We start from the raw sequence: 209,232 nt of genomic DNA, 5'->3' as shown, positions 1-209,232 counted from the left end.
GTCGTCCGAAGCGTCCCAGTGAATGAACACGCCGACCGCAATGAAGATGTCGTCGGCCTCATCCATCGGGATCACGCCCTCGGCGACCGAATCCGCGACCGCCTTGGCGACGCCATGCTGCGCCGGGCCGAACATCTGCACCGCCTGCTTGGCGCCCTTGATCGTCACCTTGTTGAAGAGGATCGTGTTGGGCTTGCACAGCAGGTTCGGCGCGACGACGGCGAGCAGCGTCGTGAAGCCGTCCTTGTTGTTGACGAGCGCGTTGGCGAAGGCGAGCTCGGCCGCCGAGCCGCGCGGACCCATGATCAGATCGATATGCGCAACTTCATTGCCGTCGCCGACCAGCGACTCGCCGACCAGCATCTTGTTGATTAAAGCCATGTTTTTCTCCCAGAATTCTGGCGCCGGATTCACGAGCGCCCTATGCGAGCCGCACGCGGGGGCGCGGCGATGAGAGCCCACGCACGCGGCGCGGACTCAACCATTTTTGCGCGGCCTTGCCAAGGCGCGGGGCCTGGCAAGCGCGCGAGACGTCACACGAGTTCGCGGGCCAACGCGAAAGCGTGACGGAAGTCGAGGCAGAGCGGCTCGTCGGACGTCGCCATCTTCTTGAAGAGACCAGACTCCGTGCCGTATTTGACGTTGCCGATCGCCAGCGCGCCGATACCCAGCGCGCCGTGAGGCGAGACCACGACGCCATTGTCATGCAGGCCGCACCCTTCGACGCCGAGAGGCGGCACGGCGTTGACGTCGGCGGCGATCAAGAGATCCTTGGCGGCGGCGAGATCGTCCTTCGATAGCACCTGGACGCCGGCGCGCGCCGCGCACAGCGCGATTTCATGCTGGCGCAGCAAGTCCCGCACTTGTTCTGGAGTGGAGCCGTCGGCAGGCGCAACCTTGATGTTAAAGCGCTTGCACATTTCGTCGGCGAGCTTGGCGACACGCTCGAGGCCGCTATAGCCGACGACGGTGACCTCTGCGCCTTCAAGCGCCGAGATGACGGCGGCGGAATAGCCGACAACGCCCGTCGCCCCGTAGATGACGACTTTCGAGCCCTTGAGCTCGCGCTGTTTCTTCTCCCGCAGAATCTTTTCGACGCAGGCGACCATGGCGCCGGCGGTGGTGAAGGAGCCGTAAGGATCGGCGAAGAGCGACACTTCGAAGGGCTTGAGCAGCGCTTTCTTTGCCGTGTCCATCATGTCGAGCGCGAGCACGGCGTCGCGGCCGGCAAAGAAGATGCCGGTGCGCAGCGCCGCCGAAGGCGCGCGCGAAAACATCGCGTCCTGCACGAGCGCGGTGACTTCGTCGAGCGTGACATTGGTGTAGGGAATCGCCGCGTCATAGCCGGCGTCGAGGGCCATGTTCACGTCGAAGGGGCTCATATGCTTCAACGTGCTGAGCATGTGCAGAATCGCTTTGGCCATTGAATCTCCCCAACCTTTCCCTCGATTTTCGCGTCTTACGCGGCCAATAGGCGACGCGCGGCGGGAGACAGTCTCCAGCCCCTCGATCTCTCAAAGATACCCGGCAAAAGGAACGGCGCGCGGGCGCGCGCCTCGGCCTCGCCCGAGCGATGGGAGGCTTAGAACCCAGAACGAAGCCGATGTCTAGAGGCGTGTGCGCCGCAGCGAGCGGCCGCATGGCGGCGACGGTTGGTTGACGCCGGCCGCGCTTTGCCTCTATAAGCCCCGCAATCGAGGCTCGGCGCAATCGGCGTCGCGCCTCGCTGTGTTTTTCACCCTCTGCTGGCGATCGCGGGCGACTGACGCCGCGGTCGACGCATGGAAGAATAGAGCGAAAGGAACCATTATGTCCCGCCGTTGCGAGCTGACCGGAAAGGGCGTGCAGTCCGGCAATCTCGTCAGCCATTCCAATCGGAAGACGAAGACCCGCTTTCTGCCCAATCTCGTCAATGTGACGCTCGCCTCAGAGGCGCTGGCGCGTTCGGTGCGACTGCGCATCTCCGCGGCGGCGCTGCGGTCGGTCGAGCATCGCGGCGGGCTTGACGCCTTCCTTGTGAAGGCGAAGAGCGAAGAGCTCTCGCAGAACGCCCGAACGCTCAAGCGCGAAATCGAGAAGAAGCAGGCGGCCGCGAGCGCTTAAAGCTTCGCCTTCTGTTTTGACATTTGGCCCCGTCGCTTGCGGCGGGGCTTTTGTTTTGCGGCGCCCCGAGTTCGTCGCTGAAAAAGGCGGGCATCCCTTCTCCCATGGGGAGAGGGATTGCGCGCCCGGCGTCACGCCTTCTGGCGAAACTACCCTCGCAGATCCGGCGGCGTCGCTTCCTCCGCCAGCCGCTTCAACGCCTCCTCGAGCGAAAGCTGCGTCTGCGCCTGCGATCCCAGCCGGCGCATGGAGATCGTCCGCTCGGCCGCCTCTTTCTTGCCGGCGACGAGCAGCACGGGAACTTTCGCCAGCGAATGTTCGCGCACCTTGTAGGTGATCTTCTCGTTGCGCGCGTCGACCTCGACGACAAGCCCGAGCTTTCGCGCCGCGGCGGCGACCTCATAGGCGTAATCGTCGGCGTCCTGCGTGATCGTGCAGACGACGATCTGCAGCGGCGACAGCCACAGCGGCAGATGTCCGGCGAAATGCTCGATCAGAATGCCGGTGAAGCGTTCGAGCGAGCCGAAGATCGCGCGATGGATCATCACCGGCGTCCTCTTCTCGCTGTCCGGCCCGATGTAATAGGCGCCAAAACGCGACGGCAGGTTGAAGTCGACCTGCGTCGTGCCGCATTGCCACTCGCGGCCGATCGCGTCGCGCAGCGTATATTCGAACTTGGGGCCGTAGAAAGCGCCCTCGCCCGGATTGATGCCCGTCTTGATGCGTCCGCCCGAGCCCGCTTCGATGTCGCTCAAGACCCGCGTCATGATCGCCTCGGCCTCGTCCCAGGCCTCGTCGGAGCCGACGCGCTTTTCGGGCCGCGTCGAGAGCTTCACGACGACTTCCTCGAAGCCGAAATCGGCGTAGGTCGACAGAATGAGATCGTTGATCTTGAGGCATTCTTCCGCCATCTGCGCTTCGGTGCAGAAGACATGCGCGTCATCCTGCGTGAAGGCGCGCACGCGCAGCAAGCCATGCAGCGCGCCGGAGGGCTCATAGCGATGCACGACGCCGAACTCGGCCATGCGCAGCGGCAGATCGCGGTAGGACTTCAGGCCGTGTTTGAAGATCTGGATATGTCCTGGACAATTCATCGGCTTGATGGCGTATAGCCGATCTTCGTCCGTCTGTTCGCGCGCCGGCTGCGAGACGAACATATTCTCACGAAACCATTCCCAATGGCCCGACGTCTCCCAGAGCGTCTTGTCGAGAAGCAGCGGCGCGTTGACTTCGCTATAGTCGGCCTTGAGGCGCCGCCGCATGTAGGAGATGACGTTCTGGAACAGCGCCCAGCCCTTCGGGTGCCAGAAGATTGCGCCGGGGCCTTCCTCCTGAAAATGGAACAGGTCCATCTCGCGCCCCAGGCGGCGGTGATCGCGCCGTTCGGCTTCCTCCAGCCGGTGCAGATAAGCGTCGAGCTCCTCCTGCGTCGTCCAGGCCGTGCCGTAGATGCGAGACAGCATCGGCTTCGTCGAATCGCCGCGCCAATAAGCGCCTGCGACCTTCATCAGCTTGAAGGCCGTGCCGACCTTGCCGACGGAAGGCAGGTGCGGACCGCGGCAGAGATCGAGCCACTGGCCCTGCCGATAGACGCTCAAGGGCTCATCGGACTTGATCGCGTCGATGAGTTCGCCCTTGAAAATCTCGCCCTTGGTCAGAAACCATTGCTTGGCGTCGTCGCGGCTCCAGACTTCGCGCGTGATCTTGGCGTCGCGCGCGACAATCTCGCGCATCTTCTTTTCGATGACGGGCAAGTCTTCGAGCGTAAACGGCTCGGAACGGAAGAAGTCGTAATAGAAGCCGTTCTCGATGACCGGTCCGATCGTCACCTGCACGCCGGGATAGAGCTCCTGCACCGCTTCGGCCAGCACATGCGCGGCGTCATGGCGAATAAGCTCAAGCGCGCGCGGATCGTCGCGGGTGACGAATTCGATTCTAGCGTCGCGCGCGATCGGGCTTGCGAGGTCCACGAGCGCGCCGTCGAGCGTCATGGCGACGCTGCGCTTGGCGAGAGAAGGCGAGATGCTCTTGGCGATGTCGACGCCCGAAACGCCGGGCTCGAACTGACGGGACGCCCCGTCGGGGAATGTAACCGCTACCATAGTACGCTCCTGTCGCGCTCAGTCGCCGATACGAGTCGACGTAAGTCGCTTTGGATGGACGGCGCTTTCATAACGCCGCCCGCGCGCAGGCGCAATCGGCGCGAAGCAATATTGGCTAACGAAAAAGACGTGACGCGCCCACAATGACGGAGTGCCCACGAACCACCAAAGCATCTGCGAATCTGCGACCCGAGCAGCAAGAGCTGTTTCGTCTTCTGAGACTTATAGAAGAATCCAAGCCAAGGCTTCGCGAAATGTGTTCAAGACCAAGTCGACTCCCATGAGGAGACGGTGACCTCGCTAGCGGATAGACGCGATCCGTCGAAGCACGTGGGCCCCGAACTAGCCGAAGATGGCCGCGGGTCGCACCACATCGAAAGCCGCTGATGTTGCTGTCGCGCTCGAACTGGCGCTTCGGGCCTCCGGGTGCGATGGACTTCGAACTCTTTCGAATCCATCTTCCAGTCCATTTGGCAACTCATTTGCCTATTGAGTAATAAACGAAGAAAGCCCCTTTCCTATGATTGTCGTGCCGCCAATTGTAAAAGTCGGCGCTGACTATCTTTGTCGAGTTTTGAATACGCGTTCGGTAGTTCGACACTCTTGACCAGCCTATGGGGCATTCGCCCCGACCCACTGGGCAGCGCTTAAGATTGGACGAACCCAAATCAGATCGGCAGCGTTGGCCACCCGGAGCCCAAGAAGAATTCCCCATGCACGCAACCACGGACACCACGCGTGCCTGCCTTGGCAAGCCTACCGACAATGTCGAGTGATTCCGCTCATTGCGAGAACATGGGATCAATAGGTTCCGGACTCCGCGACAGAGAAGGCCGGGACGATTTTGGCACCTACAAGCGGATTGGTCGGCCGCAATCGCGGGAAGCCTCGCGAAGATCGCAAACGCCATCGCAACAAATAGCACGTTTAACGCGAACGTTCGTTTCATTGACGAGAGATCCTACTAGATTTGGACAAACCACATCGAGGCGAGGCGGCATCCATGATCGGTTCGGCTTCGGCAGCTGTGCAAATTAACGACATACGTTTTTTACGCATCTATCCCGCGATTGGTAACAAATCCTCATGCAGGGTGAATTGGACATTTGCGATTTCCCGCTGTCAAACCCACCTTGGATTCGGCATCCCACTGCACATTGTTCAAAATGAATGTTACAACTTGCTACGTTACAAGTTACGGCGGCCATTACCCGGAAGTCACTCTCATTGCCGAGAGCATTGTGACTGGAAACAGCTAGAAGCCCCGCGCAAACTGCAACAGCAATTGTTTGTCTCATAGTTCCCTCTCCTCTAACTCGATCGGGAATTTCCATGCGGCCTGTCGATTTCGAGGGCCGACCACAGAATCTCGCACTTACGGTCGGCAGAGTTCACGAGAGAACCCTAATTATGGCAACGGCTCAGGTGAAAACAGCAAGATACGCTACGCAGCGACATCGCTCCCCAAGCGCCGATAAATCCTGACTCCGAACCCGGAGAGATTGTGCGCTTGTAGTCAGACCCCCGCGCAATGTCCCACTTCGCAACTATATCCCAGTCACAATTATTTACTACGTTTGCGTCTCCACTGCGACGCTGGACGTATACACAGCTTGGGAAGCTGCTTCTCTGTCCTTTACTGCAGCCATCTCCTGCCATTACCGACACAACACCGATGTCTCCAAAGATTACAGCTGCTGCCAAGCAGGTAAAAAAATATTTCATTCTACTTACCTTTGCTTCTATGTCTAAGTGGTATACGGCATAGAAATGAAAGCCATTTGATGTTTGAGCTGTTTCGAGCGCTTCTGATCTGGCGCTAAGCTTTTAAAGACTCATATTCCTTGGGCAGATTCCACTGCTCCACCTTCGTCGCGCCAATAAGCCTGATCCCTTTATGACCCATCGTTCCTTCTAGCGCGCGGACTAATGGAAACCGCTTAGGCGGAACAAAATCCCCGAGGCAACCAGTTACCTCGATGTCCCAATAATCGGGTTTTTGGATGTATACATATGGGTTTAGGCGCGGATCGATTCGGGGATTGTCTTTACCCCAGACAATCAAGACGTAAGCGCCCGCAACTCCTCGAATGACCTCAAAACTTGTGAAGTCTATGAGCCCACAGGTCTTTAGTGAATTAGTTGTCTTCTCGAACGGCCAAATATCGTCTTCGCCAGCCATCTGCGTATCCCTTCAAGGTTCAAGTTGATTTGCTTCATGATTGCTTCGTTTCGCGAATATCGATCTTAATGGCGTCCACCGATTGCAGCTACCCCCATTTGGGGTATAATCGAATATATCAATTTATCGCTCAAGTTGTAGTTTGGATGATGCGAGTAAATCCGAACAACCCTTTGCTGATCGACCTCATCTACGCAGCGGCGCTCGGAGAACGCCCATGGCAAGATTTTGTCGATAACCTTTGCCCGCTCCTTCCGAACGGCAAAGCGTTCCTGTTCTTCCATGACGCAGCCGCGCGAGCAGGCGGGTTCGCGCTGAGCGCTGGCCTCGAACCAAATGCTGCGCGCGCCTATGGCGACTATTATTGCCGTTTGAATCCGTGGATGCAGGGAGCTTCCACGCGCCCGTTGGGTCGAGCCGTGCGGGCGGACTCGATGCTCCCGCGTCAGGAGCTGATGAAAACTGAGTTCTACAGCGATTTCCTCCGGCCGCTGGATGTTGTCTCCGGCGTCGGCGTCACGATTTCACGCGACCTGCGTCGCAATCTCATGCTGAGCATCCTTTCGGCAGACGCTGACGAAGATGTTTTCGAAGAAGCGACGAGGTGCGTGCAGGCGCTCGTCCCTCACCTCAATCGGGTATTGGAATGGTACCGCGGCGATCAGATGGGTGCTGCGGCCCTGCTCAACGGCAAAGGCCTATGTGAGCATTTGCGGGCCGGTATGATTGGGATCGGCGCCCATCGCAAAATTCAGGGGGTCAATGACATTGCAACAGAAATTCTGAAAAGGACGCCCGAGCTGTCCATCGATTGCACGGGACGGCTTCACTGCGTCTTACCCGCGGTGATCGACTGCATCGACGTCATGCTGTCGAGTTGGACCAGAGAATTGCCGGCCTTATCGCCGACAAGCTTCCTGCTGCCTCGTGAAAAGCACACTTTACCGTTACGGGTGACCGTTCTCTCGCCGCCGAGCGATCGTGAAACAGCTTTCTTCCGCGGTCCGGAATGCGTCCTCGTTTTGGAAGAGGCTATTGCCGATATGTCAGCGGCGATTCAGGAATTCAGCGCGCTTCACCAGCTCACAGAAGCCGAGGCGCACAATGTCGCGGGTTTGGCCGAGGGTCAGTCGTTGAACGACATCGCGGACCTCTCGGGGAAGTCGGTCGAAACGGTTCGTAAGCAGATAAAGCATGTGTTTGCCAAGACAGGGATGAGCCGTCAGGTCGACCTTGTTCGCAATATATGCTTTCTCGCCGGAACTGTGCTCAGGCGATAGTTTTGATGCAGGATCGCCGTCGACACTCGACCGCGCCAATCTATAAACTCAGCCTTTCGGATAGCCGGTAATTATCCCAGTCGGCGCAGCTTTCGACGATTGGCCCGCCCCGCTGAATCGATGCCAGGTTGATTGAGGCTGGAACCAGCCATTTTTGACATCTGTTGAGGAGAGATGAGGGTGGCTCGGAAGCGGCGTGCGTGCGAACACATCATTGGGCATTTTCGTAAAGCGGAAGTTCGTCTTAGCCAGAGCTATCAGGTGGGAAAACGGCGAGATATTGGCATTCCCAGTTTTGTTCTGAAATGGCGCGCCCGAAAGGATTCGAACCTCTGACCCCCAGATTCGTAGTCTGGTGCTCTATCCAGCTGAGCTACGGGCGCCTGCTTCGCCATAGTCCCCGTGCGTTAAACGGGCTATGGCGACGTGTCGGCTCGTTTACCGGCAAGCGACGCGAATGGCAATAGCGCATTTACTTTCGCCGCACGCAGCCTTGCGTCGACGGCGTGAGCATTTAGATAAAAGGCTCTAAGTGGGATTTCTAATGGAAACGTTCCTGTCGGACGGCGTCGAGATAGCCTATGTGGATTTCGAGCCTTTAACGGAAGATCGCGGCGAACCGATCGTCCTCGTGCATGGCTTCGCCTCGACCCATGCCGTGAACTGGCTGTTCACGCAATGGGTCAAGACGCTGACCGAGGACGGGCGCCGCGTCATTGTCTTCGATAACCGCGGCCATGGGCGCTCCGCCAAGCTGTACGATCCGGCGCAATATAGTCTCGACCTGATGGCCGCCGACATCGTGCATCTGCTCGACCATCTGTCGATCCCGCGCGCCGACGTCATGGGCTATTCGCTCGGCGGACGCATCGGCACGGTGCTGGCGCTGACCGCGCCCGAGCGCGTGCGCTCCTTGATCCTCGGCGGCATCGGCGAAAATCTCATCGAGAACTCCGGCCTGCCGCGCGGCCTCGCCGAAGCCATGGAGATTGAGCGCATCGAGGACATTGACGATTCGACGCTCAAAATCTTTCGCGGCTTCGCCGAAGCCACCCGCAGCGACCTCGCCGCCCTCGCCGCTTGCGTGCGCGGCGCCCGCAAGTCCGTCGAGCCCGAGTTGCTCGCGCGGATTACCGCGCCGGTGCTGATCTGCGTCGGCACGCGCGATGACGTCGCCGGCGACCCGCTCCCGCTGGCCGAGTTCTTCCCCAACGCCCGCGTGGTCGATATTCCCGGCCGCGACCACAACCGGGCCGTCGGCGACAGGATTTACAAGCAGGCGGTGCTGGAGTTCCTGGATATGCGGCCTTAGCGGTCGCGCGGGCGCCCGTGCTATTGTCCAAGCGTTCCGCTATGTAATGCCTGACCAAGGAGGGGCGGATGGGCGCCGAAACGCGCGAATATGGCGCGAAAATCATCGACTTCGCCCAGAATGATCCGTTGTTCGCGCGCCTGCGCGCGGAGGCGGAGGACGTGCTGCGCCGCGAGCCCGAGCTCGGCGGCTTCCTGCATCCGGCGATCCTGTCGCAGAGCGGCGTCTTGGGCGTCGTCGCGCATCGCGTGGCGCAGCGCCTCGACCGGCCGGAGGCCCCCTATATCGCAATCCGCCAGGCGTTCGAAGAATGCGCCGCGCGCGAGCCTGGACTGGTCGAGGCGTTCCGCGCCGACCTGCTCGCCGTGCTCGAGCGCGATCCCGCCTGCACAAGGCTGATCGAACCGGCGCTGTATTTCAAAGGCTTCCATGCGCTGCAGACCTATCGTCTGGCGCATTGGCTTTGGAAGAACGGCCGCAGCGACTTCGCGCTGATCCTGCAGAGCCTGTCGTCGCAGACCTTCCAGGTCGACATCCATCCCGCCGCCGTCATTGGCAAGAGCGTCTTCATCGATCACGCCACCGGCGTCGTCATCGGCGCGACCAGCGTCGTCGAAGACGAAGTGTCGATGCTGCACGGCGTGACGTTAGGGGGCACCGGCAAGGCGCGCGGCGACCGGCACCCGAAGGTCAGGCGCGGCGTGCTGATCGGCGCCGGCGCGAAGGTCCTCGGCAATATTGAGATCGGCCGCTGCGCCATGATCGCCGCGGGCTCCGTCGTGCTCGATCCGGTGCCCGCCAACAAGACCGTCGCCGGGGTGCCGGCCCGAATCGTCGGCGACGCGCGCTGCGCCGAGCCGGCGCTTGCCATGGATCAGATGCTGGCCTATCTCGACGCCGGCATGTGAGTGGCGGGGTTGACCTTGAGCAGAATTCTACTGGGCTTTGCGCTCGTTTTTGTCGCGGCGTCGCTGCTGTCTCCGCGCGCCGCGTTGGGCGCCGGCTGGCATTATTACGACCCGGAATGTCCGATCGATCTTGGCGGCAAATCGATGAAATTTGTCGCCATGCAGCCCAAGAAGAACGTCGACCGGGAATGCATCGCGCTGCCCGACGTCGGCCCGAGCGTCATCGTGCTCGACGCCGCCGACGCTGAATTGCGCGACATGAACTGGGATATCCGCATCCTGCGCGGCAATGGGCCGAACGGCGACGCCGACCCCGAAGCCGACATCGTCGGCCGCCTGCCTGTACAGAAATTCCGCAATGGCATGGTGAATTTCGACCAGAATTTTAGGGAGCCCGGCGAATACGTGCTGTATGCGCGGCTGACGAGCGACGACGGCGCGAAAAGTTTTGAGGGCCGGCACCCGTTCTCGGTCGGCCTCGTCACCGACGAGGAAATTTATCTCTACATCGCCTTCGGCGTTTTCGTCGTCGTCGCCGGCGGCGTCGCCTTCACGCTGTGGCGCCAGGGCAAGCTCGGATTCAAAATCCCGGATTTTTCGAAGACGGATTGAGCTTTGCAGGAGAAGCCCCCTCCCCAACCCTCCCCCGCGCTTCGCGCAGGAGAGGGAGCAGGTTGCGCGCGTCATGAAGATTCATGAATCTTCGACGAAAGCCGCGACGGCGCCGTTCTCCCTTCTCCCGTGAAACGGGGGAAGGTGGCGCGTAGCGCGGGATGGGGGCACACGCGCCGCGCGCACAAGCGTCGGACAATCAAGTAGACAAAAATGCATCCTAAGAAGGTCTTGCTTGTTAAGAAGGTCTTGCTTGCCGCCATCGCGCTTAGCGCGACGCTGCAAGGCGCCGCAGCTTTCGCCCGCGACATTAAGAGCTGCAAGGAGCCAGCGGCGGGCTCGAACGAGGCGCCCTTGATTTCTCCGCCGCGCGGAAATGTCGTGATCGGGACAGGACGGCTGCAATTCTACTCGGCGCCCGGCGTCCACTGCGCGATGAAGGGAGTTTTTGTCGTGCCGGGCGACAATTTGATCTCCTATGCCCAAACGGACGACGGCTGGGTCTCTGTGATGTATGTGAGCCCGAAAAGCGCAGACAGCGTCACAGGCTGGGTGCGCTCCAATCGCCTGCGCAACACGGGCACTATCGGGCCGACGCAGTAAGACGTCGAGACGGTCCCCAACGCCGACTGATTTTACCCAAACCTGTTGTTCCTCGGAAATCCTCTCGGCGGCAATCTTCCCGCTTCGGCGCGATGGCCGATCCAGTCCTTCAGTTCCGCCTTGTCGATTGTGAAGACTCGGCCGGAAGCGTCCGTCCATGTCAGTCCGTCCTTCAGCGCAAAAACCTTCGCATCCGCGACGCCGCCGTCCTTGTAGCGCTGCATGCGCACGCCCTTGCCGCGCGCCATGCGCGGCGCTTCGCTTAAGGGAAACACCAGCAGCTTCCGGTTCTCGCCGATGATGGCGACATGATCGCCCTCCGCCCGCGTTACGATCTTCAAGATAGAGGGCGGCTCGACGTTGAGCGCCGCGCGTCCCTTGCGCGTCGACGATAAGAGATCATCTTCGCTCACGACGAAGCCGCGCCCGTCATTCGTCACCAGCAGCAGCGCGGCGCCCGCGACATGCGGCAGCACGGCGACGACGTCGGCGCCTTCCTCGATCTCGGCGAAGAGCCGAATCGGCTCGCCATGTCCGCGCCCGCCGGGAAGTTTCGAGGCCTCTAACGTATAGGCCTTGCCGTTCGCTGCGAGCGCCAGGATTTTCGACGTGGTCTGCGCGAAGAAGGATGCGCCGAGTTCGTCGTCGCCCTTGAACTGCAGGCTCGAGAGATCCTGCACATGACCCTTGAGCGCGCGAATCCAGCCCTTCTTCGAAACGACGATGGTCACGGGCTCGCGTTCGATCATCGCCTCGGCGAGGTCGAGATCGATCGCCTCGGGCGCGTCCTCGAAACTCGTGCGCCGCTTGCCCTTGGGCGTCTGCGGACCATAGGTTTTTTTGAGTTCGCGCACCTGCCAGGCGATGGTCTTCCACTGCTTGTCGTCATCGGCGAGCAGCGCCTCGATCTCCTTGCGCTCGGCCGAGAGCTCGCCCAGCTCCTTCTTCAGCTCCATTTCTTCGAGCCGGCGCAGAGCGCGCAGCCGCGTGTCGAGGATATATTCGACCTGCAAGTCGGTCAGCTTGAACGTTTTTTTCAATTCCCCCTTGGCGTCATCCTCTTCGCGGATGATGCGAATCACCTCATCGAGATTGAGGAAGACGATGACCATGCCTTCCAACTGCTCGATGCGCCGAACGATCGCGGCGAGGCGATGGCGCGAGCGGCGCTGCAGCACGGTCCGGCGATGGTCGAGCCATTGCCTTAAGGCCTCGTCGAGCGAAACGACGCGCGGCGTCACGCCGTCGACGAGCACATTCATGTTCATCGGAAAACGCGTTTCGAGCTCGGAGAGCTTGAATAAGGTCTCCATCATCAGCGCCGGATCGACGGTGCGCGCGCGCGGCTCGAAAACGATGCGCACGTCTTCCGCCGATTCGTCGCGCACGTCGGCGACGAGCGGCAGTTTGCGCTCGGAGATGAGTTCGGCGAGCCGTTCGATGAGGCGCGACTTCTGCACGCCGTAGGGGATTTCCGTAACGACGGCGACCCATCCGCCGCGCGGCAGCTCCTCTTTCATCCAGCGCGCGCGCACACGAAACGAGCCGCGCCCGGTGCGATATGTCTCGATGATCTCGTCGCGCTTGTCGACGACGATACCGCCCGTCGGAAAATCCGGCCCCTGCACAAAGGTCAAAAGCTGTTCGGCGGTCGCCTTGCGGTGAGAGATGAGATAGAGCGCCGCATCGCACAGCTCGGCGAGATTATGCGGCGGGATCGACGTCGCCATGCCGACGGCGATCCCCTGCGCGCCATTGGCGAGCAGATTGGGCAGCGCCGACGGCAGCACCACCGGCTCCTTCTCCTCGCCGGAATAATTGGGGATGAAGTCGATCGCGTCTTCGTCGATGCCTTCCAGAAGAGAGCGCGCGACCGCCGTCATGCGCGCCTCGGTGTAGCGATAGGCGGCCGCCGAATCGCCGTCCACATTGCCGAAATTGCCCTGCCCGTCGACGAGCGGATAGCGCGAGGAGAAATCCTGGGCGAGGCGCACCAGCGCGTCATAGATCGCCTGATCGCCATGCGGGTGGAACGAGCCCATCACGTCGCCGACGATTTTTGCGCATTTCTTGAACGGCGCGCCCGGGTCGAGGCGAAGAATATGCATGCCGTAAAGTATGCGGCGGTGCACGGGTTTAAGCCCGTCGCGGGCGTCGGGCAGCGCGCGGCCAGTGATGGTCGACAGCGCGTAACGCAGATAGCGCTCCTCAAGCGCCTCGCGCAGATCGACGGGCGCAATCACGCTAACATCGCTTGCGCCCTTGCCTTTTCCGCTTCCCGCGCCGCCTTTTTGCGCCATTTCAAAAACCCGATTCTGCCTTTGTGATCGGTACTATGGCCGCGGGAGCGTCGGCGCAAGCGAAGGATTTCGAGCGCGGCTCTTTAACTCTAAAAGGGCGTCGTCGACGCATCGACTGCGTTTTGTGCGGCATCGTAGCAAATAAGGCCTTGCAGACGCCGCGTTTCGTCCTTTAGAAGGCTTGCGAAGCGATGGCGCGGATCGGCGCGGTCGAATTTTCGCCGGTTTTCCGCGGCTTTCAAAACATGGCGTCCATGAAGAAACTGCTTTCGTCGCTCATCGCCGCGCTGCTCGTAACATCCGCCTCGTTCGCCTTGGATAGATCGCAAAAGACGGTCGCCGGCTCGACGGTCGCCGCGCGGGACCGCGCGCCTCTGGCGCGCGACGCTGACGAAGACATGCAGGCGCTCTGCCGCGAGGTGCTCGTCGACATCGATCAGGGCTACGGCGTCAGCAGCCATGAATCGCGTTATATTTGCGGCGACAAGCGCCGCTAGAGACCAGGTTCCGAAAAAAGTTGACAGACTTTTCGATGAGAACCTGCTCCAACATTTTGATTTTGAGCGATTCCTAATCGGTCACATGAGTCCATGTGAGCGATAAGCGCTCTGAGCGATTCGCCGACGCGTCCCTTCTTTTCCTCACGCCACGCGTAAAAGAGCGCCGACGTAAAGTTCGCGCGCCGCCGGCAGCGCGACGCCGCGCGGCTTGAGCACGTCGCGCGTCAGGAAATATCCGGTCAACCGGAACGCGGCGATGAGATCGGCCTGCTCCGCCACAATGCTCTCATGCTGAAGAAAGTCGGGATAGGGCAGGAGTTTGTCGCGCCACGGCGCGCCGGCGGCGCGACTCACCGCGCGGCCCGATTTCGGCGACACATATGCGAGATCGTCCCTCGCGCCGGTCAGCGCGCAGGCGTTGAGATCGAGCCCGAAGCCGAGCGCGCCGAGCAGCGCAAGTTCGAATCGCGCCAACATCGTCGCGGCGCCTTCGGCGGCGTGAATGTCGCCGAACAGCGCCGCAATGGCGTCGGCCATTTCAAACAATTCCTCATGGGGGTCGCGCTCCGGCAACAGGCGCAGCAACGCGCAGAGCGAGACCACGCCATGGAGCGCCGCGGCGCGGTCGAGGAAATAGGCGGCGCGGGCGGCGAGCGGCTCGACCGTCAAAGCGCCGAGATGATCCTCAAGACGCGCCCGCCACTGCGCCGCGACGAGATTGCCGGGCTGCAGAATCGGACGGAGCCGTCGCGAGCGACCGCCGCGCACGAGACCAAGATGGCGGCCGTGTCCGCGCGTCATCACCTCGAGGATGACGGAACTTTCGCCATGCCGACGCGCGCCGAGGATGAGAGCGTCGTCGCGCCATTCCATATCAGGCTCACACTTCGGAAAGCTTCATATCCGGCCTGTAATCTAAGCCTTCGACATCCTTGATCAAAGCCTGGCCGCAAATCACCCGGTTTTGCGTCGGGTCGAAGGTGAGCGAGGGCGATCCGTGCAGCCGCCAGCCGAGGCTCAACGCTTCCGTGACGCGATGGCAAAACGCCGCGTCGTCCGGCCCGGTGAGAAATCGATAGGCGGTCATCGCCTTGCGTTCGTCAGACATCCGATTCTCCCGCGCCCGCGCGAATCACCCGATCTTGGCCGATATTATTCGCCCTTGGGGAAATCCAGGCGCATCTCCCGATAGCGCTCTGGGTCGTCGGCCCAATTTTCCCGGACCTTCACGAACAGGAAGAGATGCACCGGCTGTTCGGCGGCCTCGGCGATTTCGCGGCGCGCCGCCTGACCGATGGCCTTGATGGTGCGGCCGCCTTCGCCGATGACGATCTTCTTCTGGCTGTCGCGCGCGACAAAGATCGTCTGCTCGATGCGCGCCGAGCCGTCCTTCTGATTGGTCCAGGAATCCGTCTCGACCGTCGATTGATAGGGCAATTCGTCGTGCAGCCGCTCGTAGATCTGCTCGCGGGTGATTTCCGAGGCGAGCAGCCGCAGCGGCGCGTCCGAGAGCTGATCCTCGGGATAGAGCCAGGGCGAGGGTCCCATGCGTTGTGCGAGCGCTTTGCGCAGATCGCCGACGCCGTCGCCTTTTAGCGCCGAGATCATGAAAGTTTCGTCGAATTTCTGTCGTTCGTTCAGCGTTTGCGCCAGCGCCAGCAGCCTTTCGCGGGGGATGAGATCGATCTTGTTCAGGACGAGGAGCTTGGGCGCCTTGGCGTGCTGAAGCTGCGTCAGTATCGCGTCCACTTCTTCGTCGATCCCCTTGCGGGAGTCGATGAGCAGCGCGATCACGTCGGCGTCGGCGGCGCCCGAGAGCGCACTCGCGACCATGGCGCGATCGAGCCGCCGCTTGGGCTTGAAGATGCCCGGCGTGTCGACGAGGATGATCTGCGCCGCGCCCTCGATGGCGATGCCGCGAACCAGCGCCCGCGTCGTCTGCGCCTTACGGGACACGATCGAGACCTTGGCGCCGACAAGTTGATTAAGCAGCGTCGATTTGCCGGCGTTGGGCGCGCCGACCAGCGCCGCGAAGCCGCAGCGCGTGTCTTCCCGCGCCAATTCGTCGTCGCCGCTCATGTATCTCCCTTTCCTGTGGCCGCGTCCTCGAGAGCTAGAAACGCCGCCGCAGCGGCCTGTTCTGCGACCCGTTTCGAGGCGCCCGATCCGGGCGCCGCCGCAAATCCCTGCACCTCCACGACGACCTCGAAGAAGGGCGCGTGGTCCGGTCCGCTGCGGGCGACGAGCCGGTAGCGCGGCGTGGCGAGGCCGCGCGCCTGAGCCCATTCCTGCAAGGCGGTCTTCGCGTCGCGCAAATCCTGGCCGCTCGCCGCCATGCGGTCGCTGAAGGCCTTGCGAACGATATGTTCGGCCGCAGCGGCGCCCCCGTCGAGAAAGGCTGCGCCGATGATCGCTTCGCAAATGTCGCCGAGCAAGGCGCGTTTGCCGCGTCCGCCGGTCTGGGCCTCGCCCTCGCCGAGCCGCATCGCCGCGCCAACGCCCCAGACTTCGGCTACCTCGGCGCAGGTCTCCTTGCGCACCAGCGCCGCGAGGCGGCGCGACAGCTCGCCTTCGCTCTCGTTCGGAAAGGCGTCATAGAGCATGTGCGCCACGGCGAGGCCCAGCACGCGGTCGCCCAAAAACTCCAGCCGCTCGTATGAATCGCGCCGGGCTGGCGAGGCGCTGACATGCGTCAGCGCTCGGCCGAGCAGCGCCGGATCGGCGAAGTCATGTCCGATACGCGCCTCGAGATCAGCGAGCCCCTTCTCGCGGCTGCGCGTCATGTCACGCCTGTGCGTCCGATCAATGAACGGGCCGGAACAGCCGGTCCCAACGCACGGACCATGGCCAGCGCCAGAAAGCGAGCGCCGATTCGTCTTTCCTGACCGAGAAGAAGATGATCTCGGCGCGGCCCACGAGATTGACGAAGGGCACGAAGCCGACGCCGCCAAGCTCTGGCGCGATGCGCGAATCGGTGGAGTTGTCGCGATTATCACCCATCATGAAATAGTGATCGGGCGGCACCACGAACAGCTCGGTGTTGTCGTTGATGCCGTGATCGCCCTCGATTTCGATGATCGTATGTTCAACCGCCGGATGATCGCCGTTGCCGGGGAGCGTTTCCTCATAGGTCGTCACGGGGACCTCGCGGCCTTCGCGGTTCTCCGTCACTTCCTTTTCGAGCGGGGTGCGGGGCACGATGACGCCGTTGATATAAAGCCGGCCGTCGATGACCTGGATGCGGTCGCCGGGAAGGCCAATGACGCGCTTGATATAGTCGGTATCATTGTCCCGCGGCAGCTTGAAGACGATGACGTCGCCGCGGTTGGGAGGCGAAGCCAGAATGCGGCCGGAGAAAATGTCGGGGCCGAACGGCATCGAGTAATTCGAATAGCCGTAGGCGTATTTCGACACGAAAACATAATCGCCGATCAGCAGCGTCGGGATCATCGAGCCCGACGGAATATTGAACGGCTGAAAGAGCAGCGTGCGGATGACAAGCGCGATCGCCAGCGCCTGAAGGATGACCTTGATGGTTTCGAGAACCCCGCCCTCTTCGCGCTTTTTTTCAGCCACCGGAACGTTCCTGCTCAAGCCGACTCACTCCTCATGCATTTGGGCGGCGTCGGCCCGCCCGGCCGCCCGGCTTAACACGCTACAGCTTCCATGAGAACCTTCGCCCGAGCCAAAGAATAGTCCCGGGCCGGCGTCAAATGGATGACCGCCCGCCACCTTAGCGCGCTCAGCCGGCGCGTCTCCGCCCGATCGGGATTAACGCTAACGCCGCGCCTGCGCTTGCGATCGGCCGCGCCGCGCCCTGGCCCTAGAAGGCTAGCGCCCGGCCCTGCTCCATCGCCTCACGCATCCGCTGGATCGCCTCAGCGAGCCCGACGAATATCGCCTCGCCGATGAGAAAATGGCCGATGTTGAGTTCGACGATCTGCGGCAAGGCGCTGACGCGGCGCGCCGTCGCATAATCGAGGCCGTGCCCGGCGTGAATTTCAAGGCCGAGGGCGGCGCCATAGGCGGCGGCTTCGGCGACCCGCGCGAATTCCGCCTCGGCCCGGCCGATATCACCAACCTCGACGGCGTGGCACCAGGCGCCCGTATGGAGCTCCACAACCGGCGCCTTGATGGAGACGGCCGCGTCAATCGCCTCCGCCGACGGCTCGATGAACAGCGAGACGCGCACGCCCTCTCGGGTCAGCTGATCGACGTAAGGCAGGAGGTAATCGTGCTGGCCGACGACGTCGAGACCGCCTTCCGTCGTGCGCTCGGTGCGCTTTTCCGGCACGAGACAGACGGCGTGCGGCGCGGTCGCGACGGCGATGTCGAGCATCTGCTCGGTCGCCGCCATTTCGAAATTGAGCGGCTTCGAAATCGCCGCCTTCAGCCGCGCCATATCCGCGTCGTTGATGTGACGGCGGTCTTCGCGCAGATGCGCGGTGACGCCGTCGGCGCCGGCGTCGATGGCGAGCAGCGCGGCGCGAACGGGGTCGGGCCGCGGCCCGCCGCGCGCGTTGCGGACGGTGGCGACATGATCGACGTTGACGCCGAGGCGAAGGGGCGGCGAGGTCATTGCGCTCTATAGCGCGCGGGGCGACGGTTTGTCATTGGGCGCGCGGCCGGCTTGGCGGCGCAAAGAGCAATTTCAGTCAGGAAGCCGGCCGTTGCGCTTGCTACGATGCAAACATGGAGACCAAGACAAGACGAAAGGAACCTGACTATGCGCGACGCATCAATCGCGTGCTGGATTACATCGACAAGCATCTCGACGAAGAACTGACCATCGACGCGCTGAGCGAAGTCGCGAACTTTTCAAAATTCCACTTCCATCGGCAATTTTCCCAGAACTGCGGGATTAGCCTCTCACGCTACATCCAATTCATGAGGCTTAAGCGCGCCGCCTATCGACTGGCGTTCAATCCGACCGCGCCGATCATCGACGTCGCTTTGGATTCGGGGTTCGAAAATCCTGAATCCTTTTCCCGCGCCTTCAAAGCCGCGTTCGGCCAGACGCCCAGCGCGTTCCGCAAGACGCCGGACTGGGCGTCATGGAGCGCGCGATTTCGAATAAGCCTCCCACCCAGTGAAAGGACGAAAGACATGGACGTAAAGATCATCGACGTCGAACCCGTGTTGGTCGCGGCGCTCGAACATCGCGGCGCGCCGGCGCTGCTCAACGAGTCAGTGCAGCGCTTCATCGCCTGGCGGAAGTCGTCCGGGCTTTCGCCGGTCAGCCAATGCGAGACCTATGGCGTGCCCTATAACGACCCCAATACGACGCCGCCGGAGGAGTTTCGCTTCGACATTTGCGGCTCGGCGCCGGCGCCGGTTCCCGCCAATGAGCAGGGCGTCGTCACCAAGACGATCCCCGGCGGCCGCTGCGCCATGACGATCCATGCCGGTTCGCGCGACCGGATCGACGAGACCGTCTATGCGCTTTATCGCGACTGGCTGCCGGATTCAGGGGAAGAGCTGCGGGATTTCCCGGTCTATTTCCACTATCTGAACCTCGATCACGATACGCCCGAACACCGCCATCTGACCGAAATCTATCTGCCGCTGAAATAGCGGCCGGCGGCGGGCGGCGCGCTCGCCGTTTGACGCGCGCGCCATACGGATGTGTTGCAGTTGTCAACACACATTGATATGATACCGAAATGAACGCTCGCCCCCGCCCATCCGCCGAAGTCAATATTCACCTGCGCGCCCGCGCGCGGGACAAGAAGCTGATCGACCAGGCTGCGGAACTTGTGGGGTCGAACCGTTCGCAATTCATGATGGCCTCGGCGCTCAAAGAGGCCAAAAACATTCTGCTCGACCAATCGACCATCTACGCCGACGCGAAAGCTTTCAAAAAAATCATGGACTGGATGGATGCCGAAGCGACGCAAGACGAGGCGGCGGGCATGAAGCGCATCCTTCAAGCCAAAGCCCCGTGGCAGAGTGACTGACGCAGCGCCTTTATTCAGCGCGCCCGTTTTATTGACGCAAGCGCATGATGCGGCGTCTTTCGACTGCGGCGAACCCGTGCTCGATGACTGGCTCCGCAAGCGCGCATGGGACAATATGCAAGTCGCGGCCAGCCGCACCTATGTGATTTGCCCCGCCGGGTCGGGCCGGATTGTCGGCTATTTCGCGCTGAGCATGGGGCAAATCCTCGCGCAGGACGTCAAAGGCTCCATGCGCCGGAACATGCCGAGACAGATTCCGGCGGTGACGCTCGGGCGTCTGGCGATCAATCGCGCGTGGCAGGGGAAGGGATCGGGGCGCGCGCTGCTAGCCGATGTGGTGCGGCGGTCGCTGCGGGCGGGGGCGGAGGTCTCGGCGCGGCTCATTATCGTCCACGCGATCTCGCCCGCCGCCGAAGCCTTTTACCTGCATCATGGATTCACCCGCCTGCCGGGAGAGGCCCCAACGCTCGCTCTCGATTTGATTAAGCTGCAAAAGCTGTCGAAGATGTCCAAAATATAAAGAAGCGCTATCGGAGTTGAAGGGGTCAAGACGCGTCGGGAATAATGCGCAACCGGCTCAAATGGAAATCGCATTATTTGGAAATTTTCTCATGAAATACGACCTTATCGAGGTACAAGGCCCGGATGACTGGAAGGATTATCATTTCCTTCGCCGAACGGTTTTGTGGGAAGCGAAAGGAAGACACAACTATAGCGAGAATCATGCGGACGAACGCGTCAAAGCCAACCACCCATTATTGTTGAAGCTGCACGACCGTCCGATTGGCGCGGTTCGCCTTGACGAGGCTGGTCCCTGCTCGGGAGTTGTGAGGCTGGTGTCTATTGCGCCAGACGTTCAACAGTCGGGACACGGAAGGGTGAGATGCGCCGCCCTTCTCACAAAATTTTCGATTTAGTTGCGTTCCGGAGTCGTTAGCATGTCGAGCACGGGACATGAGGGGGCGGCGTCGCCCGAGCATTGGGCGATGGTCGTCGCGAGAATGCCCTCCAGCCTAAGGAGATCAGCGACCTTCGCCCGCACCTCATTAAGGTGCGTTCTCGCGATCTCATTCACCTGCGCGCAAGAGGCTTGAGACGGCTCTGCAAGGGCCAAGAGCGCGCGGACTTGCTCGATGCTGAATCCAAGCTCGCGGCCGCGACGGATGAACGTCAGCAGTCGAACATGGCAATCTTCATAGACGCGATGTCCGCTCGCTGTCCGTGCGGGCGGCGGCATGAGCTTGATTCGCTCGTAATAGCGCACAGTCTCGAGATTGACGCCCGCCGCCTCCGCCAGCCTCCCTATCGTCAGGGATCGCATGGATTTTTCTCTTGAACCTGTAGTTGCTACGGGCGCCAAGCTAGTCCGCACATTGAGAAAGGACAAGCCATGACCGTCCATGACGCCGCAAATGAGACATCGTCAGCCGCTTCCGCTCCGCCCGCCGCTCCCGCCGCCTCGAAGTGGCTCGCCTCTTTAGGTCTCGCCGCAGGGCTCGGCGCGGTTGTCGCGTCTTCATGCTGTGTCGTTCCCCTCGGGCTCGCGGCGCTTGGCGTGGGCGCGGGCGTCTTTAGCGGTCTTGAGCTGGTCGCCGCGTGGCGTTTCCCGCTGCTCGCCGTCGCCGCCCTAGCTGTCGTCGGCGGGTGGGGCGTGTGGTGGATGAAACGCCCCGTCGCCTGCGCCTCGGACTCTGGCTGCGCACGGCCCGAACGCGCGCGCTCGACGCTAGCCCTGCTGCTCTGCGCATCGGCGATCATTCTGGCGGCCGCGAGCTGGAGCCAAATCGACCCTATGTTGCTCAAACTTTTTCAGGGGCGTTGAATGAAACTGGATTCTACGATTACTTGCCCGTTGTGCGGTCGTCGATCGGCGGAGACGATGCCGACCGACGCCTGCCAGTATTTTTACGAGTGCAAAGGCTGCGGCGCGCTCTTGAAGCCGAAGGCCGGGGATTGCTGTGTCTTCTGTTCCTACGGCGATGCGCCATGCCCGCCGATACAGGCGGCGAAAGAGAGCGGCGGCCCTGCCGCATGTTGCTCCAAGTTATAGGGCGGCACATTCGCGTAACGCTCGCGATGGAGCCTGATAGGCGGCAGCGCGAATTACCCAATCATCCGCTCGACCTTGCTCACCAAAGCGCTCGCGCGCAGCCGTGTGACGACGCCGTTCAAATGTTTCAGATCGGCGACTTCGAGATCGAAGGTCATCTCGCGGAAATCCGGCGAATGCGCCTTGAAGCTGATGTTGTCGATATTGGCGCCCGTTTCGCCGATCAGCGTCGCCAGCGCGCCGAGCGTGCCCGGCTCGTTGATCGCCGTCACGACGATGCGAACGGGAAACAGCGCCGAAGAGCCGGCTTCGATATCCCAGCGCACGTCGAGCCAGCGTTCGGGCTGGTCGTCGAAGGCGGTGAGCGACGGCGACTGGATCGGATAGATGGTGATGCCTTCGCCCGGCGTGAAAATGCCGACGATGCGGTCGCCCGGCACGGCGCCGCCGTCGGGCGCGAAGCGCACCGGCGCGTCGCCGCGCAGCCCACGAATCGGAATCGCGCCGCTGCCCTCTTTCGCGCCGGGCGCTTTGAAGACCACATTGGCGTTCGCCTTGACGCCGAACCAGCCCGGCTCCCCAGGACCGATGGCGGTGGGCGCGGCTTTGCGCTCTTCGCTGAAATCCGGATAGACCGCTTTGACGACGTCGCCCGAATAGATTTCGCCGCGGCCCACGGCGGCGAGCGCGTCCTCGACCGATGGCCGCGCGAGCCTGGTCAGCGCCGCCTTCAGTTTCTCTTCGCTCCAGACGCGGCCGGCGCGCTCAAAGGCGCGTTCGACGATCTGGCGGCCGAGCCCGGCATATTGCTGGCGCACCGCGTCGCGCGTCGCGCGTCGGATCGCGGCGCGCGCCTTGCCGGTCGCGACCGCGCCCTCCCAGGCTGCCGGGGGCACATGCCCTTCGGCGCGGATGATCTCGACCTCGTCGCCGTTTTTCAGCTGCGACAACACCGGGCCGACGCGCCCGTTGATCTTCGCGCCAACGGCTGAATCGCCGAGCTTCGTGTGCACGGCGTAGGCGAAATCGATCGGCGTCGCGCCGCGCGGCAGCGCGATCAATCCGCCCTTCGGCGTGAAGCAGAACACCTGATCTTGAAAGAGCTCAAGGCGCGTATGCTCGAGAAATTCCTCGGGATTGTCGCCATGCGCGAGGAGATCGAGCGTTTCCTGCAGCCAGCGGAAGGCGCGGCTTTCCTTGGCGAGCTGCTCACGGCCATGCGCGCCGACCGCATCCTTGTAGAGCGCGTGCGCGGCGATGCCGAAGCGCGCGATCTCATGCATTTCGGCGGTGCGAATCTGAAGTTCGACGCGCTGGTGGCCGGGACCGATCACGGTCGTATGGATCGAGCGATAGTCGTTCTGTTTCGGCGTCGAGATGTAATCCTTGAAGCGGCCGGGGACGTTGGGCCACTTCGTATGCACGACGCCGAGCGCGCGGTAGCAATCCTCCACCGCCCCGACGATGATCCGAAAGCCGAAGATGTCGGACAATTGCTCGAAGGAGATCGACTTGCGCTCCATCTTGCGCCACACCGAAAAAGGCGACTTCTGGCGTCCGGTGACCGCCGCGGTGATGCCCCGCGCCGCAAACTCCTTGGTGAGCTCGTCCTCAATGCGCCTGATGATGCGTCCGTTCTTCGCGCGCAGATCGTGCAGCCGCTGTTCGATGGTCTGATGCGCTTCGGGCATCAAATGCCGAAAGGCGAGGGCCTCCAATTCCTCGCGCAGGCGCTGCATGCCCATGCGGCCGGCGAGCGGCGCATAGATGTCGAGCGTCTCCTGTGCGATGCGCGCGCGCTTTTCCTGCGGGACGAAATGCAGCGTGCGCATATTGTGCAGGCGGTCGGCGAGCTTGACGAGCAGCACCCGCACGTCTTCGGCGACAGCGAGCAGCAATTTGCGGAAGTTCTCGCCCTGCCGCGCCTGTTTGGTGACCAGATCGAGCTTCTCGATCTTGGTCAGGCCCTCGACGAGTTTGCCGATCTGTTCGCCGAACAGCCGGTCAATCTCTTCCCGCGTGGCGTCGGTGTCTTCGAGCGTATCGTGCAGAACGGCCGCGACGATGGTCGCGTCGTCGAGCTTCAGATCGGTGAGGATCGCCGCGACTTCGAGCGGGTGGGAAAAATAAGGGTCGCCGGAGGCGCGGGTTTGCGCCCCATGCGCCTTCATCGCGTAGACATAGGCCCGGTTTAGCAAATCCTCGTCGACGCGCGGGTTATATTTCCGCACGCGTTCGACAAGCTCGTACTGACGCATCATGCGCGTGGCGCCAAAGACCGGTTATGCGCCGACCCGGCCGCCGCCCATGCGTAAGTCCACGCAACAGGCAAGCGAGCGGCGCCGGAGCGGCGAGTGTGTCGAGCGAGAATAGCGCAGGCCGGCCGCCATGACCAACGGCGGCGATGGCCAACGGCGACGATGCGAAGGCGCGGCTCTGGCGGAGGAGGCGTCGCGGCGGAGAGGTATCGCGAACGCCCCGCCAGCGCGGGGATCGGGCCGAACCTACTCCGCTTCGTCCTCGACCTCGGCGGGCGGAACCAGCCCTTCGAGACCGCGCAGCAGGTCTTCTTCCGTCATCCGGTCGAATTGGCCTTCGACTTCGAGTTCGCCGGCGACCGCAGGGGTCAAGGCCGGCGCCGCTTCGGCCTCCGGCTCGTCGACCTCGACGTGATGCTGCAGCGAGTGGATGAAATCCTCGGAAAGGTCTTCCGGCGCGAGCGCCGATTCAGCGATTTCGCGCAGGGCGACGACAGGATTTTTGTCGCGGTCGCGATCGACAAGGATCGGCTGGCCAGACGAAATGTTCCGCGCCCGATGCGCCGCGAGAAGGACGAGGTCGAAGCGATTTTCGATCTTGTCGACGCAATCTTCGACAGTAACGCGCGCCATCTGCTGTCAAGCTCCATTCGGTTCGGGAGTAGCGCTGATACGCCAATTAGAAAAATTAGGCAATAATCTCTTGGCTCTAGACGCGCGGGCGATTTTTTTTGACGCTGCCTTGGGGATTTTTTCTAGAAAATGCCCAATCATCGTCCCGTAAAAAAACGCAGTTCCTCTTGACGCTGTGACATGGAGAGGCGATGTATTTGCCTGAGATGTGTGCGGCGCTTTTCAGAGATGGCGTGAATAGCCGGCGAATGCAGCGAGAACGGCGCAATCGCTTTTGTTAATTGGGGCGCCGGACATTAGACGATTGAGCGAAACGCCGAACTGCGGGTTGACGGCGTTAGCCGGCGACGCCCGCGTTTTACACCTTAACCCGACCGCGAGACGAAGATGGCAGATATCGAACGAACTGCGTTGTTTATTGACGGCGCGAACTTGTACGCGACCGCGAAATCGCTTGGATTCGATATTGATTATAAGCGCTTGCTCCGCGAATTTCAGGGCAAGGGCCGTCTGATCCGCGCGTTCTACTACACTGCGTTGATCGAGGATCAAGAGTATTCGTCAATCCGTCCTCTGATCGACTGGCTGGACTACAACGGCTATGCGGTCGTGACCAAGCCGACGAAGGAGTTCGTCGATTCGCTCGGCCGTCGCAAAGTTAAAGGCAATATGGACATCGAGCTGGCGGTCGACGCCATGGAAATGGCCGGGCATATCGACCACATGGTCCTGTTCTCGGGCGACGGCGACTTCCGGTCGCTGGTCGAGTCCGTGCAGCGGCGCGGCGTTCGGGTTTCGGTCATTTCGACGATCACCACCCAGCCGCCGATGATCGCTGACGAATTGCGTCGCCAGGCCGACGAATTCATCGACCTTATTCATCTTGTGGGTAAGATCGGCCGCGATCCGGGCGAACGCGCCGAGCGCATGCAGCGGTATCAGGAGCGTCCTCGTCCCACGCCGCAAGCGGCTCACGCCGAAGAAGAAGACGGCGAGTGACGGCGCGGACCTGACGGAAAACCAGATGGTCGGCGTCTCGACTTCAGGGCGCCGGACCCCAGGAGGTCGGGGTCAGCCGCGCGCGCGCAACAGCCGGCCTTTTTCGCGGCTCCAGTCGCGTTTCTTTTCGACTTCACGTTTGTCGTGCAGCTTCTTGCCCTTTCCTAGGGCGATTTGCAGCTTGGCCCTGCCCTTGGCGTTGAAATAGAGCTTCAGCGGCACGATCGTCATGCCCTCGCGCTCGATAGCCTGCGACAGCTTGGCGATCTCCCGCGACTTGAGCAGCAGTTTGCGCGGCCGCTTCGGCGGATGGTTGAAGCGGTTGCCGGCGAGATATTCGGGAATGTTGGCGTTGACGAGCCATGCCTCGCCTTGCCGATCGACATGGGCGTAGCTTTCGGCGATCGTCGCCTTGCCCGTGCGCAGCGACTTCACCTCAGTGCCGGTCAGCGCCAGCCCCGCTTCGAAAATTTCGCCGATTTCGTAATTGTAGCGCGCCTTGCGATTATCGGCGACAACCTTGAAATTCGGATCCGGCTTTGCGGCCACTGATTTTCCTCAAAGCGTCTCGACAAAGGTGAGACGCGAATCTGGCGCCTTAGGCGGGGAGCACGCCGGCGTGGATCATCGCCGCGCGTATGCGATCCTTAGTCGGTTGCGTGCACGGCACCAGAGGAAGACGCACCTCTTCTTCAGCCTTGCCGAGAAGCGACAACCCGTATTTCGCGCCCGTGACGCCGGCCTCAAGAAAGGTCGCGACATGCAGCGGCGTCAGCCTATCCTGGATCTCCAGCGCTTTGGCGTAGTCGCCGGCGAGACAGGCGTTCTGCAAATCGGCGCAAAGCCGCGGCGCGATGTTGGCGACGACCGAGATACAGCCATGCGCGCCCGCCGCCATGCAGGCGAGCGCCGTGAGATCGTCGCCCGAAAGCTGGATGAACTCCGGCCCCATCGCCTCACGTTGGAGCGAAATGCGGCCGATGTTGCCGGTCGCGTCTTTCACGCCGACGACATTCTTCAACTCGGCGCAGCGCTTCATGGTCTCGACGCTCATGTCGATGACCGAGCGCGGCGGGATATTGTAGATGATGATGGGAATAGAGACGGCGTCGTTGATCGCCTTGAAGTGCAGATAAAGCCCTTCCTGGTTAGGCTTATTATAGTAGGGCGTGACGATGAGGAGCCCGTCGGCGCCGGCGCGTTCCGCATGGCCGGCGATGGCGATCGCCTCGCGGGTATTGTTCGAGCCCGCGCCGGCGACGACCGGCGCCCGCCCGCGCGCGGCGCGGATCGTCTCGGTGATGACCCGCCCATGCTCCTCGTGGCTCAGCGTCGGGCTCTCGCCCGTCGTGCCGACGGGAACGAGGCCGTGCGTTCCATTTTCAATCTGCCAATCGATCAGCGCGCGCAGTGCGTCATAATCGACCTCTCCATGGGAAAACGGCGTGACCAGGGCCGTCATCGACCCATGAAAAATCGGCTTTACGCTCATAGAATCAAAGCTTTCCCTACGCCTCAGAGCCGCCGTAATCGCGTCGCTAAGATTGATCGCCCTTCATAGCCGTTGGGCTGCGTCGAGGAAAGCCCCACGCTGTGCTATAAAGCCCAACGCTATAATGGGAGACGCCAGAGCTCGAAGACAGCCGGCGCGCGAAGTTGACCCTTCGTAAACCAAATGAGCGCAGCTTTCTTACACCGGTAGGGAAACGCGATGATGATGTTGCCTCGACGCGTCGCGACACGGTTCAAACTTACGGTCGGCATCGCCGCCCTCGTGATCGCCGCGCCAGCTTTCACCGGCCTTGACCGTCTTGGCGACGGAGAGGCGAAGCGCAAGTCCTCCTGGCGCTGGACGCCATCGATTCCTTTCAGTCTCGGCGCTTGGCGCTCGCGGGTCGGCACGTTGCAGGAGGCTGTGCACGAGTTCGTCGACCGCAAACACGCTGACGACGAGGCGGCGCATCCTCTCGAAAACTCGCTCTTTGCCGCCGATGAAGGCGCACTCTCGCCGATCGTCGCCTATGCCCCTGCGCAGGACTGGCTCAACGGCGAGGTGGCCGCTGATCCCGCCGCCGCCCTGCTAGGAGACGACGCGGAGGTTTTCACTCAGGCGATCGCTGCATACAGGTCCGGAGATTTCGCTCAAGGCGACGACGCCGCGTCGCGGCTCCGTACGCCGCTTGCCGACGCCGCGCGATGGACTGGCCTTCGGCTGCATCCCCGCGAAGCCGGGTTCAGGCGCATCGCCGACTTCCTTGCGGCTCACCCGGACTGGCCCGCCGGCGACTGGTTGCGCCGTCGCGCCGAGCAGGCGCTCGTCGCCGAGCGCCACGCCGACAAGAGCGTGCTGGCCTGGTTCGCGGACAACAAGCCGCTCACCGGCTTTGGCAAATATGCCCTGGCGCGGGCGATCGCACGCGAAGGCGATTTCGAATCGGCGGCGGCGCTGGCGCGCGACGCTTGGCGCAACGACGATATCGGACAGGGGTTCGACACGGTCTTCAATAAGGAGCTCGGCGAGTTTCTGACGCCGGCCGATCACAAGTTCCGCGCCGATCGTCTGCTCTATGCCGGAAAGAATACGCTGGCTTTGCGCAGCGCCGAGCTCGCCGGCAAGGACGTCACGCTGCTCGCTCGCGCGCGCATTTCCGGCGTCGATAAGCTGGCGGCCGCTTTGCCGGCGTCTGTGCAGAGCGATCCCGGATTGCTTTACGGACGCGTGCACAAACTGCGCAAGGACAAGAAATTCGTTGAAGCGGGCGCGCTGCTGCGCAATGCGCCGCGCGACATCGAGCAGGTCGTCGACGGCGACGCCTGGTGGGAGGAGCGGCGCATCGTCGCCCGCAAGCTTCTCGACCAGGGAGATCCGCAGACCGCATACAAGCTTTGCGCGGATCATGCCGCCGCCAAGACCAGCAACAAGGTCGACGCCGAATTCAACGCCGGCTGGATTGCTCTGCGGTTCTTGAACGACCCGATCAAGGCCGAGCGCCATTTCACGCGGCTCGCACAGGTCGCCGAGACTCCGCTGCAAAAGTCTCGCGCGTATTATTGGCTGGGACGCGCTGCGGAAACCGCGCACGCCGAGGATGACTCCAAAGCGCGCAATTTCTATCTCCAGGCGGCCACGCATTCGACGACGTTCTACGGGCAGCTCGCCAATTCCCGCCTCGGCGCCGACGAGCGCCCGCTTCGCCGGCCACCGACAGCCGCCTCCGACGACAGCCGAGCCGAAGCGGTTCGCGTTGCGGAGCTGCTGTTCGCCGTGGGCGAGAAGCAGGTCGCGGCGCCGCTTGCGCTCGACAGCGCAAAATACTTGCAGGACGAGTCGCAGGTTGCGGCGCTCGGAGAAGTCATTGCGCGCCAGGGCGACGCGAAACTCTCGCTGATTTACGGCAAGGCCGCCTCCTATAGAGGAATCGCGCTCGACGACGTCGCCTTTCCCGCCTATGGCGTTCCGGACTTCAACGCGCTTCCAGGCTCCGCGTCCCGTTCGATGGTCTTCGCCGTCGCACGCCAGGAAAGCGCCTTCGATCCCAAGGCTGTCTCCTCCGCCGGCGCCATGGGCCTGATGCAGATGATCGCCTCGACGGCGCGGCACACCGCCTATATGCGCGGCGTCAGCTTCGACATGTCGCGGATGCTGAGCGACCCGCCCTTCAACGCCCAGCTCGGCGCGGCGCACCTCGGCATTCTGCTCGGCGAATATCGGGGGGCCTATCTCCTCACCTTCGCCGCCTACAACGCTGGCGGCGGTCGGGTGAAGCAATGGATCGACGCCTATGGCGATCCACGCAAGCCCAATGTCGATCCGATCGACTGGGTCGAGCTGATTCCGATCACCGAAACGCGCAATTACGTGCAGCGGGTGATGGAGAATTTCGTCGTCTATCGGGCGAAGTTCGAGGATACGGGAACGCGGTCGCCACAAGTCGAACTGGCCCGCGCCGGCGAGAGCCTGTGATCTAGCAGGGAAAGCGGTTATGATAGCCGAGCAGGTCGCCAAGCGGCCAGCTGTGGCGCAACTCCGCTAACGGCGAGGCGAAATATTGGCTGCTGCCCGAATAGGGATAGCCGAAATCGCAGCCGGACGTCTCGGTGACCCTAGACGACATGAACACAAGCTCTAGGGTCGCGACGAAAAAACGCCTCTTGTCGATGGCGATGCGCGTCCAGCTTGGATCGTCGCGCAAGATTTTGATCTCCGTCCCCGCCGGCGCGGTCGTGATCGCCGCGTAATTCTCCTCTGGACCGGCGCGCAGCACCGCCGGGTAGGCGAGCGTCAGCTTTATCGCCGCCGCCTGCTGACCGCAGGAGAGCGCGCCGAAAAGCACAAAGGCAAATAGCGACCGACGCATGCCGACTTCCCTGGTTTTGATGTGCGCTCGCGCAAACCCCAGACGCAGAACCTAGCCTAAAAGATATTCGCGCCGGCTCCAAATGGCGTCGGCCAAACAAGAGCGTGGGACAGCGGCATGGACGAATCGTCGGCGCAACGAGAGGCGCGTGGCTCTCGACTCAGGCGCGGCGCGCGGCCTATGCTCGACTCCAGCGGCGGCGCGGCCTTTCTGGCAAGTCCGCCGCTGGCTTACGGTGCGCTCATGCGGCGGATCGCGTTTTCTCTTGTCGCCGCCTTTGCGGCGTATTTTGCGCAGCCGTTGTGGCGCGCCACGCAGAACGCAATCGCCGAGACAAGAGCCAAGCCAAGCTCGATTAGCATTACGCCAGGCGAGTTGGCGGCGGATCGCGACGGCGCGAGCCTCATCGCCGCGCCGGCGCCAGGCCGCTATTCGATTCGTGCAAAAAGTCCCTCCGGCGCGCGCATCGAACTCGTCGACATGATCGCCGGCCCGCTCGACTCAAGCGGCGCGCCCGGCTTGCGCGACGGACGCATCGACGCGTTGCTCGATAAGGGCGTCTACAAGCTCCGGGTTTTCGGCGTGAAAGGCGCGAGCGGCAAGGCCGCGCTCTCCGCGCGGCCGTTCGTCGAATCCAGCCCGTCGAAGCCGACGCTCGCGCCAGGGCGCGTCCAAAGCGGTGAACTCGGCGACCTGCAGCAACGCTCCTATTCCTTCGACGTCGGCGCCGAGGGTCGCGTGCGCCTTGAAGCGATCGGCCGGGCGCTCAGCGACCTGCGCGTCTGGCGTAGCGACGGCGAACTCGTCGATCTCGCCTTCGAGCAGGAGACGGTCGAAACAAAGCCGGGCCGCGCGATGAATCGGCTGCGTGTTGAGGGCGCGCTGGAGCCGGGCCGCTATGTCGTCACCGCCTATGGCGGCGAGAAGCTGGTCTGGGCGCAAGGCGATGCGGCGCAGCCCTTCTTGCTGCGGCTCGAAGAGCCGGCGCTGCTCGCGGCGGGCGTCGCCGAGGGCGTGATCGGTCCCTTCGGCGCCGAGCGTTTCGACGCGCCGGCAAGCTATGACGCTTTCCGTCTCGACCTCGCGCAAACGACGCCGGCGCGGCTTGAAGCGCGGCGCAATGAATCGAAAGAGATTGCGACGATCTCGAAGAACAGCCGTACGCCCTCGGCAAACGTAAGGCTCGCGTCCGACGGCAAGACAAACGCGCGTCTTGAAGTCTCCGGCTACGAGGGTCAGGCGTTCACGCTGCGTGGGCTGCGCCAATCGGATCGCGAAACATTCGAAGCGTCTGGACCGCATCTTGTCGGCGTCGATCTGGCTGGCGACGGCGGCGACGAAGCCCCTGCCACGGCGCTTCTCGCGCGCATAGAGAAAGACGGCAAGACGCGGGTGATCGCCTCGGACGCGCCGCGCATCGGCGCCGGAAAAGCGTGGCGCGGAAAATTCAACCTGTTCGGGCCGACGTCGATTCTCTTCGAGGCGACGCGCGATGGGCTCGTCGCGATTGATGCGAAAGGCGTCAAGGTCGACGCTTCGATTGAACCGGCGCTTGGCGCGCTGGCGCCGCGCGCAGACGGAAAGAACCCGGCGCGCTACGATCTCCAGGCGGGCTATTATTTTCTCAAGCTCGAGCCGAAGGGCGACTCAGCCGGCGTTATCGACGTGACGCTCGGCCCGCCCGGGCTCTCTGTATCAGCGCCTGCGGCGGCGCCTTCGCGCCCAACAATTTCCTTCGGGACGCAGACTCTCGAAAGGGACGGCTCCTATCTCATCCTGATGAATGTCGCGCCGCAACTCCTAACCGGGCCGCGCGTCGTCGCGCTTCCCGTTGAACTCGACAAGGCGCCATTGGCGCTCTGGCAGGATGCAGGCAAGGACGTCGCGCTGCCGGTGCGGCTTCCCAAAACCGGCAAGGCGATTGCGCGCGATTGGCATGGCGCCGATGTCGCGCTGACGTTCGGCGATCCAACGGAAGAGAACGCGCAGCGTCTGGCGACATTAAAGATCGCGGCCGCGGAAAAACCGCGCGCGCTGGGCCTCATCTTCGTTCCCGAATCGACGCCGGCCAAGTCCGAGGAGCCCGGCAAGCCCGCGCCAACCGCGCTTTCCGCCGCCGTCGCGCGCCCGGCCTTCTTCGATCTTGCGCGCGACGAAACGAGGCGTCTGCGCTTCGACGTCGCGCAAGGCGGGCTTTACCGGGTCGAAACGCTGGGGCGCATGAAGACCGCGCTGCGGGTCGGCGCGAATGTTTCGCCGCGGCTTGGCGAAGGCGACGCGAATGGACCCGGCGACAATGCGCTGGTGACGGCCTTTCTGCGCGCCGGCGCCTATCGCGCGGCTGTCACCGCGAAGGACTCCGCCGGCCATCTCGGCCTTGCCGTATCTCCTGCAACTCTCGCGCCGACGGCGAAGCTTGTCGATGCAGGAATCGCGCGCGCGACGCTCGATTCCGGCAAGGGCGCCATCGTGCCGATCGAGATCACGCGCGAGGGCGAATATCGCATCGAGCTTCTCGGCCTGAAGCAGAAATGGCGCGCGAGATTGGAGGACGCCGACGGCTGGCCGCTCGCGGCGCCAGGCGAAATGCAGCGCTTGACGCGGCGGTTCGAGAAAGGCGCCTATCGGCTGGTCGTCATGCCGAGGGACGTCGAAGCGCGCATGGTGGCGCGACTCACTCCCGTCGTCGCCGCAAAGACGCTCGAAGGCCATGGTCCGCATGCCTTGCCCTTCGGCAAAGCGCAGAAACTGCAATGGCGCGAGCCGCAGGCGCGCGACGCGCCGCGCACGCCCGATGTCTGGCGCTTCGCGCTCTATGGCGATGCAAAGATCGATCTGTCGATCGGCGAAGGCATGGTCGGCGAGATTTTTAGGAGCGAGAAGGAAGGCATCGGCAAAGTCGTCGCAGGGAGGCCATTCAAGTCGAAACTATCGGCAGGAGATTATCGGATCGAGGCGCGAAGCCTCGCGCATGACGACCGTCTCGACTACGAGATTTCGCTCGACTCGAAAGAATTGCAGCCCGATGCGCGGCGCGCGGTTCAGCCACCGACGCACGTTGATTTCGCGCTGGCGAAGGACAGCGTCGTCGATCTTTCGAGCTTCGGGGATATCGAAACGATCGGCGTGCTGAAAGACGATAGGGGCGACGTGATCGAGCGCCTGCAGCCGCGCGCCGATGATTGGAACGTCGCGTTGTCGCGGCGACTGCCCGCCGGCGACTACCGGCTCGCACTCGAACCACTTGGCGCTGAGCCGCGCGCCCCTGCGGAAGCTCAGCAAGAGCCGAGCGAAGAAACCGAAGAATCCTCGAATGAAGAACAGGTCGCGGAAAATGAAGAAGCGCCGATCAGCGGCGTCGAGCTTCGCTTGTCGCTTCTTGAGGAGATGAATGACGGCGCCTTGACGCTCTCGGGCGAGAAGACGCTGAATGGCGCCGGCGCGCATATCCTTTCTCTGCCGCCTGCTCCCTCGGCGAGTCTCGCGCTCATTGCGGCGCGCTCCGAAGCCGATGTCGCCATCTCAATCGAACGGCGCGACGCTGGCGGCCAATGGCGCGCGATCGGCGTCGAGCGCGGGCGCGCGCCCGTGGCGGCCTGGCCCGCGGCCGGCGACGGCGAAATGCGCGCGGTCGTCTGGGCGATCGGCGGCGGTGACGCGCCGATTACGCTCGCCGCGCGCGCTGTCGAACGGCGTTCGCGACGACTGGGCGAAATCGCGCTTGATCCGGTCGACGGCGTCGCCGGAGTCTGCGTCGCCAAGGTTGCAACGCCCGACGCGGCCCTCGTGACGCTGGCGACGCAGGAGAATATCGCCGCCGGCTCGACTGCGGGGACATTATTGCGCGCGGCGCGCTCCGGACCGCTCGCGCCGCAAGCGCAAGAACTGTGGCTGATGGGGCGTGGTGACTGCGCCTCCCGGGTCGGCGTCGCCGCTTTCGACTGGAAGGGCGCCGAGATTTCGCTCGACATCGGCGAAGGGGAACGCGCTCATCTCGTTCCGCTCGCGCCAGCCGCCGGCAAGTTGCGGCTGTGGCTCGCGCGGTCCGCCTTCGCGCAGCCGGCGCTCGACGGCGGCCGCGGCGTCGGCGTGGCGAAGGGCGCGGCGCTCACGCTCGCTGGCGACGCTCCGCTCGAAATTTGGAATGCTGAAGGAGTCGCGCCGATGCGCGTCGCGCTGAGCGCGATCGATGTCGAGACGCGGCCGGCGATGAAGGGCGGCGCGCTGTTTTCGGGGATCATCGCGCCGATGAGCGCGCAGCCTGTCGACATGGATGACGCCGCCGGGCCGCTCGCGCTCGACCTCGCCGGCGGGCTTGCCGCCGTTGCGCAGCCGCGCGTCGTCTTTAACGACGGCGCCGCCACGTCGCGGATTCTGCACGGCGTCAAATCGCGCGTGCTTCTCGTCAACATGACGCAAACGCCGCTGCCGGCGCGCATCGCGCGCGAGCCGGGCGAGAACAGACGACTCGACGCAGCGCGCGCATTCACGCGCTTCTTCCCTTCGGCCGGCCAGATGTCGCTGCCGATCGACGCTGAGAAGAATGACAGGCTGATCGTCAGCGGCGCGCAGGCGACGGTCATTGCGAACAGCGGCCGGATCACGCGCGACGACAATATCGCGCTCGACGGCGCGGGCGAAGCGATCATTGACCATGGACCCGGACTCGTCGCCTTTTGGATCGAGCGCGCCGGCGCCTCGCCCTGGCCCGCAGCCTCGGCGCGCGCGCTCAATCCGCCGCAGCGCGTAACGTTAGAGGGCGCGGCGATGCGCTTCGCGATCAAGAGCGATAAGCCCGCGCTGTTGAGAGCGACGGGCGGCGCGCCGGCGATCGTCGGTTTCACGCAGAATGGCAGGCGGGAGACGCTCGCTTTCGCGAATGGCGTCGATCTCCATCGCTACATGACGCCGGGAGACGCGACGCTCGATGTTTACGCGCCCTATGAAGGCGCGCTGTCCGGCGCGCTCGATATTTCAACGCAGCCCGTCGTCGAGGCGCATGAAGGCGTCAACGACGCGGTGGCGGTTTCGCCCGGCGCAAGCGCGCTCTTCAGCTTCGAGGCGAAGGAAGCGCGCAACATCGGACTCGGCGTGCGCGCGGAGCCCGACCGAGTCAGCGCACGGCTCATGGATGCGCAAGGCAAGACGCTCGGCGAAGGCGTCGCGCAAACGATGACGCTTTCGCCCGGCCGATATTTTATCGAGGCGCGCACGCCCGCCGACGCGCCGGCGACGACGGTCCGCGTCGCGATCGTCGGGCTGTCCCCGCCCGTGAACGCGCCGCCGGCGGAGATCGTCGCGGAGCTGCTCGACAAGGCCGGCATGAGGAAAAGCAAGGCGCAATGACTTCGAAAGGCGCGGCGATGAAAAAACTTCTGCTTCTCTCTCTTTGCGCATTTCTTGGCGCGTTTCTTGGCGCCGCAGCGCCGCTGCGCGCCGAAACCCCGCCTATCTTCGACCGCGCGCAACGCGCTGACGGCGCGCGCGTCGCGCCGGATCGGTTTTTGCGCGCTTATGATCCGGTGACGGTCTTTTTTCCGAGCGACACGGGACCCAAGGCCGGCAGAGCGGAAGACACGCCGCAAAAATATGTGACGATGACCCCGCAGCCTGCCGGCGAATGGCGCTGGCTCGGTCCGCGCGCGCTGCAGTTTCGTCCCGCCGACGCCTGGAAGCCGCTGTCGCGCGTCGACGTGAAACTCGGCGCTGTGGAGTCCAGACTCGTCGCGCTGCTGCCGACGCCGCGTTCCACCAATCCCGCCGAGGGCGCCGATCCGCAGCTCGAACTCACGCAGATCGCGCTCACCTTCGCCGAGCCGGTCGACGTCGCTGCGCTGACGCGCCTGCTGACCATCGAAATTCGTCCCTCGCCTGGCGTCTCGCCGCAGGGCGGACAAATGCTCAGCGCTTCGGCCTATGAGATCCGAGCCCTGGAGCGGGGCGAGCGCGCCGAGGAGCAGACCTACGTCATCCGTTTCCGTGAACGGATATCCGACGGCCGCGTCGCCATCCTGCGGCTGCGGCTTTCCGACGAAGCCGGACTCGACGACCAGACCTATGAATTGCGGCTGCGCACCGCGCCGCCCTTCGCGGCGACGGAGGCGAGCTGCGGCCGCGGCTGGAGCGACGACCGCGCCGAAAACGTGTTGCGTTGCGCATCCTATCTCATGTCGCCAGAGAGCGGCGACGAGGAAGGCGACGCCGCCGCCATCCCCTATGCGCCGGCGAGCAAGCGGCAGCTCACGCTCTCTTTCAATGCGACGCCGCAGACGTTCGACATTCTGCGCGCGCGCGAGGCGCTGCGCATCACGCCGCCGGTCGACGATCTTGCCGTCGAAACCGACGGCAGGCGACTGCGCATGGTCGCGAAATTCCTGTCGGACCAGATTTACGAACTCTCGATCGCCGAAGGTACGCTGAAAGACTCGCAAGGACGCGCGCTGAAGAGCGCGTTCTCGCAGCGCTTCGCCTTCACCCGCGACGCGCCGGCGCTGCAATGGGACGCGGGCTATGGCGTCGCCGAGCGTTTTGGCCCGCAGCTTCTGCCGCTGCGGGGACGCGGCTATGACCGCGCCGACGTCCGCATCCACGCCATCGATCCGCTGTCACGCGACTTCTTTCCCTTCCCGGCGCATGGCGTCGAGACGAGCGATTCCGACGCGCCGCCCCTGCCCGGCAACGAGCCGAAGTTGTGGAGCGAGACCGCAAACATCGAGGCTGAGGCGATCAAGCAGCGCATCAAATCGCTTGGATCTCCCGCGGTGTCGCGACTCGTGGATCTGCCGATCCGCCGCAATGGCCCCGACGCGAAATTCGGCGTCGACCTTAAGGAGGATTTCACCAAAGTCAGCGGCCGCGATCAACCGGGAACCTATCTCGTCGGCCTGCGCGCGGTCGATGACGACAAGCGCCGCTGGCTGCGCGTGCAGATCACCGATCTCTCGCTCTCGGCCATCGAAGAGCCGACGCGGGTGCGCTTCGCCGTCACTTCGCTGTCGACGACGCAGCCCGTGAGCGGCGCGCAAATCCGCGTCGAAGGGATCAAGGACGAAAAATTCGTCACGCTCGCGAGCGGAACCACCGACGCTTCGGGCTTCTTTTCCTGGACGCCCGACAAGCGCGGCGGCGGCGAAGCGCGCCGCATCGTCGCGAACAAGGGGCTCGACACGCTGGTCATCGATCCCAACAGCGCGCCATCGGAATATTCGCGGGAAATCTGGTCAAAGCCGGAATCGGAATGGCTCGCCTGGACGAGCGAGGCCGACCAGCCGCGCGCCGAAAAGCCGCGAACGCTCTGCCATCTCTTCTCGGAGCGGCCGATTTATCGGCCGGAAGAATTCGCGCACATCAAGGGTTTCGTGCGCAGCTATCGCGGCGGCGCGCTGAGCCTGACGAAGACCGGCGGAACGCTTGTCGTGACAGGACCGGCCAATCAGGAATGGCGCGTTCCGGTGAAGCTCGACGCAGCCGGCGGCTTCTATCACAAGTTCGACGCGCAAACTCAGGCGACCGGCGACTATTCGGCGCGGTTCGAGCCGGATGCGCCGAAAAAGTCGAAGAAGGCCGAAGCGCAGAAGACCGAAGCGGAGGAAGCCGCCGAGGGAGAGAGCGAAGCGGCCGAGCCCGCTCAGGACGTTTCCTGCGGCCAGTTCACGTTCAAGAAAGAAGCCTATCGACTGCCGACGTTTGAGGTCGTGCTCAATGCGCCGCAGACCGTTGCGCTCGACGGGACCTTCGACGTCGACCTCCTTGCCCGTTATTTCGCTGGCGGACTTGCGGCGGAGCGCCCCATAAAATGGCGGGCCGCGCAATTTCCGCATGTCTTCACGCCGCCAGGCCGCGAAGGCTTTCTCTTTTCGACCGACGCGCGCTTCTCCGGCGACGGCAAGTTCAAATCGACCGCCGTGCTCGAGCGCGATCAACGCACCGACGCCGGCGGCGCCGCCCGCATGACCTTCGACACCGCGATCGAGCCGACGGCGCAGCCGCGCCGCTACTCCATCGAAGCGACGGTGACGGGCGACGACGGCATCGAAGTGCGCAATGTGCAGAACGTCGTCGCGCTGCCGCCCTTCGTGCTCGGCGTGAAGACGCCCCGCTATGTGGAGCGTCCCGGCGCCGTGACGCCGGAGCTCATCGCCATTGATGGCAAGGGCGACGCGGTCGTCGGTCTCGAGATGACGTTGCGGCTCATCAAACGCAACTGGATTTCGACGCTGCAGGCGTCCGACTTCGCCCAGGGCGCGGCGAAATATGTCACGCAGACGCAGGACGACGTTCTCATCGAACGCAAGGTGACGAGCGCCAAGGAGGCGCAGAAAGTCGAATTGGCGACGCGCGACGCCGGCGTCTATGTCGTGCAGCTCGAGGCCTATGACAGGCTCAAGCGCCGGCAGCAGGTGAGCGTCGACTTCTTCGTCGGCGGCGAAACGCCTGTCACCTTCGCGCGGCCGCCCGCCGAATCCGCGACGATCACGACCGACAAGGACAAATATGCGCCGGGCGAGGTCGCGACGCTGATCATCCAGTCGCCATTCCAGAATGCGCGCGCGCTCGCCATCGTCGAACAGCCGAGCGGCGTCTACGACTATGAATTCGTCGACATCGCCAATGGCTTCGGCCGCTACGCGCTGCCCGTCAAAAAGGAGCAGACGCCAAAGCTCGCCGCGCATTTTCTGATCATGCGCGGGCGGCTGAAGGATGCGCCGCCGCAGCCGACGGCGAGTTTCGACCAAGGCAAGCCTGTCACCATCGCAGCGACGAAATGGATCGAGGTGACGCCGGTCAAGAACATCGTCAATGTGAAGATCGAACATCCGGCCAAGGCGCGGCCGGGCGATGCGATCGAGGTCGCGCTGCGGCTTTCCGACGACGCCGGCAAGCCGCTCTCAGGCGAAGCGACTTTCTGGATGGTCGATCAGGCGGTGCTATCGCTCGCCAAGGAGCGCTCGCTCGATCCGCTGCCCGATTTCATCGTTGAGCGCGAAACCAAGATGGCGGCGCGCGATACGCGTAACATGGCGTTCGGCGTCATTCCGCTCGAAGAGATCGCCGGCGGCGACGGCGACGAACTGCAGGAATGGGGCGCTGAGAACAATATTTCCGTGCGCAAGAATTTCACGCCCGTGCCGATCTATCTGCCGAGCGTGAAGATCGGCCCCGATGGCGTCGCCAAAATCAAGGTGCAGCTTCCCGATACGCTGACCGTGTTCAAGCTGCGCGCCAAGGCGGTGAGCGGGCCGGATCGTTTCGGCGCCGCGGGCGGCGAAATTTTGATCCGTCAGGCGCTCGTCGCGCAGCCGGCGCTGCCGCGCTTCATTCGGCCGGGCGATTCCTTCGATATCGGCCTTGTCGCGCGGATCGTCGAAGGACCCAGCGGCGCCGGCAAGGCCTCGATCGCGGCGCCGGCGCTGACGCTCTCGGGCGAGACAAGCCGCAAAATCGAATGGGCGCAGAATAGACCAGTGCGCATCGATCTGCGCGCCGCGGCTCCGGCGCAACTCGCCGGCGACGCGACGCTCGGCTTCCGCATCGAGCGCGACGCCGACCGCGCGAAAGACGCGGTCGAAATCGCTCTGCCGGTGAAAGAGGATCGCGACGCGACGCGCCGCTTCGAATTGATCGAGATTGCGCCCGGCGAAACGAAGACGCTTGCTCCCAGTGGCGAGCAGGCGCGACCGGGAAGTTTCTCGCGCGAAGCGATCGTCGCCGCCGACCCCTCGCTCGTAAGGCTCGTCGCCGGATTGAATGCGCTCGTCGAATATCCCTATGGCTGCACCGAGCAACGGCTGTCCCTCGCGCGCGGCGGGCTGGCGCTGAAGAGCTTCGGGCCAATTCTCGCGGCGGCGGGGCTCGAAGATCGCGTCTCCGCCAATGTGAAATCGACGGCGCAGATCATCGACCAGTCGATCGACGCCGACGGGCTCGTCGCCTTCTGGCCGCGGGCGCGCGGCAATGTCTCACTGACCGCCTGGTCTTATGATTTCCTTGCGCGGGCTGAACGCGCCGGAGAGCCGATCGACAAGACGCTTCTGGATCGTCTCGCCAATATCCTGAAATTGTCGCTGCGCTCGGACTATCCGCGACTGCTTTCGGGCGACGAATTGCGCGAGCGCGTCGAAGCGCTCGCGGCGCTCGCCGAAGGCGGCAAGCTTGACGACTCCTATGTCGCGGAATTTTCGCGGCGCGCCGACTTCCTGCCCAATCTCAGCGTCGCGCAGATGGCGTCCGCCGCCGCGCTTCTCCCCAATGTCGATCAGCGCGCGCTCGCGGCGCTGATCGATACGATGTGGAGCCGCGTGAAATTCGCCAGCCGCAATGGCGTGCAGGTCTATGCGGGACAGGCGGCGGAGAGCGCCTCGCCGATCATTCTGCCATCCGAAACACGCAGTCTCGCCGAAATGGTGCGCGCCGCGGCGCTCACCGCCTCGGGTGATCCGCGCGCCAATGCGCTGCGCGACGCGCTGCTGCGGCTTGGCGAAGGCGACGGCTGGGGCACGACCAACGCCGACGCCGCCGCGATCGAAGCGCTGGCCGAGGGGTGGCGGCGGCCGACCGCGCCAATCGGCGTGACCTTCAATGATGGCGGACAGGATCGCGCGCTGACGCTCGACGCCAATACGCCGATCGTGCGCCATGTCTCCAGCAGCGACGCGCCGCTGAAGATCGCCAACGGCTCCAACGCGCCGCTCGTCGCGATGATCGAGACAAGCTATATGCCGGCGGAGCCGGGCGCAAAGGCGCAGGCGACGAGCGACGGCTTTACGATCACGCGGCAGGGCTGGCGCATCGAAAGCGGCAAGCCCCCTGAAAAGATCGAAGTTCGCGATGGCGTCCTGCAGGTGAAGCAGGGCGACCTTATCGAAGAGACCGCGGAAGTGGTCAATCCCGAGGATCGCACGCATATCGCGATTTCGATCCCGCTCGCGGCGGGCTTCGAGCCGCTCAATCCCAATCTCGCCACGGCGCCCGCCGAGGCGCAGCCCTCAATTGCGCCGACGCTGCAACCGACATGGGTCTCCTTCGGAGACGACCGCGTGTTCTACGCTTACGATTCGCTGCCGAAGGGAACCTATCGCTTCGCCTTTCGCCTGCGCGCGCAGACGGCGGGCGCCTATACGCAGCCGCCGGCGCATGTCGCAGCGATGTATAAGAAGGGCCTTCGCGCGACGAGCGCCGGCGCGCGGGTGGAGATTGGGAAATAGGCGCGCGTAACGCTCTTTGATTGTGGGAGTTACGCACGCAACCGTCTCCTGTTTGAGAAGCGCGCGCGTAACCCTCTCCCCTGGGGAGAGGGTGGCCCCGCGAAGCGGGGTCGGGTGAGGGGAAACAATCTGCGCAGGTTCGACGCAACCGTATGACAGCAAATATCGTAACCCCTCACCCGGCTGCTCCGCAGCCACCCTCTCCCAGAGGGAGAGGGTTCGCGCGCCTTGCAATAGCTCTGCCTGTGATGTCATTAATTTTATGCGCCGCCTGGCTCTCGCATGAGGCGCTGTCGCGCGCCGAGCTTATTTCTCCGCGCGCCAGCGCCATCGTCTACGATCGCAACGGAGCCTTTCTCACGCAGATCGGCGACAAGACGCGCGATCCTACGACCAAAACCCCGCGCGTCGATTACGGCTATTGGCCCCTCGCCTCAATTCCGCAGCGCATGGCGCGCGCGACGCTCGCTCTCGAAGACGGCCGCTTTTACGATCATCCCGGCGTTGACATGCGCGCGCTGCTGCGCGCCGCGTGGCGCAATCTGACGACGCGCGGCAGACGCGAAGGCGCCTCGACGATCGCCATGCAGGTCGCGCGCATGCAAGGCGAGAGGCCGCGCTCATTCGCCGAAAAGCTGATGCAGGCGGCGACGGCGATCGCCATCGTCGCGCGCAACGGACATGAGGCGACGCTGGCGCATTATCTGCGCCTCGCGCCTTACGGATTGAACGGCCATGGCGTCGCCCATGCCGCGCGCTTTTATTTCGACAAGCCGGTCGAGGATCTTTCCTGGGCGCAGGCGGCGCTGCTCGCCGCCATTCCACAGTCGCCGGGCCGGATGAACATCTCCCGCGAGAGCGGTCTGGCACTGGCGACGGCGCGCGCGCGTCACGCTGTCGCGCGGCTCGAAGAAGAAGGCGCCATCGGCGCCGCGCAGGCGGCGCTGGCGCGGGCGGAACTCGATCATATGCGTCCGCTCGACGCCAAGCGTCGTCCCGAAACTCTGCATCTCGCATTGCGTTACGAAGCGCTCGCGCGCGAGGGCCTGGCGCGCACCGTCGCGGACAATGACCGACGCATCAATGCGACGATCGATTTGGCGGTCGAACGAGACGTTCTGCATCTTGCGCGCCGCTATCTTTCGAATTTCCGCCGCCGCGGCGCCCGGCAGGTCGCGGTGATGGTCGTTGAGCGCGCATCCAACGCCGTCATCGCTGATGTCGGCTCTTCCGACTATAATGATCCGCAGGCGGGGGCCTTCGACTTTACCCGCGTGCGGCGTTCTCCCGGCTCGACATTGAAGCCCTTCATCTATGCGCTGGCGTTCGAGCGCGGCGTGCTCAAAACGACGGATCTTTTGAACGATATTCCCGAAGGCGCGTCGGGCGTATCGAACGCCGACGGACTCTATCTTGGACCGCTGACGCCGCGTCAGGCGCTGGCCAATTCCCGCAATGTGCCGGCGACGAATCTGCTGCGGCGCGTCGGGCTTGAGGCGAATTTCAATTTCCTGCGCGACCTCGGCCTGCACGATTTCGAAACGCCGGCGGAGAGTTTCGGGATTTCCATGGCGATCGGCGCGCTTCCGGCGCGGCTCGAGGATGTGATGCGCGCCTATGCCGCGCTCGCCGACGACGGGATCATGCGCGAACTTGCGTTCACCCGCGACGACGCACGACGTCCGGCGCGGCGCGTATTGTCGGTCGACAGCGCGCGGCTGATCGCCTCGATGCTCTCCGACCCGCAGGCGCGCCTTCCCTCTTTTCCACGCTACGGGCCGCTCGAATATCCGTTCGCGGTCGCCGTGAAGACCGGCACGTCGCAAGCCTATCGCGACGCCTGGACGATCGCCTTTTCGCATAGATTTATCGTCGGCGTGTGGCTCGGGCGCGGCGATGCTGGCCCAATGCGCTCGATGACGGGCGTTTCATCGGCGGCGCGGCTCGCCCACGCCGTGCTCGCAAAGCTGCATGACGCCAAGCCCGGAGACATCGCGCCGGAAACATTCGCGCCGCCGCCGGGACGCATCGCCATCGATCTCTGTCGCGCCGACGGCGGCGCCGACTGCGCGCAGACGCTGCGTGAATGGGTGAAGCCAGCGGAGACGCGAGAGGCTGCGACCTACGATGGGAGTCCTGCACAGGGCCGGAGCATGGCGACCGCGCCGGACTCTCAGGCGACAGGCGCCGCGCCGCTCGTCATCGCGACGCCGGAGCACAACACGCATATCTGGCGAAACCCGGAGCAGCCCGAGCGCTTCAACCGACTCGCATTGAAGCTCGCGCCAACAGGCGCAGATGCGCAGATCGTCTGGACGATCGACGGCGAACCTTTCGCCACGGCGCAGGCGAACGAGACCGTGTTCTGGCCGATGACGCCCGGCAGACATCGCATTCAGGCGCGGCTGGCGCTCGCCCCGGTCGCGTCGCGCACGGTGAAGGTTGTGATCGAGTGAAGGGACATATCAGGAAACCGTCGTTTCAAACCGTGTAGGCGCAAAATCGCCCCTCACCCCGCCACGGTGATGCGCTCGATTTCCGCGCCGCAGCCGCGCAGCTTCTTCTCCAGGCGCTCGAACCCGCGATCGAGATGATAGACTCGGTTGATCGTCGTCTCGCCGCGCGCGGCGAGCGCCGCAATGACGAGCGAGACGGAGGCGCGCAGATCTGTCGCCATCACCGGCGCGCCATCGAGGTGATCGGCGCCCGTGACGATCGCGGTGTCGCCTTCGAGCTTGATGCGGGCGCCGAGCCGCGCAAGCTCCTGCACATGCATGAAGCGGTTCTCGAAGATCGTCTCGGTGATGCGCGAAACGCCCTTGGCGCGCGTCATCAACGCCATGAACTGCGCCTGCAGATCGGTCGGAAAGGCCGGGAACGGCGCCGTCGTGACATCGACCGGCGAAATGCCGGAGCCGTTACGCGTCACCCGCAGGCCTTCATTCGTCTCGGTGATGCTGGCGCCTGCCTGCACGAGGGCGTCGAGCCCCGCCTGCAGAAGATCGGCGCGCGCGCCGGCGAGTAGAACGTCGCCCCCGGTCATCGCCACCGCCATGGCGTAGGTGCCGGCCTCAATGCGATCGGGCATCACGGCGTGTCTTGCCCCGAAAAGCGAACCCACGCCCTCGATCTCGATCGTCGACTGGCCGGCGCCCTTGATGCGCGCGCCCATTTTTATGAGGCAGTCGGCAAGATCGACGACTTCGGGTTCGCGCGCGGCGTTGCGCAGCACGGTGGTCCCGCGCGCGAGCGAGGCCGCCATCAGCGCCGTATGCGTGCCGCCGACAGTGACTTTGGGAAAGTCGATCTCGGCGCCGACCAGACCGTTCTTCGCCGAGGCGACGACGTAACCATTTTCGATGTCGAGTTTGGCGCCGAGCTTTTCCAGCGCCATGAGCAGCAGATCGACGGGGCGGGTGCCGATGGCGCAGCCGCCCGGCAGCGACACGCGCGCCTCGCCGCATCGCGCGACGAGCGGCGCGAGCACCCAGAAGCTGGCGCGCATGCGCGAGACGAGATCATAGGGCGCGGTGGTGTCGACGATTTCGCGCGCGGTGAGATGAACGGTGCGGCCGGCGTCGACGGACTCGCCGGTGCGCTTGCCGGCAATAGCGTAATCCACGCCATGATTGCCGAGGATGCGCTCGAGCAGCATCACATCCGCGAGGAGCGGCATGTTGGCGAGCGTCACGGTTTCGCGCGTCAGGAGCGATGCGATCATCAGCGGCAAGGCGGCGTTCTTCGCGCCGGAAATCGGGATCACGCCATTCAGCCTGGTCCCGCCGACGATCTTGATCTTATCCATCACCCCTCGCTGTCGGTTTTCGAGTCCCCGCCGTGTTTCGCTGGCGCCTGGTCCCGTAACGCGCGCTCCCGCGCCTTGCGACGGGCAAGATTGGCGCGCAAGGCGGCGGCAAGCGCCGCCTTCTTCTTCGGCTCGCTGTTAGACTTCGGGCTAAAATCCGCCCCTTTTGGGGCGCCCCTCCTGCCCTCCTCGTCGTTCTCAGTCATCACGGTCGACTGCCCTTCTTGCAAAACTAACGCGATTCTAGGGCCCTACCCGATCAAGTCATCGCCCGCACGGCGAGCGTCGCGTTGATTCCGCCAAAGGCGAAAGAATTTGAGAGCGCGACGCGAATCGGCATTTCGCGCGCGACATTGGGGATGGCGTCGACCTCGCATTTGGGGTCAGGCTCAAGAAAATTGATCGTCGGCGGCGCGATTTGATCGCGCAGCGCGGAAATCGTCACGACGAGCTCCAGCCCGCCGCTTGCGCCGAGCGCATGGCCATGCACGGGTTTCGTTGACGAAACCGGCGGCGGCGCATCGCCGAAGACGGCGCGCATCGCCTGCGACTCGGTGATGTCATTGGCGTAGGTCGCCGTGCCGTGGGCGTTGAGATAGTCGACGTCGCCGGGCTCCAATCCGGCGCTTTCGAGCGCAAGCCGCATGCAGCGCGACGGGCCTTCGACATCGGCGCGCAGCGGATCGAAAGCGTCGCTCGTCGTGCCATAGCCGGCGAGTTCGCAGAGCGGCGTCGCGCCGCGCGCCAGCGCGCCTTCCAGCGTTTCAAGGATGAAAACGGCGGCGCCTTCGCCAAGCGTCATGCCGTTGCGCTTTAGCGAAAACGGTCGACAGAGATCCGGCGTGAGAACGCGCAGCGACTCCCAGGAGCGAATCGAACCATTGATCACGCAGGCTTCCGCCCCGCCGGCAATGGCCCGATCGGCGCGGCCGGCGCGCAGCATTTCAAAAGCTTCGCCAATGGCCTGCGCCGCCGAGGAACAGGCGGAGGCGAGCGCGAAGGTCGGTCCCTTGGCGCCGTAGCGCATGCCGAGAGTCGTCGGCGCGGCGCTCGGTATCAGGCGCGGCACGGTCAACGTATCCGGACGGCCGTCGAGCTTATATTCGAGATAGGCGTTGTTATCGATGGTCGTGGCGCCGCCGATGCCGGTGCCAATGATGACCGCCGTGCGCGGCCCGCCGACTTGCTTGCGCTCGAACCCGGCCTGCGCCAGCGCCTCGTCGGCGGCGACGATGGAAAACTGGGTGAAGGGATCGCAGTAGGGGAGCAGTTCGGCTTCGATATGCGCCGCCGGATTGAAATCCGGGACCTGCGCGGCGATCTTGATTCGCCCCACATAGGGACGCTCCGATCTCAGCGGGCGCACGCAAGACACGCCGTCGCGCGCCGCGCGCCACAGCGGCGTCGCGCCAACGCCGGCGGCCGACACCGCGCCCATTCCGGTAATGACGATTCTGCGCGCGGCGCCTTGTTGCGGCATCAGTGTTTAATCCTTTGCTTGATTTCAACCACGCGCGGCGACGCGCCGATCTTAAGAATCGTTTGAAGGTTTAATGAGGCGCGCGCCGGCGTCAAACGCGGGACCGCGCCGCAGACAAGAGCCGCCGTTCGCCCAAGACGCGCTTAAGCCACTGTCTTTTTTGGATATGCACTCTATTCGAGCATCTTCTTCAGCTCGGCGCGCAGGCCCTCCGCGACGTCCGGCCGCGCCAGGCCGAAGGCGACATTGGCGACAAGGAAGCCTAGCTTCGAGCCCGTGTCATAGGTCCGCCCGTCGAAGCGTACGGCGTGGAAGGGCCGCGTCTTGGCAAGATGGATCATGGCGTCGGTGAGCTGAATTTCGCCGCCAGCGCCTTTTTCATGCTTTTCGAGCAGCCCAAAAATTTCCGGCTCCAGAATATAGCGACCGGAAATGATGAAATTGCTGGGTGCCGTCCCCTGCCGCGGCTTTTCGACCATCCCTGTGATTTCGAACGTCGCCCCGTAGTCCTTGCCGCGCGCGACGATGCCGTATTGATGCGTCTCGTCCGGCTTCACTTCCTCGACCGCGATGATATTGCCGCCATGTTTTTCGTAAGCCGCGACCGCCTCGGCGAGACAGCGCGCGTTTTGGCCCGGCGCCGGAAGCGTGATCATGTCGGGCAGCAGCACCGCGAAGGGCTCGTCGCCGATAATGTCGCGCGCGCACCATACGGCGTGGCCGAGGCCAAGCGGCGCCTGCTGGCGGGTGAAGCTCGTCGCCCCCGCGGCTGGCAGGTCCGACATCAGCGCTTCATATTCCTTGGTCTTGTTGCGGCGGCGCAGCGTGTCCTCAAGCTCATAGGCCATGTCGAAGTGATCTTCGATGGCCCCCTTGCCGCGCCCGGTGACGAAAATGAAATGCTCTATTCCGGCTTCTCGCGCTTCGTCCACGACATGCTGCACGACCGGGCGGTCGACGACGGTCAGCATCTCCTTCGGCACGGCCTTGGTGGCCGGCAGGAAGCGCGTGCCGAGCCCGGCGACGGGGAAAACAGCCTTGCGAATGCGTTTGCTCATGGAGGGGCCCATTGAGAGGTGAGACGGCGAAGGGGGTGATAGCGGCGAATCGCTCCAGAAGCGACTCGCCGCGGGATCGAGGGAAGGCGTCTTGAAACCGGGCCGTTTAGCACGATTTTGCTGGATCGTAGAGTTCGCGACGCGAACGGCGCAAAAGACATGAGGCGTCAGGACTGCGGCGTTAACATCAGTCGAAGATGCGAGAGGAAGGTTGTGGCATGACGGTTCTGGTTACGGGCGGCGCCGGCTATATCGGCAGTCATACGGTTCTCGAACTGCTCGACGCCGGTGAACCTCCGCCCGTCGTGCTCGACGATCTCTCGACCGGCTTCCGCTGGTCAGTTCCGGAGGGGACGCCGCTCGTGGTCGGCGATTTTGGCGACGCGGATCTCGTCGCCGATTTGATCGAGCGCCACGGCGTCGACGAGATCATCCATTTCGCCGCAAAGATCGTCGTTCCCGATTCCGTCGCCGATCCTCTCGGCTATTATCTCAACAATACGGCGAAAGCGCGCGCGCTGCTCGCGACGTCGGTGGCGCGTCGCGTGAAACGCTTCATCTTTTCTTCGACCGCCGCCGTCTACGGCGATCCTCTGCATAATCCGGTGACCGAGGACGAGCCGCTAAAGCCGGTTTCGCCCTATGGGCGATCGAAGCTCATGGTCGAGTGGATGCTGGAGGATACGGCGCGCGCGCACGGCCTTGCCTATGTCGCCTTGCGCTATTTCAACGTCGCCGGCGCGGATCCGAAGGGCCGTTCGGGGCAATCGACGCCGAACGCTACGCATCTCATCAAGGTCGCCGTGCAGGCGGCGCTCGGCTTGCGCCCGAAACTGCAGGTCTTCGGCGACGATTATCCGACGCCGGACGGCACATGCGTGCGGGATTATATCCAGGTCACCGATCTCTCGCGCGCCCATCTCGACGCCTTGCGCTATCTGCGCGACGGGGGCGCGAACCTGACGGCCAATTGCGGCTATGAACGCGGCTTTTCCGTGCTCGAGGTGATCGAATCGGTGAAGCGGGTTTCGGGCGTCGATTTCGACGTCGAAATCGCCCCGCGCCGGCCAGGCGACCCTGCCGCGATCGTCGCGGCGAACGAAAGAATCCGCCGGACGCTCGGGTGGACGCCGCAGCATGATAATCTCGACGAGATCGTTCGCCAGGCGCTGGAGTGGGAGAAGCGCCTCATGGCGCGCGGCGACTGATACAGCGCAGGAATGCGTCCGTCCAACACTTAAGCAGTTTGTGAAGTTTATGTTGCCACTGACGCCGCGCAATGATACTTAAGCACATGCCTAAGCGTTCTGAGAGCCTAGATCGCATGTTCTCGGCGCTCGCCGATCCGACGCGACGCGCCATGGTCGAGCGCCTTGCGCACGGGCCGGCGAATGTCAGCGACTTGGCCGGGCCGCTCAACATGTCGCTGCCGGCGGTCATGCAACATCTGCAGACTCTGGAGCGGAGCGGGCTTGTGACGAGCCGAAAGGTCGGGCGCGTGCGCACTTGCCGCATCCAGCCAAAAAAATTCGACGCCGCGCAGGCGTGGCTCGCGCGGCAACGCGCGCATTGGGAGGCGCGCTTCGATCGTTTGGACGCGTTCCTGGAGAAAAGCGAGGATTAAGGATGGGCGATCAAAAACTGGATCTTGAAATTTCCCGCTTCGTGGCCGCCCCTCGCGCGCGCGTCTGGAAGGCTTGGACCGACCCTGAGATCCTTAAGCAATGGTGGTGCCCGCGGCCCTGGAAAACCGAGGTTCGCGCCTTCGACTTTCGTCCCGGCGGCGCCTTCCACACGTTCATGAGCGGGCCGGATGGCGGAGAAAGCGACAATCCCGGCTGCTTTCTCGACGTCACGCCACAAGAGCGCATCGTCTTCACCTCGATGCTGGTCGGCGGCTGGCGTCCCGCCTCGCCCTGGCTCGCGTTCACCGCGATCGTGAGCATGGCCGACGAAGGCTCCGGGACGCGCTACGTCGCGCGCGTCATGCACAAGGACGACGCCGAACGCCGACGCCATGAAGAGCTGGGATTCTACGACGGCTGGGGCGCATGCATTACGCAGCTCGAGGAAGTGGCGCGGAATATTTCCTGAGTCCGTGGCCGACGATCGTTTCCTCGATCGGTTCTTGATCTTCGTAACGCCTTGACCTCCGCCCGCGCCTTAAAGGACGCTACGCACCGCCGGGTCAAGAACGCCTCATGTCTCAATCCGTTATTTATGTGTCACCTCCAACGAGATGCGGCGGTTTTTCGCGCGCCCTTCTTCAGTGTCGTTGCTTGCGACCGGCCGGTCTTCGCCATAGCCCTTTGCTTCAAGCCGGGAAGAGTCGACGCCCATTTGCCTCAGTTCGCGCACGATGAACATGGCGCGCGCATGTGATAGTCTCCTATTCCTGTCCGCGCTGCCGAGATCATCGGTGTGACCGCCGATGATCGCTGTCACCTTCGGATAAGCGACGAGTATTTTGGCGATGCTGCGCAACTGCTCCTTCGACGTGGGCAATGCTTCGCTCTTGCCCTTCTCGAAGGTCAGGCGATCGAGGTCGAACGAGGCGGTCTTTGCGGGCCCTGCTTCATTCTCGATGAATGTGAGCAATTGCGCTTCGACGTCGGACCTCGCAATCCTCACTTTCAGGCCATTCGGCAGACTCTTCACGCCATCGTCGTCAACAGCCGCCGTCGGCTCCATCTTTGCCTGACGCTCTGGACTCGTTTCTTTCGAAGCCGCCGGAACGACAGACGGCGCTAGCGCGGCCGGGCATTCGAAATAGCCTCGATAGCCGACGTTCAGTCTTGTATCGATCTCGAATACCAAATTCATTTCCCGTCGTTTGCTGATCCGCCCATCGAGCTCGTTCGCGGCGAGCGGCGTGAGAACGGCGCGAACCGGCCCCGCGGCCATCACAAAGGCCTCCCCCGATCCGTCTGCTCCGCCACGTTCCAGCTGCAGCCGTAGCAAACTGCCGTTCACCTTCACGACGCCGGTCGCCTGACTGGCCGCGGCAGAGTTCGTCAGAGCCAACACAGGCTTTCCCGAACTCGTGTAGCGGAACACACAGTGCGACGAAGGTCCAAGGACCTTCCTAATTTCCGCATCGTTCATCGTTGCCGGATCAAGCGTTGGAATATTCGCTCCAACGAGCGCGTCCTTCGCCGGAAGTATCCGAGAGATCTCAGGCGATCGGGCTGGATTCGATTCATCGTCAGGGGCGTCGCTTTCGGCGCAACTCGCCAGAAAAAGCGCCGTCATGATAAGCGCCGCCAGCCGACAGGGAGTGGAACGACTACACCTCATCAGTGACGCGCTTTGAGGTCTTGGATCAGGTATTTCATCTCGGCGATTTCCCGCTGCTGGGCCTCGATGATCTCGTCGGCGAGCTTGCGCACCCGCGGGTCAGAAATTTGCGACCGCTTGCTCGTCATGATTGCGATCGAGTGGTGCGGGATCATGGCTTTCATATAATCGACGTCGTCCACGGTCGCTTGGCTGCGCACCAGCCAGAGCGCGCCGGCGAAAACCGCTGCAGAGCCGCCAATTATGGCAAGATTGACGAATTTCTGTTTGTACATGCTCAGCATGAAACCAAGCATGATGGCGGCCATTGTCGCTCCCATCACGAAGGCCATCCAGACTCGCGTCTGGCTCCAGAAGACGTGCTCAAGCGCGTAGGTGTTCAAATACATGAGGCCGTACATCACGACCGTTGACGTCGCGATCATTGCGGCAAATCGCCAATACGACATCAGCGCTTCGTCCTTCCATTTTGAGTGGCTGGCGTGGAATGGCCGCTTTGGCTGCTCGCGTCGCCCAATGCCGCGTAGGTTTCGGGAGTCATGGCGGGCAGTTCTTTGACGAAGGCGACGATGCTCCAAAGCGCTTGGTTATCGTGGGTTGGACCGAAAGCCGGCATGCCGGTCATTCTCGCGCCGTGCTTCACCAGCCAGTATATTTCCTGCGCTTTCCACCCTGCCGCAGCATCCTTCAGGTGGGGCGGCTTCGGTCGCATGCCGCTCGCCCATTCGGCTCGCTTCACGCCGGGCCCCGCGTGGCAATGTTCACACATCTGCTTGTAGCTATTGGCGCCCGCCGCAATCATTTCGGGGGAAACGGTTCTAGGAGGCTGAATGTCGGCAGCCCGACTCTTGATAGAATTGCGAAAGGTCGTGTCCAAGGCCCAGCGCACCAAGGATGTGTGTTCCTCCGTAGCAGCGATGTTGTAGGCTCCAGTGTAGACGGTCGCTAAACCGACCAGAGCCAGGACGACAAGAAGCAAGACCGCGCCGCCGCCGACGGCGATTGCTAAGCCTTTCTTACGGTCGTCCATCATGATCTCTTTTGGGCGCGCCGATCGAGAGTTAACCCGCCCGCGTCGCGATCGTTCCTCCTCAGGGCTTCGTCCAAGGCGTTCGGGCGCGCCATTGCATCGTTCAGCCCCAGACGATTGCGAATGGACAGACAAGCCGGGCGGTTCCAAAAAAAGTAGCTCGCGCCGCCGCGAGCCGGCGGGGTCCATAACGCAATTTTTCTAAAACGCGCTCTATGCTAGACAGGGGGGCGACGCGGTCCCGTAGCTCAGCAGGATAGAGCAGCGGTTTCCTAAACCGAAGGTCAGGGGTTCGAATCCCTTCGGGACCGCCAACACGTCGAGGCGTATGGACCTCCGACGCATTCGGCGGAGCGTCGACGCCGCCGGATCAGATCACCCGCGCCGCGAATGGCGCGCGCCAGCAGGCCGCCCTGTCCTTCTCTGCGACCTTGCATTTGGCTTCCAAGGCCAGCCCCATCTGCATCATCCGGTCGACATGAAAATCATCGAAGACATTGGGCGGAACCGCAAAACGCCGTTGCAGGTCGGCGTGTTCGCGGGCGACATAAAAGCGGTTGAGTCCATCGAAATAGGCGAACGCATAATCGGAACGCAAGATATGCGGCTCCCAGGAACTATGTGCCTCTGTCCTGGCGGCGCCCGGCGCCACGGATTCAACCAGTATGTCCACGACCGAAACCGGCGAAGGTCAAACTCTACGATGACGTCTCGCTCAGATCCTTCGCAGTCGATCTTCGCTTTGTGCGCGCGAAGGTGAGCGGCGCCGGCGCAATTGTCAATTGGCGAAACCGCGTTTAATCTCACGGCTGTTGCGGTTGGAGTCTTTTGCACGAGCGATTGAACAATTGAAAGGGCTTTTCATGAAGGGAAAAGGCGAAACAACAAATGGTCCGGCCAAAACGCCCCGCCGCAGCGTTCGGATCGCCGCAAACTTCATTGTGATCGTCCTGTGTTTGCTTGCTGTTGAAGCCGGCTTCACTTTTTATTATTTTTTGAGCGAAGGAAAACTCGTCAGCCCACAAACGCGCGAAGAGGCCCGTACGAATACGTTCGTGGTGCACATGACGTCGAAGAGAAACGTCAAGTGCCGCTACATGGACACTGTTTACCCTCACCCTTATTTGACTAACGTTCATGCGGATAATCCGCCCTGCGACAATTCAGAGTTCGAGATAAACAATGTCGGCTTGTTCGGACGCGACTTTCCCTACAAAAAGGAGACCGATAATTTTCGTATCATGTTGAGCGGCGGATCGGTGGCCTCCATGTTTGGCCAAACGCAAAAAGATAAACCCAGATTTCTCGAAGAGCAGCTGAATAAATGCTATGTTCCGCCGGAGGGGCGGAGGACATTCGAAGTTTATAACGGCGCCGATGGCGGCTGGAAACAGCCGCAACAGGCCATCATGACCCTTCTCTTTGGTGAAGTTTTCGATGGCATCGTTACGTTGGAAGGCTTTAATGAGAAGGATATGCTTCTCGACAAATGGACGTCTTGGTCAAAACGCTTCGAATGGCCTTCGAACAACTTTATCTTAGTGAACCCATCCGCATCGGGCAGCTATCTGCCAGTACTCGGCGGCGCCGCGCTGAACTCATTCTATTCATTTTACTTTAATATGCCAATTTTGAGGTCATCAAACGCGGTATTCTTTTTGGTCGACGTGGCCCGCACCAAGCTCAACGGTTCCCTTTTAAAAAACATGGCGTCGCTTCATAAGTCGCATTTGACGAATTTTTCCGTGCCCAACGAATGGAGCCGCGACGAAGTATATGAGTACAACCTTGAGCAGTATAAAAAGTATTTTAGAACGACCGCTGCGCTCGCTCAGACGCAGGGCGCCAAAATAGCGTTCTTCATTCAGCCCTCGCCGGTTTACGGCAAGACCCTAACCGAAGAGGAAAAAGGCGTGGTTGGCGATTTGAGCTACAAGGATCTGTATCTCAAAATGACCGATACGCTGCTCAAGTTGAAGCAGGAGGGAATCGCCGTTCATAGCCTGCTCGACGTTTTCTCCGCGAGTCCAGACACGATTTACGCAGATCATATTCACTTTCTCGCCGACCCGGCGACCGGCGAAAGCGTCGGCAACCGTATCGTCGCCAAGGCGATCGCCGCTCGGCTGGCTGACGAATGGCGGTTTGAAAAAAAGTGCAGCGATTGATGAGCGGTCTCAGCGCGCCTCCGGGAAGGCCGCCAGCACCGCTTCGAGCGGCGCTGAATCGACCGTCATGCCGCCGTTAAATGGATTGTCCATCGCGGCGATCAGAAAGATCACCGAGCCGAGAAACAGCGCCATCGCGCCGCTCAGGATCAGATGGACATGGAGCTCCATGTCGAAGATGCATATCAGGCCAAGCAACAAGAAACCGCCGAGATAGACCACCAGCCACAGCGCCTCTGGAATGCCGTTCGCGCCGGCGGCGATGAGATAGCGGCGATGCTCGACAAGCGCGTTCAGGCGACTGAACGTCTCTGTCTGAACGATTTCCTCGCTTTTCAGCTTGGCTTGAAAACTCATCACCTGCGCGAAGAGCGCCGTCAGTCCAGGCGAACGTGAATGGGGGTCCTGAGGAACATTGGGCGGCGGATGGACAGCGTCGATCGCCTCGCGCGCATAGTTGCGCAGATTGTCCTGAAGCTCGCCCCGCGTCGGCTGCGGAAAGCCGTCGAAATCTCGATGAAGGGTGGCGATCGTCAACGCCTCCTTAGAGATGATGTCCTGAACGGAAGAAAAATCCTGATAGGCCTCGACCGCGAGCAATCCCAGCAAAATTCCGTAAAGCGCCGAAAAGGCGGCCAACGTCAACCCGATCATTTCATTGGCGTTGCGACGCCCATGCATCCACCCATGCGCGAGCCGATTGAAAAGAAAAACGCCGAGCCAAGTCACGGCGACCGAGCCGACGCAGAAGAGAGCGGCCATTTGCGAGACGGACAAACTTGTAAACGACTGCGGCACCGGCGCCTCCTTCTTCGGCGGCATTAGCGGACGCCTGCGTCGAATTGTCAAAAGGCTCATCGATTGAACAGCCACAAGAGCAGACTGATGACGACGCTCAAAATGAGCGACGTGGCGAGCGGAAAGTAGAATTTAAAATTGCCACGCTCGACGACGATATCGCCTGGCAGGCGCCCGAGGCCAAATCTCTCGCCGACCATCCACAGAAGGCCGAGGCCGACCATGACGAGCCCCGCAATGATGAGAAACTTGGCCACAGGGTCAGCCTTTCATCGCGTTCCTGATCGATGATGTTCCTTTTGCTATTTCGCGCATTTCGACGAAATCGCCAGCGGGGCCGCCGTGTTGTTCACCATTGCGTTTTCAGGTGACACATTGTCGCAAAGCTAGGAATCTCAGCGCGCTTCGCTTGACCAGCCCGTCGTCAAAGTTTAGGTGCCGACGAAGGGTTCGACGCCATTACATTCGCCTGCGGCGAACCGACGCAATCGAACCGACGGCGCATGGCGCGGCTCTTGCGGGAGCCTGTTCGAGACGCGGGCCGCGCGACGCTTCGCTAAGCAACTGTCTCACTGAATGGATCGCTCCTGATGCGATCGCCGGCGCGCAAGGTTTGCGTGCGATTATGAGGGTTCTCATGAGGCCTGATCACATTTATCTCGCCATGACCATGGTCAAGCACAGCACGCTGGCCGCCGCTTGCATCTACGCGTTCAAGATCGTCTCGTTTTTCGTTAAGACATTATAGTTTCGCGCGCCGTTGCGCCGGCGCCGCCCTTCGCGCATAAACCTCGCCACGCATCGATGCGACGAAGGGGCGCAGGTTCATGGCGGCGATTGATGGTCCGAGAGTGCAGGCGCGTTCCGGCAAGCCAAAGCAGCTCGTCGTTTTTCTTCACGGCTACGGCGCCGACGGCGCCGATCTCATCGAGATCGGCCGCCAATGGCGCGCCTTCCTTCCCGACGCTGATTTCGTCGCGCCGCATGCGCCCGACCGATGCGCCGCATCGCCGACCGGACGACAATGGTTTCCGCTCACCATGCGCGATCCCGAAGAGCGCTGGCGCGGCTGCGTCGCGGCGCGTCCGACGCTCGACGCTTTTCTGGACGCCGAGCTCGACCGGCGCGGGTTCGACGATCGCGCGCTGGCGCTGGTCGGATTCAGCCAGGGCACGATGATGGCGCTGCATACGGGACTGCGCCGCAAGCGCGCGCCGCGCGCGATTCTCGGCTATTCGGGAGTCTATGTGCTCGGGCCCGCGCAGGCGGACGAAGCGCCGCCGGCCTATGAGAAACCGCCGGCCGTCCTCTTGGCTCACGGCGAAGAAGACGAAATGATCCCGGTCGAGGCGCTGCTCATGTCCGCCAATGCGCTTGCCGACTCCGGCGTGCCGACCCAATGGCACCTCTCGGCGCGGCTTGGCCATGGAATCGACGAAACCGGATTGATCCACGGCGCCCTGTTCCTGGCTCAGTCGTTCGGCGTCGCCGTCGAACTTCGCCGACGGTGACGCGCGAAGTTATCGGGCGGGCGCCATCGGCGCGTGAAGACGATTTTGCCGCCGAACGCAATTGTCGCCCCATCGCATAGTCGCGCGCGATGGCTCGGCGTTTTGGCGCAAAGCTCTAACTTATTCCTTCCAGCCCCGCCTCGGCGCCGGCGGGCTCCATCGCCGCTTCGATTTCGATCGGGACGCGGCGCACGGCTCGGCGCATGACCGGGCGATAGAGCTGCTTCGTCGCTTCCACGATATGCACGCCGCCGCCGGGCAGCGAGAAGCGGCCGGCGATTCGCTCAAAGGCCGGCGCCGAGCGCAGCAGCGAAGCGCGCTGGAACGGCGGCACATAAAGCGCCTCGTCCCAATAGAGCGGCAGAAACTGCGCCGCCTGCAACAATTGCTGCAGCTGGCCGCGCGAATAGGGGTGGCCCTGTCCAAAGGGCGTCGTGTCGACGCGCGCCCAAAGCCCCGTGCGGCTCGGCGCGACGATCAGCACCCGGCCGCCCGGCGCAAGAATGCGCCAGATCTCCTCGAGCAGATCATGCGGGTGTTCGTCGGTTTCGAGCGCATGCACGATCAGGATGCGATCCATGCTGGCGTCGGGCAGCGGCGTCATCGACGGCTCCACCAGAGCGGAGGCGGAGCGCCCGTCGAGCGGCCAATGGACGACGCCCTGGGTGGCCGGCATAAAGGCAAGAACCCGCTGCGCTTTCTCGCGAAAGCCGTCGAGATAGGGGGTCGCGTAGCCAAGGCCGAGCACGCGCAGGCCGGCGTGGTCCTGCCAGCGCGCGCACACCAACCGCGACACAAGGCGGCGGGCGACCCCGCCCAGCGCCGTATCGTAAAACGCGCGCAATTCGACAACGTCGAGCATGACGCGGATCATCGGCGCAATCGGGCAATGGCGCAAGACGCTGGAATCGTTCGCACGCCGCAGTCGCGTTTTTTGATGAAGCGCGTTTATGATAGGGACCGCCCGAGGAGACAAGCCAGATGGCGTTGGAAGTCGCTCAGTTCATTTGCCTCAACGATAATTTCGGCTTGCTCGCTCATGAGCCGGAGCTCGGCGCGACCGCGAGCGTCGATGCGCCCGACGGCGAAGCGATCGCCAATGAGGCCGAACGACGCGGCTGGCCGCTGACGCATTTGCTTCTGACCCATCACCACGCAGATCACGTTCAGGGAACGCAGACGCTCAAGGCGCGCTTTCCGCACATGAAGGTGATCGGCGCCGCCAAGGACGCGCATCGGCTGCCGCCGCTCGATCGCGCGGTTTCGGAAGGCGATATCGTGGAAGTCGGCGAGGCGCGCGCGCGCGTCATCGAAACGCCCGGCCATACGCTTGGACACATCGCCTATTATTTCGGCGACGATGAAATTTTGTTTGTTGGCGACACGCTGTTCTCGCTCGGCTGCGGCCGCGTTTTCGAGGGCACCATGGACATGATGCATCTCACGCTCGAAGCGCTCGCCAATCTGCCCGGCGAAACACAGGTGTATTGCGGACACGAATATACGCAGGCCAACGCCAAATTCGCGCTCACTGTCGATCCCGACAATCCTGTGCTGCGCGAACGGGCGCAAACCGTCGCCGAGCTGCGCAAGGACAAAAAATTCACGCTGCCGACGACGATCGCGCTCGAGAACGCCACCAACCCGTTTCTGCGCGTCGAGGACCCGAGCGTGAAGGCCGCGATGGGCATGAAGGGCGCCGATCCTTTCGCCGTCTTCGCCGCGATGCGCGAGCGCAAGAACAGCTTCGCCGCATGACCAACGGGCTTTCGACGCAGGAGGTCGTGCGGCTCCTCGATCTCTCGCCCCATCCGGAAGGCGGCTTCTATCGCGAGAATTTTCGCGATCCCCAGTCGGTCGGCCCCCGCGCCGCCTCGACGGCGATCTACTATCTGCTTCCTGGCGGCGGGATATCCCACTGGCATCGGGTCGACGCCGCCGAAGTCTGGCACTTTTACGCCGGCGCGCCGCTGGAGCTTAAGATCGCGGCGCAGGGCGCCCCGACCGAAGTCTTGCGCCTGGGCGCCGGGCTCACGGCGGGCGAGCGGCCGCAAGCCGTGGTCCCCGCAGGCGTTTGGCAGTCGGCGAGAAGCCTCGGCCAGGGAGCGAGCGAATGGACCCTCGTCGGCTGCACGGTCGCGCCGGGCTTCGAATTCGCCGGCTTCGAGCTGGCGCCGGCGGACTTCTCGCCCGACTCTTTGCCTTGAACGCAAGGGCTTTCAGCCGATCGGGGGCTTTGACCGACCCGGCGGATAGTGTATCGGGTCGCAGACAATAAAAGAGGAAATGCCGAATGTGTTGGAGTGGAGAGGCGTCAACGGTGTTGGCGGCGGCGGGGATCGCCGGCGCGGCCTATTCGGCGCTCAAGAAAGACCCCGAACCGGTTGCTCTCTGGGTCTGCCTTCTCTATTTCGCCAGCATGGAGTCGCTTCAGGCGGTCGCCTATTCGGTTCTCAACCAATGCGACTCGCCGCTCAATCAATTGATGACCATGTTTGGTTATCTCCACATCACATTCCAGCCCTTCTTCATTAACGCCGTCGCGCTCTATTTCATGCCCAAGGACAGCACCCGCATCATTGCGCCCTGGGCCTATTTCGGCTGCTTCGTCGCGGCCATCGCCATGCTGCTCCAGCTCTATCCCTTCGACTGGGCTGGCCACTGCGCCGCTGGACGCCCGCTGTGCGGCGACATGCTCTGCACGGTCCGCGGCGAATGGCACATCGCCTGGCTGCTGCCGACGAATGGCATTGGCAATTCCATGGTCAACAATCCCTATCTCGGACGCGGCTACATCGAATATCCGCTGATGGCCTTCTACATCCCATCGCTTTACGGCAGCTGGCGCTTCATCCTGTTCTCCTGGCTTGCCGGACCGTTTCTCGCCGGCCTGACGACCAGCAACATCAATGAATGGCCGGCGGTCTGGTGCCTGTTTTCGATCGGGCTCGTGCTCGCCATCATCAAGACGCCGCTGCGCTATCACCTGCATGTCGGCGACCCGTGGTGGATGATGCTGATCAAATGGTGGAAGCGGCGCAAAGCGGCGGCAAAGGCGGCCCTCGCCGCGACGGCGCCGCAGCCGGCCGAGCCCGTCGCTCTCCTCACCGAGGTCAAAGAGCCGGCGGAATAATCAGTCTCGCGCGTTGACGACGCCGCCGACGAGATTTTCCGCCAGCAGCGACTCGGTGGTCAATTCGGCGCCTAGAGGCTCGCGCGTCGCGCCGGCCTCGATGGCCGCAAAATAGGCGCGGCGGACGGCGACCGCCTCGTCCCAGTCCACGGCGCGGAAGGACAGGTCTTCGCCGGGACGCAATTGCGCCAGCCGGCCGAGATCCGCCCCGATCACCGTCGCGATTTTCGGATAGCCGCCGGTCGGCTGTCGGTCCGCCATCAGCGCGAGCGGCGCGCCGTCGCCTGGAATCTGGATTGCGCCCATGGCGACGCCGTCGGAGACGATGTCATGTCCGCGCCGATGCCGGATCGCCGGCCCCTCGAGCCGATAGGCCATACGATCGCTGCGGGCGCCGATGCGCCAGCGTGCGTTCAGAAAGGCCTCGATCTCCTCCGGCGCGAAATAATCCGCCTGAGGCCCGAGAAGAACGCGGATCGGCGCGCCGCTTGCGGCGAGCCAAGGCGCCGCCAAGGCCAGCGGCTCCAGCGGCGGCGGCGCCGCCTCGGCAAACGTTAAGGCGTCGCCGGCGGCGAGCGGCGTTGGCCCGAGGCCGGACCGGGCGTGCGTCGCGCGCGAACCCAGCGTGGGCGCGAGATCGAGCCTTCCGCCGACGGCGACATAGCACCACGCCCCTGACCCGCCCGCGCGCAGCACGAGCCGTGCGCCGACAGCAAGCGGCAGCAGGCACGCCGGCGGCATTGGCCGCCCGTCGAGCCGGATGTCGAAATCGCCTCCCGCCACAGCGACGCAAAGCGTCGCGCCTTCCGCCCGAAGCGTCATGCCCCCGAGCGAAACTTCGATTGCGCTGTCGGCGCTGGCGGCGCGCGTCGCGGCAAGATAAGCGCCAAGATCCATCGGCCCCGCCGGCGTGACGCCGTAGCGCGAATGCCCGAAGCGGCCCTCGTCCTGGATGGTGACGCCGGGCCCGACGGCCTCGATAAGCAGCCGCGCGCTCAACGCAGCTTCTCCTGCCGCGCCACCGTCTCGCCGGCGCAGGCGCGCGCATCGAGCGCCAGGAATGTCTTTGCGTCGATCGGCTCAAAGCGCACGGCGTCGCCTGGCGCGACAAGAAAAGGCGGGTTGCGGTTCAGCGCGAACATGCGCTCAGGCGTGCGTCCGACGACATACCAGCCGGTCGGCATGGGACGAGCGGCGATCAAAGAGAGCGCGCCGCCGATCAGCGCCGCGCCCGGCGGCGTCGGACCGCGCGGGCTGACGCGCCGCGGGATCGCGAGCGCCCGAGGCAGTCCGCCGAGATAACACCACCCCGGCGCGAAACCATACATGTAGGCGCGATAGTCGGCGCCGGCGTGCAGCTGCACGATGGATTGCGCCGTTTGCCCGAGCCGCGCGGCGGCTTCGCCAATATCCTCCGCGAACTCGGGATCATAGCAGCAGGGAATGGTCCAGCGCGCAGCTGGCTGCGACGCCTCAACGCCGGCAGGCCCGATCACAGCGTCGATCGCCGCAATGAGCGCGGCGCGCGAAATTTCAAGCGGCTCGTAGCGCAGGAACAGCGCGCGGTAGGTGGGCGTCGTTTCGCGCAGGCCGGCCGGCGGCGCGGCGCGAAGACGTTCGTCAAGGGCCAGCACGCGCGCATTGACCGCCGGATCGACGCTGTCGCCGAATTCCACTGAAAGCGCCGCCTCGCCGCAGTCGAGAAAGCGCGGCGTCTCATAGTCCATCGCGATCACGCTCCTGCGAAGGCGCGCAGCTTCCAGCCGTCGCCTTCGAGCGCCGCGCGCAGGCTCCGGGCCATTTCAACCGCAAGCGGCGAATCGCCGTGGACGCAGACCGAGTCGATCCGCGTCGGCAAGAGTCCGCCGCTAATCGTTCTCAGACCGCCGCTGGCGAGCATGTCGCGCACGCGGGCGCAGGCTATCTCGATATCCTCGATCACCGCGCCTTCTTGTGATCTCGGCTGCAGCCGTCCGTCGTCCATATAGGTGCGGTCGGCGAAAATTTCATTCACGACGCGCAGCCCCGCGCGCGCGCCGGCGAGCGTTTGCTCGGAGAGCGCAATCGCGAGCAGCGCGAGCGACGCATCGACGCCGCGGACCGCGCGGGCGATGGCGTCCGCGACATCAGCGTCGCGCTCGGCGATATTGGCGAGCGCGCCATGCGCCTTCACATGCGTGATTCGATGTCCGCTCAAAGCCGCGAGCGCCTGCGCCGCGCCGAGCTGATAGGCGACCGCGCGCTCGATCTCCCGCGCGCTCATCGGCAAACTGCGCCGCCCGAAGCCTGCGAGATCCGGAAACGCGACATGGGCGCCGACCGCCACTCCCTTTTCTTTGGCGCGCGAGAATGTCGTCGCCATGATGTCGGGGTCCCCGGCGTGGAAGCCGCAAGCGATATTGGCGCTCGTCACGATGTCGAGCATGGCGTCGTCGTCGCCCATGCGCCAATGGCCGAAGCCTTCCCCAAGGTCGGCGTTAAGGTCGATGGTGCGAGCGGCGGAAGTCATGAGGAATGCGAGTCGCCTTCAAAAGAGGGCAGCGAGATTGGCGCAACCGCGCCGCGCGGGCAATCCGAACCATGCTCACGCTGCGCCCGCCCTCGACGCGCCCGCTGGCTTCAGCGCCGCGGTTGCAGGCCTCTGAAAGGGCGATCCGCCGCGGCGAAGATCGGCCCAACCCGCACGAATAGGGCAAGGCGGCGCTTGACAAAGACTGTGCCCTTTGGTGAAGCTGTATCGCGGCGAAGCCGGAAAAAATAGCCACTGGCTGGCGCAACGTGGGAGGAAATAAAAATGCAGTATCTTATCCCGGGACTTATGCTTGCTATCGTTGTCGGCGGCGCTCTCGTCGCGATGCGGATCGGCAAGTAAGCTCAAGAAATCAGGGCGTTTTACGTCCTATACGGTCCGTTGGCGGGCAGCGGCCTGGCGTAAGCGCCGACGTTATTGCGCCAACGGACTGAGCTGCTCCGGTTCAGCTCGTTTCCTCCGACCCCTCTTCCATCGACTTTCGGACTACTCCGCCGCGAGCGCTTGCGGTGACGGAAACGCGATTTCGATCAGCGTGCCCTCATTGTGACGGCTCTTAATGCTGAATGACGCGTGATTCGCCTCGATCAAGGCCTTTGTCAGCGGCAGTCCAAGCCCCGTTCCGCTCGCCTTGCGCGAAGCGCCAACCTGTCGGAACGGCTCCAAGGCGGTTGCGACATCCTCCTCCGACATGCCGACCCCAGTGTCTTTGACGCGGATGACGACAGAGCCGGCGTCGTTCAGCGCGCTTGACACGATGACCTGACCGCCAGGCTCGTTGAACTTCACCGCATTCGACAAAAGGTTGAGAAGAATCTGCTTGAGCGAGCGCGCATCGGCGCGCAGCGGCGGCAGTCCCGCCGCAAGCGCGAGACGCATGACGACGCGACCCTGATTGGCCTGGGCCTGCATGATCGACGCGCATTCGGCGATGGCTGCATTGGCGTCAACGCGCGAGAAGGAAAGCTCCATCTTGCCAGCTTCGATCTTCGAGAGATCCAAAAGATCGTTGACGAGGGATAAGACATGCGCGCCGGAAGCGCGGATGTCTTTCAAATATTCCTTGTAGCGGGGAGAGCCGATCGGCCCGAGACGCTCCTCCATCATCACTTCCGCAAAGCCCATGATGGCGTTCAGCGGAGTGCGAATCTCATGCGATACGCGGGTCAGGAAATCGGACTTCGCCGCATTGGCGCTTTCGGCGGCAAGACGCGCCGCTTCAAGCGCGCGGTCATCCGCGGATACGGCCTCCCGAGGCTCGGCGGAAACCAACATCACCGGCTTTCCATCGACGAACACCCGGCGCAGGATGAGATCGACGGGGAAGCCGCCGCGCAGCGGCGCCGTGGTCGGCGATACTCGCGCGTGGGCGTGCGGCTGGGCGTCAGTAAAACGCTGACTGAGGATTTGCGCGTCGGATGGGCTGAGCAAAGACGTCAAGTTGCGGCTCTCAACCGCAGCCGCCTCCATCCCGAAGCAAGCCGCGAATTGCGCGTTGGCTCTCACGACCATCCCGTCGGCCGCCACAATCGCAATCGGCGCGCGCGAGAGGTCGAAAGCCGCGCCAAGCAGCGCGCTCTCGGACTTCGCCCGCGCAAGCTTTTCTTCGAGCGCGCGCGCGAGCGCCAGGGCGCTTTGCTCCGGGCCCGGCGCGATGAACTCGAGATTGCGGCGCGTCGGCGCCGCTTGCTCGTCAGGCTCGGGCTCCGACGGCGCGGCGGCCTCCGCTGCGGCGATGACGAGGTCGCCTTCCGTGAGCGCCCGCGCGATTTCGTCAAACGCCAGGCGTTCGCTCGAACTGAGCGCCTCTCCCACATCGACGCGCGCCGCAGCCGGCGCGCGCAGCATCACGACATTGTCGCGCGACGCCTCGAAGGATTTCTCTTCAGAACTCGAACCGGAAGCGATCGCCGCAGCGGGTTCGGCGACTCGCCCGCGATCAATGTGCAACACGCCATAGCCCTGATAGCCGAGAAACCGCCCCGCGGAATCCGTCATCTGCAGAGCGCCGAGCGTCGTCGGCACACATCCGGCGTCGCCTTCCAAGGGCCACTCGACCTCGACGCCGCTCCACGCGCGGCGCGAGGCGACGGCGCGGGCAAATGCGGCGTCGAGCGTAAGGGACTGCGTCGCATCCTGCACTGAGCGGCCGAGGATGTCGGAGGATTTTTCGCCCACCACGTCGGCGAGCGTGTGGGTCACGTCGGTGAACCGTCCTGTCGCGTCGGTCTTCCATAAAAAGCGCGGCGAACGCGCGCCGTGTCGCGCCGCAAGGCTGCGGCGGAGGGCCGCCGTCGCGTCGCTGACCCGCGCTTCAGCCGAAGCGTCGGCCGCGCGCCGGTCCTGAGCTGGCGAATCCGCGCGCACGCCAAGCGCCGCGACAACGAAACAGTCGCCGCCTTCCGCGGTGAGGCTGCGGCAGAGAAAGGTGACCGTTTGCGCCTGCCCAGAAACATGAAAGCGTAGCCGCTCGAGACGAAGACCTGGGCGGCGGCGCAGTTCGCCGACAAGCTCGGCCAGACGTCGTGGCCCCGGATCGTCGCCGCGAAATAGCCGCTCAGCGAGCCCGCCGGCGTCTTCGCCAAAGACGGCGCGGGCGGGATCGTTCAGAAACGCAACGCGCAGGGGATCGCCGCTCGCCGCGATAATCGGCGCGCCGGAGGCGTCGAGCGCGGAAAAAACAGGATCCGCCGCCACGCAAGCGGCTGCTCGCGCGTCTTCATCGAGGTCCTGCTGCGAACCGCCCATTGCCTACCGCCTCAACCGACGGTCTCGCTCGCCGCGCGCTTCCCAGGCGTCTCGTCGGCTCGACGCTAACGGATGAAAGCAAATTAGTCGCCGCCGCGCGCAAGGTCTATGATTGTTGCGCGTTTTTCATAGTATTTCTACGCTTCCAGCACTTCCGTCCCCGATCAGCGCTTCCGCCCTCGATCTGCTGCGTCGCACAAATTTGTTGCATTGCAACATCAAATCGGGCAGTATGACTGAGCGCCGGATCGTCGTTGGGGCCGGGCGCGGCGCGGGTTACATTTGGTTTGCCGCGGGGCTTGCTTAATTTTCACCGCACGGAGGTGCGCCATGGTCGAAGCTGTCTATCAAATTCCCACTGAAGTCCGCGATTTTGCGGAGAAGAGCGTCGAACAGGCGCGCAAGGCCTTTGAAGGTTTCGCCGGAGCCGCGCAGAAGGCGCTGGACACTTCGGCGGACCTGCCGTTCGGACTGCCGAGCGCCAAGGACGTTAGCGCCAAGGCCCTGTCTTTTGCGGAGGCCAATGTCAACGCGGCCTTCGATCTGGCCCAGAAGCTCGTCCACGCCAAGGACCCGCAGGAAGTTTTCAAGCTTCAGTCGGAGTTCGTGCAGGCGCAGCTGCGCGCGATTCAGGAGCAGACCACGGAGCTTGGCGCGAGCCTTCAGCGCACGACGACGAAATCCTAACGGGGAGAAGCTCAATGGCCAATCCGCAGAACGTTTCCCCCAAGCCAAAGGCCCCCGAAACGAAACGTCCGGCCCCCAGCCTTCCGGAGACCGAGACGGCTCCGACGGTGAGCGAAGCTGTCAGCGCAGAGCCGGCGCCCGCCCCTGTTGAAACGCAGACGCCGGGGGTGGTGGCGGCTCCGTCTACAGCCCTCGCCATCTCCGAACCGCCAAAGCCCGCCGAAAGCGAGGCCGAAGGATTCGACCCTGCCCTCTGGCAGCAGAAGTCCATCGATCTCTGGGCGGAAAACGCCACAGCGTTCCTCGACTTCGCCGAGCGGCTCGCCAACGCCAAGACGATCGACGAGGTGACGGCTCTTCAGTCGCGTTTCGTGAGCGAACGGATTGACGCGCTGCTGCGGCAGTCGACCGAATTGATGACGCTCGCGCAACGTCTGCTGAACTTCTCCATCGCGCCGATCTACGGCGCGCGCGCGGCGTAACGCGAAAATTGAGTTGATGTAAGAAGAGCGCCGCGGGCGATGTCGCGGCGCTCTTTCATTATAGCGTTGCGACGATCTTTTACAGCGTTGCGACGATCTTGGCGCGCAGCGCCGGCGTCACGTCCGGCATCACGCCGGTCCAGTCGCGAAACGCCGGGCGCGCCTGATGCAGCAGCATGCCGAGCCCGTCGACGGGCGTCGCGCCATGTTTGCGGGCGGCGGCCAGCAACGGCGTCTCCAGCGGCGCATAAACAATGTCGGCGACGAGCGCCGATTTTGGCAATGCCGCGAGCGACAGATCCAGCGGCGGTTGGCCGACCATCCCCTGGCTCGTCGCGTTGACGAGAAGCCCCGCTCCGGCGAGCCCTGCCTCGCGTTCTTCCCAGCGCAGGGCCGACACGCGCGGGCCAAAGTCGGCCGCGAGAATTTCCGCGCGCGCCAGTGTGCGGTTGAACAGACGAATCTCGCGCGCGCCCGCTTCGAGCAAGCCGTGGACGATCGCGCGCGCCCCGCCGCCGGCGCCGATGATGACGCAGGGCGCGCGCTCGGCGCGCCAAAGGGGCGCCGCCTCATAAAGCGACGCGATGAACCCGTAACCGTCGTAATTGCGGCCGGTCAAAGCGCCGTTCTTTTCGACGACGACACAGTTGACCGCCCCGATTCGCGCCGCCGAGTCATCGACATGATCGAGAAACTGCAGCGCCGTCTCCTTATGCGGAATCGTGAGATTGCAGCCGGCGAAGCCGAGCGCCGGCATGGCGCGCAGCGCCGCCTCCAGCCGGCCGGGCTCGACCGGCAGCGGCGCGTAGCAGCCCTCGATTCCATATTGCGCGAACCAGTGATTATGGATTTTCGGCGAGCGCGAATGCGCGATCGGCCAGCCCATGACTCCAGCGAGAACAAAGCGATGGCCGTTCGTCATCTTCTCGTCTCCAGCTCACGCGTCAGGCGCGACGGAAAATCCCGCGCCGCAAAATGCGACGAGCGCGGCTTCATCCGCCGGCTCCTCGCGCAGCGCGTCGACTCGCGCGAGCCGTGGGCCCCGCCGCGCCGCAGCGATCAGCGCGTCGAGCGCCGGGCGCGGCCCTAAGACGACGGACTCGACCGCGCCGTCGCGCCTGTTGCGCGCCCAGCCGGTGAGATCGAGCGCGAGCGCCTCACGCACGAGAAAGGCGCGATAGCCGACGCCCTGCACGCGGCCTTCGATGAAAAGGCGAATGATCTCCCGATCGCTCATGATTGAACCGCGATATTGTCGATGAGCCGCGTCGCGCCGAGCTTCGCCGCGGCGAGCAGACGAATGGGACCATCCGCGAGAGAGGAGACTGGGGCGAGCGACTCGGCATGCCGCGCTTCGAGATAGTCGACCTCGAATCCGGCGGCGGTCAGCGCGTCCCGCGCCGCGCCCGTCGCCGCGCCGATGTTCTCGCCCTTCAGGATGCGCAGCGCCGCTTCGCTCAGTTCGCCGTGCAACTCTTTTGCGCGCGCGCGGTCCTCGCGGGAAAGATAGACGTTGCGCGACGACATGGCGAGGCCATCGGCCTCGCGCAGAGTCGGCGCGCCGAGAATTTCGGTCGCGATGTCGAGATCGCGCGCGAGACGCTTGATCACCAGGAGCTGCTGGTAATCCTTCTCGCCGAAGACCGCGACGTCGGTCTGCGCCTGATTGAGCAGCTTCGTCACCACCGTCGCCACGCCGGAAAAATGCGTCGGCCGAAATCGGTCTTCGAGGTCGGCGGTCGCCGGCCCCTCCAGCACGACTTTCGTCGAAAAGCCTGGGGGATAGATCTCGTCGACCGACGGCGCGAAGACGAGATCCGCGGCGACGCTACAAAGCTTCTCGACATCCGCCGCAAGCGTGCGCGGATAGCGGGCGAAATCTTCATTCGGGCCGAACTGCGCCGGATTGACAAAAATCGTGACGATGACGCGGTCCGCCGCCTGACGCGCCGCGTCGACGAGCGACAGATGGCCGGCGTGCAGCGCGCCCATGGTCGGCACAAGACCGATGCGCTCGCCGGCGGCGCGGCGCGCGCGCACATAGCGGCGCAGTTCGTCGACGCCGCCGACGATCGGCGTTTTTGCATTCATGATCGTCGCCCCGACTGCTGAGCGGAAAGCAAGCTCGATAAATAGTCGACATACTGGCCGGGCAGCGCTTGCGCCCGCGCCGCGGCGATGACCCCCTCGAAATAGCCGCGGGGCGCCGCGCCAAGATCTGGCCGCGCGCCGACATAGGTCAGCGCGCGGACCGAGCCGACCGGTTCGCGCAGAATCGGCAAATTGTTCTTGGCGTAAAGACCATGGGCGACGTCTTCGTAGCGATCGAGCGCGGCGACGTCGCCGACCGCGACGTCCCACAGCACGCCGTGAACGCTCATGCGGCGGTCCGGCGCGACGCTGACAAAGCCTGAAGGCATGAGAATTGTCCTGAAGCCGGCAAGCCGTCCCCGCCCGAGCAGCCGGGACCGCGGACAGCGACCCGCCATGGCGGCGGCGTCCATGTTGGAGCCATAGGCGAAGTAGAGCGGCACGCGCAAATCCCGGTCGCGAAAAAGACGACGCGTGCTATATCACGACCGGCGCGGAAGGGTGGCCGAGTGGTTTAAGGCACCGGTCTTGAAAACCGGCGTGGGGGCGACTCCACCGTGGGTTCAAATCCCACCCCTTCCGCCAGCCTCTCCACTAATTACATGAAACTTAAAAGCTATTCGACTTTGGCTACCGCTGAAAATGAGTTTCAATACGCGTTCGCTTGGAAGCAGGACAACAACGGGACGACCTTTTGTAGCATCGCCATGTGCACAGCCTTGGCTGGCCATATTTTATGAGACTTAGCTGATTCAGCCCAGTCCCGCAGGTCGATCGCCACTTTGCAGCTCGAGCTACTTCCGCTTCAAACACCATCCTTGCTGCTTCTTATTCCTACGCGCACAATGAGGGTCAACCAAAAGAGCGCGCGATCGAGATACGGCGCGAGGAAGCAGCGTGAGCCGAGAAAACCCCATCTTTACGAAGTCCGAATATCTCTTAGCAAGCGAGCGATTCATAAAGAGGCGCGCCGCTCGTCAGGCGGCCGAGGAAAATCATCGCCCGCATCGTGACTGGCGCGCCGCGTGCGACCTTTGGCGACTTCACGATATCGTTCGACGACATTGAGAGGCGGCAATGGGGGATGACTTCGCAATCTCGCCCGGCTTCTGGCGCGGGACGCGAAAGGAATTTCGGATAGATCAGCGCCAACTCGCCGCCATGGCCAGCGTCGCGCAGTCTGGCATCGCCGGGCTTGAGGCGGACGGGATTGGCAGCCTCGAACTAAAGCTCAAAGTGCTCGAAGCGTTCCTTTGTCTCTGCGCGGGCGAAGACGAGGATGCAGAAATAGGCGCGATTGCTTTCGTAAGTTGAAAGAGCCTTTGCGGCCTCCCTCGCGTGCCGGCGCTCATCTAATAGCTGGAGGCCTCTATCGAACGCAGGCCAGAGGAGAAAGCAAAAATGCGTAGAGTCATCTTCGCCATGTTGGGCCTGCTGGCCGGGTATGCTGCTGGAGCTGCCCTCGGAGCAGCCCTCGTCTCGCTTTTCTCTGGCAACATGCACGATAAGGATCTTGAGATCGCGATGACATCTGCCTTCGTCACGGGGCCAACTGGAGCCTTGATCGGGCTGTTGGCCGGGTTGTTCATGCCACTCGGCGTCAAAAGGAGATAAGCGAAAAAAGAAAGGCGAGCCCCGATAGAAGTAATGCGATGACGCCCAACGAGCGCACGAAACTCCCGATCTTGTAAAAGCGTTCGCTGCGCATGGAGTGACCGAGGAAATAAAGGCAGATGGAGGCGATCAGGAGCTTGAACCAGATCGGGGTATCGCCAAAGGGAAAGATCGGCACGACCATCTCGCTTACCTTTCAAAAACGCTTGCCAGCATGAGCGAGAACGCGTCAAACTCGCTCGAACACAACGCGCCGAGCGTGTGTCGATCGCGTCGGGAATCCGGCTGAAGAGCTTCGGCAGGAATGGTGCGACGATCAGGCCGGGCATGTGTCTTTACACTTCCACACGGATCGTTCTCCAGCAGAACGTCCTCACGCCTCAATATCGCTCTGGCGTTCGAAATGGCTCTCGCGGATAGACCCGTCACAGCGCCACAGCGTAGGCATAGCGCTCATCTTCGTCGGGCGCGGCCCGCCACTTTCATTGCGTAAATAATTGCATTTAAATTTGGTGACGTCTTCCTCTGTGCGTCGGCTTCTTAGGATGCATCCTGCTACCGGTCACTGTTCTCGGTAGAGCAGCAGCAAGAAGCCCGATAGCATGAATGCGACGGGCCAGACATAACCACCTATTCGACCCGCGAAGCTGTCCGACAAACGTATTTCCAGCCAGCGCGCGCTTGCGGAGACAACCCCGAGCAATGCGATCGGCGTATGACTGATTGCGATCAGAACCTCGTCCGCGCCTTCCGTGTGTCCATAGTGCGTCAACAAAAACGCCGCCGCCGCGCCGGTTGTTATCGGGAAGACGTAGGCTGGCCAGTCGGACTTGAAGCGGCCTCGTCGAACCTGCCATTCGAATATCGCAAAGGTCGCAATGAGGAGCGTAATGACTTTGTGTTGGACGATCTGAGGGTCGCGAAGACTTTCAAAGAACCCGATGGGTCCGAGGGGCCATGCGGTTTCATCCGCGCGAATCACCAGAATGCCGCCAAGCAACAAAAACAGCAGAGGCCAATGACGCACCACCGGCGCAGTTCGCCGATGGCGCTCAAGCAAGGCGAAAACGCCCATGAGGATAACAAAAACTCCCGCCAAATGATGATTCATCTCCGCCCACGCAATGTCCGCCGGGCTGAGTGGGCTGGACGTTCCTGGTTCGGCTCCGCTGGAGACGGATTGCGCAGCAGACAACTCGGCATACGCTGGACTATGGAAACTCGGCCAACGCGGCGCGAAACGAGCCGTGATCTCAGTCAAACTCGTGCGCTCCGGGCCGCCTTCGATTGGGAGCGACGCCGACGCAAGAGCGGCGGCGCAAAACAGCGTAACGAGGCCCAGTCCCACCTCCACCTCGGCGAAACGCAATAATCTTCTGATCGGAGCGGAAGAAGCGCGCCAAAGTTTGCGCGTTGTCGAAAGATTTGCGGCGGCAAAGCAAAGCAAGCCAAACAGCAGCACGATTTTGGTGGTGAGCAGCATTCCGTAATTCGTTTCATACAACGCGCTGAGATCGGGAGTGTGGCGCGTCATCATCAAAAGCCCGCCAGCAATCAATGCTCCCACGGCCCACATAGCGTTCCGCGAGAATTTGGAGGCGATCAATCGCCGCGCCTCGCCGCTCTTCGTCATCCCGAGCGCGACCAAAAAGAACGGAATGCCGCCGATCCAGATCGCCGCCGCAAGCACATGCACGATCTCGGTCGTCACCAGCAACGCAGAGGCGACGGGGCGGCTCGCCGCATGCGTCACGCCCACATGCGCACAAACCAGCAGCAACGCTAAAGCAACGGCGCCCCCCCTCCACATGAAAAAGCTGCGGGCGTCGAGGCGGGCGTAAAGCGCCAGCGCGCCCGACAGGATCATGGCGATGACGTGACTGACGACGGCGTCGGCGCTGGCTGCGACCGCAAAATCCACCTGTAACGTTCCAACGAGCATCGCCGTCAGCACGCCCACGGCGACGATCTCGCCGAAGACCGAAGCACAGCAGCTCCAAAAAAGAATGCGAAGGCAACGTCGTGCAATTGGCGCCGCCTCGGCGTTTAGCTTCCCGTCAAGAGGGGACAGAACAAGCGTCAGAAACGCTACGCCGCCCACGACGATCGATTGCGTCGCGAGGAGATATGCGCGCAGCACGAGATCCAGGAAACCGTACAACGCGATGAAGGATTGCATCATCAGCGTTCCACGCGAAAATTCAGCCTGCCTTGTGTCAGGTGGCCGTCAAGGCTCAGGATTTGCCACTCGAGCGTATACGCGCCCGACCGCAAATCCGGCGCTCTCGCCTTTAGGCCCTCCGATACAGGGCTCGTTTCGAGAGGCTGAACGACGCTTTGATCTGCGGCCTTGAGAAGCGTGAGACGCGAAAGCTTCGAGTCGATGCGGCTATTGAACCGAAGCTGAATGACGACTTCTCCGCTTGGAACCGTTGCGCCATCCTGAGGCGAAGCCGAGATCAGAGCCGCATGAGCGAGGCAGGGAGCGCGCACAAGCGCGAACGCTAGGATAAGCGACAGAAGAAAAGGCAATTTTTTCCGTAGGATCATCGTAAGCCCCAGTTGAAAACCAGCGCCTTCGGCCGTCAACGTCATTGCATCTAAGTCGCGCGCGTATACCGACAAGCGGGGCATCGCCGATGTTTGTTGCGCTGTCTCTTCGAGCATTTGCCGCCGAAAGCGCGCGCCCCCCTGCAGGTCGTTCGCCCACTCGCTCTCGTTGTTGATGCGTTGATGCGGACCTTTGTCGTCGCCTTAGAGCAGAACGAAAGGAAAAGTGCGCGCGCCTATTGTCGATGTCGATGGGGGAACCAGTTCAGAAACAGGTTGTATGTATCCCCTAAAAGGAGAGCGTTATGGATCATACTTCCAGCGGCCGTCCGCTTGCGGTCGTCACCGGCGCTTCGGTCGGCATCGGCTTCGAACTGGCGAACGTTTGCGTCGTCAATAACTTTGATGTCGCAATCGCATCCAACAAGGCGCGCATATATGACGCCGCCGCAAGTCTCCAAGAGCGAGGCGCCAGCGTTGTCGCGATTGAAGCTGATCTTTCGACGATCGAAGGCGTCGATCGGCTTTATGACGCAGCTCAGCAATTCGGCCGGCCCGTTGACGTCCTCATCGCCAACGCGGGCATTGGACTGGGCAACGCCTTCCTCGATCAGGACTTTCAAAAGGTTCGTGATGTCATCGACACCAACATCACCGGAACAGTCTATGCGATCCAGAAATTTGGCCGCGACATGCGAAACCGAAACTCTGGACGCATTCTCATCGTTGGCTCGATCGCCGGCATGGTGCCGGGAACCTTCCAGGCCGTTTACAATGGCAGCAAAGCGTTTCTCGAGAATTTCGCTTTCGCGCTGCGGAACGAACTGAAGGACACCACCGTTACGGTTTCCCTGCTTATGCCGGGCATGACCGACACGGACTTTTTCCGCCGCGCCGACATGCTGGATACGCGCCTCGGGCAGGCCAGAAAGGCGAATGCGGCTGACGTCGCGCGCGACGGCTTCGACGCGATGATGCAGGGCCAGGCGCACGTCGTAAGCGGATGGAGGAACAAGATTTCCGCGACCTTCATACACGCTATGCCCGCGACCTTCCTCGCCAAACAGCATCGCAGGATGGCCAAGCCGGATTCTGCGCGGCGCTAGTGGCCTGCATCATCGATTTTGATGGCAAGTTCGGCGTATCGGCCCGGCGCAATCTTGAGAGACGAACCTGGACCAGGCCGAAATCTATGGCGGCGCACACCCCTTCCGCCACGCGCGTCGCGCCGACGCTACTTCAACACGGCGCAGGCGACGCGCGCGCCGGCGCCGCCAATCGGCTGCGACATGTGGTCGTCGGGGCTCGCATGCACCACGATCGCCGATCCATCCGCGTCAAGGAGATTGATCTTACCGCCGCTCAGGGACACGCCGTCGATGAACATTTCCGCCTGCGCGGAGCCATCGGAATACGCATAGACATTCGGCAGATCCGCCGGGTGCGGCCCCTTGGGATTGAGGAACCCATGTTCGGCATTTGACGGATTTATATGACCCTTCGAGTGCATGAATTTTTCGATGTCGGAGCAGTCGCCAACTTCGTGCAGATGGACGCCGTGCCAGCCCGGCGCGAGCGCGCCCGGCCGCAGCATGACGCGAAGAACGACTCCATGCGGCCCCTGCTTGACCTCGATGGAGCCTATTCCCTTCCCTTTGTTGTCGATGACGTCGGCGGTTCGCTCCTCCGCGCTTGCGAAGCCGGTCATCAGAGCGATTGAAACCAAGGCGAGGACAAGCTTGTCGAACATGTTTCCCTCTCACGTCTTCGCGAACCGGCGATGCTACGGTCTGTTGGGGTCGGACGGCTCATTGCAAGTCAGCGACGCAGCGCAGCGGTCGTCGCCGCGTCGCATGATATCTGGCGCGCCAGCACAGTTCCAGGCTCTCCGACCACTGAGGAGGGCGACTGGAATGAATTCGGTCAGAGCGAATATAGATCCAGCGCCCCGGACAAGCGCGTGCGATATTGTTCAAGCCGAGCTTTGTCCTTTTCCGCAACGGCCCGCTCCACATAGGGCGCGTAATTGATGAGGTTGATCGCCTTTATAATCGGCGCCATTTCGCGGATCTTCTCCTCCGTCAGGCCATAGCCCATGAGAAATTCCTGCTTGGCGTCGACCGAGAGATCATGAAGCGCCATCGAAAGATCCCAGTAGGGCGCAACATTGGAGGCGCAGCGCTCCCAGTCGATCACGGCGGTGATCGCCCCGGAGGCGTCGGCGACCACGTTCTTTAGTCGCATGTCGCCGTGGTTGAGAACGGGCGACGGGTCCCAGCGCTCCATGTCGCGAACGATCGATCTCAGACGTTTAAGCTGGCCGGCGTCCAGCATATCCTGCGCATCGAGCAGGTCGACGCGCGCTCCAATTTTCAATTCCCCGTGCAGATACTCCTTCCAGGTCTCTTTGCGCGAAAGCTGATTGCCCGACCAATCGAAGGTTTGGCCAAAGCCAGACGTCTTCACCGAGTGGATCAGAGCGGTCAGACGTCCCATCTCCCGCAGAATCGCGAGGCGTTCGGGATGATGCGTCGCCTCCTGCCCCTCGACCTTCGGAAGCACCATATAAGGCATGCCGATGATGTCGGCGCCGACCTCCAGAATTTTCGCGGTCGGCACGCCAGCCTCGCTGGCCTTGGCGATCGCCCATTGCTCCTTGAGATAATCCTTTAGCTTGTCCGGGGCCGTGTTCATGCGGACGATGAAATCGCCTTCAGCGTGGCGGACCTCGAACACGAAATTGGTGATGCCGCCGCCGCGCGCCACGATGCGCCTTGGTTTTGACCCGAGGTGATGCTCGATAATTTTGCCCGCATTGGATCGAGCCTTGCGTGGATTGATTGGCGCTTCTTTCGCAGCGGTCATTGCAGCGCCTCGCTCTGCAGGCCGCCAAGGCGAAACAGCAGTTCGCCAAGCTCCTGGGAGCTTTCAATCTTCACCGTCCGCAGCAGACCCTTATATTCCAGATCGCGCGACCCGACATGGACGGCAAGGCCGACGCCGGAAAGAAATGAATCCATCGGCGTGTCGCCGCAGCCGACAGAGGCCTGTAGGTCGACGCCGAGCCGCTCCGCGATGGCGCGCACGCCGAACAATTTGTCGACGCCCTTGCGCGTCGCGAAATTCGAGCGCTTGACGTGCTGATAGGCCATCAGACGATCCTGCGGAGCTTCGACGAGCAGAAACATCATGCAGATGTCCTGGGCCATCAAAGTATCACGAAGATCATCCAGCGAGAGGCAGACGATCGACGACGCGCTCGTGTATTTTGCGCGAAGATGGGGGATCTTTTCCCGAACAGGCGTCCAGATCGTTTCGCCAAGCGTCCAGTCGCGCGTGTAGTAGAAGACAAGAAGGTCATCGACGCCGTTCGCAAGCAGCCCGCGCACGCCCGTCAGCACCTCGTCAATTTCCGCCGGCTCAAGCGGAAAGGCGTCGAGCTCCTCGAAGACGATGTCTCCAGCCGCATCTTCTCTGAGATAGCCGACGACGCCGCCGTTGAGCGAGACGAGCGGCAAGGGCGCATTGGTGATCGCATACCATTCGCGCCCGAAGGAGCGGATGACGTTCAGCGGAAACCGCAGCGTGTTCAGCACAATGGGACGGCCAAGATCATTGAGGCGCTTCAAGCCGCAAGCGACCGGATCCGGGATGACGATGCGCCCTTCAAACTCGTGCACCGCGGTTCCGTCAAGGTCGGTTATGAGCGCGCCCGCTCCGGTGAAATTGGTCTCCGCCAAAAACGCCCTGAGCTCCTCGTCGATCTGCTCCCTAAGCGCCATTCCCGGTTCTCCATCCTCCGTCGCGGCTTGTCGTCCTTACACAGGCAGCGCGCTATCGCGTTAAGACCGGAGACATGATGATCGCGCCTGCTGTAACCAGACGAGAGCCGACAGGTCGGCGTGCGCTTGACGGCGGACACTCCGTCCTATGTGGCGCCGATGCGCTTAAGCGACAGCCCTTATTGCTAAAATCCTTCTCGCGCGATCACGCGCGAAGATTACGCTCGGCGCGGTCCAACGAGCGGGCGGACCCTTCCCCCGTATCAAACGTCTTCGACGCTCTTCGCTTCTGATGCTTTGCGCTTCTCTTGGCTCCGAGAGAATTTTCCTGCCCGGGGAACAAGTCAGATCGCCCGAGGTTTCGCTCCCGTGCGCTCGCGTCTCATCGCCGCTTCCTCGGAGTTTTTCCTATGGGGTCAAAACGCAAACCGTCGTCCTCGAGCGAATCCGCCATGGCTAACGCTGTAAAGAGCCAAGCCGAGCAGCCCGATCTTGTCGCGGCCGAGACTGAGACGTCTTACGCGCAGCCGCAAGGCGACGGCGGTGAAACGCACCAGACCGCCAACGACGCGGTTGAGACGCTCACGACGCAGCAGGGCATCCCGGTTTCCGATGACCAAAACACGTTACGCATCGGCGCGCGCGGTCCGAGCCTCATCGAAGACTTCCATTTCCGCGAGAAAATCTTCCACTTCGACCACGAGCGCATCCCGGAACGCGTCGTTCACGCAAGGGGATTCGGCGTGCATGGCTATTTCGAACTCACGAAATCTCTCGCGGACGTCACACACGCGGATCTTTTCCAGCGGATTGGCGAGCAGACGCCGGTGTTCGTGCGATTCTCGACCGTAGCCGGCAACAAGGGGTCCTTCGACCTTGCCCGCGACGTGCGAGGCTTCGCGGTGAAGTTCTATACCAAGGAAGGCAATTGGGATCTCGTCGGCAATAACATCCCGGTGTTCTTCATTCAGGATGCGATCAAGTTTCCGGATCTGATCCATGCCGCGAAGGCTGAGCCCGATCGCGGCTTCCCACAGGCGCAAACGGCGCACGACAATTTTTGGGATTTCGCTTCACTGTCGCCGGAAAGCTTTCACATGATCATGTGGATCATGTCGGATCGCGCCATTCCGCGCTCCTTCCGCTTCATGGAAGGCTTTGGGGTTCACTCTTTCCGTTTCGTCAACGCAGAAGGCAAGTCGACGTTCGTCAAGTTTCACTGGAAGCCGAAACTCGGTCTGCAGTCGGTGCTTTGGAATGAAGCCGTCAAGATCAATGGCGCCGATCCCGATTTCCATCGGCGGGATCTGTGGGACGCCATCAAGGGCGGACATTTCCCGGAATGGGAGCTCGGCCTTCAGCTCTTTGACGACGCGTTCGCTGACACATTCGAATTCGACATTCTCGACTCGACCAAGATTATTCCCGAAGAGCAGATCCCCGTACAGGTCGTCGGGCGGCTCGTGCTCGACCGCACCGTCGATAATTTCTTCGCGGAAACCGAACAGGTCGCCTTCTGCACGCAGAACATCGTTCCTGGCATCGATTTCAGCGACGATCCGCTGCTCCAAGGGCGCAACTTCTCCTACCTCGATACACAGTTGAAGCGGCTCGGCAGCCCGAACTTCACCCATCTCCCGGTCAATGCGCCGCGATGCCCGATGGCGCATTTCCAACAGGACGGGCATATGGCGATGAAGAATCCCAAGAGCCGCGCCAATTACGAGCCCAACAGCTGGGGCGCGCTCGGCGGACCGCGCGAGAATCCCGAGCGCGGCTTCACGTCCTTCCCGGAAGAAGTCGCCGGGCCGAAGACGAGAATTCGCGCCGAAAGCTTCGCCGATCACTACAGTCAGGCGCGGCAATTCTTCATCAGTCAGACGCCGACCGAGCGCAAACATATCGGCGATGCGCTGACTTTTGAATTGAGCAAATGCGAGCGCCCGGACATTCGCTCGCGCGTCGTGTCGCATCTCTTAAACATTGACGTTGCGCTCGCGACGCGCGTCGCTGACGGCTTGCGGCTTGAAATGCCCGATCCGGCGAAGGCCGCGCGCCCGACTCGGCAAGAGCTCCCCCCGTCCACGCCGTTGAGCATCTTGGCGCGTCCAAAATCCTTCACAGGGCGCAAGCTCGGGATTCTCGCGACGGACGGCGCTGACGCGAAGCTGTTGAAGGCGCTGATCGAGGCCGTCGAAAAGATCGGAGCGGTTTACGAGATTGTCGCGCCCCATATCGGCGGCGTGGTGCTTGACGACGGCGCTATGCAGCCGGCGGCGCAAAAGATCGACGGAGGACCGTCGGTGCTCTATGACGCCGTCGCCATTGTCGCGTCCGACACCGGCGCCGCCGATCTCATCTCCGACGCCGCGGCGCGCGATTTTGCAAGCGACGCCTTTGCGCATTGCAAGTTCATCGGCTTCACCAAGAGCGCGTTGCCGCTGCTGGAGAAAGCCGGCGTCGCCGACGCCCTGGATGAAGCGTGCATTCAGCTTGCGACCGTCAAGGACGCGGCCGCGTTCATCGCGGCCTGCGCCGAACTTCGTTACTGGCCCCGAGAACTGACGGTGGATCTCGACGCATGACGCGTCACGCATAACAGAACAGTCAAGTTAACAACCGCGCAACAGGAGAACCAAAATGCCAACGGCGAGCACGGGCGGCAGCACGAAAAGGTCGAAGTCCCAAACGGGCGCGAAGACGTCGGCCAGCGCCTCCAAAACGGCGGACGCCATCAAGCTCCTGAGGGAGGATCACCGAGAGGTGAAAACTTGGTTCAAACAGTACGAAAAGCTCGATAGGGAAACCGAGAAGGAAGAACTCGCCCGAAAAATTTGCGCCGCGCTGACGGTTCACGCCAAGATCGAAGAGGAAATCTTCTATCCGGCGCTGCGCAAGAGCATCGACGACGACGAGCTTCTCGACGAAGCCGAAGTTGAGCACGCAAGCGCCAAACAGCTGATCGCCGAGATCCGATCGATGTCACCGAAGGATCATCTGTTCGACGCAAAGGTCAAGGTGCTTGGCGAATATGTCATGCACCATGTCCAGGAAGAAGAGCAGGAAATGTTTCCCGAGGCGCGCAAGAGCGAGGTCGACCTCGACGCCTTGGGCATCAAGCTATCGAAGCGCAAAGCCGAACTGATGAAAAAAGCGGCCTGATCGCGGCCGCTTCAACGTCATTCACGCCGCTGCAGCTGGCACGTCATGCGCATGCACGTCGCGGCCCGAATGTTTGGCGATAATGCGCTTGGCGGTTTCCTCAAGCGCGTCGTTTCGCGTTCGCACCCAGAGCAACAAACCGCCATGGTCAAGTTGCTCCTGGAGATATTTCGCGTGACGCTCCTCCATGAATTCGCCAAGCACGACGCCGATGAGGCCGCCAAATTCCGCGCCGATCAGGCTGCTCACGAGAAGTATCGCGAGGGTTCCGCCTGACGCGAGCGCCGCGCCGGCCGCCACAGTGGCGCCGACATAGACAAGACCGCCAATAATCGCGCCCTCTTTCTTGCTTAAAGACTCCCTTGGCGCATAGGCCACGCGCGGCGCGGCGCCGTCGTCTTCGGCGGCCTCCACCTTTTCATATTTATGGCCGAGCTTGCTGACGATCGCCTTTTCGCCCGCAAGCAGGCTGATGTCGCCGAGATCGAACCCCGAATTCAACAATTCCTCGACAGCGCTCTCAAGCACATAGCCGTCCGAGAAAACGCCGACCACTTCTCGCGCCCGCCGCTCCGCACTGGACATGCCGCCCTCCCCTAGCCTTGCACGCCTCGATCCGCTTCGAAGCGGCCCGCCGCATTGCGGCTGTTCAGGGCAGAGTGCTGCCGAAGGCCAGCCCTTGGCAAGAGACGCGTTGACGCTGGCCAGGGAGCTAAGGAGTTCGCGCGGCGGACCGGGACGAACCGGCCGACGCCGCCAGCAGGCAGAGGTATTCCCAGGCCATCGTCGCGCCGGCGAGCGCGGTGATTTCGGAAGCGTCATAGGCCGGCGCCACCTCGACGAGGTCCATCCCGACAAAGTTCAGACCGACGAGTTTGCGGATGATCGACTGCGCCTGCCAAGTGGCCAGACCGCCAATTTCCGGCGTGCCGGTCCCAGGGGCAAAGGCCGGATCAAGCGCGTCGACATCGAACGTCAAATAGACGGAGGCGTCGCCGACGACTTCGACGATCCGCGAGGCGATCGCCGCTGGCCCAATTTCATGCGCCTCCTGCGCGGCGACGATCGTGACGCCTTGTCCAAGCGTCCAGTCGTAGACTTCGCGTTGCACCGGCGAGCGAATGCCGATCTGAATCATGTGGCGCGCATCGACGACGCCTTCGTTGATCGCATGATAGAACATCGAGCCATGCGCATAGGGCTGGCCGAAATTATCGGGCCATGTATCGACGTGGGCGTCGAAATGAATCAACGCCAGCGGGCCGCGTCTTCTCGCGCAGGCGCGCAAGAGAGGCAACGTGATTCCATGATCGCCGCCAAGCGTCACGAGATGCGCATAGGCTGAGGCCTGCTCCTCGATGAGCTTGAGACTTGCGGCGATGTCGCCCAGCGCGATGGCGAAATCCCCCACGTCGGCGAGCGGCAGATCGACGGGGGACGTCCAGTGCGCGGGGTGCTCGCCGTCGATCAACATACGACTCGCGTGACGAATCGCCGACGGCCCGAAGCGTGCGCCGCTGCGGTTGGTCGTGCCGATGTCGAAAGGGACGCCGGCGACGACAACCGCCGCGTCAGCACGCGGGGCGACGCCGAGGAAGGTCGGCGGAGCGGCGAATGTCGGCGTCCCGCTCATGGCGAACCGTCGAGTTTGACGAAGCGGAACACCGCAGCGGCGACCGCGCAGGTCCAATCGCCGTTCGGAGCGCCTTCGGCCGCGGCGGTCAAAGACAGGCTCTCGACGATCAGTTCGCTTGTTTCATAGACCTTCTTGCGCTCGTTCCAGGCGGCGTCAGGATCGAATTCGATCCCGAGCGTCGAAGCGAGCATCGTCGCCGCGAGATCTTCCGCATAATCGCCGCTCTCGCGCTCCGTCATGCCATAGCCGTGATGTTCCGAAATATAGCCGTAGAGCGTCGGCTGCTTTGGCCGCGCGAGGCCGATGCTTGCAGTGATGCGCCGTCCAGGCTCGTCGGTCTCGGCGCGCGCAAGCACCGTGAAAGTGATTTCACCAGGCTGAAGCGTCGCGACGCCCCGCTCCACCGGAACGACTTCGCATCCCGCCGGCACAATGGACGACACCGCCACGAGATTCTGCTGTTCGATGTCGGCGTCGCGCAGCGCATATTCGAACGCCGTCAGACGATGGCGGTGAACGCCGACGCCGCGCGTGAGAAAGACGCATTGCGGAATGGGAAACATCGAACGCCCTCCCTCGCGCAAAGACCACCGCCTCAATTAGGACAAGCGGGCTAGACCGCCACGCCGATTGGCGGCGTTCCTCAAAACCAACAGCAGACCACGCTATTTTTTGCAGGCCGGCGTCGGCTGCAAGACGAGATCCGTCATGTCGCCGCGCAAGACGAAGTCGCCATAGTCGAGCTTCAGCGCGCGCGAGACGCCGTTTTCATAAAGGTCGAAGGACAGCACATAAATCGGCTGGCCGTCCTTCTTGCCGAGCTCGAAATAGGAAATCGCAACCGGCCAGCGACGGATATTGTTGAGCGCATTCACGCGCGCGACCTTTTCCTGGGGCGGCTCGGTCGTCGGCTTGCCAATGACCGTTAAGGTATCGAACGCCTTTTCGCCGTCGCCCGTGCCGTCGAAGACCCGCGCTTCGAGCAGCTGTTCGCCGGCCGCGGCCGTTTCCACGATCTTGCGCAAATGTTCCGTCGGAAAGAGCATCGGACCGGCCAGCTCCAGTCGCGTGCGCTTTGGCTTTGCAAGATCGATGGCAAGCCGGGCGTCGGCGGATTTTTTGGCCTTTCCGTCGACTTCATCGGTCCGCGAATTGTCGACTTTGGTCTCCACCTTGAAGCGAAAGTCCGCGCCGTCGCCGCCCTCGAATGTCGCCGAGCGCATGTCGGAGAGCTTGGCCGCCCCTTCCGAGGGCTGCAATTCGGTAATCTGGCGAAAGTTCTGCACATAGCCCTCGCAGGCCGACCCGGAAAAGTCGAAGGCGATCCGGCCGCGCGCCTGCGCCGGCGCCTTCGCGCCGCTCGATTTCAACAGGCTCAGATCATAAACAGCGCGATGATTGGCGAGCGGCAATGCGCGCTCGGCGAACGCCTGGCCAACCGGCGTCGCCGCGCAGATCGCAGCGGCCAGCACGCGTAACGAAATCATTGGACCTCTTTCTGTGTGGCGGCGCCTGGACGCCATTGCGTCGCGTGGAGTAGGAAACTAGGGTCGCGCGTCATTGGGAGCAACGACTTTCTCTTTGAAGAGGCGCCATGACCGCATCGTCCGACACCCCGCTCGCGCGGCTGAAAGAGTTGGGACTGACGCTGCCCGCCGCGGCCGCGCCGGTCGCCAACTATGTTCCTTTTGTGCGCACGGGCGCTTTACTGTTCATATCGGGACAGCTGCCGATCAGCTCCAATGGCGTCGACCCGGCGCATCAAGGCAAGCTGGGCGCCGGCGTTTCGCTTGAGGCGGGGCAATCCGCCGCGCGTCAGGCGGCGCTCAACGTCCTCGCCCAAGCCAACGCCGCCGTCGGCGATCTTGCGAAACTGCGCGCCGTGCGGCTCGGCGGCTATGTGAACAGCGCGCCCGACTTCGCTTCGCTGCCGCAAGTCGTCAACGGCGCCTCCGATCTCGTCGCCGCCGTGCTGGGCGAGAATGGCAAACATGCGCGCTTCGCCGTTGGCGTCGCGCAATTGCCGCTCGACGCCGCGGTCGAAGTGGAAGGAATCTTCGAGATTCTTCCGTGAACTCCCGTGATTTTTCATGGCTGACGGCGCGGCCGATCGCCCACCGCGGACTGCACGACGCCCGCAAGGGCGTGATCGAAAATTCGATTTCGGCCGCCCGCGCGGCGATCGCCGCGGGCTTTGGCGTCGAATGCGACGTTCAACTCACAGCCGACGGCGAACTCGTCGTATTTCACGACGAGACGCTGGAGCGCCTGACCGAAGGCGCCGGGGCTGTCGCGAAGCACAGCGCGGATGAACTCAGCCGTCTGCGGCTGCGCGGCGCCAGTGACGCCATTCCGAGATTTTCCGAGTTTCTCGCCGCGATCGGCGGGCGAACGCCGATCATTGTGGAGATCAAGAGCGCCTTCGATGGCGACACGACCGTTGCGCAGCGCACGGCGCAGGCGTTGGCGCGTTACGAGGGGCCAGTCGCCGTCGAAAGTTTCGATCCCGATCAGATCGCCTTTCTTCGCGCACGCGCCGCGGCGCTTGGGATCGCGCATCGGCCGCTCGGCATCGTCGGCGAGGCGCATTACGACGCGGATGATTGGCCGCAGCTGTCCACCGCGCAGCGCGCGGAGCTCACGCACTTTCTGCACTACCAGCGCACGCTGCCGGATTTCCTGTCTTGGCGCGTGCGCGATCTTCCGCACGCGATTCCGCTGCTGCTGCGCGACGCGCTGAAACTTCCGGTAACGACCTGGACCGTGCGTTCGCCGGAGATGGCGGCGCGGGCGCGAGAATGGACCGATCAGATCGTCTTCGAGGGCTTCTCGCCATAAAACGTCAGCCGAGCGCAGGTCATCTGGCCTTCGCCGCCGCCGAGCGCTGACATCAATGTGATTCGCCGCGGCGCTATTCGGCGGGGACCAATCCGTTGACCGGCTCCAGGCCCCGCATTTCCTTGAGTTCAATGCGGATATTGTAATCGCTCGCAGCTTTTATGAAATCCTGAATCGTCTCCATGATGTCCTGATCGATAAAGCCGGCGCGCGTGCCATCGATCACGAGATAACTGTCCCCCTCGACATTCTCGAGGAAGTTGCGCAGCTGCGCCTTATTGAGGAAGGACACATCCTTTTGCAGGCGCAGCAGGTAGTTCCGGCCGTCGCGCGTGAGCGTGAACGCAGAGTGGTAATTCGCGCGCAACACGAAGAAGAGGCCCACGGCCATGCCGATCGCCATTCCTTTGAGAAGATCCGTCAAAAGAATGGCGCCGACCGTCACGGCGAAGGGCGCGAACTGATTGAAGCCCTTCTCATATTGCTGGACGAAGAGCTTTGGCTTCGCGAGCTTGTAGCCTGTCAGGAGCAGAATCGCGGCAAGACAGGCGAGCGGAATCATGTTGAGCAGGCTCGCCAGGAACATCACGCTGAGCAACAGCAGCACGCCGTGGACAAAGGACGCCACCTTTGTGTGCGCGCCGGCGTCGATGCTAGCGGAGCTGCGCACGATCACCGCAGTGATCGGCAACCCGCCCAACATGCCGCTCAAAAAATTGCCGACGCCCTGGGCCTTGAGCTCCTGATTGGTCGGCGCGATGCGCTTGAGCGGGTCGAGCTTATCGACCGCTTCGAGACTCAGCAGAGTTTCGAGGCTGCCGACCAGCGCCAAAGTGGCGGCCGTCACATAGATCTGGACGTCGATCAGCCGCGTAAGATCCGGAAAGCTGAACTCCCGCGCGAAATCTATCGGTCCAAAGATGGCCGGAAGATTGACGAGATGCTGCGGCGCGATCGCCAAAGAGGGAAACAGCGTCTGAGCCACGAAGTTATAGGCGACGCCAAACAGCACCCCGACCAGCGCGCCTGGCGCGAGCGAAAGGTAGCGATGCTTCTTGATGTAGGACGTATCCCAAAGGAGCATGATCGCGAGGGAGACGACGCTGACGATCACCGCTCCCGTCGAAAAGGAGCGAAGGGCGTCAAAGAGAAAGGAGAGATGCGTGTGGCTATCGTCCTCGAGGAACGACAAGTCAGCTTCCGCGTCGGCGTCGTAGCCAACCGCGTGCGGCAACTGTTTCATGATCAGGATCAACCCGATCGCCGCGAGCATGCCCTTGATGACGGCCGACGGAAAAAACGCGCCGATGACGCCCGCCCGCAGAAAGCCCATCCCCAATTGCAGGAGGCCCGACAGCGCCACCGCAAGCAGCATGGCGTCGAAGCCGAGTTTTTCGACCGCCGTCGCGACAATGACGGTCAGGCCTGCGGCAGGACCCGAAACGCTCAACTGCGAACCGCTAATCAAGGAAACGACGAGCCCGCCGATGATCCCGGAGATAACTCCCGAAAAGGGCGGGGCGCCGGAAGCCACCGCGATGCCGAGGCACAGCGGCACAGCGACGAGAAACACCACGACGCCCGCCGGAATGTCGTGATCGAGGTAGCGGAAATAGTAGTCGAGATGCCGCCTAAACACGCCTGAATTCTCCTTATTGGCGGCATTACGCCGCGCGGCCGGTTAGAAATCCTCGCCGCCGTGTTGCTGATAGATGACGTCGACGTCGCTGCCCGGCGGCAATGTAATGAGCTGATGCAGTATTCCGTCATCGAGCCCGAACACCCAGCCGTGCAGCATCGGCCGCTGGTCCTCTTTCCAGGCGGTCTGCACAATCGAAAATTGCGACAGGCGCATAACCTGCTCGATCACATTGAGTTCGACAAGTCGGTTGGCGCGTTCTGTCTGAGAGTTGAGCGCGTCGATCTCATCTCTATGCATCCGATAGGTGTCTTTAATGTGCATCAGCCATTTATTGAGCAGCTCCAGATCGGGGCGCTGTCGGTCAAGGGCGGCGCGAACGCCGCCGCAATTGTAGTGACCGCAGACGATGATGTGCGGAACTTTGAGCACCTGCACAGCGTATTGGATGACGCTGAGACAGTTGAAGTCCGTGCAGATCACCTGATTGGCGATGTTGCGGTGCGCGAAAACCGCGCCCGGCAGCGCGTTGACGATGATGTCGGCCGGCACGCGGCTGTCGGAGCAGCCAATCCACAAGAATTCGGGCTTCTGATCGGCCGCTAGACGCTCGAAATAGCCGGGATCGCGCTCACGGACTTCCTCGGCCCAGGCTTTGTTCTCAAGCAACAGTTTTTCGAAGGATTTCATCACGCTCGTTTTCTTTCAGCCGTCGCCTCAAAAGCGGTCTGGCTGCGACAGCCATGTGACAGCGACGGAAGCCGCTCGGAACCGGAGCGCGAATCAAGGCAACCATCGTCGGCGTCGAGCGCCCTCGCTCAAGCAGGACGAGTCTACGAAGGTCTTGAGGTCGCCACAAGTGTCCGCGGGCTTATCTCCGCATGGGGCCACGCTCGTAAAACGGCCAAGGAAGCCGCTCGCTTCGGCTGCCTATTTTTGTTGGACCGCGCAGAGCTCCCGCCACACCTGCGGCAAGGCGGCGATGATGTCGTCGGCGATCAGCCCCGGACCAAAAATCTCGGCGGCGCGCGCATGCATCCAGGCGGCGCAGGACGCCGCGAGGAAGCCGTCCATGCGCTGCGCCAGCAAGCCGGCGATGACGCCGGTCAAGACGTCGCCTGAGCCCGCAGTGGCGAGCCAGGGCGTGGCATAAGGAAGAATCGAGGCGCGTCCATCGGGCGCGGCGACGACCGTGTCCGCTCCCTTGAAGAGCACAACCGCGCCGCTGGCGCGCGCCGCCTCGCGTGCCTTGTCGAGTTTCGAGCGGCAGCCGCAATCGCTCTCGCAAACGGCGAAGAGCCGTGCGAATTCGCCGGCGTGCGGCGTCATCACCACCGGACCAGGCGCAGCGCGCGTTGCCCGCCACAGCCGCTCTGGATTGGCGGCGAAGCTCGAGAGCGCGTCCGCGTCGAGGACCGCGGCGCGGCGATAGGCCTGCGGCGCAAGCGCCGTTTCGACCTGTGCGCAGCTTTCCTCGCTGACGCCTAGCCCCGGACCGATGGCGATGGCATTTTTGCGCTCGTCGGAGAGAACCCTGGCGAGGCCCTTCGCGCCGTCGGCCGGCCGAACCATGACGGACGTGAGCGCGCTGGCGTTGACCGCAAGCGCTTCAGTTGGGCTGGCGAGCGTCACGAGACCCGCGCCGGCGCGCAAGGCCGCCGCCGCCGAAAGCCGCGCGGCGCCTGTAAAGGAGGCGCCGCCCGAAACGACCAGCGCATGGCCGCGCGAATATTTGTGGCCATCGACTCGCGGCAGGGGCAGCGCGGCGCGCCAGAGCTGCGGCATGTTGACGAAAGTCTCAACGGCGAGCGAATCGAGCGCGGAGGGTCGAATGCCGATATGCGTGCAGGTGAGCGCGCCGCAATGCAGACGGCCGGGCAACAGCAGATGGCCGGTCTTCACGCGAAAGAAGGTGACGGTTGCGTCGGCCTCCACCGCCGCGCCGCGCACCGCGCCGGTCGTGCCGTCGACGCCGCTGGGAATATCGACGGCGACGACGTTCTGGCCGCTTTCGCGCCGCCAGCGGTTCAAGCGGCGGACGAGCGCGCTGGCGTTCGAATCGAGATCGCGCGCGAGGCCCGTTCCGAACAGAGCGTCGATAACGAGATCAATGCCGTCGAAGCTGCAGTCGAGCGCTGAGGTGACTGGGCAGGGCCAGGCGGCCGCTGCTCGCGCCGCGTCGCCGCGCAATTGGTCGAGCGGGGTGAGGGAGGCGACGCGCACTTTATAGCGCTGCGCACGCAGCAGCCGCGCCGCGACAAAGCCGTCGCCGCCATTGTTGCCCGGACCGCAGAGCACCAAGACCCGCCGCCCGCTGGTGCGTTGAAGAATTTGGCTGGTCGCACGCGCGATCGCCACGGCGGCGCTCTCCATCAGCGACATCGCCGGCATGCCGCTCTCGATCGTCAGGCGATCGGCGCGAGCCATTTGATCCGTCGTGAGGATTTCGAGCGGGAGAGCGGAGGGCATGCCGCGATGGTGACCGAAGGCCGCCGCCCGCGCAATGGGCGCCGCTTACAAGATGGACGCCACGCCCGTTAATGCGGCGCCGCATTCCGCCGCGCCTCGGATTCCGGTATGTGAGCGACATGCTGACCGTCGCGCTGATCGCCTTCGACTCTCCCGGCGCGCCGTTGCGCCCGGCGGCCGTGGCGCGCAGCCTCGGTTCGCTCGTCGAGTCGTGCGTCCATGGACTGATCGCCGACGCTCTGATCCTCGCCGCGCCAGGACGAGGCCTGGACGAGATCGCCGACGAAGCCGGCTGCGCGCTGATCGAGACGCCGCACGCCGCCGACGGCTTGGCGCAGGCGCTGAAAGCGGCGCGGCGCGACCATCTTCTCCTTCTGCTGGCTGGGTTCGCCGTGGAGCGCGGCTTCGCCGAGGAAGCACAGGATTTTTTCGCCCATGGCGACGCCAGCCGCGCCCGAACGCTTCGGCTGGCTCCCGATTCGTTGATCACCCGCGTTGCGCCGGGTCTGGCCCGTCCGGTCGGGCTCATTGCGCCAAAGAGCGCGCTCGCGGCGGCGAACGAAGGCGCGGATCTGGCGCGACTTGTGCGAAAGATGCGGGGCGCCGATCTGACGACCCGCGCCCGCCGCGTCCTGTAGCCGCGGGGTCCGGCCGATTAGCGCGCGAATGTGTTGCAGGCGTCAATGCTGCCCGTGCGCAAGCCTTTCAGCAGCCATTGCGTGCGCTGCGCCGCCGAGCCGTGGGTGAAGCTGTCCGGCACCACGTAGCCGCGCGTAGCTTTTTGCTGCCGGTCGTCGCCGATCGCCTGCGCCGAAGCGACGGCCTGCTCAATGTCGCCTTCCTCGAGAATGGGCTTTTGCTTGTTGGCGTTGTTGGCCCAGACGCCGGCGAGGCAATCCGCCATCAGCTCCGCGCGCACCGAAAGCGCGTTGGCTTCCGAACGGCTGCTCGCCAATTGCTGCGCCCGCTGAATTTTCGGCAGAATGCCCAGCAGATTCTGGATGTGATGGCCCATCTCATGCGAGATCACATAGGCATAGGCGAAATCGCCGCCGCCGCCGAAGCGCCGCTGCATGTCGCGAAAGAAGGACGTGTCGAGATAGATGCGCTGGTCGAGCGGACAATAGAACGGCCCCATCGCCGACTGCGCCGCGCCGCAGCGCGACTGGGTGTAGCCGTTGAAGAGAACGAGCCGCGGCGGCTGGAAGCGCACGCCCTTTTGTTCGGGAAGCACTTGCGACCAGACCTGCTCGTTGGAGCCCACCACCTTTGCGACGAAGCGCCCCATTTGATCCGTCGGCGCGCTTTGCCGCGGCGCCTCCTGGCGGGGCAAAGCCGCCTCGCGCTCCTGGCGCATATTGTTGATCATCTGCGCGCCGCCGATGAGAATCGCAGGATTGACGCCGAGCGCCCAGCCGATCAGTCCGAGGATCACCATCGTGCCAAGGCCGATGCCGCCTGCGCCCATGCGGGGCCCGCCCCCCGTCATCGGTCCGGAGCCGCGACGATCCTCGATATTGTCAGACGACTGGAGATCTTCCCATTTCATATTCGCGCGCTCCGGGGCCCGCGCCCCGGGGGCGCTGCTCGATGAGCTATTTAATTGAGCTTACTGCCTCTGGGTAGAGCGGCCCTCGCGGACGGCGGCTCATGACGCGTCCCATTGCTTGGGCCACTCTTCCCGCAGCCGGCCGCCGAGCCGCACCGGCGAGATCATGGTCGCCAGCCCGTCGGCGCCGATTTCGGCCGCCACGCCGCAGAAGGTCGCCTCGCCATTCGCGGGCTCATAGCGCGCGCCGGGCGTCTTGCGCAGGAACCGGCGAAGCGGCTCCTCCTTGTCCATGCCGACGACGGAGTCGTAATCGCCCGTCATGCCCGCGTCGGTCTGATAGCCGGTGCCTCCCGGCAGAATTTGCGCGTCAGCGGTCGGCGTATGCGTATGCGAGCCGACCACCACGGACGCGCGGCCGTCGACGAAATGCGCCATCGCCATTTTCTCGCTCGACGCCTCGGCGTGCATGTCGATAAAGATGGCGTCGCATCCGACGCCAAGCGGACAGGCGCCCAGCTCGCGCTCAATGGCGGCAAAAGGATCATCGAGCGCGTCCATGAAGACCCGGCCGATCGGATTGACGACGAGCACCTGCTGCCCGCGCGCCGCCGTATAAAGGCCGGCGCCGCGTCCCGGCGTTCCCGGCGGATAATTAACCGGGCGCAGCAGCCGCGGCTGGCGCTCGATGAAAACCAGCGCCTCGCGCTGATCGAAGGCGTGATTGCCGAGCGTGACGCAATCGACGCCAAGGCCGAGCATTTCCTCACAAATGGCTTCGGTGATGCCAAAGCCTCCGGCGGCGTTCTCGCCATTGGCGACGACGAAGTCGAGCGCCCATTTTTCGCGCAGCCGGGGGACAAAGCGCGACAAAGCCGCGCGGCCCGAACGGCCCAGAACGTCGCCGATGAAGAGAAAGCGGAGCGGCGAGGATGTCGACATAGGGCCTCATAGCCCGCGCACGCCGCGAGAGCAAAGCGGATCGGAGGTTGCGCGACGACGCGGCGTTTCATAACTGGAGCCGGCTGATGTAACATCACATTCCATTGCGAGCCCCGCCAAAAATGCAAGACGCCGCCGAACGCCCCGCCGTCCTGACGCAAAAAGACGCGCCGGCGCGGCCTTACGTCGTTTTCGAAGACGGCCGCAGCGACGGACAGGCGCTGCTGTTCGAGGAGCCGGAGGAGATCATCGTCGCGCGCGCGGCGAAAGACGTGGCGGCGGCGTTCGAACGCATGGAGGCGGCGACAAGGCGCGGCCTCTATCTCGCCGGCTACGCAGGCTACGAGCTCGGCTATGCGCTGGAGCCCAAATTCGCCGCTCAAGCGACGCCCGACGCGCAGACGCCGCTGCTCCTCTTCGGCGCGTTTCGGGCGCCCCGGCCCTGGTCGCTGCCGCCGGCCGAGAGCGCGGCGCCAAACATTCCGCTTTCCCCTGCCTGGACTCAGGAGGAGTACACGCAGCGATTCAACACGTGCCGAGACTATATTTTCGCCGGCGACGTTTATCAGATCAATCTCACCTTCCCGCTGTACGGACGCTATGACGGCGATACGCTTGCGCTTTATCGCGGTCTGCGCAAGCGCCAGCCGGTCGCTTATGGCGGCGTCGTCGCGCTGGAAGCCGAAACCGTCGTGTCGCTCTCGCCGGAAGTCTTCTTCGAGGCGCAGGACCGCAACATTCGCGCCCGCCCGATGAAAGGCACCGCGCAGCGCGGCGTGATGCCGACCGAAGACATGGCGCGCGCGCAATATCTCGTCGAAGACGAAAAGTCGCGCGCCGAAAATCTGATGATCGTCGATCTGCTTCGAAACGATCTGTCGCGCCTCGCCGTCGTCGGCACGGTGAAAGTGACGGATCTTTTCACCATCCAGACCTATCCGACGCTGCATCAGATGACGTCGGGCATCGAGGCGCGGCTGCGCGACGACGTGACGCTGAAGGATCTGTTCACCGGGCTTTTCCCTTGCGGCTCGGTGACCGGCGCGCCCAAGATCCGCGCGATGGAGATCATCCGCGATCTCGAATGCGCCGCGCGCGGCGTCTATTGCGGGGCGCTCGGCGTCATCGCGCCAGATGGCGACATTCGTTTCAACGTCGCGATCCGCACGCTGACCATTTTCCCGGAAGGCGACCTCGTCTGCAATGTCGGCTCCGCCGTCGTCGCCGATTCCCGCGCGCGCGAAGAGTATGAGGAATGTCTGATCAAGGCGCGCTTTCTCACCGGCGCGAGAACGACTTCGGCCTGATCGAAACGCTGCTGTGGACGCGCGACGAGGGCTTTCGCCTCTTGACTGAACATCTCGCGCGGCTTGCGGCTTCGAGCGCCGCGCTCGGCTTCGCCCATGATGACGCGCGCATCCGCGACGCGCTAAACGCCGCTGTTGCGGGCGCGTCGAGCGGGCGCCTTCGCGTGCGGTTGGTGCTTGCGCGCGAGGGAACGATCGAAACCAGCGTCACGCCGATTGAGCCGATTCCGCCCGATACAATCTGGCGCGTCGCCGTCGCGAAACGGCGCTTTTCCTCCGCCGATCCGCTGTTGCGGCACAAGACGACGCGGCGCGCGCTCTATGAAGACGCGCTCACTGATGCGGCGCAGCGCTTTGGAGCCGATGAAGTTCTCTTTCAAAATGAGCGCGACGAGCTGTGCGAAGCGGCGCGCTGCAATTTGTTCGCGCCTGAAGGCGAAACTTTGCTGACCCCGCCGCTGTCCTGCGGCCTGCTGCCGGGAACGCTGCGCGCCGCGCTCACCGCGCAAGGTCGCGCCCGCGAATCGATTTTGCGCCTCGAAGATATTTCCGGGTGCGAGTTTTTTCTCGGCAACTCGGTGCGCGGCCTCGTTCGCGCGCGGCTCGTCGATTAAGGTTCCGACGCTGACCGGTTGTCATTGCGAGGAGCGCAGCGACGAAGCAATCCACCGTCGGGGCGCGTCCGGGATTGCTTCGCCTCTGGCTCGCAATGACGACTCACTACGTCGTCTAAGTCTGTCCCGGTTTCAGCCGGTAGAAAATATGCCTGCCGATGACGTCCATTTTTCGGAGCGCGCGCGCCCAGCGCGGATGCACATAGTTGGCGTGATAATGCGTCGAACGGCCGACGTCGGAGATGTAGGTTCGACCGACCATAACCTCCTTGGCGACGCGCACCGCCTGTTCCCAGGCGTCGCCTTCGGTGATGCGGAGCGAGCGGCCCTCGCAGGCGAAGGAGAACTGGCAAGCACGATAGTGGCGCCGGTTCTGATAGACGACGCCGCAAACGCTCGACGGATAGAGGCCGCTCTGGACGCGGTTGAGCACGACCTGCGCGACGGCGGCCTGCCCTGCCTCTGGCTCGCTGCGGGCCTCGAAATAGACCGCTTCCGCCAGGCAGCGGGCCTCGCGGCCAAGCTTTTCCGGATCGATCGAAGCGGCATAATCCGGACGTGACGCGCTCAATTCCTTGCCTGGCGTCGACAGCGCCAGCGTCGCGCCGGGGAAGGACGACACTTCGATGGGCACGGCGTCCGGCTGCGCCGGCGTCGACGACCCCAGCGCGACGGCGCGCGGCGTCTGCGGGGATGCGCCATGAAGGGCGCGCTCGGTCTGCGCCTCCCGCGCGACGTCGCGGGGCGCGTCGGCGCCGGTCGGCGTCGAGATCGACGAACTCTGCGCCGGCGAGGCGGCCGCCATCGACTTTTGCGTCGTCGCCGGCTCCGGCGCGGAGCCCGCGTCCGCCTCTTCGAGCGCTTCGTCGCCCGGGGTTTTGCCGCGCGGCGCAAGCGGCGTCGCGGTCGGCCGCGTCGACTTGCCCTCAAGGCCGAAGGAAAGCGGCGGCGACTCGCTCAGCCCCAGATTCGCCGGCTGCGGCCGGCGCGTCTCGAAACCGGGCCGCATGGCGACCACCGGATCGCCCTTATGCCGCCGATCGACCTGGGGAAAATGCTTCACATCCGGCTTGAGATCGACATGCGGCTCGCGCTCGTCGCGAACTGCGCCATCCTCCTCCGGGCCGCCGACGATAAGGCGCGCCTGCTGAATTTGGGCGCGGGTTTGGCCATAGAACCCGTAATCGCCGCTTGCCGCCTCGCTGAAGCCGAGCGTCAGCGCCCCTGGCGCGCGCGCCGCGAGCGGAGAAACGCGCCAGTCGGCGACGGGGTCCTGCCCGGCGACCGCGGTGAAGGAGACCAGCATGCCGACGCCGAGCGCCCAGGGCGCCGTGACGCTGAAAACCCAGGGCGCAACCCCTCTGCGCACGAAACGCGTTCTCGACTGACGACGCATAGACTGATCCATGTGCGACGGCGCGTCTGGCAAGGCGCCGCGATTTGCGTCGCTGCGCCCCGGATGCGATCCTTCGTAAAATCTTATCGTTCATTAGCCTTGCGGAACCGTTGCCAGCGCGCCGCCGCCATCGTGCCAGAATGACGCAACGGCGCGATCATTCGCCGATCAGATGCAGCGCGACCTCGCGCCGGCGCCCCCGCCGGCGGTGCTCGAAAAGAAAGACGCCCTGCCAAGTTCCCAGCGCCAGCGCGCCGCCAATGAGGGGGATCGAGAGCTGCGTCTGGGTGAGCGCGGCGCGGATATGCGCCGGCATGTCGTCGGCGCCTTCCGTATCATGGGCGTAATCCGCGCCTTCGGGCGCGAGCCTTGCGAAGATGGCTTCGAGATCGCGCAGCACGGTGGGATCGGCGTTTTCCTGAATGAGCAGCGACGCGGAGGTGTGGCGACAGAACGCCGTCGCCAGCCCCTGCGTCATCCGCGCGCCGCGCGCAAAGTCGCGGACAGCCTCGGTGAATTCGTAAAATCCGCGGCCGGATGTGTCGATCCGCAGGATTCGGCTCGTTTGTCGCATGGAGCGAATGTGCGAAAGCGCATGGGAAAGTCCAGTCCCGCAGGCTTTTTGAACGCTTGTCTTGGTTACGCGCAAAGGTTAAGCGCGGCGTAAGGATGGAAGCTGCAATGTCGGAACTGATCGATACGCTAATGAGCTGGGCAGCGTCGGATACGGGAAAGACGGTCGGCGGGGCGGCGCTGACGGCGCTCGCCTGGGCGGAAGCGTCGACGGTCGTCGGCGCCGCTTACATGAAGCGGATGATCCCGCTGCGCATCACCGCGATGCTTGGCAATGTGCTCGGCGTGACCTTGGGGCTCATCATCGCCAGCCCGCCGACGATCGCCAAACATGCGATCAACCTGCCGCTCAACTTCACCCGCATGCGCGAAATGCGCAAGCTCATCTCCAGCGTGCGCGAAGCCAACGGCAGCGACCTGAACATCGAATGGCTGAAGCCCTTCATGCATCCGCGCACGCTGCGACGCGGCGAAGCGGTCTTCATGAAGGGCGACGAAGCCGACGAGGCTTTCGTCGTCGTCGAAGGACGCGTCGAAATCGTCGAACGCGGCGCGATGCTCTCGCCCGGCGCCATTTTCGGCGAGATGGCGCTATTTACGACAAACGGCAAACGCACCGCGACGGCGCGCTGCATCGACGACGTCAGTCTGCTCGTCATCACCTATGAGCAGTTCGAACAGCTGTATTTTCAAAACCCCGAGTTCGGCCTGTATCTCGTGCGGCTGATCGTGCGCCGCTTCGAGATGAACCACCGCGAGGAAGAGCTGGAGAGCGCGTGAGGGAACGGCGCAGCGCGCGACGCCTCTCCAGCGTGGATGGCCGGGACAAGCCCGGCCATGACGAGCCGAAGAGACTTTCTTAGCGCTGCACTTCGAGCAGGATCACGCCGTGCTCGACGCCTTTTCGCCCAGCGCCGCCTGGGCGGCGGCGAGCCGCGCGATCGGCACGCGGAACGGCGAACAGGACACATAATCGAAGCCGATCTTGTCGAAGAAGGCGACCGAAACCGGATCGCCGCCATGTTCGCCGCAGACGCCGAGCGTGATCGTCGGGTTCGCGGCGCGGGCGCGCTGGCAGCCGAGTTCGACCAGCTCGCCGACGCCTTCCTGATCGATGGTGACGAACGGGTCGGCCGGCAGCAGCCCCTTTTCGACATAGGCGTTGAGGAAGGAGCCCGAATCGTCGCGCGAAATGCCGAGCGTCGTTTGCGTCAGGTCGTTGGTGCCGAAGGAGAAGAAATCCGCCGACGGCGCAATGTCGCCGGCGCGCAGCGCCGCGCGCGGCAGTTCGATCATGGTGCCGACGTGATAATTCGGCCTGATCCCCGTCTCGTCCTCGACGAGCTTCGCCATTTCGGCGACGCGCGCCTTGACGAGATCGAGCTCGGCGCGGGCGAAGACGAGCGGCGCCATGATCTCGATGTCGACCGGTTCGCCCGTCGAAAGACTGGCTTCGATCGCCGCCTCGAAGATCGCGCGCGCCTGCATGTCGACGATCTCGGGGAAGATGACGGCGAGCCGCACGCCGCGAAAGCCGAGCATCGGATTGAATTCGGAAAGCTGCGCGGCGCGGCGGCGCAGCTTCACCGGATCGGCGCCCATCGCCTTCGCCACGGCGGCGATCTCGGCGTCCGAATGCGGCAGGAATTCGTGCAGCGGCGGATCGAGCAGACGGATCGTGACCGGCAGGCCAGACATGATCTCGAACAGCTGTTTGAAGTCCTCGCGTTGCATCGGCAGCAGCTTCGCCAGCGCGAGGCGGCGGCCCTCAGTGTCGTCGGCAAGAATCATCTCGCGCACCGCGACAATGCGCTCGCCTTCGAAAAACATATGTTCGGTGCGCGCGAGGCCGATGCCTTCGGCGCCGAAACGACGGGCGGCGCGCGCGTCCGACGGCGTTTCGGCGTTGGCGCGAATCTTCAGCCGTCGCTTCTGGTCCGCCCAGGACATCAGCACCGCGAATTCGCCGGTGAGCTCCGGCCGCTGCATCTTCACTTCGCCGGCGATCACCTGGCCGGCCGAGCCGTCGATGGTGATGCGGTCGCCCTTGCCAAAGCGTTTACCCGCGACGGTAAAGCTCTGGTCCTCGTAGTCGATGCGCAGCGCGCCGGCGCCGGTGACGCAGGGCTTGCCCATGCCGCGCGCCACGACGGCGGCGTGCGAGGTCATGCCGCCGCGCGCGGTGAGAATGCCTTCCGCCCCATGCATGCCGCCGATGTCTTCGGGACTCGTCTCGATGCGCACGAGGATGATCTTGCGGCCGTTCGAGGCGAGCTTCGCGGCTTCTTCCGGGTCGAAGACGATTTCGCCGACAGCGGCGCCGGGCGAGGCGGGGAGACCCGTCGCGAGAATATTGCGCTTCGCCGCGGGATCGATCGTGGGATGCAGCAATTGTTCGAGCGACTGCGGCTCGACGCGCGTAATCGCCTCATCCTTGCCGATGAGCCCTTCGCGGGCCATGTCGACGGCGAGCTTGAGCGCCGCGCGGGCGGTGCGTTTGCCGGCGCGCGTCTGCAGCATCCATAATTTCCCGCGCTCGACCGTGAACTCCATGTCCTGCATGTCGCGGAAATGGCGTTCGAGCTTGTCGGCGTATCCCTTGAATTCGGCGAAGATCGCCGGCATCGCCGCTTCGAGCGAAATCTTTTCGAAGCCGGAGGCGTGGCTTGCGGACTGGGCGATCGGCTGCGGCGTGCGAATGCCGGCGACGACGTCTTCGCCCTGCGCGTTGATGAGATATTCGCCATAGAGCTCGCGCACGCCGGTCGAAGGGTTGCGCGTGAAGGCGACGCCGGTCGCCGATTGCGCGCCCATATTGCCGAACACCATCGCCTGAATACTGACCGCGGTGCCCCAGCTTTCGGGAATGTTGTGCAGGCCGCGATAGACGATGGCGCGATTATTCATCCAGGATGAAAACACCGCCTTGATCGCGCCCCACAATTGCTCGCGCGGATCCTGCGGGAAGCTCTTGCCGGCGGCCTGTTCGACGATCGCCTTATATTGCGCGGCGACCTTGCGCCAATCCTCGGCCGTCAGCTGCGTATCGAGCGCGAAGCCCTTGCCCTCCTTGATTCTCTCCAGCGCTTCCTCGAACTCGTGATGTTCGACGCCGAGCACGACGCTAGAATACATTTCGATGAAGCGTCGGTAGCAGTCCCAGGCGAAGCGTTCGTCGCCGGAGTTGCGCGCGATCGCTTCCACGGTCTCGTCGTTGAGACCGAGATTGAGCACCGTGTCCATCATCCCGGGCATTGAGGCGCGGGCGCCCGAACGCACCGAGACGAGCAGCGGCTGCTGCGGATCTTCGAAGGCGCGCCCGGCGACGCTGCCGATATCGGCAAGCGCTGCGTCGACCTGCCCGGCGAGATCGGCGGGAAAGGTCTTGCCGTTGGCGTAAAAATAGGCGCAGACCTCGGTGGTGATGGTGAAGCCGGGCGGCACTGGCAGTCCGAGGGCCGCCATTTCAGCCAGATTGGCCCCTTTGCCGCCCAAAAGCTCTTTCATCGACGCCGATCCTTCGGACCGACCGGCGCAGAAACTATACACCCACTTGGTCATACCTATTTCGTCCGGCGAGAGAGGCGGGCGCGGGACGCGCCGCGCCCTGGCGGTCTTGGGCGCTTCCGGCCGCGCCTCGGCGGCCGACGACGCCCCGCCTGCGCGGATCATCAAGCGCGCCGGAAGTTACGCTCAAATGACGCGCGTCCACAAGTTGGCGCATGACTCCTCAGGCGCTATTTTGGCCAGTGATCGAAGAAATCCAGCCGAGGTCGCGCGATGATGAAAAGCGAACAGGATGACGCGCCGCGTCCCGCGGCTTTCGAGATCGGCCAGCCGCTTGATCTTCTGTCCGTCGCCGAACTCGATGAACGCATCGAGCGACTGCGGCTAGAGATCGCCCGGCTCGAAGCCGCCCGCGCGGCGAAGCAGGCGGCGAACGCGGCGGCGGAAGCGTTCTTTAAGAAATAGCTCTCCCGCCCGACGGGGCTCGGCTTGACAGCCGACGATGGCCCATGCCCTTTCTGCGCGCGAAAACGCCCGATCGTTCCGGGATCCCGTCCTTTTACACCTCCACCCCATGAGCCGGCCCTTGCATCGCTACCGTTCGCATAATTGTGGCGCGCCCAATGAGGCGCTCGTCGGCCAGAAAATCCGGCTCTCCGGCTGGTGCCATCGCATCCGCGATCACGGCGGCGTGCTGTTCATCGATCTGCGCGATCACTACGGGCTGACGCAATGCGTCGTCGACCCCGATTCGCCCGCCTTCGCGCAGGCGGAGAAATTGCGCTCCGAATGGGTGGTGCGGCTCGACGGCGAGGTGCGGAAGCGCCCCGCCGGCACCGAAAATCCCGACATGGCGACAGGACAGGTCGAGATTTACGTCACCGAAATCGAGGTGTTGGGCGCCGCCGCCGAATTGCCGCTGCCGGTCTTCGGCGACCAGCCATATCCCGAGGACACGCGGCTCAAATATCGCTTCATCGACCTGCGTCGCGAGAAGCTGCACCAGAACATCATGCTGCGCGGCCGTATCGTCGATTCGATCCGCATGCGCATGAAGCAGGCGGGCTTCTTCGAGTTCCAGACGCCGATCCTGACCGCCTCCTCGCCCGAGGGCGCGCGCGACTTTCTCGTGCCCTCGCGCCTGCATCCGGGGAAATTCTACGCGCTGCCGCAGGCGCCCCAGCAGTTCAAACAGCTCATCATGGTCGCCGGCTTCGATCGCTATTTCCAGATCGCGCCCTGCTTTCGCGACGAGGACGCGCGCGCCGACCGCTCGCCGGGAGAGTTCTACCAGCTCGACGTCGAGATGAGCTTCGTCACGCAGGAAGACGTGTTCGGTGCGATCGAGCCGGTGCTGCGCGGCTTGTTCGAGGAGTTCGCCAACGGCAAGGCGGTCACGCAGAAATTTCCGCGCATTTCCTTCCGCGAGTCGATGCTGAAATATGGCACCGACAAGCCGGATCTGCGCAACCCGCTGCTCATCGCCGACGTGTCGGAGGAATTCGCCCACGAGGACGTGAGCTTCAAGGCGTTCAAAGGCAAGACCGTGCGCGCCATCCCCGCGCCGGGCGCCGCCGCGCAGCCGCGCAGCTTCTTCGACAAATTGAACGACTGGGCGCGCAGCGAAGGCGCGCCGGGCCTCGGTTATGTGATCTTTGAGGAAGAAGGCGGCGCGCTCGCCGGCAAGGGCCCGATCGCGAAATTCATTCCCGCGGAGGCGCAGGCCGCGATCGCCGCCAAGGCGGGCGTCAAGGCGGGCGACGCGGTGTTCTTCTCCGCCGGAGAAGAGACCGCCGCCGCAAGGCTCGCTGGCATGGCGCGGCTGCGCATTGGCGACGAACTCGGTCTATCGAAGAAAGACGTCTTCGAATTCTGCTGGATCGTCGACTTCCCGATGTACGAGTGGAACGAGGACGAGAAGAAGGTCGACTTCTCGCACAATCCCTTCTCCATGCCGCAAGGGGGCATGGAGGCGCTGGAAAGTCAGGACCCGCTCACCATCCTCGCCTACCAATATGATATCGTCTGCAACGGCGTGGAATTATCGTCCGGCGCGATCCGGAACCATCGTCCCGACGTCATGAAGAAAGCGTTCGAGATCGCCGGCTATGGCGAAGATGTGCTGATCGAGAAATTCGGCGGCATGTATCGCGCCTTCCAGTATGGCGCGCCGCCGCATGGCGGCATCGCGCCGGGGGTCGACCGCATCGTCATGCTGCTCGCGGAAGAGGAAAACCTGCGCGAAGTGACGCTGTTCCCGATGAATCAGCGCGCCGAGGATTTGCTGATGGGCGCGCCGTCGGAAGCGACGATGAAGCATCTGCGCGAACTGCACATCCGGCTGAACCTGCCCGAGACGAAGCCGTAGGCGCGCGCACCATTCTTATTGCAGGGCTGGCGCCGCTTGCCAAAGTCGGCAAGCGGCGGCCATCCGCGCGGCGGTCCCGACCTCAGTAGCGATCCACGCCGCGCCTGTTGTCGCGCCACGTGTCGCGCCTGTCGTAGCGGCCACTGCCATAATAGCCGTTGCGGCCTGCCCTGCCTTCGAATTCCTTGTTGGTCAGCTTGAAGTTCTGATCGAACGTCAGGTCGTAACGTTTGCCCCGACACTTAGCGTCGTCGACCTCGAACTTCCCGTTATCGACTTCCATCTTGCCCCCCGAACAGCCCATGTCCTTCATCGCCGATCGGATGCTTGATTTCTCCTGACGGGTGAGCCGACGGTCGGCCTGGGCCGGCGTCGCCGCCATGCCGACGAGCCCGAGAAGCGCGATGCACGTCACCAGAATACGCATGTTGAACCCTTTCTCTTGCAGCCGGAACGAAGCCGCGGCTGCGCCATGCCGCCCAAAAGGCCGGCGATCTGCGGCCATATGAGGCGCCAGCCGCTATCGGAAAGGGGGTCGATTGAATGTTTCGGCCCTCCGCCTTGCCTCCCGTGGCGCGGTCCCCTATAAGCGCCGCGGCGCCTGCGTTTCCGACACCCCTGGAGGCGAAGCAGCGCCTTTTCTTTTGATTTAAAGGACACCGACATGGCCGAGACCAAGAAGCTCGCGGCCACGGTGCGCAGCGGGACAGGCAAGGGGGCCGCCCGCAGCGTTCGCCGTGAGGGCCGTATACCAGCAGTGCTCTATGGCGGCGGCGAAGCGCCGCAGCCGCTCTCGCTCGAGAAGAAGAGCCTCTCTCAACTGATCTTCGCCGGGCACTTCCTCACGACGATCTTCGAGCTCGACATCGACGGCAAGAAGGAGCGCGCCATCCCGCGCGACTATCAGCTTGACGTCATCAAAGACACGCCGATGCACGTGGATTTCCTGCGCCTGAAGCCGGGTTCGCGGCTGCGCGTGCAAGTGCCGGTGCATTTCACCAACCAGGAGGCGGCGCCTGGCATCAAGCGCGGCGGCGCGCTCAACATCGTCTATCACACGGTGGAGATGTGGGTGCCGGCCGACAATATTCCGGAGGCCATCACCGCCGACCTGACGGGCATGGACTTCAACGATTCGCTGCATATTTCGGCGATTCCGCTGCCGGAGGGCTGCAAGCCCACGAATCCCGACAAGAATTTCACCGTCGCGAGCCTGACGCCGCCGGCGGGCGGCGGCGCCGAGGAAGCTCCGAGCGCGGCGGCCGCGCCTGCGGCCGCTCCCGCCAAGGAAGAAAAGAAGAAGTAGCCCCCTCCCTGTCCCTCCCCCGCCGCGCTTCGCTTGCGGGAGAGGGAACGCTAACGATTGGCATTCTCACGAAGCTGGCGAAGCGCCGGTTCTGCTCCCTCTCCCGCGAAGCGGGGGAGGGTTGGGGTGGGGGTATTCCATGCTGCTCCTTGTCGGACTGGGCAATCCCGGACGCGCCTACGCCAAGAACCGGCACAATATCGGCTTTATGGCGCTCGAAGCGATCGCCAAGCGACACGGCTTTCCACAAGCGCGGGCGCGCTTCCAAGGCCTCGTCAGCGAAGGGGCGATCGGCGGCGAAAAGGTCATGCTGCTGCAGCCGCAGACCTATATGAACGAGAGCGGCCGTTCGGTCGGCGAAGCCGCGCGTTTTCACAAGATCGGCGTCGATGAGGTCGTCGTCCTTCACGACGAACTCGATCTCGCCCCGGCCAAGTGCCGGATCAAGACAGGCGGCGGCGTCGCGGGCCACAATGGGCTGCGCTCGATCACCGCGCATATCGGCAACGACTATAAGCGGCTGCGGCTCGGCATCGGCCACCCCGGCGATAAGGCGCTGGTCCATGCTTACGTGCTCAGCGATTTCGCCAAAAGCGAGGAGCCCTGGGTGGCTGCGCTCTGTGAGGCGATCGCCGAAAACGCCGGACTGCTCGTCAAAGGCGACGACGCCGGGCTGCAGAACCGGCTGCACCTTGCCCTCGACGCGAAGGGCTTTGGCGCGGTGAAGCGCGTCGGCGCGCAATAGGCCAGGCTCATTCGCGCCACACGCCCCCTTCGACAAAAGCGCTGAAGACGCACACGGTGGGGACTTTCACAAAATCCCGCAAGCGCCTATATTCAGTCTGCCGTCGCTTGCGTCGGCTATGGCGATAAACGAACACCGTAATAAACCATTCGGACCCGGGGGCGGTACCCGGCGCCTCCACCAAAGCCCGTCCGCGCGGCGGGTTTTGGCGGGGGCGAAATAGGATTGACGAGGGTGTAAAGGGTGATTTTTTGCTCGGCATGATACCGCCGTTATCGGGTCAAACTTATAGTTGCCAACGACAACTATGCTCCGGTGGCCGTCGCCGCGTAATGCGGCGCCCAAACTGGGAATTAAGCCCTAGGGGTTAGCACTTCTAGGCGGGGTCAGGAGGCGCCTGGCAACAGAAGCCTCCACTTCAATTTTCTCGCGCCGCGCCGCCATGATGCAAGCGCGGCAGGCATGGCGGTCGGAAGCGGTAGCCGGTCGACCATACGGATGGCAGTCTGGCGCGACGCAATGGCTAAAGACATTATTCGCTACGATCTTCTCGTTCAGGACGCCATGCGCGGCGTCATGCGCAAAGTACTGGGCGACGTCGCCGAGAGCGGCTATCTGCCCGGCGATCATCACTTCACCATCAGCTTCCGCACCGATGCGCCGGGCGTCACGATCTCGCGCCGCCTCGCCGAACAATGGCCGAGCGAGCTGACCATCATCCTGCAGCATCAATGGTCGGATCTGGAAGTCGACGAAGAAGGTTTCGGCGTCACCCTGTCGTTCCGCTCGGTCGCCGAGCATCTCTACGTGCCCTTCTCGGCGGTCACCGGCTTTTTCGATCCCGCCGTCGAATTCGGCCTGCGCTTTGAGAGCGCCGAAGACGCGCTTGAGGAAGGCGAAGAGGAGGACGCGCCTTCGGACGGACCAAGCCTTGTCGTGAAAACGCCGGAGCCGGTAAGGGAATTCAAGCCGGCCAAGGTCGAGCCCGCCAAAGCAGAGCCGAACAAGACGCCGAGCGCCGACAGGCAAAAAAAACTTAAGCCGGTCGAAGCGAAGGAAGACGGCGACGACAAGATCGTCTCGATCGACGCCTTCCGCAAAAAGCCCTGATGGGCGAAATCGTCAATCTGCGGCGCGCGCGCAAACAACGCGACCGCCGCGCCAAGGACGACGCCGCGCAAGCGAAGCGCGCGGCTTTCGGGCGTTCCAAATCCGAGCGTGAATTGACCGCCGCGCAGGCGCAGCTGGAAAGCGCCAGGCTCGAGGCGCATCGGCGCGAGCGGGAAGCGGACGATCCGGCGTGAGCGAGGCGCAGGCTACTCAGGACGCCAGTTCGCGCCGAGTCGTCAAGCATTCCGTCGTCATCGCCGGCCACCGCACCAGCGTCTCTCTTGAGGACGCCTTCTGGCGCGCGCTGAAAGATATCGCCGCGCAGGAGGGCGTGTCGCTCGCGGCGCTCATCGCGCGGGTGGACGCGGGGCGCGGCGAGGCGAATCTCTCCTCGGCGCTGCGGGTGTTCGTGCTGGAGCGGGCGTTGGAAGTACACCCTCCCCTCGAGGGGGAGGGTCGGCCTGCAAAGCAGGCCGGGGTGGGGTGAACTGCCGCCACACATATGTTTCTCACCCCCTCCCGCTCGCCTGCGGCGAGCGACCTCCCCCCTCAAGGGGGAGGTGAAAGCGCCGCAAGCGTGATTCGCCTTCCGTTCTCCTATATGATCGCAGAATCATGAAGAGCCCTCCGCCCGAGATCGACGATTACGCGCCGCAGACGGGCGGGCTTGCCGCGCGCGTGGCGGCGAGCGCGGGACGGCCGCGCTATCTCGACGCGCTCAACCCCGAGCAGCGCGCCGCCGTCGAGACGCTCGACGGACCAGTGCTCGTGCTCGCCGGCGCCGGCACCGGCAAGACGCGGGCGCTGACGACGCGCATCGGCCACATCCTCGCGCTGGGCAAGGCGCGCGCCTATGAAATCCTCGCCGTCACCTTCACCAACAAGGCGGCGCGCGAGATGCGCCAGCGCGTGGAAGCGCTGGTCGGCGAAGGCGCGCAGGCCATGCAATGGCTCGGCACCTTTCACGCGATCAGCGCCAAGATCCTGCGCCGACACGCCGAACTCGTCGGGCTGAAGCCCAACTTCACCATTCTCGATGTCGACGATCAGATCCGCCTCTTGAAGCAGGTGCTGCGCGCGGAGAATATCGATGACAAGCGCTGGCCGGCGCGCGCGCTCGCCATGCGCATCGACGGCTGGAAGAATCGCGGTCTGACGCCGGCGCAGGTTCCCGCCGGCGACGCCGAGAGCTTCGCCAACGGCAAAGGCGCGGCGCTTTACGCGCTCTATCAGGAGCGGCTCAAAGTCTTGAACGCCGTCGACTTCGGCGATCTCCTGATGGAGAGTCTGCGGCTCTTTCGCGACAATCCTGATGTGCTCGCCGACTATCAGCGCCGCTTCAAATATATTCTTGTCGACGAATATCAGGACACCAATATCGCGCAATATTTGTGGCTGCGGCTGATCTCGCAGCGGGCGCCGGGGAAACAAAATCTCTGCTGCGTCGGCGACGACGATCAGAGCGTCTATGGCTGGCGCGGCGCCGAGGTCGAGAACATCCTGCGTTTCGAACAGGATTTTCCCGGCGCCAAGGTCATCCGTCTGGAGCGCAACTACCGCTCGACGGGGCACATTCTCGCGGCCGCCTCGCATCTCATTTCGCATAATGAAGGCCGGCTCGGCAAAACGCTGTTCACCGACGGCGGCGAGGGCGAAAAGCCGACGCTCACCGGCGTCTGGGACAGCCAGGAAGAAGCGCGCAGCATCGGCGAGGACATCGAGCAGCTGAGCCGCAAGAACCATTCGCTCGAAGAGATCGCCATTCTCGTGCGCGCGTCGTTTCAGATGCGCGAATTCGAAGAGCGCTTCGTCGAGATCGGCCTGCCCTATCGCGTCATCGGCGGCCCGCGCTTTTACGAGCGGCTCGAAATTCGCGACGCGCTCGCCTATCTGCGCTGCGTCGCGCAGCCGGCCGACGATCTCGCCTTCGAGCGCATCGTCAATACGCCCAAACGCGGCCTCGGCGACGCCACGCTGCAGATGCTGCATGAATATGCGCGGCGCGAAGCCATTCCGCTGATGCAGGCGGCGCGCGTTCTTGTCGAAAGCGAGGAGCTGAAGCCCAAGCCCCGCGGCGCGCTGCGCGGCCTCATCGGCGATTTCGACCGCTGGCGCACGCTCATCGATTCAAAGCCGCAGCACGAGCTTGCCGAGCAGGTGCTCGATGAATCCGGCTACACCGAGATGTGGCGTTCGGACAAGACGCCCGAGGCCGCCGGGCGGCTCGACAATTTGAAAGAGCTTGTCCGGGCGATGGAGGCCTTTCCCGACCTCGAGTCCTTCCTCGAACATGTGTCGCTTGTCATGGAGGCCGACAGCGCCGTCGATCAGGAGCGCGTGTCGATCATGACGCTGCACGGCGCCAAGGGCCTTGAGTTCGAGACCGTCTATCTTCCCGGCTGGGAGGAAGGGCTGTTTCCGAGCCAGCGCACGCTCGACGAACAGGGACGCGCCGGCCTCGAGGAAGAGCGCCGTCTCGCCTATGTCGGGCTGACGCGCGCCAAGCGCCGCGCCAAGATCTATTTCGCCAGCAACCGGCGCATCCATGGCCTGTGGCAGGCGACTGTGCCGTCGCGCTTCATCGACAATCTGCCGACGGGCAATGTCGAGGTGGTCGAGGCGCCGAGCGGCTCGCAATATGGCTCCTATGGCGTCTCGCGTTTCGCCAATCTCGACGTCTACGGCTCCGACTATTCGACGCCGGGATGGAAGCGGGCCAAGGCGGGCGCCGAGTCGGCGCGCAGCGATTCCGCGCGTGGGGGCGCGACGCGCGATACGCGCGGCGCACGCGGCAAGCAGCCCGTGACGATCGAGGGCGAAGTGATCGCGCGCTCAACCGGCGGTTCGCGCTTTGTAGTGGGCGCGCGGGTGTTTCACTTGAAGTTCGGGCCCGGCTCCGTGGCGGCGGTCGATGGCGCCAAGCTCACCGTCGATTTCGACAAGGCCGGCAGGAAGATGGTGCTGGAGAGTTTTGTAGAGGCGGGGTGAGCTTACTACGCTACAGTTGTGACGAACACTGAAGGCGGACACGCCCATGACGTCGAAATCGTCGACTATCACTGAACCACGCGGCGCCGTGCGCGCCGTCCATCCCGGCCGAATCCTTAAGCGTGAACTCGCGGCGCGCGACATGTCGGCGAACCGTCTCGCGCTCGCCTTACGCCTTAACTCCGGGCGGATCATCGAAATATTAAACAGCAAGCGCGGCGTCTCGCCCGAGACGGCCTTGCGACTGGGCCGCTATTTTGGCAATGGTCCACGCTTTTGGCTTAATCTCCAGACGGCATATGGGCTTGCGGTCGCGGAAGCGGAAATCGGCGCGCGCGTCATTGCGGAAGTCCAACCCTGTCGCTTGATGGAATTGTGGCGCTGTGAACGAATAACGCGAATTATAATCGCCGCCAGGCAATTTCCAAAGACCGCTCGGAGGAAAAGGGCGCTAACAAGCCCGATTGTTGTCAAGCGTCGAGCGGTCGAGCACATAGCGATTATACAATACCTTTTGCTTACCTCAGCAATGCGCCGTGTGGATAATATCGCGCTATCGCATCGATTTTTGGGAGCGTCTCGACGGGTCTTTCTCGTGCCCTACTTAAACAGCCAAGCTTGCTGTCAATGACCTGGCCGAGGGCTATTTTGAAACTAGGCAAAATCACAAGGATCGAATGGATCGCGCTGCCGATCCTGCTGATCTTTTCTGTGCCCGTGATTGCTGCTCAGTTCACGGTAGCCGAGGATACGGGCGAGCACCTTGGTTATATAAACCTCGTTGGAAAAATAGAACGCAACGATGGTTTGGAGTTTAGGAAGGTCGCTCAGTCGCTGATCGCTAGAGGTAACACGATCCATCAGGTAATTCTTTGTACATCTGGCGGAGATGTTGAGGCGGCAATGGATATTGGAAACCAGATAAAAGTCCTTCAAGCCAGTACAGTCGGACCAAATCAATTTGCAAATGCACCACAAGGAGAAATTCAGTGTTGGCCAAAGACGCAATATGGTTCTCCTGTAATATTGAAATATAACGCACTTTCACAACAAGGGGATCAAAATGCAAACTGTGCGAGCGCGTGCTTTCTAATATGGTCCAGCGGGGTAACACGCGACGGCAATTATATAGGAGTTCATCGGTTTTATTTCAATGCATCAATATATAGGAATCTTTCACCTCTTGATGCTAAAAAACTGTACGAATCGGCAATGGATCGGTATCGTCAGTTCTTAGTAGAACGTAATGTCCCTACCTCGATTATAGAAAAGACCTTTGTTACCGAGTCGATATCTATGTACTATCTCAATACAGATGAATTGAAACTCATGCAGAGTGTGCCATATTTGGAAGAGTTTTACCGCGCGCGGTGTGGAGAACTGCGAGACATAAAGGAGTTTGATGCGTACGGAAATTGGAGATCAACCACATACGATAATAATTGGAGAGCGTGCGCTCGCAGAATTTTGAAAGAAATGGAGATATCGGGTGTCAAAGCCTATAGTGGAGATGACGTTCCTTCAGTTAGATCGGATGGGCCGCAAATTAATCCTCCGATCACGCCTGTTACTCCTCCCAACACAATCTCACGTTCATCCGGAAGTCCAGCTGAACTGAAGATGAGCAGATGGACTTTTAACGGCTCAGGAATGTATATGACTGCCAACGGCAAACGACGGCGCGTCTTTTACGAAACACCCAGAGAATCTCTTGATTCCCTGGGCATTTCAAGTGGGAGCCTGATTTTTGATGGCGATTTGAATGGCGCACGTTTTACAGGAAGCGTAATGGCATATGCTCCTGGATGTGCGGTGCTTAAATATCCCGTCAGCGGGATATTAAATCCTGATGGACTCAGCTTTAATTTGGTAGGCAGGCGTCCTGCTCGCGATGACTGGTGTAACGTCGTTGGATCGACGGACGTTACCTTGATATTTGAGTATGTGCGATAAGCGTCCGAGGAAACCCAGCGGTCCTCGCAGCTCCGTTTAGCGGGAAACAGAAGTGCAATATTGCATTGTCAACTGTGATTGTTTTACTCAAGACCAAAAGCGCGCTTGATAAATCAGAAACATAATTATATTTGGCCTCCTTGCTGAGTTCTCCAAGTTCTGGAAAAACCGGCCGCTCAATTGACGCGCAAAAGGCGGCAGTAAAATCCTCGCATCTTGAAGAGACGAGGAAACGCCAATGCTCACCAACAGCCGCGACATAAAACGCCGCCTTGAAAGGGACGGCTGGGTGCTTGAGCGCGCAACCGGATCGCACCATGTCTTTCGCAATCCCAAGACAGGCGCCATAATCCCCTTGCCCCATCCGAAAAAAGACCTTGGCCCTGGCTTGGTCTGGAAAATCTGCAAGGCTGCGGGGTGGCCGAAGGACTGACGCGAATGACGCATTACGTCGCCATTGTCGAAGAGGAAGAAGGGAAGGCGGTCGGCGTCTGGTTTCCGGACTTGCCCGGCTGCATCTCCGCCGGCGACTCATTGGATGAGGCGATGACCAACGCCGCCGAGGCGCTCGCGCTGTGGATCGATGTCGCGAAAGAACACGGCGACGAGGTTCCGTCGCCACGGGCGTTGACCGAGTTGAAGCGCGATCCGGACATCGCGGAAGACATTGCGCGCTACATGGTCGCGCTCATTGAACATCATCCCTTGCGTCAGGCCGCTTGATCGGTCGACGGGACGGCGGATCAATCGCGACGATAAAAGCTGCGTCCGCGGCCCGCTATTCACTCGCCATGTGGCGTCGCCGCCACAGTCCGGCTTTTTCGGGGGCTGAGCGGGGCGCGTCGCCTCGCGCCGATTCCCAAGCCTGACGCCGCGCGTTACTGTTCCGGCGAAGCAAGGGAGGATTGCCGCGCGGCGGCGCTCCGCCCATATCTCGACTGGAAAGGCGCCGCAGATCTCGCCGCGACGGGGTTTTGCGCGAGGGATAAGCTATGACCGCTGGCGAAAAGGCCGAGCGACTTCTCCGCGCCGCGCTTGCGGCTGCGGCCGTGTCGGCGTTCGCTGCTCCTGCGGTCGCGGCGCAGTATCCGCCGCGCCGCGCTGAACTTTTCAACCCGCCGCCGCTCGTCGCGCTCTTTGACGTGGAGCGCATTCCGACTCGGGAGCCGTTGGGCAATCCGGACTTCGCCGTCGCGGACGCCGCGCCCGCCGCGGTTTTGCTCGACGTCGAGCTGCGCGCCGAGCCTGCCAAGCCGGACCCGCTCGACCTCGCCTGGAGCCTTCAGCCCGAGGAGAAGCGCGATCTCGCCTTGGCGCTCGACGCCTGGGCGACGTCCGGCGACGCGGCTCTCGGGCCGGAGCGACGTCGGCTGCGCGCGGCGCTGGCCGCTGCTTACGCCGCCCGAGATCTCACGCCTTTCTGGATCGAGAATGGAGAATGGCGCGCCTCGGCTCGGGCCGCGCTCGCGCGCCTCGCGCTCGCCGCCGACGACGGGCTGGATCTTCGCGCCTATGCCGCGCCGGACGCTGAAAAGGCGGCGCCCTCGGCGGCGGACGAACTCGCCCTGTCGGAGGCAATCGCCGCCTATGCGCTGCAGGCGCGCGGCGCCCGGATCGACCCTGAACGCATCTCGCGACTCGTCGGGGCGAAAACGACCCTCCCCGATCCGGCACTGGTCGTGGCCGAAGTCGCCGGCGCGGGCGCAATCGCCGGCGACGCGCTGCAGGCCTATAATCCCACGCATTATGGCTATCAGCAGCTGCGCGAAAAACTCACCGAGCTGAGAACGCAGCGCGCCAGCGCGCCGGCCTCTGACGGACTTTACGCCGCAGCCACGGGGACCGTCACCCAGAGCGATGTTTTGCCGCCCGCAAGCAAGTCCAAGCGGCGCCGCGCCGCCGGGCTCGCCAAAGCTTCGACCTCGCGAGTCGAAGCCGAAATCATCGCCAATATGGAGCGGTGGCGCTGGTTGCCGCGCGACCTTGGCGAAGAGCGGGTCGAGGTGAATATTCCCGACTTTGAACTCGCCGTCGTGCGCAACGGCGAGGTGACGCATCGCACGCGAATCATCGTCGGCAAAGAGGCGACTCCGACGCCGATCTTCTCCAACGCGCTGCAGTACATCATCGTCAATCCGTATTGGAACGTGCCGCCGTCGATCCTGAACAAGGAGATGCTGCCGAAGGCGAACGGCGACGTCGCCGCCATCGCGGCGAGCGGCTTCAACGTGTCCTATCGCGGCGGCAAGCTCGTGGTGCGCCAGCCGCCTGGCGAGCGCAACGCGCTTGGTCGCATCAAATTCATGTTCCCGAACGATTTCTCGGTCTATTTGCACGATACGCCGTCGCGCAACCTGTTCGCCGCGTCGCATCGCGCCTTCAGCCATGGCTGCATGCGCGTCGACGCGCCTTTCGCGTTCGCCCAAGCCGTGCTCGGCCCCGGCAGCGGCTGGTCGGAGAGCCGCGTACGCCGGCTGATCGGCGGCTCGGAGCGCTACATCAATCTCGCCAAGCCGCTGCCGATCCACATCGAATATTTCACCGCCTATGTCGACGAAGGCGGGCGAATCGTGCTGCGCCCCGATCTCTATGGCTATTCGGCGCGGGTGCGGAAAGCTTTGGGGCTAGGCGCCTGAACCTTTCACCGTCGCCGAAAACAGCGCGGCGCAGCCGACCGTTTCAACGCTGACGGCGTCAAAGCGCTTTTCGATTTCGCGCGTCAGCGTCTCCAAATCGTCCTGCGTATTCGAGAATATGCCCTTGGAATTGTAGAACGCCATCAGCCTCTGCGCGGCGAAGCTGCGCGCCACGCCGCCCTGCAGCAGCGTCGAGCCAAAGACGACGGCGCCTGGAGACATCAAAGGCGACAGGAAATCGAACGCGCGCGCCTTTGTCGCCATGTCGCCCGGCAGACAATGCAGGAGATAATTGACGCCGAGCGAGTCGAATTTGGCGCCGTCAAAGTCGATCGTCTCCAGCACATTGCGCACATAGGTCTCCGGCTCGTAGCGGGCGATGCGCCGCGCCGAGAATTGCAGCGCGCCGCGGTTTAAATCCATCAGCGCGACGCGCGGCGTCGGAGTTGGAAAACGGCAGCGATCGAGAAAATAGCCGGTGCCGACGCCGACATCGAGATGATTGCCGCTGACGTGTTGATCGTAATGGGCGAGCAGCCGGGGAGTCGGACATTTCCAGATCCAGCGATTTGACAGGCCGAGCACCAGCACATCGTAGATCGCGAGCATGTTCGGCGTGTAGATCGCCTGTCCCGCATGAATTTGCTCGGTGGTCGTCGGCGGCATCGCTCTCGCTCCAGGACTATCGACGGCTTCGGGGGTGACAACCGACCCGGCTGCGTGGAAGAAGCTTATCTCATGTTCATAAGACGCTGCTAAGCTTCCAATGGCTCCCCCGCCCCTCCTCGCCCTCCAGGGCGTCATGCTCACGCTCGGCGGGAAACCGCTGCTGGAAGGCGCCGATTTCGCCGTCGCGACAGGCGCCCGGCTGTGCGTCGTCGGCCGCAACGGCTCGGGCAAATCGACGCTGCTCAAGATAGCGGCCGGCGAAATCGAGCCGGACGGCGGCGTGCGCTTCCTACAACCCGGCGCGTCGCTGCGCTATCTGCCGCAGGAGCCGGATTTTTCCGGCTTCGCCACGGCTCTCGCTTATGTCGAAGCTGGCCTCGGGCCGCTCGACGATCCTCACGTCGCCAGGACGTTGCTCAACGATCTGGGGCTCGAGGGGGACGAAAACCCCGCGCGCCTCTCGGGCGGCGAAGCGCGGCGGGCGGCGCTCGCCCGCGTTCTCGCGCCTGAGCCCGACATTTTGCTGCTCGACGAGCCGACGAACCACCTCGATCTGCCGACGATCCTGTGGCTCGAAGAAAGGCTCGCGGCGTTGCGCTCGGCGCTCGTGCTCATCAGCCATGATCGCCGCTTTCTTCAGGATCTGACCGGGGAAACGCTTTGGATTGATCGCGGCCGCACGCGCCACCTGGCGCGCGGCTTCAAGGAGTTCGAGGCTTGGCGCGACCGCGAATTGGAGGAAGAGGAAAAGCAGCAGCACAAGTTGGAGCGCAAGATCGTCGCCGAAGAACACTGGCTGCGCCACGGCGTATCGGGGCGGCGCAAGCGCAATATGAAACGACTCGGGGGGCTGCATCATCTGCGCGCGGAGCGCCGCGATCGCGTCATGCCGACCGGCGACGTGAAACTTGAAGCCAGCGAAGCGCAGCTATCCGGCAAGCTGGTCATCGAGGCGATCAAGATCGGCAAGTCCTACGGCGAACGCGTCATCGTCGAGAATTTCACGACGCGCATTCTGCGGGGCGATCGCATCGGAATCATCGGCGCGAACGGCGCCGGCAAGACGACGCTCGTCAATTTGCTGACCGGCGCGCTCGCGCCCGACAGCGGCAAGGTGCGGTTAGGCGCCAATCTCGAAATGGCGACTCTCGAGCAAAGCCGCGCGAGTCTCGATCCGGGAACCACCTTGCAGGACGCGCTGACCGGCGGCGGCTCCGACACGATCGAGATCAATGGCGAGCGGCGTCACGTCATCGGCTACATGAAGGATTTCCTGTTCAAGCCGGAACAGGCGCGCACGCCCATCGGCAGGCTTTCGGGCGGCGAGCGCGGACGCTTAATGCTTGCGCGGGCGCTGGCGAAGCCGTCGAATCTCCTCGCGCTCGACGAACCAACCAATGACCTCGATCTCGAAACGCTCGATCTCTTAGAGGAAATGCTCGCGGATTATCCCGGCACGCTCATCGTCGTCAGCCATGATCGCGATTTTCTCGATCGCGTCGCGACCAGCGTTTTGATGAGCGACGCCGACGGCCGCTGGATTGAATATGCCGGCGGCTATAGCGACATGGTCGCCCAACGCGGCAAGGGCGTGGAGACGCGGGGCGCGATCGCCTCAGCGCGGGAGACGAAAGAAAAGCCAGCGCCGCGCGAGAGGGCGGCGATACGGCAGAAGCTCTCCTTCAAGGAGCAGCATGCGCTCGCGACCCTGCCCGGCAAGATCGACGGATTGCGGGAAAAATGCGCGAAATTGCAGCGATTGCTCGACGACCCAGAGCTCTATGCGCGCGATCCGGCCAAATTCGCAAAGGCGAGCGAAGCGTTCGCCGCGCTTCAAGCTGACATCGCTGAGGCCGAAGATGAGTGGCTTGCGCTCGAAATCAAGCGCGAGGAAGAACGGTCAAACTAGAAGACTTCCACTCTACAGCAGTCGGCACAATGGAAGTCTTCCACGCGAAGTTTTGCCGCTCGTTATTGATGATCGAAATTAGCATAGCTAGATGTCTGGCTCTCTTCCAAGAGAAGCGCCGCTGCAGGGAAACTTGCATTGGCGCGTCAACTAATAATAGTTCCAGGGAGAAAGCTTCGTGACACGCGCATATCTCACTCTTGGCCGCCCTTTCGGCGCGACCGCTTTGGCTCTTGCGATCCTCATCGGATGGTCACGCCCTTCAATGGCGGGCGAAACCGTCGAGATCAAAATGCTCAACAAGGGCGCGGACCGTTATATGGTGTTCGAGCCGGAGGTCGTGCGGATCAAACCGGGCGACACAATTAAATTCGTCGCGGCCGATAAGGGGCATAACGCCGTCACGATAAAGGAGTTGCTCCCTTCGGGCGCCGAGCCATTCCGCGGCAAGATCAATGAGGAATTGACGATCACGCTGTCGACGCCTGGCGTCTATGGCTTCCGTTGCGATCCGCATTACACGCTGGGAATGGTCGGCGTCGTCATCGTCGGAGAGCCGACCAATCTCGACGCCGCCAAGCAGGCGAAGCTGCCCGGCAAGGCGGGCGAGGTCATGACGAAGCTTCTGGGGAGCCTCTGAGGCTTCGCGCCTTAATGCCGCTTTGGCAAACGCCCAATCAGCCGCAATGAGAGAGGCTTTCGCAGCGGCGAAAGCCTCTCGGAGCCGAGAAATGGCCGGAACTCTTGATCAAGCGCGAAGAAATCGAAGGCTGACCCTGCCGATGCGGAGAATCAGCAAAGCCGCGATCAGCGGTCCCAGGGCGAGCGCGAGCAGCGCGTCAGAAAATTCGCCCGTCGCGCCTTTGACGAGACCGACGAGGTAAGGCCCGGCAAAACCCGAGATATTGCCGATCGAGTTGATCACCGCGACGCCGACCACGGCGTCGCCCGTTCCGAGCGCCAGCGTCGTGAAGCTCCAGAACGTCGGCAGCGCCGCGATCGCGCCGACAGCGGCGACGGACAGCGCGATCATCGACAGCAACGGCGTCGGCGCGTAGGCGGCGCAGGCCAGTCCGATTGCCCCGACGACGCCGGCGAGCGCCGTGTGGCCGACGGTCTCACGGCGCCGGTCGGAGCTGCGGCTCCAGGCCCACATCGCCAGCGCGGCGCACATATAGGGAATTGACGCCAGCAAACTCGTGGCGATGACGCCGAATCCGAAAGCTTTGATGATTTGCGGGAGCCAGAAGCTCAAGCCGTAGAGCGCAATGACGATCCCGAAATAGGCGACGCCGAGAATCAGAATGCGCACGTCCTTGAGCGCGCGCCAATGGTCGCCATGATCTCGCCCGGCCTCGCGCTCGAGCACGGCGCGCAACGACGCCTTCTCGCCGGACGTGAGCCATTTCGCCGACTGAGGTCCGTCAGGCAGATAGAAAAAACAGACAACCCCGAGAATGATCGAAGGCAGCGCCTCCATCAGGAACAGCCAGCGCCAGCCGCTGATCCCGCCGACGCCGTTCAGCGAGGCGAGGATGAATCCCGAGATCGGCGATCCGATCGCGCTGGCGAGAGGAACCGCGATCAGGAAGCTGGCGAGAACGCGCGCGCGCTGGGCGGCGGGGATCCAATAGGTGAGATAGAGAATGACGCCCGGCGCGAAACCAGCTTCCATCACGCCGAGCAGCAGACGCAGAACAACGAAGCTCGCCTCGTTCCAGATGAAGGCGGTGAGCGCCGATACGAGGCCCCAGCTGACCATGATGCGCGCGATCCAGATGCGCGCGCCGACGCGATGCATGATGTAATTGCTCGGCGCTTCGAACAGGCAATAGCCGACAAAAAAGATGCCGGCGCCCCAGCCGAAGAATTCCGGCGTGAAGCCGAGTTCGCCATTCATCGTGAGGGCGGCGAAGCCGATGTTCACGCGGTCAAGATAGGCGACGATAAAAGCCGTGACGAGAAAAGGGACCAGTCGCCGCGCCACTTTCGCGACGACGCGGTCGGCGTCGAGAGCCTCGCGCGCCGCGCCCGGCTTTGGAGCGGCTGCGACCGCCGCTTCCGACATCGGCTAGGCCCGCTCAAAGCGCATGAGATGGTGCCAGCGATGCGGAACATCGCCCGGCAAGCGCGTGAGACCCGCAGCGCGCGCCTGTCGCTCTAGAAGCGATAATGGCTCGGGGTAGTCGCTTGTCGAGACATGATCGAAAATCGCGTCCTTCTCAGCTCGCGAAAGGCCGGTCCAATCCTTCTCGATCCAGGCGAAATAATGCCTCAGATAGTCATCGCGCGTTTCATCTTCCTCGCGCATCGTGTCGACCAGCAACAGCAGGCCGCCGGGCGCGAGCGCCCGCGACGCGCGGCGGAAGAATTCCGCTTTGTCCTCGGTCGACAGGTGATGCAGAACGAAACTGCTGTGGAGGACATCATAGGAGACGCCGCCGGACAGAGCCGACAGCATGTCGCTGTGCGCGAGCTGCACGGGGCATGGCAGAGATTTCAGATTTTCGGCTGCGAGCGCGAGCGCGGTTTCCGAAAGATCGATCCCCTTGTAGTTCGACGGCGGGATACGGCGCAGTATCGGCGCGAAGACATGTGCATCGCCACAACCGAGATCGAGCAGAGAGAAGGCTCGCCCTTCGAAGCGCTCGCGCAAGGCGCGCTCGACTTCTTCGCCGAGCGCCGCGTGAAACATGAAATCCTTGACGACGACTTTCTCATAGGTGTCCCAGAGATCGAAAATCTCGCCTGAGTATGCGCTCTTTACATCGGCGTTCATAAGCCAGCCTTTTTCTCGTCGATTCACTTAAGAGCGAAGCCCAATGCGTTGAGGGCTTCGCGAATGCGGTCGCGACCGCTCAACGCCTCCGGACCGCGCACGCGCGACAGCGCCTGACGAATCCACCCCTGATCCGGCAGGCCCTGCTCCTTCTGGAACTCCTTGAACTTTTCATCGAGCGTTTCGATCGCCTCGCGCTGCGCCTCGCCCCATTCATACTGTTCGTGATGAAGCACCGCCGCCTGACCCAGGCGAGGTTTAACGGCGGCGTTGGCGGCCGGATCGGGAACGCCGACAACCATGCCGAAGACGGCGAAGACGTTCGGCGGCAAATTCAATTCCTTGGCGACTTCTTCGGGCTTATTGCGCATCGCGCCGATATAGCAGCAGCCGAGGCCGATCGATTCAAGCGCGCTGACCGCGTTCTGCGCGGCGAGCGCGGCGTCGACCGCGCCGGTCAGAAATATCTCGAAGTAAGACAATCCGGCGGCATCACGCCCCCTCTCGCGCCCGATATTCTCGAGACGCGCGAGATCGCAGAGCCAGACGAGAAACAGCGGGGCGTGATGGACGTGTTTCTGGCCGCCGGCAAGATCGGCGAGACGGGTCTTGCGCGCCTCGTCCTGCACCGCGACGACGCTCCAGACTTGCAGATTCGACGATGTCGACGCCGACTGCGCGGCCGCGACGATGATCTCCAGCGCGCCCTCGGGCAGCGGCTCGGTCAGGAAATTGCGATGCGAACGATGCGCCAGAATGAGATCGAGCGTGTCGTTCCACTGCTTGGGCTTTGGCGAATCGTCACGGCGATAGCGTTCAAACATCGCCGCCGCGCCGCGCGGATCGAAGGGTTGCGGGCTTAAAGGCTTGTTCATGGGCTTCCAAAGTGGAGAGGATGCGCTGCAAGCCAAGCTTGTCGGCGCTCTTTAGGTCAGTTTAACAAGCCACGCGCGAGGGTCCAAGCGCTTTGCCCAGGACGATTACACCCGCTTCGGCACCAGGATCGCGCGGAAGTCATTGACGTTCGTGCGCGTCGGCTTGGTCACGACGAGGTCGCCGAGCTTCTCGAACGCTGTGTAGGCGTCATTGTTGGCGAAATGCGCCTTCAGATCGACGCCCGCCTTTTTCGCGCGCTCGAAGGAATCCGCCGTCATGATCGCGCCGGCGTTGTCCTCGCTGCCGTCGATGCCGTCGGTGTCGCAAGCGATCGCCGATATGCCGCCGAAGCCTTCGAGCGCGAGCGTCAATCCGAGCAAGAACTCCGCGTCACGTCCGCCCCGTCCCTTGCCGCGCACGGTGACGGTCGTCTCGCCGCCAGAGATAATGGCGACGGGCGGCGCGAAAGGCTGGCCATGGAGGGCGATCTGCTTTGCGATGCCGGCGTGCACGAGCGCCACATCGCGCGACTCGCCCTCAAGATCGCCCAGGATGCAGGGCGTGAACCCCGCCGACTTCGCTACAGCCGCAGCCGCGTCGAGCGAGCCTTGCGGCGTAGCGATGAGGATGTTCTGCACTTTCTCAAAGATGGCGTCGCCGGGCTTGGGCGTTTCGCATCCGGGCTCTTGCAGATGCGCGAGCACCGCCGCCGGCGCGTCGATCTTATATTTGGCGATGACGGCGAGCGCATCTTCGCGCGTCGTCGGATCGGGGACCGTGGGGCCGGAGGCGATCACCGAAAGATCGTCATTCGGCACATCGGAAATCATCAGCGCCACGACGCGCGCGGGCGCGGCCGCGCGCGCGAGACGCCCGCCCTTGATGGCGGAGAGATGCTTGCGCACGCAATTCATCTCCGAGATGTTCGCGCCGCTCTTCAACAACGCCTTGTTCACCGCCTGCTTTTCCTCAAGCGTAACGCCCTCGGCCGGCAGCGCCATCAGCGCCGAGCCGCCGCCGGAAATCAGCGCGAGAACGAGATCGTCCTCGGAAAGCCCCTGCACTTTCTGCAAAATGCGCTTCGCCGCCTCGCGTCCCGCCGCATCAGGGACCGGATGCGAGGCCTCAATCACTTCGATGTGTTTTGTCTCCGCGCCATGCTCGTAGCGCGTAACGACGAGCCCTTCGAGCGGGCCTTGCCAATGCGCCTCCACCGCCGCCGCCATGGAGGCGGCCGCCTTGCCCGCGCCGACGACGATCGTGCGACCCTTCGGCGGCGCGATCTTCGCGAGATAGGGCGGCAGGCAGACCGTTGGCGACGCAGCGCCGACGGCGGCGTCAAACATGGCGCGAAGGAGGGTGCGGAAATCGTCGGACATCGCGCATTTACCTTGTTCTTTTGGCAATCCGTCGGTTAGCGCCGTGGAGCTGCGACAACCGTCGGCGCTGTCTTTTCAGCATCTCAAGCGCCCGTCAACCGGGCGCGGAGTCGCGCGCCGCGGCTCGCTTATCGCGGCGGATTACGCAAAAACACGACATAGCCGCGAAAATAAGGGTGACCCGACAGTGTTTCCGGCGGCGACCAGACGGCGCCCTCGGCGAGGCCGAGCCGGAAAGGCGTATGGACACGTCCAACGCGCGCCAGGTAATCGTCGATATGGTCAACCGTGGCGCGGCCGCGATAGGTCTGAAACACGACCTCGTCGACGCTGCGACCAAGTCTGTCAATGTCTTCCGGCGTGGCCTGGGAGGCCCAATCCATAAGTCCGCTAATGCCGAGCGCGCTATCCGCCGGCAATGTCTGACGTAACTCTGCAAGGAAGGCCGCGTATGTGGTCAGGCCACGCGTTGCGGCGTCAAAGTCGATCTGAACGCCGATGACCTTGTCCGACTTCGCGCGCCACTCGGCAAGACGACGCTTGACCGCCGCAAAAATCGCGGGCGTCCAGTCGATGCTGCGCACGCGATAGACCAGCCATAATGCTTGCGGATGAGGGCTCGGCTCGGTGGCGCCCTGCGCCTTTAGACGAATCTCACCTGAATCGTCGGGTCCGATTTCGGCCTGAAGCAGATAGATGGTCTTGGCGGAAGCCAGTTCAGGACGCGCGCGCACGCCTGCCCATAGCCAATAGGCGTCGTAATCCGCCGCGCGCACAATCGTATCGGCCGCCGCTGTCCAAACTAGGCCAACAGCGAGAAGACCGGCGGCGGCAACACGCCGCGACATCGTCACCAGTAAAATCTCAGGCTTTTCGCCCATGTTGTCGCGCCATATTGCGCCTTGAGCTGGTCATACCAGGCTTTGCGCTGCGCTTTCTCGACGTCCTTGCCGCCGCAAGTGTTGTTGTTCGCCGGCGCGTAACAATTGATCGCGCGGTAGAGCGCATAAGCCCGGTCGCGCGCAGGCGTCGCCGGCAAGCCGATGAGCTTCTTATAGACCTCGCCACGCGCATAGGGTTCGCCGGGAAATATGGATTTGCCGCCGCCAAGTTCGTCGGGCGCCGGCCGGGACGCCTCGAAGCCGTCGAGACTGTTCACGCGGATGAAGTCGCCGAAGCACAACATGGCGTGCGGGTCCCGAGGATTGGCGGCGAGTTCGCCGACAATCGACTTGAGGTCCGGACAAGCGTAGCCCTTGTCGGCGCCGCCGCTCCACAGCAAGACGCTGGACTGGTAATTGGGATATTGCCCGGGCCGTGCGGTGTCGGCGTCGTCCTTCGCCAGTCCCTCCGCAGAATAATCCCGAAGGAAGCCCGCATACTGGCCGTGCGTCGCCTCTTTGAGGAGAAGCATGAAGCGCGCAAGCTTGCGCTCTTCAGCCGAGGCCGGATCCGCAACCGCCATCCGCAGCAGGATCGGACCTGCAACATATCGCAGCAGCATCGCACGAATCCGCGGCGACGACAGTTGCGTGTCCTTCAAGAAGACTTTGTTGACCTCTCCGGAGCGTTCCCAGCTCAGCGCGAGGCCGAGTTCGACCGCTTCTTTCTGCCAGGGCTGCGTGGCGAGCGGCAGCAGCCGCGTCCAGTGGTCGATCGCCGCCGCATACTGCCCCGACGCCATCAGCGCCTGACCGCGAAGAACTTCGCGGCTGAAACCCAGATAGGGCGGCGACAAAGGCCCGGGCGTCTGATCGCCCAACAGCTTCAATGCCGTCGCATGGTCGCCGTCGACATAATAGGCGCGCGCCGCCTTCAGAAAGGCGAACAGCGCGTCATGGCCCGCGAAGTCTCGCGCCTGCGCGTCGAGATCGGCCGCCGAGAACTTCTTCCGCGACGCATCGGCAGGCCGCATCCTCGTCAAATCGCCGATCGCGAGAAGATTTGCGTCATGGACGTCTTTTGAGTCGAGACCGAGTTTCGAGTCGATTTCAGCGGCGAGATCCGAACTGCGCAGATTGGCGTCCGGATCGCGCGCATGCGTCAGCTGCCACGCATATTCAGTCGCGGCCTGCGATCGGTCGCCAGCGAGCCAATAGACGCGACGTAACAGCCCGCGCGCCGACGCGACGTAGCGTCCGTGCGGATAGTCAATGAGATAGGATTTGAATTCGGATTCCGCCTCTTTCAGCGATTGGCGATCCGACACTTTTGGCTCGGGCGCGCCGTCCAGTTCGGCGAACGCGCCGACTGACGCTTTGTTCAGAAGCGTGCGGGCGATCATGTAGCGTGCGCTCTCGCGCAGCCACACATTCTGCGCTTCCGCGAGGCTGCGAAAAGCTGTGAGCGCAGCGTCGAATGCGCCGCCGTAAAACGACTCCGCGCCGGCAAGATAAGCGGCGACTTCGCGCGCGGCTGCCGATGCGTCGGCGCCCGCGACATAAGCCTTCGAGGCGCCGGGCGCCGCATCCTTTCCTTGGCAGGCCGTCGTCATCTGCTTGCGTGAATGGATCAGCGCAGCGCGCTCAGCTTCGCTAAGAGCCTTTGCGGCCTTTACAGCCTGAATGAAGGCGTCCTCGCCGCTTTGAGCCGAGACGCATCGCGTGCCTTCATCAAAGAAGTCGCTCGGCGTCGTCGTCACGTCTTTGACGGGCCGGCCTGCATAATCGCAAGAGTTTCGTGCGAAGGCGTCGTTAAAAGCGTCACGCGCGAAAAGCACGAAATAGTCGGGGTAGATGTCGAGCTTCACCTCGTCTTTTCGGGGATCGACGGGCCAAGGCCGCGCATCCATCATCAGGAACTGCGCGTTGACGCGGCTGTCATTGCCCGGACTGAGGAACGGCAAATTGTCGCGATTGGAAAAGTCCTTGTGATCCAGCTTCCATCCGGCGCGGCCGAGACCATCGCCGGCGCAGGCGAACGCCTGGCTCGCGGAACACAGCAGCATGAGAGACGCGAGAGTCGAAAAAAGCTGGCGCATGGCGGTTCCCTGAACGTGGCCGGCAAGCTGCGTCAGACGGCGGACCGCCGGATTGGCGGGCGCGCGTCTGTCGAAAATAATCAAGAAATATTGATCCGTCTAACAATAGGGCGAGGGTGGCGTCACGCCGTCCCTCGCCCTTTATATGCTCCGCTCTTTGGAGGGCTGCGGCTTACGCCGCCATCGCGTTGGCCTTTTCGATCAGCGCCTCGGCCATGCGGATCGAGGCGATGTCGATCAGGCGGCCGTCGAGAGAGACGGCGCCCTTGCCTTCCTTGGCGGCCTGGCTCATCGCGTCGAGAATACGGCGGGCCTTCGTGACCTCGGCGTCGGACGGCGTGAAGACCTGATTGGCGAGTTCGATCTGCGAGGGATGGATCGCCCACTTGCCCTCATAGCCGAGCACCGCGGCGCGCTTGGCGGCGGCGATATAGCCGTCCGGATCGCCAAAGTCGCCGAAGGGGCCGTCGATCGGACGCAGGCCGTAAGCGCGGCAGGCGACCATCATGCGCGTCTGCGCCGCATGCCACTGATCGGCCCAGTAATATTCGCGATTGCCGCTCGCGTCCTTGTCGGTGAGCACGCCGTAATCCGGATTGACGCCGCCGATGACGGTGGTGCGGGCGCGGGTCGACGCCGCATAGTCGGCGACGCCGAAGGACATGGCCTCAAGGCGCTTTGACGACTGCGCGATGGCCTCGACATTGGCCATGCCAAGCGCGGTCTCGATCAGGATTTCAATGCCGATCTTCTTGGTGCGCTTCTTGTACTGCTCGATCTGCGTGATCATCATGTCGATCGCATAGACGTCGGCCGGAACGCCGACTTTCGGGATCAGCACGATGTCGAGGCGCGGGCAGTTCTCGAGAACGTCGACAACGTCGCGATAGCAGTACTGCGTATCGAGACCGTTGATGCGCAGCGTCATCACCTTCTTGCCCCAGTCGATGTCGTTGAGGCCCTGGATGATGTTCTTGCGCGCCTGTTCCTTGTCGTCGGGCGCGACGGCGTCTTCGAGATCAAGGAAGATCTGATCGGCCTTTGACTGCGCGGCCTTTTCGAACATGCCCGGCGCGGAGCCCGGCACGGCGAGTTCCGAGCGATGCAGACGCGGCGTGGCCTGCTCGATTAAAGTAAAGCTCATATTTTTTCCCCTTCCTGTTGAATTAGCCTGTGGCCCCGAGGCCGGCCGCGACGCAGCTGATCGACAGCAGCAGAGGCACTTTGACAGCCTCTTTCTCCGCTTCGTCCTTTGCCTCGCGAAACCGGCGAAGCAGCGCCACCTGCTCGCGATTGACCTCGTTGATGGTCTGCAGGCGATGCGAAAGCCTCGCCTGATATTCCTTGAAGCGCTCCGCCAGTTCGACGCCGCCGGTGACGCGCAGCGCCATCTCGCGCGTCAACGCAAATTCCTCTTCGATGGCTTTGAAGATTTTATTTCGCACGGCTTCGTCAGCGACAAGCCCGGCGTATTGCTTGGCGATCGAGAGATCGACGAGCGCGAGCGTCTTCTCGACCTCATCGATAATGAGCCGGAACATACGCGAATCTTCGAACATCCGGCGCAACAGCTCGAAACCGCGGTCGCCGCGCACGTCAACGAAATTCTTCAACCCGGATCCGACGCCGTACCAGCCGGTGATCGAATGGCGGTTCTGCGCCCAGGCGAAGACCCAGGGAATCGCACGCAAATCCGCCAGGCTTTTGGCGCCGAAGCGCCGCGCCGGACGGGATCCGATGTTGAGCAGCGAAATCTCTTCAAGCGGGCTTGCAGCCTGAAAGTAAGCGACAAGATCCGGATCGCCGATGAATTTGGCGTATGCGGCGAAAGAGGCGCCGGAAATCTCCTCGAGAGCCTCGTCAAACTCCGCGTGCGGCGCCAGCGCTTCCTCGCGTTCGGACTTCAGCGCATGCTGAAACACCGAGGACGCCAAAAGCTCCATCTGATAGGCCGCCGTGCCGCGATTGGCGTATTTGAACGACACGACCTCGCCCTGTTCGGTGACACGAAAACGCCCGCGGATCGAGCCCGCCGGCTGCGCCGCGATGGCGTGGCCGGTCGGCGCGCCGCCGCGCGACACCGAGCCGCCGCGCCCATGGAAGAACGCGATGGCGACGCCCTGCTCGCGTCCGACCTGAGTGAGGCGGGCCTGCGCCTTGAACAGCTCCCAATTCGACGACAGAAAGCCGCCATCCTTATTGGAATCGGAATAGCCGATCATCACCTCTTGCAGATTGCCCTGCCAGCGCGTCGAGCGGCGCACCACCGGAACCTGCAAGAGATCGCGCATGATCGCCGGCGCGGCGCGCAGATCGCCGATCGTCTCAAAGAGCGGCACGATCGGCAGCGTGAGGATCTCGACGCCGGGCTCGTCGAGAAACAGCCCCGCCTCCTTGGCGAGCAGATACACGCCGAGGACGTCGACCGCCGAACGCGTCATCGACAAAATAAATCCGCCGAAGGCTTCGCGGTCGAGCTGTACGCGCATCTCGGCGACGACCTCGAACATTTCGATGACGTCGCGCGTATCGGCGGAAAGCTTGTCGCGCGGGAGAGGCGCCTGACGCGGCTTTGCAAGCTCGGCGAGCAGCCATTGGCGCCATTCGGGAGCATCGAGGTCGGGCGGCGTCTCGCCGCCGGTCCTCAGGCGCCACAGCTCCTCGAGCGCCTGCGTCGTCCGCGTCGTGTTCTGGCGGATGTCGAGGCGCACCGTGCTGAAGCGGAAAGTTTCCACCGCACGGCGCAGCGGACGCACGAGATCGGTCGCGAGCGCATCGCTCTTGGCTTCATTGAGCGCCTTTTCGAGCGCCAGCAGGTCGGCGATGAGTTCGTCGGCGCTCGCATAGCGCGGACCTGTCGTCGGCTCGGCGTTCACGGCGCGCAGCGTCTGGTCGAGCTTGCGCAGAATCGTCATCACGAACTGCCGGTAGGGCTCATTTTGATTGCGCGCTTCGATCGCGGCGCCGTCCGGCAGCGCGGCGAGGCGTTCAGCCAACTCGTCGCGGAAAGACTGAGGAATATCCGCGGCGCGCTGGCTGATCGACAGCATGCGCGCAAGATCGACGAAGCGCGTTCGATAGTAATTCAAGCTCGCCGCAGCGTTTTCGCGCATGGTGCGGCGGGTGACGTCATTCGTCACGAACGGATTGCCGTCGCGGTCGCCGCCGATCCAGGACCCGAACTGGAAGAAAGGCGCGACCTCGAATATCTCGTTGGGATAATGGCGTCGCAGCGCGCGTTCGCAGGACGACAGAAGCTCCGGCGCGAGATCGAAAATGCTCTCGTGAAAGAAGTGCTGACCCCAGGCGACTTCCTGATCGACAGTGGGCTTTTCGAGATGCAATTCGCCGGTGAGCCACAGAAGTTCGATCTGGTCATAGATCGACTTCACCAGCGCCTCGCGCTCGCGGTCCGTCCAGCGGGTCGATTCGAGCTCGCGCATCAGCAGATAGATGCGGCGATACTTTTCGAGGATCGAGACGCGCTTCGCTTCGGTCGGATGGGCTGTGATCACGGGCCGGATGCGCAGCGTGTGCAGTTGCGCGCGTATTTCGTCTGGCGCGACGCCTGAGGCTGCGGCGCTCGACAAGACGTAATCGAACGTGCCGAGCAGCTTGTCGTGGCCCTTTTCGCGCTCGATCCGGCGGCGCCGGCGCATGGCGTAGGCCTGCTCCGCGATGGAGACGAGCTGAAACAGGATGCCCTGTGCCTGAAGCGCGCGCGCCATCTGGCGCGGCTCCAGACCTGCGCCCGCCTTGGAGTCACGCACGACGGCCTCGATCTCCGGCGTGTGCCGCCGAATCACGGTGAGCAATTGCGCGCGCAGGAAGTCGGAAGCTTCGGTGACCGAACGAGTCGCGTAAGCAGACGGCAAGCCGGTCGAAGACAGGCTCTTCAATGTCTGGGTCTCGGCGGTCATCAAAACTCCTTAGGCGCTCACGACGCCGCGCAGGATGAACGGCTTCGCAAAATGCGGCCGGACGCCGGCGCGCGACGGCGCCGACGCCAATGCTGCATTCCTCAGGCGCTCTGCAATACCTTGGCGACAGTCGATCCGAATTCCGCCGGGCTCGGCGCAACGGTCAGCCCGTAGGACTTCATGATCTCGGTTTTTTCCGCGGCGCTGTCGCCCGACGCCGAAATGATCGCCCCGGCGTGGCCCATGCGGCGGCCCTTGGGCGCCGTGAGGCCGGCGACGAAGCCGATCACCGGCTTGGAGAAATTCTCCTTGATCCAGGCCGAGGCTTCGGCCTCCTGCGGACCGCCGATCTCGCCGATGATCAGCACGGCCTCGGTCTCCGGGTCCTTGTCGAACAGCACCAGATGGTCGAGGAACGACGAGCCGTTGATCGGATCGCCGCCGATGCCGACCGAGGTCGATATGCCGAGGCCGAGCGCCTTCAGCTGCGACGCCGCTTCATAGCCAAGCGTGCCGGAGCGCGAGATCAGCCCCACCGGGCCCTGCTTGTAAATGTGGCCAGGCATGATGCCGAGCATCGCCTTGCCCGGCGAAATAATGCCGGCGCAGTTCGGGCCGACGAGCATCGGCCGGCGATCCTTGGGAAAACGCAGGAAGTAGCGCTTCACGCGCATCATGTCCTGCGCCGGAATGCCGTCGGTGATCGAGCAGATCAGGCGGACGCCGGAGTCGGCGGCCTCCATGATCGCGTCGGCGCAAAAGGCCGGCGCGACGAAGGTGATCGACGCCTGTGCGCCGGTTTCGCGCACCGCTTCGCGGACCGTGTTGAACACCGGCACGCCGTGGTGAGTCTTGCCGCCCTTTCCGGGCGTGACGCCGGCGACGACATTGCTGCCGTAGTCGATCATCTCCTTGGTGTGGAAGCTGCCCTTGTCGCCGGTGATGCCCTGGACCAGGATCGGCGTCTTTTCGTCAATGAGAATGCTCATGTGTCGTTCTCCGGCGCTTACTTGGCGCCCTTGTAGGCGGCGACGGCCTTCTCGGCGGCTTCGGCCAGCGTGTCGGCCTGGATGATCGGAATGCCGCTTTCGGCGATGATCTTCTTGCCCGCTTCGACATTGGTGCCGGCGAGGCGCACGACGAGCGGCACGCCCTCGATCTTTTCGGCGCGCACCGCGTCAACGACGCCCTGCGCGACCCAGTCGCAACGATTGATGCCGGCGAAGATGTTGACGAGCACGACCTTCACGCGTCGATCCGACAGAACGAGACGGAACGCGGTCGCGACGCGCTCGGGCGAAGCGCCGCCGCCGACGTCGAGGAAGTTCGCCGGATTGCCGCCGGCGTGCTTGATCATGTCCATCGTCGCCATGGCGAGCCCGGCGCCATTGACGATGCAGCCGATCTCGCCGTCGAGGCCGATGTAATTCAGGCTGTGCTCGGCCGCCTGCGCCTCGCGCGGATCGCTCTGCGAGGGATCGTTCATGTCGACAATATTGTGACGGCGGAACAGCGCATTGTCGTCGAAGGACATTTTCGCGTCGAGCGCCAGAACCTTGTCGTCCTTGGTGACGACCAGCGGATTGATTTCGAGCATGGTCGCGTCATTGTCGCGGAAGGCGCGATAGGCGCCCATGATCGTCTTCACCGCGCGCGAGACCTGCTTGATATTGAGACCAAGCTGAAAGGCGAGTTCGCGCGCCTGAAACTGCTGCAGGCCGACGGCGGGCTCGACGATGACCTGGAGCAGTTCGTCGGGGGTGTTCTTGGCGATCTCTTCGATATCCATGCCGCCGTGCTTCGACGCGATGACGCGCACGCGCTCCAATTTGCGGTCGAGAACATAGCCGAGATAAATCTCGCGCTCGAAAGGATCGGCGACCTCGACATAAACGCGCTGCACCGGCTTGCCTTCCGGCCCGGTCTGCGACGTGACGAGCCGTTTGCCGAGCAGATCGCGCGCCGCCTGCTGCACTTCATGATAGGTCCGGCAGAGTTTGACGCCGCCCGCCTTGCCGCGCGCGCCGGCGTGAATTTGCGCCTTGACGACCCAATGCGAGCCGCCGAGCTCAGTCGCGGCGTAGACCGCCTGATCCGGGCTGAAAGCGACCGTGCCGGGCGGAACATCGACGCCGTGGCTCGCCAGTATTTCCTTGGCCTGATATTCGTGGACGTCCATTTCAGTCCTCTCCTCGCAATGCGGCGCGGCTTCCTCAGCCGCCTATTTTGGCTTTGACCGTCTCATAGACCGCTTCCGTTTCGGCCGCGGCCTTGGCGAGAAGCGCATTGACTTCGGCAAGCTGCTGCTCGGCGAAGTCGCGATCCTTGATCGCCTTGGCGTTGATGAAGACATTGAGCGCGCAGCTGCGCAGTCCGGCATTGGCGGCGAGCACCGCGACTCCGGCGTCGCTGATGACGTTGAGGTTGCCCTTGTCGGCGGCCTCTTTCGACAGGCTGATGACGTCATAGCAGATTTTGCATGTCTTCAGCGGCGCCAGCGTCGCTTCTTTCAGCGCCGACTGAATCGTCTCCGAGCGCTTCGCCTTCTCCTCATCGGTGCCGCGCGGCAGGCCATAGGCGCCCATCAGCGTGTTGAAGGCGACGACGTCTTCATCGACGCCCGCGGTCAGCTCGGCGCGCAGCTTTTCAGCCTTGGCGAGAGTGAGCTGCAGATCGGCTGAAACGGCTTCGTAATTCTTTTTGCCGATGGTGAGATTGCACACCATCGAGACGAGCGCCGCGCCCATGGCGCCCGAAAGCGCCGCTGCGCCGCCGCCGCCGGGAGTCGGCGCATCGCTGGCGAGTTCGTCGAGGAATTTTCCAATCGTATCGGTCTTGGCGCTCATATCTTTCCTCGGTCAGGCGAGCTCTTTGGCTTGCGCATAAATATTTTCGCAGTCGAACACCTGGTCGGCGGCGTCAAACAGCTTGCCGATGCATTCGCGATGCAATTTGAGCTTGAGCCCGCCCAGCCCCAGCGCGCCGATGACGATCTTGTCGTGACGCTCCTTGGCCTTGTCGGTCGCCTCGACGCCGCCGACGCCGAGCGGCGGCTGCGCGTTGCAATCGGCGATGAGTTCGATCGTCGGATCGCTCCGCCAATCCTGCTCGTCGAGCAGCGGGACGCCGATGGCGCCTGCCGCGAACACGATCTGAGCGCCTTTGACGGCCTGGGCGCGCGCTGCGTTATCCGACGCTTCGATCACCGCGGGCGTGAAGCCGAAGCGCTCCTGAATCGCTTTCGCCGCGGCCTCGGCGCGCGCCTTTTGACGCGAGGTGATTGTCACTTCCGCGCCCTCGATGTTCAGCATCGCCGCGGCGCGCATGCCGACCGGACCGGTGCCGGCGAGCACGACGGCCTTCTTGCCCTTGAGCGAACTTGCCTTGGCGAGCAGCGCCACGCCGGCCGCGGCGGTCGTGTTCGAGCCGTTCGAATCGAGCATCGCCGACACGCGGAAATTCGAGAAGAAACGCTTCTTCACCGCTTTGAACACGGCTTCGCCGGCCGTCATGTCGCCGCCGCCGACGAAGATCGCCGTATTTTGTTTTTCCTTCGGGCCGCGCGTGTAGATGCAGCCGTCGACCAGCGCGCCGACGTTCTCGGGCGTCACGCCGCCATAGCCGATGATGTGATCGGCGCCGCCGTCATAGCCGACCACCGTGTCGAAAACGCTTGGAGCCGGATCGGTGTCGAAAAGGAAAAGCAGTTTTTTGGTCATGGGAATTCGAACCTTTCACTGGCCCCTCCCCAACCCTCCCCCGCGCTTCGCGCAGGAGAGGGAGCAGACTCGGCCATCGACGCGCATTCGCGCAACCTCGGACGTTGGTCCCCTCTCCCGCTTGCGGGGGAGGGTGGCGCGAAGCGCCGGGAGGGGGCGTCAGCCTCACCCCGCCACGACGTTGCGCGGGCTGCCGGCGACAAAGGCGTCGATATTGTCGACGAGCTGGTCGGCCAGCACCTGCATCGCCTCTTTCGAGGCCCAGGCGACATGCGGCGTGATGATGAGATTGGGAATCGTCGGATCGAGCAGGATGTTGCCGTTCTTGGGCGGCTCGACCGTCAGCACGTCGAAGCCGGCGCCCGCGATCACGCCTTTGCGGAGCGCGTCGGCGAGCGCCGCCTCGTCGACGATGCCGCCGCGCGCCGTATTGATGATGCAGGCGGACTTCTTCATCGACGCGAACTCCTTCGCGCCGATCATGTTCTTGGTCTCTGGCGTGAGCGGCAGGTTGAGCGTGATGACGTCCGCCTCGCGCAGGATCGTCGGGATGTCGACCTTGTTCGGCACGTCCGTGACGTCATTGATCAGCACTTTCATGCCGAGCGCGGTGGCCCGCTTCTCAATCTCCTTGCCGAGAGCGCCATAGCCGATAATGCCGAGAGTCGAGCCGGCGATGTCGTAGATCGGATAGTCGAAGTAGCAGAACTGATTGGCGTAGCCCCAGCGCCCCTGCCGCACCGAGTTGTAATAATTGACCAAGTTGCGGCGCAGCGCGAACAGCAGCGCGAACACATGTTCGGGCAGCGTGTTGAACGCGTAGTTGCGAATGTTGGAGACGACGATCCCGTTCGCGCTCGTATAGGCCTTGTCGATCACATCGGTGCCGGTCGCGGCGACGGCGATGAGCTTGAGGCCTGGAAGCTGCTTCAACGTCGCTTCGCGCAGCGGCACCTTGTTGGTGATGCAGATCGTCGCGCCCTCTAGGCGCTCAACGATCTGGTCGGGCGCCGTCTGGGCGTATTCCGTGTATTCGTGAGGAAAATTCGGCTTGCGCACATTGGCGTCGAGCGTTTCCCGATCGAGAAAGACGATTTTGTGCGACATGTCCTAGTTTCCCCTCTTTCTCAATTCTTTTTTTGGCATTCGTTCATCGGGCTCCGGCGGTCGGAATGCTCCGACCGCCGGTTGCCGATTTACATCTTGAGCAGCGGATTGGCGCGATAGACCGCCTGCGCCGCCGCGACGCCCGACCCCGGCGTCACCTTGATGCCGTTGTCGAGCATCGCCATTTCCGCGCCGGCGATGGCGCCGAGCAGCATGAGCTCATTCAAATCGCCGAGATGGCCGATGCGGAACACCTTGCCCGCGACTTCCGAGAGGCCGGCGCCGAGCGCGAGATTGTAGCGCTTGTAAGCGGTCTCGATGACCTTGGCGGCGTCATAGCCTTCCGGCACCACAATGGCGGTGACGGTGTCGGAATTCCACTTCGGCTCCTTCGCGCAGCACTTAAGGCCCCATGCCGCGACCGCCGCGCGACAGCCCTCGGCGAGGTGGTGGTGGCGCTTGTAGACCTGATCGAGGCCCTCCTCGAACAGGATCGAGAGCGATTCCTTGAGGCCATAGAGCAGCGGCACGGAGGGCGTATAAGGGAAATAGCCGTTCGCGTTCTGGGCGATCATGTCCTGGAATTCGAAATAGGCGCGGCGGCCCTTGTTGGACTTGCCGGCGTCGATCGCCTTCTGGCTCGCCGCCATGAGCAGCAGGCCGGCCGGCAGCATGAAGCCCTTCTGCGAGCCCGACACGATCACGTCGACGCCCCATTCGTCCATTTTGAAATCAATGGACGCGACCGACGACACGCCGTCGACGAAGAGCATCGCCGGATGCTTGGCGTTGTCCATCGCCCTGCGCACCGCGGCGATGTCGGAGGTCACGCCGGTCGCCGTTTCATTATGCGTGGCGAGAACCGCCTTGATCTCGTGATTCTTGTCGGCTTTCAGCGCTTCTTCGATCAGTTCGGGATCATTGCCGGTGCCCCACTCGCGCTCCTGCACGATGACCTCCAGGCCCTGGCGCTTGCACAGATCGATCCACAGATGGGAGAACTGGCCGAAGCGCTGCGCCAAAACCTTATCGCCGGGCGACAGCGTGTTGGTGATCGCGGCTTCCCAGCCGCCGGTGCCCGACGCCGGGAAAATGAAGGCATGGCCTTTGTCGGTGCCGAAGACCTTCTTCAGGCCGGGGAAGAGCGGCTTGACGAGATCGGGGAACGTCGGCGAGCGATGATCTTCGGACGCGACCGACATGGCGCGCACGATGCGGTCGGGTAGATTGGTCGGGCCCGGCACAAACAGGAAGTTCTTGCCGGGAATTCTGGAATTCAACATTTCTCAAGCTCCTTTCGAGCGGCGGGATTCAGATGGCGCGGCGTCGATGACGCCGGGAATGCGCTAGAACAGGCCGGCGATGCGGCCGGAGTCGTCAACGTAGATGTTGTTGGCGGCTGGGACCTTCGGCAGTCCTGGCATCGTCATGATGTCGCCGCACACCACCACGATGAACTCGGCGCCCGCGGAGAGACGCAATTCGCGGATCGGGATCGTGAAGGCCGAAGGCGCGCCTTTGGCGTTTGGATCCGTCGAAAAGCTGTATTGCGTCTTGGCGATGCAGACCGGGAAGTTGCCGAAGCCTTCCTTCTCCAGTTCGGCAAAGCGCGCCTTGATGCTCGAATCATAGGAGATATCGGCGGCGCCGTAGAGCTCCTTGGCGATCGTGCGCACTTTTTCGGCAAGCGGCATGTCGTCCGGATACAGCGGCTTGAAGTTCGAGGGCTGCGTCTCGATGGTGTTGACGACCGCCTTGGCGAGATCCGCCGCGCCGGCGCCGCCGGAGCCCCAGTTGTCGGCGACGACGCATTCGACGCCTTCCGCCTTGCAGAGCTTGTCGAGCGCCGCCATCTCGGCCGCGGTGTCGGACGAGAACTTGTTGATCGAGACGAGCACCGGCACGCCAAATTTGCGGACATTGCCGATATGGCGCTTCAGATTCTCGAAGCCCTTCTCGACCGCGGCGACATTCTCGGCCTTCAGATCGTCCTTGGCGACGCCGCCATGCATCTTGAGCGCGCGGATCGTCGCGACGATCACCGTGATATCCGGCTTGAGGCCCGCCTTGCGGCACTTGATGTCGAAGAACTTCTCCGCGCCGAGATCGGCGCCGAAGCCCGCCTCCGTCACGACGTAGTCGGCGAGCTTCAGGCCGGCCTTCGTGGCGATCACCGAATTGCAGCCATGCGCGATATTGGCGAAAGGCCCGCCGTGGATGATGGCCGGGTTGTTCTCCAAGGTCTGCACCAGATTGGGCGCGATCGCGTCCTTGAGCAGCGCGGCCATGGAGCCCGCCGCCTTCACTTCCGAGGCGCGCACGCTTTTCTTGTCGCGGGTCTGGCCGACGATAATGTCGCCGAGCCGCCGCTGCAGATCGGCGAAGTCCGAAGCGAGGCAAAAGATCGCCATCACTTCCGAAGCGACGGTGATGTCGAATCCGTCCTCGCGGGCGAAGCCGTTCGTGACGCCGCCGAGGGACGACACGATCGAGCGCAATGCGCGGTCGTTCATGTCGACGACGCGACGCCAAGCGACGCGGCGCGAGTCGATCTTGGGCTCGCCGCCCCAATAGATGTGATTGTCGATCAGCGCCGCGAGCAGATTGTTCGCCGCGCCGATGGCGTGGAAGTCGCCGGTGAAGTGGAGGTTGATGTCCTCCATCGGCACGACCTGCGCATAGCCGCCGCCGGCGGCGCCGCCCTTGACGCCGAAACAGGGACCGAGCGAGGGCTCGCGCAAACAGCACAGCGCCTTTTTGCCGATGTGATTGAGACCGTCCGTGAGGCCGACGGTCGTCGTCGTCTTGCCTTCGCCGGCGGGCGTCGGCGTAATCGCCGTGACCAGGATCAGCTTGCCGTCGGCCTGGCTGTCGAGCGAGGAGATGTAGTCGAGAGAGATCTTGCCCTTGTAGTGGCCGTAGGGCTGCACATGTTCGGCCGGGATGCCGAGCTTGTCCCGCGCGACGTCGATAATCGGCCGCATCTTGGCGGCCTGCGAAATCTCGATGTCGGACTTCGGCGCAAGATGCTGGTTGTCCTTTCCGCTCGCGCCCGGCGCGGCGGCTGACCGTTCTGACATGCAGTCCACTCCCTATCAGGCCTGCGTCGCACAAGCCCAGAATTCGTTTTTTTCGGTCATCGGGAACCGAGCGTCGGCGCCGCCGATCCCGCTCCCGGCCGACCGGGCTGAAATCCTGCCGATGCAGGCTGCAGCCTTTTTTGCGACCGTCGTTTTCTCCAATTCGCGCATCAAGGCCCGCGGTTCGCCGCAACGAGCCGACGCGCGCATGAATCCGCTTACTGAAAATTCATTGGCGGACACCTCGTATGACGGGAATCAAAATTGATCGTCAAGCCGGCAGAGCCGTGAGCGGCGTGACGACGTCATGGGCGCCGCGATGCGGCTCCCGCTCGCGCGACGCACGCGCGGGGCGAATCGCTTATTCGACAAGCCGGGCCGACTGCCTATCCTTCACCTGCCCGATAGAACGGGCTAAGGCAGGCTGCGCGCACACCGATCAATGCGCGCATTCGCTACAAGAATTGTGACGTTTCCTACACGCCCGAAAAGCTGATGCGACGGGTCTGGACAGGCTCGGCGCCGGCGCTGGGAAGAAACCGAGGCCCGTCCTTACCTATCCGAAGAAACCGCAAGCCAGCAGGCGCAGCATTCGTTGCGACGTCCTTAAAAAAATATTTGTCGCAGTCAGCGTCGCAGCCTTGACTCTATCGGGCGATCACGAAGGCCGATAGTCTTTTGACGCCTACTCCGGCTGAAAATCGAGCGCGACGCCATTGATGCAATAGCGCAGGCCGGTCGGCGGCGGGCCATCGTTAAACACATGCCCGAGATGCGAGCCGCATCGGCTGCAATGCACTTCCGTGCGCACCATGCCATAGCTGCGATCGACGGTCGAGCCGAGCGCGCCGGGAAGCGGATCGAAGAAACTCGGCCAGCCGGTGCCGCTTTCGAACTTCTCGCCCGAGCGAAACAACGGCTGGCCGCAGCCGGCGCAGTTGAATGCGCCGCGACGCTTTTCATGATTGAGCGCGCAGCTTCCCGGACGTTCGGTGCCATGTCCGCGCATGACGTCATATTGCTCGGGCGTGAGAAGCGCGCGCCATTCGGCGTCGGTGTGGGTTACGGGGAAGTTCGCATCGGCCATCGCCAGCGCCTTGTCTAAGATTCTTGGCTTGGGTCCTATCTTGTGTCAGCCGCCGCCTTTCGCCAGAGGGGCGTGGCGGGATAGAGTGGCGATCTTTCAGCGGCAAAGACGATTCGGAATGAGCGACAAGAAATTCGACGCCGTGGTGATCGGCTCGGGACTGGGCGGATTGACGGCGGGCGCGCTGCTTGCGCATGCCGGCTACAGCGTCTGCCTGTTAGAGCGCAATTTCAGCCTGGGCGGCGCGGCGTCGGTCTACAAGGTCGGTCCGCTGACCGTCGAAGCCTCGCTTCATCAGACCTCCGACGCGCGCAACCCTCGCGACGTGAAGCACGACATCCTGCGCCGCCTGGGGATTCTCGACGAAATCGAATGGCTGCCCACCGGCGCCCTTTATAAGGTGCGCGGCGGGCCGGTCGGCGAAGCCTTCGAACTGCCTTTCGGCTTTGCGGCCGCCTATGAGGCGCTCGCCGCCAGGTTCCCCGACAAACGCGCCGCCATCCAAAGATTTCTCGGCGAGGTCGAGCAGATTCACGATGCGCTGTGGACCTTGAAACAGGCGCGCGAGGAAAGCTCCTTCGCCAAATTGGCGCGCGGACTTTGGGAAGTCGCGCCGGCCGCCGCCGGCTGGCAGAATTCATTGCACGAGATCATGGAGCGGGATTTCGCCGGCTGCGAGGCCCTGAAATGCGCGCTCGGCGCCAATCTCGCTTATTACGGCGACGACCCGCGCCGACTGTGGTGGATTTTCTACGCGCTCGCGCAGGGCGGCTATATCGCGTCCGGCGGCGCCTATATCAAAGGCGGCTCGCGACAGTTGAGCCTCAAGCTCGCGAAGGCGATCACCAAGACCGGCGGCGTGGTGCGCATGGGCCGGCAGGTCAACGCCATCGAGACCGATGCGGACGGCAATGTGGTCGCCATACGCCATGTCGCGCGGCGCGCCGGCGACAGCGAGGAACGCATTGAAGCGCGCGTGGCGATGGCGAATTGCGCGCCTTCGGAGGCGGCGACGATGATGGACGCGCCAGCGCGCGCGAAAATGGAGGAGACCTTCGGGTCCCGCCGGCTTTCGACCTCGCTGTTTTCAGCCAATTTCGGCTTGAGCGCGAAACCCTCCACGGTTGGGCTGACGAATTTCACGACGGTCGTCATGCCGCCCGACATGCGGCGCTTCGATCAATATGGCGATGGCGCCGGCGCGATGGCGGAAGATCCCAAGGGGGCATTGCCCCTCCATACGATCGCCAATTTCACCGCGGTCGACTCAGGTCTTTGGGACGAGCCGCCGATCCTCGTCAGCGTGCTTGGCCTGGATCGCATCGACAACTGGCGCGATCTGCCGCGCGACGCGGCGCTTGCGCGCCGCGAACGCTGGCTCGACGCCCTACAGGCTTCTCTCGAGCGCGACTATCCCGGCTTTTCCGGTCTGGTCACGACGCGGATGCTGCTCAACGCCTATTCGATGGCGAGCTATCTCAACACGCCGGAAGGAGCGGTGTACGGCTTTGCGGCGCTGCCCGCTGAAGAACCGATCCTGATGGGATTTCCGCGAACGCCGCAAACGCCGATCGCCGGACTCTATCTCGCCTCGGCTTTCGGCGGCGAGCATGGCTTCAACGGCGCGATGTTGTCAGGCGCCGAAGCCGCGCGGCTCGCCGAAAGACGGCTTGCCGTCGCGACCTGATGATGCGTAAGGCGCGGATTGAGGGCGCCGCGACGCGTTGCGCCGCGCGTTATTAGCGCTTGCGCTTTTTGCCGCTCGCCGACGCGAGGCCGAGTTCGGCTTTGCAGGCGGCGCTGATCGATCCCGCATTGGCTCTCAGGCATCGCTCGATGGCGACGGCGTCCGGAATATACGCCTCGCAGACGCGATTCGCGTCGCCTTCACAGGCCTCGCGCTGTTCAGGCGTTCCTTGAGCGAAAGCCGGCGTGAGCGCAAAAAATGCCAGCACAGCCGACAGCCTCAGAATGATGCGCATTCAGATTGTCCTTCCTGTTGTCCCCGCTTCGAGGCGTACCGCAGGCGCGCCACGCGGCAGGCGCGCTTCCTCGAGCGACAATGGGGACGTTGATTGCATCGCGCCCGCTGGGAATCAAGTCGCATTTATCCTTCGAGGACGGACTCCTTCTCCGGCTCCGCGGAATGAACGTGCTGCGGCGCCGCCTCTCGTGGCAGCCGATGGCGCGGCAAATAAAGACTATTCGCAATCATCGTGGGCACGATCGCCGTCGCGATGATCGCGGCGACGAGCGTCGAATATTGGTTTTCGTCGATGATATTGTTTGACAGGCCGAAAAGCGCCGAAATCGTGCCGAATGTGAGGCCGGAGGCCATCAGCAGCGTCGTATACATGGCGTCCTTGTGCGGCGACCCGAATCGGCGCGCCACGGGATAGACGCTGACGACCTTGGTCGCCATCTCGACGGCAAGAAAGGCGGCGACGCCAAGCGGCGCGGCGAGAACGGCCGGGATGGAGACAAAGTATCCGGCTCGGATGAAATAGAAGGGCGTCAGCAGGCCGATGGTCACCGCCCGGAACCTGCGAATGAGCGCATGGTCGCGCCCGACGCAGCCCGCGAGCGCCATGCCGATCAGATAGGCCGGCAAGACGCCTTCGCTCCCGGCCCAGGTCGCGAGCGCGCCGAGCGCCATCAGCGCGAAGAACAGGAATTTTGTCTCGAATTCGGAGGGGCGTCCGCCGAATTTCGCAAAGATCACAGGCGTCGCCCGCGGCAGTCCGACGAACGCCGCGCCGACCGCTGCGACGAACACGGCGGTCTTCCAGGTGAAGGGCGCGAATACGAGGCCGAGCGTCACGACCGTGCCGAGATCGGTGATGAAACAGGCGGCGAGAATCGTTTTGCCGAAATCGGTGCGGTTAAAGCCATATTCCATCATCACCGTATAGACGACGGCGACGGAGGTGGCGGCGAGCGCGATGCCGGCAAGCAGCGCCGGCGAACTCTCCCAGCCCAGCAGATAATAGGCGACCGCCCAGCAGCCGATGGCGGGCGCGAGGAAGCTCGCGGCGCCGACCGACGCAGCCTCCTTCCACTTCAGCTTAAAAACGTCGGGATCGAGTTCGGCGCCCGCGAGAAACGTCAGCGCGATGGCGCCCAATCCGGCGAGCGTTTTGACCCAAGGCTCCTGGGCGCTAAAGATTTCGGCGCCGACCGTCGCGGCGAACAGCGTCCGCGCGCACATGCCGACGATGATTTCGGTCAACGCGGTCGAGATACGAAATCTCGCGGCGATCATCGCGGAGATGAGCGCAAGACCCAAGATGAGCGCGACCTGAAACCATATGCCCGTCATGCGCCTTCTCCTCGTGAAGGCGGCTTGTATGACCCATGCCGCGGCCTATTGGCAAGCTTTTGGGGATTCTGGCGCCCAGAGGCTTCGTGACAAAAGCGCCTTTTTCAGCGATGACTCGCACACGCAAATGAGCAAACGGATGAAGCTTCGCCGTTCTAAACTGCTGAAGCATCGAGGTGAGTTCGTGCGTCCGTCCGGAGCAGAAGGATCGTGAACGAAACAGAGCGCATGAAAGGCTGGCGATTCCTGCTGCTCAACGTCGCGGCGGGGGCGGCGAACGTCGTCATGTTGTCGAATGTGCCGGGCTACACGGTGCTCGCGCCCTACGCCGCCGGAAGCCTCGAGGGCGTGACGCCGAGCTACGGCACCTGGGCGACGACCGACCATATGGTCGGCATCGCACTCGGCCTTCCATTATCGCGGTGGCTTTCAGGGCGGCTTGGCGCCTATCGCGTGCTGATCGGCGCCCTCGTCGCCTATGCCGCCGTTTCCCTGATGTGCGCGGCGAGCGAGACGATCTGGTTTTTCGCGCCGATGCGCTTCCTGCTCGGCCTGATCGGCGGCGTCGCCCTTCCGCTCACGCAATCGGTGACGCTTGCGCAATATCCGGATGATCAGCGCACGCTCGGCGTCGGCTTTTGGGGCGTCATGAGCATGGCGCCCTTCACCATCGGCGTCTTCATGGGCGGCTTCTGGGCCGAATATTTCAACTGGCGCTGGCTGTTTTATTCCAACGTCGTGGTGGCCTTACCCGTGGCGGGCGTTGTTGCTGCGCTGTTCTATGGGAGCGGCTTTGAGCGCCGGATGACGCGCTTCGACACGATCGGCTTCATTCTGCTCGCGACGGTGCTGCTCGGGGTGCAGACGATTCTCAACATGGGCAATGATTTCGACTGGTTCGCCTCGCCCGTGCTCGCATGGCTGCTGCTGGTCGTTCTCCTCGCTTTGCCGATGTTCATCTTCTGGGAGTTCGGCGAGCGGCGGCCCGCCCTCGACCTGCGGCTGTTTCTGCACCGCAATTTCGCGATCGCGACATTCTGTTCGCTGATCGGCTTTCTGATCATTCAGGGCCTGCTTTCGGTGTTCATCGTACAATTGCAGGTGCTGCTCGGCTACACGTCTTCGCTCGCCGGCATGGTCTATCTGGCCATGATTTTTCTTGCGATGGCCGCCGCCGCCGTTGTGCATGAGATCACGAGAAACGTCGACGCGCGACTCATCATTTTCCTCAATTTCATCGGCCTCGCGGTGACATTCGTGTGGCTCGGCCATTACGACAAGAGCGCCTCTTTCGATAGTGTCACGACGCCGATGTTCTTCTTCGGCTTTTCGCTCGCGATGTTCTTTGCGCCGCTCGCGACGCTCGCCATGACCGGGCTCGCCGGCGAACGACTGATCCGCGCCGCGGAGGAGCTCGCGATGCTGCGCACGGTGTTCGGCGCCATGGGCATCACGCTGCTCGGCGTTCTCTTTTTCCGCCGCACGCCCTTCCATCAGCTCGACCTCGCCGATCATTTCGGCGGACGCCGCTTCGCCTCGCTCGACCTGCTCGCCTCGTTCCTCGAGCGTATGCAGGCGATGGGCATGTCGCCGAATGCGGCGCGCGCTCGGGCAGCGCAGCTCATCCGCCAGCAGGCCGGGATCCTGGCGCTCAACGACGCCTTTCTGTTCGGCGCGATGACGTTCATCTTGCTGGCGGGAGTCATCTGGCTCGCCTACCCCAGCTACGCGTCCAAGAGGCGCCGGCAGACGCTGACCCGGCTTACCGCCGAGGAGCTGATGGAGCAGCCGTAAGCGCCGGCGCAAAAGATCGAACCGCCCCCTCAGCTTCAACGCAGCGGTTCGCTTCATTCACGCCGCGTTTGGCCAACGCCTCGCGTAAAGATTAGCTCTGGATTGGGAACACAGCGCAGCTTCAATCGTTACAGTTTTGAATTTTTCCTTCGAAAGCGCCCGTGGTTAATCGCACATTGATCGCCGTCCCCGCGCCCATGGATGTGTGCATTCTTCCTCCGAGCAGCGCGGATGCTGAAGCGGCGCTTAACTGCGCGAAAGCCCTGGATCGCCTTCGGTGATCGGCTCGCTCACGCCGCTTGCTCCCCATTTCTTGGCGTTCCACGTCTTAACCCTTGCGCTGTGGTGCGCAGGCCTCATCGCCCTGCCGCTGATGCTGTCGCGCCACGACCCGGCGATCAGCCAGGCGGATTATGGGCGAATCCGGCGCTATACGCATTTCGCCTATACGCTTGGCGTAACGCCCGCCGCAGTACTAGCGGTGGCCTCGGGGACAGTGCTGGTCTTTCTGCGCGACGCATTCACGCCATGGATGCTTTTGAAGCTGGTCTTCGTCGGCGTTCTGGTTTTCACCCACGGGTGGGTTGGGCACACGGTCACATTGATGGAGGAAACCCATGGCCTTCATCGGCCGCCGCATCCGGCCCTACAGACCATGGCGACGTTTGTTCCGATCCTCGCGATCCTGTTTCTCGTGCTCGACAAGCCTGACTTCAGCGAGCTTCGCTTTCCGCTCTGGCTCTCGCAGCCGCAGGGCGGTCAGCTCCCCTTTTTGGCGCCCAGCCGATAGTCGAAGACGAGCTTGCCGCCATGCCATCCGGTCACCGACGCCATGATCACGCAAAAGATCGACAAAAGAAGTCCGTAGGGCAGCACGACGGCTTGGTAGTCGTGCAGCCGATAGCCCCAGTTCACGCCGAGAAGCGCGAGCAGCAATACGGCAAGAATGAAATGCGACCAGGCCGCGGTCCTGGCGCGTATGCCGGCGACGAGCAACAATTCCGCGGTTCCGGACAGCCCCGCCAAGAGGCCGAGCAGAAAGCCGCCGCCCGCCGACCACACGCCGGCGCGCGCCCAGAACGCATCGCCTGTCCACCAGTAAAAGAGATCGGCGCCGAGCAAGGTGAATGTCAGCGCGATCGGAAAGGCGACGGACATTGCGTGAATTGGATGGCCAAGCACCGCCACTCGAGATTCGGTTTCGTAAAACTCTGGAAGCTGTTCGATCGGATCGATGAAGCCTCGCTTCTTACCGTTTCGTTTGTTCGCCACCGGCGTTCCTCCGCGCGTCGTCTCGTCCTTTTAACGCCTCTGGCGGTCGCTGGTTGCGCCGGAGATCTATCAACAGTCGATCCGGCGGGCCCGGCCGCCGCACGCATAGCGACGCTGTGGTGGACGATGTTGGCGGGGTCAGCGGCGATTTTTGCCCTGGTGATGCTCCTGCTGCTGATCGCCTTTCGGCGAACGCCCGCCCCTCGTCAGAGCGAGCATCGACAGGAGCGCTTCTGGCTGTATGGCCTCGGTCTCGCCTTTCCGCTCGTCACACTGGCCGCGCTTCTGATCTATGGGCTGGTTCTGGGGGAGACGCTTCTTCCCAAAAGCGGCGAAGAGGTCGTGAGGGTGCGCGCAGAGGCGCGTCAGTGGTCCTGGAGCTTCGGCTACGCTGACGCCGCCGGACTGCGCACGCAGGGCGTTCTGCACATCCCCGCCGGCCGGCCCGTCGACGTCGAGATCACCTCGCTCGACGTGGTCCACAGTTTCTGGGCCCCTCGGCTCGCCGGTAAGCTCGACGCCATTCCGGGGCAGGTGAACGTCCTGAGGATCGAAGCCGCGGAGCCGGGAGAATATCAAGGAGTCGACGCCGAATTCAGCGGCCCCGGATACAGCGGCGACGCCTTCACCGTGATCGCGCATGATCCGGCGGGCTGGGGCGCCTTCCTCGGGCGCGCAAGAGAATGAACGCGCTCGCGCGCCATCGCGCCCTCAGTCGCATCTGGTCTTCGCAGCCCGGCTGGAGAGGCGTCATTTCGACCGTCAATCACAGCGATATCGGGAGAATGTTTCTTCTTGTCGCGACGCTCTTCTTTCTGATCGGCGGCGTCCTCGCAATGTTGATCCGAACACAACTCGCCACGCCGCGTTCGGCGTTCGTCGCGCCCGCGATCTACGATCAGATCTTCACGATGCATGGAACAGTGATGATGTTCCTCTTCGCGATTCCGCTGTTCGAAGGCGCGGCCGTGTATCTGCTGCCGAAGCTGCTGGGCACGCGCGATCTCGCTTATCCGCGCCTCTCGGCCTATGGCTTCTGGTGTTACGTGTTCGGCGGGTTGATGCTGATCTTCGCCTTGCTGGCCGGCCTTGCGCCAGACAGCGGCTGGTTCATGTATCCGCCGCTGTCTTCGAGCGCGCATTCGCCGGGCGTCAACGCCGACTTCTGGCTCATCGGCGTCACCTTCGTCGAAGTGTCAGCCATCGCCGCGGCCGTCGAGATTTGCGTCTCGATCCTGAAGTTTCGCGCGCCAGGCATGTCGCTGGACCTCATGCCGATCTTCGCCTGGTATGCACTCGTTACGGCGCTGATGATTCTGATGGGCTTTCCGCCATTGATCCTCGGCTCCATTCTGCTGGAACTGGAGCGCGCCTTCGGATTTCCCTTTTTCGAATCCGCGCTCGGCGGAAGTCCCCTGCTCTGGCAGCACCTCTTTTGGCTCTTCGGCCATCCCGAGGTCTACATTATCTTCCTGCCCGCCGCCGGCGTCGTCTCCACCGTTCTTCCGGTGATGGCGCGCACGACGCTGCTTGGCTACCGCTGGATCGTGGCCGCGGTTGTCGCGCTCGCATTCCTGAGCTTCGGGCTCTGGGTGCACCACATGTTCGCGACAGGCATCCCGCATATGGGACTGGCGTTCTTCTCGGCCGCCTCGACGCTCGTCGCGGTTCCCACAGGGATTCAGATCTTCGCCTGGCTTGGCACGCTCTGGAAAGGTCAGCCGCGCCTGACGCTGCCGATGCTTTACATCATTGGCTTTTTTTTCACCTTCGTCATTGGCGGCCTGACCGGAGTCATGGTGGCGATCGTGCCGTTCGACTGGCAGGCGCATGACACGGCTTTCATCACCGCGCATCTGCATTATGTGCTGTTTGGCGGATTCGTCTTTCCGATGCTTGCGGGGCTGTATTACTGGCTACCTCAGCTCACTGGCCGCAAGCGTTTCTTTCGAATCGGCGAGATGGCCTTTTGGCTCATTTTTCTCGGATTCAACGGCGCCTTTCTGGCGATGCATTGGGTTGGCCTCCTCGGCCAGCGGCGGCGGATCGCCTGGTATCCCGAGGACGCCGGCTGGAGCGTGATCAATCTGATGTCCTCGATCAGCGCTTTCGTCATGGCGATCGGCGTCGCGATGGTGGTCTTCGACATTGCGCTGCACGCGCTTCTCGCGATCCGAGGGTCTCGCAATCCCTGGGGCGCCGGGACGCTGGAATGGGCGATGCCGACGCCGCCAGCCGCATATAACTTCGCCAGCATACCGATCGTCTACGATCGTGAGCAGCTGGCGAGGGACCCGGAGCTCGCGAACAAAATCGCCCGCGGCGAATATTTTCTTGGCGCGCCGCGCGGAGAGTTGCGCGAGACGTTGACCGTCGACGCTGCGAGCGGAAGGCCTGAAGCTCTGGTCATCTTCCCCGGCAATTCGACGCTGCCTATCGCGCTTGCGGCGGCCACCGGAGCGGCTTTTCTCGGCGCTTTGATACGAGTGTATTGGGTCATCCCATTGGCCTTGCTGTTCGTCGTCGGCCTGTCGCTGCGCTGGGGCTGGTCGCAACACGCGGCGAACTGTCCTGGATTTCAGAATGTCGGGCGGGCGACGCTTCTGCCCCAGGCCATCGAGACTGATCGGTCTCCCGGCTGGTGGGGATCGGTCTTCCTGCTTGTCGCGGACACGGTTCTCTTTGGCTCTCTCTTCTTCGGATATGCTTTTCTTTGGACCGTCGGCCCCAATTGGCCGCCGCCCCAATGGCTGTCGCTATCCGTTCTCGAACTGGCCCTCGGCCTCATCGGCGCGGCGGCGGCGGCCATTGGCCTCCACGTCGCGGCGCGCGCCGCTTCGCGCGGCTCGCCGCCCTCGCTTGGAATTCTCCTCGGCCTCGCCGGCGCCGCCATGACGATGGCGGCGCTTGCGATGACGCTAACGCGCGCAGGCCAACTGACGGATTACGCCTATGGCGCGACGATTTTCGTGATGATCGCCTATGCGCTCATTCATGCTGCGATCGCGGCGATCATGATTTGCTCGCTCACATACCGAACCTGGCGCGGCGGCGCGGCGCGCCCGCGAACATCCAACGTCAACATTGTGCGCCTCTGGACCGATTACGCGGTCTTCGTCGCCGCGACCAGCCTCATCGCGACGCAATTCTCGAGCTATCTGACATGAAGGAAATCGTTCGGATCGTCATCGCCATGCTCGTCTGGCTCGCCGTGTTCAGCGCCCTCTATGGGCTCGAGGGCGCCGGTTGCGCGGCCGGCTGGCAACACATCCAAGTCAATGGCGCGACGCTCTTCCAGGCCGCCATGACGCTCGCGTTTTCTGTCGCGCTTTTTATACTTGTCGCCGTTCTCGTCGCGCTGCGCTCGCCGCGCTTTCGCTCCGCCTCTCCCTTTGTCGCGCACATCAGCATCATTCTCGCGGTCGCGGCTCTGGTCGCGGGGGCATGGACCCTGTTTCCGGCCTTGGCGCTTTCACATTGCGCATGAAGCTTCAGGCCGAGCGCGCAGGCGCGGCGCGGCTTTTTACGGAAAGCTCTCCAGCGGCTGGTCGGCGCGAACATAGAGCGGATGGCGCGGCGCGCCGCGCTGCGTCCTGCCGAGGCAGGCGAGACGCGCGCCCGATGCGTGAAACATCCGCAGCGCGCCGTCGATTTGATCTTGTCGGGCCAGCGCCCCCCAGGCGCAGACGATGGGCGCCGACTGAGCGACCGCTTGCGCCGCGAGGCCAACGAGCGTGCGCCGATTCTGTGGGCCAATCGGATCGCGCGCCGCCCAGAGCGCCTCGGGCGAGGGCGAGCGCAGCGCATAAAGATTGGCGACGATGAGTCCGCCGGCGCCTTCGCGCCGCGCGAAGCCGATGCAGCGACGAATTGTCGGATCGTCCTTTTTAGCGTCGGCCGTCGACGGATTGAGCATGACGAAGGACAGAAGCGGCGCGCCGCCCCATCTGCGCGTGAGACTGTAACGATACGCGCCGCACGCGGAGATGACGGCCGCTCTTTCCATTTGGCGCGAGACGGCGAAGGCAGGCATTGAGTTGTCCCTTCGGACGCCCGGACCTCGGATGGACAGGCGGGGCGTTTTTTTTCACGCACGCACCAGCGCGAGCAGAGGCTCAAAAGAATAGAGTGCTGGACGTCGGCCAGACGACGGTTCGATGGTTCGTAACAAACCATTCTCAGCCAACGCTCGTGTAAATCGGTGAGCGGTGGCGTTGGGTATGTCTGTCTTATGGGTGAACACGTTGTTGCGGAAAACGGGTCGTGTAAACACAAAATCGAGCGCCGTCGTGCTCCACTGAGAAGAAAGAATATCTCTAAATCTCACTTTCATGTCCTCATAAAGACTTTTAATTTCTTCCGCCTTTGCAAGGTTGGCGTTCGCTTGCGCTTCTAGCGCCTCCAAGAAAAAAATAACCCACTCTACCCATGCTCTAGATGAAGAAGCATGGCGCATGCGGTCAATATATTCATCCCTCCTCTGTTCAAAATATGAGCTCATATAGAAGTAGGGCTGAGAAAGAGCGCCGAAGCGCCACAACATAAGTGGTATCAACATGCGACCGATGCGCCCATTTCCGTCTTTGAAAGGATGGAGTGCCTCAAACTCCAGATGCGCCAGTGCGGTTCTAGTCAGAATTTCCCATTCTTCATTGTCGATGAACTCGAATAGCTTTTCCATGCCTTCCGGCAATCTCTCAGGGCTGATCGGCACGAACAGAATTTTTCGCCTAACTCGGTCTGCGAGGTAGTTCTGTTCCGTCTTGTATTCACCGGGGGACATGCTCGCCCCTCGCCCGAATCCGAGTAGCACCCGATGGCAAGCGCGCAGCAGCCAGCTCGATAACGGCTGGCCTTCCTGCATGCTGTTCTGAGCGACTTTCATCGCCCGGCTATATAAAAACACCTCTATCGCTTCGCTTCGGTGGCGCTCTTCAACTCTTTCGCCACCGTCTTCGTTATCTGCTTCGTAGCGAAGGACCTCATCAAGGGTGCTGATTGTCCCTTCCATTCTGGAGGAGACCACAGCCTCTTGGCTACGCAGGGGCGCAAGAAGGATTTCGCTGTTGTGCATCCCCTTGAGCATCTGGTCGTAGCGCGCCAAGGCTGCGGCCGCCGCGGACAAGGGCTTGACCATCAACCGATAGTCCAACTCGTTTGGCGGGAACTGGTCGTAGTGGTAGGTAACGGCTTCGCTTGTGTCGAAGTCCGTCGGGGCCAGCGCCATTTTGAGTCTCGTTCCTGCAGGATTTTGATACTCTACGCAAATAGCGTTGAACCGGCTAGGCGCAAAAAGGCTAGTCTCTCACGGCGCTCGGAACGTTCAAATCAAATAGCCTTGTCTCGCGTGAACACGAGGCAAGAGATTTTGCTTATCATTTTTAGCTAATTCTGATAGCCAAAAGGCATGATCCTCTCGGTCAAGCCGAAGGCGGGCGCCAAATGATGGTAGGACCTGACTCTAACCAGTTTGTGCGGGGACTATTTGGTGACGCGCTCTAACGGCCCAGCTTTAGATTTTAGCCTAAATCTTTGTTTTCAATGGTGGGCGGCACAGGGATTGAACCTGTGACCCCTCCCGTGTGAAGGGAGTGCTCTCCCGCTGAGCTAGCCGCCCGTCGCCATCGGCGATCGATCCTCATCCTGTAGGAGAGCCCGGCGCCCTCCGTCAAGATCGGAGATCGCCCTTCGGCGTCGGAGATCGCCCTGGCCGCCGCCGAGGCTCAAGCCTGGGCCGAGCCGCCGCGTCCCGCGCCACCGCGCCCCCGGCAGCTCACGGCGGGGTCCATTCCTTCGACAGGACGCGGCGCACCATCGGCTCGAAGGTCGCGAGCGGCTCGTTCTTGTAAGCGGGATCGAACGACACTTCGTCATATTTGGCGCAGAACTCGATCGTCTGCTCATAGGCCGGGTCCGAGCGGAATTTGTCGCGGGCGTTCGGATCGAGGCCGAGGTGGGCGGCGTAGAAATAGGTCTGGAACAGGCCGTGCTGGGCCAGCATCCAGTAATTGTCGCGGCTGATGAAGGGCCTCAGGATCGCGGCGATCACCTCGCCATGGTTGAAAGGTCCAAGCGTTTCGCACGCGTCGTGCAGCAGCGCCACGACCACATATTCTTCGTCCTTGCCGTCGCGCAGCGCGCGCGTCGCCGATTGCAGACAGTGATCGTAGCGCGTGATGTTATAGGCCGTGTCCTTGCCAAGATCGCGCAGCAGTCCGAAGAGCCGGTCCGGCAGTTCCTTGAGCGTGTGCTCGTGAACCTGTTTGAGGATCTGAAAGTCTTCGTCGGTGCCCTGGTCCATCCGCGTGAAGTGCATTTTCTCCATAGTGCGAACCTTTCCCGTAACTTGCGCGGCGCCGGCCTCGACGGCGAAGCGGGGCTCAAAAGATCAAGGATCAAGACGCCTCAACCGCGCGTTGGAACAGCGCCTCTTCCAGCGAGGCGACCGCATCCCACAGCTCGTCGAAATGCGAAATCACGCGATCGGGCGAAAACGCCGCGACCGGCGTGTCGGTATAGCCGAAATCCACCGCCACCGACGGCGTTCCGGCGGCGCGGGCGGTATCGATATCGGTCTTGGAATCCCCCACCATCACCGAGCGCCTTGGGTCGCCGTCCGCCGCCTCGACCGTCAGCCACAGCGTGCGCGGATCGGGTTTATGCATGGGAAAGCTGCCGCGGCCGCAGATGGCCGCGAAGCGGTCCGCCACCGCAAGCTTTTGCAACAGCAGCCGCGCCAGTTCTTCAGGCTTATTGGTGCAGACCGCGAGGCGAAAGCCGGCCGCCTTGAACCGATCGAGCGCCGCGAGCGCGCTGGGGAACAGCCTGCTTTCGTCGGCGATGTGCGCCTCGTAATAAACCAGGAAGTCGCGCACCAGCCCCTCGGCGCGCTCAGGATCGAGCGGCGCGCCCTGATGGGCGAAGCCGCGCTCGATCAGCGCCCGCGCGCCGGCGCCGACAAGCGGCCGCCCCGCCTCGAGAGCGAGCGGCGTCAATCCCTCGCGCATGAGCAGCACATTGAGCGTGCCGATGAGATCATAGGCGGTGTCGGCCAATGTGCCGTCGAGATCGAAAACGAGAACAGGGAAGCGGGCTGTCATAGCCCAGGGGGTAGCCGCGCCGCCCCCCGGGATCAAGCGCCGTTGATTCGACAGGCGAATTTTGCCGCCTCCGCACGCGAGGGCTCTGCGTGTAGACTGCGCCGACCGATTCGCGACAGGGAGCGCAAATATGCGTGGAACGCGCCATTTCCATACGCGCCGACGTGCAGCTTTGACGGCCGGCGCGCTTGTCTTCGCCCTTTCCGGGGCGTCGATGGCGACGGCCGGAAATTACGAATTTCTGGCGGCGCCGCAGACGGATCTCAATCGCGTGTTTCGCCTCGACCGCTCCAATGGCGAGGTCGGCGCCTGCCAATACGGCTTGAAGGAAAGCGCAGCGATCGGCGTGACGCTGTGCTATCCGCCTGGCGAAGGCGCGCGCGCCGGCGTTTTCAGCGAATATGCGCTGGTCGCTTCGCGTCATACCGGCGAAGGCGGCGTATTCCGCGTTGATCTGCGTTCCGGCATGATGTCGATCTGCTTCGTGCTGAACGAAACATCGGTGGTCTGCACGCCGCCGGCCAAATGAGCGATCGACCTGGGCAAGCGAATGTCCGCATGAGCGCCTTTTCCGCCGAGGCAATGAAGCGCGCCGCCGCGCGCGCGGCGCTCGAGTCCGTGACGCATGGCATGCGGCTCGGGCTCGGCACGGGATCGACGGCGGCGCATTTCGTCGATCTTCTCGGCGCCCGCGTCAGGGAGGGTCTGGAGGTCGTTTGCGTGCCGACCTCCGAGCGCACCCGCGCTCAGGCCGAAAGCCTCGGGATATCGCTCTCCACCCTCGACGAGACGCCGCAACTCGATCTCACCGTCGACGGCGCCGACGAATTCGACGCGGCGCTTCGCCTGATCAAAGGCGGCGGCGGCGCGCTGCTGCGCGAAAAGATCGTCGCCGCCGCCTCGACGCGCATGTTCGTCATCGCCGACGCGACGAAGGAAGTAAGAACGCTCGGCGCCTTCCCCCTGCCCGTCGAGATCGATCGGTTCGGCGCGCGCTCCACCATGCTGCATATCGAACGGGTCGCGCGCGGTCTGGGACTCATCGGCCCGCTGACAATGCGCGAAGCGGAGCCTGGCGAGCGCTTCATCACTGACGGGGGACATTACATCGTCGATTGCGCGTTCGGCGCCATCGACGATCCGGACGCCCTCGCTGCGCGGCTTTCGGCGATTCCCGGAGTCGTGGATCACGGATTGTTCATCGGACTCGCAACGGCGATCTTCATAGCCGGCGCCGAGGGCGTGCGCATCCTGGGAAACATATCGGGCGACCCCTTATGACCTTCGACTATGACCTTATCGTCGTCGGCGCCGGATCCGGCGGCGTCCGTGCGGCGCGCGTCGCCGCCAGCCACGGCGCGAAAGTCGCGATCGCCGAGGAATTTCGTGTCGGCGGCACCTGCGTCATTCGCGGCTGCGTTCCCAAAAAACTTTACGTGCTGGCGAGCCGCTTCCGCGATGATTTCCAGGACGCCGCCGGTTTCGGCTGGCGCGTCGGCGATGTGTCGTTTGACTGGACGGCGCTTGTCGCCGCAAAGGAAAAGGAGATCACGCGCCTTTCAGACCTTTACGCTGAAACGCTCGCGAGTTCCGGCGTCGAGCTCATCCGCGCGCGCGCGACGCTCACCGATCCAAACGGCGTGCGTTTTTCCAACGGCCGCTCCGCCCGCGCCCGCTACATTCTCATCGCCACCGGCGGCGCGCCGGTGCTCGCCCCCCACATTCCGGGCATCGAATTCGGCATATCTTCAAACGAGATTTTCGATCTGCCGAAGTTTCCGCAAAGGCTGCTGATCGTTGGAGCGGGATATATCGCCGTCGAATTCGCCAGCGTCTTTGCGCGGCTCGGCGCTAAAGTGCATCTCGCCTATCGCGCCGATCTGCCGCTGCGCGGCTTCGACGACGACCTGCGTTCGCGTCTCTGCGAAGCGCTCAAGACGGCGGGCGTCGCGCACCGGGCCGGCGCCCTGCCGACGCGCATTACGAAAAACGCTGACGTTCTGGAGGTCGAGATGAGCGACGGCGCGCCGCTCGAGGTCGACTGCCTGCTCATCGCGACGGGACGCAGGCCGATGACGCAGAATCTCGGCCTGGAGGCGGCGGGCGTCGAGCTGCGCGAAAACGGCGCCGTCGCCGTCGACGAGCGCTCGCGCTCGAACGTCGAATCCATCTACGCCGTCGGCGACGTGACCGACCGGATCAATCTGACGCCTGTCGCCATTCGCGAGGGGCAAGCCTTTGCCGACAGCGTCTTCGGCGCGACGCCGACGACGATCGACTACGCGCAGACGCCAAGCGCCGTCTTCACCACGCCCGAAATCGGAACGGTTGGACTGACCGAGGCCGAGGCGCTCGCGCAGCATGGCGCGATCGATATTTATGAGACGCAGTTTCGCCCCATGCGCGCGACGCTCTCGGGACGCGGCGAACGCGTTTATATGAAGCTGATCATCCACGGTTCGAATGGACGCGTGCTTGGCGCGCATATTTTGGGTCCAGAGGCGGGGGAGATGGCGCAGCTCATCGCCGTCGCCTTGCGGATGGGCGCGACGAAGAGCGATTTCGACGCGACGATGGCCGTGCATCCGACGATGGCGGAAGAACTCGTGACGATGCGCGCGCCGTCACGGCTGCTCAGGCCTCAGGCTTAGCGCGCACTGATGAATTATGGATTTCATGAATGCCCGCCATTTCTTGAATTGACGCATTTTCTACGCCGAACCGGCATCCCCTTCGGCGAAAAATGCTTTAGGCTTCGATCCGTTGCTGCGGCGGCTGCGCCGCAACGGGCTGCTGCGCCGGAGCCGGAGCGGCGGACTCGGGCGCCCATCTGTCGAGGAGGGCGCGAAGCTTGCGCCGCGCCGCGCCCGTCTTCGCCTCGGTGACCCGGGAGAAGAAATAGCCGGCGACGATGGCGACCCCCATTACCGAGAAGGCCACGGCATAATTTTGCGGAGTAGCGAGCTGCGTCGCCCAGTCATTCCCCAATGTGCTGCCGACCGCCGCGCGCGCGAAAATCAGGATCGGCATATGGATGCTGTAAAGCGAGAAGGAAAAATCGGCGAGCGTCTTGTGGAACTTCGGACGCAGCAGCGAAAAACCCTCGGACGGTCCGTAGCGGAAGGCGAGCAGGACATTGATGAACAGGCCGGACGCGAGAAGATCGCCAGCATCGGCGAGCCAAGGATGGGCCTCGAGAAGATGTCCGCGCACGACTAGCCGGATGACCGTGACGACGGCGGCGTAGAGGATGAGCGCCTGCCAGCGCGAGCGGATGATCGGCCGGCCGATCAGCGTGGCGAAGGCGCCGCCGGCCCAAAGAATATAGCCGAATTTGAACCAGCTCGGCGGCGTCGAGAGCGCCAGGAAGAGCGCCGCGCCCAGCGCGAAACCCAAAAAGCGCAGCGCCAGCGGGTAATTGCGCGCGAAAGGCAGCAGCAGCAACGGAAAGGTGACGTAGTACCAGAACTCGCAGGCGAGCGACCAGAGCGGCCCGTTGGTGCCGAAATAGTCGAAAGCGATGCCTTGCAGATTGAGAAAACTTGCAAGAAACAGAACCGGGGAGAAATGGCCCTTGAACAGCGGCCATTCGTAGACGCCGCTGCTGGCGAACAGCCACCTGCCGAGCGAATCAAGAACGAGGGTGAGCGCGACCGCAGGCCCCACGACGAGATAGATTCGCGACACGCGATGAATGAAATATTCGCGCAGGAAGCCCTGATTCTTGCGCATATGCGCCAGCACCGCGCCGCCGACGAGATAGCCCGACATCACGAAGAAGGCGAGCACCGCCTGATGCCCAAGCTCGAAGGCCGAGTAGAACCACCAGACATAGGCGAGCGGCCCGTGCGGCGCGCTCATGATGTCCGCCTGGTTGGTGAACATATTGTTCGTGTGGACCGCCAGCACGACAAGCGCGCCGAGCCAGCGGGACGCCTCGATGAACTGCGACAGAATGAACGGCATCGCCCCGGTTCGCCCCCTCGCTCTCGGCCGCGCTCGCGCCCCGGCTTTATAGCGGGTCTCCCCGGGCTTCGCCAAATCGCCGCCGCCAAGCGGAGGGTCGCTTTGGAGGCGAGAATCCTCTATAAGCGCCGCTGGCGTCGCTGCGAGAACGACCCCAGCGCCTATCGGGCCTGATGTTGCGGAGTTTTGCGAAGTGGAACGTTGGTCGCCGGGCAGTTGGAGGAATCTACCGATCGAGCAGACGCCGGTCTATCAGGACCAGGCGGCGCTCGCCGACGTGGAGCGCCAGCTTGCCGGGTTCCCGCCGCTCGTTTTCGCCGGTGAAGCGCGCAATCTGAAGCGCCACTTGGCCGAGGTCGCCGCCGGCAAGGCGTTCCTGCTGCAGGGCGGGGACTGCGCCGAGAGCTTCTCGGAACATTCGGCGGACAATATCCGCGACTTTTTCCGCGTCTTTCTGCAGATGGCCGTCGTGCTGACCTATGCCGCCGCCTCGCCGGTGGTGAAGGTCGGGCGCATCGCCGGCCAGTTCGCCAAACCGCGCTCCTCGCCGCTCGAAAAGCAGGGCGGCCTCGAGCTGCCGAGCTATCGCGGCGACATCATCAACGACCTCGCGTTCAACCCGCAGGCGCGCGAACCCGATCCGCAGCGCCAGCTGCTCGCCTATCGGCAATCCGCGGCGACGCTGAACCTCATCCGCGCCTTTGCGGCGGGCGGCTTCGCCAATCTCGAAAACGTCCACCGCTGGATGCTCGGCTTCGTCAAAAGCAGCCCGCAGTCCGAGCGCTACCAGAAGCTCGCCGATCAGATCACCGAGACCTTAAGCTTCATGCGCGCGATCGGTCTCGATCCGGAGCATCATCCGGAGTTGCGCGGCACCGACTTCTACACTTCGCATGAAGCCCTGCTGCTCTGTTACGAACAGGCGCTGACCCGTATCGACTCGACGACAGGCGACTATTACGCGACCTCCGGCCACATGCTCTGGGTCGGCGACCGCACCCGTCAGGAAGATGGCGCGCATATCGAATTCGTCCGCGGCGTCAAAAATCCGCTTGGGCTGAAATGCGGTCCGAGCCTGAAGCCCGACGGGCTTCTGCGCCTCATCGACGCGCTCGATCCCGAGAACGAGCCCGGCAGGCTCACGCTCATCTGCCGTTTCGGCGCGGACAAGATCGAGGACGCGCTGCCTGCGCTGGTGCGGGCGGTGACGCGCGAAGGCCGCAACATCGTCTGGTCCTGCGATCCGATGCATGGCAACACGGTCAGCGCCGGAGGCTACAAGACACGGCCGTTCGATCGGATCATGTCGGAAATTCGCAACTTCTTCGCCGTGCATCAGGCGGAAGGATCCTACGCGGGCGGCATACATCTCGAGATGACCGGCAAGGACGTCACCGAATGCATGGGCGGCGCGCGGGCGATTTCCGAGAGCGATCTGCGCGACCGCTATCACACCTATTGCGATCCGCGCCTCAACGCCGAACAGGCGATCGAAGTCGCATTCTTGGTGGCCGAGCTCTTGAAGGCGGAACGCGTCGCCCGCGGCGTGCGGGAGCAGCACGCGGCGGAGTGAGGAAAGACGCGCGGGCAGGCTAGCCCGTCGTCTCCTCCGCCTCGCGGACCGTCATCTCGGCGCCGTGCCAGACGAAATCGTCGTAGAGCAGCGCGTCGATGAACATCACCGGCAGCATCAGGTCGCGCACCATAAGCGCGAAGGGCGTGCGCCAGTCGAGCGGGAAACCGCAGACGCGCGCCAGCCAGATCTCGCCGCCCTGCAGCGAAAAGATGATGAACGTCGTGACCAGCGCCACCGTGGAGATCCCGCCGTCGAGCTGAACGGCGGCGTAGGCGCCGAACACGATCGCCGCAAAACTGCCGTTCATGAATTCCGGGATGTAATGCGCGGGAAAGGTCGCGCGCCGCAGCCGCGCCCAGCGCACATGCCGTGAATAGACCTCACGCGCCGTGCGTCGGCCGAGCGGCTGCTCGAAAGGCATGTCGACGAGGCGCACATCCATTCCCTGGGCGCGAATGACCTTGGTCGAGGCGGCGTCCTCGGCGATTTCACTCGCCAGCGCGCGAATGCCGCCAGCTCTGTCGAGCACGTCGCGCCGCCACATCATGTTCTTGCCCTGAGCGAAGGCGGCCCCAATCGCCTCGGCGCCATATTGCCAGCGCGCCTGGAATGTATTGAGGATCGCGCATTCGACCGTCGCCCAAAAGCCTTTCGGACGCGAACCGATCGGCATCGACACGCTCATCGCCGTGTTGTCACGGAATGCGGCGAGCATGGTCTGGATATAGTCGCGCGGCGGCAGCGCGTTGGAATCGGCGAGGATCACATGATGATGCCGCGCCGCGTCCCACCCCTTGACGCAGTTGTTGAGCTTGGGATTGGCGCTGACATAATCGTCGCCGACGAGCAGCCGCGCCTCGCGCTCGGGATGCGCCGCGATCAGCCGCTCGACCAGCGAAATGACGGGATCGCTCGGCGATTGCACGCAGAATATGATCTCATAATCGGGGTAGTCGAGATCGAAGGTCGCGCCGAGCGTCTCCTCGCTGAAGGGCTCCAGCCCGCGCAAGGGCCGCACGATGCTTACCGGCGGCGCATTGTCCGGCGGCGGCAGAGTTCGCTCCCGCGCCCGACATTTTCGGGACATCAGGGCCATGCTTGTGAAATTGAGGATGAGAATGACGGCGCACCAGCCGGCGCAGATATAGGCCAGGATCATGAACGGCGCTTTTTCTTAAGAGTCGTAACGCAGAGAATCGCAACGCCGAACGCCAGCGGAGTGGCTCGGCTTCCGGCGCGCGACGCCGGGGCGCGGCCATTTCGAAATTCCGCCTGACAAAGACGCCGGGTCTTGGCAAAAGGATGGTGGCGCGAGAATCTTCTCCCGACGCGCGGCTGTTGAAAATTCCTGCTGGAAGCTCTGCTGCCGAATTCCCTGTTGAAACTCCTGACGAAGCTTCCTCATGACCTCTCCGATCGTTCGTTTCGCGCCTTCGCCGACCGGCCGCATTCACATCGGCAACGCGCGCGTCGCGCTATTCAATTTTCTGTTCGCCGCCGCCAACCTTGGACGATTCGCGCTACGGTTCGATGACACTGATTTTGCTAGATCCAGCGAGGAATTCGCGCGTGGAATCGAGATTGATCTCGCCTGGCTGGGCATCGTTCCGCATGAGGTTTTCCGCCAGTCGGAGCGCGTCGCGCTCTATGAGGACGCCGCCAATCGCCTGCGGCGATCCGGCCGCCTCTACCCTTGCTATGAAACCCAGGAAGAGTTGGACAAGCGCCGCAAGATGCAGCAGGCGCGCGGGCTGCCGCCGGTCTACGATCGCGCGGCGCTGCGCCTGAGCGCGTCTGATCGCGCGATGCTCGAAGCCGAGGGCCGGCAGCCGCACTGGCGATTCATGCTCGAGCCGGGCGTCGCCGAATGGAATGATCTTGTGCGCGGTCCGGCGCATATCGACTGCTCGGCCCTGTCGGACCCGGTCCTGATCCGCGAGGACGGCAGTTTTCTCTACACGCTGCCCTCGGTCGTCGACGACATCGACATGCGGATCACCCATGTTATTCGCGGCGAAGACCACGTCACCAATACGGCCGTGCAGTTGCAGCTCATGCGCGCGCTCGCGCCTCATGCGCCGGCGCCGATTTTCGCGCATCACAATCTTCTTATCGGCGCGGGCGGCGAAGCTCTGTCGAAGCGAACCGGATCGCTCTCCATCGCCTCGCTGCGCGAAGACGGCTATGAGCCCCTCGCCGTCGCCGCGCTCGCGACGCTGACCGGCTCCTCCGACAATATTCACGCCGTGCGCTCGCTCGACGAACTCGCTCAGAGGTTCAATCTGTCGCATGTCTCGCGCAATCCGGCGCGTTTCGACCCCGCCGATCTTGAGACTCTGACGCACCGGACTCTCGCGCGCTACGAATATGATGACGTGCGCGAGCGGCTGGAAGCCTTGACGATCGTCGGCCGCAAGGCGGAGCCCTTATGGCGCGCGGCGCGCGGCAATCTTGCGCGTTTCGACGATATTCTGACATGGTGGCGCGTCGTGGACGCGGAGATCGAGCCGATCCGCGAGGATGAATCATTCCTGCAAGACGCGGCGCAGCTTTTGCCGTCGGAGCCTTGGGACGAGACCACATGGGCGGCCTGGACGAGCGACATCAAGACGGCGACCGGCAGAAAGGGCAAGGCGCTCTTTCATCCGCTGCGCCTGGCGCTGACCGGCGCCGAGAGCGGGCCGGAGCTCGCCGCGCTGCTGCCGCTCATCGGCCACGCCACGGCGCTCGCGCGACTTGTCGGCGCCCACGAATGAAAGCGAAGCGCTAGTGCCCTATCTCGCGAGCATCCACGAGATCATCAACTTCGCGGGTCTGGCGCTCGACGTCGTCGGCGTGCTGATCATCGTCACCGGCGCGGTCCTGTCGACGCTAGCTTTTCTGACGCCCTGGAGAGCACACCCCCTCACCTATCGCGGCTACCGAAAGAATGTCGGCCGCTCGATCCTGCTCGGGTTGGAGTTCCTCGTCGGCGGCGACATCATCCGGACCGTCTCCGTCGAACATCCAAGCCTCGAAAACGTCTTCGTGCTCGGCCTGATCGTGATGATCCGCACGGGGATGAGCTTTACGATGGAGGCGGAGCTCGAAGGCCGCTGGCCCTGGCAAGGCCGAAGCCTGGAGACGGCGGCGCCAAGCGAAGACGAATCGGCGCCGTCATAGGATGAAGTCGAGCGTTGCTCACGCCGGCAGCACCGAAACGCCGAACAGCAAGGGGTGCAGATAGAGCACGATGAGGAACAGCGCCGTTCCGACGCCGAGCGCGATCGCGTCGCCGCGCGTGAACTGCGAAATCCGCGGCGCGCCGCCGTCCCCGCGCTTCTTCACCGCGATGCGGTCGAAGACGCCCCAGGCGAGAAAAGACCCGAACAGGATCATGCCGCCGAGATCGCCATTGACGAGAAGATGCGCGAGCGCCCAGCTTTTCACCGCGACGAGCGTCGGATGGCGCAGCGCGCCGCGAATGCGGCCTGGCGGCGCGCGACGGCTCACGATCGCGACGAAAGCGAACCAGACGAGCGGCATGGCGACATGGCGCCCCCAGGACGGCGGCGTCCAGACATAAATCAGGCCCTCTGCGCGATAACGAATGAACCCATAGACGATCAGCCCGAGACCGATGGCGGCGACGAGCCCGTAGGCGGCCTTATAGGTTTGAAGGCCGTAGCGCTCGATCAGACCGGCGCGCGTCTCGCGAAAGCTCGTTAGCGTATGGACCCCGAGAAAAATCACGATTCCGAGAATGAGAATAAGCATGGCCTCTCCGCCTTCCGAATCAATTCGCGTCTAAAAGCACCGCACCTGCGCCTCGGCCTGAGCGCGGCGCAACTCTTGAAGCATATCGCGGGCCGCGTCCGTATTGCGCATCAGCGCGCCGACCTGCCCCGCCTGCTGATTGACGCTCGCGACGGTCTCGGCCGTGACATACCGCTCATAAGGCAGAATGGTCGCGATGACGTCTATGGAGCAAGAGCACTGGTCCAAGGAGAGGCGCGTATCGCCGTTCGCCTTCATGCAGCCGAAGACGTAATCGGCGCGCGCGGAGGTCGGATAGTCGTTGAGATCCGCCGCCCGCGCCCAAGCGGCCGGAAGCGGAAGCAGCGCGACAATGAGGAATTTCGATACCGGGCGCATCTTTTTCGTTCCTGCCGGGTTCTTTCCTTGGACAGCCTATCGCATGCGCGTGGGCGACGCACCGAACCGCTATTCGACGAAGGGATGACGCGCAAGCTGAGTTTCAGAGCAGCGTCGTCCCCTTTTGAACAGGGAGGACGGCATGTCGAAGCCTCTTAGTCCTATTTGGTTGCTGATGTTGGCGGCGCTCGTCTGCGCGCCGCTATCGCTCGCTTTCGCTCATGGCGCGATGCAGCGCCAGCGGAACGCCTGCATGCTGAAAATCGGCCCGGATTTCATGTATTTCTCCGGCTATCAGCCTGCGGCGTCGCGCAACAGGTTCTGTGAGGACATTCCCACGATTGGCGCGACGATTTTCGTCCTCGATTATGCTCAGGACGAGATGCGGGAAATGTCGACGGACTTTCGCATCATCCGCGACATCGGCGACAAGGAGCCGCAGGAGCGCCTCGACGCCGTCACGGTGGCCTATCTGCCGCCAAAGGTCTATCCGGCCGGCACGCTGAACTTTGAACATGTCTTCAACGAGACCGGCCAATTCGTGGGGATCGTCACGGTCGACGGTCCCAACGGCGAGCATTGGGTGTCGCGGTTCCCCTTCACCGTCGGCGGCCGGCCGCTGCTCGCGCGGATGCCTTACTTTCTTTTTGCGGCCGCCGGCGTTCTGGCTCTCGTGCTTTTCGTTTGGGGAAAGGATGACCGGAGCGCACGCGGCGCTTAGAGCGCTTCCCATCACATGGCATCATGTGATCCGGAAGGAATCACTCAAAATCAAAATGTTGAGCAGGTTCTCATCGAAAAAGTCTGTCAACTTTTTTGGAACCTGCTCGACGCGGAAGACGGCGCGGCGTCATGCGGCCGTCAATTTGGACGCGCATAGACTGCGTCGAGCCTTCCGAACGTGCTGCGTATCTGGAAGGCTCAAACGCCGGGCCGGAGGTACGTCCGGCGTTTTTTATTTTGGAGAGCCAACGGCCGCCGGGAAGGGCCAGAATTTCAAAAAAACTATGTGATTTTGAAGACTTAACCATATACGCCTCTTGCCGAAGCCGCGCCGTCTTGCCATCATCGCGGCTGGCTGGGGGCCGCCATGGGCGAGTTGGTGAAGCGATTTTCAGGATTCAGTTACAGCGCACAGGGCGGACTGCAGCGCGACGGCAAGCGCATTCATCTGGGCCCGCAGGCGCGCCAACTTCTTGAAATGCTTCTGGAGTCGCCTGGCGTCCTGATCACCAAGGGCGAAATCGCCGCGCGGCTGTGGCCGGATCGCGCCGCGTCCGACGATTCGATCGACCGCTGCGCCTATCTATTGCGGAAGCCGCTGCGCAACGCCGGCGGCGAGGAGCTGATCGCCACCGCCTATGGCCGGGGGCTGTCGCTGCGCGGGACGGTCGAAACCATCGACGAAGGCGCCGCGCAAACGCTCCGGATCGCGCCGTTGAGCGAGCCGCATATTCTCGATCTCTGGCAGACCGCCTATGAGCTTGCCGGCGACCGCACGCGAGATGGCTTCGCGCGCGCGCAGGAAGCAATTGCGTCCGCCGCCCAAATCGACCCCGGCAACCCGGCGGTGTGGGCTCTCGCCGCCGACATCGCCGCCGGCCGAGTCGTACGCGGGTTTCTTCGTCCCGCCCAGGCGGCGGCGATGATCGAGGACTTCGCCGGCCGGGCGCTCGGCGTCCTGCGCGATCATACGCCGGCGCTGGCCGTTCTCGGCTGGGCCCGCGGCGCGCTCAGGGGCAAGATTGCCGAGGGCCTCGCGCTCCTCGATCAGGCCGTCGCCGTTGATCCTCTCTACGGCAAAGCGCGCGTCTACCGCTGTTGGCTGCTCGCGGCGGCCGATCGGCTCGACGACGGCATCGCCGATTGCGAAGAGGGCCTCGTCAACTCGCCGCATGATCAGGCGCTGCTGTCATTGCGCGCCTGGCTCATTCTCTGCGCCGGCGACCTCGAGCGGGCGCGCCGGTATGCGCGCGATGGGCTCGACTTGCGGCCCGACGCCGCGACTCTGCATCTCGTGATGTCCATCGCCTACAGCCTTCAGGGCGTTCACGAACAGGCGGTGAGCACGGCGCGCCGCGCCGTCGCCTCGAGCCCAGACGATCCCTTCCAATTGACCGTGCTCGCCTATGCGCTCGCCCGCGCCGGCCGCGCCGAGGAGGCGCAAGCGCTCATCGGCAGGCTCGTCGAAGACGAGGAGCTCTACGCGCCGCCCTGCTTTCTCGGCGCGGCGTTTTTCGCTCTGGGCAAGCGCGCCGAGGCCCTCGAAGCGATTCGACGCGGCCTTTCCGAAGGCTGTCCCTGGAGCTCCTTCGCACGCGTCGATCCGCGCTTCGTCGCTTTGCGCGGCGCCATCGACGGATTCGGCCGCCCGCAGCAGGCCGAGGCGCGCCCCGCCGGTTGAAATTGCCCGCCTCAGCGCTTATTGGCGCTGCACAGCATTCTTCCGGAAGGAAAAAAATGATCGGCCGTCTGAACCATGTCGCTATCGCTGTCGATAGCGTCGAAAAGGCTTCCGCCATCTACCGCGACGCGCTGGGGGCGAAGGTTTCGGCGCCAGAACGCATCGCGGCGCACGGCGTTACGGTCGTTTTCGTCGAATTGCCGAACACCAAGATCGAGCTGCTCGAGCCTTACGGCGAAAACTCGCCGATCGCCGGCTTCGTCGCGAAAAATCCAGCCGGCGGCATCCACCACATCTGCTATGAGGTCGAAGACATTATCGCAGCGCGCGAGCAGCTCAAGGCCTCGGGCGCGCGCGTATTGGGCGACGGGGAGCCCAGGATCGGCGCGCATGGCAAGCCCGTGCTGTTTTTGCATCCCAAGGACTTCTGCGGCGCCTTGATCGAACTCGAGCAGGCTTAAGGCGGATGCCCTTTTCCCTGCCGCTGGCGGCGGCGATCTACCTGACGATCTGGTGGATCGTGCTGTTCGCCGTGCTGCCGCTCGGCGTTCGCTCGTCCGAAGAGGCCGAAGAAGAGATTCCCGAGGGCGCCGACCCCGGCGCCCCAGCCTCTCCCGATCTCTTAAAAAAAGCGGGGATCACGACGGTGGTCTCGGCTGTCCTCTTCGGCCTGCTGGTGCTTTTCGCCAAGCTCACGGCGTGAGCGGGCGCGGTCGCCCGCCGGGGGTTGACCGGCCCGCCGCCCGCCGGTAGTTGATCGCGAGGCGCGGGACGGACGACCCGCACGGCCGAACGGACCGACCCGCTCAGTCGACTTCGGCGGCGCCGCCCGCCGCCTCTGGAGCGAGCGCGTAGCTCAGTCGGTAGAGCACCTGACTTTTAATCAGGGGGTCGTGGGTTCGAGCCCCACCGCGCTCACCAAACATTATCAATTGGTCAAAGCGCCGGCATCACTGTCGGATTGAGAATGTCGAATGGGTCGCGCATATCGCGGCGTCAGTCGGCATCGCGCCCGCAGTCGTGAGACTCGCCGTCGGTCACGTTTTTGGCTTTCTCCACAAGCGCCATCCGAATGCCCCCGCCGACGAACTGATCGAAAACATCCGCGGCGCTGGGGCCGCGATAGGGGACGCTGCGGCGGCGGCGCGCTCGGAGGCGTTGGCGGCTTGTCGGCGGCGCGAAGGGCGACGTCCTTGCGCCGACGGCTCGATTGACGAGCCTAGGTCTCTCTCCCGACCGGCTTCAGAAGCTGGCCAGAGAGAGATTCGGCGGCGCGGAGCTGGTTATCGGCGAAGAGAAGCTGCGAAGCATGACTGATTCGATTCCTGGCCTGTCGTAATTTCTATGGCCGAAGTCGTGATTGACGCGTCTCAGGCAAGGTAAGAGGCCCGAATTCGCGCCGCGCAGAGCCGCCCCGCGCACGCCGCGCTTCGACATCGATTCGTTGAGCAGGAGCGGGCGTGCTCGCCGACGCGGCCAACCCTGAACGTTCGCGCGCCTTGGACACGCAGAATCGCCAGCGTCCGAGATTTGGCCGCCAGCGCGCGCCAAGATCAACAAGTCCTTTTCAAATGTTGGCGCGGAGCGCGCGCGCCGTTTCCACAAATCAGCGCGACTCGCTCGCGACGTTCAGGCTTACGGCTCCGCTCTCCATGGTCTTCATTGAAATAAATCGCTGGAGACAGCCTCGGCGCACGCCTCCATCTCCGGCAGGAAAGTCATTGAGCGTTTTAGCAAAACAAGTGACATGTAACACTCTCACATGTCACTTGAGCAAAGAATGCTAATTGGCTTTGCTCCAGCGATTTACGCGCTGGCAGCTATGCATTTTATGAGTTTTGCACGCCCTGTACTTATAGGATGGCCGTGATCTGAACGCCTGAGAACCATAGCTCGGCGGATTTTGTTCGCGAACCATATTCTCCAGCACCACGGTGCCGATCGGGCCCATATCCCCTTGAGCCATCAGCGAAGTTGGGCTCGTAACAGCCAATGAGAGAAAGGCGGCTGAGATCAGCTTAAGTCGGTGGAATACCATCATTTTTTCCTCGCATGACCGTAGAGCGCTCGAGTTGATTAGCTATGCAGCGAACGTCCATGGAATACAAGAAGAGTCTTTGGCATTCATTTAAAGTTCACATTTCTGAAACGTTCCATAATTCTCATTTGCATTCCAGCGACGATGTCAAACACTCCATGGTAAAGTTTGTCCACACGTTCAAAAGCCCATATTTTTTTCATGCAGCGTCGAAAATATTGATGATATCTCTGATATTTAGACCATGTACATTGCAGCGCGCTACAATGTTGCACTTTCGCCACAGTTGTTACTAAAACTGGTTAGCGAGACATTTAGTGGCTGGACGGATCGACTGCACTTGGACAACTCTGCGCCTCGATGATCGGCGCGCTGGTCGTCGGCATTAGACAAAATCACTAGAAGGATCCTCCCCATGAAGAAGCTTTCGCTTGTGGCCATCGCCACCGTGCTCGCCGCTCCCGCCTTCGCTGATCCGATCGGCGCCAACGTCGGCATCAACACCTCCGTCTCCCAGGGCGTGAACGTCGGCAGCGTCACCAACCTCGGCCTCAACAACGTCGGCGTTGTGAATCAGAACGTCGCCGTCGGCGGCGGCATCGCGATGGCGACCGACACGTTCAACCAGCGCTTTGCTGATTTCAACATGGAGACGCATGCCTTCAGCGTCGGCAGCATCGTCGACTCGGGCAATGGCGGCGAAGGCGGCGACGTCAACGTCGTGGCGATCAGCGCCGCGGTGGCGCTGTCGGAAAATGACTCCGATCAGGCCGGCCTCGCCGGCGGCCTCGCGATCCCGGTCGCTCTCTCAGCCCAGGGCACTGCGCTGCAGGACCCGGCAGCCGGCAGCATCAATCCGGTTAACGTTGGCGTCGGCCTCGGCCGCAACGAAGCCGACGCTGACGCGCGACTCACCACGGTTCAGGCCAATCTCTCGTCGCAGCGTTCGACCACTGTCGCCGCCTCCAGCCAGGACGGCATCGGCAACGGCATCGACGCCAATGGCGGCGACGGCAAGGCCTTCATGATCACCATCGGCTCGAACAACACCAGCATCGACAACACCTCGGTGTCGAAGATCGAAGTCGACACCAGCATCAACGTCGCCGATCGTGGCGGCGTCGCTGGCGGTCTGCGCCTCGAGGACTCCTTCAACCCGATCGATATCCAGGACAATGCGGTCGCGATTAACGGCTTTGCCGCCACGCTCAACCACAACAGCATTGAAGACTAATTACTGAAACGAGCGCCGGTGCGCTTCTTTAGCCAACCGGCGCTCGCGAACTTCGAGGGCGGCGTGAGCAGAACGCCTTTCAAAGGATCACTCCAATGAAGTCGATACTGCAAGCCGCCCTCATCGCGCTCATCGGGTTCACCGTATTTGCGGCTCCCGCCGACGCAGCCAAGAGTCACAGGCAGCGACGACCTGTAGCGGTTGTGGCGGATGACAGTTCGCCGGCATGTCTCGGCGGCTATTTGGCGCAGACGGAAGCTCAGGATTACCTCAGAGACGACATCTGGGTTTTGGAGCCGGTTCCGGGCAGCGACAATCGCCCCTATCGCTTCGACTGTCGGCAACCGGTTTTTCTCTCGCGCTAGTTCTTAGCGCCGAGTCTTTAAAGAGCGCCCTCGCGCGCTTGTTCGTCATTGTTCGAGAACTGGGGATGAAGATGTCGCGAACCTCGCTTCTAGCCGCAATCTTCCTCCTGAGCGTTATGAACTCCGCCTTTGCGCAGATGGCGACGCAAAGCGCGCCTTTCAATTTCGCATATGGGTTCACCGGCGGATCGCAGTCCGCCATCGACCTCTCGCAGTCCGGCTTCGTGAATGTCTATTACGGAGTTCAGGACTCCAATCAGGCGAATCAAGCGGTGATCAACCAGAACGGGATCAACAACTATTCGCAGATGCAACAGGTCGGCGATTCCACGGGTGCGTTTAACAGCAGCCCGAACCTTCGCGGCGACGATCCGCGTTATGGCGGACAGAATTACGCGTCCGTGACCCAGCACGGCTTGGAGAACAGTTCGCAGATCACGCAAATGGGGGGCACGAATGTCGCCGCCGTCGCCCAAAACTCCGCCGTCGGCAATGGCGCCGCGCCTCGGGTGCAAATTCCGACCGACGGTCCGATCTACCAGTCCTATCAAACCTCGGAAGGTTATCTCTCTCTTTTCGCCACGGACAGCATGAGCCTGGCGATCTGGACGCCGCCAGGTCTGACGGCGACGAACAGCTTTGGACGAATGCACTGACGACGAACTTTTGACCGGATTGTCCAAAGGGCTTGCTCCGTGAAAACGCGAATAAAAATCGTCGCATCATTCGCCTGCGCCGCCGGAATGGCCGGCGCGTCGGCTGCGCGCGCGCAACCGGCAAGTTTCGACAAGGGCGTCGACGCATCGATCCTGGAAGCCACACGCGCGATCGAAGAGCTCAACGCCGCGTCAAAAACGCGAGTGAAAGAGAAGCATCCCGCCAATCAGCCGGTGGCGAAAGCGGCGCGGCCCGTTGTGAGAATGACGGGGCCATGCAACTTGAACGGCAATACCCAGTTTTTTCAAATTCCGTACACCGGCTTTTGCGGCGCGGTCCATGGATCCTTCACCGGTTTCCTGGGAAAGGACTTTGCGACCGAAGACATCGCATTCACGACGCAGCGGCTTCCTGCGTATCGATACGGATGGAGCGGCCTTGGATTGAGCGCCGCCGTGCCGATGCTGTACTACTGGAAAAATCCGCTCGTCGGCAAGACGACGTCCGGCGCTTATACCGGCACATACAGCATGGTGAATTTTCTGGCCTTCCGGAACACGGATTACGGAACGATCTCCGTATTCATCAACGCCGGAGTGTTCGCCAGGACGGTAAAGAACTATGAAGGCGAAACGCGCATAACCCTGAACCAGATCTACGGAAACTATTGGAGGGGGGCCCTCGACCAAGCCTGGGTTCAATTCGGTGGGCTGCGCGTCGGACTCCAGCCCTCGCTCTTCAGCTTCAGCCGCACCGGCTACACCTTTATGCCCGGCTACGCGTCCTACATGACGACGCCGGCGGTTTCGTACACCCACAGAATCGAAAATATCAACGTTCTCCCAGGTCTCCTGCCGCGCTTGGGCGCCTCGATCAGCGTATCGGCTGAAGATCCGACGCTGAGGCGTTATCCGGACGGGGTTTTGTCCAGATATCCGACGGGCATGGGATACCCGGACTTTGTCGCGCAACTGCGCGTCGGCGCGCCCGCCTTCGTCGTCCACGCGTCGGGAGCTATGCACGAAATCAGGGATGTCTCCGCCAACGCCTACAATACCTTCATGCCGAAATACTCCACTTGGGGCTGGGCTGCGCAGCTCGCCGGCGAATATCGTTGGAAGTGGAGCGGGCTCGTTGGTCCTATTGGCGGCGAAATGTACGGCAAGGCCATGCTGGCGGCGACCGCGACTCAAGGCGCGCTGTCGTACCTCGGCATGCCGTATATGTCGATCGACTATGTGAGCAGCTCGACTGGAACGATCCAGAGGAGCTCCGGTCAGGCGATCATGGGATCCTACGAACACCTTTGGACTCCCGTGTTCAAGACCTCGATCACCGGAGCGGCGTTCCAATCCTTCATGGGCTCCGCCCCGGAATTCCTTGGCTTCGGCAACGTAGCTTTCGGCTTCAATACGCAAGTCAGAGGCCAGCGCGTCGTTGGAAACGCCGAATATTGGGCCGGCGAGGGATGGGCGTTCGGACTGGAAGGCGGCTGGACATGGAGCCAGGCCAACGGCCAATACCTCGGCGGACGCGGCCTGCCGGTAGCCGTCAATTTCCCGAACGTCCTCACCTATATGCGGAAGGCCTTTTGACGAGGCCGGAAACATGTGGCGTTTCGGCCACATCGAAAAGTCTATCGCAGTTCGTATAGGTCGAAACGATCGACCGCAGCGCGCTGCAAAGCTAGGGTGACAGTAGGCAGTATCCGAACACTGAACGCTAACTTCCAGGGACCAGATCCATGAAAAAGCTGATCGCGACAATATCCTTGTTCATGCTGGCGGCCGGACCGGCTCTCGCCGACGGTCAGAACAATCAGAACCAGAATCAGTCCCAAGCGTATGGCAACAACTATTCGACGGTCACACAGCTCGGCGTGAACAATAACGCCGCCGTCGTTCAGAACGGCTCGGTCAGCGGAAGCCTCCTCGATCTTGGTTCGGGGAACCAGAATCAGAGCAATGTGAACATCGATAAGCAAGCCTTCGCGGTCGGCAGCATCATCGACTCCGAAGGCGCGACGATCAGCAAGACGGACTCTGACAACATCTCCATTTCCAATAATTCGCAAGCCTCGATCGTCACGCCCATCCAATAAGGCGCTTCGAAGCGAAAGACGGCCGAGACTCTATAAACCCCAGCCCGCGCGGGCTGGGGTTTGCGTTTTCAAGGACTTCGCCTCAGCGCGGCGGCGGCCCTGGCGACCACCGACAGAACGACCTGCCCCAGCCCCCGCGGAGCGCCGGGCCCACGCGGCCTACTGGGGCTGATATTTGCCCGCTTTAAACAGTCCGGACTGCGATTGCCCATCGGGCAAGTTCATCGTTCCCTGTCCGTCCGGCTCGCCATTCTGGAATTCGCCGCGGTAGGAGGCGCCATTCGGCAGGGTGAGAATGCCCTTGCCGTGCGGGCGTCCGTCGCGGAATTCGCCCACATATTTCTTCCCGTCGGGAAATGTGTAAACGCCCTTGCCGACGATCCGGCCGTTGACGAATTCGCCGCTGTAGCTTTCGCCATTGGCGATCGTGAACGTGCCTTTGCCGTGACGGACGCCGTCGCGGAACTCGCCGACGTATTGTCCGCCGGACACGAAAGTGATCGCGCCGCGCCCGGTCGCCTTTCCGTTACGGAACTCGCCCGCATAAAAGTCGCCGTTTGGAAACTTCAGTCCGCCGACGCAGCGCTTCCAAGGCTTGGCCAAGCTGACGTCGCAAGGCGGCAGACCGTTTTTCGGCCCCTTCTGTTCGCTTTGCGCCGCACTACCGGCTTTCGGCTTCACCGCAAGTTCGCCGTCAACGAAATTTCCGGAGAATTTCTTGCCGTCGGGCATGGTGACGGCGCCCTTGCCATGGGGAACGTCACTCTTGAACTGGCCGACATAGATTTTTCCGTCAGCGGCGACCAATTTGCCCTGCCCGCTTTTCTTCCCGTCCTTGAAATTGCCGGTGTAGGACTCGCCGTCAGGATGGGTGATGGTTCCCTTGCCGTTTGGCGCGCCGTCGCGGAATTGGCCCTCGCATTTCTTGCCGTCCGTGAAAATGAGCGCGCCTTTGCCGTTGGCCTTGCCGCCCTTCATCTCTCCGATATAGCGGTTGCCGTCCGGCGCGGTTATGACGCCGAAGCACTGCTTCGAGATGTTTTCCTGTGTGCATTTTGGCAGTTTGCTTTGCGCCGACGCGGAGAGCGAAAGCCCGGACGCGCCCGCACAAAGCGCAAGCATGAAGATGCCGCGGCGAAATTTGGAGACTGAGGCGTAAGGCATGGCAAAACCTGCGCTGGTGAGGCGACGGAACCGTGAGCCTTATAGCCTAGTCGAAAATTAGAACAACGAACTTTTTCAAGGAAGAATTTGTTAAAATCCATGAGAGCGGATCGTTCAGCGATCTTTCGACATGCGCGCCAACAGCGCGACGCCGCTCATTGCGCGCCTGTGAGCTTCGTCGCCAACAGGGCGATGGTTTTTACGTAAACGCGCGCCTGATTCCACTCGAGCAGAATCGCGAAGTTCGGCTCGCCTTCATTCCAGCCCGCGCCCGTGCGCCAGCCTTTGCCCTTGAGGAAATTCGCCGTCGAGGCGAGCGCGTCTGCCGTGGATCGTATGAGATCGCGTCTGCCGTCGCCGTCGAAATCGACGCCATATTTCAGATAGGAGGAAGGCATGAATTGCGTCTGGCCGATCTCGCCAGCCCAGTCGCCGCGCATCTGCGCCGGAGACATATCGCCGCGCTCGACGATCTTCAGCGCGTGATTCAGCTCTTCATGAAACTGCGCAGAGCGCCTGCAGTCATAGGCGAGCGTCGCTAACGCCTGCATCGTCCTGAAGCGCCCATTGTCGGCGCCAAAGCTCGTTTCCAGTCCCCAGATCGCCACGAGCACCGCTCCGGGAACGCCATAACGCGCCTCGATCCGTGCGAGCAGGGCCGCGTGCCGCTGAAGCAGCGCCCGCGCCTTGCTCAAGCGGGCGGGCGTCACCAGGCGACTCGAAAACTTCTCGAAACTTTGGAAAAAAATCCGCTGTCCGCGGTCGCGGCCAATCACCGCGTGATCATAGGTTACGCCGGCCAGCGCAGCGTCGAGCGTCCGTTGCGAAACGCCTTCCGCCGCGGCGTCGCGTTTCACCTCCTCGAGCCATTGGCGAAAACCAGGCGCCGATGATCCACATGGCGCGGCGCGCGCCGATACGGCGCAAGCGCCCAAAGCCAGCGCGCTGGCGGCAAGTAACGCGCCCCACGACTTGGCGCTTTTCGACAGCCGGTTCATGGCCGGCAGTTTAATGGGCCTGCGAAGGCGCCGCAATCAAGCCGCGTGCAACCTCACAGCGCCCGACGACCTTGGCGGAATGCGCGACCAGCGCCGGCATTCCTCAAGCGAAGAGCTGAATCAGCGGCGCTTTGCCCTGAACTGGCGTTTGCAGGCGCTTGAAAGCACGTTCATATGCGCGCGCAGGCACTTTTCGACGGCGATCGCATTGGGCTCTTCCGCTGCGCAGAACTTGTGGGAATCGCGCTCGCAGGCCGCGCGCTGTTTGTCCATCGTCCGGGCTGTCGCGGGATTGAATGCGGCGAGGCCAATAAAGGCCGCAAGAAGGAAAATCAGCTTGCTCATAGATCGACTCTTTGCTGTTGGCGCTTGACCGCCGCGGTTCAAGAGCGGCGCGGCCAAAGCGACAAGTGTAGCGGCTCCAGCCAATATCAAGGGCGTCGAGGCAAGGGCGTCGAGGCAAGTGCGCCGCACGGCCTACGCTATCAGCGGCGCATCGACGAACTGATGCTGATCGAGACAAAGAAGCCCGAGTCGGCTCCACAGATCATTGCAAATTCGAGACGCAAGAGAACGCCAACCGGCGTAGCGCTTTCAATCACTGAGAGTTCCGAAGCGCTTATGCGCACGGACGCTGAAGCGAGTCGTCGTTCAGGCGGGCCTATCGACGATCGGCATCTCAGGCGTAACTTCCGGCACGATCAGCCGCGCGCCAGTGCAGGCGACGATATCCGCGACGCTGACGCCGGGTGCGCGTTCGCGGAGCGCCAGCCCTTCATCGGTCGGCTCGATCACCGCGAGCTCGGTCACGATGAGGCTGACGCGCCGCGCCGCTGTCGGCGGCAAGGTGAGAGTTTCGACGATCTTCGGCTCGCTCTTAGCGACGTGCTGCATCGCTATGATGACGCGCTTTGCGCCCGCGACGAGGTCCATGGCGCCGCCCATTCCCGGCGTAAACTTTCCGGGAATCATCCAGCTGGCGAGGCGTCCCGCGGCGTCGACCTGCAGCGCGCCGAGCACCGCCATGTCGACATGGCCGCCTCGAATCAACGCGAAGCTCGTCGCGCTGTCGAAACTGGCGGCGCCCGGCAACGACATGATGAGTCCGCCGCCGGCGTCAATGAGATCACGATTCTCCATTCCATCCGGCGGCGGCGCGCTGAAGCCGATAAGGCCATTTTCGCTCTGCATGGCGACGGACATCCCCTTTGGGATGAAACGCGCCACGAGAGTCGGCAGGCCTATCCCGAGATTGACGAGCATGCCGTCGCGCAGCTCCAGGGCGACGCGGCGCGCGATGATTTCCTTGGCGTCCATCAGCGCGCCCTGCCCACGATGTGCGTGACGAGCACGCCCGGCGTGCGCACCGCGTCGGGCGGAATGACTCCAACCGGGACAATCTCGTCGGGTTCGGCGATGACGCAATCGGCGGCGAACGCCATGACCGGGTTGAAATTTGCGGCCGTGAGTCGATAGGTCAGATTGCCGTAGTAATCGGCCTCATGCGCGCGCAACAGGGCGAAATCCGCCCGCAGCGGCTTTTCGATGAGAAAGCTTGCGCCGTCGATCTCAACCATCTGCTTGCCTTGCGCGACGACCGTCCCCACGCCGGTCGGCGTCAAGACGCCGCCAAGCCCCGAGCCGCCGGCGCGGATTCGTTCGGCGAGCGTGCCTTGCGGTATGAGCTCCACTTCGATCGCGCCGGCGCTCATCAACCGCTGCGTGGTCGGATTGGTGCCGATATGCGAGACCTCCACGCGCGCAACGCATCCGGCTTCGATCAGCCTGCCGACGCCGACGGTCGGATAGGCTGTGTCGTTGCCGATGATCGTCAGCGCGCGCGCGCCACGCGCGACGAGCGCGTCGATCAACCGATCAGGCGACCCGACGCCAAGAAAGCCGCCGATCATGACGCGCGCTCCGTCCGGAATGAGGTCAGCTGCGGCCTCGGCGGCGATCGCGGTTTTCCTCATCTCGCTGAATCCCGCTTATGGTGTGGGCTTGTCGAGATAATGCGTTTCGGAAACGTCACGCAGACGCGCCGCCGCCGTTTCCGGCGTGATGTCGCGTTGCGGTTCGCCAAGCATCTCGAATCCGACCATGAATTTCCGCACGGTGGCCGAACGCAGCAGCGGTGGATAGAAATGCGCGTGAAAATGCCAGTTGGCGTGCGGCGCGCCGTCCGTCGGGCGCTGATGGAATCCCATCGAATAGGGAAAGTCGGTTTCGAACAGATTGTCGTAACGGATGGTCAGGCGTTGAAGGATCTCGGCGAGCGCCCCCACTTCATCTGCGGTAAGATCGTCAAAAGAGCCGATATGCCTTGTGGCGAGCACCATGGTTTCGAACGGCCAAATCGCCCAGAACGGAATAAGCGCAACGAAATGATCGTTGCGGCAAACGATTCGCTCGCCGAGGCTTTGCTCAAGCGCCAGATAGTCGCACAGGAGACAGGAGCCGTTTTGGGCGAGATATGCGCCCTGCCGCTCCGATTCCTTGGCGGCTTCGTTCGGTATGCTGTGCGTCGCCCAGATCTGGCAGTGCGGATGCGGATTGCTCGCGCCCATCGCCGCGCCGCGATTCTCGAAAATCTGCACGTAGTTGATCATATCGAGAGCGCCGAGCCGCAAACTCTCGTCGCGCCATGCCTCTACGACGGGAACGATCTCGGGAACGGTCATGCGCGATAAAGTCAGATCGTGGCGCGGCGAGAAGCACAGCACGCGGCATCGCCCGGGCTCGCTTTGCGCGACAAGCAATCCGTCTTGAACGATCTCCTCCGCTGACGCCTGCGGCGTGAGCGCCGCGAAATCATTGCCGAAGGCGAAAACGCCCTTATAGGCCGGGTTGCGTTCGCCATTCGCCCGCTCGTTTCCAGGACACAGATAGCAGGTCGGATCGTATCGAGGTCGATCGGGATCGTGGGTCTTTTCGACCTGGCCTTGCCATGGACGGCTGGTCCGATGCGGCGAGACGAGCACCCACTCGCCTGTGAGCGGATTAAATCGGCGATGCGAGGCGTTACTCAGCAGGGACACGAGCCGCTCCTAATCGCCGACAGGGCCCGCGCCGGGACCGGGCACGCAGGTGAGGACGGGCGGCGTAACGCCAGTCGCTGTGCGATATCTGTCCGCCATCGTCTGCGCGAAGGCTTCCGCGCGGCTCGCTTCTATAAGATTGATGGTGCAGCCGCCAAATCCGCCGCCCATCATCCGCGCGCCATAGACACCCGGAAGGCTGCGGGCGATATCGACCATGAGATCAAGCTCGGCGCAGCTCACCTCATAGTCGTCGCGCAGACTTTCATGCGAAAGATACATGAGACGGCCGCATTCCTTAAGGTCCCCCGCGTCCAACGCCGCGGCGGCGCGCAACGTCCGGTCGATCTCGCCGACGACATGCCGCGCGCGGCGAAAGACGAGTTCGGGCATCGCATCGGCGTGTCGCATCAATTGGACGAATGTCACGTCCCGCAACGCCGCTATTCCATCGATCCGCGTCGAGAGAACCGCGACCGCGCGCTCGCAGTCCGCGCGACGCAAATTATACTCATCGCTCGCGAGCTGGTGACGCACCATCGTGTCGCAAAGGACAAGACGCGCGTTCGGATCTATCGCAACTTTCCGCGAAACGAGACTGCGGCAGTCGAGCAGCAGGGCGCTCCCAGCGACGGCGCAGCACGATATGTACTGGTCCATAATGCCGCAGCGAACGCCGACGAACTGATTTTCGGCGCGTTGACATATTTTGGCGAGTTCGACTCTGTCGACCTCGCAGCCGGAGATCGTCAAAAGCGCGAAGCCCGCGGCGACTTCGAACGCCGCCGAGGCCGAGAGTCCGGCGCCGATGGGCAGATTTCCGTCGAGGACGAGATCGGCGCCGCTAAGCTTGTAACCGGCGCGCTCAAGAAAAATCGCGACGCCCCGGATATAATCGGTCCAATCGCCGCGCGGCTGTGCGTTCGCATCGTCGAGATCGAATTCGACGACTTCGTCCATGATCAGCGAGCCTATGCGCAAACGGCGGTCCGAGCGCGGCGCAATCGCCGCCCAAATCGAGAGGTCAAGCGCCGCCGGCATGACGAAGCCGTCGTTGTAATCGGTATGCTCGCCAATGAGATTGATGCGGCCCGGCGCCCGAAAAAGGCGCGGCTCACGCTCGAAACTGCGGCGGAAGGCGGCAATCAGATCTCGCTCGATCCTCGACTCCATTCCGGCCACAGTCCCATTGTCATCAAATCGTCAAGGCGACGCCGCATCGGATCGGCGGTAGGGGATCAAATGATAGACCGCGCATGACACGTCAACGCCTTGGCGTTTGCTACTATCCTGAACATTGGCCTCAGTCACGCTGGAGCGAGGACGCGGCCATGATGAAGGAGATAGGTCTTTCCTTTGTTCGGATCGGCGAATTCGCCTGGTCACGGCTGGAGCCGAGCGAGGGCGCCTATCGTTTCGAATGGCTGAGCCGCGCCATCGACACGCTTGATCGCGCCGGCCTCAAGGTCGTGCTTGGCACGCCGACGGCGACGCCGCCCAAATGGCTCGTCGACAAGTTGCCGGAGGTGGCGGCGCTCGACGCCGATGGGCGGCCGCGCAAATTCGGCTCGCGCCGCCATTATTGTTTCAGCCACGAAGGTTACGCTCAAGAATGCGAGCGCATCGTCGAGCATCTGGCGCGCGCTTTCGGCACCCATCCCGCCGTAGCGGCGTGGCAGACCGACAATGAATATGGCTGCCACGACACGGTGCTCAGCTATTCGCCGGCCGCGCTGCAGGCGTTTCGGCGATGGTGCGCGGCTAAATATCGCGCGATCGAAACGCTGAACGAAGCCTGGGGCAATGTCTTCTGGTCGATGGAATATCGAAGCTTCGACGAGATCGAGCTGCCGAACCTGACCGTCACCGAAGCCAATCCGTCGCATCTGATGGATTTTCAGCGCTTTTCGTCCGATCAGGTCGTCGCCTTCAATCGACGCCAGGCGCAGATCATCAGACGTCATGCGCCGGACGCGACGATCCTCCATAATTTCATGGGCGCGTTCGTCGACTTTGATCACTATGCGCTGTCGGATGATCTCGACGTCGCCGCGTGGGACAGCTATCCGCTCGGCTTTCTCGAACGCTCCTCTCACGACGATGATTTCAAGCTGCGCTACATGCGCGTCGGCGATCCTGACTTTCAGGCCTTTCATCACGATCTCTACCGCGCGTGCGGGCGCGGCCGATGGCAGGTGATGGAGCAGCAACCGGGCGCCGTGAATTGGGCGCCATGGAATCCGGCTCCCGCTGCAGGCGCCGTGCGGCTCTGGACCTTCGAGGCCTTCGCCGCCGGCGCCGAGGCGGTGAGTTATTTTCGCTGGCGGCAGGCGCCTTTCGCGCAAGAACAGATGCATGAAGCATTGCTGCTGCCAAACGCCGCGCCGAACGAAGCCTATCATGACGTCGCGCGCATTTCGAAAGAACTCTCTTTATTCGATGCGCGCGTCGAAACAGCGCGCGCGCCAGTGGCCCTGGTCTTCGATTATGAAAGCGCCTGGGCGTGGCGCATCGAGCCGCAAGGTGAAGACTTTTCTTATTTCGATCTTGTGATGTGCTTCTATCGGGCGCTGCGGCGCGCGGGGCTTTCCGTCGACGTCGTTCCGCCGACCGCGGCGACGATCGCTGATCGAAGGCTGATCATCGCGCCCGCGCTTTTTGCGCCGTCTCACGACTTCGCAGAGGCGCTGGCGAAAAGCGGCGCGACGATCCTGCTGGGTCCGCGCGCGGGATCGAAGACGGCCGATTTTCAAATACCCGCGGAACTGCCTCCCGGCGTTTTGCGAAGCGTGATCGACATTCGCGTCAGACGAGTCGAAAGCCTTCGACCAGGCGCACGAATTACACTCTCCGGACAAGGCGCTTTCGTGCGGTGGCGCGAATTCTTGGCTCTCGGCGAGAACGTCGCGGCTGAACTCACTTCGGAAGACGGCGAGACTGCGCTGGCGCGATCCGAGGACGTTTTTTATCTCGCCGGCTGGCCCGACGAAGAATTGCTGAGAAGCGTGCTGCGACGGGTTTTGGTTGTCGCCGGCATATCGACGCTCGATCTTCCGGAGGATATCCGCGTCCGCGACAATGGGGCGATGCGCTACATTTTCAATTACGGCGCCAAGACGACGGACATTTCGGCGCTCGTTGGCGACGAAACTCTATCGCTGGGCGAGCGCCTTCTCGAACCTTGCGGCGTCGCCGTCTTCAGGCGTCCCGACTGACCGCCGCACGCTTCAAACGCGCGGCTCAAAACACCAGCCAAGAAGCGATGACAAAATAGGTCAAGAGGGAAAACGTGTCCTGCACCACGGTCGCGACCGGGCCGGAGCCGAGCGCTGCGTCATAGCCGAGCCGCGCAAAAATCCAGGGCATCAGAAACCCGAACGTCGTTGCGATGGTGCTCGCGACCGCCAGCGAAATCCCGACGGTCGCGGCGAGGCCGACGCTCGAAAAGAAGAACCAGACGATCGGGAAAGCGAGGCAGCCGAGCATCGCGCCGAGCAGCGCCCCGGTGCCGAGCTCCCCGGCGAAGAGCGGCAGCAGCGCAGAATCGGTCAGCGACAGGCCGCGGATGACGACGACTTCCGACTGCGTGCCGACCGAATCGGCAAGATAGACGATAGCGGGGATAAAGAAGGCGACGGCGATATGCGCGCTGAGCGCAGTTTCAAAGCGCGACATCATGGCGGTCGCCGCGGCGCTGCCGGCCATGCCTACAAGCAGCCACGGCAATCGATACAGCGCGCGACGATGCGGCGCGGCCGTCAACGCGTCTCTTGCAGCCTCCGACTTGCCGAGGATGCCCACCATGTGATGCAGATCCTCAAGATGCTCGTCGCGCAAGATGGTCATGAGCGCGCGCGCCGGCACGGCGCCGAGAAATCTTCCTTCGGCGTCGCAGACGGCCAAGATGGACAAGCCCGAGTGAATGGCGACGCTGGCCGCAGCTTCGCGATCCGCGCCGAGCGGCACGCTGTAGGCTTCGGCCGTTCGCGCAATGTCATGCAGCGGCGTCGTCTCCGGCGCGCCAAGCAGATCGCGTATGGCGACGACGCCAATCAGACGACCGTCTTCGGCAAGCACGAAAACATGCGAGGCGTCGTCGAAACGCTGGCCGATCAACCGCGCCCGCGCCTCGCCGGCGCTCTCCTGCCAGCGGGCCAGAGGCACGGACGTCACGAGATAGCGCCCCACGGTCTGGCCGTTCATCTCCACTGGAGGCAGGCGGTCGAGCGTCTGGATACTAGGCATTGCGGTCATGGCTTCTCATGATGTTCTGAGAGACAAGCGGCGTCCGGGCCGATTGAGCAGCGGGTAGCCGCAGCTCATAGGACCGCGCCACGTTACAGTTATGTGACCGTGTTCGCGCGCTCTTTTCGCGATCGCGTCGATTGTTGCTGATAGGATGTCTTGATAGAATTTCTTCGCCGTCGCCGCTTGGCCCCGGCGGCCCGTAGCGAATCGGACCGGAGTCGAAGTGATGAAACCCTTTGGATTTGCATTGGGCGCGTTGACGGGCGCCGCCGCCGTTTTGCTCCTGAACCGTCAGGGAACGCAGCGCGTGCGCCCGATCGCCAAGGCGGCGATGAAAGCCGCGGTGATGGCCTATCACGAAGCGCGCGTGCAAGGCGCCGAACTCGCCGAGGCCGCCGAGGATCTCTTCGCCGAAGCGAAGACCGAGGCCGCCGCCGATATTTTCGCGGCCGCGGTGGCCGCCGCCCAGGCCAAGGCCGCGCAAGCCAGAACTGAAGCGAAGACCGAAACGAAGCCCGAAGCGACGTCAAAGCCCGAGAGCGCGGCGCCAGCAGGCGAGGCTCCCGCGTCGCGGGCCGCAGGCGAGAGCGCGTAGATGACCGACGCAATCCTGCCCCTGGCGCAGGTGGCCCACGCCATGCCCGGCCGCGCGCGGCTGCGTGTCGCCGACCGCCGCGGCGACGCCGCTTATTTCGCTTCGGTCTCCAAGGGCCTGTCGGCGATCGCCGGCGTTCGCAACGTCGAAGTGGCGCCGCTGACGGGCAGCGTGCTCATTCAGCACAGCGGGCCCTTGGCGCGCATCGGCGTCGCGGCGCAGGAGGCGCGGCTCTTTGTCGTCGGCGAAGCGCCTCCCGCCGCGCGCGCGGCGCCGGAAGTTTCCATCGATCCAAAGGTCGTCGCGGCGCTGGCGCTGTTCGCCGCCGCGCTGTGGCAAATATCGAAGGAGAGCGTTTTGCCGCCGGCGATCACCCTGCTGTGGTATGCGAGCCGGCTGGGCGGAGTCTGGTCGCTGGATGGCGACGGCGGGAGTGGGGAGTAGGCTTAACCCTTAAGCGCATCCGCGACGTCGGTCGCTTCCCACGGGAGATCGAGATCGGCGCGGCCGAAATGGCCGTAGGTCGCCAGCGGCAGATAGAAGCCGGCCGGGCCGCACATCCGGGGCGCGGTGCGCAAGCCGAAGCGGCGGACGATCGAGCCAGGCCGGAAATCCAGGAGCGCGGCGAGGCGTCTGGCGATTTTCTCATCCGCAAGATAGCCCGTGCCGAAGGTCTCGACCGAGAGACTGATCGGCTCCGCCTGCCCTGCCGCGTAAGCCAGGTGGACTTCGCAGCGCTCGGCGAGGCCCGCCGCGACGATATTCTTGGCGGCGTGCCGCGCCGCGTAAGCGCCGGCGCGTTCGATGCGCGAAGGGTCCTTGCCTGACAGCGCCGAGCCGCTCTGGCGCGCGATCTCGCCATAGGCGTCGATGCCGTTCTTGCGCCCGGTCAGGCCGGCGTGGCGCGCCGGTCCGCCGATTTCAAAGGGTTCGCCGGCGTTGACGTGAACCGTCGTGTGGGCGTCCGGCCTCATGTCGCCCGCGGAAAGCGCATCGAGCGCGATCGCGCGCAGCCGGTCGAACTTGGCGTCGTCCATCGCCGCGCCGTCAAAGGCGACGGTCAGCGAAACCCCATAAATGCGCGCGGGGCGGCCGGCTCGATATTCGACGGACACTTGCGTCTTGGCGTCGGGCGAGAGCGAAGAAAATCCGGCGCGCCGAGCGGCGTCGAGGGCGCGGGCGACCCTATGCGCGAGGCTGATCGGCGCCGGCATGAATTCAGGCGTGTCGCGACAGGCGTAACCGAAAACATTGGCCTGCTCATGCGCGACGCGCCTGCCGATCGCCGCGTCGTCGTCGAGTTCCGCAAGCGGCGGCTCGCGCGCCTCGAGCGGCAATTCGACGAAGCTCGTCAGAATCGAGCAATTGCGCGCGTCGAAGCTCCCGGCGGCGTAACCTGCGTCTTGCATCACAGCGCGCGCGAGCGCCGGCAAATCGACGAGCGCGTCGGCGGCGTATCGCGCGGCGAGAAAGACGACGCCCGTCGCCAGGGCGCATTCCACAGTTGCGCGCGCGCGATCGTCTTCACGCAGGAGCGCATCAATGGCCGCATCGCTGATCTGATCGCAGAGCTTGTCGGGGTGCCCCGACGTCACCGACTCCGACGTGAAGATCATGTCAGGCGACATGGCTTTCTCCGTTGCCGCGCAGCGGCGCCTCTTCGCGATCGGCGATTCTGCCGATGATATCGTTGGCGAGCGAACTGCCGAGGGCGATGGCGCCGATCCGCAACAGATCGCCGGCGCCGAGCGGCGACAGGCCGAGAAGTCGCCGGGCCAATGGAAAAAGTTGCACGCCCGCCTGCAGCAGCAGGGTCGCGCCGACGGCGCCATAAAGCTTCGAATTGGGCGGCCTGCCGATCTCGCAGCTTAATCCGCGTAACTCCGAACGACAGGACAGGCTGTGGAGCAGCTGGCCGCAGGTGAGGCCGTGAAAGGTGACGGTGCTGGCGCGCGCGCCGCCTGCGCCGCCGCCGAGGCTGAAATAGCCGATCAGCGCCGCGACGCCCATCACCGACCCCTCGCGAAGAACGCGCCGGAAATCGGAGGCGGCGAGTATGGGCGCTTTCGGATCATGCGGTGGCCTGTCGAGCACGTCGGGCTCCGGCGGCTCAAGTCCCAGCGCGATCGCCGGCAGCGCGTCGGTCGCCAGATTGAGCCAGAGCAGCTGCATCGGCGTCAACGGCTCGCCGCCGACAAGCGCGGCGCCAAGCATGGCGATGGTCTCGGACGCGTTAGTCGATATGAGATAGCGCAGCACCTTGCGGATATTCGCGTAAGTGGCGCGGCCGAGTCGGATCGCCTCGACGACGCCATCCATGTCGTCGGTCGCGAGCACGATGTCGGCGACCTGACGGGCGACGTCGGCGCCTTCTCCGCCCATTGCGATTCCGACGTCCGCCGCGCGCAAGGCGGGGCCGTCGTTGACGCCGTCGCCGGTCATCGCCACGATATGACCGTGCCCTTGCAGCGCCTTGACGATGTTGAGCTTGTCGACGGGGCTGACGCGCGCGAAGACATGCGGTTGTCGCGCCAGCGCCTCGAGCATCTCGGGCTGCATCTTCGCCATCTGCCCGGCTTCGAGCACGCGCAACTCGCCGCCATGATTGAGATCGAGGCGCCGCGCGATGGCGAAGGCGGTCGCGCTTTGATCGCCGGTGATCATCACCGTGCGCACGCCGGCGCGATGCAGCTGCTTGAGCGCCGGGCCGACGCTGGCGCGAATAGGATTCGCCATGCCGGCAAGTCCGAGCCACACGAGATCCCGCTCGTCACGGGGATCGCCGCCAGCCTCGCCGATCGCGACGCCGAGAACGCGCAGCGCATCGCCGGCCATACGTTCATTGGCCTTGAGAATGGCGGTCCGCGCCGGGCCGTCGAGCGGCGCGGCGCCATCGGCGATCCTGTGAGTGGCGCAACGCGCCAGCACCTCGACCGGATCGCCTTTGACGCAGAGCACGCGCGCGCCGCCGATCGCTTCGTGGAGCGTGCTCATGCGCTTGCGGCCCTCGCCGCGCGCCACGCTCGTCAGCACAGGGGTAGATTGCCGAAGCGCGATGGGATCGACGCCCATCGCCACGCCCGCTTCGATCAGCGCGGTTTCCGTCGGCGTGCCGTCGATCTCCCAGCCTTTCGCCTCGGGCGCGACGGCGGCGTCGCTGCATAGCGTCGCCGCTTCGAAGAGGCGACGCGCAATATCGACTGTTGCGGCGTCGGCATCGACGCCGTCGCGCAACAGTCGGCCTTCCTGTAGCTCAAACGCGCCATTGTCGACGTGAACGCGCACCGCCGCCATGCGGTTTTCGGTGAGCGTGCCGGTCTTATCGAGTCCGATCGTTTCGATCGCCCCAAGCGTCTCCACGGCGTCGATCTTACGCACCAGCACCTTGCGCTTGCGCATGTCCTGCACGCCCAAGGCGAGCGTCGTGGTCGCGACGGCGGGCAGCCCCTCGGGGATAGCGGCCACCGCAAGCGAAATCGCGCTGCGCAAGGTCGGGATAAGTCCGTGTCCGCGCAGAAGACCAAGAGCGAAGACGCACGCGCAAATGGCGCCATTGACGATGACAAGTTCGCGCTCGACGTCGCCAAGTTCGCGCTGGATGGGAGTCTGGGGCCGCTGCAGCGCGCCGAGCAACTGCTGCACGCGGCCGATCTCGGTCTGCGCGCCGACCGCGGTGATAATGGCCGCGCCGGATCCGCCGGTCACCGCCGTGCCGCGAAACACCATATTGCGACGATCCGGGACTCCCGTGTCCGGCGATAAGACGATCCTTGCGTCTTTGGGGGCCGGTTGCGCCTCGCCGGTGAGCGGCGATTCATTCACCGTCAGATCGTCGCTCGCGATCAGACGCGCGTCCGCCGGCACGAAGGCGCCGCGCTCGATCAGCAGGAGGTCGCCTGGCGCCAGATCGCGAGCGTCGACCCTCAATCGTGCGCCATTGCGGATCACGGCGGCGTCCGACAGCTCCTCCGAGGCAAGGCCCGAAATCGTACGGTCCGCCTGACGCTCGGTGGCCGCGGCGATGCCGGCGTTGATCAGCACCACCGCAGCGATCATCACCGCGTCGGCGACGCCGCCGGTGGCCAGCGACACCACCGCCGATGCGCCGAGCAAAACGATCGGCAGACTGGTCAACTGCTCGGCGAAAACAATCGCGGCCGAGCGCGGCTCTGCGCGGCGGAGCTCGTTGCGTCCCCATTTCTGCAGTCGTTCCGACGCGTCCTCTGCCGTTAAGCCTCGACCGAGATCCGTCTGCAGCCGCGTCGCGAGCGCATCGATCGCCTCGGCGTGAGCGGCGTTTTCCGGCGCGAGCGACGCGCCTTCGCCGACGTCCCATGCCGGCTCTTCGGCGACTGCCGCTTCGAGCGCCTGCATCAGTCGCGCGCTTGTGAGGGGCTGCTGAAATTCGATGAGAGTCGAACCCGTCAATTCGCTGGCGCGAACGAAAAGGACGCCGGGCAGACGTCGAAGCCGCTCTTCGACGGCCCGCGCGAGCGCTGCGCGGCCGCGTAGACCCAAATGGCGGATCCGCGCGCGGCCGCAACAAGCGTCATGAATAAGCTCGGCGCCAAATTGCGCACGGGACTCCACGCCGAAGCGACGTGAACCTACAGGCGCATTCTCTGAGTCCGCTTCAGCCAGGATCATTGAGCACATTGTCTGGCGCGCATCGAAGCCCGCTTTTCACGACCGTTCGATGACATTTTTCGGCTCCGCGAATCGCATCCGCAAAACCGCTGTTCTGAAGTCATGTCTTCGGCAGCCGATCGCAAACGGCGACGCGCAATGGGCGCACTCCGCAATGTTTGAGATCGCTATTATAGTTGCGCGCAAGGGATAGGCGCAACCGCGCGCCACTGCGCTGCGCGCAGCGCATCCTGCGCTGCAAATTCGACTGCCGGCGGAACCTTAGCGAAGGATCGGCGTTCCCCCACAACGGCAAGCTTAGATTGCGCCTTTGTCAGTTTGCAAATCTGATAGTGTTTTCAGTTTCGTCGATTCGGGTGGGAGCGAACAATGTTCTTGAGAGAGCTGCTTGCGGCGAGCTTCGCCGCAACCGCATCCGCCATCGCGCCGCTCAACCTTCTTCACAACGTCGATAACGCCATTCTAGGCGTCAAGGTCACGCGGGCGTATAACGCCATTGCGGCTTCTTTCAAATGCAATTCAAAAATTGCTTTCTCGAAGGGAGGACAATCATGACAAAGAGACAGAGCGCGTCTGTCGCAGCCGCCATGCTTTTGGCCCTGTCAACAAGCCCGCGCCAAGGCGCCCACGCCGAGCAGGCGGCGGCCGCCGTCGCGACGCCGCCCCCGCTCACCAAGTTCGAAAAGGCGCCTCCGGGCGAAGCCGAGCAGATTGGGCAAATCATTTCGCTCACCACGCAGCTTCTGCAGATGCGCTATCCTGAAGGCATGGCGCGGCGCGGCGTGCATCCAAAAGATCACGGCTGCGTCAAAGCGACATTCACCGTCAATCCCGACATCCCCCAGAATTACCGGGCCGGCGTCTTCGCGACGCCGGGCAAGAAATATCCGGCCTGGATCCGCTTCTCCAACGCCACGCCCTTTCTCGCGCCAGATCTCGGCAAAAATGGTCCCGACAGCCGCGGCATGGCGATCAAGCTCATCGGCGTCGAGGGAGAAACGCTGCTGAACGAGCCGGGCGCGAAGACGCAGGATTTCCTGCTGATCAATCTTCCCGCCTTCGCCTTTCCGAATGTCTCAGAATATCTGGAAGTCACAAAAATTCAGCTTGCGAACCACGACGACATTCGGCCCTTTTTGGCGCCGCCGCTGTCACCCGAGAGGAAGAAGACTCTGGACGTCGTCACGAAGATCAAGCAAACCAATGTCGGCAATCCGCTCGAGAGTCCATATTTTTCCGCTGCGCCATTTCTTTATGGCTCCGACAGGGTCGCGAAATTCAGCGTGACGCCGAGAAGCGCGCAAAAGACGCCCGTGCCGGCAAATCCAACCACGAATTATCTGCGCGAGGCGATGAAGAAGAGCCTCGATCCCGCCAATGGCAAGCCGGCTGTCTTCGATTTCAAAGTCCAGTTGCGCAATGACGATTCGCTGCCGATTGAAGACGCGACCGCCGAATGGTCGGAGGCGACCGCGCCGCAGCAAAATGTCGCGACGATCGAGATCGACCGGCAAGATTTCGACAATGCGTTTCAGGTGACGGAATGCGAGCATATGGCGTTCACGCCATGGCACGGGCTCACGGCGCATCGACCGATCGGCGGCATCAATCGGCTGCGTCGCGACGTCTATATCGCCTCTTCGAAGTTCCGGTCCCAGCCCAAAGAGCCGACGGGATTCCCAAAATGGCCGTGGTGACGCGTCTCACAAGCGCGATCGCGCGCATTTCGTTCGTCGCATGCTTGGCGCTGGCGTCACACGCCTGCCTCGACGCGCCGGTTTGGGCGCAAACGGCGCCGGCCGGCGGCGAGTGGCGCGCCGAGCAAGAAAAACGGTTGAAAGCGCTCGACGCCTATATCAGCCGCAAGCCGGTCGCCTATCGATGGTTCGCGGATTTTCCCTTTGGCCTGACGGATGGCGCGCCCTTCATCATTCTGAAGCTGCTGCCGAAGCTCGCGCCCGAAGAATGGGGGAGCGGGAATAATTTTCTCGACGTCGCCGGCCTCTTCATCGATGAGCGCGATCCCACCTACCCTATCGCACGCGGCTTCGGCTGGACCGGATTGGCGCGCGACGATCCCAGCGGCGCCGTCGATTACGCGGCGTTGAGTTGCGGCGCCTGCCATATCGGCCGCGTGCGTCTCGATGACGGCAGTTTTCGCTATCTCGACGGCGGCGTGAACGCGCAGTTCAATCTCGTGCAATATCGCGTCAGAGTCAGAAACACGATCGAGAAGATCACCGCCGGCGCGACGACGCCAGAGGAGAAGATCGAACGCGCCACTCGGGCCATTCTTACAGCGCTCGACAAGGCGCATGCCCAAGACAGAAATTACTTCTACAAGAATTACTCCTTCGCTGGCCGCCGCTTCGACGCCGCCTATGAGACGCGTCAGATCGAGCTCTTCATGCAGGACGCGCCCGCGATCGTCGGCAAATATCTGGCCCGCGCCGGACTGGAATATGTCTCGCTTCTCGACCTCGTCTACAAGAACTACAAAGGCTTCGAGGAGCAGATGACGCAAGGTTTCGGCGGCATGGCCGACGCGACCGGAGTCAGCACGTCGATGGTCTACGCCGCCGCCGAAGCGCGCGGCGAAAATCCGGATCCGAAAACAAATCTGCCGCCGACGCCCGGCATCACCGACTTCATGGCCGTGTGGGAGCAGGAGAAGCGTCTGGCGCGCTGGTCTCCCGATCACACGCAGCTTGTCGACGGCGGCGGGCAATGGAACGGCAATATTCCGATTCCGATCTTCCGCAACCTCGCCGCCGAATTGACGTTGGGGCTCGGAGCCGACACCGACATTCGCATCGCCGCTTTCAGCGAGGATCTGCTGCGCGATCTGCCGGCGCCCGTCTATCCCTTCCCCGTCGATCTCGCGCTCGCGAAGAAAGGCGCGGCGCTCTTTGAAGAAAATTGCGCGGCGTGTCATCGGCCGCATAACGGCAAGGTCTACGACCTCGGCACGGATCTCGGTCGGGCGCGGGTCGTTAGCGATATAATTGCGAAAAACGCCCGCGACAGTTTCACGAAGATCTGTCCGCCGACGAGAGTCGTCGAGATGCCGCCCTCGGGCGACCGGATCGCGCCCTGCGCGAAATTCGAAGGGGTCTCGCTGGAGAACCGCGCCGACGTCTCCATGGCCGATCCCGCGACGCATGAGGGCTATAACGCGCTGCCGCTTGGCGGCGTGTGGGCGCAGGCCCCCTATCTGCACAACGGCTCAACGCCGACGCTCTATCATCTCCTCGTCCCGCGCGAGCGCCCGGCTGTCTTCATCAAGAGCCGGCTCGACTACGACAAGAAGCTCGTCGGCTTCTCCTGGGAGCCGGCGCAGACGCTCTCGCGTGAAGGCTATCGTTTCGACACAACGGCCTTTCCGGCGCTCTCCAACAAGGGGCACGACAAGGACGTCATCGAGGACGGTAAGACCTTGAAGCTCGATTGGTCGGACGACGTCGACGGCGCGATGGCGATCGTCGAGTATCTGAAGACGAAGTGAGCGCAGAAGACGACGCTGCACGCTTCTCTGACGATGGGGTGAAGATTTCCTCATGCTGAGGAGCCGCCGCAAGTCGGGTTTTCCCGACTTGCGGGCGCTCCTCAGCATGAGGGCGAGTGTAGTCGCCCTTTCACCTGATTGCTCTCCCTCTCCCCGGCTTGACTCTCCTGCATCGGGAGTCATTATAAGAACATAACAGGAACTCATGAGATGACCCAACCGCTGGCGTCGCTGCGGAAAAGCTTGGCTTGCGCCTATCCGGCCGCAACTTCCGAAACGATCGCGCTGGGCGCGCCCGCCCTTGATCGGCGCCTTAGCGGCGGCATTCTCCGCGCGGCGCTGCATGAGGCCTATGCCGAGACGGCGGCCGACGCCCCGGCGGCGACGGGCTTCGCCCTGGCGCTCGCCAGGCGCGCACTGGCGGGCGCGGAAAAGCCGCTGCTCTGGGCGCGCCCCGAGGCGCTGATCGCCGAATCCGGCGCGCCCTATCCGCCGGGCCTCGCCGACATCGGCGTCGACCCCGCCGCCGTCGCCTTCATTCGCGTGCGCGACGCCAAAGAGGCGCTGCAGGCGGGCGTTGAAGCCGGACGCTGCGCCGCCGTGGGCGCGACGCTGATCGAACTCTTCGGCGAAGCGCGCGCCTATGACCTCACCGCGAGCCGGCGTCTGGCTCTGGCGGCCGCCGCCGCCGGCGCGCCGATCTTCGTCTCCCGCGTCGGCGCCTCCCCCGCGCCGAGCGCCGCCGCAAGCCGCTGGCTGGTGCGCGCCGCGCCTTCCCGCACGCTTGCGGCGAATGCGCCGGGATCAGCGGCTTTTACGGTTTTTCTGCTGCGCCAGCGTGGCGGCGCGGCGGGGCAAGAGCAGCATGAGTGGCGTGTGGAGTGGAACCGTGACCGTGGCGCCTTCGAGGACAGAACATTCGACGCATCGTCGCTATCTGGCCCTGTGGCTTCCCTTTCTGTCGGCGGAACGCCTGGCGAAGGCGCGCCGCAGAGGGCCGGACGCAAATTCGGATGATTCGCCGCTTATCCTCGTCAAAAAAGAACGCAGCGCGCTGCGCATCGACGCGCTCGATCGAAAGGCGATCGCGCTCGGCCTGACGCCGGGCATGACGCTCGCCGACGCCAGGGCGCGCGCGCCCCATCTCGCCGTCGCGCAGGCCGACCCTGACGCCGACGAGCGGCTGATGCTGCGGCTGGCCGCCTTTGGCGAACAGTTCACGCCGCTCGTGGCGCTCGATCCGCCCTGCGGCCTCATGCTCGACGCGACGGGCTGCGCGCATCTTTTCGGCGGCGAAGCGATGATGCGGACCTACATCCTGCAGGCGATGGCGCGCCTCTTCTTCACGGGACGCGCCGCCGTCGCCGGAACGCCGGACGCCGCGCGCGCCTTGGCGCGTTTTGGCGCGGAAGGCGTCACGCCTCCGGGCGAAGATGAAATTTTCACCCGCCCGCTCTCCATCGCCGCGCTCGAAGCGCCAAGAGAGACGAGCGTGGCGCTGACGCGCGCCGGTCTTACGACATTGGGCGACCTCGCCGATCGTTCCTCGTCCGCGCTGACGGCGCGTTTTGGCGACGAAACCATGCGGCGGCTGACGCGCATTCTGGGACGCGAGGACGCGCGCATCACGCCCTTGCGGCCCTTGCCGGAATGCATGGTCGAGCGGCGCTTCGCCGAGCCCTTCCTCGATCTCTCGGCGATAGAGAATGTTCTGCGGCCGCTGATCGCGGAAGCGATGGGCATTCTCGAAAGGCGCGGGCAAGGCGGCCGCGCTTTTGAAGCGCGCTTCTTTCGCACCGACGGCGCCGTCGCGGTCCTGCGTTTCGAAACCGGCGCGCCCTCGCGCAATGTCGAAGCGCTGCTGCGGCTCTTTCGCCTGAAGGCCGAGTCGCTCGCCGATCCGCTCGATCCGGGATTTGGCTTCGACGTTATCCGCTTTTGCGTCCTCAACGCCGAAACTCTGGCGCAAAGCCAGATCGGCTTCGAGCGGCAGGGCGCACAGGAAGGCGACGTCGCCGATCTCGTCGATCGCCTGGCGGCGCGTTTTGGCCGCGAACGCGTGCTGCGCTTTGCGGCGCATGAGACGCATGATCCCGTGCGCGCCGCCTCCTATGTTTACGCGGCGTCTTCTTCCAAACCCAATTCCTGGGAGAAGCCGGAGCCGGGCGAGCCGCCCTTGCGGCCGCTGTTTCTGTTTGATCCGCCGCAACCCATCGACACCATGGCGCAGACCCCGGACGGGCCGCCGATGCATTTCAAATGGCGCCGCGTGCGCCACATGATCGCCCGCGCCGAGGGGCCGGAGCGCATCGCGCCGGAATGGTGGCGCGGGGCCAGCCGCGACAGGCGAACGCGCGACTATTACCGGCTGGAGGATCGCGAAGGCCGCCGCTTCTGGGTGTTTCGCGAGGGCCTCTATGAAAGCGAAACCGCCGCGCCGCGCTGGTTCCTGCATGGGCTCTTCGCATGAGCGCGCCTTTCGCCGAACTCGTCGCGGCGACGAATTTCTCCTTCCTGCGCGGCGCGTCGCATCCGTCAGACATGGCGCTGACGGCGCTGCTGCTCGGCCAGAGCGGAATTGGCGTCGCCGACCGCAACAGCGTCGCCGGCGTCGTGCGCGCCTATGCCGCGCTTAAGGAGCTGCGAGAAAAATTGCGTGATCCGCCGGCCGGCGACGATGCGACGCTTCTGGCGCAGCTCGATGCAGCGCGCATTGACTCCTTCAAGCTCGTCGTCGGCGTGCGGCTCGTCTTCGCCGACGAGACGCCCGACATCGTCGTTCATCCGCAAAATCGCAACGGTTGGGCGAGGCTCACGCGGCTGCTGACGACGGGGAATCTGCGCGCCAAGAAAGGCGAATGCCGTCTTTATGTCGACGATCTCGCACAAGCCGCCCACGATCTGCTGCTGATCGTCATGCCTTCAAGCAATCTGGCGCGCCTGCCGTCGACGCTCGCGCTTTTGCGCGATCTTGCGCCAAGCGACGTCTGGCTCGGCGCGACCATGCCGCGGCGCGGCGACGACAGGCGGCGTCTTGCAAAACTGAAAGAGATAGCCGCGCGAACGCAGACGCCCTTGCTCGCGACGAATGACGCGCTTTACGCCGATCCCGGCCAGCGCGATCTGCAAGACGTCATGACCTGCATTCGCGAAGGCGTGACGCTCGCGCAAGCCGGGCGCCGGCTGGAGGTCAACGCCGAACGCCATTTGAAGACGCCGGAAGAAATGATGCGTCTCTTCGCCGAGGCGCCAGAGGCGATCGAAGAGACCCAATGTTTTCTCGCGCGCGTCGATTTCTCGCTCGATCAATTGAAATATGAATATCCGGACGAGCCTGTCCCGCCCGGGCGCAATCCCCAAGACTGGCTCGAGGAGCTAACCTATCGCCACGCGGCGATGCGCTATCCAGACGGCGTGCCGGAGAAGGTCGAGAAGCTCCTGCGCGAAGAACTGGCGCTCATCAAAACGCTCGACTATGCGCGTTATTTTCTCACCATTCACGACATCGTGCGGATCGCCGAAGACAAGGGGATTCTCTGCCAGGGGCGCGGCTCCGCCGCCAATTCCGCCGTCTGCTATGTGCTCGGCGTCACCTGCGTCGATCCGGCGGAGAATGATCTGCTCTTCGCCAGATTCATCTCGCAGGAACGCAAGGAGCCGCCCGACATCGACGTCGATTTCGAGCATGAGCGGCGCGAAGAGATCATCCAGCATATTTACGGCAAATACGGCCGCGAGCGCGCCGGACTCGTCGCGACCGTCATCAGCTACCGGCCGCGCAGCGCCATTCGCGAAGTCGGCAAGGTCTTCGGACTGACCGAGGACGTGACCGCCGCGCTCGCCAGCACGCAATGGGGCAGTTGGGGCTCCGACATTCCGCAGGCATACATTCGCCAGACCGGGCTCGATCCCGAAAACCCCGTCATCCGCCGCGCCATTCATTTCGCGACGCGGCTGCTCGGCTTTCCGCGCCATCTCTCGCAGCATGTCGGCGGCTTCGTTCTCGCGCGCGGGCGGCTCGACGAACTCACGCCCATCGCCAACGCGGCGATGCCTGAGCGCACCTTCATCGAATGGGACAAGGACGACATCGACGCGCTCGGCCTGATGAAGGTCGATGTGCTGGCGCTTGGCATGCTCACCTGCATTCGAAAATGTTTCGATTATTTGCGCGCCCATGAAGGAATAGACATCGGCCTCGCCGACGTCCCGGCCGACGATAGAGCGACCTATGACATGCTGTGTCGCGGCGACTCCATCGGCGTCTTTCAGGTCGAGAGCCGCGCCCAGATGAACATGCTGCCGCGTCTGAAGCCGCGTGAATTCTATGATCTCGTCATTCAGGTGGCGATCGTGCGGCCGGGACCCATTCAGGGCAATATGGTGCATCCCTATCTGCGCCGCCGTTCCGGAAGCGAGCCGGTGATCTATCCCTCGCCCGCGCCCGAGCACGGACCGGCGGACGAATTGCGCAAGGTGCTCGAAAAGACCAAGGGCGTGCCGCTCTTTCAGGAGCAGGCGATGAAGCTCGCCATGGTCGCGGCGAAATTCTCCGACGTCGAAGCCAATCGCCTGCGCCGCGCCATGGCGACCTTTCGCAATCTTGGCACCATCCATGAATTCGAGGCGCTGATGGTCGAACGCATGGCGGCGCGCGGCTATGATCGCGGCTTCGCGCAAAGCTGTTTCGAACAGATCAAGGGCTTCGGCTCTTACGGCTTTCCCGAAAGCCACGCCGCGTCCTTCGCCAAGCTCGTCTACATCTCCTCCTGGATCAAATGCCACTATCCGGCGATCTTCGCCTGCGCGCTGCTCAATTCGCAGCCGATGGGCTTTTACGCGCCGGCGCAGATTGTGCGCGACGCGCGCGAACATGGCGTCGACGTGCGCGCCGTCGACGTGAATTTCAGCGAATGGGACAATAGGCTGGAGCGCGCCGAAGACGGCGCTCTCGCCCTGCGTCTCGGCTTTCGCCAAGCGGACGGCGTGCATGAGAGCGAAGGACGGCGCATCGTCGAAGCGCGGACGAAACCCTATGACAGCGTCGAAGATCTCGCGCGGCGGGCGGCGCTCAACGCCGCGACGATGCGCGCGCTCGCCGACGCCGACGCGTTCCGCTCCCTGCAAAGCGACCGCCGCGACGCGCTCTGGGCCGTGCGGCGTCTGCCTGACGCGAAACCCCTGCCGCTTTTTGCGGCCGCGGACGCGCGCGAACTCGCCAAAGAGGAAGATCCGCTGCTGCCGTCCATGTCGCTTGGCGAACATGTCGCCGCCGACTATCAGACGCTGCGGCTCTCGCTGAAAGCCCATCCAATGGCGGTGCTGCGGCCGATTTTCACGCGCGAACGGATCATGGCCTGCGCGGAAGTTTCGGCGCTCACTGACGGCGCCTGGGCGCGCGCGGCGGGCGTCGTGCTGGTGCGCCAGCGGCCCGGACAAGGCAACGCTATTTTCGTCACGCTCGAAGACGAAACCGGCATCCTTAATATCGTCATCTGGGCGCGGCTCTTCGAGCGCTACCGCCGCGAGACGATGGCGTCACGACTCATGCTGGTGGAAGGAAGGGTGCAGAAAAGCCCCGAGAATGTCGTGCATCTGATGGCGCAGCGCATTATCGACCGCAGCCAAGACCTCAATAGACTGTCAGAAGCGCATCGGCCGGAAATCGTCCTGTCTCGCGCCGACGAATTCATCCATCCCCAGCATCCGCGCGGCGGCCATCCGCGCAATGTCCGCATCCTGCCGAAATCGCGGGATTTTCACTAAAGCAGGTTCCGAAAAAGTTGATCGACCTTTTCGATGACAACCTGCTCCAATTTTGATTTTGAGCGATTCCTATCGATCACATGATTCCATGTGATCGATAAGCGCTCTAAGGCGTGGCGACAGGAAGCCGCTTAACTGCTCTTCACTCTCTTATCGGCCGGCAGGCTCGCCAACGCCTGCTGACGCAGCTTATCGATCTCCACACGCGTCTTGCGCGCCTCGGCGCGAGCGACCTTCGCGGCGCGGCGCACGGAGAGATGCCCAAGCCAGGAAGAGATCCCGCCTGCGAGCACTCCAATCGCCATGGACGCCAGAACGACAAGGAAGATCGGCGCCTCGAAAGAAGGACCCGATCCGTCGCTCGGCGCGAAGGGGTCAAGCCCGATGCGCACCGAGCCGCGGTTGGCCATCGAGAAAAACAGAATGATGAGCGCCAGAGGAACGAAAACGATGACGCGCAGGATGGACTTCATAACATCTCCCTCTTGCCGGCGCCGCGCAACACGCTGGGCAGCCGCCACATACAGCCGCCGCTTCGCCGCTGCCGCGCGTCCCGAGACCGAGAGGACGCAGCCGCTTTAAATCGCCTCAGCCCGGATAATTCTCATTGAGGCGCTCTCGCATCTCTTTACCGGTTTTGAAGAACGGCACGCTCTTTTGCTGCACCGAAACCTGCGCGCCCGTGCGCGGGTTGCGGCCGGTGCGCGCATCGCGCTTCTTGACCGAGAAAGCGCCGAAGCCACGCAATTCGACGCGATCGCCCCGCGCCAGCGCAGAGGTGATCTCGTCAAGAATCGTGCTGACGATCGTCTCGACGTCGCGCTGGTACAGATGGCCGTTTCGGCGCGCGATACGTTGAATAAGTTCGGACTTTATCATGAGCCGATCCAATGTGTTGGCGTCGAACACAACGCGACGCCCGAGTCAGTTGGCCGCCGAATGCTGCCAAATCGCCAAAAGGCCGTCAAGCTCGCCGCTCCGTTCGAGGAGAATTGATTTTTCTAAAAAACCGGCGATCGACTCCAATCCGGCGACCCGCGCGAGGCCGGCGGCGGCGCCCATAAGCCCAAGCCGCTCCAAGCTGGATTTCTTCTTCCATTCGCGCACAGGCATATCTTTCGCAATTCCCTTGTTGGCGACCAGCCAGTCGATGGCCTCGCGCTGCCCGCCGATGAGATCGACGAGCTTCAGCGGCACGCCTTGCCGCGCGGTGAAGACTCGGCCGTCAGAGACCTTCGCGAGTTCCGCCTCGTCAAGATTACGCCGCTCTCGAACGAGGCCCTTGAACCAACCGTAGGAGTCGGCGACAAGACTGGCGACCGCCTCGCGCGCCTCCGGGCTCGTCGGTTCGAGCCCATTGGGCGCGGCCTTGAGCGGCGACGATTTTATCGTCTCGACCTCGACGCCCCAATTATTGAGCAGCTTCGAGACGTTAGGGTATTGGAACAGCACGCCGATCGAGCCGACGAGCGAATTGCCGCGCGCAACGATCGTATCGGCGGCAAGCGCGGCGATATAGGCGCCGGACGCGGCCACCGTTCCGACGACGGCGACGACGGGCTTCTTCTCCGCGACGCGCCGAAGCTCCTCATAGAGCCGTTCGGAGCCTGTCGTCGTGCCGCCGGGACTCTCAATCTCCAACAGCAGAGCCTTCGTCTGGCTCGACTCCCCGATCTTCTTGATCATATCGATCGTATCGTCGTCGCCGGTGATGACGCCCTGCAGCTCGAGACGGGCGATATGCGGCGTGAGCTTATCGGCCGAATCGGCTCCGCCGAGCCGCACCACGGCGACGAGGCCCGCGACGCCTATTGCGATCAGGGCGGCGAGACGCCACCAACCGAGCTTGCGGCGAAGCCTGCGGCGATCAACGAAATAGTCGGTGGGAGGTGACATCCAAGGGTCCCGAAGGCTGGCGCGGCGCACAGAGCGTCGCCGCGCAGGAAAGGTAATGTCGAGATCGACGATTTGGAAGACGCCCCGCCGGGCGCGCTTACCGTCGCGTCGCCTCCATCGCCCAGGCGAGATAATCTCGGTCCGCCTCGGCGACGTCGATGCGCAGAATTTCCGGCGTCTCATAGCTATGCAGACGGCGGACCAGTTCGGCAAGCGCGAGATAGTCGTCGCCGCGCGCTTTCATCTGCAACAGGAACTCAGGCGCTTCGCGCATCTCGTCCTTCCAGACGTAATGGCTGCGAATGGGATGTATCTGAACGCAGGCGGCGAGCTTCGAGGTGAGCGCCGCCCGGGCAAGCGCGCGCGCCTTTTCCTCGTCGTCGATCGTCGTGGCGAGGATTACAAGGGCGCTCATGCCGATCTTAGCCGCCGATGACGGTCGTGAACACCTGCCCGCCGCGCGCCAGGGTGATCTTCCAATAGTAGGCGCGCCCTGCCGTTACGCTCTCCAGGTCGCGCGTTGTCCCGATCTTTTGATCATTGACGGCGAGAATTATGTCGCCGCGCTGCAGATTGAGCTGCTGCGCATAGGAGCCGTCATCGACTTCGGACACGACGACGCCATTGGTCGTTCCCTGCACCGACATCTCTTCGATGACCGCGGGAGAAATATTCATGACCGTCGCGCCGGCGAAGGGCGACGCGCCCTTTATCTTTATCGCGTCGCGCGGCGGCGTTTCCGGCGCTGGCGCGAGTCGAATTTGCGCGACAATCTTTTTGCCGCCGCGCAATACGCCGAGCGTCGCCTGCCCGCCAATCGGCTTGGTGGCGAGTCGATAGCCAACCGCCTCTGGATCATCGGCCGTCTGGCCGTCGACCGAGATAATGACGTCGCCGCGCTTTAGACCGGCTTCAGCTGACGGCCCCTTTGGATCGACGTCGGCCAGCAGAGCGCCGGTGGGACGATCGAGCCCGAGGCCGTCGGCGATCTCCTGCGAGAGCGTTTGCAGCGTCGCGCCCATCCAGGCCCGCCGCACCTGCTTGCCCCCGCCCTTCGCGGCGGCGATCACGCTCTTGACCATATTGACGGGGATGGCGAAGCCGATGCCGACCGATCCGCCGGACTTCGAGAAGATCGCGGAATTGATGCCGACGACGCGCCCGTTCATGTCGACCAGCGGTCCGCCCGAGTTGCCGGGATTGATCGCCGCGTCCGTCTGAATGAAGAAACCATAGTCGCTAATGCCGACATGGGTGCGCGAAAGCGCCGAAATAATGCCTTGCGTCACCGTTTGACCGACGCCAAAGGGATTGCCGATCGCGAGGGTCAAATCGCCGACTTCAAGCGCATCCGAATCGCCAAGCTCCATCGTCGGAAAATTTGCGCCGTCGGCGAGCTTCAGCACCGCGAGATCGGTGCGCGGATCGCGTAACAAAATCTTGGCGGCGAATTCGCGCTTGTCGGCGAGCGCCACCTTCACGTCGGTCATGCCCTCGATCACGTGGTTGTTGGTGACGACAAGGCCGCTCTGATCGACGATCACGCCCGAGCCCAGCGATTGGGCCATGTTGCGCCCCGGCATGCCGCCCTCGCCAAAAAAGCGACGAAAGATAGGGTCATCGAAAAGCGGGTTGGCGGGCATGCGCTCGACGCGCGACGCGAAGACGTTGACAACGGCCGGCTGCGCCTTTTTGACCACCGGCGCGAAGGAGTTCATCAACTCGCCGCGGCTCGTCGGCACGGCGCGATCGGGCGCCGGCGGCGTAAAGCTCTCGACGCGGCCAGGCGGCCTTGGCGAGGCGGTCTGGGCCGGATCAGCCGAGACTTCGGCGCGCGCGGAGGCCAAAGACGCCGCGAAGGCGCAGGCGAGCGCCGCAGCCATAATCTGACGCGCCGAAATCTTCATGAAGCGCTCCGTAGCTCGTTTTCCCGGCGCATTTATAGACGCAAAGACGCGAGACGATAAGAATGCGCCGCAATGATCGTGCTGCGCGAGACGCGTCGTCGAGTCCATCCCGAAGTGTGGTCGTCAGCCTTGCGGTTTTCGCGCGAGGTTCTCGGACTTGCTCTGAAAACACTTTCGGCGCCGCATCCCGATGACAGAGACACGACGCCGCTGATTATCATGACGATCGAAGCGGTCGCCCTTGAGCCGTTTACGCCGCCGCCTCTCCTTCGTGGACCGGTCCGGAGTCCTGCCCCCTGGCGTTCACGTCGCGATCGACGAATTCGATGACCGCAAGCGGCGCATTGTCGCCATAGCGGAAGCCCGCCTTCAGCACGCGCGTATAGCCGCCGTTGCGATCCTTGTAGCGAGGTCCGAGCACGTCGAAGAGCTTGCCGACGAGCTTGACGTCCTTAATCTTGGCGATCGCCTGCCGGCGCGCATGCAGGTCGCCGCGCTTGCCCAGCGTCACAAGCTTCTCGACGACGGGACGCAGATCCTTCGCTTTCGGCAGCGTCGTGACAATCTGCTCATGCTTGATGAGCGCCTGCGCCATATTGGCGAACATCGCCTTGCGGTGCTCATGCGTGCGCCCGAAGCGGCGCTTCTTGTGTCCGTGATACATGCGGCTCTCCGTTGATTATGCGGCCGCCGTGCCAAGGAACGGCCGTCGATTATGGGCAGTCGGCGTTAGGCAGTCGGCAGTCGAAATCCGACTGCCGAAGCCCGACTGACGATTGCCGTCAGTAATGCTCCTCGAATCTCTTCGCGAGATCGTCGATGTTCTCCGGCGGCCAGCCAGGGACTTCCATGCCCAGATGCAGTCCCATCTGCGCCAGCACCTCCTTGATCTCATTCAAGGACTTGCGGCCGAAGTTCGGCGTGCGCAGCATCTCGGCTTCCGATTTCTGGATAAGGTCGCCGATGTAGACGATATTGTCGTTCTTCAGGCAGTTCGCCGAACGCACCGAAAGCTCCAGCTCGTCCACCTTCTTCAGCAGCGCCGGATTGAAAGCGAGCTGCGGAATCGACGGCGCGGCCTCCTCGCGGCGCGGCTCTTCGAAATTGACGAAGACGTTGAGCTGGTCCTGGAGAATGCGCGCCGAATAGGCGATCGCGTCTTCCGGGCTCATCGCGCCATTCGTCTCGACCGTCAGCGTCAGCTTGTCATAGTCGAGAACCTGGCCCTCGCGGGTGTTTTCGACGCGATAGCTGACCTTCTTGACCGGCGAATAGAGGCTGTCGATCGGAATGAGGCCGATCGGGGCGTCTTCGGCGCGGTTGCGGTCGGCGGGCGCATAGCCCTTGCCGTTGGCGACGGTGAACTCGATGCGGATCTCGGCGCCTTCGTCGAGGGTGCAGATGACGAGTTCAGGGTTGAGGACCTGCACGTCGCCCGTGACCTGGATGTCGCCCGCGGTGACGGCCCCCGGTCCCGTCTTCTTGAGCGTCAGGCGCTTCATGCCATCGCCCTGGTATTTGATGGCGATGTCCTTGATGTTGAGGACGATGTCGGTTACGTCCTCGCGCACGCCGGGGATCGACGAGAACTCGTGCAGCACCCCGTCGATGTGAATCGACGTGATCGCCGCGCCCTGCAAGGACGACAGCAGAATGCGGCGCAGGGCGTTGCCAAGCGTCACGCCGAAGCCGCGCTCCAGCGGCTCGGCGACGGCGGTCGCGACGCGCCTGGGATCGTCTCCGGCGGTGACTTCGAGCTTGTTCGGCTTGATGAGTTCCTGCCAGTTCTTCTGGATGCTCACTTGGAGGCCTTTCCTTGAAGCTCCTGAGTGCGGCGTTGGGGCATGCGCCGCGCCGCGCGAAATCAAATCAGACAATCTGAATGAACTCAGACGCGGCGGCGCTTGCGCGGCCGGCAGCCGTTGTGGGGAATGGGCGTCACATCGCGGATCGAAGTGACGGTAAAGCCCGCCGCCTGCAGCGCGCGCAGCGCCGACTCACGGCCGGAGCCCGGACCCGAGACTTCGACTTCAAGCGTGCGCACGCCATGCTCGCCGGCCTTGCGGGCGGCGTCTTCGGCGGCCATCTGCGCGGCGTAGGGCGTGGATTTGCGCGAGCCTTTGAATCCCATCGACCCCGCGGACGACCATGACACAGTATTGCCCTGCGCGTCGGTGATGGTGATCATGGTGTTGTTGAACGTCGAATTCACATGCGCGACGCCGGAAACGATGTTCTTGCGCTCGCGGCGACGAACGCGCGTTGTGTCCTTGGCCATTTTTTCTTGCGTCCTTCAAACGCGCCCGTAGTTCCAGGCGCTAGGGATTTCGGTTGTCATGGCCGGGCGTGTCCCGGCCATCGATGATTGTCCTGAAGGCCGATTACTTCTTCTTGCCGGCGATCGGCTTCGCCTTGCCCTTGCGGGTGCGGGCGTTGGTGTGCGTGCGCTGGCCGCGCACGGGGAGCTGGCGGCGATGGCGCAGGCCGCGATAGCAGCCGAGATCCATCAGGCGCTTGATGTTGATCGCGACCTCGCGGCGCAGATCGCCCTCGACCATGTAGTCGCGGTCGATGGTTTCGCGAATTTGTAGAACTTCAGCGTCGGTGAGCTGCGCCACGCGGCGTTCGGCCGGGATGCTCACCTTTTCGCAGATTTCCTCGGCCTTCTTCGCGCCAATGCCGTGGATATATTGGAGCGCAATGACGACGCGCTTGTTCGTCGGGATATTGACGCCTGCAATTCGGGCCACTTTGTCTCTCCATGTGAGAAGGAGCCTTAAGCTCCGGAATGACGCCCGCGTCCGGTGGAGCCCGGCCCATGCGGACGGTTGCGAACCGTCTTCATACGAAAACAGGCCCCGTCCCCCAATCCGGGAGCCGGAGCCGCCTGTCCAACAACGTGAAGGCTGTCTATTTAGGGGCCATTGGCCAGATGGTCAAGCGACTTCGCGAAAAAACCTAGCCGGCGCCCGACAGGGCGCGATCGATCTCCGCGGTTACATCCTCGATCGGCGCCATGCCGTCGATCTTGGTCAGTTCGCTACGCTTGGCGTAGTGCGCCGACACCGGGGCCGTCTGGGCCCGATAGGCTTCGAGCCGCGTCTTGAAGCTTTCCGGATTGTCGTCTGCGCGCACCGCGCCGCCCGCGGCGCGGGTTTCGTCGACGCGTTTGCGCATCCGGTCGACGAGCGCGCCTTCGTCGACGGCGAGCTCGAGCACGGCGTCGAGCGTCAAGCCCCGGCGCACGAGAAGCTCCTGCAGCGCCTCCGCCTGCGCCACAGTGCGCGGGAAGCCGTCGAGAATGAACCCGTTGGCGCAGTCAGCCGCGCCGAGCCGTTCGTCGATCAAGCCGATCACGACCTCGTCCGGCACCAGCGCGCCAGCGTCCATGATCTCCTTGGCCCTCAGTCCAATCGGCGTTTTCGCCGCGACCGCGGCGCGCAGCATGTCTCCCGTCGAGAGCTGCGGCACGCCGTGCTTTTCGACGAGACGCGCCGCCTGCGTTCCCTTGCCGGCCCCCGGCGGACCGAGCAGCACCAGCCTCATCGCGCGCGTTTCCCGCCGCGAAGCTTGGTCTTGCGAATCAGCCCCTCATATTGCTGCGCCTGCATATGACCGTGGATCTGCGCCACAGTATCCATGGTGACGCTGACGACGATGAGCAGCGACGTGCCGCCGAAATAGAACGGCAGATTGGCGTAGGCGATGAGCCCTTCCGGAATGATGCAGATGACCGCCAGATAGGCCGCGCCGAGCACCGTGATCCGCATCAGCACTTCGTCGATGAATTTCGCCGTGCGTTCGCCGGGGCGAATGCCCGGCACGAAACCGCCGTGCTTCTTGAGATTGTCCGCCGTCTCGACCGGATTGAAAACGATCGCGGTGTAAAAGAAGGCGAAGAACACGATCAATCCGACATAGGCGAGCATATACAACGGCCGCCCGTGGCCGAAATAGGCTGAGATCGTCGCGAAGACGCTTTCGCTGCCGGTCGATTGGTAGAAATTCGCCACGGTCGTCGGCAAGAGCAGCAGCGACGATGCGAAGATCGGCGGGATGACGCCGGACGTGTTCAGCTTCAGCGGCAGGAACGACGTCTGTCCCTCATAGACCCGGTTGCCGTGCTGGCGCTTGGGATAGGTGATCAGCAGGCGCCGCTGCGCCCGCTCCATGAACACGATGAAGGCGACGACGGCGAAGGACATGACGATGACGCCGATGATCAGCGCCGTCGAAATGGCGCCCTGCCGGCCCAGCTCCAAGGTCGACACAATCGCCGACGGAAACGCGGCGACGATGCCGGCGAAGATAATGAGCGAGGATCCGTTGCCGATTCCGCGAGAGGTGATCTGCTCGCCGAGCCACATCAGGAACATCGTGCCGCCGACCAGCGTCACGACCGTGGTGATGCGGAAGAATATGCCCGGATCGGTGACGACGCCCTGCTGGCCCTCCAGCCCGATCGCCATCGCATAGGCCTGGAACGTCGCGAGCGCGACGGTGAGGTAGCGGGTATATTGGTTGATGACCTTGCGGCCCTGCTCGCCCTCTTTCTTCAGAGTCTCGAGCGTCGGAATCACCGACGTCAGCAGCTGGATGATAATCGACGCCGAAATATACGGCATGATGTTGAGCGCGAAGATCGCGCGGCGCTGCACGGCGCCGCCCGCGAACATGTTGAAGAGCTCCAGCATGCCCTTCGACTGGCCGAAAAAGCTTTTCGCGAAAGCCTCGGGGTCAATGCCCGGCAGCGGCACGTAAGTGCCAAGGCGATAGACGATCAGCGCGCCCAGCGTGAACAGGATGCGCTTTTTCAATTCCTCGGATTTGCCGAAGGCGGAGAGATTGACGTTGGCCGCGAGCTGCTCGGCTGCCGATGCCATGAAGGAACTCCCCTTTCGCGCCGCTGTCGACGCGACGCATTTTGTTGGGCTCAGCGCTCGGAGCGTAGCAATCGAGGCTCGCCCGCTCCGTTCGGAGCGTTTGGTATAAAACAGCGCAGCCGCTCATGCGAGAGCGGCCGCACATTTTGCTTTATTGCGCCGGCGTCTCGCCGGCGAGAAGTTTCACGGAGCCGCCTGCGCCCTCGATGGCCGCGACCGCCGATTTGGAGGCCGCCGAGACCTCGAAGGCGAGCTTTGTCTTCAACTCGCCCTGGCCGAGGATCTTGACGCCGTCGCGCGGCCTGGTGACGACGCCGGCCGCAAGCAGCGTCTCGATCGTCACCAGCGCGTTGGCGTCGAGCTTGCCGGCGTCGAGCGCCTGTTGAATGCGCCCGAGATTGACTTCGTTGTAGTGCGTCGAGAACGGATTGTAGAATCCGCGCTTCGGCAGGCGCCGATGCAACGGCATCTGACCGCCCTCGAAGCCCTTGATCGCCACGCCGGTGCGCGCCTTCTGGCCCTTGACGCCGCGCCCGCCGGTCTTGCCCTTGCCGGAGCCGATGCCGCGGCCGACGCGCATGCGGTTCTTACTCGCGCCCGGATTGTCGGTGATTTCATTGAGTTTCATGGCCGCGTCCTCACTTCCCGTCGACGGTTTTGGCGTCGACGATTTTCACGAGATGCGCCACCTTAGCGATCATCCCGCGCACGGCCGGCGTGTCTTCCAGCGCGCGGCGGCGGCCAATGCGCGTCAGGCCGAGGCCAAGAAGCGTCCGGCGCTGCCGTTCGGGACGGCCGATCGGGCTGCCGATCTGTTCGACGACGATCTGCTGCGTGCTCTTCGTCATGGGTCGTCTCCTTACGCGTCGACGGCGTCGGCGTCGACGCCTTGACGGCGCGACTGCAGCACCGAAACTTTAAGCGAGCGGCGCGCCGCGACGGAGCGCGGCGAGTCTTCGCGGCCGAGCGCATCGAAGGTCGCGCGGATCATGTTGTAGGGATTGGACGACCCCTGGCTCTTCGCCACGACGTCATGCATGCCCAGCGTTTCGAAAATCGCGCGCATTGGACCGCCGGCGATGATTCCGGTGCCGGCCGGCGCCGCGCGCAGGATGACGCGGCCCGCGCCATGGCGGCCATGGACGTCATGATGCAGCGTGCGGCCTTCGCGCAGCGGCACGCGGATCAACGCGCGCTTGGCCGCTTCCGTCGCCTTGCGGATCGCCTCAGGCACTTCGCGCGCCTTGCCGTGTCCATAGCCAACGCGGCCCTTCTGGTCGCCGACGACGACGAGCGCGGCGAAGCCGAAACGCCGGCCGCCCTTCACCACCTTCGCGACGCGATTGATGTGGACCAGACGATCCACAAATTCGCCGTCGCGATCGTCACGATCCCGATCGCGGCCGCGACCGCCTTCTCCTTCACGCGCCATTGTCTCTTCCGTCACTTACGCGGCGTGATGCGCCGCTCGCTTCCTTCACTGCCGACCCATCGGATCGACGCCCGGCGCATCCGCGCCGGCACGCATTCCGCGCGAGAAGCGCACGCCCTCAACGGCGCGCGCCCCCAGTTAGAACTCCAGGCCGCCCTCGCGGGCGCCGTCGGCCAGCGCCTTGACGCGCCCGTGATACATGTACGCGCCACGGTCGAAAACGACCTCTTTGACGCCCTTGGCGACGGCGCGCTCCGCGAGGAGCTTGCCGACGACCTTCGCCGCCTCGACGTCCGCGCCGGTCTTCAGACCCTCGCGATTCGCCTTCTCGAGCGAAGAGGCGGCGGCGACCGTCGCGCCCCTCTCGTCGTCGATGATCTGCGCATAAATCTGCTTGGACGAGCGAAACACCGAAAGGCGCAACCGCCCCTTGGCGCGTTCACGGATCGCCCGGCGCACCCGCGCCTTTCGACGCTGTTCGACTTTGACATCCCTGGCCATGGCGGGTCCTTACTTCTTCTTGCCTTCCTTGCGGAAGATGAATTCATTGGCGTATTTGACGCCCTTGCCCTTGTAGGGCTCGGGCGGGCGCAGGGCGCGGATCTCGGCGGCGACTTGACCGACCTGGCGCCGATCCATGCCGCTGATGCTGATTTCCGTCGGCTTCGGCGTCACGATCGCGATGCCGGCCGGAATCGGATAGCTCACGTCATGCGAATAGCCGAGCGCGAGTTGCAGCGTTTTTCCCTGCACCGCGGCGCGATAGCCGACGCCGGTGATCTCAAGCTTCTTCTCAAAGCCCGTGGTCACGCCGACGACGATATTGTTGATCTGAGCGCGCGCCGTTCCCCACAGCGCGCGGGCGCGCTTGGTTTCATTGCGCGGGTCGACCGAGATGGCGTTGTCCTGCTGGACGACGGAAACGTCGTCGGGCGCCAGGAACTCCAGCTGGCCCTTCGCGCCCTTCACCTGCACGAGCTGACCGTCCACCTTGGCGGTGACGCCGGCGGGAATGACGACAGGCTTCTTGCCGATACGAGACATGGTTGCAAATCCTGTTTGATGAGGCGCAAGGTCTAGAAGACCTTGCACAGCACCTCGCCACCGACATTATTCTCGCGCGCCGCGTGATCGGCCATGACGCCCTTCGGCGTCGACACGATGGTGACGCCGAGGCCATTCGCCACGCGCGGCACTGCGTCAACCGCCGCATAGACGCGGCGGCCCGGACGCGACACGCGTTCGATCTGCTTGATGACCGGTTCGCCGTCGAAATATTTCAGTTCGATCTCGAACTCGGTCCGGCCATTGCCGAAGTCGGTGCTGCTATAGCCGCGGATATAGCCCTCTTCCTTCAGCACGTCGAGCACATGCGCGCGCAGCTTCGAGCCGGGCGAGGACACCTTATCCTTGCGGCGCATCTGGGCGTTGCGGATGCGGGTGAGGAGATCGCCCAATGGATCGTTGATCGCCATCTGCGTCTCCTTACCAGCTAGACTTCACGAGGCCGGGCACCAGGCCGCGGGACCCCAATTCGCGCAGCGCAATGCGCGACATTTTCAGCTTGCGATAAAAGCCGCGCGGACGGCCCGACACTTCGCAGCGGTTGCGCACGCGAACAGGCGCCGAATTGCGCGGGAGCTCAGCAAGCTTGAGACGCGCCTCGAACTGCTCTTCGACGCTCAGCGTCTTGTCGTTCGCGACCGCCTTCAGCCGCGCGCGCCGCCCGGCGTAGGATTTCACGAGCCTTCGCTTCCGCTTGTTGTTCTCAATCGCGCTTTTCTTCGCCATTACCAGTTTCGCCTTTCAGTATCCGCGTTTGAGGAGCTGTTACGCCCTCACTGCCGGAACGGGAAATTGAACGCCTTCAGCAAGGCGCGCGCCTCTTCGTCGGTCTTGGCCGTCGTGCAGACGATCACGTCCATGCCCAGGATCGACTCGGCCTTGTCGTAGTCGATTTCGGGGAACACGATGTGCTCCTTGATGCCGAGCGCATAATTCCCGCGTCCGTCGAACGACTTCGGATTCAATCCGCGGAAGTCGCGCACGCGCGGCAGCGCCACGGTGATGAGACGATCCAGAAACTCATACATCCGCGTCTTGCGCAGCGTCACCTTCGCGCCGATCGGCATGTTCTCGCGCAGCTTGAAGGTCGAGATCGCCTTGCGCGCGCGGGTGACGACCGGGCGCTGGCCGGCGATAAGGCTAAGGTCGGCCGCCGCCGACGTCGCCTTCTTGCTGTCGTTGACGGATTCGCCGACGCCCATGTTGAGCACGATCTTCTCGATCGTCGGCACTTCGAGCGCGTTCTTATAGCCGAACTGCTTCTGCAACGCTTCGCGCACGACCTCTTCATAATGCTTGCGCATGCGCGGCACATAGGAGCCGTCCGCGCCGACCGCTGCCGCGTCGTCGCCGGATGTCGCCAGCTTTTCCTTAGCCGCAGGCTTTTCGGCCGATTTGGCGGCGGCCTTCTTCGGCTCCTTCGCCTCCGCGCCCTCGGCGGCGGGCTTTTGAGCCTTGGCGGGCTTTTCGGCCTTGGGCTTCTTTTCCTCAGCCATCGATCAATTCTCCGGAACGCTTGGCGACGCGGACCTTGCGGCCGTCGTCGAGAATCTTGAATCCAACGCGCGTCGCCTTGCCGTCCTTGGGATCGGCGACCGCCAGATTCGACAAATTGATCGGCGCGGCCTTGTTGATGATGCCGGCTTCGCGATCCTTGGTCTGACGCTGATGGCGCTTGACGATATTGACGCCGTCGACGACGGCGCGGCCCTCGTCGGGAATCACGCGCAGCACCTCGCCGCTGCGGCCCTTGTCGCGGCCGGCGAGAACGACGACTTTGTCGCCCTTCTTGATCTTGGCGGCCATTACAAAACCTCCGGGGCGAGCGAGATGATCTTCATGTGGTTCTTGGCGCGCAGCTCGCGCGGCACCGGCCCGAAAATGCGGGTGCCGATCGGCTCTTTCTGATTGTTGATCAGCACCGCGGCGTTCGAATCGAAACGGATCACGGAGCCGTCAGCACGCTTGATGTCCTTCGCGGTGCGAACGACGACGGCCTTCAGCACGTCGCCCTTCTTGACGCGGCCGCGCGGAATCGCCTCCTTGATCGACACGACAATAATGTCGCCGACGCCGGCGTATTTGCGCTTGGAGCCGCCCAGCACCTTGATGCACATCACGCGGCGCGCGCCGGAGTTGTCGGCGACGTCGAGATTGGTTTGCATCTGAATCATGGCTTACCCGCCTTTCGTTCCGGTCTGGTTTCGGCAAGCCCCTTTGGACTCGCCGACTTCGTCCGGACAGTTCGTTCTAACGACTACGCCTCGGCCGCCACTTCGACGACCCGCCAGCGCTTCAATTTGGAGATCGGCGCGGTCTCTTCGATCGTCACCGAATCGCCCACCTTGAACGCGCCGTTTTCGTCATGGGCGTGATAGTTCTTCGTGCGGCGCACCGTCTTCTGGAACAGCGGGTGGGTGAAACGGCGTTCGACCTTCACCACCACGGTCTTGTTCTGCTTGTCGCTGACGACGACGCCCTGGAGAATTCGCTTCGGCATGGCGCTTTAACCCTGCTTTTCGGCGCGCTTATGCGCGGCGATGGTTTTCGTGCGGGCAATGTCGCGACGAACGACGCGCACGCGTGAGGTGTTCTCGAGCTGGCCGGTCGCCCGCTGGAAGCGCAGATTGAACTGCTCTTTCTTGAGCTTCAGCACTTCGTCATTGAGCTGATCTTCGGTCATCGCCTTGATGTCGGAGAGGCGCTGTTTGGATTTCATCACGTTCCCCTTATTCGGCGATGCGTTCGATGAAGCGCGTCTTGATCGGCAGCTTCGCGGCGGCGAGCGTTAAGGCCTCGCGCGCGAGAGGCGCCGGCACGCCGTCGATCTCGAACATGATGCGGCCGGGCGCGACGCGCACGGCCCAGAATTCCGGCGCGCCCTTGCCCTTGCCCATACGCACTTCGGTCGGCTTTTTGGAGACCGGCACGTCGGGGAAGATGCGAATCCAGACGCGGCCGGCGCGCTTCATATGGCGCGTCATGGCGCGGCGCGCGGCCTCGATCTGGCGCGCGGTGATGCGCTCCGGCTCCAGCGCTTTAAGGCCGAACTGACCGAAGTTCAGCGAAAAGCCCGCCTTGGAGGCGCCACGGATGCGGCCCTTGAAGGCCTTGCGGAACTTGGTGCGTTTGGGTTGCAGCATGATTGCGCTCTTTAATCTTGTTCGTTACGCCGCGTCGCGCGGTTCGCGGTGCTCGCGACGGCGGCGTTCGCCGCCGCGGTCGCGATCGCCATGATCGCCGCCGGACGCCTGTTCGGCCGCCTTCTTGTCCTGCGCCATCGGATCGTGCTCAAGAATTTCGCCCTTGAAGATCCAGACCTTGATGCCGCAAGCGCCATAGGCGGTATGCGCGGTGGCGGTGCCGTAATCGACGTCGGCGCGCAGCGTGTGCAGCGGCACGCGTCCTTCGCGATACCATTCGAGACGGGCGATCTCGGCGCCGCCGAGACGGCCCGAGCAATTGATGCGAATGCCCTGCGCGCCCAACCGAATGGCCGATTGCACGGCGCGCTTCATCGCGCGGCGGAAGGCGACGCGACGCTCCAGCTGCTGCGCGATCGACTCGGCGACGAGCGCGGCCTCGGTTTCGGGCTTGCGCACTTCGACGATGTTGATGACGACTTCGCTGCCGGTGAGCTTGCCCACGAGCTTGCGGATCTTGTCGATGTCCGCGCCCTTCTTGCCGATGACGACGCCGGGACGCGCCGAATAGATCGTCACGCGGCACTTCTTGTGCGGGCGCTCGATGACGATCTTCGACACCGCCGCCTGCTTCAAGGTTTTCGACACGGTTTCGCGGATCGCCATGTCCTCGTGCAGGAGCTTGGCGTATTCGCCCTTACTGGCGAACCAGCGCGAGTCCCAGGTGCGGTTGACGCCCAGTCGCAGCCCGATCGGATTAACCTTCTGACCCATGGTTTTAAATCCTTTAGGCGTTGGCTTGCGCTTGGACTTCGCGCACGATGATCGTCAGATTGGCGAAGGGCTTCTCGACGCGGCTCGCCCGTCCGCGGGCGCGGGCGTGGAAACGCTTCATCACCAGCGCCTTGCCGACAAAGGCCTGGGCGACGACGAGATCGTCGACGTCGAGACCGTGATTGTTCTCGGCGTTGGCGATGGCGCTTTCAAGCGCCTTCTTCACCTCATGCGCGATCCGCTTTCTGGAGAACTCCAGATCGGCGAGCGCGCGTTCCACCTTCTTGCCACGGATCAACTGCGCGAGCAGATTGAGCTTCTGCGGCGAGACGCGCAGCATGCGCGCGACGGCCTTCGCTTCATTTTCCGCAAGCCGGGGCGGATTGGCTTCCTTCGACATCGTGAGCCTCTCTTAGCCTCTCTTAGCCCCTCTTGGCCTTCTTGTCGGCCGCATGGCCGTGGAAGGTGCGGGTCGGAGCGAATTCGCCGAATTTGTGCCCGATCATGTCTTCCGACACGGACACGGGAATATGTTTCTGGCCGTTATGGACGCCGAAGGTCAGTCCCACGAATTGCGGGATGATCGTGGAGCGGCGGCTCCAGATCTTGATCACCTCGGAGCGGCCTGAACCACGCGAGGTCTCGGCCTTCTTGAGAAGATAGCCGTCGACGAACGGGCCCTTCCAAATCGAGCGCGCCATGGGTTAGCCCTTCTTCTTGCGATTGTGTCGCGAGGACACAATGAACCGGTCGGTGGATTTATTGGTGCGGGTCTTCTTGCCCTTGGTCGGCTTGCCCCAGGGCGTGACCGGATGACGACCGCCAGAGGTGCGGCCTTCGCCGCCGCCATGCGGATGGTCGATCGGATTCATCGTGACGCCGCGATTGTGCGGGCGGCGGCCGAGCCAGCGCGAACGGCCGGCCTTGCCGATCGAGGTGTTCATATGATCGGGATTGGACACGGCGCCGAGCGTCGCGAAGCACTGGCCGTGCACGAGGCGCTGCTCGCCAGAATTCAGTCTGATGATCACGTAGCCCTGGTCGCGGCCGACGATCTGCGCATAGGTTCCGGCCGACCTCGCGATGGCGCCGCCCTTGCCGATCTTCATCTCGACATTGTGCACGATGGCGCCGACGGGAATGTTGGCGATCGGCATGGCGTTGCCGGGCTTCACGTCGACCTGATTGCCGGCGATCACTTCGTCGCCGACGGAGAGCCGCTGCGGCGCGAGAATATAGGCAAGCTCATTGTCCGTGTAGCGAATGAGCGCGATGAACGCCGTCCGGTTCGGATCATATTCGAGCCGCTCGACCTTGCCCGAAACGTCGAGCTTGCGCCGCTTGAAATCGACGACGCGATAGGCCTGCTTATGGCCGCCGCCGCGAAAGCGCACGGTGATCCGGCCGGTGTTGTTGCGCCCGCCCTTTGAGCTCTTGCCCTCGGTCAGAGTCTTGACCGGCTTGCCCTTGTAGAGCTCTCTGCGGTCGACAATGACGAGCTGGCGAAGGCTCGGCGTGACCGGCTTGAATGTCTTCAGCGCCATCGTTCTATCCTCACGCCTTCCTTACAGTCCGGTCGTCACGTCGATCTTATGGCCCTCGGCGAGGGTCACGACCGCTTTCTTGACGTCGCTCTGCTGGCCGCGCTGACCGCGGAAGGTCTTGACCTTGCCCTTGCGCACCAGCGTATTGACCGCTTCGACCTTGACGTCGAAGAGACCTTCGACCGCCGCCTTGATCTGCGGCTTCGTCGCGGTCTTCGCGACCTTGAACACAACCTTATTGCTCTCCGAGGCGAGCGTCGCCTTCTCGGTGATGACCGGGGCGACGATCACGTCGTAATGGCGAACGTCCTTGCTCATTTCAGTCGCGCCTCCAGCGCGTCCACTGCGGCGCGGGTCAACACCAGCTTCTCGCGGCGGAGGATGTCATAAACATTGACGCCTTCGACGGGCAGGATGTCGATCTTCGGGATATTGCGTGCGGCGAGCACGAAATTGTTCTGCGGCGCGCCGCCAACGATGATGATCGCGTTCTCGAGGCCCGTCTTTGCGAAACTCGATGCGAGCAGCTTCGTCTTGGGCTCGGCGAGCTCCGCCGACTCCCAGACGATGATGCCGCCGTCCTTGGCTTTCGCGGACAGAGCATGTTTCAGCGCGAGCTGGCGAACCTTCTTGGTAAGGTCATGCGCATGGCTGCGCACCACCGGGCCGAAGGCGCGTCCGCCGCCGCGGAACTGCGGCGCGCGCGCCGAGCCGTGACGGGCGCCGCCGGTGCCCTTCTGCTTGTGCAGCTTCTTGCCCGAGCGCGCGATCTCGGCGCGGTTCTTCACCGCATGGGTGCCGGCGCGCCGCTTGGCGAGCTGCCAGCGGATCATGCGGAAGATCAGGTCTTTACGCGGCTCAAGGCCGAAGACCTCATCGGAAAGTTCGATCGAACCGGCCGCCTGGCCGTCGAACGACGTGACGTCGATCTTCACGGCTCAGTCCTCCTTCTTCGCTTCTTGCGGAGCGGCGTCTAAATTCGCGGCTTCACCCTGTCCGTTGCCGAGGCGGAATTTGCCCGGCTGCGGCGCATCCTTCGGCAGCGCGCGCTTCACCGCGTCGCGCACGAAAATCCAACCGCCGGCGGTGCCCGGCACCGCCCCTTCGACCAGCAGCAGTCCCCGCGCGGGGTCCGTCTGCACCACCCGCAGATTTTGCGTGGTGACGCGCTCGACGCCCATATGGCCGGCCATTTTCTTGTTCTTGAAGGTCTTGCCCGGGTCCTGACGGCCGCCGGTCGAACCGTGCGAACGGTGCGAAACGGAGACGCCGTGCGACGCGCGCAGACCGCCGAAGCCCCAGCGCTTCATCGGGCCGGCGAAGCCTTTGCCGGTGGAGGTTCCGGTCACGTCGACGAACTGGCCGACGACGAAATGATCCGCCGTGATCTCGGCGCCGATCGGCAGCAACTCTTCCTCTTTCACCCGAAACTCGGCGAGCTTCAGCTTCGGCTCCACCGAGGCCGCGGCGAACCGCGTGCGTTCGGCCTTCGAAACATTCTTGACCTTGGCGCGGCCGATGCCGAGCTGAACGGCGGTGTAGCCGTTCTTCTCTTGAGTCCGCTGCGCGACGACCTGGCAGCCGTCGAGCTTCAGGACCGTGACCGGCACATGCTCGCCCGCCTCCGTGAAGATGCGGGTCATTCCGACCTTTTGCGCGATGACGCCCGACCGCATGATCCAATCCTTCGCAAAGCGCGCTCGCATCCTTAGCGAGCGCCGCTTGAATTCCGTTTAGAGCTTGATCTCGACATCCACGCCGGCGGCAAGATCGAGCTTCATGAGCGCGTCCACCGTTTGCGGGGTGGGATCGACAATGTCGAGAACGCGTTTATGCGTTCTGATCTCGAACTGTTCGCGCGACTTCTTGTCGATGTGCGGCGAACGGTTCACCGTGAATTTTTCGATGCGCGTCGGAAGCGGAATCGGACCGCGGACCTGAGCGCCCGTGCGCTTGGCCGTCGAGACGATCTCCTTCGTCGACGTGTCGAGAATCCGGTGATCGAACGCCTTGAGGCGAATCCGGATATTTTGACCGTTCATTGTTCCGTCCTTTAGGACCGCGAGCGGTTCTGCTCGCCTTCATGCGCCGCGCGCCTTTGCGCGCGGCTTCTTTCACAAGAGCGAGCGCTTGGCCCGCGGCCCGGGATTCGCTTTACTCGATGATGCTGGCGACGACGCCGGCGCCGACCGTTCGGCCGCCTTCGCGGATGGCGAAGCGCAGCTTCTCCTCCATGGCGATCGGCACGATCAGCGCGACCTCCATCGTCACATTGTCGCCCGGCATCACCATCTCCACG

General features: G+C 63.2%; 208 protein-coding genes, 5 tRNA genes, 1 other RNA gene and 1 pseudogene. 88 read left to right on the top strand and 127 right to left on the bottom strand.

Features of this window, described 5'->3' with window-relative positions:
- On the bottom strand, positions 1 to 381 hold a 381-nt coding region (gene fae / locus ACR65W_RS03785), incomplete at its 3' end, for a formaldehyde-activating enzyme (protein ID WP_434502287.1).
- A 152-nt stretch (positions 382 to 533) separates the two neighbouring features.
- Positions 534 to 1,424: an NAD(P)-dependent methylenetetrahydromethanopterin dehydrogenase gene (locus ACR65W_RS03780; RefSeq protein ID WP_123176710.1), complete on the bottom strand. Its 891-nt coding sequence runs from the start codon at positions 1,422 to 1,424 to the stop codon at positions 534 to 536.
- Positions 1,425 to 1,809: 385 nt separating this feature from the next.
- Between ACR65W_RS03780 and rpmB the strand changes: the two genes are divergently transcribed.
- A complete protein-coding gene (gene rpmB, locus ACR65W_RS03775) occupies positions 1,810 to 2,103 on the top strand; it encodes a 50S ribosomal protein L28 (RefSeq protein ID WP_256032486.1) in 294 nt (97 codons plus the stop codon).
- A gap of 149 nt (positions 2,104 to 2,252) precedes the next feature.
- Here the strand turns inward: rpmB and thrS are convergent, their stop codons facing one another.
- Together thrS and ACR65W_RS03765 are read right to left on the bottom strand one after the other, a co-directional pair.
- Positions 2,253 to 4,205: a threonine--tRNA ligase gene (gene thrS, locus ACR65W_RS03770; protein ID WP_434502285.1), complete on the bottom strand. Its 1,953-nt coding sequence runs from the start codon at positions 4,203 to 4,205 to the stop codon at positions 2,253 to 2,255.
- A 1,819-nt stretch (positions 4,206 to 6,024) separates the two neighbouring features.
- On the bottom strand, positions 6,025 to 6,387 hold the full coding sequence (locus ACR65W_RS03765; RefSeq protein WP_434502283.1) for a hypothetical protein: 363 nt from the start codon (positions 6,385 to 6,387) through the stop codon (positions 6,025 to 6,027).
- A 68-nt stretch (positions 6,388 to 6,455) separates the two neighbouring features.
- Between ACR65W_RS03765 and ACR65W_RS03760 the strand changes: the two genes are divergently transcribed.
- Entirely contained in the window at positions 6,456 to 7,667 is a 1,212-nt protein-coding gene (locus ACR65W_RS03760) for a helix-turn-helix transcriptional regulator (RefSeq protein WP_434502281.1), read from the top strand.
- 306 nt (positions 7,668 to 7,973) lie between these two features.
- On the opposite strand, the gene ACR65W_RS03755 is transcribed toward ACR65W_RS03760, so the two are convergent.
- A tRNA-Arg gene (locus ACR65W_RS03755) sits at positions 7,974 to 8,050 on the bottom strand.
- A 161-nt stretch (positions 8,051 to 8,211) separates the two neighbouring features.
- On the opposite strand from ACR65W_RS03755, the gene ACR65W_RS03750 reads away from it, so the two are divergent.
- The 4 genes from ACR65W_RS03750 to ACR65W_RS03735 all read left to right on the top strand — a co-directional run bounded on the left by ACR65W_RS03750 (position 8,212) and on the right by ACR65W_RS03735 (position 11,102).
- Positions 8,212 to 8,979, top strand: coding sequence for an alpha/beta fold hydrolase (locus ACR65W_RS03750; RefSeq protein ID WP_434498928.1), 768 nt, complete (start codon positions 8,212 to 8,214; stop codon positions 8,977 to 8,979).
- A 68-nt stretch (positions 8,980 to 9,047) separates the two neighbouring features.
- Positions 9,048 to 9,887 (top strand): serine O-acetyltransferase, encoded by an 840-nt coding sequence (cysE, locus tag ACR65W_RS03745; protein WP_434498929.1) that lies wholly within the window; start codon positions 9,048 to 9,050, stop codon positions 9,885 to 9,887.
- 15 nt (positions 9,888 to 9,902) lie between these two features.
- The gene (locus tag ACR65W_RS03740; RefSeq protein ID WP_434498930.1) at positions 9,903 to 10,499 is read left to right on the top strand and encodes a hypothetical protein; all 597 of its coding nucleotides are present in this window, start codon (positions 9,903 to 9,905) and stop codon (positions 10,497 to 10,499) included.
- A 213-nt stretch (positions 10,500 to 10,712) separates the two neighbouring features.
- Positions 10,713 to 11,102: a hypothetical protein gene (locus tag ACR65W_RS03735; RefSeq protein ID WP_434498931.1), complete on the top strand. Its 390-nt coding sequence runs from the start codon at positions 10,713 to 10,715 to the stop codon at positions 11,100 to 11,102.
- Positions 11,103 to 11,134: 32 nt separating this feature from the next.
- Here ACR65W_RS03735 and parC read toward each other — a convergent pair whose 3' ends face one another.
- Positions 11,135 to 13,402 carry a DNA topoisomerase IV subunit A gene (parC, locus tag ACR65W_RS03730; protein WP_434498932.1) on the bottom strand — a complete coding sequence of 756 codons (2,268 nt, stop codon included), beginning with the start codon at positions 13,400 to 13,402 and terminating at the stop codon, positions 11,135 to 11,137.
- Between the two features lie 191 nt (positions 13,403 to 13,593).
- Between parC and ACR65W_RS03725 the strand changes: the two genes are divergently transcribed.
- Positions 13,594 to 13,899, top strand: coding sequence for a hypothetical protein (locus ACR65W_RS03725; RefSeq protein ID WP_434498933.1), 306 nt, complete (start codon positions 13,594 to 13,596; stop codon positions 13,897 to 13,899).
- A 144-nt stretch (positions 13,900 to 14,043) separates the two neighbouring features.
- Here the strand turns inward: ACR65W_RS03725 and recO are convergent, their stop codons facing one another.
- From recO to ACR65W_RS03695, 6 genes are all read right to left on the bottom strand, one after another.
- Complete coding sequence (gene recO / locus ACR65W_RS03720; protein ID WP_434498934.1) at positions 14,044 to 14,775, bottom strand: DNA repair protein RecO; 732 nt, start codon at positions 14,773 to 14,775, stop codon at positions 14,044 to 14,046.
- Between the two features lie 7 nt (positions 14,776 to 14,782).
- Positions 14,783 to 14,989, bottom strand: a complete 207-nt coding sequence (locus ACR65W_RS03715) for a DUF1737 domain-containing protein (protein WP_026223201.1) — start codon at positions 14,987 to 14,989, stop codon at positions 14,783 to 14,785.
- A 65-nt stretch (positions 14,990 to 15,054) separates the two neighbouring features.
- Entirely contained in the window at positions 15,055 to 15,981 is a 927-nt protein-coding gene (gene era / locus ACR65W_RS03710; protein ID WP_434498935.1) for a GTPase Era, read from the bottom strand.
- Positions 15,978 to 16,685: a ribonuclease III gene (gene rnc, locus ACR65W_RS03705; protein WP_434496944.1), complete on the bottom strand. Its 708-nt coding sequence runs from the start codon at positions 16,683 to 16,685 to the stop codon at positions 15,978 to 15,980. The genes era and rnc overlap by 4 nt, the downstream gene beginning before the upstream one ends.
- Positions 16,686 to 16,704: 19 nt before the next feature.
- Positions 16,705 to 17,478 carry a signal peptidase I gene (lepB, locus tag ACR65W_RS03700; protein WP_434502279.1) on the bottom strand — a complete coding sequence of 258 codons (774 nt, stop codon included), beginning with the start codon at positions 17,476 to 17,478 and terminating at the stop codon, positions 16,705 to 16,707.
- Positions 17,479 to 17,725: 247 nt separating this feature from the next.
- The gene (locus tag ACR65W_RS03695; RefSeq protein WP_434498937.1) at positions 17,726 to 18,481 is read right to left on the bottom strand and encodes a pyridoxine 5'-phosphate synthase; all 756 of its coding nucleotides are present in this window, start codon (positions 18,479 to 18,481) and stop codon (positions 17,726 to 17,728) included.
- Between the two features lie 113 nt (positions 18,482 to 18,594).
- Here ACR65W_RS03695 and ACR65W_RS03690 point away from each other — a divergent pair, with 113 nt between their 5' ends.
- From ACR65W_RS03690 to ACR65W_RS03675, 4 genes are all read left to right on the top strand, one after another.
- On the top strand, positions 18,595 to 19,476 hold the full coding sequence (locus tag ACR65W_RS03690) for an AraC family transcriptional regulator (RefSeq protein WP_434498938.1): 882 nt from the start codon (positions 18,595 to 18,597) through the stop codon (positions 19,474 to 19,476).
- Between the two features lie 89 nt (positions 19,477 to 19,565).
- The gene (locus ACR65W_RS03685) at positions 19,566 to 19,859 is read left to right on the top strand and encodes a DUF1778 domain-containing protein (protein WP_434498939.1); all 294 of its coding nucleotides are present in this window, start codon (positions 19,566 to 19,568) and stop codon (positions 19,857 to 19,859) included.
- Between the two features lie 31 nt (positions 19,860 to 19,890).
- Positions 19,891 to 20,379 (top strand): GNAT family N-acetyltransferase, encoded by a 489-nt coding sequence (locus ACR65W_RS03680; protein ID WP_434498940.1) that lies wholly within the window; start codon positions 19,891 to 19,893, stop codon positions 20,377 to 20,379.
- 91 nt (positions 20,380 to 20,470) lie between these two features.
- Positions 20,471 to 20,776: a hypothetical protein gene (locus ACR65W_RS03675; protein ID WP_434498941.1), complete on the top strand. Its 306-nt coding sequence runs from the start codon at positions 20,471 to 20,473 to the stop codon at positions 20,774 to 20,776.
- Here ACR65W_RS03675 and ACR65W_RS03670 read toward each other — a convergent pair.
- Positions 20,773 to 21,180: a MerR family transcriptional regulator gene (locus tag ACR65W_RS03670; protein ID WP_434498942.1), complete on the bottom strand. Its 408-nt coding sequence runs from the start codon at positions 21,178 to 21,180 to the stop codon at positions 20,773 to 20,775. The two genes, ACR65W_RS03675 and ACR65W_RS03670, sit on opposite strands and share 4 nt — an antisense overlap.
- 69 nt (positions 21,181 to 21,249) lie before the next feature.
- Here ACR65W_RS03670 and ACR65W_RS03665 point away from each other — a divergent pair, with 69 nt between their 5' ends.
- Positions 21,250 to 21,681 (top strand): mercury transporter MerT, encoded by a 432-nt coding sequence (locus tag ACR65W_RS03665; protein ID WP_434498943.1) that lies wholly within the window; start codon positions 21,250 to 21,252, stop codon positions 21,679 to 21,681.
- On the top strand, positions 21,682 to 21,909 hold the full coding sequence (locus ACR65W_RS03660; protein WP_434498944.1) for a GDCCVxC domain-containing (seleno)protein: 228 nt from the start codon (positions 21,682 to 21,684) through the stop codon (positions 21,907 to 21,909). It abuts the gene before it with no gap.
- 53 nt (positions 21,910 to 21,962) lie between these two features.
- Here the strand turns inward: ACR65W_RS03660 and ACR65W_RS03655 are convergent, their stop codons facing one another.
- Positions 21,963 to 24,170 carry a RelA/SpoT family protein gene (locus ACR65W_RS03655; protein WP_434502277.1) on the bottom strand — a complete coding sequence of 736 codons (2,208 nt, stop codon included), beginning with the start codon at positions 24,168 to 24,170 and terminating at the stop codon, positions 21,963 to 21,965.
- Positions 24,171 to 24,413: 243 nt separating this feature from the next.
- The gene (gene rpoZ / locus ACR65W_RS03650) at positions 24,414 to 24,800 is read right to left on the bottom strand and encodes a DNA-directed RNA polymerase subunit omega (protein WP_014890559.1); all 387 of its coding nucleotides are present in this window, start codon (positions 24,798 to 24,800) and stop codon (positions 24,414 to 24,416) included.
- 387 nt (positions 24,801 to 25,187) lie between these two features.
- Between rpoZ and ACR65W_RS03645 the strand changes: the two genes are divergently transcribed.
- Positions 25,188 to 25,799, top strand: coding sequence for an NYN domain-containing protein (locus ACR65W_RS03645; RefSeq protein ID WP_014890560.1), 612 nt, complete (start codon positions 25,188 to 25,190; stop codon positions 25,797 to 25,799).
- Positions 25,800 to 25,871: 72 nt separating this feature from the next.
- Here ACR65W_RS03645 and smpB read toward each other — a convergent pair whose 3' ends face one another.
- Positions 25,872 to 26,348 (bottom strand): SsrA-binding protein SmpB, encoded by a 477-nt coding sequence (gene smpB / locus ACR65W_RS03640; RefSeq protein WP_018409713.1) that lies wholly within the window; start codon positions 26,346 to 26,348, stop codon positions 25,872 to 25,874.
- A gap of 49 nt (positions 26,349 to 26,397) precedes the next feature.
- Positions 26,398 to 27,291, bottom strand: a complete 894-nt coding sequence (gene dapA, locus ACR65W_RS03635) for a 4-hydroxy-tetrahydrodipicolinate synthase (protein ID WP_434498402.1) — start codon at positions 27,289 to 27,291, stop codon at positions 26,398 to 26,400.
- A gap of 219 nt (positions 27,292 to 27,510) precedes the next feature.
- Here dapA and ACR65W_RS03630 point away from each other — a divergent pair, with 219 nt between their 5' ends.
- Positions 27,511 to 29,763 carry a lytic transglycosylase domain-containing protein gene (locus ACR65W_RS03630; protein WP_434498403.1) on the top strand — a complete coding sequence of 751 codons (2,253 nt, stop codon included), beginning with the start codon at positions 27,511 to 27,513 and terminating at the stop codon, positions 29,761 to 29,763.
- 1 nt (position 29,764) lies between these two features.
- On the opposite strand, the gene ACR65W_RS03625 is transcribed toward ACR65W_RS03630, so the two are convergent.
- Positions 29,765 to 30,157 carry an SH3 domain-containing protein gene (locus ACR65W_RS03625; RefSeq protein ID WP_434498404.1) on the bottom strand — a complete coding sequence of 131 codons (393 nt, stop codon included), beginning with the start codon at positions 30,155 to 30,157 and terminating at the stop codon, positions 29,765 to 29,767.
- A 180-nt stretch (positions 30,158 to 30,337) separates the two neighbouring features.
- On the opposite strand from ACR65W_RS03625, the gene ACR65W_RS03620 reads away from it, so the two are divergent.
- The 3 genes from ACR65W_RS03620 to ACR65W_RS03610 all read left to right on the top strand — a co-directional run bounded on the left by ACR65W_RS03620 (position 30,338) and on the right by ACR65W_RS03610 (position 43,817).
- Complete coding sequence (locus ACR65W_RS03620; protein ID WP_434498405.1) at positions 30,338 to 35,503, top strand: hypothetical protein; 5,166 nt, start codon at positions 30,338 to 30,340, stop codon at positions 35,501 to 35,503.
- Between the two features lie 17 nt (positions 35,504 to 35,520).
- On the top strand, positions 35,521 to 41,361 hold the full coding sequence (locus ACR65W_RS03615; RefSeq protein WP_434498406.1) for an alpha-2-macroglobulin: 5,841 nt from the start codon (positions 35,521 to 35,523) through the stop codon (positions 41,359 to 41,361).
- A 248-nt stretch (positions 41,362 to 41,609) separates the two neighbouring features.
- The gene (locus tag ACR65W_RS03610; RefSeq protein WP_434498407.1) at positions 41,610 to 43,817 is read left to right on the top strand and encodes a transglycosylase domain-containing protein; all 2,208 of its coding nucleotides are present in this window, start codon (positions 41,610 to 41,612) and stop codon (positions 43,815 to 43,817) included.
- Between the two features lie 53 nt (positions 43,818 to 43,870).
- Here the strand turns inward: ACR65W_RS03610 and murA are convergent, their stop codons facing one another.
- The 3 genes from murA to galU form a co-directional block, all read right to left on the bottom strand.
- Entirely contained in the window at positions 43,871 to 45,166 is a 1,296-nt protein-coding gene (murA, locus tag ACR65W_RS03605; protein WP_434498408.1) for a UDP-N-acetylglucosamine 1-carboxyvinyltransferase, read from the bottom strand.
- Positions 45,167 to 45,425: 259 nt separating this feature from the next.
- A complete protein-coding gene (locus ACR65W_RS03600) occupies positions 45,426 to 46,646 on the bottom strand; it encodes a beta-ketoacyl-[acyl-carrier-protein] synthase family protein (RefSeq protein ID WP_434498410.1) in 1,221 nt (406 codons plus the stop codon).
- Between the two features lie 173 nt (positions 46,647 to 46,819).
- Positions 46,820 to 47,704: a UTP--glucose-1-phosphate uridylyltransferase GalU gene (gene galU / locus ACR65W_RS03595; protein WP_434498411.1), complete on the bottom strand. Its 885-nt coding sequence runs from the start codon at positions 47,702 to 47,704 to the stop codon at positions 46,820 to 46,822.
- Positions 47,705 to 47,922: 218 nt separating this feature from the next.
- Between galU and galE the strand changes: the two genes are divergently transcribed.
- The 3 genes from galE (at position 47,923) to ACR65W_RS03580 (ending at position 49,798) form a co-directional block, all read left to right on the top strand.
- Positions 47,923 to 48,912, top strand: coding sequence for a UDP-glucose 4-epimerase GalE (gene galE, locus ACR65W_RS03590; protein WP_434498412.1), 990 nt, complete (start codon positions 47,923 to 47,925; stop codon positions 48,910 to 48,912).
- A gap of 86 nt (positions 48,913 to 48,998) precedes the next feature.
- Positions 48,999 to 49,328 (top strand): ArsR/SmtB family transcription factor, encoded by a 330-nt coding sequence (locus tag ACR65W_RS03585; RefSeq protein ID WP_434498413.1) that lies wholly within the window; start codon positions 48,999 to 49,001, stop codon positions 49,326 to 49,328.
- Between the two features lie 2 nt (positions 49,329 to 49,330).
- Positions 49,331 to 49,798, top strand: a complete 468-nt coding sequence (locus tag ACR65W_RS03580) for an SRPBCC family protein (protein WP_434498414.1) — start codon at positions 49,331 to 49,333, stop codon at positions 49,796 to 49,798.
- Positions 49,799 to 49,918: 120 nt separating this feature from the next.
- On the opposite strand, the gene ACR65W_RS03575 is transcribed toward ACR65W_RS03580, so the two are convergent.
- The 3 genes from ACR65W_RS03575 to ACR65W_RS03565 are packed head-to-tail and all read right to left on the bottom strand — an operon-like array spanning position 49,919 to position 52,034.
- On the bottom strand, positions 49,919 to 50,956 hold the full coding sequence (locus ACR65W_RS03575) for an OmpA family protein (RefSeq protein ID WP_434498415.1): 1,038 nt from the start codon (positions 50,954 to 50,956) through the stop codon (positions 49,919 to 49,921).
- 44 nt (positions 50,957 to 51,000) lie between these two features.
- Positions 51,001 to 51,450, bottom strand: coding sequence for a DUF305 domain-containing protein (locus tag ACR65W_RS03570; RefSeq protein ID WP_434498416.1), 450 nt, complete (start codon positions 51,448 to 51,450; stop codon positions 51,001 to 51,003).
- Positions 51,450 to 52,034, bottom strand: coding sequence for a c-type cytochrome (locus ACR65W_RS03565; protein ID WP_434502275.1), 585 nt, complete (start codon positions 52,032 to 52,034; stop codon positions 51,450 to 51,452). Before ACR65W_RS03565 ends, ACR65W_RS03570 begins: the two co-directional genes overlap by 1 nt.
- A 234-nt stretch (positions 52,035 to 52,268) precedes the next feature.
- On the opposite strand from ACR65W_RS03565, the gene ACR65W_RS03560 reads away from it, so the two are divergent.
- Positions 52,269 to 52,345 (top strand) — tRNA-Arg (locus ACR65W_RS03560).
- A 56-nt stretch (positions 52,346 to 52,401) separates the two neighbouring features.
- Here ACR65W_RS03560 and ACR65W_RS03555 read toward each other — a convergent pair.
- The gene (locus ACR65W_RS03555) at positions 52,402 to 52,629 is read right to left on the bottom strand and encodes a hypothetical protein (protein WP_434498418.1); all 228 of its coding nucleotides are present in this window, start codon (positions 52,627 to 52,629) and stop codon (positions 52,402 to 52,404) included.
- A 184-nt stretch (positions 52,630 to 52,813) separates the two neighbouring features.
- Here ACR65W_RS03555 and ACR65W_RS03550 point away from each other — a divergent pair, with 184 nt between their 5' ends.
- Entirely contained in the window at positions 52,814 to 54,199 is a 1,386-nt protein-coding gene (locus tag ACR65W_RS03550; protein ID WP_434498419.1) for a hypothetical protein, read from the top strand.
- A 9-nt stretch (positions 54,200 to 54,208) separates the two neighbouring features.
- Here ACR65W_RS03550 and ACR65W_RS03545 read toward each other — a convergent pair whose 3' ends face one another.
- Both ACR65W_RS03545 and ACR65W_RS03540 read right to left on the bottom strand, forming a co-directional pair.
- Positions 54,209 to 55,021 carry a hypothetical protein gene (locus ACR65W_RS03545; RefSeq protein ID WP_434498420.1) on the bottom strand — a complete coding sequence of 271 codons (813 nt, stop codon included), beginning with the start codon at positions 55,019 to 55,021 and terminating at the stop codon, positions 54,209 to 54,211.
- A 32-nt stretch (positions 55,022 to 55,053) separates the two neighbouring features.
- Positions 55,054 to 55,254 (bottom strand): DUF2905 domain-containing protein, encoded by a 201-nt coding sequence (locus tag ACR65W_RS03540; RefSeq protein ID WP_123176748.1) that lies wholly within the window; start codon positions 55,252 to 55,254, stop codon positions 55,054 to 55,056.
- Between the two features lie 570 nt (positions 55,255 to 55,824).
- On the opposite strand from ACR65W_RS03540, the gene ACR65W_RS03535 reads away from it, so the two are divergent.
- Complete coding sequence (locus ACR65W_RS03535; RefSeq protein WP_434498421.1) at positions 55,825 to 56,508, top strand: alpha/beta hydrolase; 684 nt, start codon at positions 55,825 to 55,827, stop codon at positions 56,506 to 56,508.
- Positions 56,509 to 56,623: 115 nt separating this feature from the next.
- Here the strand turns inward: ACR65W_RS03535 and ACR65W_RS03530 are convergent, their stop codons facing one another.
- The gene (locus ACR65W_RS03530) at positions 56,624 to 57,382 is read right to left on the bottom strand and encodes a class I SAM-dependent methyltransferase (RefSeq protein WP_434498422.1); all 759 of its coding nucleotides are present in this window, start codon (positions 57,380 to 57,382) and stop codon (positions 56,624 to 56,626) included.
- A gap of 107 nt (positions 57,383 to 57,489) precedes the next feature.
- Here ACR65W_RS03530 and gloB point away from each other — a divergent pair, with 107 nt between their 5' ends.
- The 3 genes from gloB (at position 57,490) to ACR65W_RS03515 (ending at position 59,641) form a co-directional block, all read left to right on the top strand.
- A complete protein-coding gene (gene gloB / locus ACR65W_RS03525; protein WP_434498423.1) occupies positions 57,490 to 58,266 on the top strand; it encodes a hydroxyacylglutathione hydrolase in 777 nt (258 codons plus the stop codon).
- Complete coding sequence (locus tag ACR65W_RS03520; RefSeq protein ID WP_434498424.1) at positions 58,263 to 58,715, top strand: cupin domain-containing protein; 453 nt, start codon at positions 58,263 to 58,265, stop codon at positions 58,713 to 58,715. The genes gloB and ACR65W_RS03520 overlap by 4 nt, the downstream gene beginning before the upstream one ends.
- Before the next feature lie 86 nt (positions 58,716 to 58,801).
- Entirely contained in the window at positions 58,802 to 59,641 is an 840-nt protein-coding gene (locus ACR65W_RS03515) for a DUF5765 domain-containing protein (RefSeq protein ID WP_434498425.1), read from the top strand.
- Here ACR65W_RS03515 and ACR65W_RS03510 read toward each other — a convergent pair whose 3' ends face one another.
- From ACR65W_RS03510 to ACR65W_RS03495, 4 genes are all read right to left on the bottom strand, one after another.
- Positions 59,642 to 60,640 carry a biotin-dependent carboxyltransferase family protein gene (locus tag ACR65W_RS03510; protein WP_434498426.1) on the bottom strand — a complete coding sequence of 333 codons (999 nt, stop codon included), beginning with the start codon at positions 60,638 to 60,640 and terminating at the stop codon, positions 59,642 to 59,644. It abuts the gene before it with no gap.
- Positions 60,637 to 61,368, bottom strand: coding sequence for a 5-oxoprolinase subunit B family protein (locus ACR65W_RS03505; RefSeq protein ID WP_434498427.1), 732 nt, complete (start codon positions 61,366 to 61,368; stop codon positions 60,637 to 60,639). The genes ACR65W_RS03510 and ACR65W_RS03505 overlap by 4 nt, the downstream gene beginning before the upstream one ends.
- Positions 61,369 to 61,373: 5 nt before the next feature.
- Positions 61,374 to 62,150: a LamB/YcsF family protein gene (locus ACR65W_RS03500; RefSeq protein WP_434498428.1), complete on the bottom strand. Its 777-nt coding sequence runs from the start codon at positions 62,148 to 62,150 to the stop codon at positions 61,374 to 61,376.
- 507 nt (positions 62,151 to 62,657) lie between these two features.
- A complete protein-coding gene (locus tag ACR65W_RS03495) occupies positions 62,658 to 64,919 on the bottom strand; it encodes an ATP-binding protein (RefSeq protein ID WP_434498429.1) in 2,262 nt (753 codons plus the stop codon).
- A gap of 330 nt (positions 64,920 to 65,249) precedes the next feature.
- Between ACR65W_RS03495 and ACR65W_RS03490 the strand changes: the two genes are divergently transcribed.
- Both ACR65W_RS03490 and ACR65W_RS03485 read left to right on the top strand, forming a co-directional pair.
- Positions 65,250 to 65,606: a phasin gene (locus tag ACR65W_RS03490; protein ID WP_196400583.1), complete on the top strand. Its 357-nt coding sequence runs from the start codon at positions 65,250 to 65,252 to the stop codon at positions 65,604 to 65,606.
- Between the two features lie 14 nt (positions 65,607 to 65,620).
- Complete coding sequence (locus ACR65W_RS03485; protein ID WP_434498430.1) at positions 65,621 to 66,088, top strand: phasin family protein; 468 nt, start codon at positions 65,621 to 65,623, stop codon at positions 66,086 to 66,088.
- A gap of 79 nt (positions 66,089 to 66,167) precedes the next feature.
- On the opposite strand, the gene ACR65W_RS03480 is transcribed toward ACR65W_RS03485, so the two are convergent.
- The 4 genes from ACR65W_RS03480 to ACR65W_RS03465 are packed head-to-tail and all read right to left on the bottom strand — an operon-like array spanning position 66,168 to position 68,628.
- Complete coding sequence (locus ACR65W_RS03480; RefSeq protein WP_434498431.1) at positions 66,168 to 67,010, bottom strand: shikimate dehydrogenase; 843 nt, start codon at positions 67,008 to 67,010, stop codon at positions 66,168 to 66,170.
- A gap of 15 nt (positions 67,011 to 67,025) precedes the next feature.
- A complete protein-coding gene (locus ACR65W_RS03475; RefSeq protein ID WP_434498432.1) occupies positions 67,026 to 67,325 on the bottom strand; it encodes an acylphosphatase in 300 nt (99 codons plus the stop codon).
- Complete coding sequence (gene panC / locus ACR65W_RS03470) at positions 67,322 to 68,179, bottom strand: pantoate--beta-alanine ligase (protein WP_434498433.1); 858 nt, start codon at positions 68,177 to 68,179, stop codon at positions 67,322 to 67,324. Before panC ends, ACR65W_RS03475 begins: the two co-directional genes overlap by 4 nt.
- Entirely contained in the window at positions 68,176 to 68,628 is a 453-nt protein-coding gene (locus tag ACR65W_RS03465; protein ID WP_434498434.1) for a gamma-glutamylcyclotransferase family protein, read from the bottom strand. Before ACR65W_RS03465 ends, panC begins: the two co-directional genes overlap by 4 nt.
- Before the next feature lie 46 nt (positions 68,629 to 68,674).
- Here ACR65W_RS03465 and ACR65W_RS03460 point away from each other — a divergent pair.
- The 3 genes from ACR65W_RS03460 to ACR65W_RS03450 all read left to right on the top strand — a co-directional run bounded on the left by ACR65W_RS03460 (position 68,675) and on the right by ACR65W_RS03450 (position 69,793).
- Positions 68,675 to 68,764 (top strand) — tRNA-Ser (locus ACR65W_RS03460).
- A gap of 492 nt (positions 68,765 to 69,256) precedes the next feature.
- Entirely contained in the window at positions 69,257 to 69,493 is a 237-nt protein-coding gene (locus ACR65W_RS03455) for a hypothetical protein (RefSeq protein WP_434502273.1), read from the top strand.
- 87 nt (positions 69,494 to 69,580) lie between these two features.
- Positions 69,581 to 69,793 carry a hypothetical protein gene (locus ACR65W_RS03450; protein WP_434496849.1) on the top strand — a complete coding sequence of 71 codons (213 nt, stop codon included), beginning with the start codon at positions 69,581 to 69,583 and terminating at the stop codon, positions 69,791 to 69,793.
- Here the strand turns inward: ACR65W_RS03450 and ACR65W_RS03445 are convergent.
- From ACR65W_RS03445 to ACR65W_RS03435, 3 genes are all read right to left on the bottom strand, one after another.
- Positions 69,780 to 69,971, bottom strand: a complete 192-nt coding sequence (locus ACR65W_RS03445) for a hypothetical protein (RefSeq protein WP_434498436.1) — start codon at positions 69,969 to 69,971, stop codon at positions 69,780 to 69,782. The two genes, ACR65W_RS03450 and ACR65W_RS03445, sit on opposite strands and share 14 nt — an antisense overlap.
- A 384-nt stretch (positions 69,972 to 70,355) precedes the next feature.
- Positions 70,356 to 71,975 carry a copper resistance D family protein gene (locus tag ACR65W_RS03440; RefSeq protein ID WP_434498437.1) on the bottom strand — a complete coding sequence of 540 codons (1,620 nt, stop codon included), beginning with the start codon at positions 71,973 to 71,975 and terminating at the stop codon, positions 70,356 to 70,358.
- On the bottom strand, positions 71,975 to 72,343 hold the full coding sequence (locus ACR65W_RS03435; RefSeq protein ID WP_434502271.1) for a copper resistance CopC family protein: 369 nt from the start codon (positions 72,341 to 72,343) through the stop codon (positions 71,975 to 71,977). The genes ACR65W_RS03440 and ACR65W_RS03435 overlap by 1 nt, the downstream gene beginning before the upstream one ends.
- A gap of 305 nt (positions 72,344 to 72,648) precedes the next feature.
- Between ACR65W_RS03435 and ACR65W_RS03430 the strand changes: the two genes are divergently transcribed.
- A complete protein-coding gene (locus ACR65W_RS03430; protein ID WP_434498439.1) occupies positions 72,649 to 73,449 on the top strand; it encodes an SDR family NAD(P)-dependent oxidoreductase in 801 nt (266 codons plus the stop codon).
- 128 nt (positions 73,450 to 73,577) lie between these two features.
- Here the strand turns inward: ACR65W_RS03430 and ACR65W_RS03425 are convergent, their stop codons facing one another.
- The 3 genes from ACR65W_RS03425 to ACR65W_RS03415 all read right to left on the bottom strand — a co-directional run bounded on the left by ACR65W_RS03425 (position 73,578) and on the right by ACR65W_RS03415 (position 76,125).
- On the bottom strand, positions 73,578 to 74,093 hold the full coding sequence (locus ACR65W_RS03425) for a superoxide dismutase family protein (RefSeq protein WP_434498440.1): 516 nt from the start codon (positions 74,091 to 74,093) through the stop codon (positions 73,578 to 73,580).
- Between the two features lie 173 nt (positions 74,094 to 74,266).
- The gene (locus ACR65W_RS03420; RefSeq protein ID WP_434498441.1) at positions 74,267 to 75,208 is read right to left on the bottom strand and encodes a phosphotransferase family protein; all 942 of its coding nucleotides are present in this window, start codon (positions 75,206 to 75,208) and stop codon (positions 74,267 to 74,269) included.
- The gene (locus tag ACR65W_RS03415) at positions 75,205 to 76,125 is read right to left on the bottom strand and encodes an HAD family phosphatase (protein WP_434498442.1); all 921 of its coding nucleotides are present in this window, start codon (positions 76,123 to 76,125) and stop codon (positions 75,205 to 75,207) included. The genes ACR65W_RS03420 and ACR65W_RS03415 overlap by 4 nt, the downstream gene beginning before the upstream one ends.
- Positions 76,126 to 76,577: 452 nt before the next feature.
- Here ACR65W_RS03415 and ACR65W_RS03410 point away from each other — a divergent pair, with 452 nt between their 5' ends.
- Positions 76,578 to 78,710 (top strand): catalase, encoded by a 2,133-nt coding sequence (locus tag ACR65W_RS03410; RefSeq protein WP_434498443.1) that lies wholly within the window; start codon positions 76,578 to 76,580, stop codon positions 78,708 to 78,710.
- 27 nt (positions 78,711 to 78,737) lie between these two features.
- Here the strand turns inward: ACR65W_RS03410 and ACR65W_RS03405 are convergent, their stop codons facing one another.
- A complete protein-coding gene (locus ACR65W_RS03405; RefSeq protein ID WP_434498444.1) occupies positions 78,738 to 78,860 on the bottom strand; it encodes a hypothetical protein in 123 nt (40 codons plus the stop codon).
- A 28-nt stretch (positions 78,861 to 78,888) separates the two neighbouring features.
- On the opposite strand from ACR65W_RS03405, the gene ACR65W_RS03400 reads away from it, so the two are divergent.
- Positions 78,889 to 79,287, top strand: coding sequence for a hemerythrin domain-containing protein (locus ACR65W_RS03400; protein WP_434498445.1), 399 nt, complete (start codon positions 78,889 to 78,891; stop codon positions 79,285 to 79,287).
- Between the two features lie 21 nt (positions 79,288 to 79,308).
- Here the strand turns inward: ACR65W_RS03400 and ACR65W_RS03395 are convergent, their stop codons facing one another.
- The 4 genes from ACR65W_RS03395 to ACR65W_RS03380 form a co-directional block, all read right to left on the bottom strand.
- Positions 79,309 to 79,872 carry a hypothetical protein gene (locus ACR65W_RS03395; protein ID WP_434498446.1) on the bottom strand — a complete coding sequence of 188 codons (564 nt, stop codon included), beginning with the start codon at positions 79,870 to 79,872 and terminating at the stop codon, positions 79,309 to 79,311.
- Positions 79,873 to 79,999: 127 nt separating this feature from the next.
- A complete protein-coding gene (gene speB / locus ACR65W_RS03390; RefSeq protein ID WP_434498447.1) occupies positions 80,000 to 80,920 on the bottom strand; it encodes an agmatinase in 921 nt (306 codons plus the stop codon).
- Positions 80,917 to 81,486 (bottom strand): pyruvoyl-dependent arginine decarboxylase, encoded by a 570-nt coding sequence (locus ACR65W_RS03385; RefSeq protein ID WP_434498448.1) that lies wholly within the window; start codon positions 81,484 to 81,486, stop codon positions 80,917 to 80,919. The genes speB and ACR65W_RS03385 overlap by 4 nt, the downstream gene beginning before the upstream one ends.
- 102 nt (positions 81,487 to 81,588) lie before the next feature.
- Positions 81,589 to 82,410, bottom strand: a complete 822-nt coding sequence (locus ACR65W_RS03380; RefSeq protein WP_434498449.1) for a cell envelope integrity EipB family protein — start codon at positions 82,408 to 82,410, stop codon at positions 81,589 to 81,591.
- A 107-nt stretch (positions 82,411 to 82,517) separates the two neighbouring features.
- Here ACR65W_RS03380 and ACR65W_RS03375 point away from each other — a divergent pair, with 107 nt between their 5' ends.
- Both ACR65W_RS03375 and ACR65W_RS03370 read left to right on the top strand, forming a co-directional pair.
- A complete protein-coding gene (locus ACR65W_RS03375; RefSeq protein ID WP_434498450.1) occupies positions 82,518 to 82,997 on the top strand; it encodes a RidA family protein in 480 nt (159 codons plus the stop codon).
- The gene (locus ACR65W_RS03370; RefSeq protein ID WP_434498451.1) at positions 82,994 to 83,761 is read left to right on the top strand and encodes a glycerophosphodiester phosphodiesterase family protein; all 768 of its coding nucleotides are present in this window, start codon (positions 82,994 to 82,996) and stop codon (positions 83,759 to 83,761) included. Before ACR65W_RS03375 ends, ACR65W_RS03370 begins: the two co-directional genes overlap by 4 nt.
- Before the next feature lie 73 nt (positions 83,762 to 83,834).
- On the opposite strand, the gene ACR65W_RS03365 is transcribed toward ACR65W_RS03370, so the two are convergent.
- The 3 genes from ACR65W_RS03365 to ACR65W_RS03355 all read right to left on the bottom strand — a co-directional run bounded on the left by ACR65W_RS03365 (position 83,835) and on the right by ACR65W_RS03355 (position 87,869).
- Entirely contained in the window at positions 83,835 to 85,400 is a 1,566-nt protein-coding gene (locus tag ACR65W_RS03365) for a SulP family inorganic anion transporter (protein WP_434498452.1), read from the bottom strand.
- A 42-nt stretch (positions 85,401 to 85,442) separates the two neighbouring features.
- Positions 85,443 to 86,090: a carbonic anhydrase gene (locus ACR65W_RS03360; RefSeq protein WP_434498453.1), complete on the bottom strand. Its 648-nt coding sequence runs from the start codon at positions 86,088 to 86,090 to the stop codon at positions 85,443 to 85,445.
- A gap of 240 nt (positions 86,091 to 86,330) precedes the next feature.
- Positions 86,331 to 87,869 (bottom strand): NAD(P)H-hydrate dehydratase, encoded by a 1,539-nt coding sequence (locus ACR65W_RS03355; RefSeq protein ID WP_434498454.1) that lies wholly within the window; start codon positions 87,867 to 87,869, stop codon positions 86,331 to 86,333.
- A 119-nt stretch (positions 87,870 to 87,988) separates the two neighbouring features.
- Between ACR65W_RS03355 and ACR65W_RS03350 the strand changes: the two genes are divergently transcribed.
- Positions 87,989 to 88,507 carry a transposase gene (locus ACR65W_RS03350; protein WP_434498622.1) on the top strand — a complete coding sequence of 173 codons (519 nt, stop codon included), beginning with the start codon at positions 87,989 to 87,991 and terminating at the stop codon, positions 88,505 to 88,507.
- 17 nt (positions 88,508 to 88,524) lie between these two features.
- Here ACR65W_RS03350 and ypfJ read toward each other — a convergent pair whose 3' ends face one another.
- Positions 88,525 to 89,418: a KPN_02809 family neutral zinc metallopeptidase gene (gene ypfJ, locus ACR65W_RS03345; RefSeq protein ID WP_434498455.1), complete on the bottom strand. Its 894-nt coding sequence runs from the start codon at positions 89,416 to 89,418 to the stop codon at positions 88,525 to 88,527.
- Positions 89,419 to 89,517: 99 nt separating this feature from the next.
- A complete protein-coding gene (locus tag ACR65W_RS03340; protein ID WP_434498456.1) occupies positions 89,518 to 90,360 on the bottom strand; it encodes a TIGR00282 family metallophosphoesterase in 843 nt (280 codons plus the stop codon).
- 122 nt (positions 90,361 to 90,482) lie between these two features.
- Here ACR65W_RS03340 and ACR65W_RS03335 point away from each other — a divergent pair, with 122 nt between their 5' ends.
- Both ACR65W_RS03335 and ACR65W_RS03330 read left to right on the top strand, forming a co-directional pair.
- The gene (locus ACR65W_RS03335; protein WP_434498457.1) at positions 90,483 to 91,667 is read left to right on the top strand and encodes an aminodeoxychorismate synthase component I; all 1,185 of its coding nucleotides are present in this window, start codon (positions 90,483 to 90,485) and stop codon (positions 91,665 to 91,667) included.
- Positions 91,616 to 92,281, top strand: coding sequence for an aminotransferase class IV (locus ACR65W_RS03330; protein WP_434498458.1), 666 nt, complete (start codon positions 91,616 to 91,618; stop codon positions 92,279 to 92,281). Before ACR65W_RS03335 ends, ACR65W_RS03330 begins: the two co-directional genes overlap by 52 nt.
- A 115-nt stretch (positions 92,282 to 92,396) precedes the next feature.
- On the opposite strand, the gene ACR65W_RS03325 is transcribed toward ACR65W_RS03330, so the two are convergent.
- Both ACR65W_RS03325 and ACR65W_RS03320 read right to left on the bottom strand, forming a co-directional pair.
- Positions 92,397 to 93,677: a cell wall hydrolase gene (locus ACR65W_RS03325; RefSeq protein WP_434498459.1), complete on the bottom strand. Its 1,281-nt coding sequence runs from the start codon at positions 93,675 to 93,677 to the stop codon at positions 92,397 to 92,399.
- Between the two features lie 157 nt (positions 93,678 to 93,834).
- Positions 93,835 to 94,251 (bottom strand): secondary thiamine-phosphate synthase enzyme YjbQ, encoded by a 417-nt coding sequence (locus ACR65W_RS03320; protein ID WP_434498460.1) that lies wholly within the window; start codon positions 94,249 to 94,251, stop codon positions 93,835 to 93,837.
- A gap of 107 nt (positions 94,252 to 94,358) precedes the next feature.
- Between ACR65W_RS03320 and ACR65W_RS03315 the strand changes: the two genes are divergently transcribed.
- Positions 94,359 to 95,030, top strand: coding sequence for a Crp/Fnr family transcriptional regulator (locus ACR65W_RS03315; RefSeq protein ID WP_434498461.1), 672 nt, complete (start codon positions 94,359 to 94,361; stop codon positions 95,028 to 95,030).
- Between the two features lie 102 nt (positions 95,031 to 95,132).
- Here the strand turns inward: ACR65W_RS03315 and ppdK are convergent, their stop codons facing one another.
- Positions 95,133 to 97,811 (bottom strand): pyruvate, phosphate dikinase, encoded by a 2,679-nt coding sequence (ppdK, locus tag ACR65W_RS03310; protein WP_434498462.1) that lies wholly within the window; start codon positions 97,809 to 97,811, stop codon positions 95,133 to 95,135.
- Between the two features lie 222 nt (positions 97,812 to 98,033).
- On the opposite strand from ppdK, the gene ACR65W_RS03305 reads away from it, so the two are divergent.
- Both ACR65W_RS03305 and aspS read left to right on the top strand, forming a co-directional pair.
- On the top strand, positions 98,034 to 98,222 hold the full coding sequence (locus tag ACR65W_RS03305; RefSeq protein ID WP_434498623.1) for a DUF1192 family protein: 189 nt from the start codon (positions 98,034 to 98,036) through the stop codon (positions 98,220 to 98,222).
- Positions 98,223 to 98,343: 121 nt separating this feature from the next.
- Positions 98,344 to 100,125 (top strand): aspartate--tRNA ligase, encoded by a 1,782-nt coding sequence (gene aspS, locus ACR65W_RS03300; RefSeq protein ID WP_434498463.1) that lies wholly within the window; start codon positions 98,344 to 98,346, stop codon positions 100,123 to 100,125.
- Between the two features lie 82 nt (positions 100,126 to 100,207).
- Here aspS and ACR65W_RS03295 read toward each other — a convergent pair whose 3' ends face one another.
- On the bottom strand, positions 100,208 to 100,630 hold the full coding sequence (locus tag ACR65W_RS03295; RefSeq protein WP_434498464.1) for a PepSY domain-containing protein: 423 nt from the start codon (positions 100,628 to 100,630) through the stop codon (positions 100,208 to 100,210).
- A 159-nt stretch (positions 100,631 to 100,789) separates the two neighbouring features.
- Between ACR65W_RS03295 and ACR65W_RS03290 the strand changes: the two genes are divergently transcribed.
- The 12 genes from ACR65W_RS03290 to ACR65W_RS03235 all read left to right on the top strand — a co-directional run bounded on the left by ACR65W_RS03290 (position 100,790) and on the right by ACR65W_RS03235 (position 110,863).
- Positions 100,790 to 101,431 carry a 50S ribosomal protein L25/general stress protein Ctc gene (locus tag ACR65W_RS03290; RefSeq protein ID WP_434498465.1) on the top strand — a complete coding sequence of 214 codons (642 nt, stop codon included), beginning with the start codon at positions 100,790 to 100,792 and terminating at the stop codon, positions 101,429 to 101,431.
- Positions 101,432 to 101,570: 139 nt separating this feature from the next.
- Positions 101,571 to 102,176, top strand: a complete 606-nt coding sequence (pth, locus tag ACR65W_RS03285; RefSeq protein WP_434498466.1) for an aminoacyl-tRNA hydrolase — start codon at positions 101,571 to 101,573, stop codon at positions 102,174 to 102,176.
- 60 nt (positions 102,177 to 102,236) lie between these two features.
- Positions 102,237 to 102,594, top strand: a transfer-messenger RNA (tmRNA) gene (gene ssrA, locus ACR65W_RS03280).
- Between the two features lie 101 nt (positions 102,595 to 102,695).
- Positions 102,696 to 103,286 (top strand): SspB family protein, encoded by a 591-nt coding sequence (locus ACR65W_RS03275; RefSeq protein ID WP_434498467.1) that lies wholly within the window; start codon positions 102,696 to 102,698, stop codon positions 103,284 to 103,286.
- Positions 103,286 to 103,480, top strand: a complete 195-nt coding sequence (locus tag ACR65W_RS03270) for a DUF4169 family protein (protein ID WP_434498468.1) — start codon at positions 103,286 to 103,288, stop codon at positions 103,478 to 103,480. Before ACR65W_RS03275 ends, ACR65W_RS03270 begins: the two co-directional genes overlap by 1 nt.
- Positions 103,477 to 103,773, top strand: coding sequence for a ribbon-helix-helix domain-containing protein (locus ACR65W_RS03265; protein WP_434498469.1), 297 nt, complete (start codon positions 103,477 to 103,479; stop codon positions 103,771 to 103,773). Before ACR65W_RS03270 ends, ACR65W_RS03265 begins: the two co-directional genes overlap by 4 nt.
- 128 nt (positions 103,774 to 103,901) lie before the next feature.
- The gene (locus ACR65W_RS03260; protein WP_434498470.1) at positions 103,902 to 106,274 is read left to right on the top strand and encodes an ATP-dependent helicase; all 2,373 of its coding nucleotides are present in this window, start codon (positions 103,902 to 103,904) and stop codon (positions 106,272 to 106,274) included.
- 46 nt (positions 106,275 to 106,320) lie between these two features.
- Positions 106,321 to 106,905 carry a HigA family addiction module antitoxin gene (locus ACR65W_RS03255; protein WP_434498471.1) on the top strand — a complete coding sequence of 195 codons (585 nt, stop codon included), beginning with the start codon at positions 106,321 to 106,323 and terminating at the stop codon, positions 106,903 to 106,905.
- Positions 106,906 to 106,922: 17 nt separating this feature from the next.
- Complete coding sequence (locus ACR65W_RS03250; protein WP_434498472.1) at positions 106,923 to 108,227, top strand: hypothetical protein; 1,305 nt, start codon at positions 106,923 to 106,925, stop codon at positions 108,225 to 108,227.
- Positions 108,228 to 108,465: 238 nt separating this feature from the next.
- On the top strand, positions 108,466 to 108,660 hold the full coding sequence (locus ACR65W_RS03245) for a type II toxin-antitoxin system HicA family toxin (protein WP_434498473.1): 195 nt from the start codon (positions 108,466 to 108,468) through the stop codon (positions 108,658 to 108,660).
- A gap of 5 nt (positions 108,661 to 108,665) precedes the next feature.
- Entirely contained in the window at positions 108,666 to 108,950 is a 285-nt protein-coding gene (locus ACR65W_RS03240; RefSeq protein ID WP_196392739.1) for a type II toxin-antitoxin system HicB family antitoxin, read from the top strand.
- Between the two features lie 269 nt (positions 108,951 to 109,219).
- Positions 109,220 to 110,863 carry a L,D-transpeptidase family protein gene (locus ACR65W_RS03235; RefSeq protein WP_434498474.1) on the top strand — a complete coding sequence of 548 codons (1,644 nt, stop codon included), beginning with the start codon at positions 109,220 to 109,222 and terminating at the stop codon, positions 110,861 to 110,863.
- On the opposite strand, the gene ACR65W_RS03230 is transcribed toward ACR65W_RS03235, so the two are convergent.
- Positions 110,852 to 111,529, bottom strand: a complete 678-nt coding sequence (locus ACR65W_RS03230; protein WP_434498475.1) for a class I SAM-dependent methyltransferase — start codon at positions 111,527 to 111,529, stop codon at positions 110,852 to 110,854. The two genes, ACR65W_RS03235 and ACR65W_RS03230, sit on opposite strands and share 12 nt — an antisense overlap.
- 100 nt (positions 111,530 to 111,629) lie before the next feature.
- Here ACR65W_RS03230 and ACR65W_RS03225 point away from each other — a divergent pair, with 100 nt between their 5' ends.
- On the top strand, positions 111,630 to 113,441 hold the full coding sequence (locus ACR65W_RS03225; protein ID WP_434498476.1) for an ABC-F family ATP-binding cassette domain-containing protein: 1,812 nt from the start codon (positions 111,630 to 111,632) through the stop codon (positions 113,439 to 113,441).
- 178 nt (positions 113,442 to 113,619) lie between these two features.
- Positions 113,620 to 114,081 (top strand): pseudoazurin, encoded by a 462-nt coding sequence (locus ACR65W_RS03220; protein WP_434498477.1) that lies wholly within the window; start codon positions 113,620 to 113,622, stop codon positions 114,079 to 114,081.
- 108 nt (positions 114,082 to 114,189) lie between these two features.
- On the opposite strand, the gene ACR65W_RS03215 is transcribed toward ACR65W_RS03220, so the two are convergent.
- The 16 genes from ACR65W_RS03215 to msrB all read right to left on the bottom strand — a co-directional run bounded on the left by ACR65W_RS03215 (position 114,190) and on the right by msrB (position 134,368).
- Positions 114,190 to 115,509, bottom strand: coding sequence for an MFS transporter (locus tag ACR65W_RS03215; protein WP_434498478.1), 1,320 nt, complete (start codon positions 115,507 to 115,509; stop codon positions 114,190 to 114,192).
- 3 nt (positions 115,510 to 115,512) lie between these two features.
- The gene (locus ACR65W_RS03210; RefSeq protein WP_434498480.1) at positions 115,513 to 116,220 is read right to left on the bottom strand and encodes a class I SAM-dependent methyltransferase; all 708 of its coding nucleotides are present in this window, start codon (positions 116,218 to 116,220) and stop codon (positions 115,513 to 115,515) included.
- 23 nt (positions 116,221 to 116,243) lie between these two features.
- Positions 116,244 to 117,095 carry an NADPH-dependent oxidoreductase gene (locus ACR65W_RS03205; protein ID WP_434498481.1) on the bottom strand — a complete coding sequence of 284 codons (852 nt, stop codon included), beginning with the start codon at positions 117,093 to 117,095 and terminating at the stop codon, positions 116,244 to 116,246.
- Positions 117,096 to 117,200: 105 nt separating this feature from the next.
- Positions 117,201 to 118,475, bottom strand: coding sequence for a glycerate kinase type-2 family protein (locus tag ACR65W_RS03200; protein ID WP_434498482.1), 1,275 nt, complete (start codon positions 118,473 to 118,475; stop codon positions 117,201 to 117,203).
- A gap of 128 nt (positions 118,476 to 118,603) precedes the next feature.
- Positions 118,604 to 119,356: a DUF3142 domain-containing protein gene (locus ACR65W_RS03195; protein ID WP_434498483.1), complete on the bottom strand. Its 753-nt coding sequence runs from the start codon at positions 119,354 to 119,356 to the stop codon at positions 118,604 to 118,606.
- Complete coding sequence (locus tag ACR65W_RS03190; protein ID WP_434498484.1) at positions 119,326 to 121,539, bottom strand: hypothetical protein; 2,214 nt, start codon at positions 121,537 to 121,539, stop codon at positions 119,326 to 119,328. The genes ACR65W_RS03195 and ACR65W_RS03190 overlap by 31 nt, the downstream gene beginning before the upstream one ends.
- 88 nt (positions 121,540 to 121,627) lie before the next feature.
- Positions 121,628 to 122,599 (bottom strand): HpcH/HpaI aldolase/citrate lyase family protein, encoded by a 972-nt coding sequence (locus tag ACR65W_RS03185; RefSeq protein ID WP_175092866.1) that lies wholly within the window; start codon positions 122,597 to 122,599, stop codon positions 121,628 to 121,630.
- Positions 122,600 to 122,621: 22 nt separating this feature from the next.
- Positions 122,622 to 125,375, bottom strand: coding sequence for a phosphoenolpyruvate carboxylase (locus ACR65W_RS03180; RefSeq protein ID WP_434498485.1), 2,754 nt, complete (start codon positions 125,373 to 125,375; stop codon positions 122,622 to 122,624).
- Between the two features lie 101 nt (positions 125,376 to 125,476).
- Positions 125,477 to 126,364 carry a succinate--CoA ligase subunit alpha gene (gene sucD / locus ACR65W_RS03175; protein ID WP_256033696.1) on the bottom strand — a complete coding sequence of 296 codons (888 nt, stop codon included), beginning with the start codon at positions 126,362 to 126,364 and terminating at the stop codon, positions 125,477 to 125,479.
- A 17-nt stretch (positions 126,365 to 126,381) separates the two neighbouring features.
- On the bottom strand, positions 126,382 to 127,554 hold the full coding sequence (locus tag ACR65W_RS03170) for a malate--CoA ligase subunit beta (protein WP_434498486.1): 1,173 nt from the start codon (positions 127,552 to 127,554) through the stop codon (positions 126,382 to 126,384).
- A gap of 34 nt (positions 127,555 to 127,588) precedes the next feature.
- Entirely contained in the window at positions 127,589 to 128,221 is a 633-nt protein-coding gene (fchA, locus tag ACR65W_RS03165) for a methenyltetrahydrofolate cyclohydrolase (RefSeq protein ID WP_175092863.1), read from the bottom strand.
- Between the two features lie 12 nt (positions 128,222 to 128,233).
- Entirely contained in the window at positions 128,234 to 129,094 is an 861-nt protein-coding gene (locus ACR65W_RS03160) for an NADP-dependent methylenetetrahydromethanopterin/methylenetetrahydrofolate dehydrogenase (protein WP_434498487.1), read from the bottom strand.
- A 165-nt stretch (positions 129,095 to 129,259) separates the two neighbouring features.
- On the bottom strand, positions 129,260 to 130,201 hold the full coding sequence (locus ACR65W_RS03155) for a D-2-hydroxyacid dehydrogenase (protein WP_434498488.1): 942 nt from the start codon (positions 130,199 to 130,201) through the stop codon (positions 129,260 to 129,262).
- An 89-nt stretch (positions 130,202 to 130,290) separates the two neighbouring features.
- Positions 130,291 to 131,484 carry an aminotransferase class V-fold PLP-dependent enzyme gene (locus tag ACR65W_RS03150; protein WP_434498489.1) on the bottom strand — a complete coding sequence of 398 codons (1,194 nt, stop codon included), beginning with the start codon at positions 131,482 to 131,484 and terminating at the stop codon, positions 130,291 to 130,293.
- 63 nt (positions 131,485 to 131,547) lie between these two features.
- Positions 131,548 to 133,281 carry a formate--tetrahydrofolate ligase gene (locus ACR65W_RS03145; protein ID WP_434498490.1) on the bottom strand — a complete coding sequence of 578 codons (1,734 nt, stop codon included), beginning with the start codon at positions 133,279 to 133,281 and terminating at the stop codon, positions 131,548 to 131,550.
- Between the two features lie 685 nt (positions 133,282 to 133,966).
- Complete coding sequence (msrB, locus tag ACR65W_RS03140) at positions 133,967 to 134,368, bottom strand: peptide-methionine (R)-S-oxide reductase MsrB (protein ID WP_434498491.1); 402 nt, start codon at positions 134,366 to 134,368, stop codon at positions 133,967 to 133,969.
- Positions 134,369 to 134,486: 118 nt separating this feature from the next.
- Between msrB and ACR65W_RS03135 the strand changes: the two genes are divergently transcribed.
- Positions 134,487 to 136,055, top strand: coding sequence for a phytoene desaturase family protein (locus ACR65W_RS03135; RefSeq protein ID WP_434498492.1), 1,569 nt, complete (start codon positions 134,487 to 134,489; stop codon positions 136,053 to 136,055).
- A gap of 52 nt (positions 136,056 to 136,107) precedes the next feature.
- Here the strand turns inward: ACR65W_RS03135 and ACR65W_RS03130 are convergent, their stop codons facing one another.
- Together ACR65W_RS03130 and ACR65W_RS03125 are read right to left on the bottom strand one after the other, a co-directional pair.
- Entirely contained in the window at positions 136,108 to 136,350 is a 243-nt protein-coding gene (locus ACR65W_RS03130; RefSeq protein WP_434498493.1) for a hypothetical protein, read from the bottom strand.
- Positions 136,351 to 136,475: 125 nt separating this feature from the next.
- The gene (locus tag ACR65W_RS03125; protein ID WP_434498494.1) at positions 136,476 to 137,687 is read right to left on the bottom strand and encodes a cation:proton antiporter; all 1,212 of its coding nucleotides are present in this window, start codon (positions 137,685 to 137,687) and stop codon (positions 136,476 to 136,478) included.
- Positions 137,688 to 137,897: 210 nt separating this feature from the next.
- Here ACR65W_RS03125 and ACR65W_RS03120 point away from each other — a divergent pair, with 210 nt between their 5' ends.
- A complete protein-coding gene (locus tag ACR65W_RS03120; RefSeq protein ID WP_434498495.1) occupies positions 137,898 to 139,481 on the top strand; it encodes an MFS transporter in 1,584 nt (527 codons plus the stop codon).
- A gap of 277 nt (positions 139,482 to 139,758) precedes the next feature.
- Positions 139,759 to 140,271: a CopD family protein gene (locus ACR65W_RS03115; protein WP_434498496.1), complete on the top strand. Its 513-nt coding sequence runs from the start codon at positions 139,759 to 139,761 to the stop codon at positions 140,269 to 140,271.
- Here ACR65W_RS03115 and ACR65W_RS03110 read toward each other — a convergent pair.
- Positions 140,241 to 140,753, bottom strand: a complete 513-nt coding sequence (locus ACR65W_RS03110) for a DUF2231 domain-containing protein (protein WP_434498497.1) — start codon at positions 140,751 to 140,753, stop codon at positions 140,241 to 140,243. The genes ACR65W_RS03115 and ACR65W_RS03110 overlap by 31 nt on opposite strands.
- Before the next feature lie 126 nt (positions 140,754 to 140,879).
- On the opposite strand from ACR65W_RS03110, the gene ACR65W_RS03105 reads away from it, so the two are divergent.
- Genes ACR65W_RS03105 through ACR65W_RS03095 form a run of 3 tightly spaced genes read left to right on the top strand, consistent with a single transcriptional unit; the run spans position 140,880 to position 144,240 of the window.
- Entirely contained in the window at positions 140,880 to 141,440 is a 561-nt protein-coding gene (locus ACR65W_RS03105) for a cytochrome c oxidase subunit II (RefSeq protein WP_434498498.1), read from the top strand.
- Positions 141,437 to 143,920: a cytochrome c oxidase subunit I gene (ctaD, locus tag ACR65W_RS03100; RefSeq protein ID WP_434498499.1), complete on the top strand. Its 2,484-nt coding sequence runs from the start codon at positions 141,437 to 141,439 to the stop codon at positions 143,918 to 143,920. Before ACR65W_RS03105 ends, ctaD begins: the two co-directional genes overlap by 4 nt.
- The gene (locus ACR65W_RS03095; protein WP_434498500.1) at positions 143,917 to 144,240 is read left to right on the top strand and encodes a hypothetical protein; all 324 of its coding nucleotides are present in this window, start codon (positions 143,917 to 143,919) and stop codon (positions 144,238 to 144,240) included. Before ctaD ends, ACR65W_RS03095 begins: the two co-directional genes overlap by 4 nt.
- A 36-nt stretch (positions 144,241 to 144,276) precedes the next feature.
- On the opposite strand, the gene ACR65W_RS03090 is transcribed toward ACR65W_RS03095, so the two are convergent.
- The 5 genes from ACR65W_RS03090 to ACR65W_RS03070 all read right to left on the bottom strand — a co-directional run bounded on the left by ACR65W_RS03090 (position 144,277) and on the right by ACR65W_RS03070 (position 147,853).
- Complete coding sequence (locus ACR65W_RS03090) at positions 144,277 to 144,786, bottom strand: DUF1643 domain-containing protein (protein WP_434498501.1); 510 nt, start codon at positions 144,784 to 144,786, stop codon at positions 144,277 to 144,279.
- Positions 144,787 to 144,840: 54 nt separating this feature from the next.
- Positions 144,841 to 145,980 (bottom strand): Fic family protein, encoded by a 1,140-nt coding sequence (locus ACR65W_RS03085; protein ID WP_434498502.1) that lies wholly within the window; start codon positions 145,978 to 145,980, stop codon positions 144,841 to 144,843.
- 315 nt (positions 145,981 to 146,295) lie between these two features.
- Positions 146,296 to 146,370 (bottom strand) — tRNA-Val (locus ACR65W_RS03080).
- A gap of 156 nt (positions 146,371 to 146,526) precedes the next feature.
- Positions 146,527 to 147,069: an HD domain-containing protein gene (locus ACR65W_RS03075; RefSeq protein WP_434496782.1), complete on the bottom strand. Its 543-nt coding sequence runs from the start codon at positions 147,067 to 147,069 to the stop codon at positions 146,527 to 146,529.
- Between the two features lie 79 nt (positions 147,070 to 147,148).
- Positions 147,149 to 147,853: an HAD family hydrolase gene (locus ACR65W_RS03070; RefSeq protein ID WP_434498504.1), complete on the bottom strand. Its 705-nt coding sequence runs from the start codon at positions 147,851 to 147,853 to the stop codon at positions 147,149 to 147,151.
- A 130-nt stretch (positions 147,854 to 147,983) separates the two neighbouring features.
- On the opposite strand from ACR65W_RS03070, the gene ACR65W_RS03065 reads away from it, so the two are divergent.
- The 3 genes from ACR65W_RS03065 to gor are packed head-to-tail and all read left to right on the top strand — an operon-like array spanning position 147,984 to position 150,504.
- Positions 147,984 to 148,382: a hypothetical protein gene (locus ACR65W_RS03065; protein WP_123176820.1), complete on the top strand. Its 399-nt coding sequence runs from the start codon at positions 147,984 to 147,986 to the stop codon at positions 148,380 to 148,382.
- A 29-nt stretch (positions 148,383 to 148,411) separates the two neighbouring features.
- Positions 148,412 to 149,134, top strand: coding sequence for a ribose-5-phosphate isomerase RpiA (rpiA, locus tag ACR65W_RS03060; protein WP_434498505.1), 723 nt, complete (start codon positions 148,412 to 148,414; stop codon positions 149,132 to 149,134).
- Positions 149,131 to 150,504: a glutathione-disulfide reductase gene (gor, locus tag ACR65W_RS03055; RefSeq protein WP_434498506.1), complete on the top strand. Its 1,374-nt coding sequence runs from the start codon at positions 149,131 to 149,133 to the stop codon at positions 150,502 to 150,504. Before rpiA ends, gor begins: the two co-directional genes overlap by 4 nt.
- A 97-nt stretch (positions 150,505 to 150,601) precedes the next feature.
- On the opposite strand, the gene ACR65W_RS03050 is transcribed toward gor, so the two are convergent.
- On the bottom strand, positions 150,602 to 151,819 hold the full coding sequence (locus ACR65W_RS03050; RefSeq protein WP_434498507.1) for an acyltransferase family protein: 1,218 nt from the start codon (positions 151,817 to 151,819) through the stop codon (positions 150,602 to 150,604).
- 193 nt (positions 151,820 to 152,012) lie between these two features.
- Here ACR65W_RS03050 and ACR65W_RS03045 point away from each other — a divergent pair, with 193 nt between their 5' ends.
- Entirely contained in the window at positions 152,013 to 153,392 is a 1,380-nt protein-coding gene (locus tag ACR65W_RS03045; protein ID WP_434498508.1) for a class II 3-deoxy-7-phosphoheptulonate synthase, read from the top strand.
- Between the two features lie 19 nt (positions 153,393 to 153,411).
- Here ACR65W_RS03045 and ACR65W_RS03040 read toward each other — a convergent pair whose 3' ends face one another.
- On the bottom strand, positions 153,412 to 154,554 hold the full coding sequence (locus tag ACR65W_RS03040; RefSeq protein WP_434498509.1) for a ceramide glucosyltransferase: 1,143 nt from the start codon (positions 154,552 to 154,554) through the stop codon (positions 153,412 to 153,414).
- 244 nt (positions 154,555 to 154,798) lie between these two features.
- Here ACR65W_RS03040 and gltX point away from each other — a divergent pair, with 244 nt between their 5' ends.
- Both gltX and ACR65W_RS03030 read left to right on the top strand, forming a co-directional pair.
- Entirely contained in the window at positions 154,799 to 156,151 is a 1,353-nt protein-coding gene (gltX, locus tag ACR65W_RS03035) for a glutamate--tRNA ligase (protein WP_434498510.1), read from the top strand.
- Positions 156,132 to 156,557 carry a DUF1622 domain-containing protein gene (locus tag ACR65W_RS03030; protein ID WP_434498511.1) on the top strand — a complete coding sequence of 142 codons (426 nt, stop codon included), beginning with the start codon at positions 156,132 to 156,134 and terminating at the stop codon, positions 156,555 to 156,557. The genes gltX and ACR65W_RS03030 overlap by 20 nt, the downstream gene beginning before the upstream one ends.
- 18 nt (positions 156,558 to 156,575) lie before the next feature.
- On the opposite strand, the gene ACR65W_RS03025 is transcribed toward ACR65W_RS03030, so the two are convergent.
- Together ACR65W_RS03025 and ACR65W_RS03020 are read right to left on the bottom strand one after the other, a co-directional pair.
- Complete coding sequence (locus ACR65W_RS03025; protein WP_434498512.1) at positions 156,576 to 157,151, bottom strand: NnrU family protein; 576 nt, start codon at positions 157,149 to 157,151, stop codon at positions 156,576 to 156,578.
- Positions 157,152 to 157,181: 30 nt separating this feature from the next.
- Positions 157,182 to 157,529, bottom strand: coding sequence for a hypothetical protein (locus ACR65W_RS03020; RefSeq protein ID WP_256032192.1), 348 nt, complete (start codon positions 157,527 to 157,529; stop codon positions 157,182 to 157,184).
- 142 nt (positions 157,530 to 157,671) lie between these two features.
- Between ACR65W_RS03020 and ACR65W_RS03015 the strand changes: the two genes are divergently transcribed.
- The 10 genes from ACR65W_RS03015 (at position 157,672) to ACR65W_RS02970 (ending at position 166,328) form a co-directional block, all read left to right on the top strand.
- Complete coding sequence (locus ACR65W_RS03015) at positions 157,672 to 158,250, top strand: hypothetical protein (RefSeq protein ID WP_434498513.1); 579 nt, start codon at positions 157,672 to 157,674, stop codon at positions 158,248 to 158,250.
- Positions 158,251 to 158,619: 369 nt separating this feature from the next.
- Positions 158,620 to 159,933: a winged helix-turn-helix domain-containing protein gene (locus ACR65W_RS03010; protein WP_434498515.1), complete on the top strand. Its 1,314-nt coding sequence runs from the start codon at positions 158,620 to 158,622 to the stop codon at positions 159,931 to 159,933.
- Between the two features lie 56 nt (positions 159,934 to 159,989).
- On the top strand, positions 159,990 to 160,394 hold the full coding sequence (gene mce / locus ACR65W_RS03005; RefSeq protein WP_434496768.1) for a methylmalonyl-CoA epimerase: 405 nt from the start codon (positions 159,990 to 159,992) through the stop codon (positions 160,392 to 160,394).
- Positions 160,395 to 160,399: 5 nt separating this feature from the next.
- The gene (locus tag ACR65W_RS03000) at positions 160,400 to 160,636 is read left to right on the top strand and encodes a DUF1467 family protein (protein WP_434498516.1); all 237 of its coding nucleotides are present in this window, start codon (positions 160,400 to 160,402) and stop codon (positions 160,634 to 160,636) included.
- A gap of 142 nt (positions 160,637 to 160,778) precedes the next feature.
- A tRNA-Lys gene (locus tag ACR65W_RS02995) sits at positions 160,779 to 160,854 on the top strand.
- A gap of 1,532 nt (positions 160,855 to 162,386) precedes the next feature.
- Positions 162,387 to 163,205 (top strand): hypothetical protein, encoded by an 819-nt coding sequence (locus ACR65W_RS02990; protein ID WP_434502269.1) that lies wholly within the window; start codon positions 162,387 to 162,389, stop codon positions 163,203 to 163,205.
- A 95-nt stretch (positions 163,206 to 163,300) separates the two neighbouring features.
- A complete protein-coding gene (locus tag ACR65W_RS02985) occupies positions 163,301 to 163,570 on the top strand; it encodes a hypothetical protein (protein ID WP_434498518.1) in 270 nt (89 codons plus the stop codon).
- Positions 163,571 to 163,686: 116 nt separating this feature from the next.
- Positions 163,687 to 164,226: a hypothetical protein gene (locus ACR65W_RS02980; RefSeq protein ID WP_434498519.1), complete on the top strand. Its 540-nt coding sequence runs from the start codon at positions 163,687 to 163,689 to the stop codon at positions 164,224 to 164,226.
- Between the two features lie 39 nt (positions 164,227 to 164,265).
- Positions 164,266 to 165,822 (top strand): porin, encoded by a 1,557-nt coding sequence (locus ACR65W_RS02975; protein WP_434498520.1) that lies wholly within the window; start codon positions 164,266 to 164,268, stop codon positions 165,820 to 165,822.
- A gap of 149 nt (positions 165,823 to 165,971) precedes the next feature.
- Positions 165,972 to 166,328, top strand: a complete 357-nt coding sequence (locus ACR65W_RS02970) for a hypothetical protein (RefSeq protein ID WP_434498521.1) — start codon at positions 165,972 to 165,974, stop codon at positions 166,326 to 166,328.
- Positions 166,329 to 166,487: 159 nt separating this feature from the next.
- Here ACR65W_RS02970 and ACR65W_RS02965 read toward each other — a convergent pair whose 3' ends face one another.
- Positions 166,488 to 167,492 (bottom strand): MORN repeat-containing protein, encoded by a 1,005-nt coding sequence (locus tag ACR65W_RS02965; RefSeq protein ID WP_434498522.1) that lies wholly within the window; start codon positions 167,490 to 167,492, stop codon positions 166,488 to 166,490.
- 155 nt (positions 167,493 to 167,647) lie between these two features.
- Positions 167,648 to 168,490, bottom strand: a complete 843-nt coding sequence (locus ACR65W_RS02960) for a lytic murein transglycosylase (RefSeq protein ID WP_434498523.1) — start codon at positions 168,488 to 168,490, stop codon at positions 167,648 to 167,650.
- Between ACR65W_RS02960 and ACR65W_RS02955 the strand changes: the two genes are divergently transcribed.
- Positions 168,465 to 168,863 carry a hypothetical protein gene (locus tag ACR65W_RS02955; RefSeq protein WP_434498624.1) on the top strand — a complete coding sequence of 133 codons (399 nt, stop codon included), beginning with the start codon at positions 168,465 to 168,467 and terminating at the stop codon, positions 168,861 to 168,863. The two genes, ACR65W_RS02960 and ACR65W_RS02955, sit on opposite strands and share 26 nt — an antisense overlap.
- A gap of 278 nt (positions 168,864 to 169,141) precedes the next feature.
- On the opposite strand, the gene ACR65W_RS02950 is transcribed toward ACR65W_RS02955, so the two are convergent.
- Genes ACR65W_RS02950 through galK form a run of 4 tightly spaced genes read right to left on the bottom strand, consistent with a single transcriptional unit; the run spans position 169,142 to position 172,701 of the window.
- A complete protein-coding gene (locus ACR65W_RS02950; RefSeq protein WP_434498524.1) occupies positions 169,142 to 169,807 on the bottom strand; it encodes a 3-oxoacid CoA-transferase subunit B in 666 nt (221 codons plus the stop codon).
- Positions 169,807 to 170,463: a CoA transferase subunit A gene (locus tag ACR65W_RS02945; RefSeq protein ID WP_434498525.1), complete on the bottom strand. Its 657-nt coding sequence runs from the start codon at positions 170,461 to 170,463 to the stop codon at positions 169,807 to 169,809. The genes ACR65W_RS02950 and ACR65W_RS02945 overlap by 1 nt, the downstream gene beginning before the upstream one ends.
- Positions 170,464 to 170,478: 15 nt before the next feature.
- Positions 170,479 to 171,528, bottom strand: a complete 1,050-nt coding sequence (locus ACR65W_RS02940; RefSeq protein ID WP_434498526.1) for a UDP-glucose--hexose-1-phosphate uridylyltransferase — start codon at positions 171,526 to 171,528, stop codon at positions 170,479 to 170,481.
- 9 nt (positions 171,529 to 171,537) lie between these two features.
- Positions 171,538 to 172,701 carry a galactokinase gene (gene galK, locus ACR65W_RS02935; RefSeq protein ID WP_434498527.1) on the bottom strand — a complete coding sequence of 388 codons (1,164 nt, stop codon included), beginning with the start codon at positions 172,699 to 172,701 and terminating at the stop codon, positions 171,538 to 171,540.
- A gap of 83 nt (positions 172,702 to 172,784) precedes the next feature.
- Here galK and ACR65W_RS02930 point away from each other — a divergent pair, with 83 nt between their 5' ends.
- Positions 172,785 to 174,743: a beta-galactosidase gene (locus ACR65W_RS02930; RefSeq protein WP_434498528.1), complete on the top strand. Its 1,959-nt coding sequence runs from the start codon at positions 172,785 to 172,787 to the stop codon at positions 174,741 to 174,743.
- Positions 174,744 to 174,768: 25 nt separating this feature from the next.
- On the opposite strand, the gene ACR65W_RS02925 is transcribed toward ACR65W_RS02930, so the two are convergent.
- Entirely contained in the window at positions 174,769 to 175,782 is a 1,014-nt protein-coding gene (locus ACR65W_RS02925; RefSeq protein WP_434498529.1) for a magnesium transporter, read from the bottom strand.
- Positions 175,783 to 176,002: 220 nt separating this feature from the next.
- On the opposite strand from ACR65W_RS02925, the gene ACR65W_RS02920 reads away from it, so the two are divergent.
- Both ACR65W_RS02920 and ACR65W_RS02915 read left to right on the top strand, forming a co-directional pair.
- Entirely contained in the window at positions 176,003 to 176,371 is a 369-nt protein-coding gene (locus ACR65W_RS02920) for a DUF5132 domain-containing protein (RefSeq protein WP_434498530.1), read from the top strand.
- Positions 176,372 to 176,815: a hypothetical protein gene (locus ACR65W_RS02915; RefSeq protein ID WP_434498531.1), complete on the top strand. Its 444-nt coding sequence runs from the start codon at positions 176,372 to 176,374 to the stop codon at positions 176,813 to 176,815.
- Positions 176,816 to 176,817: 2 nt separating this feature from the next.
- Here ACR65W_RS02915 and ACR65W_RS02910 read toward each other — a convergent pair whose 3' ends face one another.
- Positions 176,818 to 177,999, bottom strand: coding sequence for a methionine adenosyltransferase domain-containing protein (locus ACR65W_RS02910; protein ID WP_434498532.1), 1,182 nt, complete (start codon positions 177,997 to 177,999; stop codon positions 176,818 to 176,820).
- Entirely contained in the window at positions 177,989 to 180,889 is a 2,901-nt protein-coding gene (locus ACR65W_RS02905) for a cation-translocating P-type ATPase (RefSeq protein WP_434502267.1), read from the bottom strand. The genes ACR65W_RS02910 and ACR65W_RS02905 overlap by 11 nt, the downstream gene beginning before the upstream one ends.
- A 680-nt stretch (positions 180,890 to 181,569) precedes the next feature.
- Here ACR65W_RS02905 and ACR65W_RS02900 point away from each other — a divergent pair.
- The 5 genes from ACR65W_RS02900 (at position 181,570) to ACR65W_RS02880 (ending at position 190,289) form a co-directional block, all read left to right on the top strand.
- Positions 181,570 to 182,715, top strand: a complete 1,146-nt coding sequence (locus ACR65W_RS02900; RefSeq protein ID WP_434500137.1) for a catalase family protein — start codon at positions 181,570 to 181,572, stop codon at positions 182,713 to 182,715.
- Complete coding sequence (locus tag ACR65W_RS02895; RefSeq protein ID WP_434500138.1) at positions 182,703 to 184,523, top strand: c-type cytochrome; 1,821 nt, start codon at positions 182,703 to 182,705, stop codon at positions 184,521 to 184,523. The genes ACR65W_RS02900 and ACR65W_RS02895 overlap by 13 nt, the downstream gene beginning before the upstream one ends.
- A 210-nt stretch (positions 184,524 to 184,733) precedes the next feature.
- Complete coding sequence (locus ACR65W_RS02890; RefSeq protein ID WP_434500139.1) at positions 184,734 to 185,540, top strand: hypothetical protein; 807 nt, start codon at positions 184,734 to 184,736, stop codon at positions 185,538 to 185,540.
- Between the two features lie 91 nt (positions 185,541 to 185,631).
- Positions 185,632 to 186,993 carry a Y-family DNA polymerase gene (locus ACR65W_RS02885; RefSeq protein WP_434500154.1) on the top strand — a complete coding sequence of 454 codons (1,362 nt, stop codon included), beginning with the start codon at positions 185,632 to 185,634 and terminating at the stop codon, positions 186,991 to 186,993.
- Positions 186,990 to 190,289, top strand: coding sequence for an error-prone DNA polymerase (locus ACR65W_RS02880; RefSeq protein ID WP_434500140.1), 3,300 nt, complete (start codon positions 186,990 to 186,992; stop codon positions 190,287 to 190,289). Before ACR65W_RS02885 ends, ACR65W_RS02880 begins: the two co-directional genes overlap by 4 nt.
- Before the next feature lie 131 nt (positions 190,290 to 190,420).
- On the opposite strand, the gene ACR65W_RS02875 is transcribed toward ACR65W_RS02880, so the two are convergent.
- The 33 genes and pseudogenes from ACR65W_RS02875 to tuf all read right to left on the bottom strand — a co-directional run.
- On the bottom strand, positions 190,421 to 190,762 hold the full coding sequence (locus ACR65W_RS02875) for a LapA family protein (protein ID WP_175095552.1): 342 nt from the start codon (positions 190,760 to 190,762) through the stop codon (positions 190,421 to 190,423).
- A gap of 115 nt (positions 190,763 to 190,877) precedes the next feature.
- The gene (ihfB, locus tag ACR65W_RS02870) at positions 190,878 to 191,168 is read right to left on the bottom strand and encodes an integration host factor subunit beta (protein WP_014890734.1); all 291 of its coding nucleotides are present in this window, start codon (positions 191,166 to 191,168) and stop codon (positions 190,878 to 190,880) included.
- Between the two features lie 45 nt (positions 191,169 to 191,213).
- Positions 191,214 to 192,185 carry a signal peptide peptidase SppA gene (gene sppA, locus ACR65W_RS02865; protein WP_434500141.1) on the bottom strand — a complete coding sequence of 324 codons (972 nt, stop codon included), beginning with the start codon at positions 192,183 to 192,185 and terminating at the stop codon, positions 191,214 to 191,216.
- Positions 192,186 to 192,282: 97 nt separating this feature from the next.
- Positions 192,283 to 192,600 (bottom strand): divalent-cation tolerance protein CutA, encoded by a 318-nt coding sequence (cutA, locus tag ACR65W_RS02860; protein ID WP_434500142.1) that lies wholly within the window; start codon positions 192,598 to 192,600, stop codon positions 192,283 to 192,285.
- 7 nt (positions 192,601 to 192,607) lie between these two features.
- Complete coding sequence (locus ACR65W_RS02855; protein ID WP_434500143.1) at positions 192,608 to 194,092, bottom strand: DegQ family serine endoprotease; 1,485 nt, start codon at positions 194,090 to 194,092, stop codon at positions 192,608 to 192,610.
- Positions 194,093 to 194,342: 250 nt separating this feature from the next.
- The gene (rplQ, locus tag ACR65W_RS02850; RefSeq protein ID WP_018406001.1) at positions 194,343 to 194,756 is read right to left on the bottom strand and encodes a 50S ribosomal protein L17; all 414 of its coding nucleotides are present in this window, start codon (positions 194,754 to 194,756) and stop codon (positions 194,343 to 194,345) included.
- Positions 194,757 to 194,874: 118 nt separating this feature from the next.
- Complete coding sequence (locus ACR65W_RS02845; RefSeq protein ID WP_434500144.1) at positions 194,875 to 195,894, bottom strand: DNA-directed RNA polymerase subunit alpha; 1,020 nt, start codon at positions 195,892 to 195,894, stop codon at positions 194,875 to 194,877.
- An 86-nt stretch (positions 195,895 to 195,980) separates the two neighbouring features.
- Complete coding sequence (rpsK, locus tag ACR65W_RS02840) at positions 195,981 to 196,370, bottom strand: 30S ribosomal protein S11 (RefSeq protein WP_014890740.1); 390 nt, start codon at positions 196,368 to 196,370, stop codon at positions 195,981 to 195,983.
- A gap of 103 nt (positions 196,371 to 196,473) precedes the next feature.
- On the bottom strand, positions 196,474 to 196,842 hold the full coding sequence (gene rpsM, locus ACR65W_RS02835; protein ID WP_018406003.1) for a 30S ribosomal protein S13: 369 nt from the start codon (positions 196,840 to 196,842) through the stop codon (positions 196,474 to 196,476).
- Positions 196,843 to 197,050: 208 nt separating this feature from the next.
- Positions 197,051 to 197,638, bottom strand: coding sequence for an adenylate kinase (locus ACR65W_RS02830; RefSeq protein ID WP_434500145.1), 588 nt, complete (start codon positions 197,636 to 197,638; stop codon positions 197,051 to 197,053).
- The gene (secY, locus tag ACR65W_RS02825; RefSeq protein ID WP_434500146.1) at positions 197,635 to 198,975 is read right to left on the bottom strand and encodes a preprotein translocase subunit SecY; all 1,341 of its coding nucleotides are present in this window, start codon (positions 198,973 to 198,975) and stop codon (positions 197,635 to 197,637) included. Before secY ends, ACR65W_RS02830 begins: the two co-directional genes overlap by 4 nt.
- Positions 198,976 to 199,126: 151 nt before the next feature.
- Entirely contained in the window at positions 199,127 to 199,603 is a 477-nt protein-coding gene (gene rplO / locus ACR65W_RS02820) for a 50S ribosomal protein L15 (protein ID WP_434500147.1), read from the bottom strand.
- A 10-nt stretch (positions 199,604 to 199,613) separates the two neighbouring features.
- Entirely contained in the window at positions 199,614 to 199,823 is a 210-nt protein-coding gene (gene rpmD, locus ACR65W_RS02815; protein WP_014890745.1) for a 50S ribosomal protein L30, read from the bottom strand.
- Between the two features lie 11 nt (positions 199,824 to 199,834).
- A complete protein-coding gene (gene rpsE, locus ACR65W_RS02810) occupies positions 199,835 to 200,407 on the bottom strand; it encodes a 30S ribosomal protein S5 (protein ID WP_014890746.1) in 573 nt (190 codons plus the stop codon).
- Between the two features lie 138 nt (positions 200,408 to 200,545).
- Positions 200,546 to 200,908, bottom strand: a complete 363-nt coding sequence (gene rplR / locus ACR65W_RS02805) for a 50S ribosomal protein L18 (protein WP_434500148.1) — start codon at positions 200,906 to 200,908, stop codon at positions 200,546 to 200,548.
- Positions 200,909 to 200,917: 9 nt separating this feature from the next.
- Positions 200,918 to 201,451, bottom strand: a complete 534-nt coding sequence (gene rplF, locus ACR65W_RS02800; RefSeq protein ID WP_175095545.1) for a 50S ribosomal protein L6 — start codon at positions 201,449 to 201,451, stop codon at positions 200,918 to 200,920.
- Between the two features lie 32 nt (positions 201,452 to 201,483).
- Positions 201,484 to 201,882, bottom strand: coding sequence for a 30S ribosomal protein S8 (gene rpsH, locus ACR65W_RS02795; protein WP_014890749.1), 399 nt, complete (start codon positions 201,880 to 201,882; stop codon positions 201,484 to 201,486).
- 10 nt (positions 201,883 to 201,892) lie between these two features.
- Positions 201,893 to 202,198 carry a 30S ribosomal protein S14 gene (rpsN, locus tag ACR65W_RS02790; protein ID WP_014890750.1) on the bottom strand — a complete coding sequence of 102 codons (306 nt, stop codon included), beginning with the start codon at positions 202,196 to 202,198 and terminating at the stop codon, positions 201,893 to 201,895.
- A gap of 47 nt (positions 202,199 to 202,245) precedes the next feature.
- Positions 202,246 to 202,968: a 50S ribosomal protein L5 gene (gene rplE, locus ACR65W_RS02785; protein WP_434500149.1), complete on the bottom strand. Its 723-nt coding sequence runs from the start codon at positions 202,966 to 202,968 to the stop codon at positions 202,246 to 202,248.
- Complete coding sequence (gene rplX, locus ACR65W_RS02780; RefSeq protein ID WP_018406011.1) at positions 202,961 to 203,278, bottom strand: 50S ribosomal protein L24; 318 nt, start codon at positions 203,276 to 203,278, stop codon at positions 202,961 to 202,963. The genes rplE and rplX overlap by 8 nt, the downstream gene beginning before the upstream one ends.
- Positions 203,278 to 203,646, bottom strand: coding sequence for a 50S ribosomal protein L14 (gene rplN, locus ACR65W_RS02775; protein WP_018266630.1), 369 nt, complete (start codon positions 203,644 to 203,646; stop codon positions 203,278 to 203,280). The genes rplX and rplN overlap by 1 nt, the downstream gene beginning before the upstream one ends.
- An 83-nt stretch (positions 203,647 to 203,729) precedes the next feature.
- A complete protein-coding gene (gene rpsQ / locus ACR65W_RS02770) occupies positions 203,730 to 203,972 on the bottom strand; it encodes a 30S ribosomal protein S17 (RefSeq protein ID WP_434500150.1) in 243 nt (80 codons plus the stop codon).
- 6 nt (positions 203,973 to 203,978) lie between these two features.
- Positions 203,979 to 204,191, bottom strand: coding sequence for a 50S ribosomal protein L29 (gene rpmC, locus ACR65W_RS02765; protein ID WP_018406013.1), 213 nt, complete (start codon positions 204,189 to 204,191; stop codon positions 203,979 to 203,981).
- A 10-nt stretch (positions 204,192 to 204,201) separates the two neighbouring features.
- Positions 204,202 to 204,615: a 50S ribosomal protein L16 gene (gene rplP, locus ACR65W_RS02760; protein ID WP_434494642.1), complete on the bottom strand. Its 414-nt coding sequence runs from the start codon at positions 204,613 to 204,615 to the stop codon at positions 204,202 to 204,204.
- Between the two features lie 24 nt (positions 204,616 to 204,639).
- Positions 204,640 to 205,389: a 30S ribosomal protein S3 gene (gene rpsC, locus ACR65W_RS02755; RefSeq protein WP_014890757.1), complete on the bottom strand. Its 750-nt coding sequence runs from the start codon at positions 205,387 to 205,389 to the stop codon at positions 204,640 to 204,642.
- 13 nt (positions 205,390 to 205,402) lie between these two features.
- Positions 205,403 to 205,789: a large ribosomal subunit protein uL22 gene (gene rplV, locus ACR65W_RS02750; protein WP_434500151.1), complete on the bottom strand. Its 387-nt coding sequence runs from the start codon at positions 205,787 to 205,789 to the stop codon at positions 205,403 to 205,405.
- A 22-nt stretch (positions 205,790 to 205,811) separates the two neighbouring features.
- A complete protein-coding gene (gene rpsS / locus ACR65W_RS02745; protein WP_014890759.1) occupies positions 205,812 to 206,090 on the bottom strand; it encodes a 30S ribosomal protein S19 in 279 nt (92 codons plus the stop codon).
- Positions 206,091 to 206,093: 3 nt separating this feature from the next.
- On the bottom strand, positions 206,094 to 206,933 hold the full coding sequence (rplB, locus tag ACR65W_RS02740) for a 50S ribosomal protein L2 (protein WP_434500152.1): 840 nt from the start codon (positions 206,931 to 206,933) through the stop codon (positions 206,094 to 206,096).
- Positions 206,934 to 206,954: 21 nt separating this feature from the next.
- Positions 206,955 to 207,251 (bottom strand): 50S ribosomal protein L23, encoded by a 297-nt coding sequence (locus tag ACR65W_RS02735; RefSeq protein ID WP_014890761.1) that lies wholly within the window; start codon positions 207,249 to 207,251, stop codon positions 206,955 to 206,957.
- On the bottom strand, positions 207,248 to 207,868 hold the full coding sequence (gene rplD, locus ACR65W_RS02730) for a 50S ribosomal protein L4 (protein ID WP_123176886.1): 621 nt from the start codon (positions 207,866 to 207,868) through the stop codon (positions 207,248 to 207,250). The genes ACR65W_RS02735 and rplD overlap by 4 nt, the downstream gene beginning before the upstream one ends.
- A 3-nt stretch (positions 207,869 to 207,871) precedes the next feature.
- The gene (gene rplC, locus ACR65W_RS02725; RefSeq protein ID WP_434500153.1) at positions 207,872 to 208,609 is read right to left on the bottom strand and encodes a 50S ribosomal protein L3; all 738 of its coding nucleotides are present in this window, start codon (positions 208,607 to 208,609) and stop codon (positions 207,872 to 207,874) included.
- 57 nt (positions 208,610 to 208,666) lie between these two features.
- Entirely contained in the window at positions 208,667 to 208,975 is a 309-nt protein-coding gene (gene rpsJ, locus ACR65W_RS02720) for a 30S ribosomal protein S10 (RefSeq protein WP_014890764.1), read from the bottom strand.
- A gap of 112 nt (positions 208,976 to 209,087) precedes the next feature.
- A pseudogene (gene tuf / locus ACR65W_RS02715) lies at positions 209,088 to 209,232 on the bottom strand (elongation factor Tu); the annotation flags it as partial.

The organism is Methylocystis sp. (assembly GCF_051062815.1).
GTDB lineage: Bacteria > Pseudomonadota > Alphaproteobacteria > Rhizobiales > Beijerinckiaceae > Methylocystis.
The sequence above is the reverse complement of the archived record's forward strand: the minus strand, read 5'-3'. Positions and strand labels throughout refer to the sequence as shown.

Coding starts and splice junctions, on each gene's coding strand:
- ACR65W_RS03780 (WP_123176710.1), bottom strand. CDS start 1,424: ATGGCCAAAGCGATTCTGCACATGCTCAGCACGTTGAAGCATATGAGC.
- rpmB (WP_256032486.1), top strand. CDS start 1,810: ATGTCCCGCCGTTGCGAGCTGACCGGAAAGGGCGTGCAGTCCGGCAAT.
- thrS (WP_434502285.1), bottom strand. CDS start 4,205: ATGGTAGCGGTTACATTCCCCGACGGGGCGTCCCGTCAGTTCGAGCCC.
- ACR65W_RS03765 (WP_434502283.1), bottom strand. CDS start 6,387: ATGGCTGGCGAAGACGATATTTGGCCGTTCGAGAAGACAACTAATTCA.
- ACR65W_RS03760 (WP_434502281.1), top strand. CDS start 6,456: ATGGCGTCCACCGATTGCAGCTACCCCCATTTGGGGTATAATCGAATA.
- ACR65W_RS03750 (WP_434498928.1), top strand. CDS start 8,212: ATGGAAACGTTCCTGTCGGACGGCGTCGAGATAGCCTATGTGGATTTC.
- cysE (WP_434498929.1), top strand. CDS start 9,048: ATGGGCGCCGAAACGCGCGAATATGGCGCGAAAATCATCGACTTCGCC.
- ACR65W_RS03735 (WP_434498931.1), top strand. CDS start 10,713: ATGCATCCTAAGAAGGTCTTGCTTGTTAAGAAGGTCTTGCTTGCCGCC.
- parC (WP_434498932.1), bottom strand. CDS start 13,402: ATGGCGCAAAAAGGCGGCGCGGGAAGCGGAAAAGGCAAGGGCGCAAGC.
- ACR65W_RS03725 (WP_434498933.1), top strand. CDS start 13,594: ATGGCGCGGATCGGCGCGGTCGAATTTTCGCCGGTTTTCCGCGGCTTT.
- recO (WP_434498934.1), bottom strand. CDS start 14,775: ATGGAATGGCGCGACGACGCTCTCATCCTCGGCGCGCGTCGGCATGGC.
- ACR65W_RS03715 (WP_026223201.1), bottom strand. CDS start 14,989: ATGACCGCCTATCGATTTCTCACCGGGCCGGACGACGCGGCGTTTTGC.
- era (WP_434498935.1), bottom strand. CDS start 15,981: ATGAGCGGCGACGACGAATTGGCGCGGGAAGACACGCGCTGCGGCTTC.
- rnc (WP_434496944.1), bottom strand. CDS start 16,685: ATGACGCGCAGCCGCGAGAAGGGGCTCGCTGATCTCGAGGCGCGTATC.
- ACR65W_RS03695 (WP_434498937.1), bottom strand. CDS start 18,481: ATGACCTCGCCGCCCCTTCGCCTCGGCGTCAACGTCGATCATGTCGCC.
- ACR65W_RS03690 (WP_434498938.1), top strand. CDS start 18,595: ATGGAGACCAAGACAAGACGAAAGGAACCTGACTATGCGCGACGCATC.
- ACR65W_RS03685 (WP_434498939.1), top strand. CDS start 19,566: ATGAACGCTCGCCCCCGCCCATCCGCCGAAGTCAATATTCACCTGCGC.
- ACR65W_RS03675 (WP_434498941.1), top strand. CDS start 20,471: ATGAAATACGACCTTATCGAGGTACAAGGCCCGGATGACTGGAAGGAT.
- ACR65W_RS03670 (WP_434498942.1), bottom strand. CDS start 21,180: ATGCGATCCCTGACGATAGGGAGGCTGGCGGAGGCGGCGGGCGTCAAT.
- ACR65W_RS03665 (WP_434498943.1), top strand. CDS start 21,250: ATGACCGTCCATGACGCCGCAAATGAGACATCGTCAGCCGCTTCCGCT.
- ACR65W_RS03660 (WP_434498944.1), top strand. CDS start 21,682: ATGAAACTGGATTCTACGATTACTTGCCCGTTGTGCGGTCGTCGATCG.
- ACR65W_RS03655 (WP_434502277.1), bottom strand. CDS start 24,170: ATGATGCGTCAGTACGAGCTTGTCGAACGCGTGCGGAAATATAACCCG.
- rpoZ (WP_014890559.1), bottom strand. CDS start 24,800: ATGGCGCGCGTTACTGTCGAAGATTGCGTCGACAAGATCGAAAATCGC.
- ACR65W_RS03645 (WP_014890560.1), top strand. CDS start 25,188: ATGGCAGATATCGAACGAACTGCGTTGTTTATTGACGGCGCGAACTTG.
- dapA (WP_434498402.1), bottom strand. CDS start 27,291: ATGAGCGTAAAGCCGATTTTTCATGGGTCGATGACGGCCCTGGTCACG.
- ACR65W_RS03630 (WP_434498403.1), top strand. CDS start 27,511: ATGATGATGTTGCCTCGACGCGTCGCGACACGGTTCAAACTTACGGTC.
- ACR65W_RS03625 (WP_434498404.1), bottom strand. CDS start 30,157: ATGCGTCGGTCGCTATTTGCCTTTGTGCTTTTCGGCGCGCTCTCCTGC.
- ACR65W_RS03620 (WP_434498405.1), top strand. CDS start 30,338: ATGCTCGACTCCAGCGGCGGCGCGGCCTTTCTGGCAAGTCCGCCGCTG.
- ACR65W_RS03615 (WP_434498406.1), top strand. CDS start 35,521: ATGAAAAAACTTCTGCTTCTCTCTCTTTGCGCATTTCTTGGCGCGTTT.
- ACR65W_RS03610 (WP_434498407.1), top strand. CDS start 41,610: ATGTCATTAATTTTATGCGCCGCCTGGCTCTCGCATGAGGCGCTGTCG.
- murA (WP_434498408.1), bottom strand. CDS start 45,166: ATGGATAAGATCAAGATCGTCGGCGGGACCAGGCTGAATGGCGTGATC.
- ACR65W_RS03600 (WP_434498410.1), bottom strand. CDS start 46,646: ATGCCGCAACAAGGCGCCGCGCGCAGAATCGTCATTACCGGAATGGGC.
- galU (WP_434498411.1), bottom strand. CDS start 47,704: ATGAGCAAACGCATTCGCAAGGCTGTTTTCCCCGTCGCCGGGCTCGGC.
- galE (WP_434498412.1), top strand. CDS start 47,923: ATGACGGTTCTGGTTACGGGCGGCGCCGGCTATATCGGCAGTCATACG.
- ACR65W_RS03585 (WP_434498413.1), top strand. CDS start 48,999: ATGCCTAAGCGTTCTGAGAGCCTAGATCGCATGTTCTCGGCGCTCGCC.
- ACR65W_RS03580 (WP_434498414.1), top strand. CDS start 49,331: ATGGGCGATCAAAAACTGGATCTTGAAATTTCCCGCTTCGTGGCCGCC.
- ACR65W_RS03575 (WP_434498415.1), bottom strand. CDS start 50,956: ATGACGGCGCTTTTTCTGGCGAGTTGCGCCGAAAGCGACGCCCCTGAC.
- ACR65W_RS03570 (WP_434498416.1), bottom strand. CDS start 51,450: ATGTCGTATTGGCGATTTGCCGCAATGATCGCGACGTCAACGGTCGTG.
- ACR65W_RS03565 (WP_434502275.1), bottom strand. CDS start 52,034: ATGATGGACGACCGTAAGAAAGGCTTAGCAATCGCCGTCGGCGGCGGC.
- ACR65W_RS03545 (WP_434498420.1), bottom strand. CDS start 55,021: ATGCCGCCGAAGAAGGAGGCGCCGGTGCCGCAGTCGTTTACAAGTTTG.
- ACR65W_RS03535 (WP_434498421.1), top strand. CDS start 55,825: ATGGCGGCGATTGATGGTCCGAGAGTGCAGGCGCGTTCCGGCAAGCCA.
- ACR65W_RS03530 (WP_434498422.1), bottom strand. CDS start 57,382: ATGATCCGCGTCATGCTCGACGTTGTCGAATTGCGCGCGTTTTACGAT.
- gloB (WP_434498423.1), top strand. CDS start 57,490: ATGGCGTTGGAAGTCGCTCAGTTCATTTGCCTCAACGATAATTTCGGC.
- ACR65W_RS03520 (WP_434498424.1), top strand. CDS start 58,263: ATGACCAACGGGCTTTCGACGCAGGAGGTCGTGCGGCTCCTCGATCTC.
- ACR65W_RS03515 (WP_434498425.1), top strand. CDS start 58,802: ATGTGTTGGAGTGGAGAGGCGTCAACGGTGTTGGCGGCGGCGGGGATC.
- ACR65W_RS03505 (WP_434498427.1), bottom strand. CDS start 61,368: ATGGACTATGAGACGCCGCGCTTTCTCGACTGCGGCGAGGCGGCGCTT.
- ACR65W_RS03500 (WP_434498428.1), bottom strand. CDS start 62,150: ATGACTTCCGCCGCTCGCACCATCGACCTTAACGCCGACCTTGGGGAA.
- ACR65W_RS03495 (WP_434498429.1), bottom strand. CDS start 64,919: ATGGGCGGTTCGCAGCAGGACCTCGATGAAGACGCGCGAGCAGCCGCT.
- ACR65W_RS03490 (WP_196400583.1), top strand. CDS start 65,250: ATGGTCGAAGCTGTCTATCAAATTCCCACTGAAGTCCGCGATTTTGCG.
- ACR65W_RS03485 (WP_434498430.1), top strand. CDS start 65,621: ATGGCCAATCCGCAGAACGTTTCCCCCAAGCCAAAGGCCCCCGAAACG.
- ACR65W_RS03480 (WP_434498431.1), bottom strand. CDS start 67,010: ATGACGAACGGCCATCGCTTTGTTCTCGCTGGAGTCATGGGCTGGCCG.
- ACR65W_RS03475 (WP_434498432.1), bottom strand. CDS start 67,325: ATGAGCGATCGGGAGATCATTCGCCTTTTCATCGAAGGCCGCGTGCAG.
- panC (WP_434498433.1), bottom strand. CDS start 68,179: ATGAATGCAAAAACGCCGATCGTCGGCGGCGTCGACGAACTGCGCCGC.
- ACR65W_RS03455 (WP_434502273.1), top strand. CDS start 69,257: ATGGGGGATGACTTCGCAATCTCGCCCGGCTTCTGGCGCGGGACGCGA.
- ACR65W_RS03450 (WP_434496849.1), top strand. CDS start 69,581: ATGCGTAGAGTCATCTTCGCCATGTTGGGCCTGCTGGCCGGGTATGCT.
- ACR65W_RS03440 (WP_434498437.1), bottom strand. CDS start 71,975: ATGATGCAATCCTTCATCGCGTTGTACGGTTTCCTGGATCTCGTGCTG.
- ACR65W_RS03435 (WP_434502271.1), bottom strand. CDS start 72,343: ATGATCCTACGGAAAAAATTGCCTTTTCTTCTGTCGCTTATCCTAGCG.
- ACR65W_RS03430 (WP_434498439.1), top strand. CDS start 72,649: ATGGATCATACTTCCAGCGGCCGTCCGCTTGCGGTCGTCACCGGCGCT.
- ACR65W_RS03425 (WP_434498440.1), bottom strand. CDS start 74,093: ATGTTCGACAAGCTTGTCCTCGCCTTGGTTTCAATCGCTCTGATGACC.
- ACR65W_RS03420 (WP_434498441.1), bottom strand. CDS start 75,208: ATGACCGCTGCGAAAGAAGCGCCAATCAATCCACGCAAGGCTCGATCC.
- ACR65W_RS03415 (WP_434498442.1), bottom strand. CDS start 76,125: ATGGCGCTTAGGGAGCAGATCGACGAGGAGCTCAGGGCGTTTTTGGCG.
- ACR65W_RS03410 (WP_434498443.1), top strand. CDS start 76,578: ATGGCTAACGCTGTAAAGAGCCAAGCCGAGCAGCCCGATCTTGTCGCG.
- ACR65W_RS03405 (WP_434498444.1), bottom strand. CDS start 78,860: ATGGCGTCCGCCGTTTTGGAGGCGCTGGCCGACGTCTTCGCGCCCGTT.
- ACR65W_RS03395 (WP_434498446.1), bottom strand. CDS start 79,872: ATGTCCAGTGCGGAGCGGCGGGCGCGAGAAGTGGTCGGCGTTTTCTCG.
- speB (WP_434498447.1), bottom strand. CDS start 80,920: ATGAGCGGGACGCCGACATTCGCCGCTCCGCCGACCTTCCTCGGCGTC.
- ACR65W_RS03385 (WP_434498448.1), bottom strand. CDS start 81,486: ATGTTTCCCATTCCGCAATGCGTCTTTCTCACGCGCGGCGTCGGCGTT.
- ACR65W_RS03380 (WP_434498449.1), bottom strand. CDS start 82,410: ATGATTTCGTTACGCGTGCTGGCCGCTGCGATCTGCGCGGCGACGCCG.
- ACR65W_RS03375 (WP_434498450.1), top strand. CDS start 82,518: ATGACCGCATCGTCCGACACCCCGCTCGCGCGGCTGAAAGAGTTGGGA.
- ACR65W_RS03360 (WP_434498453.1), bottom strand. CDS start 86,090: ATGAAATCCTTCGAAAAACTGTTGCTTGAGAACAAAGCCTGGGCCGAG.
- ACR65W_RS03355 (WP_434498454.1), bottom strand. CDS start 87,869: ATGCCCTCCGCTCTCCCGCTCGAAATCCTCACGACGGATCAAATGGCT.
- ACR65W_RS03350 (WP_434498622.1), top strand. CDS start 87,989: ATGCTGACCGTCGCGCTGATCGCCTTCGACTCTCCCGGCGCGCCGTTG.
- ypfJ (WP_434498455.1), bottom strand. CDS start 89,418: ATGAAATGGGAAGATCTCCAGTCGTCTGACAATATCGAGGATCGTCGC.
- ACR65W_RS03340 (WP_434498456.1), bottom strand. CDS start 90,360: ATGTCGACATCCTCGCCGCTCCGCTTTCTCTTCATCGGCGACGTTCTG.
- ACR65W_RS03335 (WP_434498457.1), top strand. CDS start 90,483: ATGCAAGACGCCGCCGAACGCCCCGCCGTCCTGACGCAAAAAGACGCG.
- ACR65W_RS03330 (WP_434498458.1), top strand. CDS start 91,616: ATGTCTGATCAAGGCGCGCTTTCTCACCGGCGCGAGAACGACTTCGGC.
- ACR65W_RS03325 (WP_434498459.1), bottom strand. CDS start 93,677: ATGCGTCGTCAGTCGAGAACGCGTTTCGTGCGCAGAGGGGTTGCGCCC.
- ACR65W_RS03320 (WP_434498460.1), bottom strand. CDS start 94,251: ATGCGACAAACGAGCCGAATCCTGCGGATCGACACATCCGGCCGCGGA.
- ACR65W_RS03315 (WP_434498461.1), top strand. CDS start 94,359: ATGTCGGAACTGATCGATACGCTAATGAGCTGGGCAGCGTCGGATACG.
- ppdK (WP_434498462.1), bottom strand. CDS start 97,811: ATGACCAAGTGGGTGTATAGTTTCTGCGCCGGTCGGTCCGAAGGATCG.
- ACR65W_RS03305 (WP_434498623.1), top strand. CDS start 98,034: ATGAAAAGCGAACAGGATGACGCGCCGCGTCCCGCGGCTTTCGAGATC.
- ACR65W_RS03295 (WP_434498464.1), bottom strand. CDS start 100,630: ATGGCCGCAGATCGCCGGCCTTTTGGGCGGCATGGCGCAGCCGCGGCT.
- ACR65W_RS03290 (WP_434498465.1), top strand. CDS start 100,790: ATGGCCGAGACCAAGAAGCTCGCGGCCACGGTGCGCAGCGGGACAGGC.
- pth (WP_434498466.1), top strand. CDS start 101,571: ATGCTGCTCCTTGTCGGACTGGGCAATCCCGGACGCGCCTACGCCAAG.
- ACR65W_RS03275 (WP_434498467.1), top strand. CDS start 102,696: ATGGCTAAAGACATTATTCGCTACGATCTTCTCGTTCAGGACGCCATG.
- ACR65W_RS03270 (WP_434498468.1), top strand. CDS start 103,286: ATGGGCGAAATCGTCAATCTGCGGCGCGCGCGCAAACAACGCGACCGC.
- ACR65W_RS03260 (WP_434498470.1), top strand. CDS start 103,902: ATGAAGAGCCCTCCGCCCGAGATCGACGATTACGCGCCGCAGACGGGC.
- ACR65W_RS03255 (WP_434498471.1), top strand. CDS start 106,321: ATGACGTCGAAATCGTCGACTATCACTGAACCACGCGGCGCCGTGCGC.
- ACR65W_RS03245 (WP_434498473.1), top strand. CDS start 108,466: ATGCTCACCAACAGCCGCGACATAAAACGCCGCCTTGAAAGGGACGGC.
- ACR65W_RS03240 (WP_196392739.1), top strand. CDS start 108,666: ATGACGCATTACGTCGCCATTGTCGAAGAGGAAGAAGGGAAGGCGGTC.
- ACR65W_RS03235 (WP_434498474.1), top strand. CDS start 109,220: ATGACCGCTGGCGAAAAGGCCGAGCGACTTCTCCGCGCCGCGCTTGCG.
- ACR65W_RS03230 (WP_434498475.1), bottom strand. CDS start 111,529: ATGCCGCCGACGACCACCGAGCAAATTCATGCGGGACAGGCGATCTAC.
- ACR65W_RS03225 (WP_434498476.1), top strand. CDS start 111,630: ATGGCTCCCCCGCCCCTCCTCGCCCTCCAGGGCGTCATGCTCACGCTC.
- ACR65W_RS03215 (WP_434498478.1), bottom strand. CDS start 115,509: ATGTCGGAAGCGGCGGTCGCAGCCGCTCCAAAGCCGGGCGCGGCGCGC.
- ACR65W_RS03210 (WP_434498480.1), bottom strand. CDS start 116,220: ATGAACGCCGATGTAAAGAGCGCATACTCAGGCGAGATTTTCGATCTC.
- ACR65W_RS03205 (WP_434498481.1), bottom strand. CDS start 117,095: ATGAACAAGCCTTTAAGCCCGCAACCCTTCGATCCGCGCGGCGCGGCG.
- ACR65W_RS03200 (WP_434498482.1), bottom strand. CDS start 118,475: ATGTCCGACGATTTCCGCACCCTCCTTCGCGCCATGTTTGACGCCGCC.
- ACR65W_RS03195 (WP_434498483.1), bottom strand. CDS start 119,356: ATGGGCGAAAAGCCTGAGATTTTACTGGTGACGATGTCGCGGCGTGTT.
- ACR65W_RS03185 (WP_175092866.1), bottom strand. CDS start 122,599: ATGAGCTTTACTTTAATCGAGCAGGCCACGCCGCGTCTGCATCGCTCG.
- ACR65W_RS03180 (WP_434498485.1), bottom strand. CDS start 125,375: ATGACCGCCGAGACCCAGACATTGAAGAGCCTGTCTTCGACCGGCTTG.
- sucD (WP_256033696.1), bottom strand. CDS start 126,364: ATGAGCATTCTCATTGACGAAAAGACGCCGATCCTGGTCCAGGGCATC.
- ACR65W_RS03170 (WP_434498486.1), bottom strand. CDS start 127,554: ATGGACGTCCACGAATATCAGGCCAAGGAAATACTGGCGAGCCACGGC.
- fchA (WP_175092863.1), bottom strand. CDS start 128,221: ATGAGCGCCAAGACCGATACGATTGGAAAATTCCTCGACGAACTCGCC.
- ACR65W_RS03160 (WP_434498487.1), bottom strand. CDS start 129,094: ATGACCAAAAAACTGCTTTTCCTTTTCGACACCGATCCGGCTCCAAGC.
- ACR65W_RS03155 (WP_434498488.1), bottom strand. CDS start 130,201: ATGTCGCACAAAATCGTCTTTCTCGATCGGGAAACGCTCGACGCCAAT.
- ACR65W_RS03150 (WP_434498489.1), bottom strand. CDS start 131,484: ATGTTGAATTCCAGAATTCCCGGCAAGAACTTCCTGTTTGTGCCGGGC.
- ACR65W_RS03145 (WP_434498490.1), bottom strand. CDS start 133,281: ATGTCAGAACGGTCAGCCGCCGCGCCGGGCGCGAGCGGAAAGGACAAC.
- msrB (WP_434498491.1), bottom strand. CDS start 134,368: ATGGCCGATGCGAACTTCCCCGTAACCCACACCGACGCCGAATGGCGC.
- ACR65W_RS03135 (WP_434498492.1), top strand. CDS start 134,487: ATGAGCGACAAGAAATTCGACGCCGTGGTGATCGGCTCGGGACTGGGC.
- ACR65W_RS03130 (WP_434498493.1), bottom strand. CDS start 136,350: ATGCGCATCATTCTGAGGCTGTCGGCTGTGCTGGCATTTTTTGCGCTC.
- ACR65W_RS03125 (WP_434498494.1), bottom strand. CDS start 137,687: ATGACGGGCATATGGTTTCAGGTCGCGCTCATCTTGGGTCTTGCGCTC.
- ACR65W_RS03105 (WP_434498498.1), top strand. CDS start 140,880: ATGTTGGCGGGGTCAGCGGCGATTTTTGCCCTGGTGATGCTCCTGCTG.
- ctaD (WP_434498499.1), top strand. CDS start 141,437: ATGAACGCGCTCGCGCGCCATCGCGCCCTCAGTCGCATCTGGTCTTCG.
- ACR65W_RS03095 (WP_434498500.1), top strand. CDS start 143,917: ATGAAGGAAATCGTTCGGATCGTCATCGCCATGCTCGTCTGGCTCGCC.
- ACR65W_RS03090 (WP_434498501.1), bottom strand. CDS start 144,786: ATGCCTGCCTTCGCCGTCTCGCGCCAAATGGAAAGAGCGGCCGTCATC.
- ACR65W_RS03085 (WP_434498502.1), bottom strand. CDS start 145,980: ATGGCGCTGGCCCCGACGGACTTCGACACAAGCGAAGCCGTTACCTAC.
- ACR65W_RS03075 (WP_434496782.1), bottom strand. CDS start 147,069: ATGCACTTCACGCGGATGGACCAGGGCACCGACGAAGACTTTCAGATC.
- ACR65W_RS03070 (WP_434498504.1), bottom strand. CDS start 147,853: ATGACAGCCCGCTTCCCTGTTCTCGTTTTCGATCTCGACGGCACATTG.
- ACR65W_RS03065 (WP_123176820.1), top strand. CDS start 147,984: ATGCGTGGAACGCGCCATTTCCATACGCGCCGACGTGCAGCTTTGACG.
- rpiA (WP_434498505.1), top strand. CDS start 148,412: ATGAGCGCCTTTTCCGCCGAGGCAATGAAGCGCGCCGCCGCGCGCGCG.
- gor (WP_434498506.1), top strand. CDS start 149,131: ATGACCTTCGACTATGACCTTATCGTCGTCGGCGCCGGATCCGGCGGC.
- ACR65W_RS03050 (WP_434498507.1), bottom strand. CDS start 151,819: ATGCCGTTCATTCTGTCGCAGTTCATCGAGGCGTCCCGCTGGCTCGGC.
- ACR65W_RS03040 (WP_434498509.1), bottom strand. CDS start 154,554: ATGATCCTGGCCTATATCTGCGCCGGCTGGTGCGCCGTCATTCTCATC.
- gltX (WP_434498510.1), top strand. CDS start 154,799: ATGACCTCTCCGATCGTTCGTTTCGCGCCTTCGCCGACCGGCCGCATT.
- ACR65W_RS03025 (WP_434498512.1), bottom strand. CDS start 157,151: ATGCTTATTCTCATTCTCGGAATCGTGATTTTTCTCGGGGTCCATACG.
- ACR65W_RS03020 (WP_256032192.1), bottom strand. CDS start 157,529: ATGCGCCCGGTATCGAAATTCCTCATTGTCGCGCTGCTTCCGCTTCCG.
- ACR65W_RS03015 (WP_434498513.1), top strand. CDS start 157,672: ATGTCGAAGCCTCTTAGTCCTATTTGGTTGCTGATGTTGGCGGCGCTC.
- ACR65W_RS03010 (WP_434498515.1), top strand. CDS start 158,620: ATGGGCGAGTTGGTGAAGCGATTTTCAGGATTCAGTTACAGCGCACAG.
- mce (WP_434496768.1), top strand. CDS start 159,990: ATGATCGGCCGTCTGAACCATGTCGCTATCGCTGTCGATAGCGTCGAA.
- ACR65W_RS03000 (WP_434498516.1), top strand. CDS start 160,400: ATGCCCTTTTCCCTGCCGCTGGCGGCGGCGATCTACCTGACGATCTGG.
- ACR65W_RS02990 (WP_434502269.1), top strand. CDS start 162,387: ATGAAGAAGCTTTCGCTTGTGGCCATCGCCACCGTGCTCGCCGCTCCC.
- ACR65W_RS02985 (WP_434498518.1), top strand. CDS start 163,301: ATGAAGTCGATACTGCAAGCCGCCCTCATCGCGCTCATCGGGTTCACC.
- ACR65W_RS02980 (WP_434498519.1), top strand. CDS start 163,687: ATGAACTCCGCCTTTGCGCAGATGGCGACGCAAAGCGCGCCTTTCAAT.
- ACR65W_RS02970 (WP_434498521.1), top strand. CDS start 165,972: ATGAAAAAGCTGATCGCGACAATATCCTTGTTCATGCTGGCGGCCGGA.
- ACR65W_RS02965 (WP_434498522.1), bottom strand. CDS start 167,492: ATGCCTTACGCCTCAGTCTCCAAATTTCGCCGCGGCATCTTCATGCTT.
- ACR65W_RS02960 (WP_434498523.1), bottom strand. CDS start 168,490: ATGAACCGGCTGTCGAAAAGCGCCAAGTCGTGGGGCGCGTTACTTGCC.
- ACR65W_RS02950 (WP_434498524.1), bottom strand. CDS start 169,807: ATGGACGCCAAGGAAATCATCGCGCGCCGCGTCGCCCTGGAGCTGCGC.
- ACR65W_RS02945 (WP_434498525.1), bottom strand. CDS start 170,463: ATGAGGAAAACCGCGATCGCCGCCGAGGCCGCAGCTGACCTCATTCCG.
- galK (WP_434498527.1), bottom strand. CDS start 172,701: ATGGAGTCGAGGATCGAGCGAGATCTGATTGCCGCCTTCCGCCGCAGT.
- ACR65W_RS02930 (WP_434498528.1), top strand. CDS start 172,785: ATGACACGTCAACGCCTTGGCGTTTGCTACTATCCTGAACATTGGCCT.
- ACR65W_RS02925 (WP_434498529.1), bottom strand. CDS start 175,782: ATGACCGCAATGCCTAGTATCCAGACGCTCGACCGCCTGCCTCCAGTG.
- ACR65W_RS02920 (WP_434498530.1), top strand. CDS start 176,003: ATGAAACCCTTTGGATTTGCATTGGGCGCGTTGACGGGCGCCGCCGCC.
- ACR65W_RS02915 (WP_434498531.1), top strand. CDS start 176,372: ATGACCGACGCAATCCTGCCCCTGGCGCAGGTGGCCCACGCCATGCCC.
- ACR65W_RS02910 (WP_434498532.1), bottom strand. CDS start 177,999: ATGTCGCCTGACATGATCTTCACGTCGGAGTCGGTGACGTCGGGGCAC.
- ACR65W_RS02900 (WP_434500137.1), top strand. CDS start 181,570: ATGACAAAGAGACAGAGCGCGTCTGTCGCAGCCGCCATGCTTTTGGCC.
- ACR65W_RS02895 (WP_434500138.1), top strand. CDS start 182,703: ATGGCCGTGGTGACGCGTCTCACAAGCGCGATCGCGCGCATTTCGTTC.
- ACR65W_RS02890 (WP_434500139.1), top strand. CDS start 184,734: ATGACCCAACCGCTGGCGTCGCTGCGGAAAAGCTTGGCTTGCGCCTAT.
- ACR65W_RS02885 (WP_434500154.1), top strand. CDS start 185,632: ATGACGCTCGCCGACGCCAGGGCGCGCGCGCCCCATCTCGCCGTCGCG.
- ACR65W_RS02880 (WP_434500140.1), top strand. CDS start 186,990: ATGAGCGCGCCTTTCGCCGAACTCGTCGCGGCGACGAATTTCTCCTTC.
- ACR65W_RS02875 (WP_175095552.1), bottom strand. CDS start 190,762: ATGAAGTCCATCCTGCGCGTCATCGTTTTCGTTCCTCTGGCGCTCATC.
- ihfB (WP_014890734.1), bottom strand. CDS start 191,168: ATGATAAAGTCCGAACTTATTCAACGTATCGCGCGCCGAAACGGCCAT.
- sppA (WP_434500141.1), bottom strand. CDS start 192,185: ATGTCACCTCCCACCGACTATTTCGTTGATCGCCGCAGGCTTCGCCGC.
- cutA (WP_434500142.1), bottom strand. CDS start 192,600: ATGAGCGCCCTTGTAATCCTCGCCACGACGATCGACGACGAGGAAAAG.
- ACR65W_RS02855 (WP_434500143.1), bottom strand. CDS start 194,092: ATGAAGATTTCGGCGCGTCAGATTATGGCTGCGGCGCTCGCCTGCGCC.
- rplQ (WP_018406001.1), bottom strand. CDS start 194,756: ATGTATCACGGACACAAGAAGCGCCGCTTCGGGCGCACGCATGAGCAC.
- rpsK (WP_014890740.1), bottom strand. CDS start 196,370: ATGGCCAAGGACACAACGCGCGTTCGTCGCCGCGAGCGCAAGAACATC.
- ACR65W_RS02830 (WP_434500145.1), bottom strand. CDS start 197,638: ATGAGGCTGGTGCTGCTCGGTCCGCCGGGGGCCGGCAAGGGAACGCAG.
- secY (WP_434500146.1), bottom strand. CDS start 198,975: ATGGCATCGGCAGCCGAGCAGCTCGCGGCCAACGTCAATCTCTCCGCC.
- rplO (WP_434500147.1), bottom strand. CDS start 199,603: ATGAAACTCAATGAAATCACCGACAATCCGGGCGCGAGTAAGAACCGC.
- rpmD (WP_014890745.1), bottom strand. CDS start 199,823: ATGACGAAGAGCACGCAGCAGATCGTCGTCGAACAGATCGGCAGCCCG.
- rpsE (WP_014890746.1), bottom strand. CDS start 200,407: ATGGCGCGTGAAGGAGAAGGCGGTCGCGGCCGCGATCGGGATCGTGAC.
- rplR (WP_434500148.1), bottom strand. CDS start 200,908: ATGGCCAGGGATGTCAAAGTCGAACAGCGTCGAAAGGCGCGGGTGCGC.
- rplF (WP_175095545.1), bottom strand. CDS start 201,451: ATGTCTCGTATCGGCAAGAAGCCTGTCGTCATTCCCGCCGGCGTCACC.
- rpsH (WP_014890749.1), bottom strand. CDS start 201,882: ATGGCGATCAACGATCCATTGGGCGATCTCCTCACCCGCATCCGCAAC.
- rpsN (WP_014890750.1), bottom strand. CDS start 202,198: ATGGCGAAGAAAAGCGCGATTGAGAACAACAAGCGGAAGCGAAGGCTC.
- rplE (WP_434500149.1), bottom strand. CDS start 202,968: ATGGCTGAGGAAAAGAAGCCCAAGGCCGAAAAGCCCGCCAAGGCTCAA.
- rplX (WP_018406011.1), bottom strand. CDS start 203,278: ATGGCCGCCAAGATCAAGAAGGGCGACAAAGTCGTCGTTCTCGCCGGC.
- rplN (WP_018266630.1), bottom strand. CDS start 203,646: ATGATTCAGATGCAAACCAATCTCGACGTCGCCGACAACTCCGGCGCG.
- rpsQ (WP_434500150.1), bottom strand. CDS start 203,972: ATGCCGAAGCGAATTCTCCAGGGCGTCGTCGTCAGCGACAAGCAGAAC.
- rpmC (WP_018406013.1), bottom strand. CDS start 204,191: ATGAAATCCAAACAGCGCCTCTCCGACATCAAGGCGATGACCGAAGAT.
- rplP (WP_434494642.1), bottom strand. CDS start 204,615: ATGCTGCAACCCAAACGCACCAAGTTCCGCAAGGCCTTCAAGGGCCGC.
- rpsC (WP_014890757.1), bottom strand. CDS start 205,389: ATGGGTCAGAAGGTTAATCCGATCGGGCTGCGACTGGGCGTCAACCGC.
- rplV (WP_434500151.1), bottom strand. CDS start 205,789: ATGTCGAAGGAAGCCAATCCGCCCCGGCTTGCGGAAAATGAAGCGAAG.
- rpsS (WP_014890759.1), bottom strand. CDS start 206,090: ATGGCGCGCTCGATTTGGAAGGGCCCGTTCGTCGACGGCTATCTTCTC.
- rplB (WP_434500152.1), bottom strand. CDS start 206,933: ATGGCGCTGAAGACATTCAAGCCGGTCACGCCGAGCCTTCGCCAGCTC.
- ACR65W_RS02735 (WP_014890761.1), bottom strand. CDS start 207,251: ATGAGCAAGGACGTTCGCCATTACGACGTGATCGTCGCCCCGGTCATC.
- rplC (WP_434500153.1), bottom strand. CDS start 208,609: ATGCGGTCGGGCGTCATCGCGCAAAAGGTCGGAATGACCCGCATCTTC.
- rpsJ (WP_014890764.1), bottom strand. CDS start 208,975: ATGAACGGTCAAAATATCCGGATTCGCCTCAAGGCGTTCGATCACCGG.